The organism is Fusibacter ferrireducens (assembly GCF_015352425.1).
GTDB lineage: Bacteria > Bacillota > Clostridia > Peptostreptococcales > Acidaminobacteraceae > Fusibacter_A > Fusibacter_A ferrireducens.
Window position 1 is genome coordinate 115,343 of sequence record NZ_JADKNH010000003.1, and the last position, 230,686, is coordinate 346,028.

Genomic DNA, 230,686 nt, shown 5'->3' on the forward strand with positions numbered 1-230,686 from the left:
AGGTAGATGCCGTAAAGACGGATTTGCCTGAAGCTGCTCTTGCGCCTACGATTGATACAGAATTAACCAACAGTTTTGGACATGTTATAGGGATCAGTTCATCAGATTACACCTATCAAGATTTAAAACGGGTTGCTAAAAATCTGGAACAGAAAATTAAGGTCTTAGATGGTGTTGCCGAAGTTAAAATCGTTGGAGAAATCAGTCCTTCGGTGGAAATTCAAGTAGATATGGCTAAACTCAGACAATATCACATTGCGCCAAATATGATTTTAGGAGCAATTCAATCTAGAAACGTCAATATCCCAGGCGGTAATTTAAATCTGGAAAAGAGCAAAATTCCAGTTCAGATTACAGGAGAATACAAGAACATTGAATCGCTACGAAATACAATTGTTGGGGTATCAAGTGATACAGGTATTCCCATAAGTATTGGTGACCTCTCTACTGTCACTCAAACAGAGAAAGAAGCAGATAGCTATGCACTTGTGGGACAAGACAAGGCCATTATTGTGGGGGTGCGCTACAGCAATGGTCAAAACGTGCTGGAAGCTGCAAAAAAAGTGGATGAAACCATCAAGACATTTGAGAAAAATGCGTTATATAAAAATATGAAATTGACGATTCTAAATAATCAACCAGCTTATGTCAGTGAGGCCATTAATTTATTTGTGGACAACTTATTATCTGCGGTTGTCTTGGTGATTATAGTAGTCTGGCTTTTTATGGGCATGAGAAGTGCGATAATCGTGTCAGTGCCAATTGTGATTGTAACAGCCGTTGTCTTGATCTATATGAAAATGACGGGGATTCCGCTTCATCAAATTTCCATAGCGGCTTTGATCATATCTTTGAGTTTACTGGTGGCAAATGGGATTGTGGCAAATGATAATATGTACCTCTATCTTCAACAGGGCAAAGAGCGTAGTGAGGCTATGACAAAAGGCGTTAGAGATGTGAGTATTCCCATATTGACATCAACCCTGACGACAATTGCTTCCTTTTTACCACTTGCCATGATGCAGGGAAGTGCTGGTAAGTTTGCCAGTGCATTGCCTATATTGGTTTCAGTGGCACTTATTGCTTCCTATTTGACCGCTTTGACACTTGTACCCGCGCTGGGCGATAAAATCCTTGAAGTAAAATCAAGAAATGGCGGCTTACTCGCGCGTCTAGTTCACGTTTTAAAAATAGATAGGTTAGGGCACAAACTCATGAAGCTCTATGATGCCATGTTAGCAAAAGCACTGGCTAGACCCAAAACGACGATTATTATATTTTTGATTCTTTTGGGTATGAGCATGACACTGGTGCCATCACTAGGCATACAAGTATTCCCTCCGATTCAAAGAGATCAGTATGTGATGAGTGTACGATTGCCAAGTGGCGTTAACCTCAATTACACCAGAGATGTCTCTCAAAGGATCAGCCAACTGATTGAATCCGATCCAAGTACAGAAAGCGTAGCCGCACAGGTCGGCGAAGGTTTTATTCAGTATTATGATACCTTCGATGCAGCAAGACAGGGCACAAACGTGGCTGAATTTATAATCAACGGGGAGCGAGCTCATGCAGAGGATATGGCGCAGAATGTCAGAAAGGCATTCCCAGAGCTTACAGTTACCTTAAAATTTCTAGAACTCAACATGCCGCAAGATCAACCGGTTCAAGTCAGGATAAGTGGTTCGGATATCAAAGAACTTAAAGAAATTGCTGAATCTGTTGAAGCGCTCGTCAAACCTCTAAATGGTGTATTGCGGACAGAAGTAAATTACGGACATGATTCTTATAAATTAAAAGTCAATGTGGATGAAACAAAGGCCAATCTATCTGGTATTTCCAACTATGATGTGGCATCCACTGTTCGAATGGCAGTAAACGGTCTTGAAATTACAAAACTCAAACAAGCCGATGTGGATCAAGATCCGATTCCTGTGAATATTCGCATTGGAAAAGAAGCTCTAAAATCGGTTTCAGATTTGGATCAAATATTTTTAACCTCGCAAGTAACGGGTGAAAATGTCCCCCTAGGACAAATCGCTAAAATCACAACAGAAGCCAGCTTCAATCAGATCGTAAGGCGAAACGAGATTAGGACCATTACAGTGGGGCTCTACCTTAAGTCTGGTGCTAGCTCTGATGCTGTCCTTTTCGATACTCAAAATGCACTTAAGCAGTATAAGTTGCCTCCTAATTATCAAATAAGCTATGGTGGCGACAATGAGTTTGCAGATGAAACATTTGGTTCAATGGTATTGCCTGCTATAATGGCAGTTGGACTCATCTACCTCGTAATTGCACTTCAATTTGGCAGCTTGCTTGAACCCCTGATCATCATGGGAACCATTCCACTTTCTTTCATCGGCATATTTAGCGGCTTGAAAATCATGAATTATCCTATTGGATTTATGGCGATGTTAGGTGCAATCAGTTTAATGGGGGTCGTGGTTAACAATGGCATTGTGCTGTTGGATTATATTAAGCTGTTGCAGAAAAATGGTTTTGCGCTTGATGATGCCGTTAAAAATGGTGCAAAGACAAGACTTCGTCCGATTATGATCGGCATGGTAACCACTGTAATTTCTCTATTGCCACTGATGCTTTCTGGAGGACCGCTATGGCAGCCTCTTGCAGCAGCTTTAAATTTTGGCATGATTGTTTCAACGGTTTTAACGCTTATTGTAATTCCATGTAGCTATGTATGGATTGAGAAAATGCGTGAAAAATACAAAGTTTAGAGCGATTTTGGTTGGCATTACTGAATTTGAGCACAGAGGAGATGAGCTTGGTCTAAAAATTCAAAACGATGGCATTACTTATTGTGGTTAGTGATTTTATGCCCTAAATTCAAAATTCGTCTGAATCAGACGAGTCTAATCTGAAACAGATGAAAAAATTATTTGACACTGTGATAAAATTAACAAGCAAGAAATAACGTTAAGAATCACAGAAAAATAAGGGGCGTGAAATGATGAAGACAAATTTAAAAAAAATGTTAAGTATTTTACTTTGCTTAACTATGGTTTTAAGTGTATCTGCTTGCCAAAAAAGTGAAACGGCATCCAAGTATAAAGCAGGTACTTATACGGCAACTGCTAATGGGAAAAATGGTCCTATCGAAGTTGAAGTCGTTTTTACTGCAGATAAAATTGAGTCTGTAAAGGTAAATGGAGAAAATGAAACAGAGGGGATTTCTGAAGGGGCATTAGAGATTATCCCAGAAAAAATTGTATCAGGGCAGACGTTAGCTGTTGATGCTGTCAGTGGTGCATCACTTTCAAGCGAGGCGATTTTAAAAGCAGTTGAAGACTGTGTTGTACAAGCTGGTGGTGATGTTGAAGCATTAAAGGTAAAAACTGAGGTGGCTGCGGCTGTACCAACCGAAGAAGTGAATTACGATATCGTTGTGGTTGGCGCTGGAGCTGCGGGAACTGCGGCAGCACTTGCAGCAAGTGAATACTCTCAAAGTGTATTGCTTCTTGAAAAAACAGCTAAACCTATGGGGGCTGGTACACTTGCAGGTGGTCTTTTTGCAGCTGAAAGTGATCTTCAAAAGGCGGCTGGTAAAACGGTGAGCAAGGAATGGCTTTATGATGAATATGTAACCTCATCTTCAGGCTATATGAATTCATTATTGGTCAGAAAGATTATAGACGAATCCAGTGAAACCGTCAATTGGTTAATTCAAAACGGTTGTAAGCTTAACTTAGTGGATGCGGGTTCAGGTGCAAGTTATGAGCATATCGGCATGCCGGCAACTTTGCATGGCTATGCAGAAGGAGGCGCTGTGGCGGTCTCGAAACTTGTGGAGTCATTTAAAGGCAATGGTGGAACCGTTATGTTTTCAACGCCAGCAACAGATTTGATTAAAGATGCTGATGGCAAAATCATTGGCGTTATGGCTAAAAAGGAAGATGGCACTGAGTTGAAAATCAATGCTAAGGCAGTTGTTCTTGCCACAGGTGGATTTGGCGGTAACGAAGAAATGCTCAGAAAATATTTGGGTGCCAATTTCTCTTTCGGTGAAGTTTCATCAAACCTTGGTGATGGCATAAAAATGGCTTGGGATGCAGGTGCAGACGAATTAGGCATTGGGACCACGCAGTACTTTTGGCAGACTTTTTCTCCAGAGGTATTTGGATCTTTGATAAGCACGTTAGGCGATGATTGGTTTTCTTTAACCGCGTTTTCGTTCTATCCTCATCTCAGAGTAAATAATTTTGGCCAACGTTTCTCTGATGAGACAACAGTTTCAGATTTTGCAATTCATGGTGCTCAAATTCACATGCAACCGCAACAAACGGAATTCCTTATTTTAGATTCCAGCGTATTGAATCAAATTGCAACCAAGGGATATGTATCCGTTGAAGATCACTACGGTATTTGGAAAGATAATAGACAATTTTATATGGAATTCAACGAGCCCAATGATACGGACACGCTTATAGAGAAAGAAAAAACGCCAACCGATTATGTCCCTTTACTGGATGCGGCAGTTGGATCTGGTGCTGTATACAAAGGCGATACTCTTGAAGAACTGGCAAAAAATATGAATGTTGATTATGAAACTTTTAGCAATTCAGTGGCTCAATACAATCATGCAATTGAATCTGGAAAAGATGAGTTGTTCTTCTCAGATGTGACACGCTTAGTACCTGTTGTCAGTGGGCCGTACTATGCGGTTAAATACTCGGCACGTAATCTGACGACCTTAGGTGGTGTTAAAATCAATGAAAAGATTCAAGCAGTAGATGAAAACTTTATGCCGATTCAAGGGTTATATGTGGCTGGAGCTGATGCAGGCGGGATGTATGGTTTATCCTATGTAGACTTCGAAGGTGGCACGCTTGGATTTGCCTATACCTCAGGTAGATTGGCAGGGATCAACGCAGCTGAATTTGTAAATGGTAAATAGATAAGAAAAAATAGAGGAAATTGAAATAGATAGAACCTCCTTTGACTAGCTTCAGTCGGGAGGTTTTATTTTATAGTTTATGAAAATTGTTTTGAGGCATCGCGAGATGGCTTCAGTGGTGTTTATTTATGAGATTGAAAATGCTATAATAATTGTATTTTATGAGTGATTACTGTATAAGATGTTCATAAATAAAGTATGGGGGCGAAGTATGATTAACTTATTGGGCTTAATTGAAATGTTTAATACGTACAGTACGAATAATGTCTATCATGAAGTGGCAACATGTCTGCTAAAGCATTACCGTCACCTAGATAAGATGACTGCAAATGAAATAGCAGATTTATGCAATGTATCACCATCAACTTTGGCGAGATTCTTTAAAAAAATGGATTACCCACAAACCGTTTCAAAGTTGCCAGAGCTTGTGAGTCAAACTAAATTGACTTACAGATTTGAGAGCAAATATGCTTCAAATGCAGATCGAGATCAATATGACAGTTCGATAGCACATTATTTTGCCAAACTACATGAGAGTTTAGAGGTACTTGCTTCAAGTATTGTTGAAAAAGAACTGGATCAGTTTATAAAGGACCTATTAAAGTGTAAGAAAATTGTTTTTATTGGTTGTCCCATGCCTCAAGAAGTATGGCGCTTTCAAGTGGATTTGACGCTATATGGCATAGAAAGCAGTGCTTTTTTAGATCCCAATAATCATTATGAGGCACTTTCTAAATTAGAGGAAGGGACCATTGTCTTTTACTTTCACTACTGTAAATCGGCAGTTGTTCAGTATCGAAACGCCTTGTTGTCCTGTAAGGAGAAAATTTTTCGATTAGCAATTGTGTCTAATGGCGAGCATTTGCCGTTGGACTGTGATTATGGGTTTACCTTTAAGGGAACAGAAACCGAACAAGACTTCATCATGATGAATATTCTAATGAATGTTATTGGGGTTCGGTTTAAGGAGTTTGTAGAATAGAAAATTTAAAGTCTTGAATACAAAATTTTAAGTTGGGAGCAAAAATATTGAATTTAGAGTAAGAATCGACTTTCAAAAGTTAGGTTTAAAAAATAACTTTTAAGAGTCGATTCATAACGCATTCAATATTTTTTTTGTTTACTTGGCTAAAAAGTCATCTATAATTTGACTGAAAAGCGCTTGTTCTTCGAGCATCGGAAGATGTCCAGAGTGCTTCATTTCAATAAAAGTGGCATTTGGAATGAGATCGGCACTTAGTTTGCCTTCATCTGGTGGATTAAGTCCGTCGTATTTACCGCTTATGACAAGTGTTTCAGCAGAGATTTTGTGGAGTTCAGCGCGATAATCAAAATGTTCTAAGGCCTTATTTGCTGCAATGGTTTCTTCTGGCGTCAAAGAACTGTTGAGCACATCTGGATGCTCTAAAAAAATGCGCATATTATGTACAATATACTTGAGTAGAAACCTCTGCTGTTCCTGTTCACTTAATATTTTTAAGGCCTCAGCATGTTCCGTCATGAGACGTTGAGTTGAAGAAGTAAGTCCGTTGGTCTTGGTAACACCAAGAATCAGTTTTTTTATTCTGTAGGGCTGTGCTATGGCTACGCCTTGTGCAATATAACTCCCCATTGAAACACCATAAAGATTTGCAGTTTTTAATTTAAAGATATCCATAAGAGAGATAATATCTTGAACATGATCTTCCAAAGTATATTCTTTTGGCTTATCGGATTGACCATGACCTCTACAATCCAATGCAATCGTTTTGTATTTTTTCGACAGTCTTAGAAAATCAGTGTCCCATTTTGAAATATCGCTACCAAGGCCGTGTATAAGAATCAGTGGCTCGCCGTCCCCTTTAACTTCTACATTGAGGTGGATACCGTTTACTTTCATCATTGACATAGCATACACTCCTTTTTTATGGGCTAAAATCACCGCATAATTTATGTTGTCTTAATATTATCTTAATAGAAGTATTATATTAAACGTATGCAGAGCTGTCAAATGAGTCTTATTGATAGTCTTATTGAAAACGTTGCTAAAAAATGCACAAAACGCCACTTTACAAGGAGAATAGCATCCAGTAGAAGTGACGTTTTAAGCGTAATTTTTCGATTGAAATCGTATTCAATTATCATTAGAGTATAGATTTAGTCGCTATTCAATGATCTTGTGCTCATAAGCATTATCAATTGCAGACTGCAAGAATTCATTCCCGATACCAGGTAAATCTGGTACCGTAAAATAGCCATTTTCAGGTTGCAAATTGTATTTTGTCAAGTTTTTACAAGTATCCATGCGATTTGCAACATGGTGTTCGTGAATTGTAAAGTTTGGAATGGCAGCTTCTAGGTGTAATGCAACATGAGTTGCAAGTGGACTACCTGCCACATGAATTTGTACAGCAACGTCATAAATATAGGCGAGGTCACATATTTTTTTCACTTCAGTGATGCCACCACAATTGCCAATATCCGGTTGAGCCAATTGAATCAGATTTTTTTCAAAGAAAGGTGCATACTGCCAGCGTGAGAAAATGCGTTCGCCATTGGCAAGTGGGATTGAAATGTTTTTAGCAATATACTCTGATGTTTTAACTGAAGGCGTATTGGGTTCTTCAAAAGCCCAAATATTATATTTTTCAGCAAGTTTCCCGAGTTGTACCGCACTCAAGGCATCGGGGTAGGAGTGATTTTCCATAATAATGTCCACGTCAGGGCCAACGGCCTCTCTTACAGCCTTAATGCGTGATTCTACCATATTTAGTTTTTTAGGTGAAAGTAAACCCGTTTGATCAAGGGAATTTAAACTTTTACCGGCTTCATCTCGATCAAAAAAATCGATCTTAATGGCATCATAGCCTTCCGCAATGGCAAGACGTGCATTGTTTGCATAATCTTCAAGAGAAGTTGCCCAGACTTGTGGTTCATCTAGTTTTCCCCAGCCAAATTGCAATTGACTGGCATAGCAACGTAAGCTTTCTCTCATTTTGCCACCGAGTAGAGTATAACAAGGGACTCCAAAATATTTTCCCTTAATATCCCAAAGTGCAACATCAATTGCAGCAATGCCCGAGAAGACAACTGGACCGCCATTTTGCCCCCAAAATGTACTCTTGTACATCTTTTCCCAAATCACTTCGTTCTCAAGCGGATTCATGCCAATGATGACCTTAGCAAGATCGCACACCATGCCATAGGCCGCACTACCACCAGTGCCATAAGCCATGCCTGCTTCACCATCACCAAAGATGCCTGCATCAGTATAGACCCGGCATCCTATTGGGCTATTCATTTTATTGTTGGCCGTATTCAGGTGGAAAACTTCTACTTTTGTAATTTTCATTTTGAATCATCCTTTCATGTCTATTACGATTTGAACGCTCAGTTTTGAAGACTTATTACTCTAAATTAATTCCAACATGCCTTCTGTATCCACATGTGTTTTCTGTGCATTATGTCTGCCAATGGCATAAATGAAGCAAATTAATAATGCTACAATATTGAAGATCGCCAGTGGTAGGGTCAAAGATTTAATAGAGTTCCAGCCAATAATGCCTTGAACGATAAACGCTGCTATGATAATTGCGTAGTAGACACCATCGCTTGTGTGCATAGTCGCTTTTGCCCATTTTTCTGGCATTTTTCTTGGGACTTGCCACAACGAATAGAATAACAAGAAGTTATAAACAGAAGTAATCAACATCATATTGCTGACAATTTTGATTACCGAAAAATTTAAAAGGACTGGCACTAAACCCACGATCAATTGTATCGTCAGTATGATATAAGCACCACCGCGGCTGTTTGTTGAAGCCAGCTTTTCTGGGAACCATCCGTCTTGTGAGGCCTTTGAAAAAGGACCTACCATTGCGGCGTAACTTGAATTCATTGTTGTCAGTAATGCCATAATAGGACCGCCAAACATAAATGCATAAAAGAGCGCATTTGGCAAAACTGTTTTTGCGGCAAGTGTTAAAGGCTGTCCTGCAACAGCTTCTAAAGGCAACACTGCAGAATCAATAAGCGCCGCTCCAGTATAGACAACCATCAAGACTGGGATAACAGCTAACATTGAAAGTGGCAAATTTTTAGTGGCATTTTTAGTTTGTCCACCATAGTTAACATTGTACTTATACCCTTGACAAGAGTAGACCAGAAGCATAACAGCTGCCCAAAATCCCTTACTGCCATTCGGGAAGAAGACAGGACTTTTAAAACTAAAAGATTGAGAAAAATCTGCTTTTGTGGCGCCAACAATAATGAACATGAGCAAAGCGGCGATTAGGATTGCACTCATTATTTTTTGAACTTTGGCCATATTTGCCAGCCCCATCAAATTGATCGCATAAAATAGAAACAAGAAGACTATGCCAATGACTTTACCGTTAATCAGTGGGAACATAGATGTCAAATACAGACCTAAAGCAGTTGCAAACAGAGATAGACCCAATGTTTGCAGAGAGAACCCCACGATGTACATACCGCCAATTTTTTGGCCTCCAAGCATGGTGATAATAGAATAATCACCGCCGGAATACTTCGTTACAGATGAAAAGATAATAATAGGTAAATTTGTAACAGCACCTATGACAACTGCAATAAGGTAAGCCAACCATGCGGAATGTCCAGTCAAGCCTATGGCAGGTCCCACCAATGTGATAACCCCAGCTCCAATTACCTGTCCAACACCAAGTGCCCATAATTCAGTGAACCCCAAAACACCGTCATCATTTAATGTAGCCTCTTTTTTCATAATTACCCCTCCTAAATCATTATTGAAAATTGAATTTACATGGACCAAAATATATCATCGCCACTGATAGTGACTTTAGGTCCATTGAGTACAAAATCGGATAATTCATTGCCAAGACCAGGACGATCAGGTACTTTAAATCGGCCATTAACAGGTTGATAATCATACTTACACAGTTTTTTGTTGAAATCGCATAGATTGACAATATGATGTTCATGAATGATAAAGTTTGGTATGACACATTCAATTTGAAGCGCTGCTGCAGTACTGAGCGGACTACCGCAAGCATGAATTTGAACAGCTACATCATAGGTATACGCCATGTCGGCAATCTTTTTAACCTCTGTGATACCGCCGCAAGTGCCCAAGTCGGGTTGTATCACCTGAAGAGAAGCATTTTCAAAATATTTAGCGTATTGCCATCTGGTATAAATGCGTTCACCACTGGCAATAGGGAAATTCAATCGTTCAGATATATATTTAGCGGTCGTCGGGTCAGGCGTATTGGGTTCTTCAAAATAGAAAATATTATATTTTTCGACGAGACGACCAAATTGAACCGCGGATTGAGCATCTAAAAAAGAATGATTTTCAATTATAAGATCGACTTTTGGCCCAATGGCTTCACGAACAGCGGCAACTCTGGCCACAATTTTATCAAGTGTATCTGGCGTGAGTAAAGTTGTGCGTTCAATATCAGTGTAAGCGCCTTCTTCAACCGTTTCTTTAAACGTGAAGAAATCTATTTTTATACAATCATAGCCTTCTGAGACCGCTTTTTTGGAATGACGAATGTAATCCTCCAAGGTGCGTGCCTGTTCCATAGAGGGTTGCCATCCAAATTGAAGCTGACTGGCATAAGTTCTCAAGTGATCTTGCCTTTTGCCGCCTAAGAGTTTATAGACGGGCACATTAAAGAACTTACCGCGAATATCCCACAGTGCCAAATCTATAGCACTCATGCCAGCAGTAAAGACACAACCACCATTTTGTCCCCAAAAAGTTTGTTTGTACAGTTTATTCCAAATGACTTCATTGTCAAGAGGGTCCATGCCTATGATGAGTTTAGCAAGATCTTGCACCATGCCATAGGCACCTGTAGAGCCAATACCGTACGCCATGGCAGCTTCACCATCTCCATAGATGCCTTCATCCGTATAGATTCTGCAAAGGATAGGCTTCCAAACGGGATTTTCTGGGTCGTTTACTTGAAAAATATCTACTTTTGTAATGATCATGAATTTATCCTCCATTTAAAATATTTGTTCACTTGTTCGCTAAGTGAATCATACATCAAATGCATCTTCGAGTCAATAAAAATTAAAAATTGATTTTTTTTGATAAATATGTAAAAATGGATGGAGTAAAAGAGAAAATAAAAGATAACGAAGGTGTTAGCAAAATGAAAAATATGAAAAGTAAAAAAATTACGCACATTTCTGCTGTGGATCAAGTTTGTGCCCATTTAAAAGAGGGTATTTTGTCAGGCGAATGGGCAACTGGTACGAAATTACCTTCTGAAAGTGATTTATCAGCTCAATATGGTGTAAATAGATTAACCGTACGTATGGCATTGCAGACACTGAGTACACTTGGTGTTGTTGAAACACGTGCTGGAGATGGCACATATGTAAAAGATTTTTCTATCGAGCATATGTTTCACAACGTATCGGATTTTTACTATGAGCGGAAGTCCGTTGAAGAAATATATGCGCTTCGCGAGTTGATAGAAGTCGAATGTTGTCGATTGGCGATTATAAATGCCACAAAAGAGGATAAAATTGAACTAAAATTGCGTTTAGATCTGTATTTAGAAGCCAAGGAGGTCTATCGCGAGCATGCTACAGAAGAGACTTTAAATAAGCTTGTGGATGAGGATTTATTCTTTCACTATCAAATTGCTCTAATGAGTCATAACTCTGTATATGCGGATGTATTTGCATTTACTAGAAACTTTATTCGACAATACCTTTCAGAAATTATATTAAAGAAAAACGATCTTTGGCTTCAAAAGAAATATGATGAGGAGCCAGATGGTCATGTGGAAATTTACAATTCAATCTGCGAGAAAGATTTTGAGAAATGTAAGGATTTTTACTATAAGACCCTTTCAATAGAGATGTTTTAGCGCAAAAGAAGATTAAAATGGCACATCACAAGAGTGATGTGTTTTTTTATGTCATATTTTAGGCAGTATTTATACAATATATATCCAGATATTCGGTGATAGACAAGACGTAAGTTTTCAAGCCATCTTCTGAAAAAGTATCGCATGAGATAATATATCTCTTGTTAAAATATTGATATAATTTGACAATATAGAATTAAAAAACTGGAAGGGAGGTGACCGGATGAAAAAAGAGATGGAAGACCAGAGTGTTTTGATTTTTATATCTATGCTCATATCCATTTCATTTTTACTAACGGGTTGCTTTAGTCAAACGGATATGGTTAAAGCAAGAGCATCTTTTGCAGAAAAAGCATCGGGCAATATTAAAATAGGTGTTGTTTGGCCTATCTCAGAATTAAAATCGGATACAGGATTTGTAAATGGTGCTCAGATGGCCATAGAAGAGATCAATTCAAACAATGGTGTCCAAGGCAGACTTTTGGAGGCGAAAGTGATGGATGAAAAACGCTCTTTCCGAGAAGGCATACTCTCGGCACAAGAGATTGCTTCACAAAAGGATGTTGCAGCGGTTATAGGGTACTGGGAACCCTATATCTCCATTCCAGCGGCTAAAATTTATGACGATTCAGGACTTCTCTTTTTATCACCTGCAGTATCCAGTGATGAATTGACCAAGCAAGGATATGACTTTGTATTTCGAAATACGCTCAGTGATTATGAGATGGGCAGTCAAATGGCAGAATACATTGCAAAGCAAGGACTGAGCCGAGCAGTTATTTTTTATGAAGATGATGATTATGGAAAAGCTGTGGCAAAAGCTTTTGAAAGTAAATTTATCGAATCCGGCGCAAGCATTGTGGATCGTGTAACCGATTTTAGCAATGAACTCGAGTTTGAAAAGGCATATGAGAAGTGGATTGCCCTGGACTATGATGCTGTGTTCATAGTGGATTCCATGCCGCACGCAGGTGTGTTCTTAACCAGACTGAGAAAAGTTGATGAAGAAGTGCCTATATTCGCAGCTGATGGGTTGGATTTGGAGGATTTGCCAACGATGCTGGGCAAAGTCGGGGAAGGCTTGTACGTTGCAACCACATATAACAATCAGGATGAAAGTGAAATCTCAAAATCTTTTAGGGAAACGTATGAATCCAAATTCGGGATTAAAGCGGATACATGGGCAGTACAGGGTTATGATTCCATAAAGCTGATCGCCTATACGATCGATCAAGCACAAGGGACTGATCCGTTCAAATTGGCTTCTACACTTCATAATACAAATAATTGGAATGGTGTCATAGGCACAATCAGTTTTGATGATGCAGGTAATATGACTGGGAAAGATATTTTGATGAAAGTCATTAAAGATGGCCGATATCAGTTTATTGGACATAAATAGAGGAGGATGCAAATGTCTAATCAAATTTTCAGAAAAGTAGCATTGGACAGACTGTCGTCTCCAGAAGAGCTCGATCAGCTTATTACGGTTACTAATCCTAGAGGATGGCTCGCATTGATTGGTATAGGCTGTATTCTCATTACGATATTGATTTGGGGCATTTTAGGCAATGTTTCCACGCAAGTGGAAGGGGCAGGGTTACTGACCACAAGTGGAGGTGTTGTCAGTGTGACACATCCTGTTTCAGGTCAAGTTACAGATGTGAGTGTTGTTTCAGGCGATTATGTAAAACAGGGCGATGTTATTGCTAGAATTGAACAAAGCGACCTCGTGGATGTGGTCAATCAGTACAGAGATGAAATTAAATTGATCGAGACCTTTGATGTCAATACTTTTTTTGAGGACAAGACATCGCTTTCTGCAAATTTGAAAGCTTTTTATGACTTGGCAAGAGAGATCAAGCAAGTCAGTGCATCTCTAAATGTTGAAGAAGCCACGCAAGCAGACAATCAAACCACTAATCTTTATGAACTGGAACAGACAAAAATTAAGCTCAAGCAAGCACAAATTGGCATTGATCAAGTCAATCTCAATCTCAAGCAGTACACAGCAGATCGTGATGAGGCTCAAAAGGCAGTCGAACGCGCAGAGGTCCTGTATAACTCTGGTGCTCTAAGTGAGAAAGATTTAGAGTCTGCCCAGTTGGCGTTTCAAAATGCCCAGCTGCAAATGGATGCCTCGGCTCTGGCATTGAGAACTGCGCAGAGTAAAGCGGCATCTATTGAAAATGATCTTGCAATGATCACACCCCCTAAAAAAATAGAATCTGCGCAGATGGCAGAAGCCACACTCAGATTAGATCAACTTAAGGCACAACTGGAAGAACTGAGATACACAAAGCTCAATGAAATGAATTTGGCACTGGATAAAGCTGTAAAAGCACTTAAGGAGAGTACTGAAGTTGTCTCCATGAGCTATGGTCAAGTGTTAGAAGTCTATGTCAAAAGGGGTGATGTCATTCAGGCAGGCACATCACTTATAAATGTTGCAAGAGACGATAGAGAAGCCAACACATTGGAAGCAGTGCTCTTTGTAAAACCAGAAGTGGGTAAAAAAATTCATCAGGGCATGACCGTTCACATCTCTCCAACAATTGCAAATGTTGAGGATTACGGTTTCATGATCGGTGAGGTGGCTTCCGTATCGGAATATCCAGTTTCCACACAATATCTGATACAATCCTTTGGAAATGAACAACTTGTCCAGACGCTTACAGGCGGATTATCGCCAATTGAGGTACATGTAAATTTGATTCAAGATGCTTCAACTTTCAGCGGCTATAAATGGTCCACTCAAAAGGGGCCAAATATGAAAATAGACAGCGGCAATATATGCAGTGGAACGATTATCGTAGACAATAGAAGACCTATTGAAATGGTGATTCCCTTTGTGAAAAAGAAGTTGAGTATAAACTAGGAACAAGGACGAGAGGAGGGCGTACATTTGATAAAAGAACTTAAGCCGGCGAATACACCGACGATACTCCAAATGGAAGCTGTAGAATGTGGCGCGGCTTCTCTGGCGATGATTCTAGCCTACCACGGTAAGTATGTTCCCCTTGAAAAATTAAGACTTGAATGTGGCATTTCAAGAGATGGTAGCAAGGCGGTCAATCTTTTGAAGGCAGCTCGAAAACATGGACTTGAGTGCAAAGGATATCGCAAAGAACCTCAATTTTTAAAAGAGATGCCCTTACCTATGATTATTCACTGGAATTTTAATCACTTTATTGTCTTGGAGGGTTTCTATAAAAATAAAGTCTACTTAAACGATCCAGCTAGTGGCAAAAGAGTCATCACTGAAGAAGAATTTGATCAGGCTTTTACAGGTATTGCACTGACCTTTGAAAAGACAGATGCATTTGAAGAAGGTGGCGAAAAACCAGATACGTTTAAGGCTTTGATTCGAAGAGTAGAAGGTTCTGAAGTTGCATTGGCCTATGTTGTGCTTGTGGGACTAGCACTTGTGATTCCCGGTTTGATCATTCCTGCTTTTTCCAAAATATTCATCGATGAAATCTTACTTGCAGGTAGATCAGATTGGATTCAGGTTTTATTGATGGCCATGGGAATAACAGTTTTGATTCAAAGTTTTCTAATCTGGTTGCAAGAGTATTATCTCTTGAGACTGGAAACTAAAATCGCTTTAACTTCATCGAGTAAGTTCTTATGGCATGTACTCAGACTGCCTATGGAATTTTTTTCACAGAGATATGTGGGGGATATCAGTTCGAGAATGACCAGTAATGACAATGTTGCGAGAATATTGTCTGGAGAATTTACGAAAGCGGTGCTCAATGTTTTTTTTATCATATTCTACTTTTTATTGATGCTGCGCTATGATGTCTTTTTAACAATGATTGGCGTTCTTGCAGCGGCATTGAATATGCTCTATTTAAAAATGGTGGCAAAAAAACGTGAAGCACAAAACAGCAAATTACTTAAGGATTCTGGCCAGATGATTGGCACCGCCATGTCAGGCCTACAGACCATAGAAACCCTTAAGGCAACAGGGTCGGAATCAGACTTTTTTGCAAAATGGTCTGGTTATCAGACAAAGGCCATCAATGCTCAACAAGAAATAGGTGTGTCTGGACAATACTTGTTGTCATTACCCGCGTTAATGACGGGCATAACCACAGTGTTGGTCCTCATGATCGGTGGCATTAGAATCATCGATGGCGCCATGACGGTGGGGACTTTAATTGCCTTTCAAAGCTTGATGGGAGGATTTTTAAACCCAGTGACCGCTCTTGTGAATTTGGGGTCAGATATTCAAACGATGGCAGGGGATATGAGCCGCTTAGACGATGTCATGAAATATCCTGAGGATAAAATTCTTGAGACAGAGCAAATTGAAATAGAGGATGCAGACCATTGGCAAGAACGACTAGAGGGCATTGTAGAAGTGAAAGATTTGACTTTTGGTTACAGCTTACTCGAACCGCCTCTTATTGAGAACTTTAATATGCGCCTCAATGCCGGTGAAAGGGTTGCACTTGTTGGGGGATCAGGTAGTGGTAAATCCACACTTGCCAAATTGATTTCTGGCACTTGGCAGCCTTGGTCAGGAGAAATTTATTTTGATGACAAGTTGAGAACGACGATTCCAAGGATTATCACCACCAATTCTCTGTCCGCAGTAGATCAGGACATCTGCATGTTCAGCGGTACAGTGAGAGATAACATAACGCTATGGGACGATTCAATATCAGAAATGGATGTCATCAGAGCTGCAAAAGATGCATGTATACACGACGATATCATTTCAAGGCCAGGGGGGTACGACAGTCTCGTTCAGGAAGCAGGGGTTAACTTTAGCGGCGGACAAAGGCAACGCATAGAGATCGCTCGAGCACTTGCAAAAAATCCTGCTATCATCATCATGGACGAGGCCACAAGTGCGCTAGACCCAAACACTGAAAAAATAGTCAGTGAGAATATACGCCGAAGAGGCTGTACTTGTATCATCGTGGCACATCGCTTGAGCACCATAAGAGATTGTGAAGAAATCATTGTACTGGACAATGGCAAAATACTTGAACGTGGCAATCACGAACAATTGAGAGATGCTGGAGGCCTTTATGCCAATTTGATAAAGGCAGGTTAACTGAAAGGAGGCTAAGGGATGACTGTGAATCAATTAAAGAAACGACAAGAGAGACAACAAAATTATATGGACAAAGCACTGCTTGAACTCGCGTCAGTTTCTGGAAATAAATCAAAGCATGAAAATCTACGATCCGAAGATCCTTTAGTTGCAGCTTGCCTGCTGGTTGCTCAAAAAATGAAGATTCACTTAATCGTGCCTAAAAAAGAGAAACTTTTAAACTCAAAAGATCCGCTCTTGGAGATCGTCAGAGCTTCTCAAATAAGACACCGACAAGTTGCATTAAAAGGAGAATGGTGGCGAACTGACAGTGGACCTTTACTGGCATTTTCAGAAGCGAATAACAGGCCCCTTGCACTTATTCCCATTGCTCCTGACAAGTATGAAATCCATGACGTTTCCAATGGTCAGTGCATCCCTTTGACTCATGAGGAAGCATTCAATATTAAGGGCATGGCGTATACCTTTTACAGACCTTTTCCCTCTAAGGCGTTAAAGCCAAAAGATCTCCTCATTTTCAGTGGTGAAAGCGTATCCAAAAGAGATGTTTTTATGGTGGTTTTAATGGGCCTTTTGGGTGGACTTATTGGCATGATCAATCCAATTGCAACTGGGATTATGATGGATAGAGTGATTCCACAAGCAGATCGGTATCAGCTCTTTCAAATTGGGGCGTTGTTATTGTCCTTTGCCGTGGGAAAAGTCCTGTTTGATTTGACGAGGTCATTTGCCATGATGCGCATTGAAACCCGAATGGACAGCGGAACACAGGCGGCAATTTGGGATCGATTAATAAGTCTTCCAGCGCCCTTTTTTAAGGATTATTCCTCTGGTGAGTTGGCAATGCGCGCTATGAGCATCAATCAAATTAGAAAGACTTTGTCAGCGACAACTTTAAATACGATTATTTCAGGCATATTTTCTATATTCAATGGTTTTTTGATGTTCAGATATAGTTCTAAATTGGCATGGACTGGTCTGGGATTAATTGTGATTGCCATTGCTTTTACGATAGGTCTTGGCTTTTTTCAAATACGCTATGAAAGACAATGGGTTGAAGTGACCAATAAAATCTCCGGACTCGTGCTTCAGATCATTGGTGGTGTGAGTAAATTTAGAGTTTCAGGTTCAGAAACAAGAGCTTTTTATAAATGGGCAACTGCCTTTGCAGAACAGCGCAAAATTGCTTTTAAAAAAGAGACGCTTCAAAATTTTTCAACCACATTCAATACGGTATTTCCAGTGATCACGTCTATGGTACTCTTTTCAATAATTGGTGCAAATTCAGCACTTCAAACGATGTCCATTGGCAGTTATATCGCCTTTTATTCTGCATTTTCGATTTTTTTGAGTGCCATGCTTCAATTTACAGATATCTTTTTAACTCTGAACACCATCAAACCGATTTTTGAAAGTGCAAGACCTATTTTGGAGACTTTACCAGAATATGATGAGGACAAGGCAGATTGCGGTGAACTGGATGGTTCCATTGAAATCGGTCAAGTGTTTTTTAAGTACATTGACGATGGGCCTTTAATTCTCAACGATATTTCTTTAAAGGTAAAACCGGGAGAATACATCGCTCTAGTTGGCCCATCAGGCTGTGGTAAATCAACACTTTTGCGTATTTTATTGGGATTCGAAAAGCCAAAGACCGGTAAGGTTTATTACAGTGGACAAGATCTTGACAGCATAGATATCAGGGGCATGAGAAAACAACTTGGCGTGGTGCTTCAAAATGGCCAATTGATGTCAGGTGATATTTATACCAACATCGTAGGGTCAAATGCGAACCTCACCATGCAAGATGCTGAAGCAGCCGCTAAAATGTCAGGTTTATACGAAGATATTCAGAAGATGCCAATGGGCCTTCATACTGTTGTATCTGAAGGTGGCGGGACTTTATCGGGTGGACAAAAGCAACGGCTGATGATTGCTAGAGCGATTGTCAATAAGCCCAAAATTCTCTATTTTGATGAGGCAACAAGCGCACTCGACAATCGAACTCAGAAAATTGTCAGTGAGAGTCTAGACAAACTCAATGCAACAAGGATTGTCATAGCGCACCGACTCAGCACGGTTATGAATTGTGATCGCATTATCGTACTGGATAAAGGCAAGATTGTGGAAGAAGGTAATTATGAGGAACTCATGCGTTTAGGGGGCAAATTTGCAGAGCTTGCAAAGCGTCAACTGGCATAGATTTGAAAGGGGGGATTGACGGTAATAGCTTGTTACAATTAAGGCGTTTATAAAAATACGATGTTACTAAACACAACCCAATTTATTTAAAAAAAAGGAGAAAAAAATGGAAGCGATTAAAAAATTCAACGAGGCAGTTTTAGGCAACCCAGAAATGTTAGAGGAAATTAAAGCGCTGGGCAATGATGTGGAAAAAATTGTGGCATATGCAAATGCCAAGGGCTATAAATTCACAGTGGCGGATCTAGAGAAGCAAAATGAGGGAAATTCAGAACTTTCTGAAGAACAGTTAGATGAAGTTGTAGGTGGCCTATCCTGTGTTATTACAGGTGTTGTGGCAGCCGCATTTGTGCTTTAAGCCAAGACTCTAAGTTGATATGGAATTAAGTTGTGAAATAATCGGTCACGAGAAAGGACTGAGTAAAAATGGATGAAATTAAACGATTTAATAAAGACGCCATTGAAGATAAGACATTACTCGAAGCCATTAAGGCCATAGGAAATGATGTGGAAAAAATAGTGGCATTTGCGAATGCCAAAGGCTATAAATTTACCCTTGAAGACCTCAATAGTCAAAAGGATAAGAGCGGCGAGTTATCTGAAGAAGAATTAGGTGATGTTGCTGGTGGCCTTGTGTGTGTTGCAAGTGGAAAAGGCGACTTTGACCATGTGGTCGGTGGCATAGCGGATGCACTATTTGTATTGTAGTCTTTACTTAAAGTAAATTCTTAAAGGAGGAGCAAATATGTCTTATGGTGAAATAGAACGCTTTAATCAAGCAATGCGAGAGGATTCGGAGATGCTTGATGAATTTAAGGCGCTTGGCACAGAGGTAGGTTCGATTATAGAATTTGCAAATCATAAGGGTTTTAATTTTACATTAAAAGATGTTCAAGAGGCCCAAGCAGCCAGCGGCGAACTCAGCGAGGATGATTTGGAAAATGTAGCGGGTGGTATTGTGGGTATTGCAATAGCTCAAGGTGTTACAGTGGCTGGTGTGGTATTTTTAATCGGTTAGAGAGCTCATGGCAAGATGTAAAAGTGGAAATGGAGATGAATCAAGATGAACGCTTTTGTGACTCAGGTTTAGTGACCTGAGTCTTGTCATCAAGACCTTTAAAGGTATATGGAGACTTGAATTTAGAAGACTTGAACAAAATGGATTTGAACATAGAGGAGAGAATAGGGGTTATGGATAAACTGTATTTTTGCGGAGAGTTTAGTGATGAAGTGAGTCAAGAGGAAAAAAGATTGTTACCTCATATCAAACGTTTTTTTGAGTGTGTTGTGGGGGATACGGATTTCTATGAAAGGGTGAAGGCGAGTCCACATGCATGTACACCACTTTTGGAATCCAAAGGGATAATAGGCGTTGATCCCATACAGATGCTTGCACTTGTGCCTGAATTTCCACTGATGCGAGAGATTACAATAGCAGAAATACAGGATAAACCTCAGGCTCTTCTATGGAAACGCTGGCGTCAGGCAACTCATGATTATCGTGAAGTTTGGCGCAAGAAAACTGAAGAAACGCCTCATCAAAAATTTAATGCATGGCATAAACGTCAGGTCAATAGATGTTCCAGTCAAATGGGCAGTGCCACCAGTGCCGGGATTGTTCATGCAACGATTGCGTTTGAACTCAGTAAAGGGTGCTCAATGCAGTGTCCGTTTTGCGGCCTTGCCTCTGAAGCACTTGAAAAAGTATTTTTATATACCGATGAAAATGCAAGATTATGGCAATCTGTGTTGGAGGTGGTATCTGATCAACTTGGCACTACTGCTGGAACAGGCGTATGTTACTGGGGAACAGAGCCTACAGACAATCCGGACTATTTCAAATTTATGTCTGACTTTGGCCAAAAGACAGGTATATATCCACAAACGACAACTGCTGCAGCAACGCGCAATTTGAACTGGACAAATGAGCTCTTAACCTTTCGACGCGAGCATCCAACGGCTGCTGATCGATTCTCCATTCTCTCAAAGGCAGAACTAGATAGAGTCCATGCGCTCTTTTCAGCAGAAGATTTATCGATGACAGAACTTATATTGCAATATTCAGAGTCGAGAAAACCCTTTTTGGCACCTTCTGGTCGAAATAGAAGCAGAGCAGAGTCTACAGCTGAAGTGGTTAAAGATCATACGATTGCCTGTGTCACAGGCTATTTGGTCAATATGTCTGATAAAACCATCAAACTTGTGAGTCCATGTCCGCCTTCAGATGAGTATCCACTTGGTTACTATACCTTTGCTGAAGGTGAATTCTCGAACGCAGTTGAATTGAACGATTTTATGGAGAGCACAATGGAACAGTTGATGAGGCTTCAAGTCAAATCAGACGAGTTGTTGCGTTTCCGTCAAGATTTAAACTTTACGGCATTACATGATGGTTTTCACCTTCAAACGCCTTATCGGTCTCATAAGATGGTGGGCGCACCGCATTTGGTTAAGCTGGGACAATTGATTTTTGAAGGCAATTCGACCGCATCAGAAGTGATTGACCGATTGATGATAGAAAATTTAGATGTATTAGCCATCATATCATCTATTCAAAAACTCTACGATCAAGGGCTTTTGGAAGATCCTACTTTAAAAAGATCCACTTTGAAATCAGAGGTGATTGGCAATTGAATTACACGGTTGAAAATCCCATCTTCTTAGATTCTGCAGAGGTATGTCTCGTGTGCATGCCTTATTGTAATCCGCAAATCCCCTCATTGGCTTTAGGACTCTTACAATCCACTTTGGTTGAAGGCGGGATCAAGGCTAAAAGCATTTATGCGAATCTTCTTTTCAGCGAGCAGATTGGACTGGATTTGTATGATCAGAGTCATCATGCGGACCCTCGGGTATTAATTGCAGAATGGTCTTTTGCATCTATTGCTTTTCCAAACTTTAAACCTGACGAGGAGCAGTTTATCCATAAAATACATGCACTGATTGGAAAAACTGAACAAATGAGCATGGTTGAACTCAAACTGAAGCTCAATCATGTACGCTGTGAAGCGGAAAAGTTTACAGTTAAATTGGCGGAACAAATTCTAAGAATGTCTCCTAAAATCGTTGGGTGTTCTTCAAGTCTATCGCAGAGAGTGCCTTCGCTGGCACTGCTTAGAAAAATACATGAACTGAATCCGGAAACAATCACTTTAATGGGCGGTGCAGATTGTGAAGCCATCATGGGGATTGCCACCCATGAACACTTTCATTGGGTAGATTACGTGATCTCGGGAGAGGGTGAAGATTTAATGGTGCAGTTGACGCGTCAGATCTTTAAGCATGGCAGGGAAGTATCCGTTGCGGATTTGCCTATAGGGGTAATTGGCCCCTTGCATCGACAATATGGCTATTCAGAGATTAAAAGTGAAAAAGACTTTAGAGCCTTGGCAAGTTCTTTTCATAATCAGATAGAACCCACTTATGAAGATTATTTTAAGATATTCGAAGCTTTGCCAGAAGTGAGTAGAAGAATAAGGCCAACTTTGCCCATACAATCCTCTAGAGGGTGTTGGTATGGCAAATGTAAATTCTGTGGCTTAAACATACCTAAAATAGCCTATCGCATACGTCCAGCCGAGAAAATATTGTCTGAGTTAGATCATTTAAGCAGTCGTTACGGCGTAAATCACTTTGAATTTTTAGACAATGTCTTGGATATGAAATACTTTGAAGATCTTATTCCAGAACTTATAAAACGTGGTGCTCCTTATAGAATGTTTTGTGAAATTAGAACGAGTATGTCTAAGCAGCACTTTAAGATGTTGAGAGAAGCAGGTTTTATTATGTGCCAGCCAGGGATAGAGAGCCTTCATAGTGAAGCTTTGAAAATGATGCAAAAGGGCGTCACAGCTTGGCAAAACATTCAAACGCTTAAATGGAGCTGTCAATATGGTATTCGAAGCTATTGGAGCATCTTATATGACTATCCTGGAGATCGTGATGAATGGTATAGGGAAATGGCAGAGCTAGTGCCAGCGCTTACACATTTATATCCGCCAGCGGGTATGGGTTATGTCCAATATCAGCGCAACAGTCATTACTTTGATCACAGTGATCAGTATGTACTTAAATTAAAACCGTCTAAGGTGAATACTTATATTTATCCATTGACATCGGATGAACAAACGGCACTTGCCAATACTTTTGAAGATGATTTTTACACTTTAAAGAGAGAAGATCCTAGAATGAGAAAGTTGTTTCCAAGAACAGGGCTTGAGCAGTTGGGTTTTGCAGTTTGGAAGTGGCTAGAGGCAGCTCGAAGCGAACAGCCGCCAACACTGACAATGGAAGTACACTCTGAAAAATTGATAATAAGAGATACACGTCCAGTAGCTGTAAAAAATATATTTCAGCTTGAAGGTATTTTTAAAGTAATTTATATGGCTTGTGAGAATGCTTCTAAAGCAAGTGAAATTCGAAAACTGTGCTTAGAGCATGGCGCATGTGATGATGAGATTGATGTTGCATTTCGGTTTCTCTTAGAACATAAGTTGATCATAAGCATTGATAAGAGATTGTTGTCACTGGCGATTGAAATTCCCAGTGTGCCTTATAGCCCTAAAGATCAAGATCCAATGGGATGGATCATAAAGCAGGATAAAAAAACCGGCGTTAGGGATTAGACCTCCCAAATTTGAGATTATAAGATATTGAGATGCAATTTTGAGGATAAAAAGGATTCTAAACTAACTAATTCCAAATAGAGTGTTAAAGAAAAAAAATCACGCCTAAAGAGAACAAATTCAATAGGCATGATTTTTTTTGGAGCTGATGATGGGATTTGAACCCACGATCTGCGCATTACGAGTGCGCTGCTCTACCCCTGAGCCACATCAGCACAATATTATTTCTAATATAACTTTACGACTTTAATGATATGTTTGTCAACCCCTATATTTTATAAGGTAAATAAATGTATATTTTGTTACCAAAAAGGGTAATATAAAATTGAAGATATTTATTTTTTTGATGGGACCTGTTAAAAAAATAACATATTGTCATTTGTTATGCGAAGGGATCGTAAGGAGGGAAATATGCGAACTAAAAAGAGTATTGCTAAGGAAATCGCACGATATGTGAGTGTATTTGCAGTTTCAATTTGTATCCTCGTCGGGGGGATATCCATCTATATAAGTCGCAGTTCAATGATTGAAGAAACTGAATCCATGCTCGAGCAAGAGACCGTTTTAGGGGCACAGAAGATTGCAACGATTTTAGAAGATCGCTTACTCATATTACAGGAAGTAGCGAATAGAGCTCGAACTAGGACGATGGCGTTTGACATTCAAAGAGAATCACTCCGCGTAGATGTGGAAAGATTAGGCTATTTAGATATGGCAATTGTCACGCCAGATGGGAGTGCGCGTTACATAGTTGATGAGAATGAAGTTGATTTATCAGATCGCGAGTATGTAAAAAGGGCATTAAATGGTGAAGCCAATGTTTCAGATGTACTGATCAGTAAAGTCACCAATTCTCCAGTACTCATGTATGCAGTGCCTATTACAGAGGACGATAAAATTGTAGGGGCTTTAATCGCAGAAAAGGATGGTTATGTGCTGTCTGAAATTATAGGCGAAATGGGATATGGCGAATCTGGTTATGCTTATATTATAACCGATGAAGGTGTCACAATAGCCCACCCTGATAGAGAGAAGGTCTTGACACAGTTTTCGCCGATTGAAGCCGCTAAAAATGATGATCAGTTTGTCTCCATTGCGACTCTTTTTACGGAAATGATCGCAAACAAAAAAGGTGTAAGCCAGTATAATTTTCAGGGTCAAAAATTATATAATGCCTATATCAACATCGAGGGGACACATTGGATTTTAGCAAGTACTGCATTGCGATCCGAAGTGCTCTCAGGGGTCAATCACCTTATTTGGGTGCTGGCAATAGTCATTGTAGTGATCCTTTTAATTGCTGTTATAATCTCTACAATTCTCGGTAAAGCAATTGCAAAACCCGTTTTAATGCTTATCCAAATTGTTGAAAAACAGTCAAATCTTGATTTTAGCTTGATTGACCAAGAGGTCATTCAAAAAATTCAAAAGCGAGAAGATGAAATCGCAAGTATGGCTTTATCTTTGCAAACCATGTCTCAAAACGTAAGAGCCTTGATTGTAGATGTTTTGGATACATCAGAACAAGTTTCTGCAACTTCTGAAGAACTCAATGCAACTTCAGAACAGACGGCAATTGCTTCTCAAGAAGTGGCGCAAACGGTAACAGAAATTGCAAAAGGAGCCACAGATCAAGCTGAGAATACTCTGGATGCTTCCAATGCTTTGAATCATCTTAGCGATGAAATTGAAAGCAACCTTTTGAGAAGTCACGAACTTTCTGTGGCTTTTGATAAAATCAATAAACTTGTTGAAGGTGGTATTAAGACGATAGAGGCACTCAATCGTAAAACGAGTGAAAATGGTGATGCTGCCCAAGTCGTCTATCAAAGTATTCTAAATACTAATGAGAGTACAAATAAAATCGGTGAAGCCAGCAATTTGATTTTAAACATATCCAATCAAACCAACTTGCTTGCATTAAATGCTTCAATTGAAGCGGCAAGAGCAGGAGAACAAGGAAAAGGCTTTGCGGTTGTGGCTGACGAAATAAGAAAACTAGCAGAACAATCCAGAAGTACTACTGAGATCATCAATGCAATTGTAAATGATTTAGTAGAAAACGCACAAACTGCAGTGGATAAAATGAAAGAAGCGAGTGATATTGTAAAAGAACAGGAACAAAGAGTTGGTCTGACGGCTGAAACATTTGATTCAATAGCTGTTGCAGTTGAAAAATCTGAAAAGATGATTCAAGAAATTGACAGTTCCAGTGAAGAGATGAAAAGGAGTAAAGAGTCCGTTGTGGGGAATATTGACATGCTTTCAGCGCTTGCACAGCAAAATGCAGCCTCTACAGAGGAAGCTGCTGCTTCTATTGAAGAGCAATCCGCTGCTGCTCAGGAAATTGCCAGCGCCAGTGAAGAATTGGCCAATATGGCACAATCCCTTCAAGTGATGATTGATAAGTTTAGTGTGTGATTTTTTTATAAAAAGTATTGACTTGGAGTTCACTCTAAGTGATATGGTTATTACGATGGTTTATAAACATATTGTTTTAGAGATGGAGATGAGCAAATGACACAGAAAAAATTAGGCTTTGGATTTATGAGACTCCCTGTTTTAGACAAGGATGACCCAACTCTTATAGACTATGAACAGTTAAATCAAATGGTAGATACTTATCTAGAGAGAGGGTTTAATTATTTTGATACAGCTTATATGTATCATAATCACACAAGTGAAGTGGTGTTGAGAGAATCATTGGTTAAAAGGCATCCGAGGGCATCCTATGAAATTGCAACGAAGCTGCCAACGATGTTCCTTAAAGAAGTCGATGATATGGAACGCATATTCAATGAACAACTTGAGAAGACTGGTGTAACCTATTTTGACTATTATTTATTACACAATTTAGGCGTTTCAAATTATGAAGTTGCCGAGCGACTAGGTGCATTTGATTTTATTCGCCAAAAGAAAAAGACAGGTCAAGTGAAACAGATTGGTTTTTCTTTTCACGATACAGCAGATCTCTTGGATGAAATACTTACGAAACACAGTGACGTTGACTTTGTACAGCTCCAAATCAATTATTTGGATTGGCACAATGAGGGGATTCAATCTGCTAAATGCTATGAAGTGGCTATGAAGCACCAAAAAAAGGTCATTGTTATGGAACCGATTAAAGGCGGGATGCTTGCCACTGTTCCTGAAAAAGCAGAGGCACTGTTCAAAAAACATCATCCAGAGATGTCTGTGGCTTCGTGGGCAATTCGATTTGCAGCAAGTCAAGAGCAGGTGATGATGGTTTTAAGTGGGATGTCTACAATGGATCAATTATTGGACAATACGCAATACATGGAGGAAATGCAACCCCTTGTGTCAGAAGAATACGAGATTATAGATCAAGCAGTTAAAATTATAAATGAGGCCATTTCAATTCCGTGCACATCTTGTCAATATTGCGTGGCAGATTGTCCACAAAATATCATGATTCCCAACTATTTTGCACTTTATAATGATAAGACTCAATTTAAGACAGAGGGGATTTCGATTCAAGATGTCTACTATAAAAATCTTATAAACCAATACGGCAAAGCTTCAGATTGTATAAAATGCGGCCTATGTGAAAAAAGCTGTCCACAGCATATAGAGATCATCAAGTGGCTTAACCGAGTAGCAGATAATTTTGAAGCGAAAAAAGCATAAAAAGTGTATAATATATTATGGAGCGCATAAGATCACATTAGGAGGAAATGAATATGACCATTTCAGAAGTGAGTAAAATGCTTGATTTGAGTCAAGATACCATAAGATATTATGAACGTATTGGCCTTATCCCCAGCATCATGAGAAAATCTTCAGGCGTGCGTGATTTTTCTGAGGATGACTGTAAAAACATCAATTTCATAAAATGTATGAGAAATGCAGGGATGCCCATTGAGGTTTTAATAGAATACGTTTCATTGGTGGCACAAGGTGAAAGCACGGAAGTGGCAAGACAGGAGTTGATCATAGAACAACGTAAAATATTAATGGATAAAGTTGAAGAGATGAAACAAACCATTGAAAGATTAGACTATAAAATAGAATTTTACGGTAATCGTGCGCTCAATAAAAAAGAATCGTAATGAGTCATTAAATTTTCTAAAAGAATACTCTGCTCATGACGTGATTTATACTGTTTTTCTATGCGAGTGCTTTTGTTAAGAAATCGACTGATTATTATGGAATGACTATGGGTATCACTTTTACTGCGTGAACGACAATTTATAATATCATTTATAGATGAGAAAAGGAGATCAAGATGAATAGATTTGTATACGATATACCAACTAAAGTTTATTTTGGAGAAAATCATCTGAAAAAATTAGGCTCTGAAGTCAGTCAATACGGCAAGAAAGTCCTTTTGACTTATGGTGGAGGTTCTATAAAGAAAAGTGGGCTCTATGATAAAGTGATTGCTGAACTCGAAAAAGCAGGCCTTGAAATCTTTGAATTGGCTGGGATTGATCCCAATCCTAGAGTAACGTCGGTGACTGAAGGGGCAGAGATATGTAAGCGTGAAGGCATTGATGTATTGCTTGCTGTTGGAGGTGGCTCCGTTATCGACTGTACTAAGTTCATAGGCGCAGCAGCTTTCTATGATGGGGATGCTTGGGATATTTCCATTGGCAAGGCGCCTGTTGAAAAATGCTTGCCGATTATATCGGTGTTGACATTATCGGCAACAGGTTCTGAAATGGATGCAATGGGCGTGATCAGTAATCTAGAGACAAAAGAAAAAGTGGGGATGGGATCACCTTTGATGCAACCGAAAGTATCCTTTCTAGATCCCACGACGACGTATACAGTCAGCAAGTTTCAAACGGCTTGCGGTGCGGCAGATATGTTGAATCATATTATGGAAATTTACTTTAATCGGGAAAATGATCTCTTTATGTTGGATCGTGTGATGGAAGGGCTTATGAAAACCATCATTCAATACGGACCAATTGCAATGGCTGAGCCTAATAATTATGAAGCGCGTGCCAATTTGATGTGGACGTCGTCATGGGCGATTAATGGATTTTTGAAAGGCAGTAAACGTCAAGCTTGGACTTGTCATCCGATAGAGCATGAACTCTCAGCATATTATGATATCACTCATGGCCTTGGACTGGCTATTATTGCACCTAGATGGTTGACCTATACTCTAGATGAAGATAATGTATCCAAGTTCTATGATTTTGGTGTCAATGTATTCGACATTGATAAAAGCTTAGAGCCAATGGTAGTGGCAAAACAGAGTATTGAAAAGCTAGAAGACTTCTTGTTTAACACTTTGGAACTTCAAAGCACGTTGACTGAAATCGGAATTGATGAAACACATTTTGAAATTATGGCTAAAAAAGCTTGTCAAGATGGTGTGTTAGAAGGCTTTAAACCGTTAAGAGCGGAAGATATCGTAAATATATTTAAGATGTGTTTGTAAGGGGTTTCATTTATTTTGAGCTGTAGAAGGAACTTTCTCTTCGTACTAAAAGTGTATGAAGGGAAAGTTTTTTTGATGCCCAAAAAAGTGTTTAATGGATACAATCAGAGACCTGACAATGCTATCGCGTAACGATAAAGATCCTAAACTGGACAGATATTTGCCTAAAGAACCTATTTTTTAGGTTGGAAATTGTTGAGTGGCAGGCGAGATTCAAATTTGGTATAATAGGGTAAAATGGATGAGTGGTAGCTGTGTACATTGTTTGACCAGAAAGGAATGCTTATGAATGTAGAAAAGTTAAAGACACTTGAGAATTATTTTTTTATGGCTTATCCGATGGGTTTTGATTCACCTGAAATGATGGCAATCGCAAAAAAGCATAAAGTGGAAAAAATGAGAGAATTTGTGAATACGCATTTTGAAGTTGAATGTTTTGAAGACGTGGATCTTGTATTTGAAAATTATATCAAGTTGATCTCGCAGTCTTCACTGGTTTCTATTTTCGAGAAGGCGAAGTTTAAGGACTTGGCAAAGACCTTTACACAGGAAGAAAAAGCAAAGTTTATCGGAGGTGTTTATGACTTCCTCTATGGGGATCAAGAGGCTGGGTTCACAGCTCAAATTGAAGTTTTGACACGTTATAAAACGGCGAAATGGCCAATTCTAACCGTGCTTGGCGTTTACATGAAACCAAACTTTGAGGTCCTCGTCAAACCCACAACGGTAAAGGGCATCTTGGCATATTTTGAAGAGGATTTAAAATATGTATCCAAACCCACCTTTGCGTTTTACAATCAGTATAGAACATTGATCAATGATATAAAAAAACACACTAACGAGGCTTTACAGGTTGATAATGCAGCTTTTTGTGGTTTTCTAATGATGAGTCTTGATCAATAGAAAAGAAGCTATCATAAAATAATATATAATAGAATCCTATTATCAAGAGAAATGATTGTAAGAGGAAGGGATTATAAGACGGTCGGTCATCAATAATAGAGCGATCATAAAAACAGTTGTAAAAGAGACGTCTTGGCGTCTCTTTCTTTGGATACAAATGAATATAGGCAGATTTAATTTTCTAAGTGAATTCAATCATCTAGTTGAATTCAACTTTCTGGGAAGATTTATTTTTCGATCTTTAGCTTTGTCGAATGCGATTTAAAGTGGTGGTTAAATACAAAAGGATTGCAATGCATAAAACAACGAAAAAGGGAAAGGCAATCATTTGAGTTTGTCGGATAACTACTCCTAAAAGTGGTGGCAGTAATGCAACACCGATGTAAGCAGATGCCATTTGAAATCCGATTATGGATTGGGATAAATGCTTACCAAAACGTCTTGGCGTTTCATGAATCATTGAAGGAAAAATTGGGGCAAATCCCAAACCGATTAGTGCAAAAGAAAGCATAACTGTAAAATTGTTAAAGTTTAACAGTAGTAAAATGGAACCGAATAAGGCCATGCATATACCCGATAAAATAAGTTGCTTATTATTGAGCTTAAAGGAAATGAAACCTGATAAGATACGTCCCAATGTAATGCCACCATAGTAAAGTGCCACCCAGTTAGCAGCAACTTCGAAAGTTATGCCTCTCACTTGAACCAAATAACTGCTACCCCAAAGGCCCATAGCATATTCTGCTGCACAGTAAAATATGAAAACGAGTAGAGCATATGGGACACCACGGACTCTTATAATCTTAAAACCTGTAACTTGAGGGCGCATATCTTCTTCATCGGAAATGTCGTTTTCAGTGGCCTGTGCATTTATAGAAGCTTGCCTTTTCCAAAGCGGCAGACTTAAAAATATAACTGTGGTCAAAGAGAGTTGAATCATGGCGATCGTTGTATATCCACTTCTCCAAGAATGTGTACGCAATAGAATATTGGACATAATAATGGGACCAGCAGTGGCACCTATACCCCAAAATGAGTGAAGCCAATTCATATGATGCGCTTTAAAATGAAGAGAGACATAGTGATTGAGTGCCGTATCCACAGAACCAGCACCGAATCCAAGCGGTAAGGCCAGTACGATTAACCAGAGATACGAAGGCGCATAGGCATAACCCAACAGGGCAATACCCGTTAAAAGGCCACTAAAAAATGTGATGCGTCCTTCACCAAAGTGTCGAATAAGCTTGCCACTTAGAAGACTACTGGAAATTGTGCCAAAGGTAGCGACTATGGATATAATGCCCACTGCATCTAAGTTTAGTGCCCAATCCGCTCTGATTAGAGGCCATGAGACGCCAAGCAATGCATCTGGAAGCCCTAAGCTGATAAAGGCTAAATAGATTACGATAAGTAATATAAAGGTAATCATGAGGGGGTCCTTTCATATGAGCTGTCAAATGAGCTGTCAAAATGATTTTATTTATAGAGTTTACTAATTGTTAACGTATAAATCACAGGTCTTACGATTCATGATAAAGAACCTATGGTATAATATAAATATTATTTTTCGGAGGTTTATAGATGAAAAAAGTAACGGTATATACGACTAGATTTTGTCCTTACTGCATTAAAGCACTCAGATTGCTGGATTCTAAAAAAGTCGATTATCTGAATATTAATGTGAACAAGGAACCTACTCAATTTGAAGCAGTCAAAAAGCAAACCGGATGGAGAACAGTGCCCCAGATATTTATAGATGAACAGTTTATTGGTGGTTGCGATGACATGTATCAATTGGATGCTGAGGGCAAGCTTGACGACTTGCTCGGATTGTAGTGATGACTATGAAAATATGGCATTTATTTCATAGTGGCGTACTTGTTGAAACAGAGTCCGTGCAGCTTTTTTTTGACGTGATTACAGATATAGATACGCTCATTCATCCACAAAAGAAACTCTACTTTTTTGTCTCTCATGGGCATTCTGATCACTTTTCCATGAAAATATTGAAATCTTTTAAGGATAAAGCCCAGTTTATATTGTCTGATGAAGCTGTTATCAGAGAGGCTTTTATTGATTGTGATCAAACATTATTTGTAAAACCCAATGAAGTACATGAAACACTTCCCTTTAAAATTTCAACTTATGATTCCACGGATTTAGGCGTTTCCTTTCTGATCGAATTGGATCAAAAGACACTGTTTCATTCAGGTGATCTCAACTGGTGGCATTGGGAAAATGCGACGCAAGAGGTTCAAGCAGATGAAGCAAGGCAATTTAAAGAAATCGTGGACAGTATTCAAGTGGATCATATTGATATCGCATTCATCCCAGTTGATCCCAGATTGAAGGATGCATATAATCTATCGGCAGCTTATTTTTTAAGCGAAAAGCATTTGAATTATTTAATCCCCATTCATTTTAATGAGGATTATGAGATTACAGAGCGGTTATATTCGGATTTGAAAAATGACCGCATCATTCAAGTCAAGGCTAAGCATACGATGGTGTTGACCTTAGAGTAGACCAATATGTATTGCGAATTCTCTTGAGGATTCTTGTGATGCAAAAAATACTAAAGACCAAATAGAGCTTATCAAATAGAACTTATAACAACATGATTAAACTGCATTTGGTCTTATTATATTAGAATGCATTAATGATTGCAATCATGGTGATCACATGAAATTTGACTATCTGTGAGTTTGCCAACAATGTAGTCAGATACAACTTGATCCACGTCACCAGAGCATCCTCTTAAAACGCTTATATTTTGACCAGAGAGCACATTGACGGCACCTTGTCCCATATTGCCAGCAAGCATGAGTTCTACACCTAGATCTCTCAATGTAAAGGCAATATTGGATTTGCAACCACAACCTTGGGGTGCTTCTAATACTTCTTTAGAGACGACTTCTTTGTTTGGACCAAGTTCTACGATTGTATAATATTCACAATGGCCGAAATGACTATCAATCATACCATTCCTTGTTGGTAAAGCAATTTTCATAGTGAATCCTCCTTTGAATTTGGGTATATATTTATCATATTGATTATACCGCGTTTATAGCATATGTCAATAATTTCAATGTAAAATTATGATTATTAATTGAGTTTGTTGAATTGATTTGACAACAAGTGTTATAATGATAAGGAAAAAAAGGTATTGAAATCTGGAGGCATTTATGACATCAAGAGAAAAATTTAATGATAAATTTTATATAATGAATTGTGACATGCCATCAGATCTTTTTACTGTAAAAGGTATTAAGAAAGAGTACAGAGCATTGGCAAAAATTTGGCATCCTGACGTTTCAGAAGTCAAGGAAGCACTTTTTATAATGAGCAAGATTAATGCGCTCTATCAAGAAGGCCAGACTTTAATTGATCAAAATAAGTTCTATGAAAAAGAGCGTATTATAAACAGAGGCAAAAAGACAACAGATTCGTATAAAGCGCCTGAGAAATCAAGTGAGACTGTAAACTATAAAGATTTTACTGAAAACATAAGAAGAAGTAAACGTAAGAAAAGCATTGAACTCAAAAGTGTTGACGGTAAATGTGTGCGCTTTAGATATCTAAAGAGAGTATTGATTGATTTAGGGTATATGTACGTCTCAGAAACATATGTGCTCTTGGAGATTACAAAGCTGAAACGAAAAATATTTATGGATTCACTTGAACTCATAAAGAATAAGGGCGAGGGCTATTTTAAAATTGAGGTACCTGAGGTCGTGGACACTTTCGACACAACAAGTCATGGTTATATTGTTTTAAAGAAGGCAAAGGGCATTGAGCCAGTTGTCATTCTGGAAACCGTTTTGGGATACTTAAAACCGCTTGGCAATCGCAAAATATGTGAAGGCATATTCTATGATTTGACCGCATTAAAATACATGGGTTTGACGTCGACGGGTATCGATAAGGATTTGTGGTTCATCAATGTGGACACTGGTAAACTGCACAATTATGGTCTTTTCTTTTATTTACACGAATTCAGTTCCAAATTGAACAGGGCGCCTAAAGATGTATCTGATGTTTTAAGTCATCTCAAACCACGTGATAATGAGTCACTTGTAATTGACCTCGTAAAAAATGCCATTGTGACTCTAAACAACAAAAGTGGTCTTAAAGTAGATGATTTTCACAAATGGATTACAAATCTTAAGAGCGATTCGCTTGAGATGTCTCTTGCAGAGAGTCAGGTGTTTAATCGTGCCATTGAATCGGTCACGACACATGGCTTTAATTTAGAGTCTTACTATCAGTCCATATCGTACAGTTAAAGTCTTTGAATACACCTGAATTTAGCTCTAGTTATATTCGGTGTCGGTCCTCTAATAAGTATAATTTCGTCTAATGAAGCGCACTTAAGAATCCTGTGAAAATCTTTGGTGTGCTTTTTTATATTTTTTTTATTTTGGAACGTCTTTTGAAACAACGTTGGGCATGGCATACATCAATTATGTTATAATAGTGATGCTATATTTATAGAGCGATCAAATATATATATGAAAGATTGAGGCATTAAAATGAAGCAAAAGAAGAGTTGCCTAAAATGTCCTGTATGCGACAGTGAACTCTATCCAGTAGAAGCGATGAAATTATATAAATGCCATCACAATCATTGCTTTGATATGGCCAAAGAAGACTATGTCAACCTGCTATTGAGTCATGAAAAAAAGAGCAAGAACCCCGGAGACTCTCAGGAAATGGTGACGTCGCGACAATCCTTTTTGTCAAAGGGCTTTTATGAACCCATATCAGATGAAATCAATGCAACTGTGAAAGCTTATTTTGAACGTGTAAATAAGTGTCCTGAAACCTTTTTGGACTTAGGCTGTGGTGAAGGTTACTATTTAAAAAGACTCATAGAGAGCTTAGATTATGCTGAAACAAAGTATTATGGACTCGATATTTCAAAGAGTGCAGTCAAATTGGCGAGTAGGCACCACAAGGCAGCGCAATGGCTTGTTGCAAATAGTTTTTTTACACCCTTTATGACGCAATCTCTATCAGGCATATTATCGGTATTTAGCCCAATTGACATGGGTGAATGCAAGAGAATGCTCGATAAAGAGGGGGTGCTCATCAGAGTCTTCCCTGAAACCAATCATTTGATGCAGTTAAAAGAAGTGATCTATCCTGAGATAAAAGTAAAAGAATATGAACAATACCTAAATGATTTAGAAGGTCTTGAGATTATAAGTGTGAAAAATGTCGCTTATGATATTACTCTTAAAAATGAAGACTTAGTCCAGTTGCTATTAATGACACCACATTTTTGGCGTGTAAAAGAAGAAAATAAAGAGGCCTTGCTGAAAATGGACACCATATTGGTTACCGTCAGTGTGAGTGTAGGTGTTTACCAACAACCAAGAAGGCATTTTTTTTGAAACATAAAAAAGAAGATTGATCTCGCTTATGGATTATGTTAAAATATAAATACCCCCTACGGGAGGGGTATTTATAGGAGGTTTTATGAACAATATAATCATTTTTGCAGTTGCCATAGCGGCCTACTTTGTATTTAAAAAAATAACAGAGCCCAAAGTAGATAAAATTAATGGTGAGACACTCAATCAAATGCTAAAGGACAAAACCACTAAGAGGCAGTTTATAGACGTCCGAACTCAAAGTGAATTTAAAGCAGATAATATTAAGGGTTTTAGAAATATACCGCTCCAATCATTAGCAAGTAGGGCAAAAGAACTGGATAAGGAAAAACCAGTTGTTCTCATGTGTGCATCTGGGCATAGAAGTATGCAAGCTGCCAGAATTTTAAAGCGCCTAGGGGTAGAAACAATTGTAAATCTGTCCGGTGGTCTTTCAGCATATAGAAGATAAGGGCAGTGAACGCGACGTTTACTATTGAGCTGGAGAAGCAAAGTCAGTCGTGCAAACCTTGTCGTGCTCTCATCTAAACCTTTAGAACAAGTTGGACAGTTTTGACACTTACTTGGATGAAAACAAATCATAAAAAAAAGATCCCATTCAATCGATTATGAAATCATTTGAATGGGATTTCTTTTAGTAAAATAGATGAATCACTTTATACGAACATATCGGTTGGTATGAACATACTGTTTCAGACGAACACGCTATTTTATGAGATTAAGCGACTTCAACTGTTTCTGAAACAACTCTCACAAGGTTACAAGATAGATCTGAAATTCGTTCCAAATTGTTGACAATTTCAAGGTAATAAACGCCATTTTCAGTACTACATTCATTATTGTTAAGGCGTGTAAAGTGGTCGTGACGCGCTTCGCGTTCTAACGTATCAAGTTCTTTTTCAAGTGCCATCACTTGATTGATCATGGCTTGATCCGGTTTATCGAGCACTTTTAATGCGAGCTCATAAGTCATTTTTGTCTTATTGTACATAATCAATAGAGCGCTTTTAGATTTTTCAGTAAAAACAATATTTTTTTCATTAACGGAGAGGATCAACTCTGCAATATTATCTGCATGATCTCCAATGCGTTCAATATCATTGATATTGTTAAATAGACCATCAATATAACGTCTATCCGTATCCAAAATATCTCTATTGGACAATTTTACGAGGAATTCAGTGATGACGGTTTCCAGCGTATTGATATTTTTTTCAAGCTCAAATGTTTTCTTGACTTTATCGATTTGTCCCTCAAAGAAGCCATCCATTGCAAAGGATAGGCTGTCTTTTGCTAGGTTGCCCATGTTTATGGCTTCGTTAATGGCACTTTTTATAGCAATCGTTGGCGTTTCTAAAATACGATCGTCAATGAAACGTGTGATTTTTTCATCTGCATGATCTTCAGCTTTATCAGGAACAAGCCACATGGCTACTTTTACAAGGAAGAAAGCAAATGGAAATTGAATGACAACGTTTGCTAAGTTAAACACAGTATGTGCATTTGCAATTTGTCTGCCAACATCTGAAGGGTCCCACATTGTAACCAGTTTGGCAATTGGACCTGAAAGTACAATGACGAATAAGAGCGTTCCAACAGCATTGAAAGCCAAGTGAATGATAGCTGCTCTTCTGGCATTTTTACTTGCACCAATACTGGAGAGTAGAGCGGTGGTACATGTGCCAATATTATCTCCATATAGAATTGGAAGTGCAGCAGCAAGTGGTAAAACACCTTGAGAAGCAAGTGCAATGAGCATCCCAATGGAAGCACTTGAACTTTGAACAATAAAAGTCAGTGCAAAACCGACTAAAACGCCTAGAAGAGGATGATGACTCAACGAGAGAATCATCGTGTTGAAGGATTCTAATTCTCTTAAGGGTTTGAGGGCATCTTTTAAGAACTCCATACCTAAAAATAATATGCCAAGGCCTATCAAAATTTCAGCCAGTGTTTTTCGGCTATCTTTTTTTGTCGTCATCCAGATGACCATACCAACACCTATGGAAATTGGTGCGATATCTTCAATGGACATGGAGACAATTTGTCCTGTGATTGTGGTCCCGATGTTGGCGCCCATAATAACACCAACTGCTTGTGTTAAATTCATAATGCCAGCGTTTACAAACCCAACAACCATAACGGTCGTTGCACTTGAACTCTGAATAATGCCTGTGACGAGCATACCAACGAAGACACCCATAAAACGGTTTGTTGTCAATATTTCAATAATTCTTTCAAGTTTCTTGCCTGCAGCTTTTTGAAGACCTGCTCCCATCATCTGCATGCCGTAAAGAAATAGGCCTAATCCACCTATTGCGCCAATAGCGATCGACATTGCCCAATGCCTCCTTATGAAAATCTCAATTTTAAATACCTACATCTTAATTATCTACATAATGTGATAAAAATAATTACCTATCTATTCTAACAGAGACAGCATGCAGTTGAGTTAATTCTAAGTTAAGTGTATGTTAAAACCAAGTAAAATATGTGAACAAAATGTTAACGCTCGCTTTTGTATTTAGAGTAATACAAAAATCTGTCCATAACAGAGTTCAAGCTAAAAGAAATTTAGTCCCTTTTGATTAGTCCCTTTTGATAAGTTGAAATGCACCATAAATGCCAGCATCATCACCAAGTTTACTGATTTCAAAACGCACAGAATCCAATAGACTTGGCATTGCATGTCTTTCAGCTTCCTTTAACACAAGCGGCATCATTTCTTTTCCCAGGGATTCCATGATGCCACCACCAAGAATAAAGAGATCTGGATGGAACATGTTGACTAAGCTTCCAATGGCAATGCCCAAGTATTTTGAAGCATACTGAATCACTTCAACCGCTAAAGTATCATTGGCTTCATAGGCTTTTTGAAGAGTAGAGCTTTTAATGACAGCGCCATCTTTTTCATGAAAATCCTTAAGAACAGAAAGACGTCCTTTAGAAAGTTGTGTTTCAACATATCTTTGCATGGCCGTTTTAGAAGCATATGCTTCTAGACAACCCTGTGCACCACAGCCGCAAAAGGCACCATCAGCATTGACAACGATATGTCCAAATTCTGCAGCGGCACCTTGCCCAACGTATAATTCACCGTCAATAATAATGGCACCACCAATGCCAGTGCCAACAAATAATCCCAAGACGTTTTTGTTGGCAGGATCAGAAATGAATTTATACTCTCCAAACATAGCCACATTGACATCGTTGCCAACGGAGACAGGAACCTGATATCTTTTTTCAATTAAAGATTTTAATTCAAAATCCTTAAAGGGGATATTCGGAGAGAATTTTACAATTCCATCTGTTGTGACGATCCCTGGAACACCTATGCCAATACCTAAAAGCGTTGAAGTTTCATCTTTAGGGATGGTCTCATAAAGGGCATCAATAACCTTGAAGACTTGTTCCATGACAATCTCAACACCCTCCTGTGCTTTCGTTTTCTTTTTGCTCTGTGCTATGGATTTATTATCTTCACCATAAAGAGCCCCTAAAATTTTAGTACCACCAATATCTAATCCAATCCATTTATTCATAAGCTACCTCCATATGAAATAATTATACCATTTATATAGATAAGTCAATCATGATTGCATTTAAAAAAGTATCCTTGCATCATCAGAAGAGGCGATTGGTAAAACGTATCAAAAAAATTCTATTCATTTAAGGATACAATTACTGAAAGAGACTAGAACAAGTCGATAAAGATTTGTTCTAGTCTCTTTTATGCTTTGTGGCTATCTTTTTAATTTTTAAAACTGTGAATAGGGGCGGGAATTCTACCGCCTCTTGCGATAAAGGCTTCACTGGAGAACGGACTGACCTTCATAATAGGACCGGTGCCCAATAAGCCACCAAATTCAGCTTCTTCTCCAAGGGATTTTCCAATGACGGGAATAATTCTGACGCCAGTGGTTTTATTGTTAATCACGCCGATAGCAGCTTCATCGGCAATGATGGCAGAAATCGTACTGGCAGGTGTATCCCCCGGAATAGCGATCATATCCAGACCGACGGAGCAGACACAAGTCATAGCCTCTAATTTATCAATGGTCAAAGCCCCCATTTTAACAGCGGCAATCATACCTTCATCTTCACTGACTGGAACGAAAGCACCACTTAATCCACCTACGTGTGATGAGGCCATAACGCCGCCTTTTTTCACAGCATCGTTAAGCATGGCAAGGGCTGCAGTAGTGCCGTGACAACCACAAGCTTCAAGACCTATTTCTTCGAGAATTCTGGCAACACTGTCACCAACCGCAGGCGTTGGGGCAAGCGATAAATCGATGATGCCAAAAGGGACGCCAAGTTTTTCAGAAGCTTCATTGGCAACGAGCTGTCCGACACGCGTGATTTTAAAAGCTGTTTTTTTGATGGTTTCAGCCACCACATCAAAGGGTTGGCCCTTTACTTGTTCAAGAGCAACCTTTACCACACCGGGACCACTGATGCCAACATGTATGACACATTCTGCCTCAGTGACACCGTGAAAGGCACCTGCCATGAAAGGGTTGTCGTTGACAGCATTTGCAAATACTACGAGTTTAGCGCAACCAATACTCTCCTGATCTTTAGTCAGTGCCGCAGTCTCTTTGATAATGCGGCCAAGATCTCTGACGGCATTCATATTAATGCCAGCTTTAGTGGACCCCACATTAATTGAACTACAAACGCGATCTGTAACAGCAAGTGCTTTAGGGATGGATTCGATCAAAATTTGATCACCTTTTGTGTAGCCTTTTTGAACTAGGGCGGAAAAACCACCTATGAAGTTGACACCAACAGCTTTAGCTGCAGCATCAAGCGTTTGAGCAAAAGCCACATAATTCTTATCATCACAAGCTTGTGCCACAATTGAAATCGGCGTTACAGAGATGCGTTTATTGATGATGGGAATGCCGTATTTTTCCTCTATTTCTTCACCTACTTTTACAAGATCTTTTGCAAGTGTGGTGATCTTTTTATAAATCTTTTGACGGGCAATTTCGCCGTTTGTATCACAGCAATCCAAGAGAGAGATTCCCATGGTGATGGTTCTTATATCCAGTTTATCTCTTTCGATCATATGGATCGTTTCTAATATATTGTTAAAATTGTTCATGTTTCCTCCTATAGTTTACAAGGTATGCATAGCTGAAAAAATAGCGTCATGTTGTACCTTAATTCTCAAATTCATAGCATTTGCAGGAACAGATAACTCTGCTTTTAAACCCGCTAAATCTGTTGTTAACTCACTCAAATCGACGAACATAACCATAGTGAAACAACCCCTGACGATGGTTTGATTAATGTCTAGAATATTGACGCCATTATTTGAGAGTACAGTTGCCACTTCTTTAATTATGCCTTTTTTATCCATACCCATTACTGAAACATAAGCATTCATTTTTTTTCCTCCTAATATCCTTGATAATTATAACTTTCACATAACTTTTACGTATAAAAAAGAGACTAATAAAAAATTAGCCTCTGGAGAATTTGAGCACATTACTAAGCCATCCTTCAATACAAAAATAAATATTGTATATAAGATGATCAAATCATCTGCCTCTGTCCCTTGTACCTGAGAGTTTCACTGTAAACAGCTTTCCCCTTCGGTGCTCATAAAGAGTCTCTCCAGAGGTTCGTCCAATAACGGTTTTAAAAATAAGAGTACTTATTATTAATTCCACGATTTTCATCCGAGCCTATTAAATTAAGATGAATGATAACATAATTATTGAAGGCTTGTCAAGGGGACAACTGAAAATTTAGACGCAACTGAGAATATATGCACAATGATAAACATATAAATATAGATAGATAAAAGAGGACTGCTATTTCAGCTAAAGGATAAAAATTAAAAGAATGATCATTCTTTTATTATTGACGATAAGTGAATGCTCATTTATTATATATCTATGAGAGTAAAAGATGAGAAAAAATATGAATCTATTTTGAACGCTTCAATGGAACATTTTATGTCGGATGGATTTGCAAATGCATCTATTGCTAAAATTGCAAAAACAGCTGGCGTATCCCCGGCAACTATATACATTCACTTTGAGAATAAGGAGGATTTGATAAGTAAACTTTACCTTAAGATAAGGAAAGAAATGAGTGAATATGTACTTGTTGATGTAGATTTAGAGGGTTGTATTGAAGCCGCTTACAAAAAAATATGGCAAAATTATTATCACTATTGCTTAACCTATCATAGAGAATTTGATTACATCATGCAGTTTACAAATTCTCCTTTTTCAAAGGATTATCACGCGGATTATGGCATGTGTTATTTTTCAAAAATATACGAACTCTTTGATAAAGGTAAAAAAGGCAAAGTCATTAAAGATATTTCAGATGAAATTTTATTTGCATTTACATTTTATCCAGCTTCCCAACTTGCCAAAAGAAACATTTGCTGTGGCAGTAAATTATGCGATTATGGTGTCAATAAAGCCTGTGATGTCGCGTGGGATGCCGTTAAAATGGAGCAAGTTAAAATCTGTTATAACCAAAAATAAAAAAGGAATTTACAAGGACATCGATTATGAAATCAAGCAAGACAATTTTAATGGATTATTTTAAATCCGGTGAGAAAGCAAGTAAAAAAATAGGTGTTGAGTTTGAGCACTTCCTTGTTTCAAAGGCAGATCTCAGAAGCTATGAATACTTTGAAAAAAACGGACAAAAGCAATTGATGCACAACCTCATTTCGTTGGGATGGCAGGTGGCATATGCCGAAGGTGATGATGTCTTCAATGCCGTTAAAGCAGGCAATATGGTGTCTTTTGAGCCTGGGGGACAAGTGGAAATCAGTATAAAGCCATTTGAACATATTGCAGATATAGAGGCTGAATATTTAAGTGTTAAAAAGGAAATTGAGGGCATTTTATCTGACGACCAAAGCTTGATTTCACTTGGCTATCATCCTAAAACAAAGATTGAAACCTTACCCTTACTTCCTAAAAAAAGATATGAATTTATGTATGATGAACTGCATAGACGCGGCAAGCTTGCAAGAAATATGATGAAGGGAACTGCCTCAACACAAGTGTCGATTGATTATGAAAACGAAAAGGATTTCATAAAAAAATACCGTGTGGCCAATTTTTTAGCGCCTTTCATTGCACGCTTATTTGATGCATCTCCTATATTTGAGGGTGAAATTTATACGAGTAAAAACTTGAGAGTAAAGATTTGGGATCACACAGATGTCGATAGATGTAAAATGCCAAAAGGCACTATGGAGGGTCAATTTGACTATGAAGCCTATTGCAATTATATTCTCAATTCTGAACCAATCCTGATGATTGACGACAAGGATTCATATAGAACGGATCATCGAACTGTGGCTGATTTAGATCAGGAGCATAGATTGAGCAAGGAACAGTTGATTCATGCAACGACAATGGTGTTCCCAGATATAAGAGTAAAGCATTTTTTGGAAATCAGAGTGGCAGATGCGTTGCCGTGGCCTCATAGCCTCGCTGTGCCAGCTCTGATAAAGGGCATTTTTTACAATGAGGAAAACTTGAATAAATATTTTAAGTGGAGTCTAAATTTGGATGACAATGTCATTTCAAAATGGAATGATCATGTGAAGAAAAGTTATGCATTTGAATTGGAGTGTTTACATTTACCGCAGACTTGCAATGCTTTTATTGAAGGCTTGATCGATGATGCGGCAAAGGGATTGTCATCTGATGAAAAATCGATTTTGCTTCGTTTCAAAGCTTTGATTCAAAACCATGAATCGTATTCGGAGTACCTTAAAACAATCTATTTAAAAGATCAAACATTATTTAAAGAAGTCATTATATCAGGAGGAGAGCATGTTCAATTTTAATGAAGAGCTTGTTGCTCTTGCAAATGCGCACAGAGCACAGGTAGACGAGGACTATAAAAAAACATATGAAGCTGTTGGCAATTCAGATGCGGTTTACAAAGGGAAACAATTGCCTTATTTATATTTTCCAGCAGTGTATTCAGAAGAGGATGTCCTCAATTTTGAGAAGTTGACAAAGAGGATATTTGAAATCGTCAACAAATCGATAGACATTTATTTTAATCATCCAGAAGTGAGAAGCGTTTGGGGTTTTGACTCACGTTTAGAAGAACTCATCCTCTTACCACATCGGTTTAATGCCAAAGTCCCTATGGGTAGATTTGACTTTTTCTATTATGAAGATGGCAGTTACAAGTTTTGTGAGCTCAATACGGATGGCACCTCAGCCATGAATGAAGAGACGCCGCTGACAGATATTTTGACCAATACTTTTGTGTTAAATAAGTTCAAAGAAAATCATCAGATTAAGAGATATGAACTCTATCAATCGTGGGTAGATGAAGTTAAAAGCATTTATGAAGAATATGTTCAAAATGGCGGCACGCGTACTGAGATACCCCATTTGATTATTATGGATTATATGTCTAAAGGATCTCCGCATGAATTTGAAGCCTTTAAAAAATATTTCAATGCCAACGGCTTTAAGTGTCAAATTGTCAGTCCTGATGAACTCACTGAGGCAGATGGCGTACTCTACTATAATGGGGAAAAGATAGACATCATTTACAGAAGACTTGTAACGAGAGACTTAATGGAGCATTATGATGATTTAGAACCTCTAATTAATGGGATTAAAGCGAATAAAACCTGTATCATAGGTTCAATTAAGTCCCAAGTTGTTCATACAAAAAAATATTTTGAAGCACTTCATCATCCCTTGGTGAGAAAATATTTTACAGAAGAAGAACTCGAATACATTGACGCGCATATTCCCTATACCAGTTCGCTCAGTGGAACGGATTCTTTTGAAAAATATGTTGAAAATAAGGACATGTATATTGTCAAACCAATTGATTACTACGCTTCAAAAGGTGTTTATGCAGGGAAGGAATTCGATCGAGAAGCATGGATTGCGTTGCTGGAAAAAGCAGCAGATGAAGGTTGTATTATTCAAGAATTTTGTCCTAAGTCCATTAATAAAAATCTAGATTTTTCTGGTGAAGGCACTTTTAAAGTGGCAGAATATAATAATATCACAGGTGTCTTTGTTTATAATGAAAAGATGAAGGGCATTTTTACACGTGCAGGGTTTAATGCGGTGATATCTGATCTGAATGATGGTTTTTCATTGTCATCAATTGTGGCCAGTCCTTTATAAATAGAATATTTTGACGAGCACATGACAAATGGATTTGAATAGAGCATTTAAAGCACTTTAAATACAAATAGAAAGCAGAATTCTCAAACCAAAAAAGGACTTTCAAAAGAAAAATTTAATTTTCTATATGAGAAAGTCCTTTTTTTATGTTCATAAAAAAGTTATAGTACAAAGAGACCCATTAAGCAGTTATAACACAAAGAGTTTTATTGCGCCACTTGCTTTAAATCAATCACACTTGGTCTGAATCAATCATAAATAAGTTTTTGAATGGTTAAGTTATGAGTTTCAAGGAGATCAATATAGCCGTCAGGGGCATTGTTGAGTTTACCGTTTTTAAAAGTTCTAACGATAGGTCGCAGTGGGTGTGAAGCATGATTTTTGAGGATCACTGCTTTTAAACCGTTGGACAATAGTACATATGAACCCGCTGGATATAAAATAATACATCTGCAAAACGTGCTTGCAAGATCAAAATCGAAGAGTGTCCCTGCTGAACCCATAATATACTCAACAACTTCGTGATGAGGATGTGCCAGTCGATGTTTGCGATCGGATGTCATGGCATCGTAGACGTCTGCAAGCATGACGATTTTAGTGTGTGGATGAATTTCAGAACCCACTAAGCCATTTGGATAACCAGATCCGTTTAAGCGTTCATGATGCTGTAACACGATTGATTTGATGTGTGCATTGAAACTCGTATTGTTGCTGAGTATATCATAACTGTATTTAGGATGTTTTTTAATTTCGGCCCATTGACTCTCAGACAACGGCTCGGAATGTTCATATACTTCTTGAGGAATATTCTTATAGCCAATATTGATAAGTATGGAAGCAATCGCAATATTCCTCATATCCTTTGTATTGAGGCCGATTTTTGCGCCAAGCATAATAGCCAATACTGCTGTGTTGATTGCGTGTTCATAAAGGTAATAGCTTTCCGATTTAATATCCATAATGGAGATGGTCAAATCTTGAGAATTTAGAATTTCGTCTATGAGACTGCTGGATACTTGGTCCAATGTATCAATTAACGCTTGACCTGAATCGCCAAAGACGAGTTGCTGTTTCTGCTTGGAAAGACTTGAAAAAAATTCGTCGACACATGTTTTAACGTCGAAAACAGCTTTCTTTCTAATGGCTGGATCGATAATATCTTTAATTTCCTCTTCCAGGATCTCTTCCTCATCAGGATTTTTGACATAAAGTGATTTGAATCCTAAAGCTTTTATGCGTTCAATGCTTTTAGAATTCACAATGGCATTTTTACGTAATAAAATCTGATTGGAAATATTCACAATGTTTTCTGCTAACACTTCATTTTCTTTTAAATATTCAATGGGTTTAAACCGCATAAGTTGTTTTCTCCTTTAAAAATGCATAAATTAGTGCACTTAAGTTAGAGTACATAGATTAAAGCTCATAAATGTTTTTGTAATATAATTATAATTCAAGAGACAATCGCCGTCAAATAATCAGAAGACAACCGGTATCTTATTAAGACTTATCGGCATAATAATTTTTTAAATGAGTCCAATAATCATAATAAATGATTTTTTGATCATAATCCTGCCACAATTGAGTTGTAAAATTAAAGTATAGAATAACGAAAGAGGAGGTTATCGTATGATGTTTTTATTTACAATTGGGATTATAGCGATAGTTTATTATTTTTATCAGCATCATGAGGTACAGAGCGTTCATCGTGTTCATAATCAATCAGAGGATACACCAGAAGTCATCTTGAGCAAGAGATATGTCATGGGTGAAATTGATTCTGAGACTTACGAAAATATGAAAAATGTCATGAAACGTTAAAGTGATGAATTCTTTGCGCAAGTGATTAGCAAGTGATTAGCAAGTCATTAGCAAGTGATTAAAATGTAGAAGACAATAATTATTGAAAATAAGGAGGCAGTAAAAATGATGTTTAATAGAGGTTTTATAGGCCATTCAGGATGTTTTGGTTTTGGGTATTTTGGCATGTGGCAATGGCTTATTGTCATTGGTGTGATTCTTGTCATTGCGTACTTCATTTCAAAAGGCAAAGGACATCGCAAAAGTGATGCAGCCATTATGATTCTAAAGGAAAAGTTTGCTAAGGGTGAAATTACCGAAGAAGAATACACGCGTAGAAAGGAACTTTTGGAAAGAAAATAGTGTATGCCGTATGTTAGTGAAGGCGTTTATGGCAAGTGTGAAGGTCTGAGGGTTAATGGTTATTCAAAGGGTATGATGGGTATCAACTCAGATGACCAAGAGTGTATGCCCTAATTGAAAACAGAAGCTATTGAAAGGTATAGATTAAGCATAAAGGGGAAAGCAGGATGTATTCAATTTTAGTTGTTGAAGACCATAGAGAAATTAGCAATATCGTTTTGAAATATCTTGAAAATGAAGGTTATCAGGGGACACTTGCTGAAAATGGAATAGAAGCTCTAGAATACTTTAATGGCAATACCTTTCACCTTGTGCTCTTGGATATTATGATGCCGGGAGTAGATGGGTTTCAAGTGCTCTCGGAGATCAGAAAAATTTCAGATATTCCTGTTATTATGCTCACTGCCAAACAAGAAGAGGTGGATAAATTGAGAGGATTTGATCAAGGGGCGGATGACTATGTCATAAAGCCCTTTAGTCCTAGAGAGCTCATGAGACGCATTAAGGCGCTTCTCAAAAGGACGTATCCCTCTCATGACGCACAGATCTTGTCTTATGGAAATTTGGAATTGGATTTAAAAAGTATGAAACTCTTTAAAGATCAACATGAAATTATGGTGACAACAGCTGAATTTCTACTGATCAAGACATTTATAATACATCAAGAACAAGTGCTTTCGAGAGAACAAATAATGGCGTTGGCCTTCGGTGAAGCATATGATGGCTATGATCGTAATATCGATAGCTATGTTAAAAGATTGCGTCAAAAAATTGAGGATGACCCAAAAGAGCCTATGTTCATTCATACGAAATACGGCATTGGCTATGTCTTTGGAGGCAAAAAATGATGACGATTCGAAAACTTTGGCTGATTTCATTGATTGGCATTGCAATTTCGTCTATTCTGATCTATGGGATTATTATGACTTCACTTACAAATCAATATTTTAAAGCCTACATGACAGAGAGTTATACAAACCATGTGGAACAGGTTTTAAACTATACAAAGCGAGCGATGAGTGAATCCTCAATTTCTTATCGACAAATGGCGATTGAGCTTGAAACACACATCATAGATCCAATAACACACATCAAATTATACGACAAAGACGGCACTGTATTGGTGGATGTCAACAATAACGAAACTTCAAATTTCATGATGATGAATGGCAAAAGCATGAGAGAAATGATGAAAAATGCTTCAGTGAAATATTCGTCGGAAGTGGATCAGTATGAAATTAGAATAGATGGTGAATTGAAAGCCGTCTTAAATGTCACGCGCCAAAGTTCTGCCGAGAATGGATTTGTCGCACGCCTATTTAAGGCGAATTTAATTCGGAATAGTTTTTTAGCCATTGGCATATCCGTTTTTTTATCGATCATAATAGGCATTTTTATCAGTAAGCATATGGCTAAAAATTTAATAGAAACAGCAGATCTTGCGCAAAGCTTGCTGATGGATGAAAATCTCGAATTTCATAAATCCAATATTAGAGAAGTCAATATTATTCGAGAGAGTCTTGAAAAGTTAAGTACTCGGCTCAAGTTGAAGCAAAAGAGTAGAAAGAAGCTTGTAGATCAATTGGTTCATCAGACTAGAACACCAATGACTGTTTTAAGGACGCATTTAGAGGGCATTGAAGATGAAATCATCAAACTAGATCGTTCAGAGCATGCATTGCTTCAACTCCAAATTGAAGATGTTGCTAAAATTATAGAGAATATGAGCAACGTTATTGACGTTGAAACAATGACATTGCAAACATCCGTTGAAAGCATTGAACTGAGTGCTTTTTTTAGGCAGATGATTGCGGGCTTAAAAGCGCAATTTGACCGCAAGGGGATTGAACTTCAGCTTTTAACGCATGAAAAGCAGACAATAAAATCTGACCGACATCTATTGAGTCAAATGATGTACAATCTTTTGACCAATGCCTACAAGTACACTTCAACTGAAGGAAGCGTCAGTTTGTCCTACGAGACCTTTCAAGATCAATTGATGATTCATATAAAGGATAGTGGGATCGGTATTCCAGCAGAAGAACAAGAACAGATTTTTAATGCCTATTATAGAGGGTCAAATCATGTACAAATATCAGGAGATGGGTTGGGCTTGTATTTGGTTAAAGAAAATTTGAAACTTCTAAATGGCGCAATACAAGTGGTTTCTGAATCTCACGAAGGGTCTGAATTCATTGTGAAGTTACCAATGGTTTTGGAAGAGGTGGATTGAATTGAATCGATTGAAGCGTGCAATTAAAAAACTATTGGATAAGATTGCAGAACAAAATAAAGCTGTGTTTGGAAATCAGCGTTTGGATTGCTGTGATATGAACAAACCGTCGGCTAGAAAACAAAAATAATTAACCAGAAGAATCTTGAGTACTTGACAGGATTCTTTTTTTTATATAAATTATAGTTAGTATTCTAACTATTTAAAAGGAGTTCATATGGCAAAACTACATCTCATGTCCAAATTGGGGATCATTTATCTGAATTGGTCCAGAAAACTTCAAAAGGATCTCGTCCCCTTTAAAATAACGCTTAAGCAGCAGTTTGTCTTAAGGCAATTGATGAAAAAAGAATATCTTTTGCCATCTCAGATTGCAGACATGCTCTATTGTGATCGCCCAACGGCAAGTGTTATTATCAAGAATATGGAAAAGAACAAGTGGATTGTTAAAGAGAAGGACCCAGAGAATGGCAAGCAGTACTTTGTTAAAATCACGGAAATTGGCAGAGAAAAGTTTAATGCACTTGGAGGCGCTTCTGGACCAGAAGCTATGGTTAGACATGATCCCTTGAAATGCCTTGATGAATCTGAAAGAGAAGTGTTAGATGCCCTATTGACGAAGGTCATGCTCAACTTATAAGTTTTTTTAAAAGGATATAGTTAGAATTCAAATTATATATGGAGGCTTATGATGTGGTACAAATGGAAAAATATCAAAGTTAATTATGAAATTGTCGGAGAAGGTAAACCCATTTTAATGATTCATGGTTACACGCCAGACCATAGATTGATGATGGGGTGTATGGAACCTATTTTCGATGCCATGAGCAATTATAAGAGAGTTTATATTGATTTGCCCGGCATGGGACGAACAGAGGGCAGTGACCAAATTAAGAACTCCGATGATATGCTTGAGGTCGTAAGATCATTTGTGAATGAAATCATTGGCAGTGAATCTTTTTTAGTTGCAGGTGAATCCTATGGTGGGTACCTAACACGCGGTCTAATCCACGAGATGCCAGATCAAATTGAAGGTGCTCTTTTTATCTGTGCTATGATTAAGCCACATGATAGAGTAGTTCCTCACAGAGAAATCATCTTAAAAAATCCAGAGCTATTGGCGCGATTATCAGATCAAAAAAGAGAAATGTACGAATCCATCGCTGTGGTTCAAGATGAGCGAACATGGGAGCATTTTAAAACCTATGTCATGCCTGGACTTTTGAAGGCAGATGAGGTTTTTTTGGAGCGTTTGAGGGCTGATGGCTATGGGTTTACCTTTGATGACGCATTGGCCTCTGATGTATTTGAAAAGCCAGTCCTCTTTTTAAATGGAAAGCAAGATACAAGTGTGGGTTATAAAGATGCTTGGGGCATTCTAGATTTATATCCAAGAGGCACATATGTGGCTTTGGATAGAGCAGGGCATAGTCTAGAGGCAGAACAGTCTGTTTTATTTAATGCACTTGTGAAAGAGTGGCTTTTTAGATGTGAAGAAGCAAACGATGAGAGAACTTCCTCATAATAAATAATTATATTTTTGATTTTAGGGTAAAACTTAAGTGGATCAACCCAAAGTAAATTCTAATTATTGGAGGTAGTGATGGATAAGGCAAAGAGTGCAATCGTCTATTATTCTTGGACTGGAAACACTAAAATTGTGGCAGAAGTTTTTGGACAGCTGCTAGATGTTCCAATTGAACCAATTGTTGAAAAAAAAATGAGAGCAAGTGGCAATATACCCTTGGCAGCATTGAGTGCACTGTTGGGTTTCAAAAGTAGAATAGAACCTCTGACAATTGATCTCAATGCAATGACAACACTTTTTGTTGCAGGTCAAGTTTGGGCAGGACATTCAACGCCTGCAATCAATAGCTTTATTCATCAAACCGACTTTAAGGATAAAAAAGTTTGGCTTATTCTCACAGGTGCGGATGAAAACAGACCAGAAAAAGTAATCCATAAGTTGCAAAGTAAAATAATAGATAGGGGCGGAGAAGTCCTAGGCATATATACTTTAAAAACAAGAGCGCTAATTGGCAATAAGGATATTGTCACTCATGAAGAAGTGAGAGCGTCCATCGAAGATTGGCTAAAACAGAATAATCTATTATAAAACAAACCTCTGTCCTCAAATACTAACCCCATTTGAGGACTATTTTAAACAACAAGATTTGAGCCGAAAGCTGAGCTGAGGAATGTTCAACCTCAAACAGCGTCAGCGAAAGTCGCTTTGGGGCATTGAGCAGTGCCCCAAATGTTGTTATATGCAACAAGATTTGAGCCGAAAGCTGTGCTGAGGAATGTTCAACCTCAAACAGCGTCAGCGAAAATCGCTTTGGGGCACAATAAAATTGCATTGACACATAGAATATAGATGGTATATATTATTAACATGATATTTGCGCACATGCGCAAATATGCAATTTATAATATTTAAATGCTTAATAACATACATAGCATATAGATATCATGGAAGCGCATATACTCAAGAAAACTGGAGGCGAACACATAAAATGGAAACAATAATAGGCTATTACCCCATTTTGGATATGGTCTTGGCATTTAGAGAACTCTATAGTCAAGACCGTTTTAAACCTTTTAATCAACCTCTGGAAACTTTGGAATCAAAGTTAAGTGCAGATCAATTGGCTTTTGTGATGCAATATGGAGATCAATCACGTGGTTGGCTTCATTTTATTGAGAAGATCATCATGGATATCAAGCTTGGGCTGACAAATCATGAATCATGGTGGCTGAACCTCTTGTCACATCCTGAAGCGTATGAACTTTCAGCTGTGGAGGCTGAGATGCTTTTTGACATATGGCAGAATAAGGCCTCAACGATTATTACGAACTATCAGGGACAAATCATGTGGGAAACCATAAGAATAAGCGAGGCCCTAAAGCATTCTGATCCATTTTTATTTCTTACAAGTTGTACAGATCGTTTTTTTTATAAAGATGACGAAACGATTCATTTTAACATAAAGCCTGATTTGGAAATGAAAATACAGAATTTTGAAACCATCGTTTTACTGCCCTCTGTGTTTGGATGTAGACAGATTACCTTTTGGTATCACAATTCTGATTTTGTATTTTATTATGCACTTACCAAGCCGTCGCGGAATTTAGTGGAACCAAGCGATATGCTACTGCTCACAACTCAGGCTTTTAACGATAAAACGCGACTAAAACTCTTGAGGCTCTTAAATCAAAAATCCTATAGTGTCAATGAAATGGCAACAATTTTGGATGTGAATGCGAGTACAATTTCAAGACATATGAAGCTCTTCAAGGATGCTGGATTTGTAGAAATTCAAAATAAAGATAAGAATGAAGTGTTTTACACTTTAAACCAAAAGGCAATAGAATTGGGATATGCTGTGCTTTTAAAATATATTCAAGGGGAACAATAATAAACTGTGAGGTATTCGTAGGATGAAAAAAAAGGATAGAGATAAAAGAATAGATAGAAATATAGAAGAGATATCTTTAAACGCCTTTCCTGCGGCGTTTGTTGACCTATATGATGGCTGGGTGATTAGGAGAACACCAAATTATCCCAGCAGACGCATTAATTCTGTCAATGTATTGACGACGTCAAGTGGTGAGGGGATTCATCATAAAATAGATTATTGTGAGGCCTTTTTTAAGGAGCGTTATTCTGAAATTGCCTTTAAGATGACCAATAGAGAGACGCATAACGCTATGGATATCCTGTTGGCATCAAGAGGTTATTTAAAAGTGACACCGACAAATGTGATGATCCTAAATCTGGATACAGATTTTGAGCCAAACCTAAATTTTCAAAGTAAGGACATTGATATGGGGACGCTTACTATGAGCATTGAAGAGACTTTGGAACCGAAATGGTTAGAGGATTATATAGCATTTAAGTGTTTATCTGAAAAAGAGTGCAATGCCTTGCAAGCATGTCTTGGAAAAATATCAAATCCAGTCCTTTATTTGAGTGTTCGAGATCGTGATAAGTGGATTGGAGCGGGTCAAGCAGTGGTTGAAGCGGGTTATGTGGGACTATTTGATATAGCGGTTCATGAGCAATATCGTTGTAAGGGCATTGGTAAAGCAATCATGAGAACACTCCTTGAAAAGGCAAAAGAAATGGGAGCTGAGATTGCCTATCTTCAAGTTGTTGCGGACAATGAAGCTGCAAAGAGGCTCTATGGAAATTTAGGGTTTCAAGAGCTTTATCAATATTGGTACCGCGTTAAGTCATTTTAAAATTTTTTGTTGCTTTTCTCAATTAAGTCATGTTGAAATGATAGTTCTAGGAGGGGTTTTGTGTTAATATAGTCTTTGTGAGGAGGTGCACTATGATTAAAATAAAAAATTGGGTGAGTCCAAAGACCATAGAAGAAGCTTATCAGATTGCAAATGAGAAAATCAATAATCGCATTTTGGGTGGTGGTGCTTTTTTAAGATTGGCACACGATTTAACCATAGATACAGCAGTGGATTTATCTCTTTTGGAACTGGATGAAATCTGTGAAACAGAGCAACATTTTGAAATTGGGGCCATGACGACGCTGAGACAACTGGAAACCAATAAATCATTAAATGATGCTTTTGAAAATATATTTAGGAAGTCATTAGAAAATATTGTGGGCGTGCAGCTTCGCAATATTGCGACAATTGGCGGTACAGTATTTGCTAAGTACGGCTTTTCAGATCTGATCACGGCTTTGATGGTGCTCGAAACATCACTTGTATTTTATAAAAAAGGTGAAATAGCGTTAAGTGAATACCTTAAAACGCCTCGTGCACATAAACGTGATGCCAAGGATATTTTAATTAAAATTAAGATTATGAAACAGCCTATAAAATGCAGTTTTCAAATGCTTAGAAATTCGAGCAGTGACTTTGCCATCATCAATGCGGCAGTGAGCAAAGTGGATGGGCGATATAAGATTGTGGTAGGTGCAAGACCAGGTGTGTCTAATTTTGCACTGGAAGCAATGTCAATTATAAATGATAAAAAAGAGGTCAATCCTGAAAATATAGAAGGGCAAGAGCTCATATTATCTGCTGTTTCCGATAACCTCATCTTTGGAACCAATCGTTTCGGCAGTCAATCCTATAGACAAGCCATGAGTAAAGTGCTTGTTAAGCGTGCCATTAGGGAGGTAAACCATGAAGATTAAAGTGACATTAAATCGTGAGATAAAGTCAATTGAAATAAACCCTGATGATTATTTGTCAGAAGTGTTGCGGGATAATGGGTGCAAAAGTGTAAAACGTGGTTGTGACAAGAGCACTTGTGGCGCTTGTACAGTTTTAGTGGACGACAAGCCTGTTTTATCGTGCACTTATTTGGCTGCAAGAGCTGAAGGCAAATCCATCACAACACTTGAAGGGGAACAAGAAGAGGCGATGAAATTAGGGCAATTGATCGTTGCGGAAGGTGGCGATCAATGCGGTTATTGTACGCCTTCACTTGCGCTTACAGCAATAGCCATGAAGCGAGAACTCGTAAATCCCACAGAAGAAGAGATCATTCACTATATTACAGGTAATCTATGCAGATGTAGTGGTTATGTGGCACAGCTTAAGGGGATTAAGAAATACATGGGGGTGGAATAATGAAAATTGTCAATTCTGCTGCACCGAAAAAAGACGGTATGAAGCTTGCAACAGGCGCACCTGTTTATACCAATGATTTGGCACCTAAAGAATCCTTGATTATTAAATTGCTGAGAAGCGAGCATCACTTTGCGAGAATTAAGCACATAGACACCTCGAAAGCAGAAAAAGTACCTGGTGTGGCTTGTGTGCTTACTTATAAAGATGTACCCAATAAAAGGTTCACAAGGGCAGGCCAAACTTATCCTGAACCATCGCCACAGGACTGGAAAATGCTCGACGAAATTGTTCGGTATAAAGGGGATGAAGTTGCAATTGTTGCAGCTACAACAGAGGCAATTGCCATTAAGGCAATGAAGTTGATCAAGGTAGAATATGAAGTGCTAGAACCTGTGTTAGACTATAAAACTGCCACAGAACATGTCAGCATCGTTCATCCTGAAACAGATGCTTTTACGCACTTTGAATTCGGGTTTAAGCCAGAAAAGAACATAGCATCCTCTTATTTTGTAGAAGTGGGCGACTATGAGAAGGGCTTTGAGGAAAGTGACGTCATTTTGACGAGAAATTATGAAACTCAAGCCACACATCCAGCCATGATGGAACCTGTAACGACCTATACTTATTTAGATCATACAGGTAGACTTGTGGTGGTATCATCGACTCAAATTCCCTTCCACGTGAGGCGCATGATTGCAAATGCAATGGATTTACCCATGAGTCAAGTGCGTGTGATCAAACCAAGAATTGGTGGTGGATTTGGCTGTAAACAATCATCTGCATCTGAATTCTTTCCAGCACTTGTGACGCTTAAGACAGGTAAACCCGCTAAAATCTTTTACACGAGAAAAGAAATTTTTCTGGGGACCACAAGAAGGCATCCCTTTTACTTTGAAGTTAAAATTGGCGCCACTAAGGACGGTATCGTAAAAGCATTTGATGTTAAAGCCACTTCTGACACTGGGGCATATGGCGAACATGCTGGCACAGTAATGAGTGCCTGTGCTGAAAAGATCATGGCATACTACAAGACGGAAGGCTACAGATTTGATGGCAAAGCGGTTTATACCAATCATGTTTCTTCAGGAGCGTATAGGGGCTACGGCAAGACACAGGGTGGGTTTGCCATTGAATCCATCATGAATGAATTGGCACATGAACTGAACATGGATCCCACTGAATTAAGAGAAAAGAACATTATTCATCTAGGAGATCACTTACGACTTGGGACGAGTCATGTGTATGATGAAGATGTCACAAGACAAGACACCTGTGAACTCGAATATTGCCTCAAAAGAGGTCGAGAAATGATCGATTGGTATAATAAATATCCTTCGGTCAAAGTGAGTGATACAAAAGTGAGAGGCGTCGGTATGGCACTTGCCATTCAAGGTTCTGGCGTACTCAATATAGATTCTGGAAGTGCTACTATAAAATTGAATAGCGATGGTTTTTTCACACTTTTGATCAGCGCAACGGACATGGGCACAGGATGTGATACGATTTTATCTCAAATGGCTGCCGAGAGTTTGCAAGTACCACTGGATCGAATTAATGTGTACTCAGCAGATACAGATGTAACACCATATGACGATGGCTCTTACGCTTCAAGTTCAACTTATGTAACCGGCACTGCAGTGCGTAAAGCTTCTGATAAAATGATTGAGACGCTAAAAAGTGAAGTGGCGGCAATTTTATCTGTGCCATGTGATCAAGTGACTTACAGTAACGGTGTGTTCCGTACTGAAGAAAGCACATTGACACTTGAAGCACTGGGTGGGAAGCTCAATCGTAAGCAGATAACCGTCACAGATAGCCACGTGTGCGATAAGGAAGCACCGCCTTATAAGGCAGGATTTGTGGAAGTTGAAATCGATTTGGAGACCGGTCAAATTCATGTGGTGGATTTCGTCGGTGTCATCGACTGCGGGACACCTATCAATACAAATCTCGCAACTGTTCAAGCTCAAGGTGGGATGCTCCAAGGCATAGGCATGGCACTCTATGAGGAATCTGAACGTGCGACAAATGGTGATGAGAAAAATGCCAGCTTTTTAACTTATAAGTTGCCTTCGAGAAAAGACGCATTGATCACTCGTGTTGAGTTTGCACCAAGTTATGAACCCACAGGTCCATATGGCGCAAAATCCATAGGGGAGATTGTCATCAACACAGCCTCACCGGCCATTATGGATGCTATTTTCAATGCAACGGGCATACGTGTCAGAAAATTACCTATAACACCATCTAAATTCTATGAACTTTTGGAGCAAAATAGAGCCTAAAAGATGTGAGCGCATAAGCTATAGTTAGGATATAGTTATGTACAAATAATTTTAGGTCATAAAATTAAAAAGTAAATTAATTAGAATTAAAGGCGTAGGGTTGACATCTATTAGAACAAGTTGTATCCTTGATTAAAACTATTGAAATTAAGCCATTGTATGTCCATAGAATACGTATGCACATACACGTTAGACCAACGATATCAGTCAAGCAACAATTGCTTAATATAAACACTCTTGTCATTAAAAGACAAGAGTGTTTTAAAATAAAAGACTGAAGGCACAATAATCAATACAAGGAGGCATGCATGTCATTTGAATTAGTTAATAAGGTTCTCTCCCCGGCTGAAATAAAAAGTTTACTGCCCGTTCCAAATCACTTGCTAAAAGTTAAAGCGCAACGTGATGTGGAGATAAAGTCGATTTTCACAGGTGAAGACAACCGCTTTATCTTGATTATTGGCCCTTGTTCGGCACATGATCAAGACGCTGTTATGAGCTATGTTACAAAACTTGCTGAAATTCAAGAGAAGGTCAAAGATAAAATTTTGATCATTCCAAGAGTGTATACCAATAAGCCGAGAACCACTGGTGAAGGCTATAAGGGCATGATGCATCAGCCCGATCCAAATGAAACCCCCAATGTAACTGCAGGGATTAAAGCCATACGTAACATGCAACTTAAGGTGTTAGAAAATACACATTTGTCCTCAGCAGATGAAATGCTTTACCCTAATAATTTAGGATATGTTGAAGATCTTTTGGGCTATATCGCCATTGGTGCTAGATCTGTGGAGAACCAACAGCATAGATTGACGGTAAGCGGTGTTGATGGTGCAGTGGGACTGAAAAATCCAACGAGTGGTGACATTGGTGTCATGCTAAATTCAATAAAGGCTGCTCAGCTTGCACACGAATTCATTCACGAAGGTAATGAAGTGAAAACATCGGGCAACCCTCTGGCACACGCTATACTCAGAGGGGCAGTCAATCAATATGGCAGAAATATCCCAAATTATCACTATGAAGATTTAAGATATGTCTCCAAAAAGTATGAAGAGCGCAACTTGGCGAATCAAGCTATTATTGTGGATTGCAGTCATGCAAATTCCATGAAACAATACAAAGAACAACCTAGAATTGCACATGAAGTCCTCAGAAATATGAGATACTCCGAAAATATTGGCAAAATCATAAAGGGACTTATGATTGAAAGCTATCTAGTGGAAGGCTCACAACCCGTTACCGGCACAACATTTGGTCAATCCATAACGGATGGTTGTTTGGGATGGGATCAATCAGAGCGATTAATCCTTGATATTGCCGATCAACTCTAAAATGAACGCGCTGTTGTCTACAGGCGCTGTCGTCTATAAAATCATTGTCCGCCAAAACCTTGTTTTGCCTGACCCGTCCTCGTCTAACCGCTTAGAGCAGGTTAAACATTCCTGCCTCTAAGCTGGACGAAAACTAATGATATTAATAAAAAAACAGATGAAGTTCATAAGATACTCATCTGTTTTTTTGTGCGTTAATCAGGCCTTTTTTTTGACATAAGTCGATCTGGTAGTGTTTCAAATCCATATTGCGCATAGAGGCCGTGGGCATCAGCAGTGGCCAGAATACCTCGAATACCCGAAATTGTCTTGTGATTGGTGATTGTGGAAACTAATTTTTTACCGAGCCCTTGGCCTCTGTGTTCTGCATCGATAATAACATCACATAACCAGTAAATCGTTGAATAATCAGTCACGACCCGGCCAAAGCCCACAAGTTCATCCTCTAAAAATACGCCGAAATTGAGAGAGTGTGCCATTGCAGATTCAATGAGTTCTAATGGTCTATCTTTAGCCCAATAGGATTGCTCTAAGAGCTTCTTAACAGAAGCGCTGTTTGTCTTGCCTTTTATGATTTGGATTGCATAAGTTGAATTCATATGTTGTACCTCCTTAAAATTCTTATATAATGACTATAGAGGTATTTAAAGAACGACACAATAGTATTAAAATGGTTCTGTACTAAGACAGAAAGGAACAACAGATGATTCAAGATAAAAATACTCAGGTCTATCATGACATTATAAAGTTAATTCAGGAGAATCAGTATAAATTGAATCAAAAATTGCCGAGTTGTAGAGTTTTGGCAAAATCACTGGGTGTCAATAAACTCACTGTACAAAAGGCTTATAAAAAACTGGAACAAAATCATATGGTCTATGCAGTTGAAAGAGGCGGATATTACCTCACTAGGACATTTGAAGTTGAATCTAATACTGTAGTGTATACGGATTTCACACGTGTAATTCCAGAAAATAACATGGTGCCATATACTCTTTTCTTGAGTGCTATGGAAAGTGCAATGGTTCAATATAAAAACACACTCTTGCATCTGGGCGATATACAGGGATTGACATCACTCAGAGATTTACTTGCCAAGCTATATGAGGAAGACGGTATTTATGTAAAAAAAGAGCAGATTATGATTACAAATGGTATACAGCAGGGGATATACTTGATTTTTCAATTGCTATTTGGAGATCGGCAAAAGACGTTGCTCATGGAAAATCCTACTTATAGCCTTGCGCTAGAACTTGCCGTTTCTATGGGGATTACTGTTGAAACGATTGAAAGGAAAGTTGATGGATACGATCTTAAAAAGCTAGAGACTTTATTTAAGAGAGAGGATATAACAGCTTTTTACCTGATTGCAAGGCATCATAACCCAACCGGGTATAGTTTAGACGAACCGATAAAAAGAGAAATCGTTACACTTGCCAATGCGTACAATGTGACTTTAATAGAAGATGACTATTTGGCAGAATTGGCCCCTAAAAAGCGGCAGATGCCCCTAATTTATTATAATTTAGGTGAGCAACACTTTTACTTGAGAGGGTTTTCGAAGACATTTATTCCTGGAATTAGAATAGGCGCTATGATTTTTCCAAAAATCTATAGTGATACGCTCAAACATTTAAAGCACATTAATGATCTAGGGACGTCCAAGACCAATCAAGCGGCTCTTGAGGTCTTTATTAAATCGGGTATGTATGAAAAACATATTCAAAAGATTCGTAAACACTATACGCAAAAAATGGCTAAGGCCAAAGCTATCTTTAAAGAGGATAAAAATATTAACGAGACTAAAGGTGTGCAATGGCATGTTCCAGAAGGTGGTATTTTTATTTGGGGAGAGTTTGAGGAGACCGTTCAAGTGGATGCCATTATCGAACAGTTGAGAGCAGAGGGCATTCTTTTAAAAGAAGGCTCTTCCTTTGGCAGTCAAAAAAAATGTATCAGAATCAGCCTGATTAGCGTTCCGATACATGATGTTGAAAAATTGAAGCGTGTTAGAGTATTATTTGAAGCCTAATCCTCCAGAAAGAGAAGCCTATCCGTTGGAAATTCTACGAAGATCATTTCTTTTATCTGTGCTCTTTTTTCGTGCGGTACATCCAGTTGAACGTGATAATCTTCTGGGCCGCTAGGGGGACGATTGAACTTAACGTAAAGCGTTGACTGTGTGGGCATTTTTACGATGTCGGAGATCCAACCTTGAATTTGATTGGATGCTCTAGAGGCTGTGGATGCATCCACGCATTTTAGATGATGATTGCGAATACCCAGAGTAGAGCATTTAGTGGAAGCTGCTGGCGCTTGTAGGCACATGGGAAGCTCAATGCCCCAATCTTTGCAAATTATTTTCTGGGATGCGGCGATGTCAAACTTAGAAAAGTTTTTACACCCTGTTATTTTAGCGGATTCAAGTGTAAGGGGATTGGTGAATAAAGTAGTTTTATGACTGATGCTGTCAATTTGTCCCTGTTTAATCACTGCAATATCATCACAGAGATAATAAGCCTCATCCATTTGATGAGTCACATAGAGTGTTTTAACCTTAAAAAGACTGAGATACTGTGCCATTTCTTTGATCATTTCTTTTCTAAGGTGTTCATCTAGTGCAGAAAAGGGCTCGTCTAATAAAAGCATATCAGGATTGGTGGCAAGTGCACGCGCCAATGCCACACGTTGTTGCTGTCCGCCTGAAATTTGAGAGGGATATTTATGTTCAAGACCATTGAGGTGAAGTTTTGAAATTAGAGTGATGAGGTTTGTTTCTTGATCGTCACGTTTACGATGTAGGCCAAATGCGATATTTTCTCTAACCGTCAAGTGCGGGAAGAGCGCATAATTTTGAAAGACATATCCAGTTTTCCGATCTCTAGGTTTTAGATTGATGTGAGCGTGACTGCTAAAGAATGTCCTTTTATTGATTTCGATGCAACCTGAATCGGGTTTAACGAGCCCGGCAATACATTTGAGCAACATGCTTTTACCTGAACCAGAAGCGCCGAGTATGCCAAGAATGGATGCTTCGGTATGAAGTGACAAATCGAGGTGAAATCCCTGTAGTTTTTTTTGAATATCGATTTGAATACTCAAAGGCTTACCTCCTAGACCCCAGTTTTTTAGTAAATTGATATTGGTTCCAATAATTCATAGAGACAAGTGTCACAAGTGAAATGGAGAAGATGATCATAACCCATACGAATGCCAATTTCATGTTGCCGCTTTGAGTTGCAAAGTAAATGGCAATGGGAATTGTTTGCGTTTTACCTGGAATACTGCCTGCAACCATCAGTGTGGCACCAAACTCACCAAGTGATCTAGAAAAAGATAACGCAGTTGCAGCGGCTATACCGGGCCAAGCTAAGGGTAAGGAAACCTTGGCAAAAACAGTCCATTCGGAAACGCCCAATGTGCGGGCGGCGTCGGCAATGTTGGGATCAAGCTGTTCAAAAGCGGAAAGAGAAGTTTTATACATCAGAGGCAATGAAACTACCACAGATGCAATCACTGCCGCATACCATGAAAAGATGATTTTGACATCGAATAGAGCTAGAAAATTGCCGATGGGGCCGTTTTTCCCAATGAGGAGTAAGATGATAAATCCCGCTACTGTAGGTGGCAAAACGAGAGGCAACGTGATAATACCATCGATGAGCGCCTTGAATTTGCCCTTATATTGCCACATGCACCATGACAACAAAAGCCCAATGACAAAAGTAATGGCTGTTGAAACACATGTGACTTTTAAAGAAATTAATGCTGGGGTAAAATCAAATGACATTCTGATGCCTCCGTACGCGTTATAGTCGAACCATTTTGGTTTATTGTGCAGATAAAAAACCGTATTTTAAGAAAACGTTCATGGTGTCTTGTTCGCTTAAAAAGTTTAAAAACTCAGTTGCTTCTGCTATATGTTTAGTTTCCTTTATAACCACTGCTGGGTATATAATGGTCTTATGAGAATCTGCAGGGGCATTGGATAAGATCTTTACACTTTTAGAATTGGCTGCATCTGTTGAGTAGACAATACCTAAATCCGCATTATCTGTTTCAACCCAAGTCAGCACTTCTTTGACATCTTTTGCGAAAACTGCATGTGTATAAACGGCGTCTTTAATGCCGAGCGTTGTCAAAATTTCTTCCGCATATTGACCAGCAGGCACGCTTTCTGGTTGTCCAATACCAATTTTATCATAATCAGCAGTATCTAGAGCATCAAATTCAAGTGCATTTAGTGGTGAATTTAAGTGGGTCACAAGGACGATTTCATTTTTTAAGAGATTGACAAGCGAATCATCGATAATTAAAGATTTTTCTTTTAAGAGGTTTGTGTATTTTGGAGATGCAGATAAAAAGACATCCACATCCGCACCCTGTTCAATCTGTTGTTCCAAACTGCCTGAACTCGCAAAATTCAATAAAAGTGTATTCCCAAGGAATTTTGTTTCATAGAGCGTTTTTATTTCTGATAAAGCTTCTGTCATACTTGCTGCAGCGGAAATCGTAAGGGTAACTTCTTGTGATGTAACCGTTGCTTCCTCTGATGTGCCACTTGCTTTGTCAGCGCTGATCTGATTTGAAGCAGGTTCTTTGGAATCGCTATTTTCAGTGTTGGGTTTAGATTGACAACTGGTGAGTATAAATAGAGTAACTAACATAAATGTCATAAAAAAGTAAAACGATATCCTTGAAAAAGGTGTCTTTGTCTTTCTCATAAATGCCTCCTGAGGATTAATGGTTGTAGATCCATAGTTAGATAAAAATTACCAATTGTTCTGTATTGTTATTTATTGTTCATTATGAAATGATATCATTGTCTTTCATTATAAAGTTTTATATAATGAAAAGCAATATAAAGCTTTTTCAACGCAAAAACATTTATATCGGAGGAAAACATGAATTCAGATATCTTATACACACCAGAAGAAATTGCAAGCATTCTTAAACTCAAAAAGAATACAATTTATGAAATTATTAAGCGTGGCGAACTTGAAGCACATCGGATCGGTAAAAGTCTTCGAATATCACAATCGCAATTTGATTATTATCTGCTTAAAGTCAAGGGGTCGGAAAATATATATACTGGTGAGGTTATCGTTGAAGATCAGGAAACCAATGTTCTAGTGGATCAAGTCAAAATTCATGTGATCACAGCACATGAGGGTACGGTTAAGATCGCCATAAAACCTGAGGACGTCATTTTGAGCACGGGGACATTTAAGTGTAGTGCACGCAATCAATTAAAAGGAGAAGTCCTTGAAGTTATAGAAGGGGATTTAAGTGTCAAGGTCATTTTGGATATTGGCATTCAGCTGGTGGCAGAAATCACAAAAACATCTCTGAAAGCGCTTGAAATCAAGAAGGGATCTACTCTTTTTGCAGTTTTTAAATCCGTTGCAGTGAAAGTTTATAAGTAAGCGCAAGATTTTAATCTAAAGGGCTCGATGGATAGGGCATGCCACATATAAATAAAAGCATGCTAAATATAAAAAAGGACGATATCATAATAAGAGATGTTCCTTAAATTGAATTTATAAAAGATGTCTATGTTAGAATGACTTTTTTTGTGGTATATATAGTTCAACAACGATAAAGGAGGCGCATGATGAAGTTAAAAAAAGATGCGTATGAAAAAGAGCTTGCAAGACTTCAAGTGGAACTTGTCAAATTACAGGAGTGGATTGTTCATGAGGGCTTGAAGGTTGTCGTCATTTTTGAAGGGAGAGATGCGGCTGGCAAGGGCGGTGCTATAAAGCGCATTACGGAGTGTTTAAATCCTAGGACTTGTAGAGTGGTTGCTCTCCCTAAACCAACTGAAAAAGAAAGCACACAATGGTATTTTCAGCGCTATGTTGCACACCTGCCAAGTGCTGGTGAAATGGTTCTCTTCGACAGAAGCTGGTATAATAGAGCTGGAGTAGAACGCGTTATGGGATTCTGTTCAGATGATCAATACTGGGAATTTTTAAAGTCTGTGCCTGAATTTGAAAACCAATTGATTCGATCTGGGATCATCATCATCAAATATTGGTTTTCTGTGAGCGATGATGAGCAAGAAGCGAGATTCCAAGCGCGGATAAATGATCCAACTAAACAATGGAAACTAAGTGATATGGATTTAGAGGCACGCTCCAAATGGGTTGAGTATTCAAAGGCAAAAGACGTCATGTTCCAATATACGGATACGGAATCTTCACCTTGGTATGTTATTGATTCAGATATTAAAAGAAATGCACGTATTAATTGCATCTCACATTTGTTGTCGCATATACCTTATGAAGAAGTGGCGCATAAGAAACTGGAATTGCCAGAACGACAGGAAAATACAGGTTACATGAGACCTCCAATTGATTCTCAAACTTATGTGCCCGATGTAGCAAGTGAAATTGCAAAATCCATGAAGGAAAAAGAGGCAAAGAAAGATGGCAAGAAAGACGGCAAGAAAGATGAGGTGCAAGGGGAGAATGCTAAAATTCAAAGTGAGACCTCTAAAAGAAAAAGACCAACAAAGAAAGATCGAAAACGCAAAAAAAGGTAGTTCTTATTTCCAAAGTTGACTTTTCAAGGTATAATGTTAGGAAGTCAAAAAAAGGAACAGGGACATGAAAGAAACCGAAAAAAAATGTTATTATTTAGGTCAACTCTATCCTATTCATATACGTATTGAGGATGACATATCAAGTAAAAAAATAGAATTCGATGGTGAAAGATTTATACTGGAGATCGCAATGCCTCAAGATGATGCCATTGAACAGTTGCTTAAACAATTTTACACGAGATCTCTTACAAAACTACTCAATAAGAGATTGAAGTTTTATCAGTCGCTAATGAAAGTAAAATATAAAGGTTTTTCGATTGAAACCCATCCTCAAAGGTGGGGGAGTTGTAATAATGCAAAGCACCTCACGTTTCATTGGCAGCTGGCGATGTTTCAACCTGAGGTCATCGATTATGTCATTGTGCATGAACTCTGTCACACAGTTCATCTAAATCATGATCGCTCCTTTTGGCGATTGGTCGGCAAGTATTGTCCAAACTATAAACAGATTATGCCGATACTTGGCACTGAAAAAACGCGGACATAAACGCCCTCAATAATCCACAGAAACTTAATAATCAACTGCAAATGATTCAGAATGTCTATTGATAATAAACGATCCATGGAAAATAGGTATACGATAATGTATGCCTTTTTTTCCGTTATAAGTATCTTTCAATGACCAAAACAAAATATCTACTGTGTATCTATTCGATGTACTAAAATGATATGAGCAGTTATTTAGTTATATGCAGTATATGCAGTATCGAGAAATGTGTGATTTGAGGTCAAAATGCGTGAATTGAGAGAAAAGTGTAATTGGGTACGTAGGTAAGCTCTGATGGCAAAATGTTTGATTAAATGCATTCAGGGGTAAATAGTGAAGAACAATTCCGTTTTGTGGAGCGTTTAAGTGGAACATTAAAAAAGTAGCCATTTATAAGTTTAAAAGAGCATGAACATAAAGTCCTAATAACAAGAAAACTGTAATTGGAACACTTTCAGAAAATTCAATTAAAATGTATTTTTGTAAATTCTTAGAATAGATCTTTAAAAAAACCTAGCAAAACCGTAGGAATTGTGGTATAATTATTTGAGTGTTATATATTTAACACAAATAGAAAACAAGAAAGATAAAGGGGTAATTAAAATGAAAAAGTATATTGGATTAGTAGTTGTATTAACACTATTGGTATCAATGTTTGCTGGTTGTGCGAAAAAAGAGGAAACGCCAACTGCACCTGCTGAAACAACACCAGAGAGCACTGAACCTGCTGCAGCTGAACCAACAGATGCTGTAACAACAGCATCAATTGTAACAGAAGGACCAGCACTTGTTAATGCATTAAGTGCAAACGGTGCGTGGATTGCGGCAACTTTAAACGATATCACTTTAACTGAAGATCTTGTGGTTGAAGGCGAATTTACAAACAAAGATAAAATTGCTAGAAAATTAGCGCCATATACTCAAGACGCAGATCACAACATCACAGCTTCTTTTACAATCACTGCACCTAAAATGATCGTAAAAAGTGAAAACTTCAAGTTCCAAGGTGGTATATTTGTTGGTGATATCTATGTAGAAGCGAATGGATTCCAAGTTTCTATGGCAACTGTAAAAGGCAATATCTACTATGCTTCTCAAGAGTACATGGACTCGGCTGTGATCACAGAAGACAGTGTTGTTGAAGGGAAACAAGAAGTTGCAGAAGCGACAGATGCTGTAACAACTGCATCAATCGTAACAGACGGACCAGCACTTGTAAATGCATTAAGCGCAAATGGTACTTGGATTGCAGCAACATTAAATGACATCACTTTAACTGAAGATTTAGTAGTTTTCGGCGAATTCACGAACAAAGAAAAAATTGCTAGAAAATTAGCGCCTTATACTCAAGATGCCGATCATAATATCACAGCTTCTTTTACAATCACTGCGCCTAAAATGACTGTACAAAGCGAAAACTTTAAGTTCCAAGGTGGCACATTTGTTGGTGATATTTATGTACAAGCTAATGGATTCCAAGTTTCTAAAGCAACAGTAGAAGGAAACATCTACTATGAGCTTAAAGAATATATGGATTCAGCAATCATTACAGATGATTCAACTGTAACTGGGACTATGGAAGTTAAATAATTAAAATTAAAAACTGAATATAGAAGTAGGTTGAAATATGGACACCTAGGGGTGTCCATATTTTTTGTAAAAAATTAAGTACAAATGGAAGATGTTGACAACGAGACTTTTGTCCTATAATATATTACATATAATTATTATATTTATTCCAATATTGTTAGGAGATCAAAAGTTAAAAGTAGAGCATGCCTCAACCCGATGGTGTCATTTAACTGAAGCATAGGATTAGGATATAGAACAAGATAGAGACAACTCACGCGAAAATGACTTTAGATGTACTGACCATACATACGTTATACGAAAACTTATTTGGATTATAGGACACATTATATTATATGAGTTCATCGGGCTATGTAGACTTATATTATAAAGTCTACATAGCCCGATGAGCTCTGTTTTTCGTTGGCATTTTGGAATAAGTGTAATGTTATAAGACACTATTTGAAAGGAACTTAAAGCCAATGGAAACTCAACAAGAACCTGTTTTAAAGACCCTAAAAAGCCTCATTGTAGTGGCTGGACTTAACAATATCTATATGGACTATGATCAAATCGTACATCAATTTGCCCTTGAAGGTGAATTGTCAGATCAAACGCTGTTGCGCATTTCTAAACAATATGGCTTAAAAGCCAAATTTCACAACTATAACAAGTCTCATATCGAAAAAATTCCCCTGCCTGCACTCATACAGTTTAACGATGGCACTTATGTGGTTTTAGCTCAATTCAGAGATGACAAGGTCTTATATTTAGATCCAGATCATCCGATGCCTAAAGTTATGTTAAAAGAGCAATTCCTTTCGGAAATAACGGGCAAAGCCCTTCTCGTGGCAGATCGTAAATTTTTAAATAGAGATGTGGTCTTTGGACTTAAATGGTTTATTCCCACCATTATCAAATTCAAAAAATCTTTCGCTGAAGTGCTCATAGGTGCTTTTACCCTTCAACTGCTTGGACTGGGTGCACCATTAGTGACTCAGGTAATCATCGATAAAGTATTGATGCATAAGAGCTTCTCCACACTGAACGTGTTGATGATTGGACTCTTGCTCATCGCCTTTTTTGAAATGGTGCTGGGAATCGCCAAGAATTACGTGTTCACGCATTCCACCAATAGGATTGACGTCATTTTAAGTGCGCGGTTATTCAATCATCTCTTTAGATTGCCCCTCAAATACTTTGAAAGTAGACGGGTTGGGGATACCATCGCACGCGTTAGAGAAGTGGAAAACATCAGGCGGTTTCTCACAGGGGCTCCCCTGTCCAGTGTACTGGATGTGATGTTTATCGCCGTATACCTCTTTGTGATGTGGCTATACAGTGCCACGCTGACGAAGATCGTCTTACTGACATTACCCCTATTCATATTATTATCCATCATTGTAACGCCCATGTTTAAAGCAAGGCTTGAAGACAAGTTTACATATGGGGCTGAGTCTCAGTCCTTTTTAGTGGAAGCTGTTTCAGGGGTTCAAACGATTAAATCATTTGCCCTTGAACCTCTATCTCAAAAAAGATGGGAAGATAAAATCTCCCAATTCACCACAGCTTCTTTTAAAACGGCAATCCTAGCGGGAAACGCAGGGGCGATCGGACAGTTTATTCAAAGAGGCATGGATTTAGCCATCCTCTGGACAGGTGCACATCTGGTGATGAGTAATACCATCAGTATCGGTCAATTAATTGCATTTAGAATGCTTTCAGGCAGGGTCAGCGGCCCAATCCTACGCATCGTACAGATGTGGCAGGACTTTCAGCAGACCAGCGTTTCAATAGAACGCCTAGGCGATATCTTTAACACGAAACCAGAACCCAGTACAGATGGGCAGAAAGTCAAATTACCAGCGATTATCGGTGATATCAGCTTTCAAAATGTGACTTTTAGATATCGAATTGATGGACAAGAAATTATAAGAGATCTATCCGTGAACATAAAAGCGGGCACCACAGTGGGCATTGTCGGCAGAAGTGGGTCGGGTAAGAGCACACTTTCAAAGCTTGTACAAAGACTGTACTTGCCCGAGAAAGGTAAAATTCTCATCGATGGCGTGGATATTTCCATGGCAGATCCCTCATGGCTGAGACGACAAATCGGCGTGGTTTTGCAAGAAAATTTCTTGTTCTCAGGAACGGTTAAAGACAATATCTGCATACATCATCCCACGGCATCTATGGAATCTATCATGGAAGTGGCTCAGGTGGCAGGTGCGCACGAGTTTATACTTGAACTTCAAGAGGGCTATGATACACAAGTGGGCGAAAAAGGTACGGCACTCTCTGGTGGTCAACGTCAGCGCATCGCCATTGCCAGAGCACTTTTAACAAATCCGAGGATACTGATTTTCGATGAGGCGACTTCTGCACTAGATTATGAATCCGAGCGCATTATTCAAAAGAATCTTTCTAAGATCTGTCAAGGTCGGACGGTGCTCATCATAGCACATAGGCTTTCGACGATTCAAGGTGCGGATGGCATCATGGTGGTAGAGAAAGGTAAAATCGTGGAGATGGGTACGCATCAGAATCTATTAACTCGAAAAGGGCTATACCATTATCTCTTTAATCAACAATCAAACGATGAAAGGAGGGGGTAATCCATGAAAAAGAGAGAAGATCAACTCCAAAAGGCATTTTTGCCCTCAGCACTTGAAATTATAGAAACGCCACCGTCACCCATAGGTTGGATGACCATATGGATTATCTTTTTAATCATCATAATCGGGATCATCTGGTCGATTCTTGGGCAAGTGGATGAAGTGGCCATCGCCACAGGCAGGGTGATCCCAGATGGCAAAGTAAAGGTCATCCAAACACCAGAAAGTGGCGTGATCATCAGTATGCCTGTGGAGGACGGAGAGCAAGTAGAGAAGGGACAGGTTTTAGTAGCACTGGACAATACCATGTCCAACATAGATGAAAGAATCTCCTTACAAGAATATGAGAATTTAAAACTTGAGAAAATGATCCTTGAAAAGGAACTAGAGGGTGTAATGCCAAATCAGATTCCTATAGAGGCGACTTTATCGAATCAGGACAGCACATTCATCAACCACTTTGTTGAGTTTAGAATGCAATCACTCAGTAGCCTAGAGAGTCGAATTCAAATTTTAAAAATGCAGCAAGCCTCAGCGGAAAGTGATTACAATGTTTCGATTTCCAATTACAACATAACAGAAAAGAAAATCGTCATCTTGGAGAGGGAAGTTAAGGATTTAAAAGCACTTTTTGAAACAGGCGGGACCTCTTCTTACGATTATCAAGCCAAAGTGGACGAACTGGATATGACCAAGCAACAACTTCAAAGCTTGATTCATACCACAGAGAGTACTCTTGATAAAATCAAGCAAAGTGAAGCCAGCATCTACAACGAAGAAAAGGCATATAGAGAATCACTCCTCAACTTGATTGTTCAAAAGGAGAAAGAGATTTTTGAAGCAGAGGGTGTGATGAATAAAGCCAAAAATATAGAGGAAATGCATACCATCGTTTCACCAGTGAGCGGACAAATCAATGGCTTGGGTTCAAATACCATCGGCAGTGTAATCACGGCATCTAATCCGATAATGACCATAGTGCCAAGTGACACCCCACTCATCATAGAGGGCAATGTTGCCAATGTGGATATTGGATTTATCGAAGTGGGGCAGAAGGTAGACATCAAAGTGGATACCTTTCCCTTTCAAAGGTATGGCGTCATAGAAGGCGAAATCATCTTCATCAGTCCAGATGCTTTCCAAGACGAAAACATCGGCTACTATTATAAGATCAAAGTGAAACCGTATAAAGAGTTCATGGCTATCAATGGCAAAGAAATGCACTTAAGTTCAGGGATGACCACGAAGATAGAAGTCAAGACAGGGAAACGTCGCATCATAGAGTTCTTCCTGCCAGCGGCAGATTATATTAAGGAGAGTTTTGAACTGAGGTAGGGTGGAAAACTATAAAAAAACATAGGAGGTATCCATGACGAAAGAAAGATGGCAAAAGATATTTAAAACCATAATAAGAAGCGTAACCGTAGTAGTGGTCATCATCATATGCTTAAAAGTATCACAACCCTCACCTGCATCACAATCCAAAAGTCCTACGTACAAAACAGGTGAAGGCTTCGGTGTTAGCGGGATGGTGGACCATGCGAATGAAGTGGCTAATGCTCAGGTAGAGGCGTCCGTAGCTAAATATTCAGAAGATATTAATTGGGAATATGGTGACCCAAGTCTTTATTATGAGGACTTTAGCGACATCGAAAAAGAACTTGATGAAAAATCAAATGAAATGACTGAAGCCTTTTTTAAACCCAAAGTAGATTTCCCTTTCTACTTTAAAACAAAGAATCAATATTATTTACCAGTGCTCAAGGAAATCAGAGATGGCAAGCTCAGTGTGGAGGAGGCACTGGATGACCCCGCTAGGACGATTCGTGTACTTTCTTCTGATATATACTATTGGGTGACTGATCCGAATAAACAATATTTTTTAAATAGTGATATTACTATGGCATATATTAAAGAACAGAAAGCATTAGGAATTGAGCGATATTTTCATAGATTTTTTTCTGTAATAGATGAAAGTATTGATTATGAACAGATTAATAAAAGCAAAAATGAAGAAGAGCCAATCCAATATCTAATAGATGATAATGCTAGGATAGTTATGGGAGTTGCATCTGATTTTGCATGGAGTTCTCTTAAAATGTACGATGATAATGGACTGGGGGCGTATTTAAAAGGGCAATACAATCAAGACTTTAAACCGGCATTGTTTGAATATGGTTTTGAGGAAAGTCTGGGACAATATTATTATCCAGTATCAGATCCAAGCCTACAGTTTGCTGCAACAGACTATGGCGATTTATATCTTACAGTTTTAGCACAACGTGCCATGTATGAAGAGATTGATAAAATCATAGAAGAAGAAGGCTATGGTGGGCAGATTGCACATGTATCTATACCTAGGACGATAGGTTTAACCTTTATACAAGTTGAAAAAGGTTATGATATGAGTCAAAAATACGATAATCGAACGATTATCAATGAGGTATATGACGGGGGCTATGACACGAATTTGCTCCTCCTATTAGAAGAAGGTGAAGAAGTAGACTATGCGAAACTTCAACAGATCAGTGCGAGAATACAAGATTTATTTTATACCACTATCTTTGACAATCAAGAAATCTGGCAAAGATCAGACCTTTTTATTTACTTTTACACATTACCAAAGGTCGAACACAAGATCGTCATTGATCTATTTGACAGAGATATGATCACAGAGACTTTTTTCAGAGACAAAACGAAGAGTATTGGAGATATTTATGTCAATATGTACATCACAAGAGTAGAGACAGAAGGATTTCATTATTTAGACGTGAGAGCAAAGAAGAGTGATTTTTTGCAAAGAGTATTAGGATCTGGTCAAGAAATACGGAGATTCACAATTGATGAGTTTGAAAAAAACTGCACGAGCGATACAATTTTCGCTAATTAATAGATAGAAAACAAAAAAAGATAAATAAAATGGAGGGAAACAATGAATTATACAAGTAAAACCGTTGGCTTAGAAGAGTTAAAAGAATTAGAAGGAGCTTTATACGTTATAGATCAACTATTAAGAAAAAAGATGGAATTAGATCCAACAGATCCTAAAAACTACACCTATAAAAGCATAGGTGTAAATGTCTTTGACAATAATTATGTCAGAGAAGATTTGAGAGATGAGCTTCAAAAATTGGACTTATAAGTTAGGATCTTAAAAATACAGAAAGCACATACATATGAATACTCAAATCAGTATAATGATCAAAACATATATTAAATGAGTATGAAATATAAAAAAAATAGGAGGTATCCATGACAGATGAACAAAAGCAAAATATTTTTAAAATCCTACGAATAAGCATTATGGTAATAGCTGTAATTATCATGTGCTCAAGAGTATGGCAATTCGTGCAAGTTTCAAAGTCCCAAAACGCTTTGTATACAACAGGTGAAGGTTTCGGTGTCAGCGGATTGGTGGACCATGCGGAAGACGTGGCTGATGCTCAGGTAGATGAATCTATAGTGAAATTTGCAAAGGATATTAACTGGGAATATGGCGATCCAAGTCTCTATTACGAAGATTTTAGCGATATCGAAAAGGCTCTTGATGAAAAATCAAATAGAATGACAGAAGCTTATTTTAAACCCAAAGTAGATTTCCCTTTTTATCTTAAAACGGAAAATCAATACTATTTACCAGTGCTTAAAGAAATCAGAGATGGCAAACTCAGTGTGGAGGAGGCACTGGATGATCCTTCAAGGACGATTCGAATACCTTCATTTGATATGTATTACTGGATGACAAGTCCAGATGAAGAGAGTTTTGTTTATAGTGACATTGCGTCTGAATATTATACCATTCAAGAAGAATCAGGAATTAGAGGTTACATTTATAGGTTTTATGGTGTCATTGATGAAAATATTAACTTTAAGGAAATAGAAGAGAGTCAAAATGCTGAAAGTCCTATTCAATATCTTATTGATAGCAACGCAAAATTATTTACAAGTGTAATGTCGGATAAGATGAGTGGTTATATTCGCTATTATGATGATAATGGGTTGGGCAATTTTTTAAAGAATAAGTACAATCAAGAATTTAAACCGGCCTTATTTGAATACAGCTTTAATGAAGGCCGAGCAAAATATTATTATCCAGTATCAGATCCCAGTCTAAAATTCGCCGCAACAGATTATGGTGATCTATATCTTGCGGTTTTGGCGCAACGTGCCATGTATGAAGAAATTGATAAAATCATAGAAGAAGAAGGATATGGTGGACAAATTGCGCATATGTCCATACCAAATAAAGATAATTTAGAAATGGGTGATGAAAAGAAGCACTATGATATGAGCCGAAAATATGATAATCGCAAAATAGTCAATGAGGTATATGATGGTTGTTATGACACAAGTTTGCTACTTTTATTAGAGGAGGATGAAGAAATAGATTATGCTAAACTTCAAAAGATAAGTGCAAGAATACAAGATTTGTTTTATACCAATGTTGCAAAAGATGAAGAAAATTGGCAACGGTCAGACCTTTTTATTTACTTTTATACATTGCCAAAGATTGAACAGAAGATTGTCGTCGATTTATTTGAGAGAGATAGGATTACAGAGACCTTTTTTAGAGGAATGACAGAGAGCATTGCGGATATTTATGTCAATATGTACATTGTAAGAGTAGAAACAGAAGGTTTTCATTATTTGGATGTGAGAGCGAAGAAGACAGAATTTTTTTTAAATCCCCTTGGAGATTTTGAAACTCTAATGTCTTTATCTAAAAGAGAGTTTGAAGATAGAGTTAAAACAACACGATTGATCTATTAAAGAGAGACGAATTAGAAAAAAATAGGAGGATGAATAAGATGGTAGTTACGAGCGAAAAAATAACTTTAGGAAATCTTGAAGGAGAATTAGAAAGATTAAATTCAATTCTGAAAAAAGAATTAGAATTGAATGCATCTAATCCCAAACTATACACCTACAAAAGCATAGGCGTAAAGGTCTATGACGTTAAATACATCAGAGAAGATTTGAGAGCGAAAATTCAAGATAGTGGACGCACATTAGAAGCGGAATTCAGTTATCTATCTAATTTATATGAAACAAAATGTAAATTATTAAATATCTCAGATTGGATACGCCCTGATAGTACAACTATGAATGCTGATGTAAGGTATTTGAGGGTGGATAAAATGATGGATGCAATTCATTTGGTAAAAATAGACATTTCGAAGACGGAAAATCAAAAGTCGACAATAATCAAAGAAATTATTCAAGTACAGACGCATACAACTTGGCTGAATATGAATGATGCAGTACTCAAAATTAATTCACTATATGATGACGTTTACTCCAAACTTATTGAAGCAGAAGCTAAATTTGAAGCTACATCGGGTAAACTTGTCGGAATTTATAAAAACAATGGAGAAACTGTAGAAGTTGATACTAAAAAAGTAATAGATGAAATAACAGGTGAGATATCTTACGTAAAGAAAGAAACACCACTGCATATCATAGATTTTGCATACATTCCAGATGCTCAGTTGGATACATCGCATGAAACCATAAGCATTCTTCAAGACATGATTATAAGTGGTAGTATTACAGGATACCTATCCAGATTAAGAAAAATTAATCTAAACACAATTAACAGTGACTTAAAAACTGTGCTGAGTAAGAGTATTAAAAAAACTGCTAGCTTATTAAGTCTACTTGATGATAATTTAGTTGGTGCTGAAGTGTATTTAGCTTCTAATGTAACATCCCATTTTACGGATAGTGATCGCAAACTGCTTAATGATAATATAGAAACTTTATCTGGTGCCATTAATTTAAACGGTATTTCAAAAGAAGATGGGATGCAAATTAAAGTACTTCAAAATATTATGAGTTTTCTATCTATCTTTGCTCCTGCGACGATACCAATTGCCATGGCAAGTTCAGGTCTTATCGGGCTTATTGGGTTAGGGTTGAAAACACAACAGTCTAAAGAACTTGGTATTGCTGAATTAGACCGATTTAAAGGCTTTGATTTAAATATATTACCAAATCTTCCAACTGAGATTGATGCGACTTTAGATTATGGCTTTGATAACATTGTGGCAGATGGCACTGAAAAGAATACAGTTCATGGTAACGGAAGAAGAAATGAAATCACCGTAGTTGGTGGAAATGACAACGAACTCTACGGTGAAGGTGGAGACGATATACTCATAGGCAGTGACTTGAAAAAGAAATATGCAACGGTCATTTCCAATGGAAAAGACAAGATTGTGGGTGGCTTGGGAAATGATACTATAATTGGTGGTTCGGGTGACGATCATTTAATCGGAGGGAAAGGTCGTGATAAATATATTTTCAAGGGATCACATGGTGATGATGTCATTGAAGAACAATTTGAGTTCAATATGGGGATGCCTAATGGCGTAGAGGGTGAAATTGTTGTAGATGAACTCAACAGTATGAAGCGCGTGAAAGATGACTTAATACTTTATACAAATGCGGATTCAAGTATCACTATAAAAGATTATTTCTTAGATGGGACTAAAGGATTCCTAACTGAATTTCAATCTGATATCTTGTTAGATGGCGAATCATTGGCGGACCGCGTTGAAGATGATAATATTGCGACAGAAATCTATGGTACATATAAATCAGAAACTATTGATTCTAAAACAGATAATAAATTATTTTTACCTATAACACCCCATGCCATCTATACATTGAGGGGTTTAGGGGGTAATGATCACCTAAATGGGGCTATATGTGAGGACATATTAATTGGTGGTGAAGGTGATGACACTTTAGAGGGCAAAGAAGGAAACGATACTTATATTTATGAAAGAGGCGATGGAAACGATACAATAAAAGAATTTGAGGATTTTCCGGACAGTGGTGTAAAAGGTGTAAAATATAAAAATTTGGGAGAAGATACCCTGTCCATAAATGTATCAATCCAAGATCTAATTATAGACAAAGAGGGTGAAGACCTGATTTTTAGATTTAAGAATAGTACAAGCGATTCTATAAGGGTTTTAAAATACTATGCAGATGACAATAAAGCATATTTTGATGATGTTAAAAAGCCTATAGAAAAGCTTAAAATTGGAAGGAAGACATATGATATAAGTAAGGACCTTTCAGCTGTTCAAGAACTGACTGGAATAGAAAAAGACTATTGTATTGTCAATTTGGATGGGACTAAAACGCCATTAGATTATCCGAGCGTTTACATTAAGCTTGATGGGGACGTTTTAGATTTTAAATATACGCCATATAACAAGAATGGGCATACGATGGTATCTGTAAAAGAATTTGCTGATAAAGTTTGTCCGGGGACTGTTGTTCAATGGGATGACAAAGAAAAGAGAGCCATAATTGTCTATAAAGGCAGTATTAGTTGGATTGATTATGATGATAATATAATTGATCCAGAGGGAGAAGATGCATCAGTTAAAGGAATAAAGGAAAAAATGGACGTAGCACCTGATATGGTTCAAGAAGTAGGGACAGAGGATCATAAACTCATGGCACATGTGGGGGTGTTAAGTAAGATTTTCAATTTAAACGTAAGTTGGGATGGCGAAAATAATACTGCTGTGTTGAAAAAGCGTGATTCGGATGATGGACATTATCAACAGGGTGATAATGATGATGATACCTTGTACGCTGGAAATGAAGGCTCTTATATACTTGGTGGCAATGGAAACGATCTTATCCATGGTGGAAAAGGACGGGATACCCTAGTTGGAGGACAGGGAAATGACGTAATATATGGATATGAGGGTGATGATTATTTAGACGGCGATGAAAATTACGGCGTTGAAGAGGGCGGTAATGATATTCTCCATGGTGGAGACGGCAATGATTTGTTACAGGGAGACAATGGTGATGATATTCTTTATGGGGATAATGGGGAAGACACTTTATATGGTTGTACTGGCAACGATACTTTATTCGGTGGTGCTGGCAATGATCATTTGTTTGGAGATCACTCTTCTGATGATTTTGGCAATGATACTTTATATGGTGGTGAAGGTGATGATCAGATATTTGGATACTCTGGTATTGATATTATGTATGGCGGTGTAGGTAATGATTCTATATGGGGTGGTGATGGAAATGACATTTTACATGGAAATGTTGGAAAAGACACCTTATATGGAGATGCTGGAGATGATATTATTTATGGAGATGAAGGCGATGACTGGATTTGTGGTGATGGCGGTAATGATGAGTTGTATGGTGGTTTCGGAGATGATGAATTACATGGTAGCTATGATGATAACATATTATATGGTGGAGAGGGCAACGATAGGTTTTATAGTGGATATGGGAATGATATCTTAATGGGTGGCAATGGTAAAGATGATATTAACAATAGTGGTAATGATGAATATTGTTTTTACAAAAATTATGGTGTTGATATCATTTATGATTCTAATTTGGACACTGATAATAAAGATGTAATAATATTGGGAGATATGAACACTGAAGATGTGCAATTGAAACGCAATATGTCAAACTTAGAGGTTCTTATAAAGGGAACTGAAGACAAAATAATCGTAGATAGACATTTTGTGACAGAGGAGATTACTATAGGGAACGAAATTCAGCATATCAATCATAGAATTGAAGAAATTCATTTTAAGGTATATGATGATGATGGTTTGCATGAAACCATATGGAATGCAGCTGATATAGAGGAAGCACTTAAACATATCAAGGGTACAGATTCAGATGAAACCCTTGATGGTTATGATGGAGATGAAGAAATAAAAGGTTATGGAGGAAATGATATACTCAATGGAAATGCAGGTAATGATTTGTTATCTGGTGGGAAAGGCAATGACATGTTAAATGGTGGAACGGGTAATGATGTGTATGAGTTTGAGATAAATGATGGTTACGATACGATTTATGAAGATGATTCATTACTTGAAAATAGAGATGACATCAAAATTATAGATGACTCCAATAATATTTCTTTTAAAAGAGAAGGGAGTGACTTAACCATAAAATATGGTTCTGATGATCTAATTAGAGTAAGTGCTTGGTTTAATGGCGCATCACATCAAATTGAAAGAATTTTTGATTCGAATTCAAATGTGCTTTTAAATACGCAAATCAATCAACTGATAGAGGAAATGTCCGGATTCCCAATGGGCGGATATGTTTCTTGGGAGAATTTCAATGAATCTGATAGTAACAATCATGAGAATAATTTTTTCCCAACAATAGCGTCAGCGTATAACTAAAACCCAAAAAGCATCACAACGGCCCAATCATAAGCCATTGTGATGCTTTAAAATTTCTCTAAAAAAACAATCTACCACGTACTATTGATGTTTCAAATCCTTATCATTAAAAACCTCGCAAGATTTCAAAATAGCCGTTTTTAGATTACTCTCAACCGTTTCGGCAGCGGATGCTAAAGCAGAATCTCCAAGTAAGCCTATCAGTGAAGTCGGTCTAGGCATCCCCACATAAACATCTCCATGATTTTCGTAGACGATGATCTTACAAGGTAAGAAGAACCCCGCTTCATGGTTGACGTTTAAAACATCCCGTGCTTGTTTTGGATTGCATACTTCGAGAATGGTGTACTGCCTATCATAATCCATTCCCTTCTCAATGAGTTTGCCTTTTAAGTCAAATGTCCATAAGACACCGAATTCATGTTCTTTTAAACTCTCCACAAGATCCTCAATGGTATCTTCAAAAGACTTATGCGATTTCATTTTATAATTGACATTCATAAGAGCCTCCTATAAATAACCGTACATTAAATGCGTCATTTAGGAGTATACCCATATTAGAAAAAAATGAACATCAATTGATGATGAAAGCATCATAATATAGAAAATATATATCAGCCAAAATACCACATATTTTTCGAATAAGAAGCTATTTACGTTGAAAACTAAAACGATTGATTTTCATTTGGATAAAGGCTTCGACAGCTTCCATCCGCTTAGCGTCTTTCTCCGTGAGGATTGTGTAAGCCACCCCCATATTGCCTGCTCTGCCTGTTCTGCCGATTCGATGTACATAGTTTTCGGCATCATCTGGCAGGTTGTAATTGAATACATGTGAGACACCGTCCACATCTAGTCCGCGTGCGGCAACATCTGTCGCCACAAGATATTGAATCTCATCATTGCGGAAAGCGGTCATAACCACTTCTCTTTTAGCCTGTGTTAAATCCCCATGAAGCGGCTCAATGCTATAGCCTTTTTCTTTAAGGGCTTCATATAGGGCGTGTGTACCACGGCGACTTCTACAGAAAATGATCGCCTTTTGAGGATAGGTTTGCTTGAGTAAAGCCACGAAGTCATCCAGCTTGCGTCTCCCTGAAGTTTCTAAAATGAATTGTTCAATGGCATCCAGTGTAACCTTGGCTTTAGGTGCCACCACAGTTTTGGGTGACTTCAAATAATCCTTTGAGAACTGATCTACTGTGTCGCCAATCGTTGCTGAGAAGCAAAGTGTCTGATGTATATCGGGGACATAGGAAAAGATTTCAGCTAAATCTTTTTTAAACCCAATGTGAAAGAGTTGATCGGCTTCGTCCACAATAACTGTTTTTAATTTTGAAAAATCAATGCTGCCACGCCTCAAATGATCTTGGACTCTCCCAGGTGTACCAATGACAAGTTGAATTCTGCCTTGAAGTTTATGAATTTGTGCAAGGACATCTTGCCCGCCATAAGCGGCAAGTGCACTCACTGGTATGATTTCTGAAAGTTGATCGGCCACACTGCGGATTTGAATGGCGAGCTCGCGTGTGGGGGCGACAACCAAAGCCTGTATATGATCATCTTCCAAATTGATTTGTTGAAAAATAGGAATCAGGAAGGCTAATGTTTTTCCAGTTCCCGTTTGAGCTTCGGCAATAAGATCATGTCCTTTTAGAATTAAGGGGATGCTCAATACTTGTATAGGTGTGGGATCAATGATATTTTGAGTCGATAGGGCGTAGACCAGATCGCCTTTGACACCGAGTTTATAAAATGACACTTTGGACCTCTTTCTTTAAATAGCATTAGTCTCTGAATATAACATTGTTTTAACAAAGTCACAATTGTGGAGACATCAGATTATTATATCAGATAATACAAGTAATGGCACAATAAAATTAATAAAATATCGAAATAGTTTGACAAGACAGGCTTAACATGATATCATTAATCGTTGCTTAAATTAGTAGTAAAGAATTTAACTGGGTATTTTATTGTATAGTATGATCCTAATTAAAGTTATTTGTTGCAAAGATTTAAGGAAAATAAAAATTAGGAGGTACGCGTTATGATGAACGGTACAGTAAAATGGTTTAACTCAGATAAAGGTTTTGGTTTTATTACAGGAGAAGATGGTAGAGATGTGTTCGCACATTACTCTCAAATCAATGCAGAAGGTTTTAGAACATTAGAAGAAGGACAAGCGGTAACTTTTGAAGTTGCTCAAGGTCCTAAAGGTCCTCAAGCTGAGAACATTATGATCGCAAGATAATTATAATGGAGCCCTGTGTGAATGCACAGGGCTTTTTTAATGCAATGCAACATGAAGAACTCGCTTTTAAAAGGCGATTTCTTCATGTGAAATAAAGTATAAAAAAGAGTGTAAAAAAAGAGACCCACAGGGTCTCTTTAAAATTTATGATAATCGTTATAGTAATATAGAACATCTGACGATGTTATTTGATGATTCATTTATGATGATTTATTTTTGATGTTCATGAAATGATTGAGATATAGTCACTTTAAGTCTCTCTTCAATAGCTTTGAGCATCTCTTCATCTCTAGGCGTTACAAAAGTAATCGCTATGCCATCTTCTCCCATTCTCCCTGTTCGACCAATGCGATGTACGTATATTTCGACACTTTCAGGCATGTCATAATTATAGATATGCGTGATGCCGGTGACATCAATTCCCCTTGATGCAACATCGGTTGTGATGAGGTATTGAAACTTGGCATCTTTGAATTGACGCATGATGCGCTGTCTTTTGTTTTGAGAAATATCGCTGTGCAATTTTTCGCAGGTGTACTTTAAGCGCTTCATTTCAGTTTCGAGTTTATCTGCTCTGATTTTTGTCCGGCAGAAGATAATGCCGAGAAATGGATTGGTTTCATCCAATGTCTTTAATAGTGCTTCCATTTTCCAACGATCTGAAACCATAATTACACGTTGCTCTATAACGTCTAAAGGTTTAGAGTCAGAGTGCGCACTTAGAATTAGGGGGTTTTCCATATATTTATAGGCTAGCTTTTTGACTTTAGCATCTATTGTGGCGGAAAAGCAAAGAACTTGCGCTTTAAACTTACCCAAATATACGATTTTATCGATGTCATTTCTAAAGCCCATGACAAGCATCTGATCAGCTTCATCTAAGACAAAGGTTTTCACTTTGGAAAGATCAATGGTTTTACGATCTAAGTGATCTATTAAACGTCCAGGGGTTGCAATGATCATATGGACGCTGTGATTTAATTTTTTTAACTGACTTTGAAGATCTTGTCCACCATATATGGACAGCACGTTGATGCTGAGATCACCGGTGATTTTTTTAGCTTCTTCGGTGATTTGAATGGCGAGCTCCCGCGTTGGGACGAGAACAAGTGCTTGAACAGTTGATGAAAGCGCATCTATGTTTTGCAGAATGGGCAATAAAAATGCAAGCGTCTTTCCAGAACCGGTTTGCGCTTCTGCAATGACATTGCGCTGATTTAGAACCTCTGGAATGGCAATGTTCTGTATAGCTGTAGGTATGGTGATGCCTATTTTTTTAAGTTTGTCAGACCATAAGGGGTCCAAACCAAGCGTTTCAAAATTGTTCATAGTGACCTCAGTTTCCATATTTGTTTTTTAACTTGATAAGCATATCATATATGAAGACTTAGTCAAGGGCAATTTGACTAATATCCAATTATTTGGTAAAGTATAAGTACGTGTGAAGTAGAATATGTGAGTATATAGACTTGTAAGTAACCATATGTCTTTGCAATAAGGTAGATGATTATGAGCCGTCTTAAAAGATAGAAAACATACTTGAAAAACTAGTCTAGAACTGGGGTCTGCACAGGTTCGAAAGGAAATGTGCTATGCTATGAAAATGGCGTAAAGTGAGTCAATTGGCGAAACTTAGGCACTCTAACTCTATTGAAGGGTTAGAGTGCTTTTTTTTATAAAGTGAGGTTGATTTATCATTGTTTGAAGAATGTCAGCTTTAAACAATGATCTATAAATTCAGTTTTAAGATTTTAATTCATCTTGAAACGCATATGATAAAAGAGGAGAAGGAGAACATTTATGAAAAAGAGTGGTAAAACACCGTTGTTGAGAGCAAGACAAGTGGAAAAAGTATTAAATGTAGGCGAGATATACATTAAGTTGGAAGGCGCTAATCCAACGGGACACAAATATGATCGAGTAGGTGAAATAGTCATTAAAGATGCTGTTGCAAGAGGTTACGACAGCGTTCTGGTGAATGGTTCCGTTAACTATATCAAATCTTTGATATATTTTGCCGAGTTGAGTGATGTGAAAGTATTCATACCGCAATTTAAAAATGAAATGTGGAAAGTCAAACGATTTAAATCCGAAATGCTTTTAGACTTAAAGACTCATATGAGAAAAGACCAAATTGCAATTTTAAAAGAGATTGCACTTGAATCTCATTATTATCTCAGTGTTGAGGGGAGATTGAGAACGCAATTGAGTAAGACTGCACTTGAAGAGATTTCAGAGGAAATTGTAAATCGGTTGGATCATAATGTCACAACAATATATACTCAGCTTAACTATGGGTATACCTTTACGAGTATCTATAGCGTTCTGTTAAAACATTGGATTGACGGAAAGCTTGAACAAATTCCAAATATTGTTTGTGGGACGCCTAAGATTGGAGAGTCTTATAGTGAAGCGGAAGCCAATTCAAAGGAGCCTTCAAAATGGGAACCTGTGGATGAAAAATTACTTTCGGATTTAAAAAAATCTGTTTGGGAGACAAGCGGCAGGCTTATTTCTGTGGAAACAGAAGAACTCAATGAAAGTGTGAAATTTTTAAGAAAAATGGAACATCTAAAGGTCACTGCAAATGAAGCCTATGCTTTTGCGGCTTTTTACAAACAAGTTAAATCGGGTGAAATTGAAAAGGGACGACATGTCATTATCCTCAATGAGGGCAGAAGTGATATCAAAATTGAAAATATCCATGATTTTGAAGAAGTATCTAAAAAAGAGCTCGTTGAATACACGCGCCAATGGTTAGCACAGTACTCAGATTCCTCTTTGGAAACGGAAGATGCAATTCAAAATGCCAGCGAGAGAGGATTTATACTATTGGCCTCAAGGAATGGAGAGTATGAGGGTATTTGTGTTGTGGTCAATCTGGGCTTTAAGGATTTCATCCCAACATATCATTTGGCTTACATTGGGACTGAGAAGGGCAGTAAAGGAAGAGGTGTCGGAACGGAGCTGATCCAAAGAGCACTGGACTTAACTAATGAAACACTGTCATTACATGTAGATTTAGACAATAAAGGGGCCAAAAAACTATATGAGAAATTAGGATTTAAACATAAATATAACCGCATGATCTTTCAAAAACAGTAATATTTTATTCTATGGTGTTTTACTATAGCATCTTATGTTATGATTTTAATTTGAATTTCAGTGATGTATAAATTGGGATCGCTTGAAATGAAGTGGTCGATGAGAACGCGTTCCAGTGCATAATGATCGAGTTTTAAGTGATGGTGGTTGGCAAATTGCATGAGTTTTTTATAGTTTTGAGGGGCATCAAAGTGATCACCTTTAAAGTAGAGCGTGAGCCACAGGCCTTCAGGTAATTCGGAAATCAAACTGGAATTGCTGTCATGGCCTTCTGAAAGATCAAGATATAATCCTGTGAATTCAGTGGGATGTCTTCGGTCTAATGTCGAAAGATCTACAAAAAAGCCAATATCTCCGATAAAAAGACTTGGGGGCATGGCATCATCTTTCTCAAATTTGAGCATGGCAATTTCCCAATCCAGTGGTTCTCGGATGTCTTCGTTGAGCCTTAGGATAGGGCGCCTTGAGAGTGGCTTGATCGTGATTTTATCGATGTCTTCCAGTTGATGTATATAGGCTAGAGATTGCATTCTTTTCTCTAGTCTTTTTTCTAGAAACTCAAGGTGTTTCATTTTTATTCTTGTTTGGTCAAGTTGATTGGCAAGAATATTGAGATAGTTCTCCAGTGATCGGTTTTCCAGATGTGCCTTTATTTCTTGAATGGAAATATCCAAATGTCTTAAGTAACTGATCAAGCGGAGTTCTTCTATTTTTTCTATGGTGTAATAGCGATAGCCATTTTCAAGTTGTCCCGAGGGCTTAAAGAGACCAATTTGATCATAATATCGAATGTTTCGTGTTGAGATGCCAACGATTTCAGAAAGTTCTTTGACAGATAATTGTAATTTCATAAAGGCCTCCATATATTTTTCTTTATTGTAACACAACTGACTTGACTTTACACCTACTGTAAGGTTTATGATAATGCTAATACAGAAGGAGGCGAATGATGAAATATACTGTTAATCCGTGGATTTTTGAATGTAATCCAGATATTATCTTTGGCATTGTAATTGGCAAGGGATTAAAAAATTCAGAGACGAGTGAATCAGATACCTTAGAACTAGAGGCAGCTGAGCGCCTCCTTAGAGAACGCGTTTCGATAGATGAGATCAAAACACATCCAGATTTTTTAGTGTATCGCAACGCACTTACAAATGTGGGGATTAATCCGAACAAGTTTATGAACTCTGTAGAGGCTATGGGCAAAAGGGTCATTAAAGGAGATCAATTGCCACGAATTAATGCACTTGTTGACCTTTGTAATACATTGTCATTAAAAAATATGATCTCATTAGGAGGCCATGATCTTGCTGACATAGATGCCGATCTCATGGTCCGAAAATCCGTGGTCGGTGATGAATTTCTTCCCTTTGGGAAAGAAGCGTTTGAACAAGTGCCGCCAGATGAAGTCGTCTTTACAAGTGGTAACAAGATTCAAACCAGACAATGGCTTTGGAGACAGAGTGAACTGGGCAAGATGACACTGGATACAAAGGATGTCTTCTTCCAGATGGTAGGATTTAAGGGGGAACATCTTCATAAACTCCAGGAGACTGTCAATGCACTGGAAACATTGATTGAAACTAGATTTGAAGGCACTTATGAAACCTTCTTTGTGGATGCAGAACACAATGCAATTGAATTTAAATACTGAATATTAGGACGACAAGTAAAAATAAAGCGTCTCTTTAAAATGCGACATTGAAGTGCACACCATGGGTTAGACCTAAAATCTAGCGTACTTGGGGCACTAGATATGTGCTATTTTAAAGGGGCGCTTTTCTCATGGTATAGGAAGAGAATCTAAATTCAAGGTGGCTAAACTTAAATTATAGCGTTATAATAATACGTGTTGTTTAAGATAAGGAGACCTAAGATGAAAATGAAGCAGTCTGACAGAGTACAATTTTTAAAAGCAGTAGGGATAACGATATTGTTAAGTGAAATGTATTTTTATCCGTTTAATGGCTATTTTAGATTTTCTGCCGGCATTATTGCACTTAATTTAATCTATCTGCTCTACAACAAATTTTCATGTGTCAAACTCTCAATGGTATCTGGTGGAGCAATTATCGTATTGAGACTTTTATGGGAGATTGGAGCTGTGGGAAGTACCATTCAAGTTGCTTTTTTAAGCCATGTGCCTTCACTTATTTTCTATATGGTCTTTGGCTTGCTGCATGAACTGAGAAAGCTAAATCTCGATCAGACTAAACTTTTGATGCAACTGTTTCTATTTGCCTGTATAGATGGCATTGCCAATATTGCTGAGGCGGCAATTAGAGGAGATCTTTCATATCGCGTGATACAGTTGATATTTTTAATCAGTGGCATCAGAATATTAATTGCCTCTGGGATCTATTTAGCCGTTAAGGCCAATGAACTCTACATAAGAAATTCAGAACATCAGAAGCGTTATGCACAGCTCAATGTTCTCGTTTCTAATATTCAGACGGAACTGTTTTATCTCAATAAATCTCAAAAGGACATTGAAGATGTTATGAGCAAGAGTTATGATTTATATCATTCACTTGCGGATCAAGTGGAGTATTCAGAAAAAGCACTGGAAATTTCGAGAAGTGTCCATGAGATTAAAAAGGACTATTCAAGGGTTTTGGCGGGTTTCAACAACTTTATTATGGATTTCGAAAAAGAAGATTCCATGAAGCTCAAAGATGCCTTTAGGATTATAAAGGCAAATACTGAAAAGCTGATCCTTGAACTTAAAAAAGAGCAATGGATCGATTTAGCGCTTTCCAATCAAGATGATTTTAGCTTGAAAAATTATTATGCGCTCTTTACCATGCTCAACAATCTGGTAATAAACAGTATTGAAGCGGCCACTGCACCTGTGCGTGTGAGCGTCGAAGAATATAGCGATCCTGAGTTTATCTATTTTAGCGTAAAGGACAATGGGATCGGCATAGAATCAGATTTGATGTCCTATCTTTTTAAACCTGGATTTACGACAAAATTTGATTTGAATACAGGAAAGGCCTCTACAGGTATGGGACTGTCTCATGTGAAGAGCACTGTGGAGAGTTTGTCAGGAGAGCTTGAATTTAGCTCTATACCTCATAAATGTACCTTGTTTACAATTAAAATTCCTAAAAATCAGCTGATAAGGAGTTCTAAAGATGAAGACAATAATGATCATTGATGATGATACCACCATTATAAAAATGCTTTCCATGATTATTGAAAGCAACCAACTTGGGAAAGTATCGGCAACACTTGAAAGTGGCGAATACGCTGTGGATGAAGTGCTGTTTTATAAACCGGATATTTTGTTGATAGATCTTTTATTACCTGTAAAAGATGGCATTAAAATTATACAGGATTTAAAAGCAAAACAGTATTCAGGCAAATTTATTATGATTTCTCAGGTGGAAGATGAGCAAATGATATCCAAAGCGTATAAGGAGGGAACGCTTTTTTATATTTCTAAACCCATTAATGCAAATGAGGTGGTTAGTCTTATAAGAGAAGTGTCTAGAGTTATTGATTTGGAAAGATCTGTGGCGATTATACATGGGGCACTGATGCCTCTTGTGAAAGAGAGTACTGAGGAGAGAAAAATAGATGTCTATTCTAGGATGGATCAAATATTGGTTGAACTTGGGATCTCTTCAGAGTCTGGCGCTGAGGATTTGAAAGCGGTTCTAATGGATATTATGAAACAAAAGAGTTTAAGTCCTGAAGGTTTCTATCAGCTTCAGCAGAGTTATGAAAATATTGCCAAAGGTCAAAATGCAAGAACTGTGGAACAACGCATCAGAAGAGTGATCAATAAGGCTTTTATGCACATTGTGGAAATGGGTTATGATGATCTTTATCATCCGATATTTCAAGAGTATGCAAGTCTTTTGTTCGATCTCAAACAAGTCAGGATGGAAATTCGAAGGATTGATGATCGCGATAAGCCCAAAGGCAAAGTGAACATTAAGAGATTTATCGAAGGTGTTCTTGCGGTTATGAATAAAATTCAATAGAGAGTTGAAGTGCAAAACAGACTATTGACACTCTATTCTGATAAATTATCACAGCAATAGTACTTAAAATTTGTTACCTTTTGTTACAACTTGTAGCATGCCCGTAAAATATAAAAAGAATGTGTAAGCATTCAAAATAATTTTATGGGGGAATAAGAATGATTTTAAAATTAACAATGATACAAATGGCGGCTTTGTCTGTAGTTGTTTTGTTTTTAGGACAATTTCTCAAGAAAAAATTTCATATTTTAGAGAAATACTGTATTCCATCACCTGTAGTTGGAGGCATTGTTTTTGCATTATTGACATTGGGGTTAAAAATAGCAGGGATACTTGAATTCGAAATGGATACAACTTTGCAGAGCTTTTTTATGATTACTTTTTTTACAACGGTTGGGTTTACCGCTTCTTTAAAAATGCTTAAGACAGGCGGGAAAGATGTTTTTCTATTCTTAATATTGGCAATTATATTAGTTGTATTTCAAGATATTATCGGGGTTGGACTCGCAAAATTATTCAATTTAAATCCGTTGATCGGGCTTTCGACTGGATCTGTTCCCATGACAGGTGGACATGGCACTTCAGGTTCTTTTGCACCAAAGTTTGAAGAACTCGGCGCAATTGGTGCTACCACAGTTGCAATGGCATCTGCCACATTTGGTTTAATTGCAGGCAGTACAATTGGTGGTCCGGTAGCAAATGGGTTGATCAACCGCTATGAATTGCATCGCGAACATTCCAATAGCAATGAAGGTAGTGATGTTTCAGCAGTTGAAACACCTGTCGTTTCTTCAGCAACCTTCTTATCGGCAGCTTCAGTAATATTAGTGGCAATGGGGATTGGGACGATCTTGTCGATGCTATTAGAGCGTACAGGCATGACTTTTCCGCCATATATCGGTGCAATGTTTGCGGCTGCTATTATTAGGAATATAGTAGATGCAAGCGGCAAAGCATCATTGAAAGCATTTGAAATAGATATTATTGGCAATGTTTCTTTGTCACTTTTTTTAGCCATGGCACTCATGGGACTGAAGTTATGGCAATTGGCTGATTTGGCATTGCCTCTAGTGGTTATGTTGCTGGCCCAGGTTGTCTTTATGGCATTCTTTGCTTATTTTATCACTTTCAATATCATGGGTAGAAACTATGATGCAGCGGTTTTGGCGGCAGGACATTGTGGATTTGGAATGGGTGCAACGCCGAATGCAATTGCCAACATGGAAGTGGTTTCTGCAAAATATGGGTTTAGCTATAAAGCCTTTTTTATTTTGCCTTTAGTCGGCAGTTTGTTCATTGATTTTGTGAATGCAGGTGTGATTACTTTTTTCGTAAATCTTTTTTAGTAGTAAAAGAATTTAATTATAATATATCGTTTAAATTTATAGAGCGTTTGCATAAATAGTTGAAAAATTATTTATTGCAGACGCTTTTTATGTTGGTATTTAGAAAATTTTAAGAATCAATTTAACTCGGATTTACATATAGACTTTATGCTAGGGCTAAATGGATAAGCTTTTAAAAGCGCATCGGGCATTAAAAAAAATATGGAGGCAATTATGAAATCTAAAATGAAATGGATCATTACAATGATCTTGGTTGCAATCTCAATTGTAGCGTATGTCGTATTTGGCAATGGTGCAAGTCAAGAATCAAGTGCGAATATAACGTCAACAACACTTAACGAATTTACTATTATTGAAATGCCATTGACCGAAACGTATACCACTACGGGTACTATAACCCCACAAGAAGATGATATTTTGGCTGCACCATTTGATTCAAGAATTGATAAAAAATATGTTGAACTTGGTCAAAAAGTTAAAAAAGGAGATGTGCTTTATGAATTAGATGCAACTGATGTTCAAGATCAAATTAGATCTATGGAATACGATATCGCAGTACTTAATAGCAGCATTAACAGCAGTTCTATTGTGGGCAGTATAGCAAAAGAGAATGCAGTTATTGAGGCTGAAAAAACGCTTAATACAACAAAAAGTGATTGGGATGACGCCAAACAGATATTTGATGCAGGAGCATTATCGCAATTGGAGTTAGACAACTATGAAACCGCATATAACAATGCTAATAATCGATATTTAGAAGCTAAAAAAACATTAGATGCTTATTATGCAGAAAACGATATTACACTTTCAAAACGTAAATTAGAATTATTAGAACTCTCACTACAAGATTTAAAAGATGAACTTGAGGATACTAAGATATTAGCACCATTTGATGGTGTTGTAACTTCTGTTTATAAAAATGAAGGGGATGCAGTTGTTGAGAAGGATCAAATATGCAGGATAACTAATATGTTGCTTTTGGATGTAAAAGCGAGTATCAGTGAATATGATCTTCAGAAGTTTACGATAGGAATGCCTGCAACCGTATCAACACTTTCTGATAGAACAAAGACCTATACAGCGTCTGTATCTGCACTGGGTTATTTAGGTGAAATTTCTGGCTCTGAAGTAACACTTCCCCTTACTTTAACACTTGATAAAGCTAATGATGTTCAAATGCTTTTGCCTAACTTTACAGTTACTATTGAAATTTTAACAGATTCTTCAGAAAATGCTCTTGTAGTTCCTTTTGAGGCAGTTTCTAAAAATAAAAAGGGTGAAAGTATTGTCATGAAAAAATCTGGAGATAAAAATGTCCCTGTAGTTGTAGAAAGTGGCATTACAAATGAACTCTATATGGAAGTACTTTCTGATGAACTCAGCGCTGGTGATACAATCGTCTACAGCACAGCAGTTGAAAATACTGCAAATAATTCAAGGAGTATAATCCCAATGGGAGGCGGCGTACCACCAAGTGGTAAGGGAAGACCAGCAGGCTCTAATAACTAGGAGGTGGCTTAATGGCTATTATTGAAATGAAATCTTTGACTAAAGTATATGGGCAGAAATCACTCTCTGTAAAAGCGATTGATGATATTGATTTTATCGTAGAAGAAAATGAGTATCTAGCAATAACAGGTCCATCAGGTTCTGGAAAGTCTTCACTCATGAACATCATTGGCTGTCTTGATCGTGCTACATCAGGAACGTACAAATTAGATGATATATCCATAGAATCTTATAAATCAGAAGGACTGGCTGAAATTAGGAATCGTAAAATTGGATTTGTTTTTCAATCTTTTAATCTGATTCCAAGAATGTCTGCACTCCATAACGTAGAATTACCGTTAATCTATGCAAATGTTTCTTCAGAAGAGCGCAGAAGGCGCAGTGAGGAGGCACTTAAAATTGTGGGACTCACGGATAGAATGATGCATAAGCCCAATGAACTTTCTGGAGGACAAAAGCAGAGAGTAGCCATCGCAAGGGCTCTTGTTATGAATCCAGCTGTTATATTGGTGGATGAACCAACAGGTAATTTGGACTCACACTCAACAGAAGAGATTTTAGTTTTGTTTAGAGATCTTCATAGACAAGGAAAAACGATTATTATAGTGACCCATGAAAGTGAAGTCGCACATCAAACGGATCGTAATATTGTTATTCGAGATGGTAAGATCGTCGAAGATCGGAAAATATTTAGAGTGGAGGCGGCGGTATGAATTTGATTGAATCCTTTAAAATCGCCATTGCATCTATTATGAGCAATAAGTTTCGATCATTCTTAACTATGCTGGGATTGATTATTGGCATATCCTCTGTGGTTACTATTGTAGCAATAGGTAATGGTTCGCAGAATTCAATAAAATCTACATTAGATAATTTGGGTACCAATGTGATTACTTTACAAGCAAGTCGAGGTGTGAGCTTGTCTTCAACTGAAAAATTGAATATTTCAGATGTAGAATCGCTTAAAATTAAATTTGGAGGAGAAATCTTAGATGTTGTACCACAAATTAGTATGAGTGCTACGATTATGGAAGATGTTGACGATACAAGTTTGACTTTAACGTCATCTGGAGATCAACTTTCCAGTGTGGAATCTGTGAATATGCTTTATGGGCGAGAATTCACTTTAGAAGATTTAGAGAAAATGAAAAATAATATTATTGTTGATAATGAACTGGCAGAGGAAATCTATGGAAGTTTAGATGAGGCGTTAGGACAACAACTCTTTTTAAATTCCCAATACAGTTATAAAATTGTAGGTATTTACGAAAAAAAGGATTCCAACTCAGGTTTTAGTACGGCAAAAGGTTATGTCCCATACACTACACTTCAAAAGAATTATAATGCAGGGGTTACTTTTAATAGTATCAAAATTGCTTTAGAAAGTGATGTAGATCCCTCAGCCTTTGGAGATAAGGCCATAAGCTACATCGGAGCCAAAAAAGGGAATGCCGAGGATCATAAGTACACAACTTACAGCTTAGAAGAACAAATAGAAATGATTTCATCTGTAATGGGCTCTCTAACGCTTTTGATCAGTTCAATTGCCGCTATTTCGCTCGTTGTTGGCGGTATTGGTGTCATGAATATTATGCTGGTATCTGTGACAGAGCGGACAAGGGAAATTGGCATTAGAAAAGCACTGGGTGCAAAATACCATAGCATTCTCATGCAATTTCTCATCGAGTCTGTTGTGGTTTCGGGTTTAGGTGGTATAATAGGGACTATATTAGGCGGCTTTTTATCCAAAACGGCCAGTCGTCTGATGACACTGGAAACATCAATAGATGTCAATACGGTTATATTGGCGACTGTATTTTCTGCAACCATTGGGATTGTATTTGGGGTTTATCCAGCCAGTAAAGCGGCTAAGCTAGATCCAATTGAAGCCTTGAGATATGAATAATATATTGGATTAAAGCCTTGAAATATGAAGATTATATTAGAATGACGCTCTGAGATATGAACCATTTATTGGATGGATATATCAACTTGAAAGGAACAGATATGAAATCACATTCACTTCGAAGAAAGGCAATTGTAACATTTTTGGTGAGCAGTATCGTATTTATTGTGCTGATTACACTGGCTTCAAGAATTTATATTGACTATGTCACGTCAACTTTTATTGAAAATAGAGAGTTTTCTAATGATTTTATCAGTGGTGAATTTTCAAAGATCATCCGCTTCTATGTTGAAAAGGACCCAGACAAGCTTGTGAGTTCAGACATCTTAACTTTGTATTCAAGCCTTGAAGATAAAATGAAAATGACCATTGTCTACAACGATGATGTCATTTATGGGAGAAGTTTTTATATTGAATACCTTGAAAACGAAGTGCAAATGAAAGATCGGGTAGAAATCTTTACCACCGAAATAGAGGGGAAAAACATGATTCTGATTCAACAGAGGCCAGTACTCGGTGACGATGGCGAGGATGATCGAAAGGGCATACCGATACCTTTTAGAAGAGTAGATCAATTTGCAACGTTTTCCTTCGTAGGTTATTTAATTGTGCTCATTGTGATTTTTATGTTTTTCATCAATCGTATTCTAAAGCCACTTGAAGATGTAAAGCTTGCCGCTCACGAAATCAAGAAAGGGAATTTGGATTTTAAGATTGAATATACAAAGAAGGATGAAATCGGGGATGTCTTTGATGCCATAGAGGAAATGAGAAATGAGCTCAAAGAAGCATCTGATCTCAGGATGCAATATGAAAAGAATAGAAATGAACTGTTATCCAACATTACACATGACTTGAAAACGCCAATCACATCCATTAAAGGCTATGTGGAAGGTATCATAGATGGTGTGGCAGACACGCCAGAGAAAATTCAAAAATATGCGAAAACGATATACAAGCATTCTGTAGATATGGATGCACTTATAAATGATCTCTTTTTGATGTCGAAACTGGATGTAGATCAAATGGTCTTTAATTTTGAAAGATTTGATCTATCTGAGTTTTTAACGGATTGCTATGAGGATTTCTATTTTGATTTATCCTCTCATGATATAAAAATCCAATATGACCATGTAGCTAATGAGCCAATGATAATTGAAGGAGACCGTCAGACTTTAAAACGCGCTGTGATCAACTTGATTCAAAATAGCATTCACCATCTAGACAAGGAGAACAAGTGGATTCATTTGACTTTATCCTCTGAAGATGGCAATGCGATCATTAAAATTAGAGACAATGGCAAGGGCATTCCTGAATCCGAGATCAAAGCAATTTTTAAGCGATTTTATAGAATTGATGATTCAAGAAGTTCTGGATATGGCGGCAGTGGCATTGGCCTATCTATTGTTGAGAAAATAATCGAGAAGCACCGAGGCAATGTAATTGCAAAGAGTGAATTTGGTGAATGGACTGAAATGATAATCACCATTCCAATTGTAGAATAGGAGCTGTATATGAAACATATTTTAATAATCGAAGATGAACTCGATATTGCGGAACTTGAGAGAGATTATCTGGAGATCAATGGTTTTACAGTTGATATTATACCCAATGGTACTTTAGGTCTAAAAATGGCCACACAGAATCATTATGATCTCATTATCTTGGATATTATGTTGCCTGAGATAGATGGTTATAAAATTTGTAAGACGTTGAGGCCCGTGTTGGATATTCCTATTATCGTCGTATCCGCTAAAAAGGATGAAATCGATAAAATTAGAGGCTTGGGCATTGGTGCAGATGATTATATTACAAAGCCTTTTTCACCGCAAGAGCTTGTAGCTAGGATCAAATCGCATCTATCGAGATATGAACGGCTAAAGTCGAATAATATGACACATCAAAAGGAAATTCATTACAATACCCTTAGGATTGAACCCGAAACAAGACGTGTTTTTTTAAAGGATGAAGAAGTCACAATGACCACTAAAGAATTTGATTTGCTCTTGTTTCTAGCCTCTAATCCGGAGATTGTATTCAATAAAGATTATCTTTTTGAAAAAATATGGGGTATGGAATGTGTGGGCGATGTGGCAACGGTTACGGTGCATATCAGAAAGATTAGAGAAAAAATAGAAAAAGATCCTTCTGATCCTCAATATATAGAGACTTTATGGGGAGCAGGTTATCGATTCAGAAAAAATGCACTTTGACAAGGTTTTAAGAAATACGGTATTCTAAATTGTCACAAAACAGAAAAGTTTAAAAAAGCTTTAAAAAAGTTTTTAATAGAGGCAAGTATTTGAACAATAAGGTTCAAATTATAGTAAAATAAAAAATGAACAGCTTATTTAATAGGATTATAAGGGGAGATTACAATGAAAATAGCAGTAATAGATGGACAAGGTGGCGGTATAGGAAAAGCGCTTGTTGAAGCCATCAAGGCAGCGTATTCCAATAATGTATTGAATGCTGATGAGCTTGAAATATTTGCATTGGGCACTAATGCCCTTGCCACTTCACTGATGCTTAGAGCTGGGGCCCATCATGGCGCCACTGGAGAAAATGCAATCGTTGTCAACGCACCAAAAATGGATATTATTATGGGACCTATTGGCATTATAAGCGCCAATGCTCTACTTGGCGAACTCACACCTAAAATGGCAGAAGCCATTTCATCTTCAGAAGCTTGTAAAATACTAATTCCAATTCACAAATGTAATATAACGGTGGCAGGTGTAATTTCCAAACCACTGGCGGGCTATATAGAAGACGCCATCGAAGGCATCAATAAGGTTTGTTAGGGTGTGATAAAAAAATAAAATGAGCCGTATAAGATTGAAAAAGTAAAGAAATATTGACAGGTTTATTAAATAGAAATAAATCTGTCAATATTTCTTTACTTTTTGGCGTGCAAAATAAATGATAAATAGGAAATCGTATACTTTTGTCTACAATAGAGGCTAAGAAAAGCTGTATTTTGTCGTTCGCTGATGTTCATTTCAATTTTTAAGGCGCTTTTTTTTATTTTTAAGACCCTTATTTTAATTTTAAGGCAATTTAGTTTATTCTATTTGTCCGTTTTCTCTGGCACTAAAATTGCTTGATATTTAATGTAAAAAACAATAATTGAGGTGTCATTATGTCGCAAATTAAGGAAATACTATGTCACAAATATTAGAGCATTTGATTCACTCTGCACCATATTTGAGCCAATTGAGCTTGAAAGAAATCGCAATAGCGGTTACAGATCGACATAAATATTTAAAATATGTGCCAGGAAAACAGCTGGATCACAAGGTTTCTAAGGGAGATCTGATAAAGCATGGCTCATTGGTGGATTTGGCAATGAAAAAACGTGAAAAACAGTATGCACTCGTTGATGAATTGCTGTTTGGTATTCCCTATGTGGGTGTGGCAATCCCTATAGTTGATGATGAGACAAATGAGGTGATTGGCAGTCTGTTTTTAGGTGAAAGCACAGAGAAACAAGAAATGTTGAAATCGATGGCAAAAGAGCTTTCAGATAACATCTTTGAAGTCAATGCTTTTACTCATGAAATACATTTGAAATCCAATCGATTTTCAGGCCTTTCAGAACAACTGTTGAAAATTGTAGATCTATTTAATATTAAGATCTCTGAAATTAATAAAATAACCCAAGTGATCCACAACATTTCAAAACAAAGCAATATGTTGGGTATCAATGCCGCTATAGAATCCGCCAGGTTTGGTGAGAAGGGGAAAGGATTTGCTGTGGTTGCAGAAGAAATAAGCAACTTGTCAAAGCGAAGTTATGAGTCCATTGCTGGCATCAATGAAATCACTCAAGATATAAAAAGAGATAGCGAAATCATACACGCAGAGGCCAATACGGTTAATGAAATCGCTCACGATATCTCTAAGATTCTCAATGAGCTGTCAAGTGCAGTTGAGGGCATCTATGGCATGGTGGAAGAGTTGACAAGTTTATCTGAACAGCTCTAGTGCCTTAAAACACTCTCAAAATGACAAACGATTTGATTAAGGGCATTTTAAAACGGCATTATTCTAAATCATTGATGGAGTGCTTTAGACTGTACATTCGATTGTCTAGATCAGAAATGAGGTCGGCACATTCTTTGAGTTGCCTTTGGATGCTTTTAGGTGCTTTTTCACGATATTTATAGTAAATTTTATGTTCTATACTTGCCCAAAAATCCATTGCAATGGTTCTAATTTGTATTTCAACTCGGGTAGGGACAATGCCGCTACTCAGGAAAACAGGATACTCAATATGCAAATGCAAGCTTTTGTAACCATTTGATTTTGGATTTTTAATATAGTCCTTTATTTCTACAATTTTAAAGTCATGTTGTTTGGAGAGCAATTCAACGACACTGTAAATGTCCGCTGTAAAGGTACAAATAATACGTATACCCGCTATGTCGAAAATGTTATTTTTTGCATTTTCGACTGTGGGCTCCAGATTAAGTCTTTCAAGTTTCTCAGTAATACTGTTGAATTTTTTAACGCGGTATCGGATGTGTTCAATGGGATTGTAATCGTGTATATTTCGAAATTCTTCGTCTAAGATAGAAAGTCGTGTTCTGATTTCATCTACGGCAAACTTATGCACTAAAAGCAGATCTCGCCAGGGTTTCATTTCTTCTGTCAGTAGAGCTTCATACATTATCAATACTCCTTATGTTTTGATTTAAGTACATTATACCCTTATTTCATCACTTTGTCACATCGAAGCAAGGCAGATTATCTATCTAATTAGGGTATTTTTTTGAATTATTATGTACGTTTATAAGTGATTGATGCATCACAACCTGTTCTCGGGTATTATGGAAAATAAAAAGACATCTTTATAGGGGGACAGATTGGGATGAAGTATTTTATTGACGGATTACTGCTGGGCTTTGCCTATGTGGCACCAATAGGTGTGCAAAATATATTTGTGATCAATTCTGCTATTAGTGATAAGCGTATGAGGTCGTTTTTGACGGCTTTGATTGTTATATTTTTTGATATCACTTTGGCACTGGCATGCTTTTGGGGCGTTGGCAGCTTGTTTGAAAATGCATATATATTGAAAATGGTTGTGTATCTCGTTGGAGGAATTGCCGTCGTCAAAATAGGTCATGGATTATTGAATTCAGAGATCAAGGCCCCTACAGAAAGCGCAGAGACTTTACCCATTTCAAAAGTGATCGTATCCGCTTGTCTAGTGACTTGGTTTAATCCTCAAGCCCTGATTGATGGATCGCTCTTATTGGGAGCGTATAGAGCTTCGTTGGCGCCTAATTTTGCACTATTATTTATTGTAGGTGTTTGTATTGCTTCGATGACTTGGTTTGTGAGTCTATCCAGTATTATTGCCACTTTTAAGTATCAAATGAGCGTAAAGATCTTAACGATCATCAATAGAGTTTGTGGTATCGTGATTGTATTTTACGGGTTGAGATTGATTTATATTTTTTTAGAAAATGCATTTTAAAAGTCGAATGAATAAAAAAAAAACTGTATTCAGTGAAAATTGCGGCAATTACAAATGAGAATTAAGTCGATTGTAAATGAAAGATGAGATGGATACAAATGAAAATGAAACGATTGTGATTTATGCTTTAGATCATTTTAAAAACAAAATGATTTAAGGCATTTTTTATATATATTTTGAAAAACAATATGAGCTTTGGTGTGGATTTGAATAGAATGATATAAATTGCGTAAAAGATATATATTTTTAATGACGAATCGCTTGATTATTGGTGCTATAATATTAATAGGGTGAGCATAAAAAAATATAAAAAAGTAAGCGAGGTATTTTAGATGACGCAATTTGATCGTAATTTTCTATGGGGATCAGCATCAGCGGCTTATCAAATCGAAGGTGCTGTTGCTGCCGACGGAAAAGGAGAGTCTGTATGGGATGTATGGGCACACCTTGAAGGTAAAACACATGAGGGCACTAATGGCGATATTGCAACGGACCATTATAATCGATATGAAGAAGATGTGGCTTTGATGAAGAAAGCTGGACTAAAGGCATACCGATTTTCAATATCGTGGACAAGAATTCTGCCCAATGGGACAGGTATAGTTAACTCTGAAGGGATAAATTTTTATAATCGCCTGATCAACTTACTTATCGAAAACGATATACAGCCACTTGTGACTTTGTATCACTGGGATTTGCCTCAAACTTTGCAAACAAAGTATTTGGGATGGGAATCCGAACAAATCGTCCATGACTTTACGGCGTATGCCAAAATTTGTTTTAAAGCCTTTGGTGATCGGGTTAAATACTGGATTGTTATGAACGAACCCAACATTTTCACACATCTAGGTTATATCATGGGGGTTCATCCACCGGGAAAACATGATGAAGCCTTATTTTTAAAGACTTATCATCATACGGCATTGGCGCATGCGCATACAGTGCTGGCTTATAAGGAAATGGGACTTGAAGGCCAAATTGGGTCGAGCATAGCCTTTACACCTGCCTATTCAAGCACATCCAGTGAAGCGGATCAAGGGGCATTGAAAAGCTATTATGACATAGGACCTTGGTGGTATCTTGACAGCTATTATAAGGGCAGTTATCCAGAGTCAGCAATCGAATATTATACATCTCAAAACATAGAGATGCCTTTTAAAAAAGCTGATTTCGAGATTATGAAAGCGGCGGCAGAAGTAGTAGACTTCATTGGTATCAATTATTATCAAACCGCTATGGTTGCCTATAATCCAATAGATGGTGTTGGCATTTCAAGCTTCAACACCACGGGTAAAAAAGGCACCCAAAAGGAATCCGGCATACCGGGTCTATATAAAACCGTTAAAAATCCCAACATTGAATACACAGACTGGGATTGGGCCATTGATCCAGATGGATTGAGATATGGTTTGGTGGAACTAAAGGCAAGATATGACTTACCAATACTGATCAGTGAAAATGGACTGGGTGCATTTGATACAGTGAGTTCAGATGGAGCAATTAATGATGACTACCGCATAGACTTTTTAAGAGCGCATATTGAAGCCTGTGGCAATGCCATAAATGAAGGGGTTGACTTACTGGGCTATATGACTTGGTCATTTACGGATTTATTGAGTTGGCTTAATGGTTTTAAAAAACGTTATGGATTTGTATATGTAGACTTTGAAAGCACGGATTTAAAAAGGATACCCAAAAAATCTTTTTACTGGTATCGTGAAGTGATAAAAACAAATGGGGAGGCACTTTAAATGAAGTATCTTGCAATAGATATAGGAGGGACTAATATTAAATATGGTCTTGTTTCGAGTGCTGGAGAGATTACCTTTAAAAATAAAGAGAAGACGGATAAAACCAGTCTTGAAAACTTAGTGATGCAATTATCGGATATTATAGAGAATTTTAAAGCGAGATCCATAGCATTTAAGGGGATTGCCCTATCGGTGCCAGCACCTGTAAACGCGGTAACTGGTGAAATTTTAGGCAGAGGCAGTATGCCCTTTTTATTGAATGAGAGTTTAAATCAAATTTTAGGGAAAACTTATAATCTCAAAATTACAAGCGAAAACGACGGCAATTGCGCGGCTTTGGCAGAAGTTTGGCTGGGTGCGGCAAAGTCCTGTAAAGATATCGCTCTTGTGGTGTGTGGCACAGGCATTGGTGGTGCAATTATTAAAGATCGCAAGATTCACAGAGGTAAGCATCTTTATGCTGGTGAATTTGGCTATTCGATTTTAGACTCTCGAGATAGAAAAAATCTAAAAACTTGGTCGCATATTGCGTCAACTAAAGCCATGATTGATCAGTATTGTGAGCTAAAAGGCGTAAAGGGCGTTTCAGGAGAAGCGGTTTTTGAGAGTGCAGAGCTTGGAGATGAGATCGCTCAAAAAGTAATTGATGACTTTTTCTTTTTTAACGCATTGGGACTTCATAATATTCAGTTTAACTATGATCCTGAAATGATTCTTTTAGGTGGGGCCATAAGTAGTAGAGCGGATTTTTTAGAAAAACTGGAGGCACATTTGGATATCATTTATCGTTCATTTGATTATGGTGGTGTGCGCCCTGTAATCGCTCAATGTGAATTTTCAAACGATTCAAATCTCTTGGGAGCAGTTTATCATCATATAAATAGTGCTTTCTAGGATAGGAGCAGTACATGAAAGAAGCTCTTTTTTACAAAAAACTAGACCCAAACAGGGTATCCTGTTTAGTTTGTCCTCATTTATGTATTATTCCAGAAAATGAAACGGGAAAATGTCAGGTTCGAAAGAATATAGGTGGAATTTTATACAGCTTAAACTATGGACAAGTGTCTGCACTTGCAGTGGACCCCATAGAGAAAAAGCCGTTACATTTTTGGAGGCCGGAGAGCCAGATTTTATCCGTTGGCTCCTATGGCTGTAATATGTCGTGTCAATTTTGTCAAAATTTTAGTATTTCTCAATACAAGCCCACATTGTCAGAGATGACGCCGAAGGATATTGTTCAAAAGGCAAAAGAGCTCTCTTTAGAAGCAATTGCCTACACTTACAACGAACCCACGGTATTCTATGAGATGGTCCTTGAAACGGCTATGTTGGCAAAACAAGATGGTATTGCAAATGTGCTTGTGACCAATGGCTTCATCAATCCTGAACCACTTGCACAATTAATGCCCTACATAGATGCAGCCAATGTGGATGTAAAGACTTATGATCATTTACTTTATGGTTCTGTTTGTGAGGGCAATTTAGATGCAGTTTTAAGTACAATCCAGCAACTTGTCGTTCACAATATTCACGTGGAAGTAACCTGTCTACTGGTGCCTGGATTATTCGAAGATTTAGGGCGTATAGAAATTTTCTTTAAGGATTTAAGGCAACTTGCAGGTGATGTACCACTTCATTTAAGTCGGTATTATCCTAGATATTTATACAAAGCACCTGCCACGGACCTGGCGAAGATGCGTGAAATTCAGTATGTGGCTCAAAAGTTTTTTTCATATGCTCAGTTGGGCAATGTTTATTGATAGAGTGTCAATACAGGGATTTAAATATTCTAATTAGAAACGATACAGTTTGGACTACCAAAGCTGTATCGTTTTTTGTACGAAAAGGGCAACCATTGTGACGGAAAACCAACAGATAGACCCAAGTAAGATGGGTTTAAAACCATTTTTTAAGAGTTTGACCAATGCAGTGTTTAAACCTATTGCGGACATGGCGATAACAATCATAAATTTGCCTAAAGTAATCATTCCAATGACAATATCTTGAGGCAAGTGAAGCGTGGTGCTTAGAATGGTTGTTGCTAGAAATCCAAGAATAAACCATGGAAAAATTTTTGAGATGCTTAAATTTTGATCTTTGCGCTTTCTAGATTGCAAGTAGGACAAAACCAGAGAGATTGGAATAATCATCAAGGTTCTAGTGAGTTTGACTACTGTTGCCGTGGCAAGGGCAGTGTTGTTACCTTTAAAAGTACTCCAAGCAGTTGAAGCGGCAACCACAGAAGAGGTATCATTAATGGCGGTGCCTGCGAAGATGCCAAAACCGTAATCACTCATATTTAAAAATTGTCCTAAAGCTGGAAATAGAAAAACGGCGACGATGTTAAAGAGGAATATCGTAGAAATAGCATGTGCAATCTCTTCATCATTTGCATTCAATATAGGGGCTGTGGCAGCAATGGCAGATCCACCGCAGATTGAGGTGCCTACGCCAATTAAAGTCGTCATTACAGGATCGGTTTTTAGGATTTTCCCCATGATGTAGGTGACTATAAATGCAGTGGATAAAGTAAAGACCATAATGGAGAGAGATTGCTTGCCCACCTCAAAAACTGTGAAGAGGTTCATTTGAAAACCAAGGAGTATAATCGCATATTGCAGTATTTTTTTTGAGCTGTAGGTCATACCCGCTTTGAAAAGGCCGAGATGGGGCAAAATGATGGGTCTAATGATCATGCCAATAAGAATTGCAAATACTGGCGCGCCCACAAGCGGGACCTCTTTGCCGAGTGGCCAAGCAATTGAAGCCAGAGCGATGGTCAGTAAAAGACCGGGTAAATTCTGTTTTAATTTCTGTTTAAATGTTTGCATTGATGTTACCTCCAATACCTATAGTTTCACATATTTCTTTATATATGTAAAATACTATTATATAATGATATAGATAACTAAATACTTATGTATAATTGAAAGAGGTACAGAATGACCTTTAGACATTTGAAAATTATGACCATAGTAGCGGATTTAGGGAGCATGACAGAAGCTGCAAAAAAATTATATATTTCACAACCTTCTGTAAGTCAAGCAATAAGAGAAATTGAAACGCATTACAACATCAAGTTGTTTGAGCGATTCTCAAAAAAACTTTATATTACAGATAGCGGCAAGCAATACCTCAATTATGCAAGGCATATCACGCAGCTCTTTGAAGAAATGGAACGATCCCTAACGCATGAAAATACTCTAAAGATTGGGGCAAGCTTAACGGTTGGAGAGGCCATTATGCCAGAGCTCATTTCCAGGTTCAAGCATGTCATGCCAGAGCTTAAATCTCATGTGGTGATCAAGAATACTTCCGAGCTTGAAAGTCTTCTCTTAAACAATCAAATTGATATGGCATTAGTAGAGGGCAATATGTATGATCCACATATCAAAATGGAATCTGTGTGCGAAGATGAGCTTTTGATGGTCTGTGGGAAAAGCCATCCTTTGTATGAACGACAAATCCATACAGCTGAAGCTTTGCAAACCTTTTCATTTATCGTCAGAGAGCAGGGGAGTGGCACTAGGGAATTACTTGAGCGCACATTCTTAGAGCGTGGACTCAAATTAAATATAGCTTGGGAATGCAATGGATTTGAAAGCATCAAAAAGGCAGTTGCTGAAGGGCATGGGGTTGCGGCAATCTCTAAAAGATTGGTGGAAGACGAGTTGAAGTCAGGAATTCTCAAGGTCATAGGTAAAGACTTAATCCAATTTAAACGTACATTTAACATGGCCTATCACAAGAATAAATTTATCACGCCAGCACTTCTAAACATGATGACACTTATTAAAAAGTGGGTTTAAATTATGGTATAATAGAGCATAATTTATGTGTGAAGCAGGGAGGCACTACATGAAATTTAAAGCTTACTCAGTAGCTAATGAAATCAATTTGAATAAAATTGCATTGGATTGTGGCATTCCTAAAAAATATACTTGGGAAGAGCCCTTGATATTGACGCCTATTATTTTAGATACCATCTTTAGCGGCCTAGATATGAGGGATAAGAGAGTTTTTATCTTTTCCTTTGGAACTTTTGTGACGATTGACTTTACTTTAGATGAGGATAACAGACTTTTACAATATTTAAAAGGGTTTGAAAGAGAGATTGATCTTAAGAAGTGGACGCGTTATTCGGATGAGTATGAACTCAAGGTTGATTTAGGTCTTGATGAAGAAAACCCTTTTAGTTTTACAGATGAAGAACTTGTTGTGGCAAGGTTTGAGGAGGCTTATCAAGAAATTGTAGCCACTGTAATTGCCAAATCAGTGGCACTTGAACGCGTTGAAGAAAACATGAAAAATATTTTGGATCGGATTGAGAGCATGGTGGAACGCCTTGAAAAAGGGCGGTTTAGATTGAGTGATCGCAAGCTGGCCAAGACAATTGCTCAGGTGTTGCGCCATGAGTATAGTACAATTGCCTATATCATGATCTTAGATCGCCCAGATCTCACTTGGGAAAGTAATTTGTACAGCGATTTATATGACCAGATGGCTGAGTTCTTTGAGCTCTCTGACCGCTATGAAATCATGAAAACAAAAACAGATATTCTCAATAATATCATTGATGGATTTGCGACAATTTCTCATTCCATGCGAGGAACCTTTATAGAATGGGTGATTGTTATATTGATTGTGGCAGAAGTGGTCTTAATGCTTTTGGAGTTTATCCAATAGAGGAGGACGTCTATGCAAACGATTCGCTTTTACAGTTTCAAGGTGAGGGAAACTTTTGATCTGGATAAAATCGCTGATTACTTTAAAAAGACGCGCTCTTTGAAGTGGAGTGATTATATTGTACTGGATAATCATTTGTTAGAATCGACATTAAAGAGAACGGTTAAGGGACATGAGGTCATTCTCTATCAGTTTGGAGTCGTTACTTTCATCAATTTTTATGAAGATGAGATGCGTAATTTTTTATCTTTGATTGATCAGATAGAAGCTATTGATTATACTGGATTTGCTAAAAACTATGAACACTTTGAACTTGAAGTGGGGGCATTTGGAGAGACGTTATATGAAGATCTTCAGACGATTCCGCACAAGCAAATCACAGAGATGATTGCTGAAACTACAGCCAAGTCCGTGGGCCTTGCCCATATAGAGATGGCATTACAGCAATTGATGGATCAAGTGGAACCCTTGCTGATTCAGATGAGTCACGGGCGCGTTAAAGTAGATCGTCGCACGAAAAGGGTGCTTGGTGAAATGATTTCTTTTAAATATAAATTGGCACAATCGGTTGGACTCTTTGATAAACCTTCCACTTCCATTGCCTTAAAGGAATGGCATGAGTACATTCTAGAATATTTTGAGCTGAATGACCGTTATATTATTTTAGAGGGCAAGGTAGATGATCTCAAAAAGATGCTGTTTCAATATTATAAATTTAATCATGCCATAAAAGATAGAAGACTTTTTATATTCGAAATCGTGTTGTTGACTTTTTTCCCGATCAGCTCACTTGCAAGATCGGGTGCATTGGCACGCTTTATCGAATGGATTGTACATTTCTTTTGAACATGCGACATATTTTAAACACAAAAGCACCCAGGGGTTGGGTGCTTTTGTGCGTGTGTTAGGATAGTGTATAGTGTCCTTATTCCAAGGAGATGTTGATATTTTCAAATACGCTGAGGGCATCAGCAGTGCGGTTTTCAAAGGCCATTTTAGAGTAGGCATCCAGTGCTTTGAGATCTTTTGGTCCATGATGCATTGTAACAGGCCCTTTGATACAACCGCCTTTACAAGCCATGCCTTCTATGAAATCTGCTTCAAGTTTATTGAATTTAAGCAGTTTTAAAGCTTTGTCACAGGCTTCAATACCATCACAAGCAAGAGAGACAATACCCTCGACGCCTTGTTCAGCCATATAATTTGAAATAGAGAGTGTGACGCCGCCACTTGCCGCAAACTTTCTGCCATAATATGAGGCGTTGTTAAGTGGTGTGGATTCAAGAGATTCTAATTGAATGTCCTTGGCATCCATAAGTGCCGCAAGTTCTTCAAATGTGAGTACATAATCGGTGTCGCTGGTCTTTTGTTTTTCTTTTTTCTTAGAGATGCACGGTCCTATGAAAACCACAACTGCCTCTGGATCGATTGCCTTTATAAGTCGCGCAGTAGCTGTCATTGGAGATACAGTCGATGAAATATGTGTTTGAAGTTCTGGGAACTTTTTTTTAATGTATTCAACGAAACTGGGGCAGCAGGAGCTGGTAAGTACTTTATCGTGATATTTCATTTTAATCAGTTCATCTGCTTCGTGCTTGGTTACTAAGTCGGCACCGAGCGCAACTTCAACCACATCTCTGAAACCCAGCTTTTTTATGCCTGTGATCACTTGCCCTAAATCCACAAAATCGAATTGTGTGGCAAAGGCAGGGGCAACCATAGCATAAAGGTGTTTACTGCCAGAATTTATAGTATCGATGACGGGAATGATTTCAGATTTATCTTGAATGGCGCCAAATGGACATTGGTAGACACATGCACCACAGCTGATACACAGATCATAATCAATAACCGCTTTTTTGCGATGATCAATTTTTATGGCGTTTGTGGGACAGTCTCTACGACAAGGTCTCATGACATCGGCAATGGCGTTGTAAGGACAGCTTTCTTTGCATTTACCACATTCGATACATTTGTTATAATCAATAATTGCCTTGTTGTTCTGTATCTTTATAGCGTCTACCGGGCAACTGTTGAGGCAACGGTGTGCAATGCAACCACGGCATGCCTCGGTAATGGCGTAGCGGTTCACAGGACACTGATCACAGGCAGATTCTAATACTTCAATAATGCCGGGCATATGCGGGTTGCCGCCAATTGCCATTTGGACGCGATCACTGGTGATGGCGCGTTCATGAAATATACAACATCTGTATTGCTCTTCAGGTCCTGGATTGACTTTAAAGGGAATTGTGCTTATCTGAGTTTCTAAATCACCTTTAAATGCTAAACGCGCCACTTCAATAAGGACATTGCTTTTAATTTTTTGAACATGGTTTTCATATTTTCTCATGGGATCACCTTTATTATTTTCTTGAGCCACGGGGTGTATCTTGATCAATCTGTATATTCTAATGTGACCAATTTCCCCATGACGGATAATTCGTTTACGATATCTTTAACAATATTATTTTTTATACTCAATTCCTTTGGAAAGTCAGGATTTTGATGTGCAGGATTTATGGCACGTCCCACCCAAAAATGAATATGTGTGGACTCTTCCAGCAAAAGCTTTAATAGCCTGCTGACACCATCTTCTTTTGTAAAGATGGGTTCATCGGCATTGAGATTGATTTGTTTGAGTTTGCCAAGTACCATTTTAAGTGTGAGCACACCTTCCGTTACAAGATCAATCCCCTTTATTCTAGCGGTGGGAGGTACTAAAGGATCTATATACTCAATTTCAGTTACGATTTCTCGGTCCAGTTCTCTAGAGACGATATTGGCAGCAGTGCCACCACAAACGATTTTCTTGCCGAATTGCGACATGAATTGAGAAACGACTTCTGAGTCCTTTGCTTTTAATTCAGGGGGACCTGTGAGGATTTGAAGCCATTGAGGATTTCTAACTTTTATAGTGACAGCTGTGGTGTCGTCACCGGGTTTGTCATCATAGAGTTTTTTACATGTTTCAATAAGGCGTCTGTTGAGTTTTTCTGCTGAGGGTGTTGATTGAAGCTCTAGGAATTCAGCCACATGTCGCCATTCCCAACCGTGATTTAAAAGGCGTCCTACACCAGCGTGAATAACACCATCAGAACAAAGCGTAATCTCATCGTTGACTTCAAGCTTGAATTCACTGACCCATACATATTTATCAGCAGATAAAATTTCGATCTTGTCAATTTCCAAAATCTTATGATTTCTAAGGATGAACACAGGCGGATTATCGAATTCAATGATCCTTGCGTTGAGTTGATGATCAATTTCTAAAATGGTAAAAGTGGAATAGCCAATTTTACGAACGTTACAGATGGGAAGCGTGTGTGTTATGGTGTCAATTGTGTCTTTTATGTCTGCACCCTGTTCAAGCATGGTAATCATGATTTTACTGGTTAGGGTGGCGAGGATATTTGCTTTGACACCACTGCCGAGACCGTCTGCCAATACCACGATCATTCTATCCTTTGATTTAATGATTTCGACCTTATCGCCGCAAAGTTCCTCACCGTACTTATTAAGCGAGTGGTGTGCAACTTCTATATAATAGTCAGAAAGCATTCTAATCACCGCCTTCTGTCAATACGAGTTTCTTGAGTTTGTTGAGGCCAATTTTCGTTTCTGCAGTGGTTTCGCCCAGTAAACTGGCGATTTCTTGTGCAACCCTCATCTGTTTTTCTATGACTTGTTGGCAGGTGATGAGCGTTTCCTCTTTAACCCTTTCAAGTTCGTCCTTATTGTTCTCAGCTTCAGTGATATCCGTGAAGATGCCCACATAAATTTTACCATTTTGAATCTTGACCACATTGGAGTAGAAAGTGCGATCAACGGATGGAAGATATATTTTTTTACTCATCCGGTGGTGATTGGAGTCAGCGATCTCTTCAAAGATCGTATCATCTACAAGCGCTGCAATTGGCCAATAAGTGAGCTTAATTTTCGTTGCATTGAACAACTGATTAAAAGAAGGATTAACCTCTTGGATTCTGCGCTCAGAATCTAAGATACAGATGGCATTTGGGCTGTTGTCAAAGATAATAGCTTGGAGGCTTTCTGCCTTTTTGCGGAGCGTGTCTAAGCACATATCAATGTCAGAGAAGCCCTTAGTAATGGCCACAGCTTTTTCATAACAGGAGCTGTATCCGCAAGCGCCACAATTGAGCTGATCTTTCAAGGTATACTTACCCATTTTAAGGAGCACTTCAGAGACCTGATGGTCATTTATGGCAATTTTATTCACCAATTTTGGCACAAATGTCTGATACAGTTCTGAGCTGGTAAGACGATCATCCACATAAGGGATATCTGTCGGCAAAAAAGGTGTTTTTTCAACGTAATTTGTCAAAAGGCTTATTCTCTTATAGAGAGAGGGGGCATCTGATGGGACGTCTGGTCCGTTGATGCAGCTGCCAGAACAGATGTTGAGTTCGGCACAGTATCCCTTTATTTCGCCATTTTCCACAGCATTTAAAAAGCTTTTACAGTCCTCGATACCATCCACGTGAATGTATTTATACTTTGGGTTTATCCGAGTTTGGAGATCGCGTTTCCATAAACTGCCCCCCATAGGGTAAGCTCTGCCACGACGACTTACAGGTGTATCAAAAGCAGTTTCTTTTAAATCGGATAAGACAATGCCAGCTTCTGAAAACCACCTCTCCAATTCTTTAAAAGTAATAACCGCATCAATCGCATTGGGATGATCCACTGCTTCAGCTTTTTTAGCAAGACATGGACCGATGAAAACGGTCATATGATCTTCGCCATAACGAGATTTGAGATCAAGACCATGTGCAGTCATGGGAGATACCACGGGTAAGACACTCTTTAGTGTCTTTTCATAGTAGTGTTCAACCAAATAATTACTAGAGGGGCAACAGCTGGTTATGATGTTATCCGTATGACCTGCACTGATGAATTTTTCGTACTCAAGGGAGACGATTTCTGCGCCTCTTGCAGTCTCTTCCACGATTTCAAATCCAAGCTGTTTTAAGGCAGTTGCCATTTGTTCTGGAGATTTCATAGTGAAAACACCAGCAAACGAAGGCGCAAGAGAAACGAGCACTTTCTTGCCTTTTTTTATGGCGTGTTGCACCTTTTCGAGATCGAGCTGAATCGTCAAAGCGTCTTGTGTGCAATGCATTTGACAGAGACCGCATTTGATACATAAGTCATCGATAATGTGTCGGCCTCTAGTTGTAAAAGAGATGGCTTTTGTAGGACATATCCGCAGACACTTAAAACATTCATCACAAAGTTCAGGGTCAAATTTGATGAATTCCAATTAGATCACCTTCTTTTTCAACATTGCCATAAAAGGTTCAACTGCATCTGGCGTCATAGAGATCACTTCATCAGAATCAATCTGAACAGAGACGGCTTCTGAACACTTACCAAGACAAAATGAAGATTTTAAAATAATGGTCTCTTCAAGTTGATGTTTCGTGATATACGCCTGAAATTTTTTGATGACATCATAAGAGCCTTTTAGATGACATGCACTGCCGATACACACTTTTATTTCCATGGGATTCTCCTTTTCTTTGAATTTAGAAAGTTATGATAATTTATAGTTTTGATAATTTATTATAGTAGAACATCAATTTACCTAGTGGTGGAACGTCAACTTATCTAAAAAGTCTTCAACACTGGATTTCAACTTTATAGAACAGATCAGCCAGATACACTGAGAGTGATCTCCAAATAAATTATGGCATATAGGGCTAAAGTAAAATTGTTTTTTTTAGAAATAGATACACCTGCTATAATAATAAATGGGCATAAGCACTTAAACAGCTTTTAACGATTTGAATATAGGCTCTAAATCAAAATAAATTTTGATAGGATTATCATAATCATTTAGATAAGGAGAATGCTTTATTGCTGAATAAGAATATGCTATTTAATCGATTTTAGCAGGTGTACTTTCTATGCTTCATAAAGCTCAGTTTACCAACTTGGTAAACAAATCAATTTGAGCGCGTTTTTATGTCCATACTCAGGTGAAAATGCGCTGCTGATTTATGCGTTAATAATATCACAAAGGGTGTGGTGTATCAATCTGAAATCATATAAAAAATTAATATATAATTGTATTAAATAGAAGTAATTATTAACTGGATGTAATATTTATCTCGAGAAATGCTTCGAGTGGGAAGTAAAAGAAAAATAGCAATGTAAAAGTTACGGAAAAGACATAAATATTACGAAAAAGAAATGAATTGATTTCTAAAGATGAGAAAATTTTTTATAATTATGAGGAAATGATTGACAAAAAAATAACTAAATGAAAAATTTAACGTCAACTTTACATAGATTGAAGTAATTATGGATTGTAATAGTTATATTATGGTAAAATATACCTTTTTATTGATAAGTTTTTATGGTATAATTGTAGTGTGAGTTAAGTAGTGCTAATTATTTAACACATAAATTAATATTGAAGGGGGTAAAAATGACCTGGAAGGATTCTTTGAAGAACAACGTCAACAATGTTGAAAAACTCAAAGCATTCATTCGAATTTCACCTGAGGAGGAAAGGGATTATGAAAAAATTACAAAACATTTTCCCATATCATCGACAACTTATTATTTAAATCTGATTGATCCAGAGGATCCCAGTGATCCAATAAGGAAAATGGCAATACCATCTATAGGTGAATTTGATATGGATGGAGATTTCGATACGAGTGGTGAATCTCAAAATACGAAGATGCAAGGTTTACAACACAAATACACGACCACTGCACTGCTTTTATCCACTAATAAATGTGCGATGTACTGCAGACACTGTTTTAGAAAGAGACTCGTTGGCACAAACACGAGTGAAACGCTTGACTTCATCAAGGAAGCTGTGGCGTATATCAGGGATCATAAAGAAATTAATAATGTCTTAATCACTGGGGGCGATTCCTTTTTACTCGAAAATGAAATGATTGAGGCCTATCTGCAAGAGCTGATAACGATTGATCATCTCGATTTTATTCGATTTGGAACACGTACGCCAGTGGTATTTCCAGAACGTATCTATTCTGATCAAAATTTATTGGGCCTCCTAAGTAAATATTCAAAACTTAAACGTATTTACGTAGTCACCCAGTTTAATCATCCAAACGAATTGACTGATGAAGCCGTTCGATCTGTCCAAAGTCTGCTAGATCACAACATCATTGTGAATAATCAGACGGTTCTTTTAAAAGGTGTCAATGACAACTCAGAGACACTTGCAACTCTTATTAATAGACTTGTGAAAAATGGTATTTCACCTTACTACATTTTCCAATGTAGACCCGTAAAAGGTGTGAAAAATCAATTTCAAGTTCCTCTTGACGAAGCATATGACATCGTGGAAAATGCAAAAAAATTAATGCATGGTCACAGCAAAAGAATCAAATTCTGCATGAGCCATGAAACAGGAAAAATAGAAATTGTTGGTAAGTTTAACAATGAAATGTTATTCAAATATCATCAATCTAAATATGAAGAAAATTATGGTAGAATATTTTCAGTTAAGCTAGACGCCAATCAAGCGTGGCTAAAACCAGAAAATGTTGTCAATAATTAATTGACTAAAGGTGTTGTATTTTTGTTATGAGTTCTTTTATTAGTATTCTTAAAAAGACTCAGATGATTTACAACACCTTTTTTAATGCTTTACTGGATCAGAGGATATTATAAATGAGCAGTGGTGTGCCAAACGATTGGACTTTGGCAATGGGAGTATACATAAAAAGTTTACAATTGGATTTGCCTATCAGAGATTGAATTTTGGAAGAAGAATCGCTATAATTAAATTAGCACTCGACGATATAGAGTGCTGATAAAATGATTGATGGCAATTAGGAGGTGTAAGATGAATTTAGAAAAAATGACGCAAAAGACATCTGAGGCTATTGATTTAGGTCATAAAATGGCAATAAAACTCAATCATTCAAAGGTAGATGGTGAGCATCTCCACTATGGACTCTTAAAAGTAGAGAACAGCCTTATACTGAAAATTCTGACCTACTTAAATATAAATACGGATGCCTATACCCATGAAATTGAAGCTTATTTAGAATCTCAACCATCTGTTTATGGTGATGATGTTCAAGTTTCAGGAACACGTAGGTTAAATCAACTTTTGATCCAAGCAGAAGAAGAGGCAAAACATTTTAATGATGACTATATAAGTGTGGAGCATGTTTATATTGCACTTTTAAAGGAAAAAAGCACTTTTTCTTCAAAACTCATGACACGATATGGCATTACGCTATCTCTTTTCCTTGAAGCATTGCAGACGATCCGAAGTGACCAAAGAATTACTTCGGATAATCCTGAGGCAACCTATGAGGCTCTAAAGCAATATGCGCAGGATTTAGTGGCTCTTGCTAAAACCGGTAAATTAGATCCTGTGATTGGGCGAGATGCAGAGATAAGGCGTGTTATCAGAATTCTATCTAGGAGAACTAAAAATAATCCTGTTCTCATTGGAGAACCTGGAGTCGGTAAAACTGCCATAGTGGAAGGATTGGCACAGCGTATTTTAAGCGGTGATGTGCCTGAAAGCTTAAAAAATAAAAAAGTATTTGCATTGGACATGGGGGCTTTAATTGCTGGTGCCAAGTTTAGAGGTGAGTTTGAAGAACGGTTAAAAGCAGTTCTCAATGAAGTGGAAAAATCACAAGGTGAGATATTACTTTTTATAGACGAGCTTCATAATATAGTGGGAGCAGGTAAGACCGAAGGCGCAATGGATGCTGGTAATCTGCTAAAACCTTTGCTGGCACGTGGACAACTGCACTGTATAGGTGCAACCACTCTTAACGAATATCGTAAGTATATTGAAAAGGATGCAGCACTTGAACGTCGTTTTCAAACGGTTATGGTGGATCAGCCGACGGTGGAAGATACCATATCTATTTTGAGAGGTTTGAAAGATCGATTTGAAATCCATCATGGCGTCAGAATTACAGACTCTGCACTGGTGGCTTGTGCGGTGCTTTCAAGTCGCTATATTACAGAGCGGTTTTTACCGGATAAGGCCATCGATTTAATGGATGAGGCAGCTGCCATGATTAGAACAGAGATTGACAGCATGCCAAGTGATTTGGATGAGATTTATAGAAGACAATTGCAGCTTGAAATTGAACGACAGGCATTGATAAAGGAAACGGATAAAAGTGCTAAGGAACGGCTTAAACAGCTAGAACGTGAAATTTTGAGCATCAAAGAAAAATCACAGGATATGAAAGCTCAGTGGGAAGTTGAAAAGCAAATTCTCACAAAAGAGAAAAACTTTAAAGCAGAAATAGAACAAACAAAACGAGAAATTGACGAAGCAGAGCGTGCTTATGATCTTGAAAAACTGGCAAGCTTGAAGTATGGAAAACTACCAGAGCTTGAAAAACAGTTGGAAGAAGCTCAAAATAAATCAGAAACACATGAAATGACATTGCTCAAAGAAGAAGTAACTGAAGTAGAAATTGCTGAAATCATCTCCAAGTGGACGGGTATTCCACTCAGTAAACTCAACGAAACTGAAAAAGAGAAGCTTTTAAATTTAGAAGCGCATCTTCATAAACGCGTGGTTGGACAAGAAGAAGCGGTTAATGCAGTTGCAGAATCGATTATAAGAGCCAGAGCTGGACTCAAAGATCCAGAAAAACCAATTGGTTCATTTATATTTTTAGGACCGACAGGCGTTGGAAAGACAGAACTTGCAAAGACGCTTGCAGAATCCCTCTTCGACGATGAACACAATCTCGTTCGAATTGACATGAGTGAATATATGGAAAAACACTCTGTTTCACGTTTGGTTGGCGCGCCTCCGGGATACGTGGGTTATGATGAAGGTGGTCAGCTCACCGAAGCAGTGAGACGTAAACCGTACTCGGTTTTACTCTTTGATGAGATAGAGAAAGCGCATCCCGATGTTTTTAATATCTTGCTTCAATTATTAGATGAAGGGAGATTGACAGATAATCAGGGCAAAACCGTCAGCTTTAAAAACACGATTATTATTATGACTTCTAATATTGGCAGTGAGCTCCTGCTTGAAAAGATTAAACAAGGACAATTGGATGATGCCACTAGAAATGAAGTCCATCAAATGCTCTTTAGGTATTTTAAACCTGAATTTATCAATCGAATGGATGAAATCGTATTATTCACACCGCTCAGCAAAGGTCAAATTAGAAAGATCATAGACTTGACTTTACTCCAACTGCAATTTCTTTTAAGAGAACGCCACATTGAGCTCTCTCTTACAGATGCGGCTAAGGATTATATCATTGACAGGGCCTATGTGCCAGAGTTTGGTGCAAGACCATTAAAGCGTTATTTACAAAAACATTTGGAAACTCAAATTGGTCGCAAACTATTGGCTGGTGAAGTTTCAGATTATAGCAATATTTTAATTGATGTAAACGCTGAATTAGATCAATTGATTTTTAAGGTTTAAAATGAGGCGTTAAACGCATCTTAAAGCATGTAAGGCGTTCGTAGCATGGGCACTTACATGTTTTTTGTCTATTGAAATTTGATGTGGACAAAGTAAATCAAATTAGATAACATAAGATTGCAGAGATAAAAACACGATCCGGTAGGTAGTCCGGATGCAGCGATGCTGTCAGTAACCTGCCCTCCTGGGGTTGTCCCTTCTCAAAAATGCACAAAAAAACAGGAGGCCTTATGAATCAATTAACCGTTTTTTATGAAAACTCTTTTTGGGTTGGTGTTTTTGAAGAGAAAAGGGATGGGGAAATTAGTGTTTGCAAAGTGACCTTTGGCGCAGAACCCAAAGGAGAAGAACTTTTAAACTTTGTAGATCGGTACTATTTTAAACTAAAGTTCAGTGACTTTTATGCGGAGGATGAAGCCTGTATTCAGAGCGTAACTAAGCGCATTAATCCGAAACGATTACAGCGTTTGGTTTCAAAAGAGATGAATCAGGTCGGTATTTCAACCAAATCTCAAGAGGCTATAAGAGCAGAAAGAGAGTCGCAAAAGAAAGTAAGATTATCTCAATCCAAAGCGTTTAGAGAACAGCAATTAAAATTGAAATTTGCAAAAAAACAAAAACAAAAAAAAGAGAAAAAGAAAGGTCATTAACGAGTTGACAATATCACTAATTAGTGATATATTGTACTCATGAAGAAGATAAATACTTACGGTGAAGAAAATGATACCAATTTAAAATTGGTTATTGCATTATCGAGGACGCAGTTATCGCTCAACAGAGAGCTTCAAACCTTTCTGACGAGATATAAGTTGACTGTAGCGCAGTTTGGTGTTCTCGAAGCCCTGTACCATAAAGGGGACATGAAGATTTGCGAATTGATTGACAAAACGCTTTCCACCAGTGGGAACATGACAGTGGTGATCAAGAATCTTGAAAAGGAAGGTCTTGTGACGAGACAATCTAATCCAGAGGATCGACGTGCTTTCTTGATTCACTTGACGGCAAAGGGAGAAACTCTGATCCAGGAAGTCTTTAATTTGCATCTTAAGGAATTAAACCGTTTCTTTAAATTAGTGACCGAAGAGGAGAAGCATCAGCTTCACCTGCTTTTAAAAAAGGTAAATGGACTTGAGACTTAAGCTAAAATTTGTTTTAAGGTCAAATTCCTTTTTTTTAAACATATATCACTAATTAGTGATATTCAACTTGTATAAACAACAAGATTTGAGTCAAAAGTTGTGATGAGGGGTGTTTAACCTCAAACAGCGTCAGCGCAAAGTGTTTTGAGCTGCAGAGGAGACTTAAATGTTGTTGAATCGCCTAATTATCAAAATATCGAATCGTTAAATCAGTAAACTATTAAACTATTATAAAGCCAAGAGTGCTTTTAAAGTGAACAAGGAGGAAACATTATGTTATTAAGAGATGCCTTTACAGAAAGAAGATCCGTGAATTTTTTCAATCCAGAAAAAGAAGTGACAGACCAAACTTTAAAAGAGATTGTAGAGCTTGCCGGCCTTGCACCATCAGCTTTTAACTTACAACCATGGAGAGTTATTGCCGTTAGATCGGAAGCCCAAAAGGAATTGCTATCCGAAAATGCAAATAAGCAACCGAAGATTAAAGAAGCACCTGTGACATTGATTGTTGTGGGTGATCGTGAAGGCTATCGTCCAGAGAATTCTGTTTGGGCAGAGTTGAAAGCAATGATTGGCGATGAACAAGCACAAGGGGCTATAGATGCAGCTGGATTTTTATATGGCAGTTCAGAAGAACGTAAGATAAAATTTGCAGAGAGCAATGCAGGCCTTTATGCAATGTCCATTATGTTAGCCGCTAAAGATCTTGGCGTGGACAGTCATGCAATGAGTGGCGTGGATTTTGAAGGCATTAAAAAGGCATTTAATTTAAATGCAAGTGAAGAAGTGGTTATGCTCATTGGGTTGGGACATTACGATGAGACAAAAGCGCTTTATCCAAGAAGAACAAGAAGATCACTTGAAGAAGTCCTTGAAATTGTATAGATGGATGTCTTAATAAGTGAATTCTAGTATTCTAAAAAAGCAGTTGAACGAAAACTTCAACTGCTTTTTACTCTTTAAACCAATCTTTAAGATAGCTCTGACAATCATGCAGTTTAAACTCTGAAATTCGATATTCCTGAACGCCTGCTTTTACCAGTGGATCATCATTACAAAATTTGTCGATATCTTTACATTTCACAACAATAATGCCACCACCTGTTCCAACCTTGGGGCCAGATACGAGAATTGAGCCATCATTAAATCCATTTTTCAAATATTCAAGATGCTCATTAATCGCTTTTTGCAACACAGTTTCATCCGTGATTTTTGTTGAAAATGTGCCTTCCAATACATAATATCTCATTATTTTTCTCCTTTCTAACGCCTGCATATCATTATATAATCTGGTTTTTTATTATTTTAATAACATGTTCGCACAAAATAATTTTGCAATCTATAAATGGTCGGATTAATGATCGCCAGTATGAACGGGAATCCATATAAGACTTACTAATAGTCTCGCAGTGGCTCCTGACATCACGGTGACCAATGATAGTGACAAGATGGTAATTTTAAGTTTTCTCATATGATGTGCCTTTCGTTACATTGAGTGCGTTAGCAGACATTACAGTGAGTTTTTGAATTATGTCATCTTTTTCTTCTTCATTCATGCCTTCTAAAATAACATCCGTCCAGTCTTTAAGGGCACTGAGAATGATGGGTTGCATTTCAATACCTTTTATAGTTAATTTGACGTTATTGGCTCTTTTGTCACTCTTACTTTTTTCCCTGATAATATAGCCTTTATTTTCAAGGCTTTTCATAGCTCTTGTTGTAAGAGCGCCATCGATAATAAGAATATCAGATAGGTGTTTTTGATTATTACCGCTATTGTCTGGAGAAAGATTAGCTAAAGAAATATACTCTGAGTAGTTTAAACCATATGGATTTAGTTTAGCGTTAAGGTAAATTTGTGCTTGCCTATGAATAATAGAAATCAATTTACCGACACTTTCTGTTTTTTGATTTTCCATGCACACCTCCTGTTTAGTTGACTTGTCAAGTAAATTATACAGCAAGATACTTGACATGTCAAGTATCTTGCGATTTAACACAACAAGAAGTATCATATACTATTTTACTTTGTTTTTAGAGGCATAATTTGAGTCATAAAAATAACGTTAAAGTACTCACTTTTTATCCGTAAAAAAAAGAGAAATCGTGTCGATTAGAGTATCAATTTCATCTTCAGTGATGGTCATTGGCGGGAAAAAGCGAATTATTGCGTGCATGGCGAAACATCCAACAAAGATGTTGTGCTCAAGTAACTTTCGTTGAAGTGCAATAGCGGTTTCGGGCTTATCGCATACGAGGCCGAGCATTAAGCCCTTACCTCTGAGTTCAATGAATGAATCGTATTGATCGATCAGTTGAGTTAAGCGATTTATGAAATAATGACTGATCTCTTTGCTTTTTGCAATCCAGTCATTTTGAATGATAAAGTCGATGACTGAGCGAGCAACTTCGGCACCAAGTGGATCGTTCTGATGAGATTGAGCATATTTGAAGTTCAATAAGTCAGGAGCACTGTAAATGCGTTGATCCATGAGAATTGCACTGATTGGGAAGCCATTGCCTAGCCCTTTTCCAAGCGCTATCAAATGAGGTTTAAGGTCATAGTGATTAAAGGCAAACCATTCAGAAGTCCTGCCGATGCCGCTGGTGATTTCGTTGCAGACAAGCAATCCATTGTACTCTGTAATCTTTTGATAGATATACTGGATGAGCTTTCGTGCAGGAAATATTATTTTGTGCTCTTGTGTGCCAAGTTCTAAAATAAAAATAAAGGGTTCATGAAGTTCTTTTAGAACATTGGGGACATGAGCACAATGTTCGCAGTGCCATGATTCATGCCCATCACAGTTGGGATCGCATTTTAGAAAGGGCACTTGGATGTGCTCAGATGTATTAGAGATCATTGTGGGATAAGCACCTAGATATGAATGCTCAAGAGAAACGCATTTTGCTTTTTTGAGTAGGGTCTTTGCAATTGTAATGGCGCAGAGAACCGCCTCGCTACCAGAACTTAAAAATAGGGCGGCGCCATTATCGAAATTTGAAATGGCAAGGAGTTGATCAGAGAGATTTTCTGTAGCATTGTTTTTAAAATAAGTATGGTGATGTATGATTTTTTGAGATTGACTTGCGTAAACTTTGGCAATGGATTCCGGATTATGCCCGATATTCGCACACCATATACCGGATTCAAAATCTAAATAGGTCCTATTTTTGTCATCTGTAAAGGTATTGCCCTTTGCCGAAATTAAATGGATATCCAAAATGGGATGGGGATAAAATACTGCCATGGGAGCCTCCTTCAAATTTTTATTTGATCTAAGGCCATATTAAAATAAAAATCAATATGGTACAATATAATAAAAATCAAATTGTACTAGTTCAGTTTGGCTTGATTTAGTAGATTTAGGAGGTCGTTTTGTTAAAGTACGAAGAGATTATTGATAAGTTATTAAGTGATCCAATCTATGTAGACGGAGATCGATTGCCACCCATTAGAGCGCTTGCAGAACAAATGAATTGTAGCAGAGGCACTGTTATAAGAGCTTATGAGATTCTTGAAGAGAGGCACTTGGCATACACGATACCACAGAGTGGCACTTATTTAATGAAACGTCAGATGACAGGGGCAAAATCACAAAATCGGATTGACTTTGTTTCAGCGGGTTTGGAGTCAAGGCTTAGACCACATAAGCACTTTGAGCATTGCATGATACAAGCGCTTCAGAGCGAGCACTATGACTATGCACCGCCAGAAGGTCTTGAGTCTTTGAGAAAATGCTTAGTCTCCCATTTTGAAAAAAGATATCTTTATACAAGTGTTGATCGCATTCTTGTGACAACAGGTGCTCAGCAGGCACTTTATTTAGTGTTGCAGCTGATTCTTGAAAGCAAACAGGGGCTGATGATTGAACAACCCACTTATGGTGATTTTCAGAGAATTATTGAAAAGACGAATGTAAGTGTTTATACGTTCAATCGGGAAGGTAATAGTATAGATTTTAATGCATTAGAAATAACACTCAAGCAAAATAAGATAGGATGGTTATACACGGTTTCCAATTTTCAAAATCCTCTAGGTACAAGCTTATCCAGTAAAGCGAAAAAGAAATTATTGGAATTGGCAAATCAATATAATTTTTATGTGATTGAGGACGACTATTTAGGAGATCTCAATTTAGATTTGAAAGTGGAAACACTTCATTACCTAGATATTGAAAATCGAGTGTTTTATGTGACGAGTTTTTCTAAGACATTTTTGCCCGGGATACGCATTGGTACATTAATTGCACCAGAGACATATGTTGAAATGCTTAAATTTTATAAGAAGTCGATAGACCTAAACACGTGTACACTTTCTCAAATGGGCCTTCAGAAGTATTTTGATGCCGAAATATACGATAAACACATTCGGAAGGTCAAAAGGGCAATTCGAGGAAAGATGAAATTCTTAAGACGATATCAGAAACTTTTTATAGAAAAGGGCATTGAGTGTGAAATACCAGATGCAGGGATATTTGCATGGTTGGTGTTTCCAGAAAATATTGATGTGCTCAGACTGGTGAAAATTTTAAAGGCGGAGCGTATTGATGTGATCCATGGCAATTTCTTTTATTGGCACCAAAGGCGTGAAAGTCATGCCATACGGATTTCCATTGCGAATGTGAATGAGGCATCAATGACACAAGGGATTGAGCGCATTATAGAAGTTATAGAGCATATAAAATAGAGCTGAAGCAGTGCAGGAAATGGCCCCAATAGGTGATAGAAATTAGGTGTATCTTATTGGGGGCACTACAGCGCGCTCAACTCTTTTCAATATATCCAGAGTTTTACTTAGATATAATATGTGATCAAAGGTTAAAATGTGGTATCTTTATTTTTTAAATAAAGGGTTTCAAACTCACTTGATGGCAGTGGCTTATCATAGTAGTAACCTTGCAAAATATCACATTTTTTAGACCGGAGATAGTCTAATTGCCTTTGTGTTTCCACGCCCTCTGCAACGACTTCTAAATTGAGTTGATGGGAAAGCTTGATAATGGCATCTAATATCTTAGTGCGTCTTGGATCAACCATGATGCTGGAAACAAAAGCTTTGTCAATTTTTAAGACGTTGATATCAAGTGTTCCCAGATAGTTTAGAGAAGAATATTCCATTCCAAAATCGTCAAGGCTCAGTTTAATGCCGCGATCCGATAATTTTTTTAGGCTATTGATCGTGCGTTCAAGGGAATAGATGAACACATTTTCCGTGATTTCAAACTCAACAGAACGAATATCGATTTGACTTTCAGAAATTAAGTTAAAAGCAATGTCAATAAAGTTTTCCGAGAGCAGTTGAATGGGAGATATATTAATGGATATCGTAAGAGGAAAATGATATTGCGTATGCCAATAGTGCATTTGAGAACAAGCCTCTGATATAACCCAATTGCCGATCTCATGAATGATACCCATATCTTCAGCAAGTGGAATAAAAACATTTGGAGGTATAAGCTTGCCGTTTGGATGCTGCCATCTGATCAAGGCTTCTGCACCTCTGACTGTGCCGTCGGCTGAGAAAACTTGTGGCTGATAGTAAAGTCTTAATTCATCGTTTAGAACAGCCTTCTTGAGGTCATTTTCTAAATTAATACGACTTGTAAATTCATCTAAAATTTTAAAACTGAAAAGTGTGAGTTGGTTTTTACCATGAGATTTAGAGTAGTTATTGGCCATATCCACAGCTTTGATGAGTTCTTCTCTAGTGCTCGCATGATCAGGATAGATCGCAAACCCTGCACTTAATGTGAATTCAATTTTGAGATCATTTATTTGCAAGGTATTTTGAATTTTTTCTAGAAAGAGTTTAATTTCTTGCCAGAGGTGGTCTCTTGTGCTTCTCTGGAGATATATGAGGAACTCATCACCAGTGTACCGCGAAAGCAAATCATCAGGTTGTAATTGCTTTTTGAGTTCAATGGACAATTGTTTGATAAAAGAATCGCCAAAAGCATGTCCAAGTGTGTCGTTTATATTCTTAAAGTTGTCAATGTCAATATAGAGTAGTCCAAAGAAAGGCACTTTCTTCTTGCTGATGGTTTCATCGATAAAGTTGTTGACGTGTACTCGGTTGGGTAGACCAGTCAATGAATCGTAATAAGCGAGTTGACTAATATTGTGATCTCTTTTCTTGATGATATCAATCATATGATTAAACCCAAGTATGAGATTTTGGAGTTCTTTATAACCGTTATAGATAATAGGGGATGCAAAATCACCATCAATGATTTCTAGGAATCGTTCATTTAATTGCACAACAGGCATTATGATTTGTTTTGAACTCAAAATCGCAAGGAATATCACCAAAATGAATATGCCCAAGAAAATCAAAATGAACAGCAAACCAATATCTCGAAAAAGATCTTTTTGAAAATCATCAGATTGAATTGCAAGTACTATCCAGTTTGTGTCTTGGATGAGATCAATAGTGATGTAAGTTTGTTGGCCTTGATAAAGTGTTTCTAAAAATGTGGTGTTCTTATTTAAATTTGTCTTAAATTCCTCGAACATGGGGTTATAGGAACGCTGTGAAACAAGCGCTTTGTCATTGTCAGTGATGTAGACGCCCTTATCATCTAATATTGTGATGCCAATGGAAGGGTCATTTATGAGCTCGTTTATTTCTCTTATATTTGAAAGGTTTAAATAGCCAATGATAAATTTGCCGTCGCTGAGTTTTTGTATATGTGAGATTGTGGAATTATGTGTGTAAACGGAGTTAAAGGTTGAGGACCAGCTCTTCGTTTCTGTTTCGATGGCATTGCTGAAATAAGGATTATTTTTTAGGTTAATGCCAATATAGGATTCATTGTAAGGTGCAATGTATTGCACTGTTAAATTCTCATCCAACACCTCTATGGCTTCAAAATAATTTTGTTTTGTAAGCAACTCACTTAAGATTTTATTTGTATTTTGATCATTTTTAATTTCGTCATCCGTGAGCATATACCCAACAAGTCTCAGATAGTCAGAGGCTTTTGTGAAATAGGTGTGCGTTTGACTGATGACAAAATTAGAAAGTGTGGTGTTGCTCTTCTGAATATCTTTAACCATGTAATTAACGATAATGCCATTCAAAAAAATGCTCACAACCATTATAGGCAAAATGGAAATTAGAAGGAAATATACAATTAGAGATTGTTTAAGGGAATAACGTATGCGCATAAAAACCACCTTATTGATTATTTAAGATCCATTGTTTTGCCGTCTTTTGCATAAATAATGGACATTTCTCGGATAGCATCTCCAGTATCTGTTATTTCATAAGGAATATTAATACCCTCAAAAAACTGCGTGGTTTTAATATAAGTTTTTATTTTATCCGGGTTGGTAGAATGAGTCATCTTTATAGCTTCAATTAACAATCGAGCAGCATCATAAGTATAAATTGCACCAAAATTCGCTTCTATTTTGTACTTTTGGCTGTAAGCTTCTTTAAATTTTAAAAACTCAGGTGACGTTGAATTTGGGTCTATGGCATATACGCCATAGACATTTGCCATGTTTTCGCCGTAACCTGAAATGATTTCCGGCGCCATGCCCCACATTGAAGAATACACAGGTAGATCTCCTAGCTCTTTATCAATCTGATTTGAAATTAGAATGAGGTCCGATACACTTGTGATGACAATGAAATCGTCAGGATTGAAAGTGGATATGCTATCAACAATGGTTGGAATCTCTAAACTGTCGTTCAATGGATACAATTGAAATTTAAATTGACTGTTTTTATTAAGTTCTTCAATAGCGCCTTTAAAGACAGCACTGGAATAAATCAAATTAGAATAGTCGTATATAATGGCAATTTTGCCTGACTCCTTTTGAGAATAAATATAATTTACAATGGCGACACCCTGAGCAGAAGCTGAAGGGGCAAGTGCAATAAAATTATCATCTACACCTCTGTAATCATTAGAACTTATAAGTGGAGAGATAAAAAGGGCATCCTGTTCATTGATGTAGGGGATGGATAGTACACCAGACGATGATGTGACTTGCCCGACAATGAGGTTGATGTTCTCTTCAATGAGTTGTTTAAACAACGATAATGCAATTTCAGGGTTTCCTTGATCATCAAGAACGATTATTTCGATGGGACGTCCATTGATGCCACCAGCAGAATTCACTTCATCAATATAGAGTTCAAGCGCATTTCGGCATGAGAAACCAAGGTCTGCAGAAGGTCCGGAAAGTGCAGATACAAATCCAATTTGCAGAGGCTTCCCCTTGATCTTATTATATTGATATTGAATGAGAACGAAGAGTGCTACAGCTATTAGGATAATGATTATTTTTTTATTTTTCATAGTGGTCCCCCTTATGTATACTTCTAATAGACTCAAAATCACAAGTCCCTTTAAATAGATACCCAATAGCGGTCTTGTTAAAGAAAAAAAGATTAAAAATAGAAAAAAAGAAAAAAGACTTGATTTCAGGAAAGCGGTTTCCTATAATAGAGAAAAGGACTAACTCTAAGGGGTTTCTCAAAAATGTATTTTGCTGAGGACTGATTTAATCAGTCCTTCATTTTTAAGGTCATACATTCTCATTTAACGTCATATATTCTCAGTACCAAAATACAGTACAAAAAGATTTAATTGATAGCAGAGGAAGGAGTGCCCAAGTGAAAATCACCATAAACGAAATTGCAAAAAAAGCGGGTGTTTCTAAAGCAACGGTGTCTAGAGTTCTCAACAATTCCAAACCCGTTAATGAGTCGCTTCGAAAACGTGTTCTACAAGTAATAGAAGAAACCAATTTTAGGCCAAATGCCTTAGCGAGGGGGTTGTCCCTCCAAAAGACGCGTGTGATTGGGGTAATTATCCCAGATCTTTCGAATCCAGTTTTTTCACGTATTATTGCAGGCATTGAATCCTACACAAGAGCACATGACTATTCTTTGATGATTACGGCGACAGATTATGATATAAGCACAGAGATAAAACATATCAATCTATTTCGAGATAAAGGTGTTGAAGGTTTGATCTTATTAACAGATGATGTCAATCAAAAATTATCTGAAGTACTTGGGGATTTTAGCAAACCTATTATAATGATTGGGTCAGATTGCGATTTAGAAAAAATACCTGTCATCAAAATTGATAACATGAAAGCGGCTTATGAGGCAACACAATACTTAATCAACCTAAACCATAAAAGAATTGCAATGATAAGGGGACCATTAACAGATCGGTTTTCAGGTAACTTGAGATTTGAAGGCTATAAAAAAGCTTTGGTTGAAAGTGGTATTTACGATGAAAACCTAGTTAAAGAAGGTAAATATTCATTTGAACATGGCTATCAAACAATGACTCATTTACTTGCAGGTTCCAAAATTCCGACTGCTATATTTTGTGCAAATGATGTCATGGCAGTGGGGGCATTGAAATGTGCACTTGACAATGATCTTAATGTTCCTGAGGAACTTTCAATAATGGGATTTGATGATATTGAAATCGCAAAAATTTACACGCCTTCTTTGAGCAGCGTACATCAACCCTTTGAAGCCAAAGGAGAACGTGCAATAGCAAAACTAATTCACATGATTGAATCAGAAGCAGATGAAACAATTTCAGAGTGTGCATTTGAAGATGAAGTATTAGAACACAGACTGATCATAAGACAGAGCACAAAGAGAATAAAATCATAAATTTTAAAATGTACATGTATATGTGTTAAAAGCACCTTAAACATATGGTAAGAGAGAAAACATCTTTTCTATTAAAAGCATAGAAAGATGTTTTTTTGTTTACAAAAACTTAATTGATAACAATTCTCATTTGCGAATAAATCAAAATTACTCGGGTATATACGGAGTAGAAATAGAATAGAAAGGTCTAGTTAATATGGAAAAAATACTTGTGGTTCTATCCAGAGTGCATGATCCTTATGTCAATCATGCTATTGAAGAGCTTTTATTAACTGAATATGGCGCATATGCTAGGATACTGTTCTTATGGATTAATTCACCGGCAGTGGTTTTTGGCAGAAATCAAAATCCTTGGAAGGAGATTCACGTTCAGAGAGCTCAAACGGAGGGTGTGCCTCTCGTTCGACGTTTGTCAGGAGGTGGTGCAGTGTTTCATGATCTCGGCAATCTGAATTATAGTTTTTTAGAATCTCAATCGCACTATAATGAAGCTTTACACTATGATATCATCTGTAACTCAGTTCTTGAATTTGGCATCGAGTTGACTAAAAACAATCGCAAGGATTTACTTTTAGAAGGGTTGAAAGTATCTGGAAACGCTTTTTATCTCAAGGGCAACCGACGACTTCATCATGGCACACTTCTCGTAAACACGGATAAAGCAACTCTGTGGCAACTGTTAAAAAAGAGTGATGAAAAGATAGAATCCAAGGGTATAAGGTCAGTGACCAGTGAGGTGACGACGTTAAAGGCTTCAAATGCTCTGATTCGGATAGATCATGTCCTAAATGCCATTGTCAGTACTTTTTATCAGGTGCATCATTATAACGTGGAAACTTTGACCATAGATGCAATTCAAGATGAGTTTCAATTTCAATATGAGACCATTGTGAAGCGATTAAAATCATGGGAATGGACCTTTGGTGAAACCCCTTCATTCATATACCATTACGATGAAATCAATTACTTGAAAGTGAGAAACGGGATTATAGAAGCGGTTACTGGAGATAAACTGGAAAGATTAATCCAATTAGAAAAGACAATAAAATTCAATGATCAATTTAAGGAGGTTTAAGTATGTTTTTAGAAAATGCGAATCCATTGGTGGATGAAATGATTCAAATTTTAAATCCAGAGGGAGAGGTCGTCAAACCGGAATGGATGCCAGAATTATCAAAAGAAATGCTTTTAAAGATGTATAAGACCATGCGGCTGAGCCGAATTATCGATGAGAAAACACTTCAGTATCAAAGACAAGGTCGAATGTTGACTTATGCTCCTAATCTAGGTCAGGAAGCAGCACAAGTGGGTTCGGCTGCAGCGATTCGTCAAAGTGATTGGGTAGCCCCTTCTTTTAGAGAACTTGGTGTATGGCTTTATAAAGGTGCACCACTTTATAATGTTTTCTTATATTGGTTCGGAAATGAACTGGGCATGAAGATGCCTGAAGAGGTGAGGATATTACCTGTGTCTATACCGATTGCATCTCAAATGCAACATGCGGCGGGCCTTGCTTATGCAACTAAATTAAAAGGTGAAGACGATGTGACAATCGCTTATGTTGGCGATGGCGGCACTTCACAAGGAGATTTTCACGAGGCACTGAATTTTGCATCTGTGAAAAATACGCCTAATGTTTTTGTCATTCAGAACAATCAGTTTGCCATATCCACAAGGAGAGCAATTCAATCCAAAGCAAAAACAATGGCTCAGAAGGCAATAGGATACGGTATCCCGGGCATTCAAGTGGATGGCAATGATATATTTGCCATGTACGCAGTTACAAAAGAAGCTGTGGAACGTGCGAGAAATGGAGAGGGTCCGACTCTAATAGAAGCGTATACTTATCGTCTGGGCGCACATACCACATCTGATGATCCTACGGTTTATAGGGATGAATCTGAAGTAGAAGAATGGCGTAAAAAAGACCCAATAGATCGACTTAGAATTTACCTGTTCAATCAAGGTTTTTGGAGCGAAGCTGAAGAGGAAGCTTTCGTAAATGAACAATCTGAATTTGTTAAACAGACTTTTGAAGCCGTCGAACAATCTGGATTGACACCTCTTGAAGATGTTTTTGACTATGTCTATGCTGAAAAAACACCTATTTTAGAGACGCAATATCAGGAGCGTAAAGCGTTTTATGCAAAGGAGGGTAAATAATATGTTAGTACTTAATTTAATAGAAGCGATTACTGATGCACTGGATGTTGCAATGGGGATGGATAAAAATGTTGTTGTGTATGGAGAAGATGTGGGTTTTGAAGGCGGTGTATTCAGAGCGACGAAAGGACTTCAGGCCAAATACGGTGAAGAGAGATGCTTTGACAGTATTCTTGCAGAATCGTCTATCATTGGAGCGGGGATTGGAATGGCAATCAATGGCCTGAAGCCAGTGGTTGAAATGCAATTTTCTGGTTTTATGTTTCCGGGTTTCAATCAAATTGTAACGCATGCAGCGCGGATGAGAAATCGGTCAAGAGGTTTGTACACAGTCCCTATGGTTATAAGAATGCCATATGGTGGCGGTGTGAGGGCGCTTGAACATCACTCGGAGTCTTTAGAAGTGCTCTTTGCACATACCCCTGGCTTAAAAGTCGTGATCCCTTCAACACCATATGATGCAAAGGGGCTATTGCTTTCAGCCATTATGGACCCAGATCCTGTGATTTTTTTAGAACCCAAGCGGATTTATAGAGCGTTTAAACAAGAAGTGCCAGAAGAATTCTACACCATTCCAATTGGCAAGGCGAAAGTGCTTAAGGAGGGCAAAGACCTCACAGTAGTTGCTTGGGGTGCTATGATCAAAGAGACACAAAAGGCTATAGAGACACTCGAAAAAGAAGGTCACAGTATCGAATTAATTGATCTGAGAACAATTTCGCCTATCGATAAGGAAACATTGATTAAGTCTGTTCAAAAAACAGGTCGTTTTGCGGTTGTTCACGAAGCGGCTAAAACATATGGGCCGGGTGCAGAACTCATTACGATTATAAATGAAGGTGCATTTTTATATCTAGAGGCACCTCCAACGAGAATCACCAGTGTAGATACCGTTATTCCACTTCCAAAAGGAGAGCATCATTATGTTCCAAACATAGAGTTGATCACAAGTGAACTTAGACAAGTTATTGAATATTAGGAGGTGATATAATGTTTCATGTGAAATTTGCAGATATAGGAGAAGGCATACACGAAGGTGTTCTTCTTAAAATATTAGTACAGGAAAATCAAAAGGTTAAAGAAGGCGAAGATTTATTTACACTGGAAACCGATAAAGTGAATGCAGAAATTCCCTCTCCTACTGAGGGTACGGTGAAATCCATACGATTTAAAGTAGGGGATAAAGTAAATGTAGGTGATGTAATTATCATCATAGATGATGGTAAAGAGGGCGTTCGCAGTAATATGGAAGGTGGCGAGTTCATTCAGGAAGAATCAGAAGCATCACCAGAAGCACCACCAGAGGCACCACCAAAAGCACCACCAGAAATGAAGCCTGTTGTAGAAGCCGGCGGTGCCAGTGTTGTGGGACAAATTGAGGTGTCATCAGACTTGATTGCTTCAAGTGGTGAAGGGCGCATGCAAGAAGTGACTCAAAATCAAAGCGCAAAAAAAATTTTGGCAACGCCTGTGGCACGGAAAATGGCAAAAGATTTAGGTGTGGACATACAAACTGTAATTGGCACTGGCCCTCAAGGTCGTGTGATGAAAGCGGATATAAAGGCTGCTGCAGACCATTTAGAAACAAGTGCAGCGAACAATTTGAAAACGAGTATACCTGATCATGTATCAACCCACACGATTCAAACGCCATCAGCACCAATACAGGTTGATGAAGATAGAGTACAACGTGTACCGATGACCATGCTCAGAAAGACCATTGCACAAAATATGACGCTTTCCAAATATACAATTCCACATACTTTGGTAATGGATGAAGCAGATGTATCGGATCTTGTGACCTTTAAATCAGAAACAAAAGCTTTAGCTTTAACTCAAGAAATTAAACTCACCTATTTGGCATTTTTTATTAAAGCGGTGGTTTTGGGACTTAAAAAATATCCTTATCTCAATGCCTCTTTGGATTCAGAAAGAGATGAAATCCTGTTGAGAAAAGATTTTAATATAGGTATTGCAGTAGATACGCCTGATGGTCTCCTGGTGCCCGTCATTAAGAATGCAGATCATATGAGTCTGTTTGAAATAGCCAAAAAAATAGAAGAACTGACTCAAAAGGCAAGAGAAAAGACCATTGCGCTAGGTGATTTATCGGGTGGCACTTTTACAATTACCAATTATGGCGCTGTGGGTGCCAGCTTTGGAGCACCAATTATCAAATATCCAGAGGCAGGTATATTAGGTGTTGGCGCTATTGTGAAAAAACCAGTTGTAGTGGAAGATGAGATCGTCGTTCGTTCCATTTTACCATTATCGCTGTCGTTTGATCATCGCATTATTGATGGCGCAAACGCAGGTCGATTTTTAGCGTATGTAAAAGAATTGCTATCCAATCCCAAATTGCTCATTCTTTTATAAAGATAGAGAAACATTGGAGGTAGATATATGAAAAACTTTGATATTGTCGTACTTGGTGGTGGTCCCGGTGGATATGTTGCAGCTATTAAAGCCTCCCAACTCGGTGCTAAAGTTGCTGTAATTGAAATGGATCAGTTGGGAGGTGTTTGTTTAAACATCGGATGTATCCCCACGAAGACGCTGCTGAGAACTGCAAAACTTTATCAAGATTTATTGAACTCGAAAGCCTTTGGCATAGATATTCCCGGAATGGAGCATGTTGAAATCAACTGGGAAAATCTCATGAATCGAAAGAAAACTGTCGTTAAAAAAGTGGTGGGTGGCGTACAGCAGCTCATGAAATACAATAACATAGAAGTGATCAATGGATTTGGGACCTTGTTAGATCCACATACGGTTGAAGTTAATGGTGAAAGGATTGTTACAAAAAATCTGATATTGGCAACGGGTTCGTCTGTGAAATTACCAAAGATCGAAGGCATCGAAGAAGGGTATAAACAGGGGACGGTTATCGACAGCACAGGGGCTATTGAGCTTAAAGCGCATCCCAAGAGTATGACCATATTAGGTGGGGGTGTCATTGCAGTTGAATTCGCCACTTTGTTTAATAGCCTAGGGACGAAAGTGACTATGCTTCAGAGATCAGATGTGATCTTGAAAAATTTAGATGAAGATGTCAGAAATACAATACAGAGACATTTGATAAATGAAGGCGTTGAAATAATAACGAATACAACCCTGAAATCCATTTCTGGACAGACGACATATTACGAGTCAGAAGGCGCGTTAAAATCCGTTAAAAGTGATTTCATTTTGGCCAGTCTAGGACGGGTGCCCAATCTCAAAGGCATCGAAAACTTGAATTTGAAAGTGGGTCGGAAGGGTGTTGAAGTCGATTCGCATATGGAAACCAACGTCAAAGGCGTTTACGCCGTTGGAGACATGGTAGGTAAAATGATGTTGGCACATGTGGCATCGGCAGAGGGCATTGTAGCCGCAGAAGCCATTATGGGCACAAAGACTAAAATTGATTACAACAAAGTGCCAGCCTGTATTTACAGTTTTCCAGAAGTCGGCGTAATCGGCTATTCTGAGGAAGATGCTAAAAAGGCAGGTTTTGATGTGGGGACAAGTGTATTTCCACTGAGTGCCAATGGCAAGGCCATGGCAGAAGGGGAGACTACTGGCTTTGTCAAGATCGTACATGATAAAAAATATGGCGAGGTATTGGGGGTTCACATTGTGGCATCACATGCCACAGATATGATTGCCGAAGCTGCAGTATCTTTAGAGCTTGAAGGCACGATTTATGATTTGGCTAAAACCATTCATCCTCACCCAACTTTGTCGGAAATCGTCATGGAAGCGGCTCATGGTGCGGTGGATAAACCTATTCATATTGTCAAGATGTAGTTAATTTAGGGTTGAAATCCAACGTATTGAAAAAAATCAAGAGCATGCAGAGTGTATGTAAATTTATAGGAGTAAATTGCAGAATTTGCGTTGACATGGTTTGAGATTACAGATAGGATCTCATAATAAATTTCGACGCAAATTTTGTTGTTTATGGTTATTGTAGTGAAATCATGCCAAAAAACATACCGGACAGCATGGGCACTAACCATATGAACCAAACTATTAGACTGAATTTGTGAAATGTTTTCAGTCTTTTTTCATCTTTTTTGAAGATGACAAATGTAGCCCATACTGCATGGCATAGCATAAGCACAATTGCAAGCATTCCAGTGACGCCGTGAAAGTTAAACTGGAAAACGCTGCCTGCAATTTCACCCATAGCATGGGTTCCAATGGTATCGCAGAGCAAACCCAGCCAAAAGATCACAACATGCCAAGGTTTTAAAACGCTTTGGAGCTTTTCTGCCCAGACGCCAACCGTATAAAAAAGAAGGGCTGAAGTGATAAATGTAATTGCTAAAGCAAGCATAATAACCTCCTTTAATGAACGGTGTTCATTAAAAGTGAATTTTTATCCGCCAAAATTCTATTTTGACGGACTTATTAAAACAACAAGATTTGAGCCAAAAGCTGCGCTGAGGGATGTTCAACTTCAAACAGTATCAGCGAAAATTGATTTGAGGCATCGAGAGATGTTCAAATGTTGTTAAGAACTTACGCTGTAATAAACTCAATGTATATAATGAATTATACATGATGAACGGTATACGTTGAACGATACCTTATAGCCAACTAAGTATGGTAAATCAAGCACCATTAAATATGCTCTCCGTTGTAATTGGCCAAAATTTGATCATCAGAATTTAAAAGTGTTTCTAATAGCGTTAGGCCTTCAATGATTTTTTGAACATCAGGGGCATCTTTGGATGCAAGTAATAATTGTAAGTAACGCGAGAGATTTTGATCCATGTTTTGATGCGCATCACAGAAATGCTCGGTGAGAGAAACAAATACTTTGCGCTTGTCAATATCACTTCGAACGCGTTTCACCAAATCTTGTTTCTCAAGTCTATCAATGATGCCAGACACAGCGGCAGGGCTGATTTTCATTTCCGTGCTGATATCCGTAATTTTTAGAGCGCCATATCTTTCAAGCAGTGTAACCACAGTGAGCTGTGGCACTGTGAGCTCGTATTCTGAGTAGAAGCTTTTAAGGCCCTTCTCAAGAAGGTTTTGAATTTCCTTGAGTTTTTCCATTATGAGTAAACTTTCAGACACATCTATACCTTTCATCACAAGTTTCCAATTTGAAACAAAGAGAAATCACTTGCATTTTGTCAAGCTTATAAAGACTTAACACATTAAGCAAAATATAAACCAAAACATAAATTTTGTCAATGTATTTGCCTACAAAACATTTGATTATTGTAAACATTTGATATAATAAGTTGAGGTACGAATTTGTTATAAATGACATCATAAAAGAGGTGAGCACATGAATCGATTGGCAGAAAAAATTAAAAATGCAAGAATAGCTGCAAATTTGACAGAAAAGGAATTGGCGCAAAAAAGTGGTGTTTCAATCAGCTATTTATTGCAGGTTGAATCTGGAAAAAAAGTAATCAGTGAAAAAATTGCAGATCAAATTTTATCCTCTTTAGGAGAAAAAATTGAGTTTATTGACCCAAAATTGGAAGCTCAAGAAAAAGCTTCGGAAAAACCAATGGAAAATAAAAAAGTTGCGAGCAAGCAGCAAGAACAAAGTAAAAGCAAGGATCATGTTGTTCCAACGGGTCAATGGCAGGATGCACTCTCTGGAATCGTCAAAAGAATCCCTATATATGACCTTGTTAGATGGGAGAATGTAGGCTACAAAGAACATCCTGTTATCGACAATAAAGTGGAAGGCTATAATGGTGATAAGCTGTTATATGTCAAAGTGACTAATAATCAAGTCAGTGGCTTGAGAATTAAAATGAATGATCTGGTGTTTGTTTTGGAGTCTCATGAAATTGGGAAAAATGGCATTTATCTATTAGAATATCAAAATAAGCGCATCATAAGACAAGTGATGAAAGTCAATAATCGTGAATTATCTCTGATTCAGGGTGGCGCTACTGAAGCGGAAATTGTAGAGCAAAAAAAAGTGAAAGTTATCGGTAAATGTTTGAGAGTTTCTTTTGATCTTTAAGTGTATTTTAATAAATAAAGCGTATAATAGGAGTGTGTTATGAATTATCAAGAACTTGTTAAAAATGCAAAAGAAGTGATTGGACCACATTGTAAAGTATGCCCAGAGTGTAACGGGATTGCTTGTAAAGGGAAAATCCCAGGTCCTGGTGGAAAGGGCACGGGTCTTGGGTTTATTCGCAATTACGGTGATCTAAAGAAAATAAGTTTGAATATGGATACAATTCACAACAGTATTGCAACTTCCACAAAGCAGGTTTTGTTCGATGTTGAGTTTGATTTACCTGTTTTTGCAGGACCAATTGGTGCAGTACAGATGCATTACAGCGATCTATATGACGACATGACGTTTTCTGAGGCACTGCTCAAAGGTTGTAAAACGGCTGGCAGTATTGCTTTCACTGGAGATGGTGTGAAAGATGAGGTATACCGTGGCACTGTTGAGGCCATCAAAACATTACAAGGTCACGGCATTCCAACGATTAAACCTTGGAGAGAAGGCGAAGTTATAGAAAAAATAAGAATGGCTGAGCAGGCAAATGCCGTTGCTGTGGCAATGGATATAGATGCAGCTGGCCTATCTATTTTAGCGGCTCAGGGGAAACCTGTTTCACCCATGAATGTGGATACACTTAAAAATATTGTTTCCAGCACGAGATTGCCTTTTGTGATTAAGGGCGTAATGACAGTGGCAGGTGCGAGAAAAGCTGTAGACGCTGGGGCCTATGCAATTATAGTATCCAATCACGGCGGACGTGTTCTTGATGAAACCCCTTCATCCATAGCCGTATTAGATGACATTGTTGAAGCGGTTAAAGGTCAAATTAAAATCATAATTGATGGTGGATTTAGGTCCGGCATTGATGTTTTTAAAGCATTGGCCATTGGAGCGGATGCGGTGATCATAGCCAGACCATTTGTAACAGCCGTCTATGGCGGTGGTGAAGAGGGTGTTGCACTCTATGTGAATAAAATTAAGGAAGAACTTGCAAATGCAATGATTATGACTGGGTGTGAATCCTTAAAGGACATTACGAAATCTAAAATTAGATGTACTTTATAAGAGGAGGAACATATGAAAAAAATCAATGGATTGACATTAATCACAATTTCCATCATTTTAAGCTTGGGATTGATAGTGTCATCCTATATGGCAGTTGAAGGGGTCAAGAGTATAAAAAGTGCCCCAAAATCTTTAACTGTAACGGGTTCGGCTAAGCGTGAAATAAAATCGGATGTCATCGTTTGGCAGGGTTCTTTTAGCGTAGATGCGCCAGATATGACTTCTGGGTATGTGGCTCTAAAGGAAAATGCTGAAACGGTCAAAAAATATTTTAGCGAAAAAGGCATTAAGCCAGAGGAAATTACATTTTCTTCTGTGGATACGTATACGCGGAATCGTATTTTGGACAATGGTGTCTATACCAATATTGTAGAGAGTTATAATTTATCGCAAACGGTTAAAATTAATTCGACGCGTGTGCTTGAAGTAGCTGAAATTGGTAGAAATTCAACGGAACTGATAGAGCAAGGCATTAACTTCACTTCAAACAATCCACAGTATTTTTATTCTAAATTGGCGGATTTAAAAATTGAGATGATTGGACTTGCAACAGAAGATTCAAAAGCTAGAGCTGAGGCGATGGTGGCTGTAACGGGCAATCAAATCGGCATGCTTCAATCCGCAAGAGTTGGCGTATTTCAGATTACATCACTTTATTCCAATGAAATCGATGATTATGGGATCAATGACACTTCTACTTATGAAAAGGAGATTACAGCGGTTGTCACCTGTGATTTTGAAGTGAAGTAAAATAGCATCGGATGTTTAAAAGATACAATTCAACCATCACGTTGGGTTGTATCTTTTTAATAGAAAAAAAGTTGTTGGATAGAAGAAAGTTAATGGATAGAAGAAAGTTAATGGATAGAAGAAAGTTAATGGATAGAAGAAAGTTAATGGATAGAAGAAAGTTAATGGATAGAAGAAAGTTAATGGATAGAAGAAAGTTAATGGATAGATAAAATTTAATTTATCCGTATGAGGTGTTGTCAGCAAATAATACATTGAGAGTGTGGTATAATGCGCAGAAGTAAAATTGGATTTATGATTGTGCTGATCCTATGGTTGCAAGTCTCTATAGGTTATTCGGAACAAGAGGTTAATGTCGAAGAGGCTGAAAGTAAATTAGAGGGTATTTCCAGCGATGAAAAAATCGTTTTAGAACAGCTTTTTTTGTTGTCGCAAGAAATTGACAATCTGTCTACTAGAGCAGAAAGATTGAGCGAAGACATACAGCAAATTATGGCGGACATTAAAGTCATTGATGAGACGATTGAGAAACATGACTTGGCGTATCAAGAGATGTTGAAAAAACTGAGTAAAACGCTTAGAGATTATCAAAAGCGAGGTGCAAATAGTTATTTTGAGCTTATTTTCAGTTCCGATAGTGTGAAGTCTTTTATTCAAAAACTCAATATATTAAGAGACTACACCAACAGCAATAAGACACTTTTGGATTCATTAGAAGAACGCAAAGAGCAACTGGATTTGGCAAGACAAAAAAAAACGCAAGATATGCAGACGCTTGAGCTCAATAAGTCCAATTTAAAAATTGCAATTCAAAATAAAAGAGATACCAAAGCGATTCTTGAGGCAACACTTGAGGCATTAAAGACAGAGCGGGCTCAGTATGAGACCTATTTAACAGAAGTACAAGACACTTGGAACACTTTAAAACCTCTGTTTCGAAAGACCGTGGACGCGTTTTCTAAGTTGGTGGTGTCTGAGCGATTGCCTTATGATGCCATTGACTTAGAGTTTTCACTTAAAGGTGTCAGAGGCAGGCTCAGTGAATCTGTTTTCAACGACATATTGGCGGATCAGACGGAATTGCCTAAACTTATATTTGAATTTCACACGGATTTAATGAGCGTCAGTATTCCTGAAAAAAAAATAACCCTTTCAGGGTCTTTTGAAATCATAGAGGGTCATATTTTAAAATTTATCGTTACTGAGGGGTCTTTTTATGGGTTGCCCCTAGAACCAGATTCAATTGACGAACTTTTTAGTGAGGGCTATATGTCTATTGATCTCTCATATTTACTTGAAGGGTATAAGATCAGCACTGTAACACTTAAAGAAAAAACTTTAGAACTTTATGTGAAATCTGGATTATTTTAAGGGAGGCATATGAGTCAGCCAGTCATTCAAGCAAAAAATATTACATTAAAATATCCCAATGGCAATATTGCGCTCAAAGATATCAATTTTGAGTGTTATAAAGGGGAGATCGTTTTCATAGTGGGGCCAAGCGGTTCTGGAAAGACGAGTCTTCTAAAACTTTTGATGGGCATAGAACACCCTTCACAGGGCGAACTGTTCATTTTGGGCGAACGCGTACAATCGGCTAATATTCGAAAAATCAGACAATCTATGGGGCCGGTTTTTCAAGAGTTTAGATTATTAGAGGGTCGGACGACTTTGGAAAATGTGATGATGAGCATGCGATTTTTAGATTATAGCGTAAAAGAAATGCGCGAGCAATCTGAAAAAGCGCTGATCCGAGTGGGGCTAGCGCATAAAATCAATTCAGATGTGGATCACTTGTCATGGGGCGAATCACAAAGGGTAGCGATTGCCAGAGCAGTTGCTAGAAATCCGAAACTTATCATTGCGGACGAGCCAACAGGTAATTTGGATCATGCAAATGCGGTTAATATTTTGGAACTTTTAACCTCGTTTAAAGATGAGGAGACTACGGTGTTGATCACCACGCACGCGACACATCTTATTGAGACTAGAGAGCGTCATCATCTCATCACCATGAATCAAGGTCAATTATTGTGGGAGAAAAGATATTATGAGTAAACAGATTGAACTATGTCGCTATTTCGTCAGAGAGGCCATCACTATTTTTAAAACCAATAAGGTTTCCAATTTGCTTTCCATATTGAGTCTCGCTTTGATTTTTTTTATTTTTTCAGTATTGGCATCTGGTCGGGAAGTGGGCAAAAATTTTGCAAGTGCGCTTTCTGAGCAAGCAGAGGTCAGTGTTTATTATGATGATGCCCTATCCAGTGAAGCGCTCTTACAATTGATGGATGAGATCAAAGGTATAGAAGGGGTAAAATCCGTTCAGAGTATTTCTGAAGAAGAAGCTTATGAGCGGATGAAAACGGTGTTGGGAGAGGATTCAACCGCCTTAAATTACTTAGAGATGAATCCTTTTTTAGCATTTTTGGAAATAGAGATAGATTTGGGACAAGTTGAACGCATCATAGAAAGTATAAGTACTCTTGAAAATGTAGATACAGTGAGAGATAATATAGATATTCTTACAGGCGTAAGACGATTTATTCAGATCATCACTTTTGCCTTTGCGTTTGTAAGCATTGCCATGGGCATTTCCACCGTGGTGCTCACCAGTCATATTATTCGCCAAGGCATTTACAATAATAGAGAGCAGATTACAACCATGACTTTACTTGGAGCACCTGCTTCGTTCATGATCATTCCCTATTTGATAGAAGGGTTATGGATCACGTTGTCAAGTGGTTTGATTGCAATGATTGCCAATATGGGGGGCATCCAGTTTTTATACTCAAGGATGGATTCACCCTTGCCATTTGTGCCCATGCCTAAAATGAGCCAGCTCATAGGTGCATCCAACGGATTGCTGATTGCGGTGGCTTTATGTCTCGGCATTGCAGGCAGTTTGTTTGGGTGGTATTCAGTTAAAGATAGATAGGAGTGTACAGATGTTAAAGGATTTGATCGAACAAGGATTTGGTAATTCAGAAGGTTATAATTGTGCTGAAAAAATATTATATGGTGCAAATGAAGTGTATGGTTTGGGGCTGCCACATCAGGTTTTAAAGATCGCTTCAGGTTTTGGCGGTGGCATGATGACTGAAAATGCATGTGGTGCTGTTACAGCCTCTGTTATGGTGATTGGACTTAAAGTTACAGAAACGGTGGCTCATGAATCAGAAGCGTTGAAACCCGTTGTTCAAGCCTTTATAGCAGGATATGAAAAAGAAATGAAGAGCATTATATGTGCACCACTTAAGGTTAATTATAGAACAGAAGAAGAGGGTTGTGTGCATGTTATTGTCAAAGCAGCTGAAGTTTTAGATCGCACGATGCAGACTTATAAACTACTTTAATTTAAAGTGAGGAGATGTCATATGGATGTATATCTTGAAGATCGCATTAAAATAGGCATTAGTGCCTGTATGTATGGTTGTAAATTTCGATACAATGCCAAAGGCTGGCATCAGTTAGAAGCCATTGGAAGAGATGCTTCTAGTTTTATTTGGTTTCCCGTATGCCCAGAAGTAAATGCTGGATTTGGCGTGCCCAGAGAGGCAATTAAAATAACCGGAGAGAGTGGAAGTGCTGTTTGGAAGAACGCTGGAAAGGTCATGTCAGGGTCAGGAAAGAATCTGACCAGTGCTTTAATGAAGAGCTCAGAAGCCTGCTTGAACCAGCTTCTTCAAGCAGAAGTGGCTGTTTTTATCTATATGGAAGGCAGTCCTTCGTGTGGTGTTTATAGAACGACGCTAAAGAACAAAAGACTCGGAAAGCCCCCAGGCGTATTTGGACATTTATTGCTTGAAAACGGTTTTTTCTTGATCCCTGCTAATGACTTAACCAGTCCGGTTAAGTGGTGGGATTGGAGAAGACGAATGCTCGCTTTTTTATGGCTAAAAAAACAACCGCTTCACACTATGGCAGATCTTTATGGCATCTGGCATGTGCTTAAATTTTTATGCCAAGAGATCGATGAAAAATGGGCAAGGGCACTTGGGAAAAAATTTGCTGATATGGCACATCCTAAGGCAGAGGATCTTGAAGCCATTAGAGTGGATATACTCAATGTGCTCAGAAAACCTTCAAGTCCTCAAAAGATTAAGAATAGACTTTGGAAGCACTATTCACATTATAGAAAACTCACAGGAAAGACAATAGAGGGGATTAAGAGACCAACAGAGCTCAGGAACATGACTGAACTCGCAGAGGAACTTTTAAAAATGGAACTTGGTGCAATGTCAGTAGACTATTTATTTGGTGCATCTCCAATAATCAATAGAAAGAAAAAAGCAAAAGAATAGAATGAAAATGCATTTCAAAGTGCATTCAGGAGAAAATGATGAATAATGAGCAAATAGCAGAAAAGAACATAGCAGAGAGAAAGCCAAAAGAAAGTACAAAACGCAGATGGGTTATTTTAATTACTATTTTATTATCTACACTCTATATTTTTGTGGGGAATAAAATAGCGGTACAAGGTATGACACTCTTTGATGGTAAAAATTATACAGCGGTTCAAAAGGCAAAGATTGTTGAAATCGTGGACCATATTAAGGAAGAACATCCGCTAAGCGAAACAGAAACATTGGTAGTTGAAGAAATTATTTTTAACGCAGAGGCCATTAGCGGGGAAAAGAAAGGTGAGATTTTAAAAGGAGAGCAAAATTTGAACACCTATGCGGTGGCTCAATTAAAGCCAGTCAAAGTGGGAGATAAGGTTTTGCTTTATAATATTCCAAATGAAGATTATGGCACGGAATGGACTCTTGGCGAATACGTCAGAACAGATGCGTTACTTTTATTAGGTGCCATTTTTATGATTTTATTGATTTTGTTTGGAAGACAACAAGGGTTTCAAACGATTATATCACTGATTTATACAGGTCTTGCTATATTTGTCGTTTTTATTCCTGCAATTCTATCGGGCAAAAATATATACTACTGGTCTATTTTAACCTGTGTATTCATTATACTAATGACTTTTTTAGTGGTTAGCGGACTTAACAAGAAAAGCTTAGCTGCTGGAATTGGTTGTTTTGGAGGCGTTCTTGTCTCAGGCGGACTCACGATAATCATGGATCGCATTTTAAAGCTTACAGGGATGGTGGATGAAGATTCAGTATTCTTGCTTTTGCTCAATAAAGAACATCCAATCGATTTAAAGGCGATTGTATTTGCCGCGATTATTATTGGTGCGCTTGGGGCGGTTATGGATGTTGCCATGTCGATTGCTTCTTCACTGTATGAGGTTAAAACGCAATCAAAAAATGTGACCTTTAAAATGCTTATAGCGTCAGGGATCACTATTGGCAGAGATATTATGGGAACCATGGCAAATACTCTTGTCTTAGCTTATATTGGGGGGTCACTTGGGGTAGTACTCCTGCTCATCTCTTACAATACCTCCTTATTGGATGTGCTCAATAGAGAGCTTGTGGTGGTGGAAATTTTACAAGCTTTGGTGGGCAGTATTGGTATACTATTTACAATACCATTAACTGCAATTGCATCTGGATTTTTCTTTAAACATGTGGACTAATTGCGCATGTGGCATCAAGGCAATAAGATAATGGACCTGTAAAGAGAATGACTATGGATTGTAAAGCAATTGTAATGGAAAATACCCATATAAAGTGTTACAATCTAGTTGCATAAAATACAAAGGTATAGGAGTGGCAGTCATGAAAGGCGTTGCACATAATATACCGGTTGCTGCAAGCGGCGTTTGCTTCGAATAAAGACAATAGGTTAATATTCGGTGAGCTTTAGGCGGAGCTAACTTCTCAGTAGCCGGAATCAAGAGAAAATATTATATTGGATCATGTATTTCTGTATGGCGTTAATTTACAGAATGTTTTTGCTGTATCCATAATGTTTGACCATGATTCTGTTTTAATGGTTGTATTTTAGTGCAAATTTAAAGGCTTTATAGATACACGTCACAGGCGTGTAGAATAAGGCGTTATAATATTTGTAAACGCAAGAGCTCTATTCATTTTGAATAGAGCTCTTTTAAATAGCAAAATGGGTTTTGAGGTGTTGAAAAACAACTTTAAGGTTGTTATTAAGGTTGCTATTAAGGTTGTTATATACAACAACCTTTGAGCCTAAAGATTTTTTCCAAGGCTTTAATCGGGAAAAACAGCAGCGTAAATGTTCACAGACTATTAACCTCCTAAAGTGATAATTTAAATGGATGGAGGATTAAAATGGGATTATTAACATTGCAAAACATTAGTAAAGAATATCAAAATAAGGTTGTATTAGAGGGTGCTTCTCTGATGGTTGAGAAAGGTGAATGTGTTTCGCTTGTGGGACCAAATGGTTCTGGAAAGTCAACGTTACTCAAAATAGCCATGGGTCTTGAAATGCCAGATTCAGGTCAGCATTACTTTTCAAGTGGCATTAAAGTAGGCTACTTGTCACAAAATGTCGATGAGCAGGAAACAGGTAAAAATGCCTTGCATCACGAAGCACTCTTTCAGCTGGAAAATCAGCTGAATGCGATCTTTAAGAAGCTAGAAAACGATGAAATCAGTCAAGATCAAAAGGCGTATGAAGCTTGCATGCGCCGCTATGAAAAACTCTATGAAAAATTCGAGGCAATGGATGGCTATAATATTCAAAGTAAAATTAAAAGGATACTGTTGGGATTAGGACTGAGAGAAGGTGCGCTTGAACTCCCTGTGGAGCGGCTTAGTGGAGGCGAAAAAATGCGGGTTGCACTTGCTCGGATTCTATTGGACGAACCGGACTTACTCATTTTAGACGAACCGACAAATCATCTTGATATTAAAGCCATAGAGTGGCTTGAAGAATATATTAAAAGGTTTTCAGGAGGCGTTTTAATCGTGTCTCATGATCGCTACTTTTTAGATCGTGTGACAACGCGGATTGCAGAGCTCAGTCATGGCCATTTGAGTATAAAAAAGTGTAACTATACAAGCTATATTGAGCAAAAAACAAAAATATCGGGCTTTTATTTAAAGGAAAACTCTAATTTAAAAAAACAGATCAGAGACGGAGAAGAGAAGGTTCAAAAACTCAGAAAATATAAAAAGATAAAACAATCTAAAAGCACAGAGAAGGCAGTTGAAAAACTCAAGATAAAATCACAAAAATTGATGATGGAAATGAAAAAGAGCGAAAATTTAATGCAAAAATCAAAACCCAAATTGAGCTTTAAGCCTGCAACTCATATGAGCAAAGACATCGTATTGGTGGAACATCTCACAAAACGTTTTTCGGATTATACAGTTCTTAAAGAGATTTCTTTTGAAATACACGGTGGTGAGCGCATCGGTCTGATTGGACCAAATGGCTGTGGCAAAACAACACTTCTCAATGTGATATTGGGAAAAGATATCGATTTTACTGGCCATGTCAATTTTGGAAAGTGGGTTGATTATGCTTATTTGGGACAAGAGATTACTTTTGAAGATGAAAACAGAAGTGTTTTGGAAACTTTTGAAGTAGAATTTCCAAAGTTAGAACGCAAAGAGATTAAAAAGCATTTGGCGCTCTTTAACTTTTATGGGGATGAGGTGGATAAGAGAATAGAGGTGCTCAGTGGTGGTGAAAAGACCAGAGTTGCACTTGCCAGGATTATGCTCAATCAACCGCACTGCTTGATTTTAGATGAGCCCACCAATCACTTGGATCTTGAATCTAGAGAAGCCATTGAAAATGCGATTTTAAGTTTCAGGGGCACTGTTATTGCCGTTTCTCATGATCGCTTTTATCTCAATCAATGTGTTACACGCATACTTGAACTCAGGGATGGCAAGATATTGAGCTTTGACGGCAATTACGATCAGTATTGTCGTGCCAATGTTGTAGAACAGAATTCAAACGCGACGAAATCAATAGAAGAACGCGTGAAAAGTGATGGTTTTAAAGCAAATAAATTTCAGGAAATACAACATTCCAAGAGATCAGAACAACATGAAAATGAGCAAAGAGAAAATGAGCAGATTGAAGAGGCAATATTGGCTTTAGAAGCTCAAATTGCAAATTTAGATCAGACTGAAACAGATGCGAATGATCTGGAGTTCTATCAAAAATATGGTGATTTGGTGGCGGATTTGGAGGTGTTGTATCAACGCTATTATGAACAAAACGCGTGAAAATGATAAGCGAAATTAACAAAAAAGAATGAAGTCCTATAAATTCAAGTTCATTTTGTGATACAATTTATAGGACGATATTTACAAGGAGGCACTATGGCAAGACCAAAGCGATTCAGACGCGTTTCACAGTTTCCAAAAGAAAGCTATTTTGTACCCTATGGCATTCCAAAATGCAAACTAGATGAAGTCAATCTCACGGTTGAAGAGCTTGAAGCCATGCGCCTGAAAGATGTTGAAGCACTCTCACAAGAAGAGTGTGCAGAACAGATGGGTGTATCGAGACAAACGTTTCAGCTGATTATTGAATCCGGGCGCACTAAACTAACAGGTGCCCTGTTAGAGGGCAAAGCGATTTCCATAAAAGGAGGGCACTATACCACAGAACAATGCCAATTCATATGTGAAGATTGTGGCCAGCGGTATGAAATTGATTTTAAACAAGATCATCAAATTTGTCCAAAGTGTGGTTCAAAACATGTTCACTGCCAAAAGAAGGCTCAATTTTGCAAAAAATGGTGTCATATGGATCTGTAGCGACAAAGGATAGCGATTAATTAGGAAAAACTTAATATTTTATAAGGCCTATTTTAGAGAGTCTCCTGTATTCTAGTAATAAGAATAAGACAGGAGGCTTTTTTATGAAAGATTTACCAGAGCTCAAAATGCCCAAGAATGTGCTGGGCAAGATTGCATCCGCATTCATTGATCGCTATAAGATTGTTTTTTTGATCATATTTGCAATCCTTTTGCTGGGCTATAATGCTTATACTAGCTTGCCAAAGGAAACTGTGCCAGATGTTTCTACGAATATGCTCTATATTTTAAAAACTTATCCAGGGGCATCCGCAGATGATGTGAATACATTGATTTCCGATCCTATTGAAAAAAAGGTAAAAAGCTTGGACGGCGTCAAAAAAACCACTGCAACAGTAAACAGTGGTTACGCGCAGATCATATTGGAATACGATGAAAAAACCAATATGGACGATGCAGAACAAACCATAAGAAATGAGTTGGCTAAAATCAAATTCCCGGATGGGGCTTCATCAGAGGCAACTGTTGGTGTGCTCAAAACGGGAGATATACCTATCTTCTCAATTACGATGACAGGTAACTATGATTTAACGGACCTTAAAAAATATGGTGAACAGATTAAAACAGAAATAGAAAATATTCCCGGTATTAAAGAAGTTGAATTATCCGGCGGTTATGACAGAGAAATAAAAGTCATTCTGGATCAAGTAAGACTTCTTGAATACGGTTTAACCTACCAAAATATCATCTCGGCACTTCAAAGTTCTAACATGAATATGCCGGCAGGTGAAAAAAATATTGACAATACAACTGTTAATATTCGTGTGGATGAGCGTTATACCAACATAGAAGATATTCAAAATTTAGTGATTAAAGCTTCACCTTCCAGCGCTGTTTTCCTGAAAGATGTTGCAATTGTTGAAGATACTCACAAAATACCGGATAACTATTCCAGAGTATTTGTGAATCATGAAAATGCTGAAAAAGTGTCCACGCCTGCAATTTATTTAACCGTTTATCGTGAAGATGGAAACGACATTGTTGGGCCAGCAAGTGAGATTCGAGCAATCATAGAGAATAAAGCGGAACATGCTATTCCTGAATCGGTGGATTTTATTGTGACCAGTGATATGAGTGAAGATGTGGTTAAAGATTTGAGCACAGTAATTAACAATGCCTTAGGTGGTTTAATCTGTGTAATTATTGTGCTTTACATTTTTATTGGACTCAATGAAGCCTTGATTGTAGCCACTGTGATTCCCATTTCTCTATTCATAAGTTTTGTGATTATGACTTTTACTGGTGTTACTTTCAATACGCTTTCCCTTGCAGGTTTTATCATTGCATTAGGGCTGCTCGTAGATAATGCAATTGTTGTCATGGAAAATATAGATCGACTTAGAGATGAGGGCATCGATCGAATAACCGCCTCTAAATTTGGGTCAAATCAGGTTGCGCCAGCTGTACTAGCTGCGACCTTGACAACACTAGGGGCATTTGTGCCTGTGGCAATGACACCAGGAATCTTAGGACAGTTTATTTCAAACATTCCCAAAACGATTATCTATATCATTGCGGCTTCTTTCTTTGTCTCCATAGTGATCACACCGACGCTTTCATCTAAATTTTTGACGCCATATAAAAAGAAAAACAGTCATCATCATTTTTCAGATAAAGTGAGAAATATCACAGCAGGTGTGGTGATCTTTTTATTGTCTTTAGTTGCATTTTCAAATCAATGGGAAATTACAGGTGCTAGCGTTCTCTTGGCTTTTGCCTTTACGCTGGTGTATGCACTGAAAATATTGGCTGCCAAGAGACTTGAAAAAAGTGGACAATCCGGGAGTCTTGAGAATTACAGACAATTCATCTTTGATGTACTGATTTCAAGAGGGCGAAAATTTATCATTCTTTTAATAGCACTTGTGCTGTTCGTCGGTTCCGTCATGACAATACCTATAGGCATATTAAAAGTTGAATTATTCCCTTATGAAGAACCTAATTCAATTAGAATTAATGTGGATGCGCCTATTGGAACACCGCTTGATGATACGGATGACATTGTAAGACAAGTGGAAGCAAATCTTTATGATATCGTGGATCTTGAATCATTCACGTCTCGGGTAGGTTCGGATGGTTCTAATAAAGCGCAAATTGTTGTAGAATTGCGCGATAAAGAAGAGCGTATTTTAAGTGGCTCAGAGATTGAAAATCAGATTAGAAGCCGAATTACTACTATTCCTGGAGCTGAATTTCAACTCAATCAACAAAGTGCAATGTCTGGCATGTCAAGTGCTAACGTGAGCTTAAGCCTAAAAGGCGATAATTTAGAAGAAATCAGTCAAGTGGCAGAACAATATTTGGAAAGACTATCTCAGCTTGAAGGTGTTGTGGAACCGAGAATTTCCACAGATGGTGGTAAGAAAGAAATCGTCATTAACATTGATGGCAATAGAGCTTCTTACTATGGCTTGACAGTTGCTCAAATCTCATCTGAACTCAGAAAATATATTTCTGGATCAACAGTGGGTACTTATGTAGAAAAATCTGAGGAATATGACATCTCTGTTTATTATTCTGAAGATGAAATCAAGAGTGTTAAAGATTTTGATAAAATTTTCTTTGTGAACAACAAAGGACAGAAAATATATTTCAACGATGTCGCTTCACTTAAACTGCAGACGGGTATTGGCAATATTCGCAAGGAAGATGGCAAGGTAATTGTCTCTATTTCAGGCAAACTAAAACCAGGATATAATATACGAGAAGTCAGCATGGCGTATTCTGAGGCTGTAAAAGATGTCAATTTGCCTCCAAGTATTAGCCAAACAGTAAGTGGCGGCATGAGTGAATTGAATGAACAAATTGGCAATATGGGTCGAAATTTCGGCATTGCACTGTTGGTGGTTTACATCATCTTAGTGTTGCAATTCAATTCATTCATTCAACCTATGATAATATTGTTGTCTATTCCCTTTGCGTTAATTGGCGTGTTACTAGGCCTTATTATCACACAGAACAGTCTTGGTTTTTATGCAATGTTTGGCATTGTAGCTTTGGTTGGGATAGCCGTCAATGATGCGATTGTGCTGATTGATTTTATAAATTATCTCAGAAGTACTGGTGTGGATCTTCGAAGAGCTGTGGCAGATGCTGTAAAAACGAGAGTTCAACCCGTGTTGGCCACTTCGTTAACCACAATAGGCGGCGTCTTGCCATTGGCACTTTACAATTCTACTTTCAGTCAATTGGGCTTTGCGCTGATATTTGGTCTTTTTGCATCAACTTTTTTAACACTGCTTATAATTCCAATAATTTACTATAGTATAGAAAAGAGAACCCTTAAATGGTGGAGAGGTGGAGAAAATGAAGATAAATAAAAAATGGATTATAATTGGCGTGGCTATTATTGCAATAATAGCCGTCATAGTGATGGTAAACCCGAAACCGGGGAAAAAGTCAGAACAATTTCCAATTGAAATGGGGTTAAAAGAGCAGACTGCAACTACCGTAAGCTCAGAAAAGGTGGTTAGTGGAGATATTGATGAAACGGTTTTCACAATTGGTTCAGTGAATCCTGTTGAAACCTTCAATGTCATGGTGAAAACACCAGGGGACGTCAAAGCAACCTATTTTGAAATTGGAGATCATGTCAATAAAGATGATGTCTTATTTGAAATCAATCAAGATGCCTTTGATGTTTCAAAAAATCAAACTCTAACACAACAGAAAAATGCGCTTGATCAGTCAAAAGATAGTTTAAAGCAAGCTGAAGACGCTTATAATGATCAGAAGAAATTGTTTGAATCGGGTGCGATTGCGCAGTCTGCTTTGGACAATACAAAATCAGCACTTGAAAACGCGCAGAGAGCTTATGAAAATACAAAGGCAGCCTATAATAGCACTTTGACAAGTCTTAACGAACAACTCGACAATTATATTCAAAGAAGCCCTACGGATGGCATTGTCGTTGGCAAAAATATTTCTAAAGATATTTACGCAACATCACAGAATGGATATACCATTATTCCCGAAAGTCAGTTCATCGTAAATGCTTCAGTGACCTCAAAATATGTGAAGAGTGTTAAGAAGGGCCAAAAAGCTTCTATTTATGTCAATACGCTTGATAAAACGTATGACGGTGAAGTTATTTCGGTTTCTGAGGTAGGACAGCAGGGGACTTATCCGATTGAACTCAGCATTCAGGGTGATGATGATTTAATGTCTGGACTGTATAGCGAAGTTAAAATAACCACGCATCGACTTGAACAAGTCCCTGTGATCTCAAAAAAAGCGCTTCTTTTAGAGGGTAGCGATCATTATGTGTTTCGCATCAAAGCGGATAACACCGTGGAAAAAATATTAGTCACAACTGGCGCAGAAAGTGATGAGAAAGTTGAAATTCTTCAAAATTTGAGCCTAGGCGATTCAATTGTTGTATTGGGTAAAGAATATCTTTCAGAAAATGACAAAATCGTGATAAAATAAAAGCAATGGGGATGGTGTAAACCATCCCCTATGTTCACATGGAGGCAAAAATGTTTTTTTCTAAAAAGAGATATGCCTATAGATTCAGGAACAGGGCGCTCTTAATATGGTTTGTAATGACTTTATTGCCGATAGTCGTTCTGATTATATATGTTGCAATCATTTCTGGTCCGGAGGTGTTCAATTTAATAACGGATCCTCAATCGGTCAACGAACGCGTGTGGCAGCTTCAAAAATGGAATCCAGATGAGTTTGCCTTTCGATACATTAACAGTGTCATATTAGAAGATCCAGATCGTTTATTTATTGAGTCCACTTACAAGCCCATTATTGGCGACAGTGCCATTAAGCCGGGAGATGCCATTATTCTAGTGCGAAAAGATGATGATGTTAAAGCCATCAATAACTTTAAGAATAAAGAAGGCCAAAAAATTGTGGAGGGATTTAATAAAGTAACTGGTCCCATTTTACCTGAATTTGGCGGCTATTATATCACTAAAAATGAAGAACTTTTTAATGAAACAGGCTACATAGTCGCAAGACAATTCGATTTCTACTTTGACGATGGTGGTAAAGGCAGTGTCTTTTTTCTGGCAAAAGTAATCAATATTCCCAGCCAAATCGGCAAATTTGTGGTCAATTATTTTATTGCGCTCTTTGTCATTTTGATTATATTGATGATCGGTTTTTTTCTATACACAGCAGATAAACTCACCAAGAACTTTAACAAAGTGGTGACTATTATCGATGAAGTCAGTAAGGAGAATTTTGAAAATCGGCTGGATATAATGGCTGAACCGCTTGTTCACATCACCGATCCACTAAATGCAATGATAGAAAAGCTTGCCGAGGCTAAGGCGTATAGGGCGTCAATAGAAAGTGATCGCAGTGCATTCATATCCAATTTTACACATGATATCAAGACGCCATTGACGTCCATAAGAGTTCAGATAGAAGCTTTAAATGATGGTGTTGTGAAAGAACCAAACCAAATCGTTCATTACTATGGCAACATTCAAAAGAAATTACTTGAAATTGATAAAATGATGAATGAGCTTCAACTCTTTAATGAACTTGAAACGGATGCCATGAGTTTTGAATTTGAGACTGTGGATTTGAAATTTTTCTTTAAAGATGTCATAGAAGAACTACAATTCGATCCGCTGTACAAGACGACTCACTTTGACTATATTGTAAATGCGCAAGAACCGCTCTTTGCTCTAATTGATCCTTCAAAGTTCAAACGTGTCACGACTAATATTTTGACGAACTCAACTAAATATGCCAAACAAGAACATCTGGTTTTTAAAATTGCTTTAAAGACAACAGGTCATTTTATTGAAATTGAAATGGTGGATAATGGTATTGGTATCCCGGATGCTGAACTTGAAAATGTGTTTATACAATATTATCGTATTGATCCAGCTCGGAATCAACAAGTTGCTGGTTCTGGACTTGGATTGGCCATATGTCGATCGATAATTAGCAGACACAATGGCTATATCAGAGCATTCAAGGGCGAACAGGGGGGATTTGGTATACGCATCTTCATACCTAAGTTAGGAGGTACAGATGAAGAATATTTTATTAATTGAAGATGATATTGAAATAGGGGAAGTGGAAAAGGCCTATCTTGAAATTTCAGGTTTTCGAGTCGTCGTTGAAAAAAACGGATTAAAGGGCAAAGAAGCTGCATTAAAAGAACCTTTTGACATGGTTGTTTTGGATATAATGCTACCGGGTTTGGATGGTTTTAAAATCGCTGAAGCGATCAGAAGTTATAAGGATATTCCCATTATGATTGTTTCAGCTAAAAATACGGAAGTGGATAAACTCAAAGGGCTGAGTCTTGGAATAGATGATTATTTGACGAAGCCGTTTAGTCCTCATGAGTTGGTTGCAAGGGTAAAAGCTCACTTGAAAAGATATGAAATGTTGAAAAACGGCACTAATGGAGTGGCTCATAAAAGATTTGAACTCCGCGGCATTCTCATTGATTTTGAAACGCGTCAAGTGTTTGTAAATGGAGAACTTGTGGAACTTACAGTCAAGGAATATGATCTCCTCGTCTTGTTGGCTTCCGTGCCCAATAAAGTTTTTTCGAAAGATGAGATCTTTGCAAAAGTGTGGGGATATGAAGTGGAGATAGATACTTCAACGCTCACAGTGCACGTGAGAAAATTGAGAGAAAAAATTGAATTTGATCCCAGCAATCCTGAATATATCCAAACGGTTTGGGGTGTGGGCTATAAACTAAAAAAATAGATTACTTTAAGGAGGCACTAAAAAATGCATACAACATTTAGAAATGCGTTAGGTGAAAAGTTAACCACAGGAGATGCCGTCGTTCTCTTTGCGGGAAAGGCGCCTAAGAGTACAGCTGACGCAAATTATACCTTTTTACCCAACAAGAATTTTTTCTATCTTACTGGGATCACATGTGAAAATTTCATCATACTCATGCATAAAACGGAAAGGGCCTTTGAATCTCATCTGTTCATTGAAAAACCAGATTATGACATAGAAAAGTGGATCGGAAGAAAGATGACCAAAGAAACGGCCACTTCAATTTCGGGTGTTGAATCCGTTAAATACTTGGACGAGTTTCATGACGTATTGAATCGATTGATCTATAATAATCAAATTCAAAAGATCTATCTTGATCTTGAAAAACTGTCATGGGATGAATCGGATAGTGTGGCACATGATTTCTCAATGGCACTTCAAAAGAGGTATCCTTTTATCCGACTTAAAACGATACATCCGATCTTAAGTGAAATGCGTATGATTAAAACACCAGAAGAAATTGCGCATATTAGAGAAGCGATCCAAATGACAGACCAAGGTCTTAGAAGTATTCTTAAAATGCTCAAGCCAGATGTGATGGAGTATCAGATTGAGGCGACTTTTGCACATGCTATTCGCATGGCAGGCGCAGATGGCAATTCCTTTCCAACTATTGCGGCTTCAGGTGGGGATGCTGTTATCCTTCATTATGTAGAAAATAATAAGGCTGCAAAAGCAGGCGATATGGTGTTACTTGACTTAGGGGCGCAGTATAAGCAATATGCGGCAGATATTTCAAGAACATATCCGGTTTCTGGTCGCTTTAGCGAGAGACAGAAGACGATTTACAACATTGTGCTCAAAGCGCAAGCAGCAACCATTGAAGCCATGAAACCTGGTGTGAAATTTGAGACACTCAATGAGGTATGCAAGTCAACGCTTATATCAGAACTCAAAGCAATTGGATTAATCCAAAAGGATGAAGAGCTTACTCGATACTATTATCACGGTGTCAGCCACTATCTCGGTTTAGACGTACATGATTTAGGTCGTCGGGACGTGATATTGCAACCTGGAATGGTCTTGACTGTAGAACCGGGACTCTACATTGCAGAGGAAAATATAGGTATCCGAATCGAAGATGATATCCTCATTACCGAAGCAGGCAATGAGAATCTTTCTGTAATGATTCCAAAAACCATAGATGAAATTGAAAAATTAATGATATAATGAGTGTATGATTCTAAGAGTGTGTCATGCACTCTCTTTTTTAAGGAGTATTTTTTATGGTTACAAGTTTAGGCATAGTCACCCTGTTCGGGTTACTGTTTAACGCTTTATTTACGAAGATGAAATTACCAGGATTACTGGGCATGTTATTATTAGGTGTTCTATTAGGGCCATATTGCTTTAATATATTAGATGATAATTTACTTTTGGTTTCTGCAGATTTTAGAAAAATTGCTCTGATTGTGATTTTATTAAGAGCGGGATTAGGTATTAGCAAAGAAGAACTCAATCAAGTTGGAAAGACGGCACTTAAAATGAGCTTCATCCCAGGTGTGATTGAAGGTTTTACGGTTATGATGATGTCGCATTTACTCTTGGGGTTCTCATGGATTCAAGGGGGGATACTGGGTTTTATAATTGCCGCTGTATCTCCGGCTGTGGTTGTACCACAAATGATTGCTTTTCAAGAGAGAAGAGTGGGGACACAAAAGGCCATCCCCACTTTAATATTGGCAAGTGCTTCCATTGATGATGTGGTTGCCATCACCATTTTTTCAGCATTTCTAGGACTGTATAGTGGGCAACACGTCAACGTGGGCATTGAGCTTTTTTCAATTCCACTTTCCATAGTTCTAGGCATACTATCAGGTATCCTATTGGGTTTGATCTTGGTTAAAATATTTGAGAGGTATCACATTAGAGACACAAAAAAAGTGCTGTTAATTCTGGGAGTTGCTATTTTGTTGACCGCTTTTGAGACTGCACTTAAGAGTAAAATTGAAATAGCAGGCTTACTAGGGGTCATGACGATTGGGTTTATTCTGCTTGAAAAGAGACCTGTTGTGGCAAAACGATTAGCAGTTAAATTCGGTAAGGTATGGATATTTGCAGAGATTTTATTGTTTGTCTTAGTGGGTGCACAAGTTGATGTTTCGGTTGCGGCTCATGCGGGATTAAATGGACTCATTATAATTGCAATTGGACTTGTCGGTAGAAGTATTGGTGTTTTCATTTCGACGCTGAATACAGAGTTGTCCTTCGAGGAACGTCTATTCTGTGTGATTGCTTATACGCCGAAGGCAACTGTACAGGCGGCAATTGGAGGCATTCCATTGATGTTAGGAGTGGTATCTGGGGATGTCATGCTGGCAATTGCAGTTTTATCTATTGTGGTTACTGCACCTTTGGGCGCAATGCTCATCAATTGGGGCGCAAAGAAATGGCTTACGGTTGAATCTTAGAGGCATAGAGGTTGACAAGAAATAGAGGTTGATTATGAAGCAAATTGAAGATGCGAATGTACTTAAGCAGATGATAGATGTACATGATATTGTTTTTATATTGTTTAGTGACATGGGCTGTAATGTCTGTCTTTCTATCTATCCAGATATTGAAGCCCTTGAAAAAAAATATTCTAAAGTTGCATTTATGAGTGCAGATCCTTCAATAGATCAAAGCATGGTGGGGGCGTTTTTAGTACTTGTTTATCCGACGATTTTGGTATACGTAGATGGCAAGGAAACCTATCGATTTGAAAGACTTTTTTCCCTGGAGGATATTGATTATAAGCTCTCAAGACTTGAATCACTTTATTATGATTAAAGAAAATATGCCCTAAAAAGACGATGACTAAAAAGAGGTGTCATATGGAATTGAAAAAATTGGATTACGATCAACTGGCCATTGTAAGGCCCTATTTTGAGGTTTTTAATTCAGAAGTATCGGATATCAACTTAACTAATTTGATGATGTGGCGTGATAAATACCAGTTTTATTTTATTGAAATAGAGTCTTTTTTGTTCATTGTAAATATCAAAGGGGCACATCGCTATTTTTCTCAACCAATAGGGGCGTACACAGACCCAAAAGCAGTCTATAAAGCAGTTTGTGTTCTAAAAGAACTCTGTGAAAATGAACAGAAGCCCTTAGTCATAAAAAAGGCCAATGAGGCATTTGTGACCTTATTAAATTCATATGATATGACCTTTGAACTCAAATCATCCATAGATGAGCAGGATTATATTTATGACTTTGAAGCATTGAAGCAATTGAGTGGTAAAAAGTATCATAAGAAAAAGAATCATATCAATAAATTTATCAGAACGTATGAGGATTGGCGATTTAAGTGGTATGAAGCATCTGACTTGGATAGCGTCGATGAATTGCTTCAAGTCTGGTTAGAGGTTAAAAAAGGCAACGATATGGACCCAAATTTGCGGTTTGAATACAATGGCATTATGGATGTTCTTAAGCATAGGCATTATTTTGATCTGAAAATCGGGCTGATTTATGTGGAGGGAAATATTGCCGGCTTCATCATAGGGGAAGTGGTCAATACATCTTGTTTACTCGTTCATATTGAAAAGGCAGATATCTCGTATGAGGGTATTTTTTCTATGTTGGGTTATACCTTATACAATGAGCTGGATCACCTGACATTTATCAATCGTGAACAGGATTTGGGGATTGAAGGTCTTCGTAAATCTAAACTATCGTATCATCCTGTAAAATTTATTCAAAAATTTGAACTTTGGTTTTGAGAAAGCAAGCATATATTGGATTAAAATGACTTCAGTGCCTTCATTTTTTAATTTATAAAAATAGAGTTTGATGTTTTCACACATTTTTATAGGGTAAAAATGTTATTATATCAGAATTTTTTTTATGAAAGCGAGTGATGAAGAAATGGATAAGAAAATTTTAATAGTGGATGATGAAGCACAAATATGTGCGGCATTAAAGAGGGAAATTGATTGGTTAAAGTTGCCTATCGAAGTCATGACAACGATTAATCCAATGTATGCAATGGATCTCATAGAGCAAAACGATTTTTCGATGATCGTATGTGATCAACGCATGCCGTCGATCTCCGGCATAGAAATTATTCAATTCTGCAAGAAGAGAAAGCCCTATATTATAAGAGTGCTTATGTCAGCACATGACGACATGGATTTGCTGATACATAATTTCAATCAACAGAACATTGATTATTTTATTTCCAAACCTTGGTTTAGAAAAGATGTACACCAAATAATCGATCGAATGTTGAATAGTAAATTGTAATTATGTATAGGTGTAATTGGATTCAAGAGGGGTTTTTGCTGTGAATAGTGTAAAGAAAAATATGGATAATCAAAAACATGTATGGGGGCTTTTGTGCATAGGCGCTCTGGTACTCATTCTAATCGGTGTCTTTTTTTTTCATTCTAAATCTCAGCAGGAGCTCTACAAAATAAAAGATATAGAACAACTTCATATGGCAAAGGGGGTTCGCTATGATGAATACACCTTTGAATACAAGCAGATTAGAGAAGCTTTTGAATTGTTCTTTTTCAAAGGCTTATTGCCTGTTACAAATCTTCAGGAATTGGATCTGCCGGACACTGCTTCCGGAGATGATATACTGTCAGAATCACTTGGATTAATGATGCTTATAGCAATTAAGGAACAAGATAAAGAACAATTGGACGCCTTGATTTCTGTCCTGGAAAAGAGGTTTATAAAAGAAAATGGTCTCTTAAAGTGGCGTGTACAATCTGAACCGGAGAATCTTGAGATCGTCAATGCTTCAATTGACGATTTTAGGGTTGTCAAGGCGCTCTATGAAGCTTCAGAACTGTGGCATGACCCCACCTATAAAAAAAAGGCAATAGCCATTGGGGAATCACTCTATCAGTATTGTTTGAGAGATAACCGATTGACTTCTTATGATATGCCAGATTCACCTTTGGCATTGATGACATACTATGATTTTAAAGCAATGCTCTATTTGGTTGAAGCGGATAAAAAGTGGGAAAGTGTCTTATTAGAAGGGCTTAATGAAGTGTATCGGCACAAGGTTACGGATAGACCTTTTTATGAAAAATATAATGGAACGGAGGCCTATAGAAGTATTGAAAATTTAATGATTCTACAACATCTATATGAAATTGGCTTAAAGGATGATGCAGCACTTGTGTTTATTGAACAAGAGATTGTAGACAAGGGCTATTATGCAGCGTATTCTCAAAATGGCGAGGTGTTAGATGATATTGAATCGCCAGCAATATATGGCATTATAGCACAAGTTGCAAAGCTGGCTGAAAACGAATCTCTATATCGCAGGGCTTGTGAAAAGATCATTCACTTAGCATGTGAAAGAGAGAGTGTCTATGCGTGGGCATTTGTAGACGAAGAGACGCATATTGGTTATTCATTTGATCATTTGATGGCTTTATTGGGTTTATAAATACACTTGCCAGAAAGGAGGGAAATCTATGAAATCACACTTAAAAAAAATAATATACTCGATATTAATTTTAGTTATATTGCTCTTTACTTTGTTTTTTATTACATTACTCATGCAGAAAAATTTCTTCTTTTATGATTATGCCCTCTATGGCGCTTTGTTAGTCGTTTTAGCATTGACGTTATCTTTGGGGCTTATTCCTGGATTGTTAATATGCGCCATTGTGATCTTTGGATATGGCTCGGTTGTCTTCTTTCAAATGATCACAGGTACAAGCCAAATATGGACTTTAAACTATCTCTGGTTCATCGCATATCCCTTGACCACTTTTTTTGCCGGGCAGCTTTCAGAAAATGTTAGAATGGCCAATGAACAATGTACTAAATGTGATAAAATGACCGACCGAATTGTAACCATTGACGAAATCACTGGTTTTGGAAATGGCAGAGAGTTTTTGAGAGATTTAGATGGTGAGATGGCAAGGGCAAAAAGACACAAGATACCATTGACCATTGGCGTTTTGGAAATTCAATATTTTGAAGAATTAATTACCATTTATGGCAGAGATAATACGAAGAAAATTTACAAGGTTATTGCAGAAGCGTTAAATAGGGCAACGCGTGTGGAAGATTTGAGATTTCGAATTGACGAAGATATGTTAGGCCTCATCTTACCGCATACAACAATTGAAAATGCTCAAGTGGTTAAAATGAGGCTCAAAGAAAATTTGTCTAAACTTGAGATTGAGGATGAATCTTCTCTAGGGCGTTATAACATAGAGTTGAAGGTGGGCTTATTAGCCTACAGAGATGATATTTTAAATCCGATGGAATTTAAAGCTTTGGCGGTTAAGGAATTAGAGTATGATGTCTAAATGTTTTAGATTAAGTATAGGGGTTTTGATCATAGGATTCATGCTTGGCATTCTAATGTCCCTGAGTTACGCTGAGGGCAAACTCGAAAAAAAAGTGCTCATACTTTATGAAGAAAGGTATTTTTATGGTGATACTCGGGATACCGTTACCGCTATGGAGAATTTGTTGGGGCATTATCAAACGCAAGTTGTGGAACACAAAATTTCCGATTTAAAGAGTTACAATTTTGAAGCGTATGACTTTGTGTTTATCCTTGCACTCGATCAAGAAATTGAAAGCCCTAGATTTTATGAAGCCCTAGCTCAATATGAGGGTGAACTCATATGGCTTGGGAAAAGTGTAGAGCCGTTGATCAAACTCAAGAAATATCCTCTTATGTACGAAGGCGAAGTCTATGATCTGCTGTCTATACGTTATAGCAAGGCATTGACTGGAGATGAAAAGACTTTTAGCATAGGGACGAAAAGGGCTTTTTATAAGGTTCGAAGTATGAGTCCAGAAAACAGAGTTTACGCTTGGCTTTCAGATGGGACAGATGAATTTCCCTTCATTGTGCATACGGGAAATTTATATTATATCTCTAGGGTGGATATCAATGAGCCTTTATTTTATATTTTTTCAGACTTTTTAAATCAACTTTTCTATGAAAAACACTATCAGGAAAATCATTTTTTGATCAGCATTGAAGATGTTCATGTGTTTAGTGATTATGAGCAGTTAAAAGCGTTGACAGATGTTTTATATAAGAACAAAGTGCCGTTTACAATTGGTTTGATACCTTTTGTACAACAAGAAGGTGTAGATTATATTACGGATTTTACGGAGGTAAGTGCATTTATAGACGTTTTAAACTACATGCAAGGACATGGTGGCAGCATTGTTTTGCACACCTATGTCCATGAAATGAAAGATGATACTCTGACCATTAGCAAGCTGGAAGCTCGCGACATCAAACAATATTTTGACAGAGCGATTTCGGAATGTCTTCAAAATGGCCTTGTGCCTATTGGCTATGAAGCACCTCATGCTTTTTTGTCAAAAGAGGAGTATGATGCTTTAAAATCCATTTTTACCACGGCCTTTGGTCAAATAGCCATCACCGAGAACAATTATATCATTTATCCTTATGAACTCTATGATACAGTAAATTTCAATAAATTGTATCCTTTAAATTTGGGCTATATTGATCCCAGCGATAAAGACGCTTTTAAAATTATAGATGAGCGCCTAAAGCGGATAGAGCTCGTCAATGGTTTCTTTGCAGGTATTTATTATCACAGCTCAGTGGAAACTTTCTATCTAGAAAGTTTGATCGCTCGCCTTAAGTCCGAGGGTATTATGTCCTATGATCCGCTGCAAGATCAGCATGCGATTACTTCAAGAGATTTTGAGGTCAATATTGATAACGGCAGAATTGATATCAATTCGTATATAGAAACAGTGCCAAAATCGCCGTTATCTCTTTTTATAGATAGACTGGCCCTTGTATTTTCATATGTACTTTTTGCAATTTTCATTGCATTCGTGGTGATTCTCACAAGGTCTATTCGAAAACAACGGCGCAATTTGTTTAAATAGTCCAGTAGTTGAAGGTCAGGAGTAGACAATGAAATGGATTGACACCATCTTTTTATTTTCAATGATTTCAATTTGGATATTGCTCATCACCAATATTATATTGCTCATATTTGGTTACCGTTTTTCAACAGACATGATTAAACGCAAAAAAGAGATTATAACAGAGTTAGAACGTTATCCAATGATTTCCATTATGATACCGGCACACAATGAGGCTGTTGTGATAGAGAGAACGCTTAGGGCCTTGGTATCACTTAATTATCCTAAAGATCGATATGAGATTATTGTGATTAATGACAATTCTAAAGATCAGACAGGTGCTATTATTGAATCCATGATTGAAACTTATCCAAAGGCGTTGATCAAACACGTCGAAGTCATTGGGGATAGGGGCGGCAAGGGAAAGTCCAATGCGCTTAATCTGGGGTTTGAACACGCTGTAGGAGAGTTCTTGGTCATATATGATGCGGACAACACCCCAAATGCAATGGCACTCAGATATCTTGTCTATGAAATCTTGTCTAATGAAAAATACGGCGCTGTGATTGGTAAATTCAGGACGCGCAATAAGAAAAAAAATATATTGACTCAGTTTATAAACATTGAGACGCTTTCTTTTCAATGGATGGCTCAGGCTGGGCGTTGGAAATTGTTCGGTCTGTGCACAATTCCTGGGACGAATTTCATCGTAAGGCGAAGTATTATTGAGAGGATTGGAGGCTGGGATACATCGGCGGTTGCAGAAGACACAGAGATTAGTTTTCGCATATATGATATGGGTTATAAAATTGCTTTCATGCCACTTGCTGAGACCTTTGAACAAGAGCCGGAGACATTGAGTGTATGGATGAAACAGAGAAGTCGATGGGTTAATGGCAATATCTATGTACTCGTGAAAAATCTGGGTTCAATTCATAAAATTAAAAACCCGAGTATTTTCTTTGATCTGTTCTACTATTTCAGTGTGTACTTTTTATTTTTAACTTCCATAATTCTTTCGGATATTGTCTTTTTACTGGGCATATTTACAGATGTACAAATACAGATTACAGGTAATTATATTATCATATGGATTTTAAGCTATTTGATTTTTTTACTTCAAATAACTATTACGCTATCGGTGGAGAAAGGTGAGGCACATAAGAAAAATATTTTTTTGGTGAGCATTATGTACTTCACTTATTGTCAGTTATGGCTTGTGGTGAGTATAGTTGGCATGTATCAATTTTTAAAGAATACTATTTTGAGGCAAAAGACAAAATGGTACAAGACAGAACGTTTTTAAGGGAGGCATTGAGTGAATCCAACAAGACTAATTAGAAGGATAAAAACAATAGGTGTAATTTTACTGGTAAGTCTGTTACTATCAAATCAGATTCTTGTATTTGCTCAGGAGAGCGATAAATATGCGATTCAAATGGGTCGTTTTAATGAACGAATAAATGCAGAGCGACTGCTAGAGAAACTGACAAAAGCCGGACATGAATCCGTAATCGTCAAAACAGGTAACTATGTGGTCTATTATGGCATTTATGATGATTACAGTACGGCATATAAGGCTCTGCCCACAGCAAGAAAGTATATAAAAGATGCTTACATTGTCAAAATTAAAAACGCAGAAGCCTCTGCCTCATCGATATCATCTGATGTGCCAGTGTCCACAACAAAAGCAGTTGATCCAACACGCACAAATGACGATGCGATGACTTTAAAGGACGAAACTCAGACTGCCAACGACGAAGTGACTACTTCAAGCGATAAAGCGATAAATGCCAACGACGAAGCGGTGACCTCGAACGATGAAGCTGTGGTCTCGAACGATGATGCGACCAATGAAATGGCTTTTAATCAACTTGTTGGGAATGATCTGCTCTTACAGGGCGTATATGGTCAAGGTTCAATATTTTTTACTGTAAATGAATATTGGCAAGTTAAAGATGTCGCCTATTTTGATCTCTACTTTCAGCATTCTTATACGGGTGTCAATCATGGGTCCTCAATAACTGTAGAATTAAATGGTTCTCCGATTGAAAGTTTTTTTGTGGATCAACTTGATGGCGGTGAACATTTTCGAAGAATTAAATTGCCTAAAACTGCAATTAATCAAGGGTTCAATGAAATAAGGATAAAATCATATCATAGAATTACAGACTTAATCTGTGAAGATGATGCCAATCCAGCGAATTGGATTACTATTTTTGGGAAGTCGTATCTACACCTTGAATATGATGATCAACAGACCAAACTGGATTTAAGTACCTACCCATTTCCATACTTGAAATCCTATGTAGATCAACCGGTTCAATATGATTTTCTTGTGGAGGCACAGCCTTCTTTAGATGTCATTCAAACGATTATGACCATTGCATCGGATGCAGGAAAACGCGTAAAGTTTAAAAATATTCATTTTAATATAACGGTATTGGAGGACATGAAGCCTGATGCGAACTATATTTATGTGGGGACTTCAATGCCATCAAAATTAAAACCGTATTTTAATCAAGTTTCGGATGAAAAAAAATACATTGCACAGAGTTCATATAATAAACCCTATTCTATACTGGCCATTATTTCAGATGATCCAAAACAGCTTCCCAATATTGCGCGTGGATTGGCGAATGACATTTGGAAGAGTCAACTTTCGGATAATTTTGTGACCTTTGATGCTCAAGATTTGACTTATGAAGTGGCGCCTGATGAAAAAAATATTTTTGAGTTTTCTGAGTTAGGCTATGGGAGTCTTACTTTAGAAGGTGCTAAGTCCTCTTCTGCCCAATATTTTGTAGATATACCCGACAATTGGACTTTGGAGAAGGAAGCTAGTCTTGTGTTGAAATTGCGATATTCAAAAGTAATTGACTATCAAAATTCTTCAGTTTCTGTAGTGATCAACAATATTCCTGTTGGAAGTGAAATTTTACATGAAGAAGGCGCCGATAGCGATGTTATCACTTTTAATATTCCCGATGACTTAAAAGAGTCCAAGGCTTTCGCTATAAGTGTCAATCTCTATCTGGATGGTGATTTTGATTGTAGAGACGGAAGCATCAATACGAACTATTGGGCATATATATCCAATGAGAGTACACTTTATTTACCGCATGTGCCAAAGATAAAATATAATCTCAGTCATTATCCAGCACCTTTTGTAAGTGATTTTCATATGGATGATGCCAATTTTGTTTTAGATGCCAACTACACAAATGCAGATATAGAAATGCTCATGGATGTGGTAGGTTATCTCTCACACGAAATTTCAAGAGTTTCTGAGTTCACATTGACGCTGGATCAAGGGATTCCTGAAAAAAATAATATCTTCATCACAAGTTTGACCAGTAACCTCTTTAAAAGCATCAATGAGAAACTCAATGTATCCTATGATTTTGAGACGAAACAATTTGAGAGTAAAAATAACAGGCGCTTGTTGGACCCTTTTAATAAAAATTTATCCACGGCCCAATTGATTTCAAATCAGGGTTCTCCTTTTATGGATTTGATGATCGCTTATCAAGGCGAACGAGCATATAAATGGATTTCGCCGTATTTAACGGATCTGGAATTCGTTGGGAAACTAGATGGCAACACGATCTTTGTTGACCAAAATGGTTATTACCAGATTTTCGATACAACGCAGAAATCAACTTCTAGTAAACTGACTTTAATCGATCAAAATCCGACCACACAGATTAAGCGTGTTTCCTATGAAAACTCCAGAAATTTTTTAATTTTCTTAGGGGTAATGCTTCTGGTAATAATCGTTATAATTGTTGTGATCGCAACTCGATTTAAAAAAAGCATTAGGTAGGTGATTTATGAAACGTACATTAATTGTTTTTTTGTTTACAATTGTAGCTTGCTTAGGGATTCAAGTACCAAGTTGGGCTTCTGTTTTCACCCCGCCGTCATATGAATATGATTTTAAAGAGGACTTTAATTCAGACAGAGCGCTAGATGCCTATGATGTGATCAGTCCGGATCAGACTATTTATATTACCGATGAAGGGACCTTAAGGTTTGATGATTATCGATATCATCAATGGTTTTCTTTTGATAAGGCCCTTTTAGGGGATACAGAATCTTATGGTGTTGAGTTCAGAGTCAATATAAAGCAGATGGGTAATGGCGGTGATGCCACAAGACCTATCATAATGATTTCTCCAAGAAGTAGAGATGATGATTTTAAAAATCAGTATGCGATCACTTATCATTTAGAAAACTTGGAAATGGGAAAAATTATAGCGAATCTATACTACTGTAAGTGGTCGATTGTCAATACAAATGCACCTTCAGGCATGGAACCTCTTGTGGAGGGCTACTATCTTTTGGAAGAGGGCGTTGATTATACAGGGCGGTTTTCCATTGAAGATTTACCAGATAAAACTGTTAAAATAGAGTTCTTTATCGATGGACCAACATCACCTTTAAAAGCGTATGAGCCCTTGTTGTCTTATGTGGATGATACGCCAAATCGCATAATACAAGGTGTAAAGGGACCGAGCTTTGGCAGTGTGGGCTTTGATGACGATTTATGGGGTGAAAATCCCATCGTGGAATACGATGATATTAAGATTTACAATATTGAAAAATTTAAATTGAGAACAGAAGCGCTAAAATCCTATGCCCATACTTTTATTTTTGAATCAGAGCTCGGAGAGCGATATGATCAAGTGAGACATATGATCAATCAAAGATATCTGTTGACGACGTTGGAAGGACATCTCAATCTGGATGAAAAAGCAAAAGTAAGTGACTTGCTCTTCTCTTTAAAGGCATTGGATATGGGAAATTATGAAGGCGTTTATGCACAGTATAAAACCTATGAATCAGCCTTTTTAACCAAAGAGATTGCAAGTGAAATGCTCTATATTTATCATAATAGACCTGAGGTCAAAGAGGCTTATAAACAAATTCCGCAAGATATTAAAGTGTATTCTGACGCCATGCATTATGCTTATCAAAATGGTTACCTCAGTATCAATAGGAATCGCAATTTTATACCCAATATGATTCTGAGAAGAAGCGACTATATCGATTTGATTTCAAAACTTTCTAATCCCAGCCTGAGGATTCCAAATGGTGAAGTGGCGACCCCTGATATTATTGGCAATAATGCTGTTCTTCAAAGGGATCGAGAGATTGAGTTATGGGGCACAGGCATGTCCGGTGACTTGATAACCGTTCAGTTAAAAGAAAACGAGACAGAATTTGAAAGCACAGCGGAAAAGATTGTCAGTGATGGCAAGTGGAAAATAACACTGCCTAAAAAAAGTGCAGGAGGACCGTATACTTTAACCATAAAAGATAGTGGTAAAGAAATTGTTTACAAGGAGATCTACATTGGGGAAGTCTTTATTATTGCCGGTCAATCCAATGCAGAAATGCGTTTAAATGAAACTCAAAATTGGAATACTCAGTTTGTCGAACAATTAGAGGCGCAAGACAATATACGCTTTTTTTATAATAAGCATCTTATTGCAGTAAATCCACTGGAAAACGCAGGGGGCAAGTGGTATTATCCAGATCAATGGGGATTAGAAGTCTCTCCAGCAATAGGCACTTATTTTGCAAATGAACTGGTTAAGTTAAACGAAGAACTCAAAACTGTCAAAATTGGCATTATAAGATTGACTTATGGTGGTGCAAGTATAGAAAATTTTATACCTCCTGAAGGGGTTCCAAAATCATTTGTTCAAAGACCTGACGCACCGATCATGTCGGGATTTTGGAATGGTTTTATGGCTTATGTTGCCCCATATAAGATCAAGGGTCTCATATATTATCAAGGGGAAAACAGCACCCAATTGAAATACTCGTATGAGCCGCTTTTGAGAAACTACATTAATGGCGTTCGCATGGCGTTTCAAGACAGTGAGCTCCCCATTCTTCTGGTACAGATATCAGGATATGGTGATAATTACTATGAAACGGACAGTGATACTTGGCCGATTATAAGGGCTATTCAAATGCGTACGGCAAAGACCCTTAAAAACATAGGCCTTATAACGTCGATTGATCTCTCTGCTGAAGATCCATATGAAATCCATCCAAAGCACAAATGGCCACTGGGGAAACGCTTGGCCCAATTAGCCATGCAGGAGATTTATAATACGAATGAATTGTTGAGTCCAGAAGCCATCCTCATCCGTTTATTAGATCATGTTTATACGATTGAATTTAAAAATGTAGGTGACGGTCTTGTCAAAGTTCACGACTCGGAACATGCATTTGAAATTTTGAATGAATCCAACCATTGGGTTGGTGCGACATTTAAAGTGATGCCAGATGGAAAAACCATTGAAGTTTGGAATGATAACGTATTAAATCCCTTGGGGGTCCGCTATGATTGGAGGAATTATCCAGACTCCGTCATATTTAATTCGAGTGATTTGCCACTTTTGCCATTTAATTCAGTTATCAGTTTAAAATATGTGAATTTAGATGCACTTGAAACCAATACTTTCAAACTGAAAATAAGCAATCATATGCTCGAAACCTTTGATGCAATTGAGAATGTCACCAGAGGCGGGATTTTTAGGTCTATTGAAAGAATAGATGCCAATCTAGTCTATCAACCCTTTTATATCTATGGGCAATCCACCGGTGATCTTATAAAAAGTTATAAGTATAAAGGCCGAATTAATTCAGAATCTGGAACGACTTCAACCCTTATTAAAATCAGTGGTCACAATTTAAAAGTAGGGGATTGGGTGCGCAATAACTCAAAAGCATGGTCAACACGCAAGGTGATTGAAGTTATCGATGCGAACACCATTAGAGTGGATGCGGTTGAAAATCAAAGCGCAGGCGACGAAATTGAGATCTATAAGTATTTTAAAACCTATACAGCAGAATAATAGCATAAGGTGATCCAACTTCAGACACTTGATTTTTCAAATGATAAATGGCTGTATGCAAATTTAGAGAAAGCTCAAATAATAATTTTTTTAAATTGTTATTTGGGCTTTTTTATGATTAAAAATTTGTGACATAGTGGTGTGTTGCAAAATGGATTACATATCACTTATTGTCATTTCGTTTCGTGATATTTTTGTTTAAATATCACGCTTATGGGTATTAGGTTAAAAAGGAGATGGAATGCTATGGATTCTTTAGGAGAACAAATTAAAAAATTGAGAAAAGAATACAAGCTAAGCCAAAAGACATTAGCTGAAAATATTGGAATTGCACAGTCAGCAGTTGCTAACTATGAAAGTGGCTATAGAGTGCCCAATCATGAAATTTTGATTAAGCTTGCAGATTATTTTGATGTGTCTGTGGATGCACTTCTATGCAGGGTTCATGAAAAAAAAGATTGGATTGAGATTTCAGATATCTTTCTCAAAAGTGTGATGAAATACGATTATCCAGCAGCATATGCACTCCTTGAGCACATGCTTGATAATGACATCTCACCTAAAGAAATTTATTTAAAAGTAATTCGATATGCGCTTGCGAAAATTGGTTGGCTCTGGGAAACGGGAATGATGACATCGGCAGATGAGCACTTTATAACACGTCAGATAGAAAGGATTATGGATGATGTCTATCGCAAAGTGATGCAATCCATGCCTATAAAAACAAAGTGTATCAAAGTCGTGGGTATGGCAGCGCCCCATGAAGCTCATACAATACCCATAAAAATGGTCATGCAGTTATTGAGTTTTGAAGGCATAGAGACTTTTTTTATCGGCACGTCTGTGCCAGTTAAAGCGCTATCTGAATTTGTCGTAAAAAATCAAATTGATTATGTGATATTATCCATAACCATGCAGACGTTTTGGGATGAATTAAGAAGGTATATGGACGCAGTTCAAGAGGATGCTGTCTTATCACAAAAGCCATTTGTAATTGGGGGAAGAGCAGCACAAAAAAATATGATTTTAAGCCAGAATATGGCTGTTGAGATCGTTTTAAAATATGAGGAAACTTTGGAGGTGATTAAATGAATTTGAATAAAGACTTGAGAGAGAGCAAAATGAAGATCAATGTCATTGGTAAATTATCCAGTGTTTTCATAAATCAATTTCAATTGTCAATGCTTCTGATGATTATGATCATCAGTATCGGTGTCGTGGGACTGATTTCATTACCTAAAGAATCACTGCCGGAGATTGTTTTTCCTGCCATTACCATACAGACAGTTTATCCAGGTGCAAGTCCTGAAGATGTTGAACGCCTTGTGACAGAAAAGATCGAAAAAAAAGTTAAAGATTTTGAGGATATAGATACGATTGAGTCGGATTCCACTTTTGGTTTTTCTGTGATCACGGTCTCTTTTAAGGAAAGTGTCAATATTGAAAATAAAAAAATAGAAGTGGATAATGCACTGAGGGAAATTGAGTTCTCGGAAGGTGTTTTAACACCTAAAAGTGTCATCTTTAAAACCTCTGAGATCCCGCTTATGAACATCAGTGTCAACGGCGACTATGATGTGGAAACGCTGACTCAAATAGCTGAGAACCTTAAAAATGAACTTGAGAGCATTAAAGGTGTAGACAGTATAGACCTCTTTGGCACCACGGTAAAGGAGGTTCATATCATTACAGATGAAAACAAGATGTTGACTTACAATATAACACTATCTGACATTAAAAATGCCATTAAATCATCTAATATCAGTTTGCCAGTGGGGGACTCTGAACTCAATGGGGTCAGATATACGCTCAGAGTAGATGAGTCTTTTAAGGCACTGGATGAAATTAAAGATGTCGTCGTTGTGGGTCGATCCGGTCAGCAAATCTTTATTAAGGACTTGGCAAAGGTCTCTTTTGGTGTTGCTCCAGTGAGCGTTATCAATAAAACCTTCATAAGAGATCAAATGACGCGCTCCCAAAATTCTATTTTTATGAAAGTCAATCGCAAAGTCAATAGTGACGTTCTGGGAACAAGTGAGGCTATAGAAAACAAGATACAAGATTTAAAGGGAATTTCATATCCTGAAGATGCTGTCATCTATATTTCAGATAATATGGCAAGGCGCGTAGGGGATGATTTAGCCAATATTCAATCCAGTGCTTTGTCAGGTCTAATTGTCGTTATTATTGTGCTGTTTTTATTTATAGGGATTAGAGAATCTTTAATTGTATCGATTACCATTCCATTAAGCTTGCTGGGCACTTTGGGTCTTTTGAATTTATTTGGCATTACATTCAACACTTTTGCAATCTTGGGCCTAATCGTTGCACTGGGGCTTCTTGTGGACAACTCCATCATTGTCATGGAAAATATAGATCGTATTAAGAAGTTGGGATTTAATCGCAAGGAAGCCGCTTTCTTAGGGACCAATCAAGTGGGATTCCCGATTGTATCGGCTACGCTGACGACTTTGGCAGCCTTTTTCCCATTGGTTATACTACCGGGGATATTAGGGGCCTTTGTATCGACGATTCCACTTACGATTATGATCACCTTGACAGTTTCTTTATTTGTTTCACTGGTGATCACGCCTAGTATTGCTTCTAGATTGTTAAAAAATCAAAAACACCATAGCATAGGTAAGATTAAATGGCTGAAAAACAGTGCTGCGATCCTTTTGGTTGCAGGGCTCAGTTATTATGCTTTCAGTGTTGCAGGCAATAGACTTTTAGCACTTGTCATGATGGCTGTTTTTACAGGATTTATGGCGCTCAAAATAATTACAATTGGTGATGAAGGCTTTGAAGATACAAGGGTGACGAGATTTTATGGCACAATTGTCGCATGGATTGTTTATAAAAAACGACGCAGTTTTCTAGTTCTATTTGTAGGGGGGTTACTACTTGTTATGAGCGTGTCGGCATTTGGAACAGGACTTTTAAAAGTTTCCTTTTTCCCAAAAAATGAACCCGATACATTGGAAATTTTAGTGGATACACCAGGGGGAACGACGCTTTCTCAAAATGAGCAAATCGCTTCTGAAATAGAAGAGATGCTATTAGAGCATGAGGCTGTAAAATCGTATAATGTGACTGTTGGTGGGAATGAAATTGATTTTGTTAAATTCAGTGTGGCAATAGACAATAGCTTGCGCAGTGGTTATGAGATTTTAGAGGGATTGCAAGAACAAACTGCAAAAGTAAGTGGCGCAGAGATTTCAATTAACGGCATTGCAGCAGGCCCGCCTGTTGGCAAGCCAATCGTTCTCAAAGTAGAGGGTGAAAATCTTGAAGACACTTATAAATTTTCCAATGAGGTGAGCGATTACCTGAGAAATCTAGAGGGGGTTTACAATATAGATGCTTCGGTGACTGTAGGCGTACCTCAAATCAAAATAGGCATCAATAAACTCAAGGCGACACAGCTGGGGACAAATGTAAGCACTGTTGCACTACAACTCAGAGGTGAGCTAGGTGGTGTCGAAGCGACAACCATGCGGATTAACGAGGATGAAGTGGATGTGATCATTAAAAGGGATTCAAATGAAATCGATGATTTAGGCACGCTTAAGAGTCTCTTTATAGCCACTCAAAATGGGATGATGGTACCACTTCGCAGTATAAGTGATATCCAGATTGAAGAGGGCATATCTAATATTTCAAGGGAAGATGGCAAACGCGTCATCACGGTGAGTGCAGATTTGAAAACAGGTTATAATAGCAGTGATATTACCAATACAATCAAAAGACACTTTGATGAGAGCAAATTGCCTAAAGGCATCCGTATTATATATTCAGGTGATTCAGAAGGGATTCAGGAAAACTTCGGATATCTTTTCCAAAGCATGATCTTAGCTGTATTCTTAGTTTTCATCATTCTGACGGTGCAATTTCAGTCAATTATTCAACCTTTCGTTATACTGTCTACGATTCCAATGTCGATCATTGGCGTTATCTGGGGGCTAATCCTCACAGGGAATGATTTTGGATTCTATGCTTTTATGGGATTGGTAGCATTGGTTGGAATCGCGGTAAATGATGCCATTGTGCTCATAGATTACATGAACTACTTACGCAAGGAGGGCGCAACGCTTAAAGAGGCCATTAAAGAAGCTGGACTCACACGCTTTAATCCAGTGCTTGCCACAACGTTGACAACCATTAGTGGAGTTTTACCGCTGGCCTTTAAAGAAGCCTATTATGCGCAGTTCAGTTTTGCACTTATCTTTGGTCTGATGATGACGACACTGATGACTTTGATTTTTATACCGACAATATATCATTTGATAGAATCCTTTAGAGACAGGAAGGGGGTTGAGACCTATGAAAAGTAAATACGCAAGAGTAATGATGTTCATATTACTGGTTTTTGGGTTAGCTGGATGCCAGAGCAAAGCAGATGAGGTTGTGAAAGATGTGACGCCGCCTCTTACTGTGGTGGAAACAGCCCCTATTATCAGAGATAAGGTGCAAGCTTTTTACACCAGTTTTGGAGAGATCAGTCCACAAAATCAAGTGGATCTGTTTTTAAATGGTACTGGTGAGATCGAATCGATTTTAGTAAAAGCAGGTGATGCTGTTTCGGTGGATACACCACTTATTAAGCTCAGTACAGATCAAGTAAAAACCACGTATAGTGCACAGGAAAGTCAGCTCAGAACAGTTCGGGATAACTTTAAAATACAATTGGATGCCGTCCGAGATAACTATCAAAAACAATCAGAACTTTTAAAAAATGGATTTGTGACACAAGCCAGTGTGGACGCGTTAGAGACACAACTCAGTACATTGGAAAAACAATATGAAGATGCACGCAATAACTATAATAATCAAGTACAGAATCTAAAAAAAGCTGTGAACGATCGTTTGCTTTCGAGTACCATTGATGGGGAAATAGCAGGCATTTACGTGAAAAAGGGCCAAAAAATTTCTAATCAAAAAGCCATTACCATTGTCAACAGAGATGTGCTTTCAGTGAAGACAATGGTCACCAGCTCGACTCTGCAAGAACTTGCGATTGGAACACCAGTCCTCATTACGCTTACCAATGATCAAAAGGATGTGCTTGAAGGTGAAGTGGTCAATATGGAACTTCTTCCAGATCCAATTAACAAGCTTTATCCTGTGGAGATTAGACTTGAAGATAGAAAAGATTCAATCTTCATTGGAGATTATGTGGAGGTCAAATTTATTACGGATGAATACGATGCCAATCTCGTCCCAAATACAGCGATTGTTTATGAGGGAACAAATACTTTTATATTTTTATTAGAGGGAGAGAGGGCAGTCAAAGTTCCGGTTGATCTGGGGCTGACAAAGGATGAATTCGTTGAAATTAGAAGTGATCAGCAACTTCTCGATCAACAGATTATCGTGAGAGGACAGAGCTATATTAAAGATGGCGAGGTGGTATCCCTTAAAAATTAATTTTGTGAAATATATTGACAAGTGCGTCAGGACATATTATAATCACTAGCAAATGAGTAAACTAAAGACGAGGACGAGAAGAGTAATTCAAAATGGTAGTTGAAGCGAGCTGATGACGGTGTAAGATCAGTACGGATTTTTGAATGAAGAACATCTCTGAGTTTCTAACCGAAATAGCAGTAGGATTAGACGTATCTGGCACGTTACAGTCAGTAGATATCGACTTTAAGTCCGTATCGATGAGCAGGATCTTTTTAGATCAATCTGGGTGGTACCGCGGAAGTAGCTTTCGTCCCTTTTATAGGGATGAAGGCTTTTTTTACGTTGTTTTACAGTAAAATCTGGTTAGAGCTTAGTTGTAAATTCTGAATGCAACCGCTTCAGATTATGGACGGCTATGAACGGGAGTGACGTAAGTGTAAACGTGGAATCAGATCTGGGCTGATTTTCGATACAGCATAGGCAAAGGAGGCAGTGTATGAAAAAATTTGAAAGAACGCATTATTGCGGTAGGTTAAGGGAATCCAATATTGATGAAGCTGTGGCACTCTCAGGATGGGTTCAGAGAAGAAGAGATCTGGGAGGTGTCATATTCTTAGATTTAAGAGATAAGACTGGTATTGCTCAGGTCATATTGGATCAAAAGGATTTACCAGAGGAGATGTTTAGTCATGCTGAAGGCATCAGAAGTGAATATGTGATTCAAGTGAAGGGGTTGGTTGAAAAGCGGTCAGAAGATACGATCAATCCACTGATACCAACAGGTAAAATCGATGTTAGAGCAAATGAATTGACGATCCTTTCCAAAGCGCATACACCACCTTTTATGATTGAGGAAAACTCAAACGTAAGGGAAGAATTGAGACTTAAATATAGATTTTTAGACCTTAGAAGACCAGATATACTCAGAAACTTAAAACTGAGACAACAAGTGACCAATACGGCTCGGGCCTATCTCGAAAGCCATGAGTTTCTGGAAGTTGAAACCCCAATTTTAAGTAAGAGCACCCCAGAGGGGGCACGTGATTTTTTAGTGCCGAGCCGAGTTAAAAAAGGCACATTCTATGGGTTGCCTCAGTCGCCACAAATTTACAAGCAATTATTAATGGTTGGTGGGATAGACTGTTATTTCCAAGTGGCAAAATGTTTTAGAGATGAAGATTTAAGAGCGGATCGACAACCTGAGTTCACTCAGATTGATATGGAACTTTCCTTTGTGGACGAAGAGGATATCATAGAACTTCTGGAAGGACTCTTTGCAGATTTGTTCCAAAAGGTCAAAGGCATCACACTTAAAACGCCATTTAATCGCATAACTTATGCAGAATCCATGTCCCTCTATGGTGTGGATAAACCGGATTTGAGATTTGGCTTTCCCATGATTGATCTGACAGAGATTTGTAAAACTTGTGAGTTTGAAGTGTTTAGATCGGTGGTAAACCGTGGTGGTATCGTTAAAGCGCTCAATATCAAGGGCGGGGCTTCATTTACAAGAACTCAGATTGAAGCATTGACTCATCATGCCATGTCGTTAGGCGGTAAAGGGATGGCGTGGATTGCAATTGAACCAGATGGCAGTTTAAAATCAGTCATCACGAAATTCTTCAAGGCAGCTGATATTGATGCAATTTTAGAAAAAACGGAAGCAAAACCGGGTGATTTACTCATCTTTTCAGCAGATAAAAAGGATTTGGCGCTCAGTGTCCTCGGCAGTTTGAGATTAATGGTTGGAGACATGATGGGCCTTAGGGATGACAAAGATTATGCTTTTGTGGTGGTGACAGATTTTCCACTACTGGAATGGTCAGAGGAAGAAAAACGTTATGTGGCCATGCATCATCCTTTTACAATGCCAAAAGATGAAGATTTAGAATTATTTGAAACGGCACCAGAGAAAGTTCGCGCTAAGGCTTATGATATTGTTCTCAATGGCGTGGAACTTGGCAGTGGCAGTATTAGGATTCACGATAGCAGTATTCAGTCGAGAATGTTTAAATTGCTTGGTTTCTCTGAAGAGGAAGCAAAAGAGCGATTTGGCTTTTTACTCAGTGCTTTTGAATACGGCGTACCGCCACATGGTGGCTTTGCATTTGGACTTGATCGCTTGATTATGCTTATGGTGGGTGCTGAAAGTATCAGAGATGTCATTGCATTTCCTAAGATGAAGGATGCTTCTTGTGCCATGACGCAATCGCCGTCAGAAGTGAAAAGAGAACAATTAGATGAACTTTCTATCTACCTTGAAGGGACGCATGCGCCTAAACATGAAGCCCCACAGATGACGCATGAAGTCATAGAACATGTGGCGAAACTCTCACGGATTGAACTGGATGAAGCGGAAAAAGAGATGCTTACAAGTGATTTAATGAAGATCATTGCCTTTGCAGATCAACTCAGTGAAGTGGATACTTCCAGTGTTCACATGAAAGAGAGTCTCTCAAATGCAGAAAATGTCTTTAGAGTAGATCAGGTCATCGCTTTTGACGATCAAGAAGGGCTTCTCAAAAACGCCGCACAGGTGACAGAAAACTGTATTTTTGTCCCTAAAACAGTAGAATAGGAGGAAACACATGAGCACTTTAACTAAACTCACATTGACAGAAGCGAGTGTGCTTCTAAACGAAAGAAAGATCAGCAGTGAAGAACTCACAAACGCTTATATAGATAAAATTAAAGCCAATGATTCATCGATTAATGCTTACTTGCATTATGCTTTTGAAACCGCAAATGAAACGGCTAAAGCCGTGGATCAATTGAGGGCAAGTGGTGAGCGCTTAGGAGCCTTGGCCGGTATTCCAATGGGTATCAAGGATAACATGTCTACACTGGATATGCCAACGACTTGTGGGAGCAAGATGCTCGAGAATTATCATGCGCCATTTGATGCCACAGTGGTTAAACAGTTGAGAGCGTCAAAGGCTGTTATCTTAGGAAAACTCAACATGGATGAGTTCGCAATGGGTTCCACCACTGAGCATTCCTATTTTAAAAAGACAAAAAATCCAGTTAAATTGGATAGAGTTCCTGGAGGCAGTAGTGGGGGATCTGCTGCAGCAGTTGCCAGTGATGAAGCGCTATACACATTGGGATCGGATACTGGTGGTTCCATCAGACAGCCGGCGAGTTTTTGCGGTGTCGTGGGCATGAAGCCGACGTATGGCAGTATTTCTAGATATGGCTTAATCGCTTTTGCATCCTCACTAGATCAAATTGGTCCCTTCACAAAGTCTGTTGAAGACATGGCGCTGGTTTTACCATCTTTGATGAAAAAAGATCCTATGGATTCCACCTCTTTAGAGTCGCCAGAGTTTTCGTTGGATCAAATTAGAAAAAGAGATATTAAGGGCATAAGAGTGGCATTGCCTGTTGATTTCATGGAAGAAGGCATTGATGAAGAAGTGAAGGCGGCAATTTTAAAATCTGCCAAGACTTTAGAAAGCATGGGTGCAATTGTGGAGACGGTTTCTTTAAAGTCTTTAAAGCATGCGTTGCCTGCATACTACATTATTTCCTCTGCGGAGGCTTCCTCAAACTTAGCGCGATTTGATGGGATTAAATACGGCTATAGGCATCCTGATTTTGACTCCCTTGAGACTTTATACTCGCGTTCAAGACGATATGGTTTTGGAGATGAAGTCAAACGTAGAATTCTCCTTGGCACTTATGCATTGAGTTCTGGCTATTACGATGCTTACTATAAAAAAGCGCTCAAAGTAAAGACGTTGATTATGAATGAATTTGAAATGCTCTTTCAACATTATGATGTGGTCCTTGCGCCAGTGGCGCCAACTACGGCATATGGGTTTGACGATTGCTCAGAAGACGCCCTTAAAATGTACCTGGGTGATATTTATACCGTACCTGTTAACATCGCAGGATTGCCTGCAATTTCAATCAACTGTGGTTTCGATTGTGACGGCATGCCCATTGGCATGCAGCTTATTGGAAAGCATTTTGATGAAGGCATGCTTTTAAGAGTGGGCCACGCCTACGAACTAGAAGCTCAAGAGAGGGGGCAATTGTATGTTAAATAAATATGAGGTAGTCATTGGACTTGAAGTCCATGTTGAGTTGAAGACAAAGAGTAAAATATTTTGTGGTTGCTCCACCGTTTTCGGTGCAAAACCGAACACACAGTGCTGTCCAATTTGTATGGGATTTCCGGGGACATTACCGGTGCTCAATGAAACCGTCGTTGATTATGCCATAAAAGCTGGCCTTGCAACGCATTGTGACATCACGAGAATTGGCAAACAGGATCGTAAGAATTACTTCTATCCAGATTTGCCAAAGGCATATCAAATCTCACAATACGACTTGCCTCTTTGTAAAGAGGGCTTTGTGGATATCAGCATTCAAGGAAAAGACAAACGCATTGGAATTACTAGAATTCATATAGAAGAAGATGCAGGTAAACTCATGCATGATCTCAATGAAGGGACTATGATTGACTATAACAGATGCGGTGTGCCGCTTGTGGAAATCGTATCTGAACCTGATATGAGAAGTGCTGATGAAGCTATTGCCTATCTAAAAAAATTGAGATCCATCTTACTCTATACTGAGATTTCAGATTGTAAGCTCAATGAAGGTTCTTTTAGATGTGATGTGAATTTATCTGTACGCAAAAAGGGTGAACCTGAATTTGGAACGCGAACAGAGATGAAAAACCTCAACTCTTTTGCCTTTATTAAAAATGCCATTGAGCATGAGACGAAGAGACAAATAAAGGCAGTTGAATCAGGTGAACTCATTGTTCAAGAGACCAGAAGATGGGATGCCATCAAAGGAGAATCTTATTCCATGAGAACCAAAGAAGATGCGCATGATTACAGGTATTTCCCTGATCCAGATCTTGCCACCATTGTGATCAGCGAGGATAAACTCAATCAAATTCAATCAGAACTTCCAATATTGCCAGATGAGCGTAAAAAAACTTATATAGAAAAGTATGCGCTAGCAGCGGATGCAGCGGAGCAGTTAACGGCTCAGAAACAACTATCAGATTATTTTGAAATGGGTGTGGCGCATGTAAAAACGCCTTCTATTCTTGCAAATCTCATGATGACGGATATTTTTAAGAGCAGTTGTGGCGATGAAGATGAGATGAACTTCAAAATTTCACCAGAATCACTTGCTGAAATCGTAGGGGGTATAGAAGAGGGGACTCTTAATCCTGCGTTAGCTAAGAAAGCGATGGGGTATTTAATGGAGGAAGAAGGCTCTGTTGAGATGATTCTTAAAAAGTATGATCTTGAGGTGCTTAAAGACATTGAGAGATTGACCAAAGAAGGTGAGGCTATTTTAGAAGAGCATCCAAGAATTGTAAAGGATTTCTTGGGTGGCAAGGCTAAAGCCATGGGTGCCTTTATGGGACAAATGATGAAAAGAACACAGGGCAAAGCCGATCCAGAGCAAACTGAAAAGGTGTTTAAAGACATCGTTGATAAATTGAGATAGCGGATTTTTAACGATTCTAGTAATGGACTGGAAATTAACGGAATGGCGATAATGCCTACTACGAAAGCAGGATTTTTTAATAGCGATACATGCTCATTAGAAAACCCTGCTTTGTTTTATAATTTTATGATTTACAATGCAATATTGTGGTTGTGTGCAATGGCGTTGACTGCTGAAAAGATAAAAGTTGCTGCGAGATTTGCCGTAATATTGTCATGATCAAAACGTGGCGAAACTTCAGCAATGTCAAAGGCAATGACTTTTTTGCTTTTAAAAATATACTTAAAAAATTTCAACAATCGTTCAGGATGCAAGCCCAAGGGTTGACTCGCACTCACTCCAGGCGCAAAGGCTGAAGAAAACACATCCGTACAAATGGTCACATAAAGATGTTTTTTTGATTCGATAAATTGATCTAATCGATCAAATGCGCTTGCTAAGTCACCTTCACCGATATCCTTGGCCATTAAATATTGAATCCCCAGTTTATCCGCAGTTTTAAAGAGATCCACTGTGTTGCCTCTTTTTTGAATACCTATGCAAAAGTAGTTAAAAGGTGTATGATTGAGCACACAGAGGTCTGAAATCTGTCTGAACATTGTACCAGAAGAACCTTGCATTTCATAAGGTCTGATATCAAAATGAGCGTCAAAGTTTATGATACCAAGAGCATTTTGAGCATCAAAATGATTGAGAAGTGCGATGCCTTTATAGGTCCCAAGAGCAACTTCGTGTCCACCGCCTAAGATAAGTGGAAAAAGCCCAAGGGACATGATTTGAGAAATGGCTAAGGCTAAATCGTTTTGAGCAGTTTCAAGATCACCTTCTATACAGTGTACATCTCCTGCATCGAACAATTTGAGTGTAGGTGCAAAACTACAGGGCATATTGCAGAGTTCTTTGCGGACACTATTGGGGCCCTTTGCGGCACCTGTTCTGCCAAGATTTCTTCGAACGCCTTCATCGCTACAAAAACCAATAAAGGCAATCCCAACTTCAAATGCGTTACATGGTTCTAAAGTATTATTTAAATCAAGTGATTGAATCCATTGATGCCATCTAAAAGCATCATAATTTTCTGTATGATCAATTCGACCAGTCCATTTGGACATATCCGGTTTTGTATAATTTTTCATGAGAGCTCCTTGTATAATATCAAGACAATTATTTTGTGGCAAAGCTAATTCTAACAGGTTTGCATCTTTTATGCGTCTATTATGCTCTGGGGCATAATACTTATTTGGAGATACATATATTTAACTTGGAAAATCGTGTTTCTAAATATAAAATAAGGGTATTAGCATAAATGTTATGATGTGTAAAGAGAGGAGGTCATATGAACCGTATGAGTATTCGGCATCAAATTTTAGTACTGCTTATTTTAATGAGTTTTTTAAGTATTGCTATAATTGGCGGTGCAAGTTTATACACGGGGATTAATGCACTTAAATTCGAAACGATAGATAAAACAAGATATGTGCTTGACTCTATGAAAAGCGATTTTGAGAAAAATATTGCTGAAGCAGATAATGTTATGAGTGCATTGGAAACTTTAACTTTGGAATACTTAGATCCGAATGAAATTAAAAATCTGGATTACTTAGAAACCTTTTTGGACTCAGTTGCACCAGAGGTGGAAAGAGAAGCTCAAAATCATATGCAAAGTCATACGGCGTATATTTATATTAATCCCAATCTGACTCATGAGGCGTTCGACGTCTATTACGCGGATCAGGATGGGAATGGTCGTGTTGAAAGACAGACGAATATTCCAATTGAATATTTTAACTGTGATCCTTCAGAAGATAAATCAAAATCATGGTGGTTTGGCCCTGTAGAAACGCACAAACCCTATTGGACGGCGCCTTATGAATGGACTTTTGATAATGGCAATAGCAATGAATTTGTATCTTGCTCCATGCCGATATACGTAGATGATGAACTCTTTGCAGTCATAGGAACAGATATGAATTATGATGTTATTCAAAACAGTTTAACTCTATATAACGCTAGAGCGCTGGGCACTTCTCTGATGTTGGCAAATGATAAGACGCCACTGGCTGAAACAACACCTGGGAATGATTGGTATCTAGATAAAAAGGCTATTGATGAGGCCCTTTTAAACGGTTATACAGAGATGAAAACGCAATCTGGGAAAAAATTGATCTTTTTAAAGGCATTGTCTAATGGTTGGTTAATTGGCATTGAGATAGAATCCTATAAAATCTATCAAAATCTATTAAGCTACAGCATTTTTATTTTAAGTGTGATGCTCTTAGCACAAGTTATTTTTGCGTTGTTAGCCATTAAATTAAGTGATTATATTACAGATCCTATATTGGCCATAATGGCATCCATTAAGGCGTCAAAAGGTCGCATGTATGCACTTGAACTAAGTCAAGGGATCACAAATAGAGGTGATGAAATTGGCGCTTTGGCAAGAACCATTGAAAAAATGTCTTTTGAGATTCAAATGCATATTGAAACAGTTAAAAACCAATCTGAAAAGATTGCTGACGAGGTCTCCATGCGCAAAGATGCAGAAAGTCAACTCTTTTTAATACTTAGAATTTTAGAACAGTCAGATAATGGCGTATTTGTTTTGGATGGCGCCTATAAAATCATCTATGCGAATAAGACTTTTACAGAAATTACAGGATATGAAGTCCAAAGAGGCTTAAGTACTCTTGGGTCGTGTGGCATCAATTTGACAAAAAGTCAAATCGATCAAATTAATCTTGAGAATTCCTTCCAAGACGAAATTGAACAGCTCAAAATAAATGGTGAAGTCTATCCAATGCAGATTTATATGACACGTATTATTGAAAACGAAGTTTATTATCTGGGATTGTTCAAAGATCTTACAGATGTCAAACTCAGCGATCAAAGACTAAATTATTTAAAATACTACGATGCGTTGACAAAACTGCCTAACAAAGTGCTCTTTATGGATTTATCAGAAAAAATGATTCAAGAGAACAGTGCTTTAAGTTATGAATATGCTGTCATTAATATTGACAATTTTAGGCTTTTAAATGGCGTTCTGGGAAGTCAAAATTGTGATCAGATCATTGTTGAAATTTCTAATCGGCTTCATCAAATGGATTTGAAAAGTGGTATCTTAGCAAGAACCGAAGGGGATGAATTCTCAATATTTTACTTGCGAGATCAAGATGAACCTAAGGAGATGCCTCTAAAGGCATTAAAGCAGAAACTGTGTCAACCATACGATATAAATGAAGAGGAAATATATATTACGGTGAGTATAGGTGCCAGCACTTATCTTGGATGTGGTACTGAAATGTGGATGCTTGTGAAAAATGCCAATATTGCTCTTAACCAAGTGAAGGCAAATGGTAAGAATCAAATTATGTATTATGAAAATATTATTAATGAAATTACAAATGAAAATTATATACTTTTAAAAGAACTTAGATATGCTTTAGAGCGCAATGAAATGACTTTAAATTATCAACCGCAAGTGGACAGCAGGACATCAGAAATTATTGGTATGGAAGCTTTGCTAAGATGGCATCACAATGGCGAGCAAATTCCACCAGATCGCTTCATTCCACTTGCGGAAGAGTCAAGACTCATTATTCCAATAGGTGAGTTTGTCATTGACGAAGCCCTATGCTTTTTACGTGAACTCCAAAGTAAAGATATTATGGTCCCAGTTGCAATTAATATTTCCGTAGAGCAACTCAAATTTGAACTGATCTATAAACAAATTAAGCGCAGTATAGAGAGGTATGCCATTGATCCCAAATATATAGAACTTGAAGTGACGGAGAGCGTCATCATAACTGGACGCGAAGAGGCAATAGCCGTTATTGATAAACTTATAGAATTAGGTGTTCGGGTATCCATTGATGATTTCGGCATGGGTTATTCATCGCTGAGTTATCTAAAGCGCTTTAAGTTCCATCGGATTAAACTTGATCGGCTCTTCATAAAGGATTTTCCTGAAAAAGACAATGGGCATATTGCTTCTTTAATCATACAGTTGGCCAACAGTTTAGAAGTTGAAATTGTGGCGGAAGGCATTGAAAAAGAGGTACAGAAGGAATTTTTGTTGACTCGTGGTTGCAATTTTATACAGGGCTATTACTACTCCAAACCGTTATCCAAAGAAAGCTGTTTGGAATATATTAAGAAGAGTTTAAAAATAATTGAGTGAATCCTGTTTATATTAAATGATATGATGGAATAAATAAAGTAATGTATTAGTTTAATAGGAGGCCCGATATGAAATTTGAAATCATGGATAAAATATCCCATATTGAAGATTCAATCGTCTTATTTATGGATGAGACGTTGGCATTTTCTTCAGATATTCCTGAAAGTTTGAGCTTGGAGTTGTCGCATTATGTAAGTCGGTTAAAGTCTAAAAAGACCTATAAAGGCAAAATAGGTGAAATCCACTACGGCACGATTAAAGTGGCGCAGGATTATCTAGATGTTGCAATTTTAGGACTCGGTAATTATGACACTTTTTCAGTGATTAAACTGCAAAATAGTCTGGCTGAGGTCTTTAGAAATCTCAAGGCCAAGAATACGCAAAGTATTTTTGTCATAGGAGAACAGTTGACACATTACATGGACTCCAAAAGAAAGAGGAGTATCTTATTGTCTGAAGTACTTGTGATGGCAGATTATGAATTTTCGGAATATAAAAGTAATTTTGAACCCCAAGCAGTGGAAAATATTTTTCTCTTGGGTGATTTTGATAAAAACTTTGTGGACGAGGGCATCGTTTTGGGAGAGTCCAATAAGATTGCACGACACTTGGTTAATTTACCAGCAAATAAGCTCACACCGATCTATCTGGCTGAACTCGTGAAATCTTATGGAAATATAAACGGTTTTGAAGTCACTGTTGATCATAAAAGTGAGATTGAAGCCCTTGAAATGAGTGCTTTTTTGGAAGTGGCTAAGGGATCGTCGCAACCGCCTGTTTTAATCACAATGAGGTATACAGGTCATCCAGAATCAGATCATAGACTTGGTTTTGTCGGTAAGGGACTGACTTATGATTCTGGTGGTTTGTCCATAAAGTCCACTTCTGGCATGGTGACAATGAAGTCTGATATGGGCGGCGCAGCAGCGGTAATTGGCGCTATGATTGCGATATCTAAATTGAAATTAAAAGTGAATGTCACAGCAGTTGTTGCTGCTTGTGAGAACATGATTTCCGGTGCCAGCTACAAACCAGGCGATATTATTTCATCTATGGCTAAGAAAAGTATCTTTATAGGCAATACGGATGCTGAAGGTCGATTGACTTTAATCGATGCAGTACACTACATCATTGAGAAAGAAGCTGTCTCTGCCGTCATAGATGTTGCCACGCTCACAGGTGCGGCAATTCATTGTCTGGGGCATGATGCCACCTGTGCGGTTTCAAATAATGATGATTATTATGAAGTGGTGCAAAAGAGTTTTGCCAAGTCCAATGAGCATGTTTGGAGATTGCCGATATTGGATGAGTACAAAGAACTTTTAAAACATCACGAAGCGGATTTAACCAACACGGCAGGGTCTCCTGGTACGATAACGGCAGGGTTATTTATTGGTGAATTTGTTCATGATAAACCTTGGGTACATCTTGATATTGCCGGGACAGCTTTTAAAGATAAACAAGCTGGCATTTTCACAAAAGGCGGTACAGGTGTTGCCACAAGGCCACTATACTATGTTGCAAAAAAATTTGCAGCGAAATAAGAAAGGAGAATGAGATGATCGGAAAAGATATTGAGATTTTCAAACAAGCGATTATAAATGAAGTAGAGGGTTATGAATTTTATAAAATGGCTGCTTACAGCGCCGAAAATGATATTTCTAAGAAAACCTTTTTAGATCTTGCAAATGAAGAGTTAAAACACATTGATTGGCTAAAGGATGCACTTAAGAAATTGAGTACAGACCCACAGGACCAAACAACACTGGCATTACTTGAAAACCCGCCTTCGCCGGATATTTTCAAATGGGATAATGTCAGAATAAAACAAGCGAGTATGGCGGTGTCTGTTTTTGGAATCGGCATTGAGATGGAAAGAGCTTCTGTTAAATTTTATGAAGATGCAATGAATAACACTTCATTTGATACGGCTAAAAAAATATTTGAAGTTCTGGCAAAATGGGAAAAAGTTCATTTGGAACAATTTTCTGCAGAGTATGATCGTCTCATTAAAGATTGGTGGAGCGATCAAGGTTTTGAACCTTTTTAAATGAATAGTGAATTGATATGCAAAAAAACTGTCTTGGAGATGCCATTTCTCCAAAACAGTTTTTTTTTAAGATTTGAGCCGAAAGCTGTGATGAGGAATGTTCATCCTCAAAAAGCATCAGCGAAAATCGCAAAAGCATTTGTGAAAATGGGTCTGAAATGTAAATTGATGATTTAAATGCTATTTTATGCAATAAAGATATTATTTATTTGTAGAAATGTCATATATACATTAAAATAGTATTATAAGCAAAGAGAATTTTGGAGGTATAGTGGATAAAATTTATGAGACCTCTTTAAGTGATCCGTGTAAAGCATGGTTAAAGTCAAAGGGATGTGCCGTATCGGCGGAAGTTAAGAGTGTTGATTTATTAGGAATATATACCCGTGAAGAGGAAGAGATTTCAATTGCAATTGAGCTCAAAGTCAAGTTGAACCTTGAACTTATTTTGCAAGCGGTTGAGAGACAAAAAATCGTGGATTATGTCTATATTGCAGTGCCCCACGAATACAAAGTTTTGGAAAGCCCACGGTTTAAAAAAATAAAATTGCTATTGAGGCGACTAAACGTAGGTCTGTTAACGGTTAATTTTAGATCAATTGCGCCTTATGTCACGGAGATTATAGAAGCAAAGCCATATGATTTCGAGAAGAGCAGAAGGTTAGCAGATAAAAAAAAACAGGCGCTTTTAAAAGAGTTTCATTCGAGAATAACGGACTCAAATGATGGCGGCGCCACGAAACGTAAATTGATGACAGCTTATAGAGAGCAATCTCTTTTAATTGCACATTACTTATCACAAGAGCAAGCGCCCATGACGATAAAAGCTTTAAAGGCTGTGGGTGCGCCTGCAAAAGCAGGTGTAATTTTGAGGAATAACCATTATGAATGGTTTGAGCGCGTTTCGACGGGGTGTTATCGATTGACTGAATCTGGCACTGAAGCAGTTGAGACCTATGAAGATATCATACTTAAAATTGTTGGCTTTTCGGAGGACTTATGAATATTGCATCGAAGAAGAATGATAACTGGATGCAAGAATTTAATATTATTCAGATTCAAAAAATAATTGTGATTGCCACAGTGGATGCGATTATATCTGGGTTTAGCATGAATATTTTGCCAACGGCATATACTATAAATTTAGCGGTGGCAATTTTACCCATTTATTATTATTTTGATAGACGTTTAAATCCAGTGTTGACGGCAACATTTATTGCAAGTATAGGCTTGCTTTTTAGAACCTTTACAGGTTATTATTATTATGGCTCATTTGAAGCTGCATTTTGGGCAGATTTTAATTTTCTTTTTTTTGATATGACGTATGGTGTTATTTTTTACCTAATTTTCTATAGAGATGCGCGAAAGACCCTTTTCACGTTGTACTTGGCTGCAATGGCAAGTGACTTTCTTGGTAATGCATCTGAATTTATTTCTAGATATGGGATCATGATGTATACCTCTAATAATGTCATGGCAACACTTTTTTTGGTGGCGGCAATTAGAGGCGTCATTGCAGTAACGCTGTGTGTCTCTATCAATTATTACAATTCATTTTTGAGAAAGGAAGAACATGATGAAAGATATAGGATGCTTTTAAATATTATTTCGGACTTAAAGGGTGAAATCTATTTCTTGCACAGTAATACTGAGCATGTGGAATCTGTTATGGATGAGGCGTTTAGTTTGTACCGAGAGTATGATAAACTAGATGAGGCCAATCGAAAAAATAAGGCATTAAATATCGCAAAAGATGTTCACGAGATTAAGAAAAATTATTTTAGAGTCATTGAAGGTATCGATGAGATTATTTTAAAGGAAAAGCCTAATGATAAATTGTCTTTGAAGGATTTAGCAAAAATTTTGCATTTATCCTTGACGAGACAACTCGAAATGAGTCATGTGCCCATTGTTTTAACTTTTCATGTTCAAAGTGAAGCTTTGATTAAAGAGCACAATTTGTTGATGTCTGTTTTGAGAAACTTAATAAATAATAGCGTTGAAGCCATAGAAAATGGTGGCAAGGTTGAAGTTTTTCACAATGAAAATGAAATGAGGCATGAATTTGTTATAACTGATGATGGTAAGGGCATGTCGCTTGAAATGCAAAACTATATCTTTAATCCAGGTTATTCGACCAAATATGATGATGAGACGGGTAACTCCAATAGAGGTATTGGCTTATCTCTGGTCAAAGATATTGTAGAAAATGTCTTTAATGGCAACATTGAAGTAGAATCAAAAGTGGGAGTTGGCACGCGTTTTAGTGTTACCATTCCTAAAGAATCTATTGAGTAGGGAGGTATTATGAAAATCTATATTGTGGATGATGATATCAGTGTCATTAAAATGTTAGAAGAAATCATTTTAGATGAGGTGCTTGGTGAACTCATTGGTTCGAGTTTAAGCAGTAAAAAAGCACTTGAAGAAATCCCCATTCTTAAACCCGATATTATTCTGTTGGATTTGTTGATGCCTGAAGTGGATGGCACGACACTGGTAGAAATTTTAAAAGAGCAAGAATGCCAATCTAAATTTATAATGATCTCTCAGGTGTCTTCAAAGAAGATCATTGGAGAGGCCTATGAGCGTGGTATTACTTTTTATATCAGCAAACCAGTCAATAAAAGAGAAGTTGCCACAGTGATTAGAAATGTAACAGATAACATTATGATTGAGCAGAATTTAGATAAGATAAAAAAAGTGTTAAATTTTGATAGTCACAATCAGCCTACAGTTTCACCAAGTAGTGTCACTGGACAACAGGATAGCCTTGAGAAGAAAATTAAAGTTATTTTTAGTCGCCTCGGTATTTTAGGGGAATCTGGATGTGACGAGATGATTAAACTCTGTAAATATATTAAGGAAGGCAAGATCAGTCTAACTTCTAATAAGCTCAAGGATATCAGCAATGAAATATCAGATAATCCAAAGGCCATGGAACAGCGAATTAGAAGGGCCATTAATAGAGGCTTGAGTAATATCGCAAGCCTTGGTATTGAAGATTACTTGAATGAAGTTTTTGTAAAATATTCCAATACTCTATTTGATTTTGAACAAGTTAGACTTGAAATGGAGTATTTACGCGGTAAAAAAGCCTATGGTGGTAAAATAAATATAAAAAAATTCATAGATAACTTAATTCTATTAGTGGACGAAATGTGAGTATTAGCAATGCTTTCATATAGATTGTCCTATAATGATGTGCAATGATATTTCCGAAAAGTCAGAAAATTCAAAAAGACTTCAAATCTTTTTGAATTTTTTTTATTTATTTTGAACAGGTTACGTATAATGAACGTATCTTTTAAAAGGGGGGATTTGCGCATGCAAACGAAAAAAGTATCACCATGGATAGCACTTATTCCAGTAATTTTTTTACTTGTAACGTTATCTTACACGATTCTTATACTTGAAGGATCGCCACACATTCCTTTGATGACGTCTGCAATTTTTGCTTCTTTGGTAGCCATGTTTATGTTGGGTGCAGAATGGAGTGAAATCGAAGAAGGGATTGTGGAAACAATCAAAATGTCTATGGGGGCTATTCTTATTCTGATGATTATTGGTATGGTTATCGGCACATGGATTTTGTCAGGTGTTGTACCTACGATGATCTATTATGGTCTTAAAATCTTGTCTCCAAAGATTTTTTTACTTGCAACGCTTTTAATGTGCTCCATTGTTTCTCTATCGACGGGGTCGTCATGGACGACTGCTGGAACCGTCGGTGTGGCATTGATGGGGGTTGGAATGGGTCTTGGCATTCCTTCGCCAATGATTGGTGGGGCTATTATCTCAGGTGCATACTTTGGTGATAAAATGTCTCCACTCTCTGATACAACTAATCTTGCACCGGCAATGGCAGGCGCGAAGTTATTTGATCATATTAAGCACATGCTCTTCACCACAGGGCCATCTTATATTATCGCAGGCATTGTATTTCTTGTTTTGGGTTTTCAATTTGGTAATAATGCAATGGATTTGACGATTATAGATGAAATGAATCAAGGCCTATCTCAAGGTTTTAATCTCAATCCACTGTTATTATTAATTCCACTAATCGTAATTGGTATTGTTGTCATGAAGGTTCCTGCAATTCCAGGTCTCTTTGGCGGCGCAATTATTGGTGGTTTTGCAGCTATGATCTTCCAAGGCTCCACAATAGGAGATGTCGTAAATGCACTTCATAGTGGCTATGTCTCTACTACAGGGGTTGCGTCTGTGGATGAGTTATTAACACGAGGCGGTCTCAATAGCATGATGGGTACAGTGGCATTAATACTCTGTGCTATGGCATTTGGTGGCGTTATGGAAAAAACGGGCATGCTCGAAGCGCTTGCAAATGTCGTTTTACACTTTGCAAGAAGCACTGGACAATTGGTTGTTGCTGTTATTGGATCTGCAGTGTTCATGAACTTAGTTGCAGGAGATCAATATTTGGCAATTGTCATTCCAGGTAGAATGTACAAAGAAGCATTTGAACGCAAAGGATTAGCACCTAAAAATTTATCTCGAGCGCTTGAAGATTCTGGTACTTTAACGTCATCGTTAATTCCGTGGAATACTTGTGGCGCCTTTATGATTGCCACACTTGGACTTGCGCCTTGGACTTATATTCCATTCTGTATTCTAAATCTTGTCAATCCATTGGTTTCAATTTTCTATGGCTTCACAGGGATTACTATGGAAAAATTAGATGAAAATGCTGAGGTTCAAACAGAAATTGCGTAAATAATTTTTGAAATGGAAGCCCCGGATCATATGATTTGGGGCTTTTATGCGCGTGCATAGCCTAAGACAAGAGTGTACCAAATCATGATGTGAGATTAGGATACATAATTGTAACCAAAAATGTTATTATAACCATAGAATAAAGCATAAAAGAGGTATCGATGAAATCCATTAATCAAGAAATCATAAGTGTACTAGAGTCTATTCCGCTTTTTAGAGGTATTGATCGTCAAGACATTGTCAATATGCTTGGCTGTTTAAATCCAAGAATGAGTTCATATCAAAAAAACCAGCCCATTGCCTCTATAGGAGATCCTTTTTTGGGTCTTGGGATTATTTTAGAAGGTGAAGTGATTGTTGCCAAGGAGAATATCGCTGGCAATAGGATGATTATAACTGTACTTAAAAAAGGTGATATGTTTGGTGAGATGATGAGCTTTTCAATGCATACGACATGGATTGCAGCAGTCACGGCTCAAACACAATCCCAAATTATATTTATCTCACCTGAAAAAGTGATTAGTCAATGCGAAAAGATGTGCTCTGGACATAAAAAATTAATAGAAAATATACTTGCAATTATGGCTAAAAAAGCACTGCTTTTAAATCGAAAAGTTGAGTATTTGACGATAAAGACTCTTAGAGGCAAACTTTGTGCCTATCTTCTGGAAACACAAAAGAGAACACAGGATGTTTTCTTTGAACTGCCAATGAATAGAGATGAAATGGCGGATTTTTTTAATGTGGCAAGGCCCTCAATTTCTCGCGAATTGAGTAAAATGCGAGAAGATGGGTGGATTGATTTTCACAAGTCCACTTTTAAAATTTTAAATGTGGATCAATTAAAAAACTATATAGAATAATTTTTTTAGAAAAAAGTATTGACATTTTATTGGATTAAGTTAAAATGATACGTAACAATATAACCTAAAACATTGATTAAGAGTAGTAGTTGTGATAGCACCTTTTAGAGAGTCAGCGATTGGTGAAAGCTGATAGGGAAAATAGCAATGAATGGACTTATGAGTGCAATCTGAAATTGAGTAGGTACGCCGGGTGCTCCCGTTATAGAGTACAGAAGTTGATGGACTTCGAAGAATCATGAGATTGGCATATATCTCACACCTTTTTGCAGGTGTGAGATTTTTTTTACTTAAAGGTGGCATAGCGAGAAACCTCGTCCTTTTAACATAGGATGGGGTTCTTTTTTTTCAATAAAATGCAATATGTGAATGTTTGTATGTTTTAAAGTGAATATTTGAACAGTGGTATAGGATTGATGACTCTGAAGTGTTCAGAGCATTTAAGACAAAATAAGATTGTAGAAGGGAAGGGGAAAAATATGTTCGATAAAGTAACGCGTAGAGAATCTTTAAACTATGAAGAATCCATTCTGCTTGCAGATGATGTGCTGAATAAGCGCATGGCAGATGACAAGATTGAGACGGTTTTAATAGAGCTCAATCAAAAAGGAGAGACTTATCATGAAATCGCTGGTTTTGCCACTGCAATGAAACAAAATGCGAAATCATTTGAAACGGCTGGGCTCAATATCATGGATACTTGTGGGACAGGTGGCGATGGCCTCGAGACATTTAATATCAGCACAGCAGTGGCTTTCGTACTTGCTGCAGCAGGGATTCGCGTTGCAAAGCACGGGAACAGATCTGTTTCTTCGAAGTGTGGCAGTGCAGATATTCTAGAAGCCATGGGCATTGATTTGCAATTGAGCACACGAGAAAATGAAAATCTATTTAGGGAAGAGGGCTTTTGTTTCTTATTTGCACAATCCTATCATAGGAAAATGAAAACAATTATGCCAATCCGGAAAAAGATTGGCAAGCCAAGTATCTTTAATATCATAGGGCCTTTGTCTAATCCTGCGCGTGTGACGCATCAAATGATTGGCGTTTACACACCTGAATTATTGCAACCCGTTTATGAAGCGATGAAAATGATTGGGCTTAAATCAGGTGCAGTGGTACATGGATACGGTGGCATGGATGAGCTATCCCTAGAAGGTGAAAATGAGATCTTATATTTCCGAGAGGGCAAAGAAGAGCATCTTGTGATTGATCCAGTGCATTATGGATTTGAGAGAATAGAGAACAAGCAACTGAAAGGGGGGACTAAAGAAGTTAATTTAAAAATAATGCGAGAGCTTTTATTAGGGGAAGAATCGCCCTATAAAGAAGCCGTGATACTAAATGCCGGATTTTGCATTTATCTCAACGAGTATGCAGATTGTATAGAAGAAGGCATAAAAATAGCGCGTACACTTATTGACGAAGGACACGTTAGAACAAAGGTGAATTCAATTTTGAAGACACAAGCTTATTTAAAAGCCAATACCATTCTAGATGAAATATTTGAGTATAAGAAACAAGTGCACAACTCTGAAGTCATAACACCGCTTTCAGAGCAGCAGGCCCAAAGTGATTCTACAAAAAAGAGAGCAAAACTGAGTACGTTGCTCAAAGCCTCTAGAGCACTCTATCTTAAAGAACAGCATCATTGTTCTTACCCTATTATCGGGGAAATCAAGAGGGGTTCGCCTTCAAAGGGCAAATTCACAGAGGCGCTTGATATTGAAGCTGTAATACAGCATTATGAAACTTTAAATGTAGTGGGCGTTTCTGTTTTAGTAGATCAAAAATATTTCTATGCACATGAAAATGATGTAGATGTCGTGAGTCAATTAACTGAAAAACCTATTTTATACAAAGAGTTTATCGTTTCTGAGGCGCAGATTCAAATGGCCAAATACAAAGGGGCTTCAACGATTCTTTTAATTGCCAGAATGTTGTCTGCAGAAGTCCTTCAAAATTTGACCGACACGGCACATGAGTTAGGTCTCGAAGTGCTTATGGAAATTCATCAGGCAGATGAGTTCGAAAAAGTGCAGGGGATTGATTTTGATATACTGGGCATTAACAATCGCGATTTGCAAACTTTTAAAACAGATATTAATGTGTCGGTGAATTTATATGCTGCGCTTTCACTGGAATCCTATGACAAACCGATTATCAGCGAAAGTGGGATTACCAGTCTTGAAGAGATGGATTATTTAATCAAAATAGGCTTTCACGGTGTCCTCATGGGTGAAAATTTGATTAAAAGTATTGCGCCAACTGGGATTAAAATTTGTGGAATCAAAAATGTTGAAGATGCAAGACTTGTTGCCGAAAGCGGTGCGGATTATATTGGGCTTGTGTTGGCAGAGAGTAAGCGTAAAGTTACGCTGGCACAAGCGGGTGAAATTATAAGTGCAATAAAAGAGCAAGACATTAAAAGTGTTGCTGTGTTTAAGGATCAAAGTGTGGCGGAAATTAACAGCGTCATAGAGGCAGTTCCCTTTGATATGATACAGATTCATGGGACATTTGATGATTATGAAGCACTGATGAGGCCTGTTGAAATTATAAAAGCTTTCAGCCACGAGGAAGTTCTAGAAATAATTGCTGAACATAAAGACCTTAAAGGTCATCCAATGGTGAATTACTATCTCATAGATGCAACGGTTCCAGGATCAGGTAAAACATTTGATTGGACACTTTTAGAGCAAATGAATTCGAATAAGCCGCTTATTATTGCTGGTGGGTTGACCTCTGAAAACGTAGGGACATTAATCCATGCATATCACCCTTTTGCTGTGGATGTCAGCTCGGGGGTTGAACAAGAGGGCGAGAAAAACAAAGATAAGATCTATCAATTTATAAATAAATGTCATTCAGCAGATGAATGTAAACGCATAAAGGGAGGCGTAAGCTATGAAGTACGGTGAATATGGCGGTCAGTATATTTCGGAAATTTTAATGGAAGCTGTGATTGAACTCGAAGAGACTTTCACAAAACTTAAAGAGGATCGCACGTTTATAGAGTCTTTTCAATACTATATGAAGCAATATGTAGGCAGGGAAAATCCGCTTTACTATGCTGAAAATTTCAGTAAAAAGTGTGGGGGTGCAAAAGTTTATTTAAAGAGAGAAGATTTAAATCATACAGGTGCCCATAAAATTAACAATGCCATAGGACAAGCATTAATTGCCAAGCACATGGGGAAAGAAAAGGTAATTGCTGAGACCGGTGCAGGCCAGCACGGTGTGGCAACTGCCACGGCATCGGCATTATTGGGGCTTAAATGCAAGGTCTTTATGGGTGAAGAGGACATGAGACGCCAAAAATTAAATGTGTTCAAAATGGAGTTGCTTGGCACAGAAGTGGTGCCGGTGACATCAGGGAGTCGTGTTTTAAAAGACGCGACAAATGAAGCGTTGAAGTATTGGGCAGCGAATATTGAAGATACGCATTATATCATTGGCTCTGCAATTGGACCGGCACCATATCCTAAAATTGTAAAGTACTTTCAAAGAATTATAGGCAGGGAAACGATGGCTCAACACTTTGAGCAGGAAGGTAAAAATCCAACTGCAATCATTGCCTGTGTAGGCGGTGGTAGTAATGCGATCGGCATGTTTGAACCCTTTATAGATTTAAAAGAGGTAAAGCTCTTTGGGATTGAAGCCTCGGGTAAAGGCATTGATTCTGGGGAACATGCGTGTTCAATCAACGGTGGCAGAATTGGGATATTACATGGCACAAAGACTTATTTGCTACAAGATGAGGATGGGCAAATAGAAGAAGCGTACTCGATTTCAGCAGGTTTAGACTATCCTGGCATAGGGCCTGAACACAGTCATCTAAACGATATTGGTCGCGTCAAATATTATCCAATAAGTGACAGAGAAGCTTTAGAAGCATTTGACATACTGTGTAAATGCGAGGGCATTATACCTGCACTTGAAAGTGCACATGCAGTTGCATATGCTTTAAAACTGGCACCTCAAATGAGTCCAGAAGAGACGATTGTCGTCAATCTATCTGGCAGGGGCGATAAAGATGTCGAAACGATAAAGGAGTATTATGATGAAAACAATTAATACCGTATTTGAGAATAATAAAAAAGCGCTTATATCCTATGTCATGGTAGGTGATGGTGGCTTTGAAGCAAGTCTGGATTACGCTCGATTTCTGATTGACAGCGGCATTGATCTATTAGAACTTGGCATGCCTTTTTCAGACCCAGCAGCTGATGGGGAGACCATTTTAAATGCAGGACTAAGGGCGCTGAAAGCCAAGACGACTTTTAAGGATGTCATCCGTTTTGCTGAAACAATCCATGCTGAGACGGATATGCCAATGGTGGTTATGACTTATCTCAATCCTATTTATCAATTTGGCTTCGAAAAAGCCTGTGAATTGCTCTCTAAGGCAGGCGTGCAGGGTGTTATTATTCCCGATCTACCACATGAAGAATCAGCTGAATTTAAAAGGATTGCAGATCGATATGAAATGAATATCATCCCTTTAATTGCACTTACAACAAGTGAAAATCGTGTTAAAGAAATTGTCAAAGAGAGCAAGGGATTTATATACCTAGTTGCCGTTAAAGGGATCACTGGTACGCAAAGACCAGATTTAAAAGAAGTGACCTTTATGACCGATAAGATAAAAAAATATACTCAAACACCTGTAGTTGCAGGTTTTGGAATTAGAAGCAGAGAGGATATCAATGATTTTAATCAGGTGGTAGATGGGGTTGTCATTGCGAGTCGATTTATTGATTTGAGAGAATCCGGAAGGTTGGCAGAAATTAAAAACATTATCAATATCTAATGACTATGTGCAAAGACAGAGATTGTGGCTGTTGAGTAACATTGAACCCAAGGGGCTGTTGTAAAGCAGCCTTAAATTAAAATGACTAGAACAAGATCCATCGGGATTTTATTCTAGTCATTTTTTTATCAAAATAAATAGACTTTTTTGAGGGGCCATCTCGAAAATGAGTTGTTAGAATAAGAGAAAACTGCTACGATTATCATAAAAGCAAGATGATTATGATAAACTGCTACGATTGCTGTAAAACCGTTAAGAGGAGAAAATGTATAAAGTGCTTTATGTCCTATAAACAGGAAGTATATTCTGTATTGTAGGAATGCTTAAGGCCATTGAACTTAAAAAACACGCATTTGCAGGATTGTAACTTTAGAGAAAATGGCATTAAAATTGCTTCAATAATCAGTAGGGTTTATTTTAGGAGGCGAAAATGCATACAAATAGTACATATGATGTTAAAGGGACTAGAGCTGAGATTAATCTCAGTTTTTTAAAGAAAAATTTTGATGAGATCAGAAAAAATATAAGATCGAATGTGTTAATAGCAGGTGTCGTTAAAGCAAATGCGTATGGACATGATCTGCACACGATGTCTGATGAGCTGATTGCACTGGGTTGCGATTATCTCATGGTTGCCAATTTGAGAGAAGCACTTAGCATTAGAGCACATATTGAAAAATCAGGCGTAAAGGCATCGGTGCCAATAATGGTAATGGGCGTCACTACACAAGATGATTTTAAACGTGCTGTAAAGGCTGACATTACGCTTACGATTTTTACGTTAGAAGATGCAAATTTACTCAATGATGCGGCATTAAGTTTAAAAAAGACAGCAAAGGTCCATGTTAAATTGGACACTGGGTTCAATCGGCTAGGTTATAAAGATCATCACCTGGCCGTTGAGGACATTCAGAAAATGATACAAATGCAGGCGATTATGGTGGAGGGGTTATTTACGCATTTAGCCCTTAAAGATCGTGATTCTGATGCGATTCAGTTTAATCGGTTTGATCATGTCATTCATGCATTAGAGGCTAAGGGCATAAAAATACCTATAAAGCACGCTTGTGATAGTATAGGGACAATTGCATATCCTGAAAGACAATACGACCTCGTGAGGATGGGGGCGCTTTTATATGGCTATTGCAGTAGACCGACACCTTTTGAACTCATACCGATAATGACTCTCAAAACCAACATATCGGCAATCAAATGGATAGAAGCAGGAGAAGGCGTGAGTTATGACTATACTTATATGGTCAATGAAAGGCGTCTCATTGCAACATTGCCTGTGGGATATGCTGACGGTGTTCCAAGAGCACTTTCAAATCAAGGTTATGTTATTATAAATGGCATGAGAGCACCGATTGTAGGCCTAATGTGTATGGATCAGTGCATGGTGGATATCACTGCTATCCCCAATTGCAAAATTGGCAGTGAGGTGATCTTGTTTGGCAGCGCATTATTGCCTTTAGGTGTTTTGGCATCACTGGCTAAAACGAATCGCAATGAGATACTCAGCAGAATTTCAATGCGCGTACCAAGAGTTTATTATAGAGATCAGGAGATCTGTAAAATTGTCGATTATCTACTATGATTCTCTATCGTAAGAGAACACTTATTATGCAGGAGGACAATATGTATTTAGAAAATCCGTCATTTTTAAAAATTAAAGATTTAGAACCTTGGCTTATAGAAACAAGGCGCAAAATTCATATAAATCCTGAACTCAGCGAACGAGAACAGGAGACACAGGCGTTTATTGAAGCATTGCTAGATGAAATGGGTATTGCGCATAAAAGATATGCGGATACAGGCGTGGTGGCTGTTTTAGAGGGAGGCGTGCAATCTGAAAATATGCGCGTAGTTGGCATTAGAGCAGATATAGACGCATTGCCGATAAATGAGCGCATCCTGTCGCCATATCGTTCTGAAAAACCAGGTGTTATGCATGCTTGTGGGCATGATGCACACACGACAATACTCCTAGGAACACTTAAGTACTTAAAAGAACATCAAGACAGCTGGTCGGGTACAGTTAAGGGATTTTTCCAGCCTGCTGAGGAAACCATCGGTGGTGCCCAGAGAATGGTTGCTGAAGGCTGTATGGATAGTCCGAAAGTAGATTTCGTTTTAGGATTACATGTGATGCCCTATCTAGAGGTAGGTCAGATTGAAACAAGGGAAGGCAAACTCAATGCGGCCTCCGATGGATTGAAAATTGTGGTTAAGGGTAAATCAGCACATGGTGCGTATCCCGAGAAAGGTGTCGATGCCATCAATATATCTGCTCAGATTCAGATTGCAATTGCAAATCTCATGAGCCGCCAGATATCACCATTGGATCAAGCCGTGGTCTCAATTAATCAAATTAGAGGCGGTGTGAAAGACAACATCATATGTGATGAGGTGATCATGTCAGGGATGATGAGAACTTCAGATGAAACGCTCAGGGGTGCTTTAAAGGACAAAATCACACGAGTAGCAGAGGGCATAGCACATTCAAATGATGGTGAAGTGGCGGTGTCTTTTAGTGAAGGATACCCTGCACTGGTAAATGATGTGGCGGTTGCAAGGCAAATTAAGAAGATCGCAAGTCAATGTTTAGGGGAAGAAAATGTGTTTGAGAAAGAGGCACCTTCACTGGGCGTAGAAGACTTTTCCTTTTTTTTAGATCGTGCACCGGGTGCTTTCTATCACTTAGGCTGTGGCAATAAAGAGAAAAATATAACCTCTTCATTGCATACAGACACGTTCGATATAGATGAGTCTTGCTTGGCAGTGGGTGTGTTCTTGCAATGCGAGATGAGTCTTTCAATACTTAAAAAGGAGGCGTAAGATGAAACTATATGTAAGTTCTGACATGGAAGGTATTGCAGGTGTAGTCAGTTGGGACGAGGTCAATAAAGGTCAAAGTGAATACGTGTGGGCATGTGAGCAAATGACTCGAGAAGTGCAGGTGGTTTGCGAAACGGCTATGGCACTAGGCAGTGAAAAGATATTGCTGAAAGATGCGCATGATACAGGGCGCAATATTGATATTTCAGAGTTGCCAAAGGGTGTTTTAATAAATAGGTCGTGGTCTAGAGACCTTCTCGTTATGATGTCAGGTGTGGATGAAGGCTATGATGCAGTAATATTCACTGGATATCATGCAGGTGCTTATTCTGATGGCAATCCATTGGCGCATACGATTAACGCTACAAGTATGAAGTGGATTAAGATGAATGGCGTTCTTGTAAGTGAGTTTATGATGAATGCTTATACAGCTGCTTATTATAAGGTTCCTGTGATTGTAATTACAGGAGATCAAGCAATTTGCCAAGAGGCGAAACGGTTAATTCCAGAAATTACGACTATTGCCGTTAAAAGCTGTAAAGGTGGGGCGTGTACCACAATGACTGGCAATCACGCTTTAGCTGCAATTGAAGAGGGGACTAAAATTGCCCTTAAAAAATTTAAGGCGTCACCAAGTGCCTGTATGCTTTCTATACCAGAAAAAATGACTTTTGAAATCAACTTCACAAATGCCGCGCTAGCTTACAGAGCTTCTCAATATAAAGAGGTGGAACTTGTTGATGCCTGTACGATCAGATATTCAACGACAGATTATTATGAGTTTCTTAGAATGTTTTTCTTTGCATGTTGAAGTTGTATGAACATTGTGCTATAGTGTTTTTGGAGGCGTTGTATGTTCTTATATGAAAACAGAAATCAATTGGATAGATTAGAACATTATATTGCGAATATTTCAGCATATTCTGCATATCTTGTAGGGGAAGTCTGTCCAAAATTGAGGTTTTTATGTGAGTAAGACATCGCGATGTTAGTCTTTTAACCCGTGTATTTACTTGCACGGGTTTTTTTGTGCCAATTTATAGGCATTCATAAAACCTCTTATAAAATGAGGAGTATAAAATGATTAAAATAGGATTTAGTGAAATAGAAAAATATTATGGTGCAAACAAAGTTTTGGATCAATTGACATTTGATGTACATGAATCAGAAGTTGTTGGTATACTTGGTGCAAATGGCGCAGGTAAAACGACTCTTTTTAAATTATTGCTTGGAAGTGAAAAATGGGAATCCGGTCAAATTTTTATTTCAAAACAAGCTAAAATAGGCTTGCTTGAACAGATTCCGAAAGTGAACCCAGAAATATCAGTCCGAATGTACTTGCAATCTGCTTTTAATGAACTCATCGATATTCAAAGAGAAATGAAATTTCTTGAACAACGCTTAATGACTGAGCAAGATGAAACACTCATTCAGAAGTATGGAAAGCTTCAGACGGCATTTGAACTTGGCAATGGATATGAGGTTGAAGATAAAATAGATCAGATCTGTAAAACCCTTAGTATTTCAAATGAGATGCAAGCACAATTCTACATGAAGTTAAGTGGTGGTGAAAAAACGCGTGTCAATCTGGCAAAAATATTACTTCAGGACGTCAATGTGTTGCTGTTGGACGAACCTACCAATCATCTGGATCTTGACACCATAGAGTGGTTAGAGTCCTTTCTGATGACTTTTAAAGGAATTGTGCTGATCATCTCTCATGACCGCTATTTTCTCGATCAAACTGTGACGAGAATCGTCGAGATCAAAGCGGGCAAAGCTGAATTGTACGGCGGCGGATATACTTTTTACGCTTCAGAGAAAGAATTGAGATATGAGCAACAGTTAAATCATTTTGAGCAAAATCAAAAAAAATTAAAACAGCTGGAAGCAGCTGCTAAGAGATTGCATTTGTGGGCGACGCAGGCGGATAATCCCAAATTGCATAAACAGGCGTTCGCCATAGAAAAGCGTATTGAACGAATGCCCAAAATTGAAAAGCCGCTTAAGGAGAGTGCCATTAAGAATCAATTTACGGCGTCGTCGCTACGCAGTAAAGAGATGTTAACATTAGAAGGCGTTTGTAAGTCTTTTGGAAATCAAAAGATATTGGATGGATTAACAGCTAAAGTATTTTATAAAGATCAAATTGCTATTCTTGGAGACAATGGCTCTGGTAAATCGACCCTTCTTAAGTTGATCATGGATCAGTTGAATTTAGATTCAGGTGTTGCTGAGTTTGCTCCGAGTGTCAATGCGGCCTATTTGCCTCAGGAAATTCATTTTGACAATCCCAATATGACGGTATTGGAATTCATTATGGATGCGCTTTCTTTGACTGAAGGGCAGGGAAGAGCTGTTTTGGCCAGTTATAAATTTCAACAAGAAATGGTTTTTAAGAAGATCGGGACCTTATCAGGCGGTGAGAAAACAAGATTAAAACTCTGTGAAATGATGCAACTTAAGGTCAATTTTTTGTTGCTAGATGAACCTACCAATCACTTGGATTTAAAGTCTAGAGAATGGATTGAAGATTCTATTGAAGAATACACTGGAACACTTGTATTCGTGTCTCATGACAGACATTTCATCAATAAATTTGCCAAGAAGATTTGGTGGTTAAAAGATCGAAAAATAACATTCGTCGATGGGGACTATGAAAAATATAGAGCGGAAAAGCAAATGCTCCAGTTAGCGGATGAAGCCATTGGAAGTGGGGGTAAAGAGGCCCTTTCAATAGTAGAAGAAAAGAGAGCATCCCATTTTTTACAGGATACCAATAGCACCAAAAAGAAAAATACTTTTATGATAGAAAAATTGGAAAGGGAAATGCAGGATATTGAAAATCAAATTGAAACGATAGAGGAGACTATAAAATCACGATTTGATGATTATCAAAGCATTCAAGCCTTGATGGCACGCAAAACAGAGCTAGAAGAAAAATATGTGGCTGTTTTTCAAAAATGGGAAAATTATATTTCTTAAACTTAAGTGGATTGCATTTATTCGATAATTTAGAATATAGTGGGTATAAGAACAATGTCAGTATTTGGCATTGTTTTTTTTATCAAACAACAAGATTTGAGCCAAAAGCTGTGAAGAGGTATGTTCACCCTCAAACAGCGTCAGCGAAAATCGTTTTGAGACATCGAGCGATGGGTCAAATGTTGTTATATCGTTATCGTGTATTATGTAAAGGTGATCAAAATGAAAAAAATTTTCTTTAGGATGATAGTCATATTATTGCTTTTTGCTATTTTAGGTGTATCGCTTAATTTGTGGGGATTATCTACGTTTGTATCTGAAATTGAAGAGATCGTCTATAAACGAGATATGGCGTATATTGACCAAGTCTTCAATAGATTGGATATCATACTCACACTTGTCAGTGGCGAAATTCAGAAAAGTAATGTCATAGAAAGTGAGATTAACGAAAATTTCACAAAATATAAGTTAGAGGTCATTCAATCAGAAATAGATGCAGAAGGACTCTATTTATTTGGCAAAAATTTTAATCGAATTGAATCTACGGTGGATTTAAGTGTTGAAACGCCGTTTTTAGATATGGTCAAAAAAAATCGCGATCATTTCTCAAAGTCATCCAATGTCAATAATTTTGGCTATTATTTAAATCCTACAGATCATAAAATTAAAATCGTTTCACAGCAGTATTTTGAGTCATCAGAGGTATATATTCTTGAAGTACATGATTTGATTCAGACGTTACTTATTCATTATCCTGTGGCAGTTTATGAGTCGCTTTATCCATATCTCTTAAATGTAAGCAGTGAGTATATCGATCATGACACACAATTTACAGTGGATTTTATCGGACCGGATGAATTGATTAGGGCAAAAGATAAGATAGATCTCTCTAAATTAAAAGAGGGACATCTCATTAAGATAAAGGCTTCAGAATATATTTATGTATATCAATTGGTATCTTTAAATCAAAATAAGTGGTTGGCACGCCCCTTATTGCTCAAAACAATTCTTTATGAACGTTCTGGGCTTTCCAATCCATTAAAGCAGATGTTTAGATATGTAATCTATATAATTTTGGTATCCATATTTTCAGCGAGTTTAATCTACTATAAGTTTATCTACAAGGGATTAATTCGAAAAATTGCCATTTTAAATAAGCAAATTGAAAAAAGCGAATCCGATCAAAGCGACTTTTTTATTGATCAAACAGGCATTTCTGAAGTAGACGCCATTATAGCTGCATACAAAAAACTTAAAGTACACCTAAATGAGAGGGAACAATTTATAGCAGAGATGGCATACTTTGATACGATTACAGGGGCTGGCAACATTTATTTACTTGAAAGGGATCTGGATCTATTATTAGGTGCATCCGATAAAAATGAATATATCAGTTTAGTATTCATCTATTTAAAAAATGATAGAGAAATTGTAGAGCAGTTAACCAATGAAAATATACAAATGTTTTTAAGTACTTTTATGACACAAATAAGGACTGCATTTGGTTCTGATGCGGTCTACAGGACGGCTGATTATACCTTTGCAGCTTTATCGAATTTGAATTCAGAATATGGGATTATTGAGCAGGTTCAAAAACTTCAAGAATATATGAACGCTCGATTTCCAAACATTGATATCGAGCTCAGTATTATTATTGCCCGATATCCTGAACATGGTGAGAGTGGTGCAGAACTGATCAGTAATATTGAAATTGCCAGTCATAGCAATTTAGACAAAACCATCATTTTTTATTCTCAAAAATTGAAAGAGGTTTACCAAAAACAATTGCAACTGGAAAATGATTTGAAGAGAGCACTTAAAAATAATGAAATATATGTGGTCTATCAACCTGTGGTCAATCCGTTTACCTTTAGGATAGAAGGTGTTGAAGCACTGGTTAGATGGAAAAATAAAATGGGGCAGCTTATTTCACCTGAAATTTTTATACCAGTTGCAGAGAAACTTGGCATTATTGAAGATATTGATAAAATGGTCTTTGAAAAGAGTTGTCGAATGCTCTTATTGTGGGAAGAAATTTTTGAATCAGATTTTTTTGTATCCATTAATACTTCTCCGATTTGGTTTACAGCGCCTAATTTCATCAAATTTGTACATGATACCATTAGATCATTGGATGTTAATCCTTCAAAAATTTGCCTTGAGATTATTGAAACCTGTCTAATTGAAGATATTGATCAGGCGAATGGCATTATTTTAGATGCCAAAAATCTAGGTGTAAAGATTGCTTTAGATGACTTTGGAAAAGGTTATTCTTCACTGAATTATTTGAGAAATTTAAAGATAGACAAGCTAAAGATTGATAAAGACTTTTTACTCGAGATGGATTTTGAAAACAAGGAGTACAATTTGATGGATTCAATAGTAGATATGGCGCACCATATGAACTTTCAAGTCGTCGTAGAGGGGGTAGAAGAAATCCCTCAACTTGAATATCTAAAGACATTAAATGTCGAATTGATTCAGGGGTATCTGTTCAGCAAACCATTGGATAAAAAAGAAATTACGCAATTACTACTTGAGGGCGGTATTTGTAATCCACAAAATGAATCACAACAGGAAAGAGCTGGTCAAATAGACAAAAATATGTTACAATAGTATAACATTTAGGGGGATGAGTATTGATGACGACGTATAGTTCTATTGTGGCGATGTGTAATAGAATAAATGATGAGGCGGAAAACGGAGATCAAATCACTCATAGGGTCAAACTCAATTCTTTAAAGAGCCTTCTAAAAACACTGGATCAGATTTCAGATGATGCTTTAAAAGCGAGAACTTTGGCAAATTATGCCAGAGAATTGTTGTTTGTCGGAGAAGTTGCTTCAGCCCATGATGCTGCGCTAAAAGCTTTAGATCTTGCTCGAAATTTGGAAGATAAGGATTTAAACCTTAAAGCTATAAATACTCTGGGTAATGTTCATAATCAGGCTGGTAGATTTGCGTTAGCTCTTGATTACTATCATCAGGGTCTGCGACTTACTGAATACAAGGATCAAAAGGTCAATTACAAAAGCACTTTAATCAATAATATCGCTACCGTGTACAATTCAATGGGCATGAAAGAAAAAGCGATTAATTATTATTATGAAGCGTTTGAACTTGCAAGAAAAGAATTTAACATTAAGTCGCAGTACTTAGTTGCGTACAATATAGTAGATCTTCATCTAGAACAAAAGCAGTTGAATGAGGTCCCAACGTATTTAAACAAGATGGCAGTTTGCCTTAAATCTGTAAAATATCTTGAAGGCTTATATTTTATTGTTTTAAGTAAATATCTTAGCATTCAAGAGCAGTATAAAGATGCTGAAACAGAACTCAAAAAAGCAGAATTGTTGTTTGAAGCGGAGGAAGATCTGATTGGATTAAACGCTGTCATCTTTGAACGCGTTAAACAGCTTTATAGGACTGGAAGAGTAGAAGACGCTTTTGTGCTCTGTCAAAAAGTCGTCGAGAATTCTGAAAAGATAGATGATCATGAGATTTTAAGAAATGCACTCAAAATGTGCTGTTATTTGACTGAAAAACTTGAGTTAGTTGATATTGGATTCGAAAATTATCGTAAACTTATAAATTATGATGAGAAATTGATGCAGAATCTTTATGAGGCAAGCATCTTTCAGCTAACAGAAAAAACAGAAATTGAGTTAAATGAAAAAATAAAAGAGAACAATGAAAAACTCTTTGAAAACATGAGGTTCATACATGAGGTGTCAAAAGACATCTCAAAAGAACAAGATTATGATACTCTAATAGAGCTTATTATACAAAAACTTAAAAGTTTCGTGGCATGTGATGCCATCGTTATTGGATTATATGATAAGGAAAAGGCATTGATTACAAGGCGTACAATGTATCATGATGGAGAAATATCATCAACTTATGATATTAGTGTTTCCAATAAAAGCAGTCTTGCGGCGTGGACCATAAGAAATGAAAAAGAAGTCTATACTGGACGGAATACTCAACTCAAGTTATATGATTTTGAGTCCTTAAATGTGAATTTTTTAGAGATCACAGTGCCCTATGAGACGGTTTTTTATGTCCCCCTTGTAAATGACAACGAAGTAATTGGCGTTTTTTCTCTTCAAAAATATGAACCCAATGGGTTCGATTATTACGAACTTGAGATGATAAGGGTTTTTTCCTCTTATATTTCTATTGCAATAACAAATGCTCTTAAAAGTGAACAGATGAAAATTTTGAATAGAACACTTGAACATATTTCTAGAAGAGATGGACTAAGCGGATTACTCAATAGGAACGCACTAAATGAAGATGTAAAAAAAATATTGAACACCGTTAGGGCAGATGATTTAGAAATTGCAACAATTTTATGTGATATTGATTTTTTTAAAGAATATAATGATCAATACGGTCATTTGGAAGGTGATCACGCTATCAAATCGATTTCAGATGTGATTTTTAAAGAGGCATCGGTATTTACGCCATATGTCTATAGATTTGGAGGCGATGAGTTTCTTGTGATTATACCAAACGCAGACTATGAAAAGGTAAAAACCCTTGCAAATAAAATGCTAGTTGGGGTCAATGAGCTCAACATTCTTCACAAGGATGTCGGTGTTAATAAAAGAGTTTCAATTAGTATTGGTGTGGCCATTTTCGAACACTATGATGTGGATACAAGTGAGGATTTACTGCTTAAAAATGCAGATATTGCCTTGTATGGTTCAAAACGAGTGGGTAGAAATCAAGTACAAATCATCAAGTTTTAAATTGTGAATAAAAAACTTGACAGTTTTAAAAATGATTGATAAGATATTAACAAACATATTCAAAATTTATGAGTATTTAATTGAACTTGTGAATTTTGTCTAATAATTTTTACCGACCTAACAGAGCAGAGATTCTAATCTGAAAGGAAGTAATCAATCATGATTTATTTCATCTTTTTCACAAACACCGTTTGATTGGAAGAGTATGAAACCTTTCTGTTGTGATATGACCTTCTCTTTGAGAAGGTTTTTTTAGTAAAACAATAAAATTTGAGCCAAAAGATTTTCTCCGAGGCATCAATCGGGAAAATTGTCAGTGAAAATTGGTTTGAGGCATCGAGAGATGGTTCGAATGTTGTTAGAAATCACTAGTTTTCGTCCAGCCTAGAGGCAGGAATGTACAGCCTGCTCTGGGCGGTTAGACGAGAACGAGTCCGGAAAAACAAAACATGGTTTTGGCGGACAGTGATTCATACAATAAAATTTGAGCCAAAAGATTTTCTCCGAGGCATCAATCGGGAAAATCATTTTAAGGCATATTGGCATTAATTTGAGTAGGCTTAGTTCGTTATCGGGAGGTAGAAATGATTAAAAAAGTAGCTGTAATCAGCGCAATATTAGAAGATGCACAGGGCGTTCAAAGTAGATTTAATGAAATTGTATCCGAGTTTAAAGACATTGTCAGAGGTCGAACGGGCATCCCTTTCGATCAATATGGCATATCGGTCATTACGATTATAGTGATCGGTGAAATGGATGAGATCAATGGGCTCACAGGAAAACTTGGGAATCTTAAAAATGTTTCAGTTAAAACGTCTATTTCGAAAAAGTCTGTTGATGCATAATTTACATTGAAAATGGAGGCAAAATTATGAAATACAACGACCATAATTACACTGAAGCTAATTTCATCAACCACGAGTTGATCGGTCAAATTTTAGAAAATGCAAAAAATGTATCCAATGAAGAAATTCAAGAAGTTATCCGAAAAGCCGCAGATAAAAAGGGCTTGACCTATGAAGAAATTGCGATTTTATTACAAGCTGAATCCGAGGCACATGTGTCTCAGATCTACAAAATTGCTGAGAAGATCAAAAGTGAAATTTATGGAAATCGAGTTGTTATTTTTGCACCTCTATATGTAAGTGATTATTGTGTTAACAACTGTAAATATTGTGGTTATAAACGTGAAAATAAGTTTGCCCGAAGAAAACTTTCTGAGGAAGAAATCAGAGCAGAGGTTAGAATCCTTGAAAAGATGGGACATAAGCGCATTGCTTTAGAGGCGGGGGAAGATCCAGTCAATTGCAATATAGACTATATATTGGATGCAATGAAAACGATCTATAGCGAAGCAAGCGAAAAGAGCAATATCAGACGGATCAATGTGAATATTGCATCGACAACAGTTGAAAATTATAAAAAGTTGAAAGCGGCAGATATTGGCACCTATATACTGTTCCAAGAGACCTATCATAAACCCACTTATGAAGATATGCATCCAAAGTGTATCAAAGGTGATTACGAGTATCATCTAACTGCATTTGACCGTTCTATGCAAGGCGGTGTGGACGATGTGGGTGCAGGGGTATTATTTGGGCTTGCAGATTATAAATTTGAAGTATTGGCTCTTATGATGCATAACAAGCACCTTGAAGACAATTATGGCGTTGGATTCCATACGATCTCTGTGCCACGCATCAAAAAAGCTGAGGGCATGGAAATGACTGAATTCAATTCATTGATAGATGATGCGACTTTTAAAAAGATTGTTGCAATACTACGAATAGCAGTGCCCTTTACAGGCTTGATATTGTCCACAAGAGAGACTGAAGAAATCAGAAATGAATTGCTTCATCATGGCATATCCCAATTGAGTGCAGGTTCATGTACTGGTGTTGGCGGCTACAAGGAAGAAGAAGAAGGCAACCATGACATAAAACAGTTTGCAATTTCAGATGAACGATCGCCAATTGAGGTATTAAAGGGATTGATTAGAGATGGTTTTATTCCTAGTTATTGTACATCATGCTATAGAATGGGGCGTACTGGGGATCGATTTATGAAACTTGCAAAATCAGGAGAGATTCAACATGTGTGTCAACCTAATGCTCTAATGACATTAAAAGAGTATGTCCTTGATTTTGGGGACGCTGAATTAAGGGAAATGGCAGATCATTTTATTGCACAAGAAATTGAAAAAATCAAAAAGCCTGAGACCAAACAAGTGGTGATACAGGGCCTAAGAGATTTATCTGAGGGCAAAAGAGATATATTTTTATAGATGAGTGAGGATAGACATGAATAAAACACCTAATGCAAATCGATTTCACATTGGCATTTATGGCAACAGGAACGCAGGCAAATCATCCCTTTTTAATGCGATTATAGGTCAAGATATTGCAGTTGTATCTGAAGTGGAAGGCACAACAACGGATCCTGTTTTTAAGGCAATGGAACTTATCCCATTTGGACCGGTGGTCTTCATAGATACTGCTGGACTTGACGATGAAGGTTTGCTCGGTAATTTAAGGGTAGAAAAGACCAAAAAAATGCTGAGTCGGACAGATTATGCCATCTATCTGGTGGATGGCACTGCGCCTGATGTTCAGGAATACAGGGACATGACAGATACTTTTAAAAAATACAGAATACCGTTTATGTGCGTTGTCAATAAATCGGATTTAATGGATGAGGTTCAGCGGCAAGTGATTCGTTCGAATTTTGGAGAGGTTACATTTGTATCCACTAAAGTGTTGTCGGACATTCATGACCTCAATCAAAAATTGATGGGTCAATTGAAAATACTTGAAGAAGAACCTGTCATAGTAGGCGATCTCTTGCCTTATGGCAGTACGGTTGTAATGGTCGTTCCAATTGATTCTGAAGCGCCAAAGGGCAGAATTATTTTGCCGCAGGTTCAACTGATTCGAGATTGTCTAGATCATGGGATAAAGAGCTTTGTAGTCAGAGATACAGAACTTGAAGAGGCTTTAAAAGAACTTCCTAAAGTAGATTTGGTTGTGACAGATTCACAGGCTTTTGCTGAAGTGAGTAAAATAGTGCCTAAACACATTAAGTTGACGAGCTTCTCAATCCTTTTTGCGCGTCAAAAGGGCGACATAAAGCGTTTGATTGAAGGCGTAAACGCTTTTAAGGCATTAAGGGCAAATGCTAAAATTTTAATTTCTGAGAGCTGTACACACAATTATTCTCATGAAGACATAGGACGTGTTAAAATTCCTAAGTTGATTCGAAATAAAATATCAAACCAAGTGGATATTAGTTTTGCCATGGGTCAAGATTTTCCAGAAAATCCAAATGAATTTGATATGATTATTCACTGTGGCGCGTGTATGATGAATCGAAAGAGCATGCAAACAAGAATTGATTTGTGTGAAACTCAAAACGTGTATATTACGAATTATGGGCTGGCACTGGCTTATTTCAGTGGCATATTGGAGCGAAGCATTGAAATTTTAAATTTAGAGATATAGATAGCGTATAATCGTAAAGGATTATCATAAAGTAAAGTATAATCAGAAGATAAAAGGCATATTCCAGAAGTTGAAAGACTTTTGGGAAGTGCCTTTTATTTTTATGTAAAGATTATGTAAGAACCATGCTTTTTACATCAAATTAAAGTGATATTAACATAATTGAATTAGACTGATCCCAAGAGAGTAAACTTCATTTATAAAGTCAGAAAGGAGAACAAAATGTACAAAATTGAGCTCGTAGGTATTGATAAAGCGTACGAGAAAGATCTACAAGTCATAGACAATCTCAATTTAAAAATTGAAGAAGGCAGTTTTACAATTTTAGTTGGACCGTCAGGATGTGGTAAATCAACAACCCTTCGAATGATTGCTGGCTTAGAGCAAGAATCAGACGGTGAAATATTCATAAGTGGCAAGTCGATGCACAATATTGAGCCAGGTGATCGAGATATTGCAATGGTTTTCCAAAATTATGCACTTTATCCTACGATGACTGTAAGGGACAACATAGAATTTGGTCTTAAAAACAACAAGATCCCCAAAGTAGAGCGAAACCAGAGAATTCAAGAAATATGTGATATCTTAGGCATTTCAGAGTATCTTGCGCGTAAGCCACAGTCCTTATCTGGAGGGCAAAGACAAAGAGTTGCATTGGCAAGGGCAATGGTGAAAAAGCCTTCCGTCTTTTTAATGGATGAACCTTTATCCAATCTGGATGCTAAACTTAGAAACCAAATTAGGACTGAACTGATTGAGCTGCATCGAAAACTAAAGACGACTTTTGTCTATGTAACTCATGATCAAGTGGAAGCGCTTTCCATGGGCACACACATTGTATTGCTCAATAAGGGGAAGATTATGCAACAAGGTCCTCCACTTGAAATCTATAACGATCCTCAGAATATTTTTACAGCACAATTTATTGGCAGTCCTCCAATGAACATTCTTCATGCCAAAGATTTCTCCTATTTAGATGGCTTTGATGAGCGGGTAGAGTATGTTGGCTTTAGACCAGAACATGGTCAAATTAGCAAGATTCGGTCGGTAAATCCTTCTCAAGAAGGACTTGAGCTAGCAGGTCAAATAAATACTTATGAAATATTGGGGTCAGAAATTCTCTATAAGATTGAAACAAAATATGGTTCGATCAATTTAAAGACATTCGATATGAGAGAAGTCTATGAAGGTCGAGTGAGTATTCTTATTTCAAACGATAAACTTTGCTATTTTGATCGTGATGAAAATAGAATTTATGAAAAGGCGGTACCACGTGATCAAAAAATATGCAGTTAGTAATCATTCTCAAGTTGGGGCGCATTTTGATGATAAAGCGTCCATAAGTTTTAATATGGACCTTCTCAAACATATTGGGAAAGTGGTCTTTCCATATGGACTGATAGCACCTTCCATGATGATCTTTTTGATTTTTATGATCTATCCAATACTGTATATGATCTATCTGAGTTTTCAAAAATGGAATATGCTTAGCGATAAAGTATTTATCGGTGTTCAAAATTATGACAAGTTATTTGTGGATCCGGACTTCTATCAAGTGATGATCACCACCGTAAAATTTATGGTTGGAACTGTGAGTGTGTCTGTTGTTCTCGCTTTATTGCTTGCATTATACTTAAATCAAAATACAGCGATAAATCGTTTTTTGCAGGGCGTCATTTTTGCGCCTTATATCGTATCACTTGTTTCAATTGCCTTTATCTTCATGTGGATGATGGACAGTGACTTAGGCCTACTCAACTATATTTTAAATCTTTTGCATTTGCCCACAGTGAGATGGCTAGAAGATCCTAAAGTTGCCATCTACGCACTTGTACTTGTTAATATCTGGAAAGGCGTGGGCTATTATACCATTATTTTTATTTCGGCCTTTCAAAGTATACCGCCTTACTTATATGAAGCGGCTAAATTGGATAAATCCAATAGGTATAGAACTTTTTTTAAGATTACATTGCCCATGATTTCACCAACATTATTCTTCATTACTTTAACTGGTATTATAGGTGGTTTAAAAGTATTTGAAACTATAAATATCATGACAATGGGGTCGAACAATACCAATACACTTGTATATAGTCTATATCAATATGGATTTTCATTTCATAAAATTGGATATGCTTCTGCAATTGGCGTCGTCTTGATGGTTATTATTGGCACGGTCACCTTCTTTTATTTCAATACGCTGAGCAAGCGCGTCCATTATAGATAGGGGGTTATATGATATTTTCAAATCCAATAAAAATGATCCTAAAATGGTTTATAAATCTTATTATTTTTGTGATCTTTTTTATTCCATTTTATTGGATGCTTTTAACAAGCGTTAAATCACTTGGCGAAACGTTGCAATTTCCACCCACTTTTTTCGTTTGGAATCCTCATTTTGAAAATTTTAAGAATGCATTTGAAGCGATTCCCTTTCTACAATTTACTTTTAACAGCATCGTGGTTGCCTTTGGTACAATGATTTTTCAGTTTATAACAATAGTGCCTGCTGCTTATGCTTACGCGCGTTATGATTTTAAGCTTAAGAATCTTTTTTTCGGACTTACACTTTCCACAATGATGATTCCATCACAATTGATCTTTTTGCCCATATTTTTACTCTTTAGCAAATGGGGCATGATCAATACTTACTGGGCACTTATTTTACCTTTTGCTTCAAGTGCATTTGGCATTTTTATGTTGAGACAGACTTTTAAGCAAGTTCCAGAAGAGTTGATAGAGGCAGCCAGATTGGATAAAAGCAGCGAACTTAAAATTATATTTAAAATTATGCTTCCAATTGCAAAACCCACTGTATTCACCTTGGGCTTGCTGACTTTTATTGAAACATGGAATAATTATTTTTGGCCTCTGGTAATGACGACGAATGATACGGTCCGCACCTTGCCTTTGGGTATCGCCTCTCTGAGAATGGTAGAAAGCGGTATCAATTATCATCTGGTTATGGCAGGCAATGTCATCTTGATTTTGCCAATACTCTTTGCCTATTTTTTTGCTCAGCGCCATATTATCGATGCCTTTACTTATATGGGGGAAAAATAGTATTTAGAATCAGAAAGTTCGCATTGGATTAAAGCAATAACAATTAATAATAATGACAAAAACGAATCATTAAGGGAAACCAAACATTGAAAAGGAGAAGATTATGAACTCAAAAGTAAAAAGATCCATGAAGGCATTGCTCATTGTGGCAATTTTAGCCTTGAGTATTACGGGATGTGCAAATGCAAGCAGTTTAACGGCAAATGCAAATTCAAGCGAGCCAGCAAAAGCAAGTGGAACGCCGACAGAAATCACATTTTGGTATGCATGGACAGACAAAATTCAACAGAACAACATTGATCTTACAGAAGAATTTAACAACACGGTTGGGAAGGAAAAGGATATTCATGTAACTGCAGAATATCAAGGGACTTATGACGATGTACATCAAAAGCTTCAAGCGGCTTACATTGCTGGAAATGCACCAAATGTTGAAGTTATGGAAATCGCATCTATGAAAACTTTTGCGATGAATGATGTCATCTTGCCATTGGATTCATATGTGAAGCAGTCTAATGTGGATTTAAAGGATTTTCAAGAGGGACTCATGAAAAATTCTTACTATAATGATGCCTGCTATGGTTTGCCTTATCTCAGAAGTACACCGATTTTGTACATGAATACAACTCTATTAGAGGCAGCTGGGCTCGATCCAAAAGGGCCGTCCACATGGGCAGAACTTGCAGAGTATGTGAATACAGTTCATGAGAAAACAGGCAAATATGGTATTTCAGTAAACAGTTATATTTGGACCTTTGAAGCATTTATGTTGGAGCACGGTTCTAGTGTCTTGGATGCATCTGAGACCAGTACAAATATGAATTCAAATGAGGCTAAAGAGATCATTCAATTCTTTAAAGAACTTGGCGATAAAAAAAGTGCTCACTTAATCTCATCAGGTGAGAGTGATAAAGTGAAAACAGATATTATGAATCAGGATACGGCACTTTGGTTTAGTTCAACAGGTGATTTAACCAATGTGCTCCAAATTGCAAAAGACAATGGCTTTAAAGTTCAAACCGCATTTATTCCAAAGGCAAAATCTTATGGCGTTCCTACAGGAGGCTGTAACCTAGTGATTACAAATAGCGGGACGGATGCTGAAAAACAAGCTGCATGGGAGTTTGTCAATTGGATGACTTCTAAAGAGCAGACCATTAAAGCAAGTCAAAATACAGGTTACTTACCTTCACGTGTGAGTGCAAAGGATTCAGATGCTATGAATGCGCTCTATAAAGAGATTCCTCAATATAAAGTGGCCCTTGACCAACTGAGCTACAGTACGGGTCGTCCTATGAATCCAGGGTATGCAGAAGCGAGCAAGGATATTGTAGATGCACTGGATGCAATTTGGATTAATAATGCGGACGTGGATTCAACATTAGGTGCGCTGGAAAAATCGATCAATACAATATTGAACGAATAAATATCGTTGAGAGAAGTTAGACAAGAATTGAGGGACATAGCATGAGACATAAATTGATTGTAATTTCTTTAGATGCTCTACAGACAACAGATTTGGATTATTTAAAGCAAAAAGATAATTTTTCAAAAATTCTCTCAGAGGGTGCATTGGTTAAGAACGTTAGAGAAATTTATCCGACGCTCACATATCCAATACACACCTCAATCATAACGGGCATGCATCCCAACCGTCATGGTATTCCACATAATCAATTGCCTACAATAGAACCAGAAAATCCAGATTGGAGCATTATGGGTTCTGATTGGTACTGGTACAGCGATTACGTGAAAGTGCCCTCTTTAATGGATTTTGCAAATGAAGAGGGGCTAACCACGGCGAGTGTTATGTGGCCAGTTATGGCAGGCAAGAAACCCACTCATAATTTAGCTGAAATTTGGCCCAATAGGCATGAACCCGTAGTAGAAACTTTTAAGCGTGCGTGCACAGAGTCCGTTATGGATCTGTATTATGAACAATATATTGAATCCATCGATTGGTCTAATAAAAAAGAGATTGATATGGATGGTTATTCTGTTCCCATTGCAGCGGATATGATTCGACGTTTTGATCCAGATCTGATGTTGATTCATTCCGTCTGTTTAGACCATGAAAGACATGTCAGCGGCGTTGAAGGTGAAAGAATTCATCGATGTCTCGATCGTGTTGATGAGATCGTTGGTCATTTAATGGATGCATCTAAAGCGACTGGAAGTTTTGAGAAGACGAACTTTATATTATTGGGAGATCACGGTCAACTGGCCGTCAGAAATCATTTTGCTCTAAACGTTATTTTTGTAGAGATGGGTTTGATAAGGTTAGATGAAAATGGAAAAGTTATAGATTATGATGCATACAGTTTTTCAGGTGGGTTCTCAACACATATCATGTTAAAGAACCCGGAAGATGAAGTACTAAAAGAAAGCGTATATAGGGCGCTTTTAGCAATCGAACGCAAATATGATGCATATATAAGCCGAATTTTCAATAAAGAAGAAGTTAATTCTGAAGAGGGACTTTCAGGAGAGTTTACTTTTGTCATTGAAGGTGCAGAGGGTGTTATGTTTAATAATGAGTTGAGAGGCGAGATTATTAAAGCAATTGTACCCACAAAATCAGAAGGGTACAAAGGCATGCATGGTCATCATCCTTCGAAAGGGCATAAGCCGCCTTTTATTGCATTTGGTCCAGATGTGCTTTCAGGTGTTGTCATTGAAACGGGAGATTTGTTGGATATTTGTCCAACCTTATCTCAACTGATGGGTTTTTCCATGACTGGATTAAGTGGCAAGGCATTTCCAATTATTAAGTCCTAGGCATAGTTTTTTAGACAGGATTTAAATATACAGTGGGAAGATCTTATTGAAGTGAATCACTTAGCATTTTATGATAATCTGGGTAATACCTGAGCAGATTATAGAGTGCTGAGTGATTTTTTAATTTCACATTAAATTGTTGAATCGTTGAAATCTATGTTTAGATTTCCAGTGAGTGGTTAAAAATAAGATAGTAGAATATGTTTGAAAAAGTGGGTGATAACATGGATCATATTGATCGTTTAGATTTGATAAAAATATTAGAGGTTGCCGGCGAAGGCATTCTCATTGCAGATGACTTGAAATCCGTTACATTTGTAAATCATAAAGCCTGCGAAATATTGGAGCGGGATAAAAAAGAGATAATAGGTGAACCTATAGATCAAGTCTTTAAAATTATCAACCGAATAAATCATAAACCTGTTTTTCTACCTTTAACCAAATTTACCAAAGAACATCAATCTATTGGCTTGCAAAAGAATACCTTATTAAAGCTGGAAGAGGATTCCTATAAGTACATATCTGCAAGTATTTCGGCTTCATATGATGAGGCGAGCACAATTACAGGATACGCTATTATTTTTAGGGATATAGATCGCATTTTTAAAGCTGAAGAAAAACTGTTGAAGTTCTCAAGTCTAGTGGAACAGAGCAATAACTCCATGATTATAACGGATATCAATTGGGCGATTGAATACTGTAACCCTTATTTTTTGAACAAGTATTTTGAGAAGGAAGACATCCTTACGGGTAAAAATGCATTGGATTTACTGATTTCTAGAAGAGAGTCCGATTTTGAAGAAATGGTTAATTTTTATATAGATTACCGATCAAAGTGGAATACAGAGATTATGTTGAAGAACAGTGCAGGCGAAATTTTTTGGGAAAGTTTGCAAATGCAGGCGGTTAGGGATGAGCAGGGCAATACGACGAATTATGTTATTATGCTCAGCGACATCACCACAAAAAAGGAAACGGAGAAGCATTTAGAGTATGAGAAAGCCAAGTTGGAAGCTATCTTTGAAAATACAACTGTGGGGCTTGCAATTGTCGATGATAAATTCAAGATTATTAAATTAAACCAAGAGATTGTTAAAATATTTGATTTGCCGTTAAAGGAGCTCATTAACAAAAACTTTGTGCCATTTTTTTTATGTACATACAATATGGATTCCGATAATCCAGTGTGCTTAAATTGCGAAGATTGTCTTATAGAGAGAACTCTCAGAAGGGTTTTAGAAAAAAAAATGATCGTAAGAGGCATGGAACTCATATACAAGAGTCCAAATAAAATGAGGAACGAGAATCGTTGCTTGAGATTGAATGCCTCTCCAGCAATTGTGGATAATAATTTGCATATTATTATTGCATTACAGGATATTACAGACTATAAAAAAATGTCAAAAGATTTGGTGGAGAGTGAACGCAATTTGCGACTATTGACAGATAGTATGCTAGACACCATTATACAGATAGACGTCAATAACCAGATCACTTACGTTTCGCCCTCGGTTAAATTATTGACGGGATATGATATTGATGAGGTGCTCCATCAAGACTTTAGGCAGTTTGTTTACGATGAAGATCTTCAGAGTGAAACCGCCGAAAATGGCATCAACTTAGATTTTGTCAACAGAGCGAAAATAGAATTTAGATTAAAAACAAAAGATGGCAAGTTAAAATGGCTCCAAACGGTGGGCAATGTGATCAATTTCAACGATCAAATTGCATATGTGTTCGTTTTAAGGGATTCCACAGAGCAAGTTAAATATCGAGAAGAGCTTAAAACTTCCAAACTCCTTGCTGATGAAGCCAATAGAGCCAAGAGCATGTTCTTAGCAAATATGAGTCACGAAATTAGGACGCCAATGAATGGTATAATTGGTATGACGGAATTGACGTTGATGAGTACTCTGGATAAACAGCAGAGGAGCAATTTAGAAATGGTAAAAGAAAGTGCCATTTCACTACTTAAAATCATCAATGGCGTCCTTGACTTTTCTAAAATTGAAGCAGGAAAATTGGTGGTTGAAGAGCGTATATTTAATCTGAAAAAATTTGTACAACAACTTGTTCAACCTCTTAAAATTCAAGCAATTGAAAAAAATCTTGAGTTCATATTGGAAATAAGTTATGACATCCCCGAATATGTCATTGGCGATGAACATAAATTGGGGCAGATTTTAAATAATCTAATCTACAATGCCATCAAATTTACTGAAAGTGGATTTGTAAAGCTTAAAGTTTTTTATGTGGAGAAGAGTGAACAATTAATTGAGGTCAGCTTTGAGATCATTGATAGTGGCATCGGTATTTCCAAAGAAAATCAAGGGAAAATATTTGAGAGCTTCAATCAAGCTGATTCAAGTGCAACGCGGAAATATGGCGGGACAGGATTGGGGCTTACGATTTCTAAGAGTATGGCAGATCTCATGAAGGGCAAGTTGTCAGTTGCTTCAAAAATAAACGAAGGTTCAGTTTTTAGATTGGTACTGCCTTACATGTTGACAGAAGAAGTTGTAAAAGATTCTCAAAAGAAAGAACTAGTGGTTCCAGCTGTCAATAAAAAACTCAAAATTCTTGTGGGAGAGGATGACAGGATCAATCAAATCGTGATTGAAAAGTTGTTAAATCTTCAAGGTCACCGTGTTGAAATGGCAGAAGATGGTGTTGAATGCGTAAAAAAATATGAAAGCAATACCTATGATTTAGTCATTATGGATATTCAGATGCCCAATATGAACGGCATTGATGCCACTAAAAAAATTAGAGAGCTACAAAGTCTTCAAAAAAAATCAATCCCTATTATTGCTTTGACTGCATATGCTTTAAAAGAAGATCGGCAAAAAATGATTCAAGAGGGATTTGATGATTATCTTGCTAAACCCATTGATATAAAGCTATTCTATGAAATAATTATGAAGCATGGTAAACTAGATGTAGAATCTGAGACATCGGCACATGATATTCTTGATAGAATAAAAAGCACTGAAGACAGCAGTGCAGAAATTGAACTCATCCAATTAAAGAAAATGCTCAATGAAGTTATTTATAGTATTAATAAAGGGGAACTGATAGATGCGGAAACTCAACTTGCGTCGCTTAAAAAAACAGTGAGTCACAATAAAGTATTAAAAAGATTGATGTTAAAAATGGAGTTGGCCTTGAGGCGAGAAGAAATTGAAGCTTTTGAAAAATACTATCTAAAATTATTAGAAGAGATGGAAGGGTGAACATTATGAGAATTTTGATTGCAGAAGATGATTATGTAAGTCGTACTTTTTTGTATAAGTTTTTATCTAATTATGGCGAATGCGATGTCACTGTGGATGGGATAGAAGCGTTAGAAGTCTTTATCATGTCGCTTGATGAAGGTCAACATTATGACTTGATTTGCCTGGATATTATGATGCCCGAGGTTGATGGTGTCAATGTTTTAAAGACCATAAGAGTACTTGAAGATGAGCGGAAAATTCCTGCGGATAAAAAAAGTAAGGTTATTATGACCACGGCGCTTAATGCAACTGAAAAGGTAAAGAATGCATTTGAAATAGGTGCTGAAGGGTATGCTGTAAAGCCAATTGATATTGACAAATTTGTGGAAGTACTGAGAAAACTTGAACTCATTGAACAATAAAAGGAGCAAGATTGAAAAAAGCATATTATACGTTAAACGATTATTTTAAGGACAAGTTTCATACCAAAATAGTAAAGTTATCTTTGGATGGTGGATTCACGTGTCCTAATAGAGATGGTACATTGGATACGAGAGGATGTCTGTTTTGTTCGGAATTGGGTTCTGGAGAATTTGCTGGAGATACTGAAAATGTTTTCAAAAGGACGCATTCTTCTATAGAGGCTCAGATTTCTGCTCAAAAGACGCTTCTTAAGTCTAAATGGGAAGCTCCAAAATACATGAGTTATTTTCAAAATTATTCGAACACTTATAAGCCAGTTGACGAATTGAAATGGCTTTATGAGACAGCGACCAGAGATGAATCCATTTTAGGACTTGCAGTGGCAACAAGGCCTGATTGTATATCGGATGAAGTGATCGACCTCTTCGAAAGCTATAATGAGAAAGGCATTTTTTGGGTAGAACTTGGACTTCAAAGCATACATGAAAAAACTGTAGAGTGTATTCGAAGACATTATAGCATGGCACTTTTTGAGTCTGTTTATCAAAAGCTCCTTGAGAAGCATATTGATGTTGTCCTTCACATTATTTTAGGTTTACCCGGTGAGGATAGGGCTCAAATGCTTGATACGGTTGCCTATGTTTCTGCATTAAAACCATTTGGTGTCAAATTTCATATGTTAAATGTTTTAAAGGGGAGTGATCTAGAAACGCTTTACCGTGAAACAGGGTTTCATGTATTGACTCAAGAAGAGTATGTGGAGCTGGTCTGTGATGCTCTTGAAATACTGGACTCAGAAATCGTGGTGCACAGAGTTACTGGGGATGGACCTAAAGAACTTTTGATCGCGCCGCAGTGGATCAAAAATAAGAGAGCTGTGCTCAATGATATAGATAAAGTACTTAGATGCCGGGGAACCTATCAAGGCATTTATAGTAGCAATAAGGGATGAATCCTAAAATAGAAGGTGAGCAAAAAAGAGATGTGCTGATTTTCAATGAGCACATCTCTTTTTTAGCGTTATATTTTCAACACGATATTCATAACATTATATCTTTAACTGTACATTTTCAAATAGAAAAATTAATAGACCTTATTACTGGTAAATATAGGGACTGTGATAAACAGATAAAGAAGTACAAAGATGAGTACAACGGTTAAGGTTAGGGTCACAAGTAACAATCTGTTAAAATGGTCCTTTTTGGTTTTAATTTTAGTGGCATTGAGAATAAGCCCGTACATAGCAATGAATAAATTGAGAATACTAGAGAAAAGAGATAATAGGTAGTAGGCTGAATTCCAAGCTTGTGCTCTAAAATAATCAAAAAATCGGTCTAATCCGTATACGGGTTTTGGTTGAGCGTAGAGCAAAAAGACAATGGACAAAAAGAGCACAAATAATGAGATGAGCGAAAAAAGTTGAATGCGTCGCGTGACGGCATCTTCAACTGGAACATCGTCATATTGAGAATTAAAATATTGATCCATTAAGGCTCTTTGGTCTGAGTCGCTGCCTTCAGTATAAATAATTTCGGCTTGCTTAGCGTAGAGGTATTGAATCAAATACTTGTTCTGTGAGGAGGTCATTTCTAAAAATTGGATCCGTTGCATATAGCGACGTATCTCGGTTTGCGGCATGCAGTCCACCACACGACATTTTATAGTGAAAATCTTTTTGGCATAGAGTTCAGGATCAATCTCATGTTGTTCTTTGGTATTGGCATTAAACTGGATCTCAAACATGTCACCCTTAGACATTTGCATCGTTGTGAGGCCGCGCATACCCGTTGAACTGATATCTTTCGTCACGATTTGCTGGGTTTTATCCTTATAAGTGAAAGTATACGTGTTAAAGATATTAACTCTAAAAGCTTGTCGTCTTTGGACTTTTTGTGGTGATCCAGTTGATCTGAGTGTTAAAGTATATAGATTTCCCTTATGCTCCCTTGAAACAATACTACATTTGATATCAAAGGCCTCTCTTTTTTGATCATTCTGTGTTGTAAATGTGACGGTTATTATTTCATTTTCACGGAAACTGTATAAACGACCGTGATGCATGGGTGCAACGATCTTAAAAAAGCCATTTTCATAACCTGTTTCAATGACTGTTTTTAGCCTTAACAAAGCAGGTTTGTGGTCTTCGTCTTCTATAGTGACAGCAACTTCAATAGAACGAGATGGCAGTAAAAAATTTTTTAATTCCATATTGGCCTCCTCTTTTTTTCATTATATCACAGTCGGTGAGTGTATCAAAAGTCAAAAGTTGAGTAGGCTTGCAGCTCGATATGTTGCTCACGAAAGGTGCACATACGACAAAAACTAGAAGGATTATATAAAGCGGCTCATAGTACGTCAACTTTGGCAGAGCTGGGAGGTAAATTGAGAAAAAATGTTTGAAATACGATACAATTGGGTAACATAATAATAAGAAAACCATATGGTTTTTAATAGATTGGGACTCGGGACGTAATAGTAGATAGTGATCTATAGGCAGTAACAAAGTGTAACAAAAGCAACAAAATTAAGTATCTCTTTTTTAACTCTAATACTAATCAGTTAGGAGGAATGCTTATATTTAACGGACAGAACTTAAAAATTGAATATTGCAAAATCGAACGTGCCGAAACCAGTTAATGAGCTTTCACAGATAGATGTGAGAGCTCATTTTATGCGAGATGGTCTAAAGTGTTGCTGTGAGCCAGTCAATTGCTGGCTTAAAATTTTGTTAGAATTCGATGTCGTTGATCATATCAATAAAATTTTTTGTCATCCGAGCAGTTAGTCCCCAGATGATGTAGTGATCATAATAATAGAAAACAATGGGATATACTGTATTTCTAAAATTATAATCCTTGCCATTGGGAATATTGGAAAAAGGGAAGTCAGCAGGCAATTCCATTTTAGTTTTGACATGGTATATTTTAGGTGGCAACGTTCTCAATACCGATAGTGGTACTGTGAAGATTGAATCCACTTCAGATTTGGAGAATTGAATGGACTCAAAGGACCGTGAAATTTTGCCTATATAGCAGTGAATAATCATATCAAAACTTGTGAGAATCGAATCGAGTCGCCCAATAAGGGTGACTTCACTATCCTCTAAATTCAGTTCTTCACAGGTTTCTCTAAGAGCAGTTTCGCATGATTTTTCAAGAGACTCAATTTTACCACCGGGAAAACAAATTTCTCCAGGCTGACTATTAAGGTGAAGTGCACGTCTTTCATACAGAATATGAATTTCTCCATTGCGTTCAATTAAGGGAATGAGTATAGAGGCAGTACGGTTGACACCAGATGTATTGGGCGTCGTATTTTCAAGCTTTGAGATAATGTCTAGATATTGTTTCATAAAATTAGGAACCTCACTAAAGTTTCATATTTAGAATTGTCATCATATTGTAATGTAAAATATAAATCAATCATTTATAATAGAATTCGTGGTGAATAATATTTCGTAATACGGAATATTATTTGAAATTAGTGATTTGAGATGCTATGAGCTCTTTTAAATCATGTTTAATTTCTTTCTCTACTATACCACATTTTCGAAAGGGGTTGAAAGTATGATTCGCAATTTTGTTAAGTATTATAAACCGCATAGGTTCCTCTTCACAATGGATTTGGTCATAGCATTTTTTATGACAATAGTCGATCTTGTTTTTCCAATGTTTTCAAGAGCGGTTGTCAACGATTTTATACCGAATAGAGATATGAAAAGCATTATTATCTTCTCTAGTATCGTGATCTTTTTATATATATTGAAAATTGGAGGAGATTATTTTGTAGGTTACTACGGTCATATTGTGGGTTCTAGAATTGAATTTGATATGAGGCGTGATCTCTTTAAGCACCTTCAAACACTAGAGTTTGCCTTTTTTGACAATAACAAAACGGGGCAACTCATGAATAGGCTCACTGGGGATTTAAATGAAGTGACTGAACTGGCACACCATGGACCTGAAGATTTATTTATTTCTTTAGTTATGCTCGTGGGAAGTTTTGCGATTTTGGTTCAAATCCATTTTGGTCTTACAATGATTGTTTTTTCTTTTGTGCTTATGACAGTTCTGTTCTCAATTCGAATGCGAAAATCTATGATGAAGACGTTTAGAAGCGTAAGACAAAAAACAGCGGACATCAATGCTCAATTGGAAAGTAGTCTTTCAGGAATAAGACTTTCCAAATCTTTTGCCAATGAAGCTTTTGAAATTGAGAAATTTCATAAGACCAATTATGCACATTTAAATTCAAGACAGGATGCTTTTAAGGCCATTGGAGCTTATACTGCTGGGAATCAATTCTTTTTAAATATGATGAGTTTGTCTTCGATGGTTGTAGGTGGCATATTTGTATTTAACGGATTGATCAACTATGGGGACTTGGTGGCATTTTTGCTCTATATCGCCTTTTTTACGAAACCCATAAGAGCGTTGATTCAATTGACGCAGCAATTTCAATCTGGGATGGCAGGATTTGAACGGTTTACTGAGATTATGAGTATATCACCAGAAATAATGGATATGGAGGATGCTCAGCCGCTTGAGCATGTAAAGGGAAAAATAAATTTAGAAGATGTGAGTTTTAAATATGAGGACAATAGTGACTATGTTATAAGTCATTTCAATTTGGAGATTGAGGTTGGAAAGACAATTGCGTTAGTGGGACCATCTGGCGTAGGTAAAACGACTATTTCTATGCTCATACCACGTTTTTACGATGTGACAGAAGGCCGTATTTTAATCGATGATCATGATATCAGATCGGTTACGTTGAAATCTTTGAGAGAGAACATAGGTGTTGTTCAACAAGATGTGTTTATGTTTTATGGGACCATTAAGGACAATATTTCGTATGGTAGGCCAGATGCAACTTTTGAAGAGATTACTGAAGCGGCAATTCAAGCTAATATTCATGAGTTTATTATGAGCTTAGATGAAGATTATGACACAATGGTTGGTGAAAGAGGCGTCAAGCTTTCTGGGGGCCAAAAACAAAGGATTGCCATAGCGCGTGTATTTCTAAAAAACCCACCAATTTTGGTCTTAGATGAAGCGACATCAGCACTTGACAATGAAAATGAGCTTGCTATACAAAAATCTATTGAAATTCTGGCGAAAGGGAGAACTACTATTATCATAGCGCACCGATTATCCACCATTAAAAATGCGGATGAAATATTGGTAATGGCAGAAACAGGTATTGCAGAAAGGGGTAGTCACGATGACCTCATACAGATGGATGGATTGTATGCAAGACTCTATAAAGCTCAATTTAAAGGTTATATGCCAGATGAGATTTCAAATACTTTTACAAATGCAAAATAAGTTGATAAAATAATTTTAGGCAGATAGAATAAGGAGTGAAAATATGATTTATATAGCCATTATACTGGCCAAAATTGTAGAGGTTTCCATGCAAACGGTTAGAATTGTTTTAATAACCAAAGGAGAACGTACGATTGGTGCAATTATTGGATTTTTTGAGGTTTCGCTTTGGTTAGTACTCGTCAGCACAGTACTTACTAATATCATGGAGAATCCATTAAAAATTGTGGCATATGCATTTGGATTTGCTGTGGGGAACTATGTTGGGAGCATTGTTGAAGAGAAAATTGGCATTGGCTCTGCGGAAATTCAGGCAATTGTAAAAGCTGAACATGGTTTAATACTGGCAACGGCCTTGCGTGATCAAGGATTTGCAGTGACGGTGATGCAGGGCGAGGGGAAAAATCATGCTCGCAATATACTGCTTTTATATGTGCCACGTAAAAAAGTGAGGAAATGTGTGGACTTGATTAAGGCGACTCAAGAAAACTCTGTGATCACAGTGTCAGATAAAAAACCGATTTATGGTGGATTCGGGATGATTAGAAAATAGAATAGCCACACTGGGAGCAATAGAGGCGCATTGTTTAATCTGGAAGGTTCAGTGCACTCATGGATATTCCAATGTGATAGAAACCATATGTAATTTAGGAAAATACAATGTGGTTTTTCATAAGTGAGTTGTAAAAAAAAGCTATTGCAAATCTATGGAAATAGATTGCAATAGCTTTTTTAGTTTAATTCTGAGCTCAAATCAATTGTTTTTAAAAAACTTGAGATATTCATTATCGCTGTTGAGATAAATCACTGAATTTTCATCAATGGTTTTTTCATAAGAGATCAGCGTTCTCCAATACTCATAAAATGATGGATCTTTACTAAAGCCTTGTGCATAAACTTCCAGAGCAGTTGCATCAGCTTCGCCGCGAATTTTTTCAGCTTCTTCTATGGCAGAAGCTTTGATTTCAGCAACTTTACGATCTGTATCAGCCACAGTGTTTTGATAGAGTTCTAAACCTTCTGATCTGATTTGCTGTGCAATTGCCTCACGTTCAGCAATCATCTTTTTGTAAGTGGACTCAATGTTAGAAGCTGGTAAAATCGTCCTGTAGACATCCATATCTTTAATCACAATACCTTGGTTTGCCAATTTTTCGTTGAGGTCTTCCACGGCAACGGCGAGAACACTGTTCAAAGATTCTTTGTCTGTTAGAAATTCTAGGCTTGTAAGGCTGTTAACTTTTTCGATAACAACAGCATAAGCCACTTCATCAATTTTTGTATTAGCACCGTTCACGGTACCAAGAGCAGATCTAAAAAGACCCGGATGGGTAATTTCCCATTGCGCATACATATTGATTTGATATTTAATTTTATCTTTTGTGTTAATTTGTGCAGAATTAGAAATGTAGGTTAATAACTTACTGGTATCTTTTTCCACAGTTGTGATGAAAGGCACTTTAAAATGAAGTCCTTTTTGATGCACTATTTTAACGTTTTTAAATCGTGAATCCAGATCATTTTGAAGTTGAGCATCTGTGTTGCCAGCATCTACGACAATTGTCTTAATATCTCCAAATTCTCTTACAGTTGCGAGTTCATTTTCTCTAACAATGTAGAAACAATTTGAGAGCAAGATCAGGGCAAGGATAAAAACAATTATAAAACCTACAAAACGCATATTCTTTTTGATTTGCTTTTTCATATCTTGACTGTTTTGTTGAAATTTTTGTTCGAATTTTTTGCGATCGTTATTCATGGATTCTTGCTTTGGTTCGCCTTGATGGATATCCATATTAGTTGCCTCCTTTCGTTTCAAGAGGTAAGAATTTTAGAACATTGTCATTATTGAGATCCACAATGTATTTTTCTTTAACATTGCTCAAGATTTTTTCCATGGTTTCAATATAAAGGCGTTTTTTAGTGATTTCTTGAGAAACTCTATATTTCTCATAGACTTGACTAAAGTTTTCTACATCACCTTTGGCTTGTGCTACTTTCTCAGCTTTGTAAGCTTCTGCTTCTTGAATGAGTTGGTATGCATCTGCTCTTGCCTTAGGTAATTTTTCATTTGAATACTTTTCAGCTTGACTCTTATTTGAATCTTTTTCATTGCTTGCTATATTCACATCGTCATAAGCAGGCTGAACATCTTCAGGCAATAAAACATCTGTGAGTTTCACAGCTGAAATAGAGATGCCTAAACCGTAGTTGTTAAGTTTACGTGTCATATCAGGTAAAATTTCACTTGAGATGCTGTCCTTGCTGATTAAGGCATTGTCGAGATCTTGATTTTGTACATTACGTCTTAACGCACTTTCAAATGCCAAACGAATGGTACCTTCTTGATCGTCTACATTGTAATAGTAAGCAGCAGGATCTGTAATTCGGTATTGAATAATTGCCCCAATATTAACTAAATAGGATCCTTTTGTGAGCACGATGGCTTCACTTTCAACATCTTGGTAAGTTGCGGGTGCAGAAGTCGTAGGACCACTCACTGGCAAGTAACCATACTGTAAACTGATTACTTCATTCGTGTTGTAAGTGTGAATCGTATCAATAAATGGAATTTTAAAATGTAATCCGGCCTCTGATTCAACCTTTGCGAGTTTACCTAACCGTTCAACAACTGCTTCCTCAGCATTGTCTAGTAAATAATAGCTATTAAGTAAAGTTAACACAACGATTAATAGAATTGGGATTAAAAAGATGAATTTTGTTGATTTCATGTTTTCCCTCCTTCATAATGGCTTACTGAATATTCAAACTGTTCACTTAGAACTATAAAATCTGCGTAAAAGTTGAATTAATAATGCCTTTACAATAATGATACCCTGTGTGTTGGTAAAATACAACTTAACTTTTCATTAAAAGCGCTGGGGTGTTCGTATATAGGGTATTAAAAAAGTATTATCAATTTATTAAAAGGACATCATAAAATTGATAATTGAACGTTTGTGGGGTACAATCTATATCATGGGGGAATACAATGCGAATTACTAGAGAACGACTATTATACTATGCGGAACAATTGAGCATACGCTATAAAAATCATCATATTACAGCATTTTGTGCTCAGATGGCCTATTTTTTTGTACTTTCAATATTTCCTTTGATCATATTCATCTTTACGATTATTTCAAAGTTAAATATTAATTATAGTGAGGCCATATATGTATTGCAACAGTTTTTGCCGACGAACATCAGTGTGATGATCACAGATTTTATAGAAGAGTCCATAAAAATGGAGGGCAATGCACTTTTGTCTATTTCGGGTCTTATGACGCTCTATTCGGCTTCAAGGGCTGTCAATGCTTTACAAAGAGCACTTAACTCCTCACTTGAAATTGTCGAAGCGCACAGTTTTTTGATTACTAAAATTTATGGAATGTTTTATACTCTAATGTTTACAATTCTCATTGTTTTATCCTTAGTGATTCCAACCATAAGCAAGAGATTAATTCTTTTTATCGGTCATATTTTTAACTTTAACGTGGACTTAGGTCTTTTGGGTTCAATTGGAATTTTTAGAAATTTGTTGCTTTTGGGGATTTACATCCTTGTATTTGGATCTATTTATATGTTCCTGCCAAGTCAGAAAATGAGCTTTAAAGAGACTTATAAAGGGGCGATATTTGCAATTGCAGGCACCATATTGGCAAACTTGGTCTTTTCAAAAGTGGTGACGAAATTAACGGATTATTCGATTCTCTATGGATCACTATCTGCAGTTATTGCATTTATGGTTTGGCTATATATTTGGGGCATCATTATTATTATGGGAGCAGAAATCAATGCTATTTTAAAAGAAAATGCATAAATAGGGGGGCTGAATTATGGAATCGATACTCGTTGCTAAAAACTTAAGTAAAACGTATCAGATGGGTGAAGTGACTGTAAGTGCACTAAGAGATGTGAATTTTGAAATTTATGATGGCGAGTTTGTTGTTGTTTTGGGCCCCAGCGGCAGTGGTAAAAGTACAATGCTCAATATGATTGGTGGCATGGACCAAGCATCGGAAGGTGAAATATACTTCAGGGGAAAAGCACTTCATAATGCAACAGATAAAACGCTGACGCAGTTTAGGCGAAATGCCATTGGTTTTGTATTTCAATTTTATAATCTTATACCTAATTTAACGGCGTATGAAAATGTAAAACTTTCTGTGGAGCTTAGTAAAGATCCTCTGGATATTGAAATGGTATTAAATGAAGTTGAGTTGTTGGATCGATCCGATCACTTTCCCTCACAATTATCTGGTGGACAGCAACAACGCGTTGCCATTGCTCGAGCAATCGCCAAAAATCCAGATATCCTCTTGTGTGATGAACCCACAGGAGCACTTGATTTCTCAACAGGGTTGTCTGTTCTGAACCTTCTGAAAAAATTTAATAAAACCTATAAAAAAACAGTTGTGATTATTACGCACAATGCTGGAATTGGCAAAATTGGTGATCGTGTATTTTATATCAAAGATGGTCAAATAGAAAAAGTTGTCGTTAATGATAAGCCACTTGCACCTGAGGAGGTGACTTGGTAATGCTCATACGCAAGATGATAAGAGATATGCTCGAAAACAAGCTTGCCTATGTTGCCTGTATTGTTGTTATGGCTATGGGACTCATGACATATTCTTCTATGTCCATCGTCATGGAAAATTTGCTCAATGCCAAGGACAGTTTTTATAGCCAGTATCGCATGGCAGATGCATTTGCTCAAGTCCAGTCCTATCCTCAAAATCAGCTGGGTGAGTTTGAGAAGATACCGGGTATTTTAAAGGCAGATGGTGTCATAAAGCAAGACTTTAGAGTACAAATGCCTGATACAATTCAAAATGTATATTTGCGTGTTAATGCTTACGATATTCATGAATCAGATCGATTAAATGATGTTTACCTAACAGAAGGCTATGATTTGACAGAAGATGGGTTTCTCATATGGCTTGGACAAAAATTTTATGAAGCCAATGCACTCAAAATCAACGATAAATTGGATTTGATCATCAATGGAAAACTCTACACTTTCACTGTGGCAGGTGCTGTTCAAAGCCCTGAATATGTCTATGCAACTCGAAATCAGGCAGACTTCTATCCAGACCCTAAGACTTTTGATATTGCGTATATTTCTGAGGATCTCATAGAGAAGTTGCTCTCAAAAACTGGACAGGTGAATTATCTGAGTTTTGATCTTGAAGAGGGCGTAGCTTATGATGATGTAAAACCTATTCTTGAATCTAAACTTAAGAGTCATGGTTTGATCAATTTGGTGGAACTCAAAAATCAAACGAGCAATTTTATGCTTTCAAGTGAATTAGATCAATTGGTTAATTCTGCTCAGAGCATGCCTATTCTCTTTCTGAGCATTTCAAGTTTTATATTGTACATTATGCTCAAAAGACTTACAGAAATGCAGAGGGGGCAAATTGGCATCCTCAAGGCTATGGGTTACAACAACTTTCAAATTATGCTGCATTACTTGGGCTATGCTACCACAATAGGTATTTTAGGAGGTATCGTAGGTGGCATACTAGGGACTCAGCTCTCAATATCCTTCACGGAAATGTATAAGACTTTTTTTACTTTTCCCACTTTAAAAAATGAATACACTTATAAATATTTTGCATATGGTATACTGATATCGCTCTTTTTTAGCACTTTTGCCGGGATACAAGGTTCCAAAAAAGTATTGAAGCTGACCCCCTCTATAGCAATGAGTCCAGAATCTCCAAAAGGGGTGAAGCGCAGTCGAATTGAGCACATTAAGATGATATGGGAAAGTTTGACCATGCAGGGACGAATGGCCGTTAGAAATATTAGTAGAAGCAAGGGGCGAAGTGCTTTTACGGTATTGGGACTCATCTTTGCCTTTAGTATACTGGTGGTGGCGTGGTCATACAATGATCTTGTGGATACCATGATGTTTGATCAGTTCAATGAGGTGCAATTGTATGAGATGAAAGTCAGCTTTCTAAACGTACAACCAGCTGATGAAGTCATTAATCAGCTTTATAATATCGATGGGGTTGAATACGCGGAACCCTTGATAGAATTACCTATACAGATTAAAAATGGTCCATACGAAAAAACGACTGTGATCATTGGTCTTTCAGAAGATACGCAACTTTATAAAGTTTTGGATAAAGATAAAAATGAAGTTGACCTCAGTGAAGAAGGGCTCTATTTGTCGGAGAACTTGGCTTCTCAACTGCATGTTGGGATAGGCACTATTTTGAGAATTGAAAGCCCCATATCTGATGACTATATATTGATGGAACTTGTGGGAATAATTCCGCAGTATATTGGGTCTAATGGTTATGCAAACATTTCTTATTTGGAAGAGAAAACGGGCCTTGATAATCTTGCAACAACGGCATACCTTAACATTGATGAGTCTAAACAGGATGCGATTAGAAAAGAACTTGATCAATCACCTTACGTCGGCGTGGTTGAAATTCAAGCACAAACTTTGAAGAAGTTCACTGATTTGCTAGACAGTTATGGGTTTACAAATTATATAATGGCAATAATTTCTATAATTGTTGGTTTTGCAATTGTTTATAATTCCAGTGTCATTTCACTCTCTGAAAGGCAGAGAGAACTTGCCTCTTTGAGGGTACTCGGTATGAGTGTTAATGAAGTGCTGCAAATTGTATCTTTTGAGCAATGGTTACTGGGATTTGTATCGGTACTTATAGGGATTCCTGTTTCCTATGGGATGATGCAAGCCATGGCTGCATCATATCAGACAGATGTCTATTCTTTTCCAGCAATTATAGGCGATAATGCTTTTATCCTTTCAGTGTTTGGGACGGCACTCTTTATATTTTTATCACAGGTAAACGTAAAAAGAAAAATTAAAAAATTGGATATTGTGGAAGTTTTAAAAGAAAGAGAATAATAGTTGGTTAAAGAACCTTGTGCGAATTTTTTCGATAAAAATCTTTATTGGATTGTAGACAAGGACGAGCAAAACCATTAAAGGGGAGGCAATCATGAAGAAGTCGATTAGAAATATTATTATTGGGGCGATTGTTATTGTAAGCATTTCAAGCATGATTTATTCGAAACTTAAACCGCTTGAAGTGGATGGCTTTAGAGTTGAAGCAAGAGACTTATATGATTATGTTGAGGAAAATGGAAAAGTTATCTCTGAGAATGAAGTCGTAATTACGCCTAAAATTACGGCGCAAGTCATCGAAAGGGTTAAGCGGAATGGCGATAGTGTTCAAAAGGGTGATTTGATTTTAAAGTTGGATTCTGAAAGTATTTTAAAACAAATGGAGACCATAAAGGCTCAAATGACTGCTTATGATGAAGAGAAAAACAGTTCCCTTTCAGTGCTTAAAAATCAGATTGCGAGTCAATCGATTCAAGTCAATGAATCCAAATCTAAAAGAGATTTTGCAAAGAATCTCTATGATCAAATGACAGTACTCTATGAGGACGGTTCTTTAAGCGAAAATGAGTGGAAGACAAGCAAGCAAACTTATGAAACGGCAGAATCGACCTATAGACAAATGCAGAGCAGTTTAAACAGTTTGAATGCTCAATACAAAAATACGACAAATGCCAGTGGGACTTTAGAAGCTTTGAAATCACAGTATGCTACATTGGAGTTACAGTTAAATGATTGCAATGTTGTTGCTGGTGCTGATGGACTATTGACTGAATTTGATGTAAAAAAGGGCGAAATGGTGTCACAACAGATGCCTGTTGGCAAGATTATTGATCCATCAAGTTATAGTGTAGAAACTTATGTTTTGACGGATGACATCTCTAATCTGAATGTAGATGATGAAGTTGTTCTCATTCTCAAAGAGAATGGCATTGAAAATGAATTTAAGGGACAAATAGAGTTCATTGCCAAATCTGCTGAAGAAAAAATTTCATCTCTTGGGTTGATTGAGCAAAGAATCAAGGTTTTAATTCAATCGGAAGCACTCTCAGAGGAGGTAAAAGCAGGCTATGAAGTCAAAGTGAAATTCATCTCCGAATATAAAAAAGCCGCATTAGCAGTTCCTAAAACTTCTATTTTCAAAATTGAAGGTGATTCTTATGTCTATGCAGTGAGAGCTGGGCGGGCGACTCAACTTAAAATTGAAACGGGCATTGATACCGATTCAGAGTTTGCCGTGGAGTCTGGCATTGATCCAGGAGAAATTATCATTAAAAACTATAAATTAGATGGC

At 37.6% G+C, this 230,686-nt stretch carries 187 protein-coding genes, 1 tRNA gene, 1 riboswitch and 2 other annotated features (2 of these 191 cut by a window edge); of the genes, 150 read left to right on the plus strand and 38 right to left on the minus strand.

The annotated features are described in order from the left end of the window. From ISU02_RS05640 to ISU02_RS05650, 3 genes are all read left to right on the plus strand, one after another. Window positions 1-2,738 carry the 3' portion of an efflux RND transporter permease subunit gene (locus tag ISU02_RS05640; protein WP_194700829.1) on the plus strand. 331 nt of this gene lie to the left of the window's left edge, so only the last 2,738 of its 3,069 coding nucleotides appear in the window; the start codon falls outside the window, past its left edge; it ends in the stop codon at window positions 2,736-2,738. 230 nt (window positions 2,739-2,968) lie between these two features. After that, window positions 2,969-4,915: an FAD-dependent oxidoreductase gene (locus tag ISU02_RS05645; protein WP_194700830.1), complete on the plus strand. Its 1,947-nt coding sequence runs from the start codon at window positions 2,969-2,971 to the stop codon at window positions 4,913-4,915. Window positions 4,916-5,126: 211 nt separating this feature from the next. Beyond that, complete coding sequence (locus tag ISU02_RS05650; RefSeq protein ID WP_194700831.1) at window positions 5,127-5,897, plus strand: MurR/RpiR family transcriptional regulator; 771 nt, start codon at window positions 5,127-5,129, stop codon at window positions 5,895-5,897. A 138-nt stretch (window positions 5,898-6,035) separates the two neighbouring features. Here ISU02_RS05650 and ISU02_RS05655 read toward each other — a convergent pair whose 3' ends face one another. From ISU02_RS05655 to ISU02_RS05670, 4 genes are all read right to left on the minus strand, one after another. Continuing rightward, window positions 6,036-6,803 (minus strand): alpha/beta fold hydrolase, encoded by a 768-nt coding sequence (locus tag ISU02_RS05655; protein WP_194700832.1) that lies wholly within the window; start codon window positions 6,801-6,803, stop codon window positions 6,036-6,038. Window positions 6,804-7,058: 255 nt separating this feature from the next. Continuing rightward, a complete protein-coding gene (locus tag ISU02_RS05660) occupies window positions 7,059-8,246 on the minus strand; it encodes a mandelate racemase/muconate lactonizing enzyme family protein (protein WP_194700833.1) in 1,188 nt (395 codons plus the stop codon). Window positions 8,247-8,306: 60 nt separating this feature from the next. Further along, the gene (locus ISU02_RS05665; RefSeq protein WP_194700834.1) at window positions 8,307-9,656 is read right to left on the minus strand and encodes an APC family permease; all 1,350 of its coding nucleotides are present in this window, start codon (window positions 9,654-9,656) and stop codon (window positions 8,307-8,309) included. A 35-nt stretch (window positions 9,657-9,691) separates the two neighbouring features. After that, the gene (locus tag ISU02_RS05670) at window positions 9,692-10,894 is read right to left on the minus strand and encodes a mandelate racemase/muconate lactonizing enzyme family protein (protein WP_194700835.1); all 1,203 of its coding nucleotides are present in this window, start codon (window positions 10,892-10,894) and stop codon (window positions 9,692-9,694) included. A 164-nt stretch (window positions 10,895-11,058) separates the two neighbouring features. On the opposite strand from ISU02_RS05670, the gene ISU02_RS05675 reads away from it, so the two are divergent. The 10 genes from ISU02_RS05675 to ISU02_RS05720 all read left to right on the plus strand — a co-directional run bounded on the left by ISU02_RS05675 (window position 11,059) and on the right by ISU02_RS05720 (window position 23,682). Next, the gene (locus ISU02_RS05675; protein WP_194700836.1) at window positions 11,059-11,784 is read left to right on the plus strand and encodes a FadR/GntR family transcriptional regulator; all 726 of its coding nucleotides are present in this window, start codon (window positions 11,059-11,061) and stop codon (window positions 11,782-11,784) included. 223 nt (window positions 11,785-12,007) lie between these two features. Further along, window positions 12,008-13,186: an ABC transporter substrate-binding protein gene (locus ISU02_RS05680; RefSeq protein ID WP_194700837.1), complete on the plus strand. Its 1,179-nt coding sequence runs from the start codon at window positions 12,008-12,010 to the stop codon at window positions 13,184-13,186. A 12-nt stretch (window positions 13,187-13,198) separates the two neighbouring features. Continuing rightward, on the plus strand, window positions 13,199-14,662 hold the full coding sequence (locus tag ISU02_RS05685; protein WP_194700838.1) for an NHLP bacteriocin system secretion protein: 1,464 nt from the start codon (window positions 13,199-13,201) through the stop codon (window positions 14,660-14,662). Between the two features lie 30 nt (window positions 14,663-14,692). Next, entirely contained in the window at window positions 14,693-16,855 is a 2,163-nt protein-coding gene (locus ISU02_RS05690; RefSeq protein WP_407646419.1) for an NHLP family bacteriocin export ABC transporter peptidase/permease/ATPase subunit, read from the plus strand. A gap of 18 nt (window positions 16,856-16,873) precedes the next feature. Continuing rightward, on the plus strand, window positions 16,874-19,057 hold the full coding sequence (locus tag ISU02_RS05695; RefSeq protein WP_194700840.1) for an NHLP bacteriocin export ABC transporter permease/ATPase subunit: 2,184 nt from the start codon (window positions 16,874-16,876) through the stop codon (window positions 19,055-19,057). A gap of 106 nt (window positions 19,058-19,163) precedes the next feature. Then, window positions 19,164-19,415 (plus strand): Nif11-like leader peptide family RiPP precursor, encoded by a 252-nt coding sequence (locus ISU02_RS05700; protein WP_194700841.1) that lies wholly within the window; start codon window positions 19,164-19,166, stop codon window positions 19,413-19,415. Window positions 19,416-19,483: 68 nt separating this feature from the next. Next, a complete protein-coding gene (locus tag ISU02_RS05705) occupies window positions 19,484-19,765 on the plus strand; it encodes a Nif11-like leader peptide family RiPP precursor (RefSeq protein ID WP_194700842.1) in 282 nt (93 codons plus the stop codon). Between the two features lie 37 nt (window positions 19,766-19,802). Then, window positions 19,803-20,075, plus strand: coding sequence for a Nif11-like leader peptide family RiPP precursor (locus ISU02_RS05710; protein WP_194700843.1), 273 nt, complete (start codon window positions 19,803-19,805; stop codon window positions 20,073-20,075). A gap of 173 nt (window positions 20,076-20,248) precedes the next feature. Continuing rightward, window positions 20,249-21,691, plus strand: a complete 1,443-nt coding sequence (locus tag ISU02_RS05715; protein WP_194700844.1) for a radical SAM family RiPP maturation amino acid epimerase — start codon at window positions 20,249-20,251, stop codon at window positions 21,689-21,691. After that, the gene (locus ISU02_RS05720; RefSeq protein WP_194700845.1) at window positions 21,688-23,682 is read left to right on the plus strand and encodes a RiPP maturation radical SAM C-methyltransferase; all 1,995 of its coding nucleotides are present in this window, start codon (window positions 21,688-21,690) and stop codon (window positions 23,680-23,682) included. The genes ISU02_RS05715 and ISU02_RS05720 overlap by 4 nt, the downstream gene beginning before the upstream one ends. A 140-nt stretch (window positions 23,683-23,822) precedes the next feature. On the opposite strand, the gene ISU02_RS05725 is transcribed toward ISU02_RS05720, so the two are convergent. Then, window positions 23,823-23,897: transfer RNA gene (locus tag ISU02_RS05725), tRNA-Thr, on the minus strand. Window positions 23,898-24,093: 196 nt separating this feature from the next. Here ISU02_RS05725 and ISU02_RS05730 point away from each other — a divergent pair. From ISU02_RS05730 to ISU02_RS05750, 5 genes are all read left to right on the plus strand, one after another. Next, the gene (locus tag ISU02_RS05730) at window positions 24,094-26,103 is read left to right on the plus strand and encodes a methyl-accepting chemotaxis protein (protein ID WP_194700846.1); all 2,010 of its coding nucleotides are present in this window, start codon (window positions 24,094-24,096) and stop codon (window positions 26,101-26,103) included. Between the two features lie 96 nt (window positions 26,104-26,199). Further along, window positions 26,200-27,330: an aldo/keto reductase gene (locus ISU02_RS05735; RefSeq protein ID WP_194700847.1), complete on the plus strand. Its 1,131-nt coding sequence runs from the start codon at window positions 26,200-26,202 to the stop codon at window positions 27,328-27,330. A gap of 53 nt (window positions 27,331-27,383) precedes the next feature. After that, complete coding sequence (locus tag ISU02_RS05740) at window positions 27,384-27,752, plus strand: MerR family transcriptional regulator (protein ID WP_194700848.1); 369 nt, start codon at window positions 27,384-27,386, stop codon at window positions 27,750-27,752. A gap of 176 nt (window positions 27,753-27,928) precedes the next feature. Beyond that, window positions 27,929-29,095 (plus strand): iron-containing alcohol dehydrogenase, encoded by a 1,167-nt coding sequence (locus tag ISU02_RS05745; RefSeq protein WP_194700849.1) that lies wholly within the window; start codon window positions 27,929-27,931, stop codon window positions 29,093-29,095. A 285-nt stretch (window positions 29,096-29,380) separates the two neighbouring features. Then, the gene (locus tag ISU02_RS05750) at window positions 29,381-29,998 is read left to right on the plus strand and encodes a hypothetical protein (protein ID WP_194700850.1); all 618 of its coding nucleotides are present in this window, start codon (window positions 29,381-29,383) and stop codon (window positions 29,996-29,998) included. Window positions 29,999-30,239: 241 nt separating this feature from the next. On the opposite strand, the gene ISU02_RS05755 is transcribed toward ISU02_RS05750, so the two are convergent. Beyond that, on the minus strand, window positions 30,240-31,427 hold the full coding sequence (locus ISU02_RS05755) for an MFS transporter (protein ID WP_194700851.1): 1,188 nt from the start codon (window positions 31,425-31,427) through the stop codon (window positions 30,240-30,242). 152 nt (window positions 31,428-31,579) lie between these two features. Here ISU02_RS05755 and grxC point away from each other — a divergent pair, with 152 nt between their 5' ends. Together grxC and ISU02_RS05765 are read left to right on the plus strand one after the other, a co-directional pair. Next, window positions 31,580-31,834 (plus strand): glutaredoxin 3, encoded by a 255-nt coding sequence (grxC, locus tag ISU02_RS05760; RefSeq protein ID WP_194700852.1) that lies wholly within the window; start codon window positions 31,580-31,582, stop codon window positions 31,832-31,834. A gap of 2 nt (window positions 31,835-31,836) precedes the next feature. Then, entirely contained in the window at window positions 31,837-32,523 is a 687-nt protein-coding gene (locus ISU02_RS05765) for an MBL fold metallo-hydrolase (protein ID WP_194700853.1), read from the plus strand. Between the two features lie 131 nt (window positions 32,524-32,654). Here ISU02_RS05765 and ISU02_RS05770 read toward each other — a convergent pair whose 3' ends face one another. Continuing rightward, entirely contained in the window at window positions 32,655-33,008 is a 354-nt protein-coding gene (locus ISU02_RS05770; RefSeq protein ID WP_194700854.1) for a NifB/NifX family molybdenum-iron cluster-binding protein, read from the minus strand. 175 nt (window positions 33,009-33,183) lie between these two features. Between ISU02_RS05770 and ISU02_RS05775 the strand changes: the two genes are divergently transcribed. The 3 genes from ISU02_RS05775 (at window position 33,184) to ISU02_RS05785 (ending at window position 35,845) form a co-directional block, all read left to right on the plus strand. Further along, complete coding sequence (locus ISU02_RS05775) at window positions 33,184-34,284, plus strand: J domain-containing protein (RefSeq protein ID WP_194700855.1); 1,101 nt, start codon at window positions 33,184-33,186, stop codon at window positions 34,282-34,284. A 246-nt stretch (window positions 34,285-34,530) separates the two neighbouring features. Continuing rightward, window positions 34,531-35,394: a putative RNA methyltransferase gene (locus tag ISU02_RS05780; RefSeq protein ID WP_194700856.1), complete on the plus strand. Its 864-nt coding sequence runs from the start codon at window positions 34,531-34,533 to the stop codon at window positions 35,392-35,394. Window positions 35,395-35,479: 85 nt separating this feature from the next. Continuing rightward, on the plus strand, window positions 35,480-35,845 hold the full coding sequence (locus tag ISU02_RS05785; protein ID WP_194700857.1) for a rhodanese-like domain-containing protein: 366 nt from the start codon (window positions 35,480-35,482) through the stop codon (window positions 35,843-35,845). Window positions 35,846-36,112: 267 nt separating this feature from the next. Here the strand turns inward: ISU02_RS05785 and ISU02_RS05790 are convergent, their stop codons facing one another. The 4 genes from ISU02_RS05790 to ISU02_RS05805 all read right to left on the minus strand — a co-directional run bounded on the left by ISU02_RS05790 (window position 36,113) and on the right by ISU02_RS05805 (window position 40,789). Next, complete coding sequence (locus ISU02_RS05790; protein ID WP_194700858.1) at window positions 36,113-37,732, minus strand: Na/Pi cotransporter family protein; 1,620 nt, start codon at window positions 37,730-37,732, stop codon at window positions 36,113-36,115. 250 nt (window positions 37,733-37,982) lie between these two features. Further along, window positions 37,983-38,936 carry an ROK family protein gene (locus tag ISU02_RS05795; protein WP_194700859.1) on the minus strand — a complete coding sequence of 318 codons (954 nt, stop codon included), beginning with the start codon at window positions 38,934-38,936 and terminating at the stop codon, window positions 37,983-37,985. Between the two features lie 209 nt (window positions 38,937-39,145). Beyond that, window positions 39,146-40,504, minus strand: coding sequence for a PFL family protein (locus tag ISU02_RS05800; RefSeq protein WP_194700860.1), 1,359 nt, complete (start codon window positions 40,502-40,504; stop codon window positions 39,146-39,148). Between the two features lie 15 nt (window positions 40,505-40,519). Next, window positions 40,520-40,789 carry an ACT domain-containing protein gene (locus ISU02_RS05805; RefSeq protein WP_194700861.1) on the minus strand — a complete coding sequence of 90 codons (270 nt, stop codon included), beginning with the start codon at window positions 40,787-40,789 and terminating at the stop codon, window positions 40,520-40,522. A gap of 154 nt (window positions 40,790-40,943) precedes the next feature. Further along, a riboswitch (glycine riboswitch) is annotated at window positions 40,944-41,033 on the minus strand. Between the two features lie 249 nt (window positions 41,034-41,282). Here ISU02_RS05805 and ISU02_RS05810 point away from each other — a divergent pair. The 3 genes from ISU02_RS05810 to ISU02_RS05820 are packed head-to-tail and all read left to right on the plus strand — an operon-like array spanning window position 41,283 to window position 44,549. Continuing rightward, the gene (locus ISU02_RS05810; RefSeq protein ID WP_207736202.1) at window positions 41,283-41,906 is read left to right on the plus strand and encodes a TetR/AcrR family transcriptional regulator; all 624 of its coding nucleotides are present in this window, start codon (window positions 41,283-41,285) and stop codon (window positions 41,904-41,906) included. A gap of 26 nt (window positions 41,907-41,932) precedes the next feature. Next, complete coding sequence (locus tag ISU02_RS05815; protein WP_194700863.1) at window positions 41,933-43,231, plus strand: glutamate-cysteine ligase family protein; 1,299 nt, start codon at window positions 41,933-41,935, stop codon at window positions 43,229-43,231. Continuing rightward, window positions 43,218-44,549, plus strand: a complete 1,332-nt coding sequence (locus tag ISU02_RS05820; RefSeq protein ID WP_194700864.1) for a hypothetical protein — start codon at window positions 43,218-43,220, stop codon at window positions 44,547-44,549. The genes ISU02_RS05815 and ISU02_RS05820 overlap by 14 nt, the downstream gene beginning before the upstream one ends. A gap of 248 nt (window positions 44,550-44,797) precedes the next feature. On the opposite strand, the gene ISU02_RS05825 is transcribed toward ISU02_RS05820, so the two are convergent. Next, a complete protein-coding gene (locus ISU02_RS05825) occupies window positions 44,798-45,907 on the minus strand; it encodes an HD-GYP domain-containing protein (protein ID WP_194700865.1) in 1,110 nt (369 codons plus the stop codon). Window positions 45,908-46,178: 271 nt separating this feature from the next. Here ISU02_RS05825 and ISU02_RS05830 point away from each other — a divergent pair, with 271 nt between their 5' ends. The 14 genes from ISU02_RS05830 (at window position 46,179) to ISU02_RS05895 (ending at window position 58,171) form a co-directional block, all read left to right on the plus strand. Then, window positions 46,179-46,370, plus strand: a complete 192-nt coding sequence (locus ISU02_RS05830) for an SHOCT domain-containing protein (RefSeq protein WP_194700866.1) — start codon at window positions 46,179-46,181, stop codon at window positions 46,368-46,370. Between the two features lie 105 nt (window positions 46,371-46,475). Further along, on the plus strand, window positions 46,476-46,712 hold the full coding sequence (locus tag ISU02_RS05835) for an SHOCT domain-containing protein (protein ID WP_194700867.1): 237 nt from the start codon (window positions 46,476-46,478) through the stop codon (window positions 46,710-46,712). Window positions 46,713-46,879: 167 nt separating this feature from the next. Next, complete coding sequence (locus tag ISU02_RS05840) at window positions 46,880-47,560, plus strand: response regulator transcription factor (RefSeq protein ID WP_194700868.1); 681 nt, start codon at window positions 46,880-46,882, stop codon at window positions 47,558-47,560. Further along, window positions 47,557-48,945 carry a sensor histidine kinase gene (locus tag ISU02_RS05845; protein ID WP_194700869.1) on the plus strand — a complete coding sequence of 463 codons (1,389 nt, stop codon included), beginning with the start codon at window positions 47,557-47,559 and terminating at the stop codon, window positions 48,943-48,945. Before ISU02_RS05840 ends, ISU02_RS05845 begins: the two co-directional genes overlap by 4 nt. A gap of 1 nt (window position 48,946) precedes the next feature. Further along, window positions 48,947-49,075, plus strand: a complete 129-nt coding sequence (locus ISU02_RS24095; RefSeq protein WP_267459414.1) for an LDCC motif putative metal-binding protein — start codon at window positions 48,947-48,949, stop codon at window positions 49,073-49,075. 87 nt (window positions 49,076-49,162) lie between these two features. Continuing rightward, the gene (locus tag ISU02_RS05850; RefSeq protein ID WP_194700870.1) at window positions 49,163-49,585 is read left to right on the plus strand and encodes a MarR family winged helix-turn-helix transcriptional regulator; all 423 of its coding nucleotides are present in this window, start codon (window positions 49,163-49,165) and stop codon (window positions 49,583-49,585) included. Between the two features lie 51 nt (window positions 49,586-49,636). Beyond that, entirely contained in the window at window positions 49,637-50,470 is an 834-nt protein-coding gene (locus ISU02_RS05855; RefSeq protein ID WP_194700871.1) for an alpha/beta fold hydrolase, read from the plus strand. A gap of 78 nt (window positions 50,471-50,548) precedes the next feature. After that, window positions 50,549-51,061, plus strand: a complete 513-nt coding sequence (locus ISU02_RS05860) for a flavodoxin family protein (protein ID WP_194700872.1) — start codon at window positions 50,549-50,551, stop codon at window positions 51,059-51,061. A 400-nt stretch (window positions 51,062-51,461) separates the two neighbouring features. Then, a complete protein-coding gene (locus ISU02_RS05870; protein WP_194700874.1) occupies window positions 51,462-52,364 on the plus strand; it encodes a helix-turn-helix domain-containing protein in 903 nt (300 codons plus the stop codon). A 22-nt stretch (window positions 52,365-52,386) separates the two neighbouring features. After that, the gene (locus ISU02_RS05875; RefSeq protein ID WP_194700875.1) at window positions 52,387-53,190 is read left to right on the plus strand and encodes a GNAT family N-acetyltransferase; all 804 of its coding nucleotides are present in this window, start codon (window positions 52,387-52,389) and stop codon (window positions 53,188-53,190) included. A gap of 92 nt (window positions 53,191-53,282) precedes the next feature. Continuing rightward, a complete protein-coding gene (locus tag ISU02_RS05880; RefSeq protein ID WP_194700876.1) occupies window positions 53,283-54,110 on the plus strand; it encodes an FAD binding domain-containing protein in 828 nt (275 codons plus the stop codon). Then, window positions 54,100-54,549, plus strand: coding sequence for a (2Fe-2S)-binding protein (locus ISU02_RS05885; protein WP_194700877.1), 450 nt, complete (start codon window positions 54,100-54,102; stop codon window positions 54,547-54,549). The genes ISU02_RS05880 and ISU02_RS05885 overlap by 11 nt, the downstream gene beginning before the upstream one ends. Continuing rightward, the gene (locus ISU02_RS05890) at window positions 54,549-56,834 is read left to right on the plus strand and encodes a xanthine dehydrogenase family protein molybdopterin-binding subunit (protein ID WP_194700878.1); all 2,286 of its coding nucleotides are present in this window, start codon (window positions 54,549-54,551) and stop codon (window positions 56,832-56,834) included. The genes ISU02_RS05885 and ISU02_RS05890 overlap by 1 nt, the downstream gene beginning before the upstream one ends. A gap of 308 nt (window positions 56,835-57,142) precedes the next feature. Continuing rightward, window positions 57,143-58,171, plus strand: a complete 1,029-nt coding sequence (locus tag ISU02_RS05895) for a 3-deoxy-7-phosphoheptulonate synthase (protein ID WP_194700879.1) — start codon at window positions 57,143-57,145, stop codon at window positions 58,169-58,171. A 194-nt stretch (window positions 58,172-58,365) separates the two neighbouring features. Here the strand turns inward: ISU02_RS05895 and ISU02_RS05900 are convergent, their stop codons facing one another. Continuing rightward, complete coding sequence (locus ISU02_RS05900) at window positions 58,366-58,770, minus strand: GNAT family N-acetyltransferase (RefSeq protein ID WP_194700880.1); 405 nt, start codon at window positions 58,768-58,770, stop codon at window positions 58,366-58,368. A 104-nt stretch (window positions 58,771-58,874) separates the two neighbouring features. Here ISU02_RS05900 and ISU02_RS05905 point away from each other — a divergent pair, with 104 nt between their 5' ends. After that, window positions 58,875-60,203 (plus strand): aminotransferase-like domain-containing protein, encoded by a 1,329-nt coding sequence (locus ISU02_RS05905; RefSeq protein WP_194700881.1) that lies wholly within the window; start codon window positions 58,875-58,877, stop codon window positions 60,201-60,203. Here the strand turns inward: ISU02_RS05905 and ISU02_RS05910 are convergent. The 3 genes from ISU02_RS05910 to modA are packed head-to-tail and all read right to left on the minus strand — an operon-like array spanning window position 60,200 to window position 62,895. Then, a complete protein-coding gene (locus tag ISU02_RS05910; protein ID WP_194700882.1) occupies window positions 60,200-61,273 on the minus strand; it encodes a sulfate/molybdate ABC transporter ATP-binding protein in 1,074 nt (357 codons plus the stop codon). The two genes, ISU02_RS05905 and ISU02_RS05910, sit on opposite strands and share 4 nt — an antisense overlap. Before the next feature lie 4 nt (window positions 61,274-61,277). Beyond that, a complete protein-coding gene (modB, locus tag ISU02_RS05915; protein WP_194700883.1) occupies window positions 61,278-61,961 on the minus strand; it encodes a molybdate ABC transporter permease subunit in 684 nt (227 codons plus the stop codon). A 40-nt stretch (window positions 61,962-62,001) separates the two neighbouring features. Further along, the gene (gene modA / locus ISU02_RS05920; RefSeq protein WP_194700884.1) at window positions 62,002-62,895 is read right to left on the minus strand and encodes a molybdate ABC transporter substrate-binding protein; all 894 of its coding nucleotides are present in this window, start codon (window positions 62,893-62,895) and stop codon (window positions 62,002-62,004) included. Between the two features lie 180 nt (window positions 62,896-63,075). Between modA and ISU02_RS05925 the strand changes: the two genes are divergently transcribed. From ISU02_RS05925 to ISU02_RS05970, 10 genes are all read left to right on the plus strand, one after another. Then, on the plus strand, window positions 63,076-63,597 hold the full coding sequence (locus ISU02_RS05925; protein ID WP_194700885.1) for a helix-turn-helix domain-containing protein: 522 nt from the start codon (window positions 63,076-63,078) through the stop codon (window positions 63,595-63,597). A gap of 188 nt (window positions 63,598-63,785) precedes the next feature. Further along, complete coding sequence (gene ppk2 / locus ISU02_RS05930; protein ID WP_207736203.1) at window positions 63,786-64,718, plus strand: polyphosphate kinase 2; 933 nt, start codon at window positions 63,786-63,788, stop codon at window positions 64,716-64,718. Between the two features lie 64 nt (window positions 64,719-64,782). After that, the gene (locus ISU02_RS05935) at window positions 64,783-65,265 is read left to right on the plus strand and encodes a M48 family metallopeptidase (RefSeq protein WP_194700887.1); all 483 of its coding nucleotides are present in this window, start codon (window positions 64,783-64,785) and stop codon (window positions 65,263-65,265) included. 603 nt (window positions 65,266-65,868) lie between these two features. Next, window positions 65,869-66,855, plus strand: coding sequence for a hypothetical protein (locus tag ISU02_RS05940; protein ID WP_194700888.1), 987 nt, complete (start codon window positions 65,869-65,871; stop codon window positions 66,853-66,855). A gap of 461 nt (window positions 66,856-67,316) precedes the next feature. Continuing rightward, window positions 67,317-69,449, plus strand: a complete 2,133-nt coding sequence (locus ISU02_RS05945) for a type I secretion system permease/ATPase (RefSeq protein ID WP_194700889.1) — start codon at window positions 67,317-67,319, stop codon at window positions 69,447-69,449. 3 nt (window positions 69,450-69,452) lie between these two features. Then, window positions 69,453-70,784, plus strand: coding sequence for an HlyD family type I secretion periplasmic adaptor subunit (locus ISU02_RS05950; protein ID WP_194700890.1), 1,332 nt, complete (start codon window positions 69,453-69,455; stop codon window positions 70,782-70,784). Between the two features lie 34 nt (window positions 70,785-70,818). Continuing rightward, window positions 70,819-72,339 (plus strand): hypothetical protein, encoded by a 1,521-nt coding sequence (locus tag ISU02_RS05955; RefSeq protein ID WP_194700891.1) that lies wholly within the window; start codon window positions 70,819-70,821, stop codon window positions 72,337-72,339. A 42-nt stretch (window positions 72,340-72,381) separates the two neighbouring features. Further along, window positions 72,382-72,591, plus strand: coding sequence for a hypothetical protein (locus ISU02_RS05960; protein ID WP_194700892.1), 210 nt, complete (start codon window positions 72,382-72,384; stop codon window positions 72,589-72,591). Between the two features lie 110 nt (window positions 72,592-72,701). Then, window positions 72,702-74,219, plus strand: coding sequence for a hypothetical protein (locus ISU02_RS05965; RefSeq protein WP_194700893.1), 1,518 nt, complete (start codon window positions 72,702-72,704; stop codon window positions 74,217-74,219). A 38-nt stretch (window positions 74,220-74,257) separates the two neighbouring features. Beyond that, entirely contained in the window at window positions 74,258-78,652 is a 4,395-nt protein-coding gene (locus ISU02_RS05970) for a stalk domain-containing protein (protein ID WP_194700894.1), read from the plus strand. An 81-nt stretch (window positions 78,653-78,733) separates the two neighbouring features. Here ISU02_RS05970 and ISU02_RS05975 read toward each other — a convergent pair whose 3' ends face one another. Next, the gene (locus ISU02_RS05975; protein WP_194700895.1) at window positions 78,734-79,153 is read right to left on the minus strand and encodes a DUF302 domain-containing protein; all 420 of its coding nucleotides are present in this window, start codon (window positions 79,151-79,153) and stop codon (window positions 78,734-78,736) included. A 148-nt stretch (window positions 79,154-79,301) separates the two neighbouring features. Then, complete coding sequence (locus tag ISU02_RS05980; RefSeq protein ID WP_194700896.1) at window positions 79,302-80,414, minus strand: DEAD/DEAH box helicase; 1,113 nt, start codon at window positions 80,412-80,414, stop codon at window positions 79,302-79,304. Window positions 80,415-80,705: 291 nt separating this feature from the next. Here ISU02_RS05980 and ISU02_RS05985 point away from each other — a divergent pair, with 291 nt between their 5' ends. Further along, a complete protein-coding gene (locus tag ISU02_RS05985) occupies window positions 80,706-80,906 on the plus strand; it encodes a cold-shock protein (RefSeq protein WP_323985020.1) in 201 nt (66 codons plus the stop codon). 210 nt (window positions 80,907-81,116) lie between these two features. On the opposite strand, the gene ISU02_RS05990 is transcribed toward ISU02_RS05985, so the two are convergent. Further along, on the minus strand, window positions 81,117-82,235 hold the full coding sequence (locus ISU02_RS05990) for a DEAD/DEAH box helicase (protein ID WP_228727737.1): 1,119 nt from the start codon (window positions 82,233-82,235) through the stop codon (window positions 81,117-81,119). A gap of 471 nt (window positions 82,236-82,706) precedes the next feature. Between ISU02_RS05990 and ISU02_RS05995 the strand changes: the two genes are divergently transcribed. Further along, on the plus strand, window positions 82,707-84,011 hold the full coding sequence (locus ISU02_RS05995; protein ID WP_194700899.1) for a pyridoxal-phosphate dependent enzyme: 1,305 nt from the start codon (window positions 82,707-82,709) through the stop codon (window positions 84,009-84,011). Between the two features lie 32 nt (window positions 84,012-84,043). Here ISU02_RS05995 and ISU02_RS06000 read toward each other — a convergent pair whose 3' ends face one another. Beyond that, window positions 84,044-84,862: a MerR family transcriptional regulator gene (locus tag ISU02_RS06000; protein ID WP_194700900.1), complete on the minus strand. Its 819-nt coding sequence runs from the start codon at window positions 84,860-84,862 to the stop codon at window positions 84,044-84,046. A gap of 98 nt (window positions 84,863-84,960) precedes the next feature. Here ISU02_RS06000 and ISU02_RS06005 point away from each other — a divergent pair, with 98 nt between their 5' ends. The 11 genes from ISU02_RS06005 to ISU02_RS06055 all read left to right on the plus strand — a co-directional run bounded on the left by ISU02_RS06005 (window position 84,961) and on the right by ISU02_RS06055 (window position 96,754). After that, entirely contained in the window at window positions 84,961-85,668 is a 708-nt protein-coding gene (locus ISU02_RS06005; protein WP_194700901.1) for a B3/B4 domain-containing protein, read from the plus strand. A gap of 222 nt (window positions 85,669-85,890) precedes the next feature. Then, window positions 85,891-87,174: a sensor histidine kinase gene (locus tag ISU02_RS06010; protein WP_194700902.1), complete on the plus strand. Its 1,284-nt coding sequence runs from the start codon at window positions 85,891-85,893 to the stop codon at window positions 87,172-87,174. Further along, window positions 87,152-88,006 carry a DNA-binding domain-containing protein gene (locus ISU02_RS06015; protein ID WP_194700903.1) on the plus strand — a complete coding sequence of 285 codons (855 nt, stop codon included), beginning with the start codon at window positions 87,152-87,154 and terminating at the stop codon, window positions 88,004-88,006. The genes ISU02_RS06010 and ISU02_RS06015 overlap by 23 nt, the downstream gene beginning before the upstream one ends. Window positions 88,007-88,164: 158 nt before the next feature. Further along, window positions 88,165-89,352 carry a sodium/glutamate symporter gene (gene gltS / locus ISU02_RS06020; RefSeq protein WP_194700904.1) on the plus strand — a complete coding sequence of 396 codons (1,188 nt, stop codon included), beginning with the start codon at window positions 88,165-88,167 and terminating at the stop codon, window positions 89,350-89,352. Between the two features lie 213 nt (window positions 89,353-89,565). Further along, window positions 89,566-90,861, plus strand: a complete 1,296-nt coding sequence (locus ISU02_RS06025) for an efflux RND transporter periplasmic adaptor subunit (RefSeq protein WP_194700905.1) — start codon at window positions 89,566-89,568, stop codon at window positions 90,859-90,861. An 11-nt stretch (window positions 90,862-90,872) separates the two neighbouring features. Beyond that, window positions 90,873-91,574: an ABC transporter ATP-binding protein gene (locus tag ISU02_RS06030; RefSeq protein WP_323985015.1), complete on the plus strand. Its 702-nt coding sequence runs from the start codon at window positions 90,873-90,875 to the stop codon at window positions 91,572-91,574. Further along, the gene (locus tag ISU02_RS06035) at window positions 91,571-92,767 is read left to right on the plus strand and encodes an ABC transporter permease (RefSeq protein WP_194700906.1); all 1,197 of its coding nucleotides are present in this window, start codon (window positions 91,571-91,573) and stop codon (window positions 92,765-92,767) included. Before ISU02_RS06030 ends, ISU02_RS06035 begins: the two co-directional genes overlap by 4 nt. A gap of 56 nt (window positions 92,768-92,823) precedes the next feature. After that, the gene (locus tag ISU02_RS06040) at window positions 92,824-94,272 is read left to right on the plus strand and encodes a sensor histidine kinase (RefSeq protein WP_194700907.1); all 1,449 of its coding nucleotides are present in this window, start codon (window positions 92,824-92,826) and stop codon (window positions 94,270-94,272) included. A gap of 9 nt (window positions 94,273-94,281) precedes the next feature. Continuing rightward, window positions 94,282-94,980: a response regulator transcription factor gene (locus ISU02_RS06045; RefSeq protein ID WP_194700908.1), complete on the plus strand. Its 699-nt coding sequence runs from the start codon at window positions 94,282-94,284 to the stop codon at window positions 94,978-94,980. A 165-nt stretch (window positions 94,981-95,145) separates the two neighbouring features. Next, entirely contained in the window at window positions 95,146-95,571 is a 426-nt protein-coding gene (locus tag ISU02_RS06050) for a DUF3842 family protein (RefSeq protein WP_194700909.1), read from the plus strand. 361 nt (window positions 95,572-95,932) lie between these two features. After that, window positions 95,933-96,754: a methyl-accepting chemotaxis protein gene (locus tag ISU02_RS06055; protein ID WP_194700910.1), complete on the plus strand. Its 822-nt coding sequence runs from the start codon at window positions 95,933-95,935 to the stop codon at window positions 96,752-96,754. Between the two features lie 58 nt (window positions 96,755-96,812). On the opposite strand, the gene ISU02_RS06060 is transcribed toward ISU02_RS06055, so the two are convergent. Then, the gene (locus ISU02_RS06060; RefSeq protein WP_194700911.1) at window positions 96,813-97,439 is read right to left on the minus strand and encodes a GTP pyrophosphokinase; all 627 of its coding nucleotides are present in this window, start codon (window positions 97,437-97,439) and stop codon (window positions 96,813-96,815) included. A gap of 201 nt (window positions 97,440-97,640) precedes the next feature. Between ISU02_RS06060 and ISU02_RS06065 the strand changes: the two genes are divergently transcribed. From ISU02_RS06065 to amrS, 4 genes are all read left to right on the plus strand, one after another. Continuing rightward, the gene (locus ISU02_RS06065; RefSeq protein ID WP_194700912.1) at window positions 97,641-98,252 is read left to right on the plus strand and encodes a LysE/ArgO family amino acid transporter; all 612 of its coding nucleotides are present in this window, start codon (window positions 97,641-97,643) and stop codon (window positions 98,250-98,252) included. A 332-nt stretch (window positions 98,253-98,584) separates the two neighbouring features. Then, window positions 98,585-100,003: a glycoside hydrolase family 1 protein gene (locus ISU02_RS06070; protein WP_194700913.1), complete on the plus strand. Its 1,419-nt coding sequence runs from the start codon at window positions 98,585-98,587 to the stop codon at window positions 100,001-100,003. After that, window positions 100,004-100,897: an ROK family protein gene (locus ISU02_RS06075; protein ID WP_194700914.1), complete on the plus strand. Its 894-nt coding sequence runs from the start codon at window positions 100,004-100,006 to the stop codon at window positions 100,895-100,897. It begins immediately after the preceding gene. Between the two features lie 14 nt (window positions 100,898-100,911). Continuing rightward, window positions 100,912-101,763, plus strand: coding sequence for an AmmeMemoRadiSam system radical SAM enzyme (gene amrS / locus ISU02_RS06080; RefSeq protein WP_194700915.1), 852 nt, complete (start codon window positions 100,912-100,914; stop codon window positions 101,761-101,763). A 54-nt stretch (window positions 101,764-101,817) separates the two neighbouring features. Here the strand turns inward: amrS and ISU02_RS06085 are convergent, their stop codons facing one another. Beyond that, window positions 101,818-102,834, minus strand: coding sequence for a YeiH family protein (locus tag ISU02_RS06085; protein ID WP_194700916.1), 1,017 nt, complete (start codon window positions 102,832-102,834; stop codon window positions 101,818-101,820). Window positions 102,835-102,945: 111 nt separating this feature from the next. On the opposite strand from ISU02_RS06085, the gene ISU02_RS06090 reads away from it, so the two are divergent. The 3 genes from ISU02_RS06090 to ISU02_RS06100 are packed head-to-tail and all read left to right on the plus strand — an operon-like array spanning window position 102,946 to window position 105,535. Then, the gene (locus ISU02_RS06090) at window positions 102,946-103,812 is read left to right on the plus strand and encodes a LysR family transcriptional regulator (protein WP_194700917.1); all 867 of its coding nucleotides are present in this window, start codon (window positions 102,946-102,948) and stop codon (window positions 103,810-103,812) included. A gap of 49 nt (window positions 103,813-103,861) precedes the next feature. Further along, the gene (locus ISU02_RS06095) at window positions 103,862-104,689 is read left to right on the plus strand and encodes an RMD1 family protein (protein WP_194700918.1); all 828 of its coding nucleotides are present in this window, start codon (window positions 103,862-103,864) and stop codon (window positions 104,687-104,689) included. A gap of 12 nt (window positions 104,690-104,701) precedes the next feature. After that, a complete protein-coding gene (locus tag ISU02_RS06100; protein ID WP_194700919.1) occupies window positions 104,702-105,535 on the plus strand; it encodes an RMD1 family protein in 834 nt (277 codons plus the stop codon). A 79-nt stretch (window positions 105,536-105,614) separates the two neighbouring features. On the opposite strand, the gene ISU02_RS06105 is transcribed toward ISU02_RS06100, so the two are convergent. The 4 genes from ISU02_RS06105 to ISU02_RS06120 are packed head-to-tail and all read right to left on the minus strand — an operon-like array spanning window position 105,615 to window position 110,216. Beyond that, entirely contained in the window at window positions 105,615-107,042 is a 1,428-nt protein-coding gene (locus ISU02_RS06105; protein WP_194700920.1) for a 4Fe-4S dicluster domain-containing protein, read from the minus strand. Window positions 107,043-107,086: 44 nt separating this feature from the next. Beyond that, window positions 107,087-108,250 (minus strand): PP2C family protein-serine/threonine phosphatase, encoded by a 1,164-nt coding sequence (locus tag ISU02_RS06110; RefSeq protein WP_194700921.1) that lies wholly within the window; start codon window positions 108,248-108,250, stop codon window positions 107,087-107,089. Window position 108,251: 1 nt separating this feature from the next. Continuing rightward, window positions 108,252-109,973 (minus strand): [Fe-Fe] hydrogenase large subunit C-terminal domain-containing protein, encoded by a 1,722-nt coding sequence (locus tag ISU02_RS06115; protein ID WP_194700922.1) that lies wholly within the window; start codon window positions 109,971-109,973, stop codon window positions 108,252-108,254. After that, a complete protein-coding gene (locus ISU02_RS06120) occupies window positions 109,974-110,216 on the minus strand; it encodes a (2Fe-2S) ferredoxin domain-containing protein (protein ID WP_194700923.1) in 243 nt (80 codons plus the stop codon). It lies immediately after the preceding gene. Window positions 110,217-111,143: 927 nt separating this feature from the next. Here ISU02_RS06120 and ISU02_RS06125 point away from each other — a divergent pair. From ISU02_RS06125 to ISU02_RS06145, 5 genes are all read left to right on the plus strand, one after another. After that, on the plus strand, window positions 111,144-112,253 hold the full coding sequence (locus ISU02_RS06125) for a KamA family radical SAM protein (protein ID WP_194700924.1): 1,110 nt from the start codon (window positions 111,144-111,146) through the stop codon (window positions 112,251-112,253). A 288-nt stretch (window positions 112,254-112,541) separates the two neighbouring features. Then, the gene (gene clpB / locus ISU02_RS06130; RefSeq protein ID WP_194700925.1) at window positions 112,542-115,130 is read left to right on the plus strand and encodes an ATP-dependent chaperone ClpB; all 2,589 of its coding nucleotides are present in this window, start codon (window positions 112,542-112,544) and stop codon (window positions 115,128-115,130) included. Window positions 115,131-115,360: 230 nt separating this feature from the next. Then, window positions 115,361-115,780 carry a YjdF family protein gene (locus ISU02_RS06135; protein WP_194700926.1) on the plus strand — a complete coding sequence of 140 codons (420 nt, stop codon included), beginning with the start codon at window positions 115,361-115,363 and terminating at the stop codon, window positions 115,778-115,780. Window positions 115,781-115,819: 39 nt separating this feature from the next. After that, window positions 115,820-116,269, plus strand: a complete 450-nt coding sequence (locus tag ISU02_RS06140) for a MarR family winged helix-turn-helix transcriptional regulator (RefSeq protein WP_194700927.1) — start codon at window positions 115,820-115,822, stop codon at window positions 116,267-116,269. A gap of 273 nt (window positions 116,270-116,542) precedes the next feature. Next, window positions 116,543-117,154, plus strand: a complete 612-nt coding sequence (locus ISU02_RS06145; protein ID WP_194700928.1) for a nitroreductase family protein — start codon at window positions 116,543-116,545, stop codon at window positions 117,152-117,154. Window positions 117,155-117,221: 67 nt separating this feature from the next. Here ISU02_RS06145 and ISU02_RS06150 read toward each other — a convergent pair whose 3' ends face one another. The 3 genes from ISU02_RS06150 to ISU02_RS06160 all read right to left on the minus strand — a co-directional run bounded on the left by ISU02_RS06150 (window position 117,222) and on the right by ISU02_RS06160 (window position 119,520). Continuing rightward, entirely contained in the window at window positions 117,222-117,518 is a 297-nt protein-coding gene (locus tag ISU02_RS06150; RefSeq protein WP_194700929.1) for a YciI family protein, read from the minus strand. Window positions 117,519-117,726: 208 nt separating this feature from the next. Beyond that, complete coding sequence (locus ISU02_RS06155) at window positions 117,727-118,188, minus strand: MarR family winged helix-turn-helix transcriptional regulator (RefSeq protein WP_194700930.1); 462 nt, start codon at window positions 118,186-118,188, stop codon at window positions 117,727-117,729. A gap of 156 nt (window positions 118,189-118,344) precedes the next feature. Beyond that, entirely contained in the window at window positions 118,345-119,520 is a 1,176-nt protein-coding gene (locus tag ISU02_RS06160) for an aminotransferase class III-fold pyridoxal phosphate-dependent enzyme (RefSeq protein ID WP_194700931.1), read from the minus strand. A gap of 128 nt (window positions 119,521-119,648) precedes the next feature. Between ISU02_RS06160 and ISU02_RS06165 the strand changes: the two genes are divergently transcribed. Then, window positions 119,649-120,959 carry an aminotransferase-like domain-containing protein gene (locus ISU02_RS06165; RefSeq protein ID WP_194700932.1) on the plus strand — a complete coding sequence of 437 codons (1,311 nt, stop codon included), beginning with the start codon at window positions 119,649-119,651 and terminating at the stop codon, window positions 120,957-120,959. A gap of 131 nt (window positions 120,960-121,090) precedes the next feature. Here ISU02_RS06165 and ISU02_RS06170 read toward each other — a convergent pair whose 3' ends face one another. Together ISU02_RS06170 and ISU02_RS06175 are read right to left on the minus strand one after the other, a co-directional pair. Beyond that, entirely contained in the window at window positions 121,091-123,439 is a 2,349-nt protein-coding gene (locus ISU02_RS06170; protein ID WP_194700933.1) for a bifunctional diguanylate cyclase/phosphodiesterase, read from the minus strand. 17 nt (window positions 123,440-123,456) lie between these two features. Further along, window positions 123,457-124,581: an ABC transporter substrate-binding protein gene (locus tag ISU02_RS06175; RefSeq protein ID WP_194700934.1), complete on the minus strand. Its 1,125-nt coding sequence runs from the start codon at window positions 124,579-124,581 to the stop codon at window positions 123,457-123,459. 317 nt (window positions 124,582-124,898) lie between these two features. Between ISU02_RS06175 and ISU02_RS06180 the strand changes: the two genes are divergently transcribed. The 6 genes from ISU02_RS06180 to lpdA all read left to right on the plus strand — a co-directional run bounded on the left by ISU02_RS06180 (window position 124,899) and on the right by lpdA (window position 131,876). Next, window positions 124,899-125,924: a LacI family DNA-binding transcriptional regulator gene (locus ISU02_RS06180; protein ID WP_194700935.1), complete on the plus strand. Its 1,026-nt coding sequence runs from the start codon at window positions 124,899-124,901 to the stop codon at window positions 125,922-125,924. Window positions 125,925-126,120: 196 nt separating this feature from the next. Further along, a complete protein-coding gene (locus ISU02_RS06185) occupies window positions 126,121-126,999 on the plus strand; it encodes a lipoate--protein ligase family protein (protein ID WP_194700936.1) in 879 nt (292 codons plus the stop codon). Between the two features lie 2 nt (window positions 127,000-127,001). Further along, the gene (gene pdhA, locus ISU02_RS06190; RefSeq protein ID WP_194700937.1) at window positions 127,002-128,087 is read left to right on the plus strand and encodes a pyruvate dehydrogenase (acetyl-transferring) E1 component subunit alpha; all 1,086 of its coding nucleotides are present in this window, start codon (window positions 127,002-127,004) and stop codon (window positions 128,085-128,087) included. A 1-nt stretch (window position 128,088) separates the two neighbouring features. Further along, window positions 128,089-129,066 (plus strand): alpha-ketoacid dehydrogenase subunit beta, encoded by a 978-nt coding sequence (locus ISU02_RS06195; RefSeq protein ID WP_194700938.1) that lies wholly within the window; start codon window positions 128,089-128,091, stop codon window positions 129,064-129,066. A gap of 11 nt (window positions 129,067-129,077) precedes the next feature. Further along, window positions 129,078-130,463 (plus strand): dihydrolipoamide acetyltransferase family protein, encoded by a 1,386-nt coding sequence (locus ISU02_RS06200; RefSeq protein WP_194700939.1) that lies wholly within the window; start codon window positions 129,078-129,080, stop codon window positions 130,461-130,463. 27 nt (window positions 130,464-130,490) lie between these two features. Continuing rightward, window positions 130,491-131,876: a dihydrolipoyl dehydrogenase gene (gene lpdA / locus ISU02_RS06205; protein ID WP_194700940.1), complete on the plus strand. Its 1,386-nt coding sequence runs from the start codon at window positions 130,491-130,493 to the stop codon at window positions 131,874-131,876. Between the two features lie 157 nt (window positions 131,877-132,033). On the opposite strand, the gene ISU02_RS06210 is transcribed toward lpdA, so the two are convergent. Beyond that, complete coding sequence (locus ISU02_RS06210; RefSeq protein WP_194700941.1) at window positions 132,034-132,408, minus strand: HsmA family protein; 375 nt, start codon at window positions 132,406-132,408, stop codon at window positions 132,034-132,036. A gap of 287 nt (window positions 132,409-132,695) precedes the next feature. Then, window positions 132,696-133,172, minus strand: a complete 477-nt coding sequence (locus ISU02_RS06215) for a MarR family winged helix-turn-helix transcriptional regulator (RefSeq protein ID WP_207736205.1) — start codon at window positions 133,170-133,172, stop codon at window positions 132,696-132,698. Window positions 133,173-133,374: 202 nt separating this feature from the next. Between ISU02_RS06215 and ISU02_RS06220 the strand changes: the two genes are divergently transcribed. The 32 genes from ISU02_RS06220 to gatB all read left to right on the plus strand — a co-directional run bounded on the left by ISU02_RS06220 (window position 133,375) and on the right by gatB (window position 176,974). Next, on the plus strand, window positions 133,375-134,070 hold the full coding sequence (locus tag ISU02_RS06220) for a helix-turn-helix domain-containing protein (protein ID WP_194700943.1): 696 nt from the start codon (window positions 133,375-133,377) through the stop codon (window positions 134,068-134,070). Window positions 134,071-134,109: 39 nt separating this feature from the next. Beyond that, window positions 134,110-135,132 carry an alpha-hydroxy-acid oxidizing protein gene (locus tag ISU02_RS06225; protein WP_194700944.1) on the plus strand — a complete coding sequence of 341 codons (1,023 nt, stop codon included), beginning with the start codon at window positions 134,110-134,112 and terminating at the stop codon, window positions 135,130-135,132. A gap of 12 nt (window positions 135,133-135,144) precedes the next feature. Further along, on the plus strand, window positions 135,145-135,882 hold the full coding sequence (locus tag ISU02_RS06230) for an SIMPL domain-containing protein (RefSeq protein WP_194700945.1): 738 nt from the start codon (window positions 135,145-135,147) through the stop codon (window positions 135,880-135,882). A 270-nt stretch (window positions 135,883-136,152) separates the two neighbouring features. Then, on the plus strand, window positions 136,153-137,253 hold the full coding sequence (locus ISU02_RS06235) for a coiled-coil domain-containing protein (protein WP_194700946.1): 1,101 nt from the start codon (window positions 136,153-136,155) through the stop codon (window positions 137,251-137,253). 9 nt (window positions 137,254-137,262) lie between these two features. Beyond that, window positions 137,263-137,940, plus strand: a complete 678-nt coding sequence (locus ISU02_RS06240) for a cell division ATP-binding protein FtsE (protein ID WP_194700947.1) — start codon at window positions 137,263-137,265, stop codon at window positions 137,938-137,940. Next, window positions 137,933-138,820: a cell division protein FtsX gene (locus tag ISU02_RS06245; RefSeq protein WP_194700948.1), complete on the plus strand. Its 888-nt coding sequence runs from the start codon at window positions 137,933-137,935 to the stop codon at window positions 138,818-138,820. Before ISU02_RS06240 ends, ISU02_RS06245 begins: the two co-directional genes overlap by 8 nt. A 10-nt stretch (window positions 138,821-138,830) precedes the next feature. Continuing rightward, the gene (locus ISU02_RS06250) at window positions 138,831-139,238 is read left to right on the plus strand and encodes a C-GCAxxG-C-C family protein (protein WP_194700949.1); all 408 of its coding nucleotides are present in this window, start codon (window positions 138,831-138,833) and stop codon (window positions 139,236-139,238) included. Between the two features lie 21 nt (window positions 139,239-139,259). Next, the gene (locus ISU02_RS06255) at window positions 139,260-140,186 is read left to right on the plus strand and encodes a 2-thiouracil desulfurase family protein (RefSeq protein WP_194700950.1); all 927 of its coding nucleotides are present in this window, start codon (window positions 139,260-139,262) and stop codon (window positions 140,184-140,186) included. A 38-nt stretch (window positions 140,187-140,224) separates the two neighbouring features. Beyond that, a complete protein-coding gene (locus ISU02_RS06260) occupies window positions 140,225-141,424 on the plus strand; it encodes a YibE/F family protein (RefSeq protein ID WP_194700951.1) in 1,200 nt (399 codons plus the stop codon). 670 nt (window positions 141,425-142,094) lie between these two features. Continuing rightward, window positions 142,095-144,011, plus strand: coding sequence for a ribosomal protection-like ABC-F family protein (gene abc-f / locus ISU02_RS06265; RefSeq protein WP_194700952.1), 1,917 nt, complete (start codon window positions 142,095-142,097; stop codon window positions 144,009-144,011). A 96-nt stretch (window positions 144,012-144,107) separates the two neighbouring features. Next, window positions 144,108-144,548, plus strand: coding sequence for a DUF134 domain-containing protein (locus ISU02_RS06270; protein ID WP_194700953.1), 441 nt, complete (start codon window positions 144,108-144,110; stop codon window positions 144,546-144,548). A gap of 104 nt (window positions 144,549-144,652) precedes the next feature. Next, window positions 144,653-147,928, plus strand: coding sequence for an efflux RND transporter permease subunit (locus ISU02_RS06275; RefSeq protein WP_194700954.1), 3,276 nt, complete (start codon window positions 144,653-144,655; stop codon window positions 147,926-147,928). Beyond that, a complete protein-coding gene (locus ISU02_RS06280) occupies window positions 147,915-149,036 on the plus strand; it encodes an efflux RND transporter periplasmic adaptor subunit (RefSeq protein WP_194700955.1) in 1,122 nt (373 codons plus the stop codon). Before ISU02_RS06275 ends, ISU02_RS06280 begins: the two co-directional genes overlap by 14 nt. A 50-nt stretch (window positions 149,037-149,086) precedes the next feature. After that, window positions 149,087-150,631 carry a sensor histidine kinase gene (locus ISU02_RS06285; RefSeq protein ID WP_194700956.1) on the plus strand — a complete coding sequence of 515 codons (1,545 nt, stop codon included), beginning with the start codon at window positions 149,087-149,089 and terminating at the stop codon, window positions 150,629-150,631. Continuing rightward, window positions 150,609-151,301: a response regulator transcription factor gene (locus tag ISU02_RS06290; protein WP_194700957.1), complete on the plus strand. Its 693-nt coding sequence runs from the start codon at window positions 150,609-150,611 to the stop codon at window positions 151,299-151,301. The genes ISU02_RS06285 and ISU02_RS06290 overlap by 23 nt, the downstream gene beginning before the upstream one ends. Before the next feature lie 24 nt (window positions 151,302-151,325). Beyond that, window positions 151,326-152,552 (plus strand): aminopeptidase P N-terminal domain-containing protein, encoded by a 1,227-nt coding sequence (locus ISU02_RS06295; protein WP_194700958.1) that lies wholly within the window; start codon window positions 151,326-151,328, stop codon window positions 152,550-152,552. Window positions 152,553-152,608: 56 nt separating this feature from the next. After that, window positions 152,609-153,793 (plus strand): cation:proton antiporter domain-containing protein, encoded by a 1,185-nt coding sequence (locus ISU02_RS06300; RefSeq protein ID WP_194700959.1) that lies wholly within the window; start codon window positions 152,609-152,611, stop codon window positions 153,791-153,793. Window positions 153,794-153,827: 34 nt separating this feature from the next. After that, the gene (locus ISU02_RS06305; RefSeq protein WP_194700960.1) at window positions 153,828-154,154 is read left to right on the plus strand and encodes a thioredoxin family protein; all 327 of its coding nucleotides are present in this window, start codon (window positions 153,828-153,830) and stop codon (window positions 154,152-154,154) included. Between the two features lie 44 nt (window positions 154,155-154,198). Further along, window positions 154,199-155,092, plus strand: coding sequence for a DUF2156 domain-containing protein (locus ISU02_RS06310; RefSeq protein ID WP_194700961.1), 894 nt, complete (start codon window positions 154,199-154,201; stop codon window positions 155,090-155,092). A gap of 124 nt (window positions 155,093-155,216) precedes the next feature. Beyond that, window positions 155,217-155,615: a response regulator gene (locus ISU02_RS06315; protein WP_207736206.1), complete on the plus strand. Its 399-nt coding sequence runs from the start codon at window positions 155,217-155,219 to the stop codon at window positions 155,613-155,615. 40 nt (window positions 155,616-155,655) lie between these two features. After that, a complete protein-coding gene (locus ISU02_RS06320; protein ID WP_194700963.1) occupies window positions 155,656-156,780 on the plus strand; it encodes a glycosyl hydrolase family 8 in 1,125 nt (374 codons plus the stop codon). A gap of 28 nt (window positions 156,781-156,808) precedes the next feature. Beyond that, a complete protein-coding gene (locus ISU02_RS06325; protein WP_194700964.1) occupies window positions 156,809-157,654 on the plus strand; it encodes a diguanylate cyclase domain-containing protein in 846 nt (281 codons plus the stop codon). Further along, a complete protein-coding gene (locus tag ISU02_RS06330; protein ID WP_194700965.1) occupies window positions 157,644-159,233 on the plus strand; it encodes a DUF2334 domain-containing protein in 1,590 nt (529 codons plus the stop codon). The genes ISU02_RS06325 and ISU02_RS06330 overlap by 11 nt, the downstream gene beginning before the upstream one ends. Window positions 159,234-159,261: 28 nt before the next feature. Then, window positions 159,262-160,518 carry a glycosyltransferase family 2 protein gene (locus tag ISU02_RS06335; protein ID WP_194700966.1) on the plus strand — a complete coding sequence of 419 codons (1,257 nt, stop codon included), beginning with the start codon at window positions 159,262-159,264 and terminating at the stop codon, window positions 160,516-160,518. 12 nt (window positions 160,519-160,530) lie between these two features. Continuing rightward, on the plus strand, window positions 160,531-163,038 hold the full coding sequence (locus ISU02_RS06340; RefSeq protein ID WP_194700967.1) for a cellulose biosynthesis cyclic di-GMP-binding regulatory protein BcsB: 2,508 nt from the start codon (window positions 160,531-160,533) through the stop codon (window positions 163,036-163,038). A gap of 7 nt (window positions 163,039-163,045) precedes the next feature. After that, window positions 163,046-166,087 (plus strand): sialate O-acetylesterase, encoded by a 3,042-nt coding sequence (locus ISU02_RS06345; protein ID WP_194700968.1) that lies wholly within the window; start codon window positions 163,046-163,048, stop codon window positions 166,085-166,087. A 246-nt stretch (window positions 166,088-166,333) separates the two neighbouring features. Next, a complete protein-coding gene (locus ISU02_RS06350; RefSeq protein ID WP_194700969.1) occupies window positions 166,334-167,179 on the plus strand; it encodes a helix-turn-helix domain-containing protein in 846 nt (281 codons plus the stop codon). Continuing rightward, window positions 167,176-170,421, plus strand: coding sequence for an efflux RND transporter permease subunit (locus ISU02_RS06355; protein ID WP_194700970.1), 3,246 nt, complete (start codon window positions 167,176-167,178; stop codon window positions 170,419-170,421). The genes ISU02_RS06350 and ISU02_RS06355 overlap by 4 nt, the downstream gene beginning before the upstream one ends. Beyond that, entirely contained in the window at window positions 170,411-171,514 is a 1,104-nt protein-coding gene (locus tag ISU02_RS06360) for an efflux RND transporter periplasmic adaptor subunit (protein ID WP_194700971.1), read from the plus strand. Before ISU02_RS06355 ends, ISU02_RS06360 begins: the two co-directional genes overlap by 11 nt. 61 nt (window positions 171,515-171,575) lie before the next feature. Further along, window positions 171,576-171,814, plus strand: a binding site (T-box leader). Window positions 171,815-171,992: 178 nt separating this feature from the next. Further along, window positions 171,993-174,074 carry an aspartate--tRNA ligase gene (gene aspS, locus ISU02_RS06365; protein ID WP_194700972.1) on the plus strand — a complete coding sequence of 694 codons (2,082 nt, stop codon included), beginning with the start codon at window positions 171,993-171,995 and terminating at the stop codon, window positions 174,072-174,074. A 10-nt stretch (window positions 174,075-174,084) separates the two neighbouring features. Next, window positions 174,085-175,548: an Asp-tRNA(Asn)/Glu-tRNA(Gln) amidotransferase subunit GatA gene (gene gatA / locus ISU02_RS06370; RefSeq protein WP_194700973.1), complete on the plus strand. Its 1,464-nt coding sequence runs from the start codon at window positions 174,085-174,087 to the stop codon at window positions 175,546-175,548. Next, complete coding sequence (gene gatB / locus ISU02_RS06375; RefSeq protein WP_194700974.1) at window positions 175,538-176,974, plus strand: Asp-tRNA(Asn)/Glu-tRNA(Gln) amidotransferase subunit GatB; 1,437 nt, start codon at window positions 175,538-175,540, stop codon at window positions 176,972-176,974. Before gatA ends, gatB begins: the two co-directional genes overlap by 11 nt. Before the next feature lie 131 nt (window positions 176,975-177,105). On the opposite strand, the gene hutG is transcribed toward gatB, so the two are convergent. Next, a complete protein-coding gene (hutG, locus tag ISU02_RS06380) occupies window positions 177,106-178,110 on the minus strand; it encodes a formimidoylglutamase (RefSeq protein WP_194700975.1) in 1,005 nt (334 codons plus the stop codon). A 200-nt stretch (window positions 178,111-178,310) separates the two neighbouring features. Between hutG and ISU02_RS06385 the strand changes: the two genes are divergently transcribed. The 29 genes from ISU02_RS06385 to ISU02_RS06520 all read left to right on the plus strand — a co-directional run bounded on the left by ISU02_RS06385 (window position 178,311) and on the right by ISU02_RS06520 (window position 218,119). Next, on the plus strand, window positions 178,311-181,154 hold the full coding sequence (locus ISU02_RS06385) for an EAL domain-containing protein (protein WP_194700976.1): 2,844 nt from the start codon (window positions 178,311-178,313) through the stop codon (window positions 181,152-181,154). A 68-nt stretch (window positions 181,155-181,222) separates the two neighbouring features. After that, the gene (locus ISU02_RS06390; protein WP_194700977.1) at window positions 181,223-182,698 is read left to right on the plus strand and encodes a leucyl aminopeptidase; all 1,476 of its coding nucleotides are present in this window, start codon (window positions 181,223-181,225) and stop codon (window positions 182,696-182,698) included. A gap of 14 nt (window positions 182,699-182,712) precedes the next feature. Then, window positions 182,713-183,204, plus strand: coding sequence for a ferritin family protein (locus ISU02_RS06395; protein ID WP_194700978.1), 492 nt, complete (start codon window positions 182,713-182,715; stop codon window positions 183,202-183,204). Window positions 183,205-183,475: 271 nt separating this feature from the next. Further along, window positions 183,476-184,207 carry a DUF2161 family putative PD-(D/E)XK-type phosphodiesterase gene (locus ISU02_RS24270; RefSeq protein WP_194700979.1) on the plus strand — a complete coding sequence of 244 codons (732 nt, stop codon included), beginning with the start codon at window positions 183,476-183,478 and terminating at the stop codon, window positions 184,205-184,207. Beyond that, on the plus strand, window positions 184,204-185,502 hold the full coding sequence (locus ISU02_RS06405) for a sensor histidine kinase (protein WP_194700980.1): 1,299 nt from the start codon (window positions 184,204-184,206) through the stop codon (window positions 185,500-185,502). Before ISU02_RS24270 ends, ISU02_RS06405 begins: the two co-directional genes overlap by 4 nt. 9 nt (window positions 185,503-185,511) lie before the next feature. Further along, on the plus strand, window positions 185,512-186,369 hold the full coding sequence (locus ISU02_RS06410) for a response regulator (protein WP_207736207.1): 858 nt from the start codon (window positions 185,512-185,514) through the stop codon (window positions 186,367-186,369). A gap of 162 nt (window positions 186,370-186,531) precedes the next feature. Continuing rightward, window positions 186,532-187,938, plus strand: a complete 1,407-nt coding sequence (nhaC, locus tag ISU02_RS06415) for a Na+/H+ antiporter NhaC (RefSeq protein ID WP_194700981.1) — start codon at window positions 186,532-186,534, stop codon at window positions 187,936-187,938. Window positions 187,939-188,099: 161 nt separating this feature from the next. Then, window positions 188,100-188,801, plus strand: a complete 702-nt coding sequence (locus tag ISU02_RS06420) for a Crp/Fnr family transcriptional regulator (RefSeq protein ID WP_194700982.1) — start codon at window positions 188,100-188,102, stop codon at window positions 188,799-188,801. A 63-nt stretch (window positions 188,802-188,864) separates the two neighbouring features. Then, window positions 188,865-189,126, plus strand: a binding site (T-box leader). Between the two features lie 154 nt (window positions 189,127-189,280). Continuing rightward, window positions 189,281-191,722, plus strand: coding sequence for an anthranilate phosphoribosyltransferase (gene trpD, locus ISU02_RS06425; RefSeq protein ID WP_194700983.1), 2,442 nt, complete (start codon window positions 189,281-189,283; stop codon window positions 191,720-191,722). Further along, window positions 191,709-192,878 carry a tryptophan synthase subunit beta gene (gene trpB, locus ISU02_RS06430; protein ID WP_194700984.1) on the plus strand — a complete coding sequence of 390 codons (1,170 nt, stop codon included), beginning with the start codon at window positions 191,709-191,711 and terminating at the stop codon, window positions 192,876-192,878. The genes trpD and trpB overlap by 14 nt, the downstream gene beginning before the upstream one ends. Beyond that, window positions 192,865-193,614 carry a tryptophan synthase subunit alpha gene (gene trpA / locus ISU02_RS06435; RefSeq protein WP_194700985.1) on the plus strand — a complete coding sequence of 250 codons (750 nt, stop codon included), beginning with the start codon at window positions 192,865-192,867 and terminating at the stop codon, window positions 193,612-193,614. Before trpB ends, trpA begins: the two co-directional genes overlap by 14 nt. 430 nt (window positions 193,615-194,044) lie before the next feature. Then, window positions 194,045-195,211 (plus strand): alanine racemase, encoded by a 1,167-nt coding sequence (gene alr / locus ISU02_RS06440; protein WP_194700986.1) that lies wholly within the window; start codon window positions 194,045-194,047, stop codon window positions 195,209-195,211. A gap of 41 nt (window positions 195,212-195,252) precedes the next feature. Then, a complete protein-coding gene (locus ISU02_RS06445; protein ID WP_194700987.1) occupies window positions 195,253-196,452 on the plus strand; it encodes a M20 metallopeptidase family protein in 1,200 nt (399 codons plus the stop codon). A gap of 1 nt (window position 196,453) precedes the next feature. Next, a complete protein-coding gene (locus ISU02_RS06450) occupies window positions 196,454-197,263 on the plus strand; it encodes a M55 family metallopeptidase (RefSeq protein ID WP_194700988.1) in 810 nt (269 codons plus the stop codon). A 42-nt stretch (window positions 197,264-197,305) separates the two neighbouring features. Beyond that, window positions 197,306-197,428 carry a hypothetical protein gene (locus tag ISU02_RS24100; RefSeq protein ID WP_267459415.1) on the plus strand — a complete coding sequence of 41 codons (123 nt, stop codon included), beginning with the start codon at window positions 197,306-197,308 and terminating at the stop codon, window positions 197,426-197,428. Between the two features lie 104 nt (window positions 197,429-197,532). Next, window positions 197,533-199,437: a ribosomal protection-like ABC-F family protein gene (gene abc-f, locus ISU02_RS06455; RefSeq protein ID WP_194700989.1), complete on the plus strand. Its 1,905-nt coding sequence runs from the start codon at window positions 197,533-197,535 to the stop codon at window positions 199,435-199,437. 222 nt (window positions 199,438-199,659) lie between these two features. After that, window positions 199,660-202,053, plus strand: a complete 2,394-nt coding sequence (locus ISU02_RS06460; RefSeq protein WP_194700990.1) for a bifunctional diguanylate cyclase/phosphodiesterase — start codon at window positions 199,660-199,662, stop codon at window positions 202,051-202,053. Between the two features lie 26 nt (window positions 202,054-202,079). Next, window positions 202,080-204,191 carry a sensor domain-containing diguanylate cyclase gene (locus ISU02_RS06465; RefSeq protein WP_194700991.1) on the plus strand — a complete coding sequence of 704 codons (2,112 nt, stop codon included), beginning with the start codon at window positions 202,080-202,082 and terminating at the stop codon, window positions 204,189-204,191. A 587-nt stretch (window positions 204,192-204,778) separates the two neighbouring features. Beyond that, window positions 204,779-205,036, plus strand: coding sequence for a TM1266 family iron-only hydrogenase system putative regulator (locus ISU02_RS06470; protein WP_194701095.1), 258 nt, complete (start codon window positions 204,779-204,781; stop codon window positions 205,034-205,036). 26 nt (window positions 205,037-205,062) lie between these two features. Next, window positions 205,063-206,475, plus strand: a complete 1,413-nt coding sequence (hydG, locus tag ISU02_RS06475; RefSeq protein WP_194700992.1) for a [FeFe] hydrogenase H-cluster radical SAM maturase HydG — start codon at window positions 205,063-205,065, stop codon at window positions 206,473-206,475. Between the two features lie 16 nt (window positions 206,476-206,491). Next, window positions 206,492-207,688: a [FeFe] hydrogenase H-cluster maturation GTPase HydF gene (gene hydF / locus ISU02_RS06480; RefSeq protein ID WP_194700993.1), complete on the plus strand. Its 1,197-nt coding sequence runs from the start codon at window positions 206,492-206,494 to the stop codon at window positions 207,686-207,688. Between the two features lie 222 nt (window positions 207,689-207,910). After that, window positions 207,911-208,984, plus strand: coding sequence for an ABC transporter ATP-binding protein (locus ISU02_RS06485; protein WP_194700994.1), 1,074 nt, complete (start codon window positions 207,911-207,913; stop codon window positions 208,982-208,984). Then, window positions 208,962-209,915, plus strand: coding sequence for a carbohydrate ABC transporter permease (locus tag ISU02_RS06490; protein ID WP_323985016.1), 954 nt, complete (start codon window positions 208,962-208,964; stop codon window positions 209,913-209,915). The genes ISU02_RS06485 and ISU02_RS06490 overlap by 23 nt, the downstream gene beginning before the upstream one ends. A gap of 8 nt (window positions 209,916-209,923) precedes the next feature. After that, window positions 209,924-210,751 (plus strand): carbohydrate ABC transporter permease, encoded by an 828-nt coding sequence (locus ISU02_RS06495; RefSeq protein WP_194700995.1) that lies wholly within the window; start codon window positions 209,924-209,926, stop codon window positions 210,749-210,751. Between the two features lie 103 nt (window positions 210,752-210,854). Further along, window positions 210,855-212,177 (plus strand): ABC transporter substrate-binding protein, encoded by a 1,323-nt coding sequence (locus tag ISU02_RS06500; protein ID WP_194700996.1) that lies wholly within the window; start codon window positions 210,855-210,857, stop codon window positions 212,175-212,177. Between the two features lie 41 nt (window positions 212,178-212,218). Then, a complete protein-coding gene (locus ISU02_RS06505; RefSeq protein ID WP_194700997.1) occupies window positions 212,219-213,529 on the plus strand; it encodes an alkaline phosphatase family protein in 1,311 nt (436 codons plus the stop codon). Window positions 213,530-213,729: 200 nt separating this feature from the next. Continuing rightward, on the plus strand, window positions 213,730-216,762 hold the full coding sequence (locus ISU02_RS06510) for a PAS domain S-box protein (RefSeq protein WP_194700998.1): 3,033 nt from the start codon (window positions 213,730-213,732) through the stop codon (window positions 216,760-216,762). 5 nt (window positions 216,763-216,767) lie between these two features. Further along, window positions 216,768-217,166, plus strand: coding sequence for a response regulator (locus ISU02_RS06515; protein ID WP_194700999.1), 399 nt, complete (start codon window positions 216,768-216,770; stop codon window positions 217,164-217,166). An 11-nt stretch (window positions 217,167-217,177) separates the two neighbouring features. Next, window positions 217,178-218,119: a TIGR01212 family radical SAM protein gene (locus ISU02_RS06520; RefSeq protein WP_194701000.1), complete on the plus strand. Its 942-nt coding sequence runs from the start codon at window positions 217,178-217,180 to the stop codon at window positions 218,117-218,119. A 131-nt stretch (window positions 218,120-218,250) separates the two neighbouring features. Here the strand turns inward: ISU02_RS06520 and ISU02_RS06525 are convergent, their stop codons facing one another. Together ISU02_RS06525 and ISU02_RS06530 are read right to left on the minus strand one after the other, a co-directional pair. Continuing rightward, the gene (locus tag ISU02_RS06525; RefSeq protein ID WP_194701001.1) at window positions 218,251-219,375 is read right to left on the minus strand and encodes a flagellar brake protein; all 1,125 of its coding nucleotides are present in this window, start codon (window positions 219,373-219,375) and stop codon (window positions 218,251-218,253) included. Between the two features lie 520 nt (window positions 219,376-219,895). Then, entirely contained in the window at window positions 219,896-220,519 is a 624-nt protein-coding gene (locus ISU02_RS06530; RefSeq protein ID WP_194701002.1) for an NUDIX hydrolase, read from the minus strand. A 214-nt stretch (window positions 220,520-220,733) separates the two neighbouring features. On the opposite strand from ISU02_RS06530, the gene ISU02_RS06535 reads away from it, so the two are divergent. Together ISU02_RS06535 and ISU02_RS06540 are read left to right on the plus strand one after the other, a co-directional pair. Then, window positions 220,734-222,494 (plus strand): ABC transporter ATP-binding protein, encoded by a 1,761-nt coding sequence (locus ISU02_RS06535; RefSeq protein WP_194701003.1) that lies wholly within the window; start codon window positions 220,734-220,736, stop codon window positions 222,492-222,494. Window positions 222,495-222,537: 43 nt separating this feature from the next. After that, window positions 222,538-223,047 carry a DUF2179 domain-containing protein gene (locus ISU02_RS06540; protein WP_194701004.1) on the plus strand — a complete coding sequence of 170 codons (510 nt, stop codon included), beginning with the start codon at window positions 222,538-222,540 and terminating at the stop codon, window positions 223,045-223,047. A 201-nt stretch (window positions 223,048-223,248) separates the two neighbouring features. Here ISU02_RS06540 and hflC read toward each other — a convergent pair whose 3' ends face one another. After that, on the minus strand, window positions 223,249-224,289 hold the full coding sequence (gene hflC / locus ISU02_RS06545; protein ID WP_194701005.1) for a protease modulator HflC: 1,041 nt from the start codon (window positions 224,287-224,289) through the stop codon (window positions 223,249-223,251). Between the two features lies 1 nt (window position 224,290). Further along, a complete protein-coding gene (gene hflK / locus ISU02_RS06550; RefSeq protein WP_194701006.1) occupies window positions 224,291-225,226 on the minus strand; it encodes an FtsH protease activity modulator HflK in 936 nt (311 codons plus the stop codon). A gap of 260 nt (window positions 225,227-225,486) precedes the next feature. On the opposite strand from hflK, the gene ISU02_RS06555 reads away from it, so the two are divergent. The 4 genes from ISU02_RS06555 to ISU02_RS06570 form a co-directional block, all read left to right on the plus strand. Beyond that, complete coding sequence (locus ISU02_RS06555) at window positions 225,487-226,317, plus strand: YihY/virulence factor BrkB family protein (RefSeq protein WP_194701007.1); 831 nt, start codon at window positions 225,487-225,489, stop codon at window positions 226,315-226,317. A gap of 16 nt (window positions 226,318-226,333) precedes the next feature. Continuing rightward, window positions 226,334-227,038 carry an ABC transporter ATP-binding protein gene (locus tag ISU02_RS06560; RefSeq protein WP_194701008.1) on the plus strand — a complete coding sequence of 235 codons (705 nt, stop codon included), beginning with the start codon at window positions 226,334-226,336 and terminating at the stop codon, window positions 227,036-227,038. Beyond that, entirely contained in the window at window positions 227,038-229,395 is a 2,358-nt protein-coding gene (locus ISU02_RS06565; protein WP_194701009.1) for an ABC transporter permease, read from the plus strand. Before ISU02_RS06560 ends, ISU02_RS06565 begins: the two co-directional genes overlap by 1 nt. A 94-nt stretch (window positions 229,396-229,489) precedes the next feature. Next, window positions 229,490-230,686, plus strand: the 5' portion of a protein-coding gene (locus ISU02_RS06570; RefSeq protein WP_194701010.1) for an efflux RND transporter periplasmic adaptor subunit. 48 nt of this gene lie beyond the right edge of the window; the window shows 1,197 of its 1,245 coding nt (coding positions 1-1,197); the start codon lies at window positions 229,490-229,492; its stop codon lies beyond the right edge, outside the window.

Bases quoted from the DNA above. Each gene is read 5' to 3' on its own strand.
- ISU02_RS06185 (WP_194700936.1), top strand. From the start codon at position 126,121: ATGGAAAAAATACTTGTGGTTCTATCCAGAGTGCATGATCCTTATGTC.
- ISU02_RS06460 (WP_194700990.1), top strand. From the start codon at position 199,660: ATGAAAAAAATTTTCTTTAGGATGATAGTCATATTATTGCTTTTTGCT.
- ISU02_RS06295 (WP_194700958.1), top strand. From the start codon at position 151,326: ATGCATACAACATTTAGAAATGCGTTAGGTGAAAAGTTAACCACAGGA.
- ISU02_RS06110 (WP_194700921.1), bottom strand. From the start codon at position 108,250: ATGCTTTCTGACTATTATATAGAAGTTGCACACCACTCGCTTAATAAG.
- ISU02_RS06065 (WP_194700912.1), top strand. From the start codon at position 97,641: ATGAAGTATTTTATTGACGGATTACTGCTGGGCTTTGCCTATGTGGCA.
- ISU02_RS05945 (WP_194700889.1), top strand. From the start codon at position 67,317: ATGGAAACTCAACAAGAACCTGTTTTAAAGACCCTAAAAAGCCTCATT.
- ISU02_RS05785 (WP_194700857.1), top strand. From the start codon at position 35,480: ATGAACAATATAATCATTTTTGCAGTTGCCATAGCGGCCTACTTTGTA.
- ISU02_RS05880 (WP_194700876.1), top strand. From the start codon at position 53,283: ATGATTAAAATAAAAAATTGGGTGAGTCCAAAGACCATAGAAGAAGCT.
- ISU02_RS06160 (WP_194700931.1), bottom strand. From the start codon at position 119,520: ATGGCAGTATTTTATCCCCATCCCATTTTGGATATCCATTTAATTTCG.
- ISU02_RS06555 (WP_194701007.1), top strand. From the start codon at position 225,487: ATGCGAATTACTAGAGAACGACTATTATACTATGCGGAACAATTGAGC.
- ISU02_RS06330 (WP_194700965.1), top strand. From the start codon at position 157,644: ATGATGTCTAAATGTTTTAGATTAAGTATAGGGGTTTTGATCATAGGA.
- ISU02_RS06195 (WP_194700938.1), top strand. From the start codon at position 128,089: ATGTTAGTACTTAATTTAATAGAAGCGATTACTGATGCACTGGATGTT.
- ISU02_RS06255 (WP_194700950.1), top strand. From the start codon at position 139,260: ATGGATGTATATCTTGAAGATCGCATTAAAATAGGCATTAGTGCCTGT.
- ISU02_RS06150 (WP_194700929.1), bottom strand. From the start codon at position 117,518: ATGAGATATTATGTATTGGAAGGCACATTTTCAACAAAAATCACGGAT.
- ISU02_RS06420 (WP_194700982.1), top strand. From the start codon at position 188,100: ATGAAATCCATTAATCAAGAAATCATAAGTGTACTAGAGTCTATTCCG.
- ISU02_RS06450 (WP_194700988.1), top strand. From the start codon at position 196,454: ATGAAACTATATGTAAGTTCTGACATGGAAGGTATTGCAGGTGTAGTC.
- ISU02_RS06015 (WP_194700903.1), top strand. From the start codon at position 87,152: ATGAAGACAATAATGATCATTGATGATGATACCACCATTATAAAAATG.
- ISU02_RS05700 (WP_194700841.1), top strand. From the start codon at position 19,164: ATGGAAGCGATTAAAAAATTCAACGAGGCAGTTTTAGGCAACCCAGAA.
- ISU02_RS05750 (WP_194700850.1), top strand. From the start codon at position 29,381: ATGAATGTAGAAAAGTTAAAGACACTTGAGAATTATTTTTTTATGGCT.
- ISU02_RS05780 (WP_194700856.1), top strand. From the start codon at position 34,531: ATGAAGCAAAAGAAGAGTTGCCTAAAATGTCCTGTATGCGACAGTGAA.
- ISU02_RS06410 (WP_207736207.1), top strand. From the start codon at position 185,512: ATGAAAATCTATATTGTGGATGATGATATCAGTGTCATTAAAATGTTA.
- ISU02_RS06145 (WP_194700928.1), top strand. From the start codon at position 116,543: ATGTTATTAAGAGATGCCTTTACAGAAAGAAGATCCGTGAATTTTTTC.
- ISU02_RS06270 (WP_194700953.1), top strand. From the start codon at position 144,108: ATGGCAAGACCAAAGCGATTCAGACGCGTTTCACAGTTTCCAAAAGAA.
- ISU02_RS06200 (WP_194700939.1), top strand. From the start codon at position 129,078: ATGTTTCATGTGAAATTTGCAGATATAGGAGAAGGCATACACGAAGGT.
- ISU02_RS05795 (WP_194700859.1), bottom strand. From the start codon at position 38,936: ATGAATAAATGGATTGGATTAGATATTGGTGGTACTAAAATTTTAGGG.
- ISU02_RS05715 (WP_194700844.1), top strand. From the start codon at position 20,249: ATGGATAAACTGTATTTTTGCGGAGAGTTTAGTGATGAAGTGAGTCAA.
- ISU02_RS05755 (WP_194700851.1), bottom strand. From the start codon at position 31,427: ATGATTACCTTTATATTACTTATCGTAATCTATTTAGCCTTTATCAGC.
- modB (WP_194700883.1), bottom strand. From the start codon at position 61,961: ATGTCATTTGATTTTACCCCAGCATTAATTTCTTTAAAAGTCACATGT.
- ISU02_RS05995 (WP_194700899.1), top strand. From the start codon at position 82,707: ATGAAAAAGAGTGGTAAAACACCGTTGTTGAGAGCAAGACAAGTGGAA.
- ISU02_RS06360 (WP_194700971.1), top strand. From the start codon at position 170,411: ATGAAAAGTAAATACGCAAGAGTAATGATGTTCATATTACTGGTTTTT.
- ISU02_RS06530 (WP_194701002.1), bottom strand. From the start codon at position 220,519: ATGAAACAATATCTAGACATTATCTCAAAGCTTGAAAATACGACGCCC.
- ISU02_RS06535 (WP_194701003.1), top strand. From the start codon at position 220,734: ATGATTCGCAATTTTGTTAAGTATTATAAACCGCATAGGTTCCTCTTC.
- ISU02_RS06170 (WP_194700933.1), bottom strand. From the start codon at position 123,439: ATGCGCATACGTTATTCCCTTAAACAATCTCTAATTGTATATTTCCTT.
- hflK (WP_194701006.1), bottom strand. From the start codon at position 225,226: ATGAAATCAACAAAATTCATCTTTTTAATCCCAATTCTATTAATCGTT.
- ISU02_RS05775 (WP_194700855.1), top strand. From the start codon at position 33,184: ATGACATCAAGAGAAAAATTTAATGATAAATTTTATATAATGAATTGT.
- ISU02_RS06095 (WP_194700918.1), top strand. From the start codon at position 103,862: ATGAAATTTAAAGCTTACTCAGTAGCTAATGAAATCAATTTGAATAAA.
- ISU02_RS06125 (WP_194700924.1), top strand. From the start codon at position 111,144: ATGACCTGGAAGGATTCTTTGAAGAACAACGTCAACAATGTTGAAAAA.
- ISU02_RS05705 (WP_194700842.1), top strand. From the start codon at position 19,484: ATGGATGAAATTAAACGATTTAATAAAGACGCCATTGAAGATAAGACA.
- ISU02_RS06025 (WP_194700905.1), top strand. From the start codon at position 89,566: ATGAAATCTAAAATGAAATGGATCATTACAATGATCTTGGTTGCAATC.
- ISU02_RS06565 (WP_194701009.1), top strand. From the start codon at position 227,038: ATGCTCATACGCAAGATGATAAGAGATATGCTCGAAAACAAGCTTGCC.
- hydF (WP_194700993.1), top strand. From the start codon at position 206,492: ATGAATAAAACACCTAATGCAAATCGATTTCACATTGGCATTTATGGC.
- ISU02_RS06075 (WP_194700914.1), top strand. From the start codon at position 100,004: ATGAAGTATCTTGCAATAGATATAGGAGGGACTAATATTAAATATGGT.
- trpD (WP_194700983.1), top strand. From the start codon at position 189,281: ATGTTCGATAAAGTAACGCGTAGAGAATCTTTAAACTATGAAGAATCC.
- ISU02_RS06335 (WP_194700966.1), top strand. From the start codon at position 159,262: ATGAAATGGATTGACACCATCTTTTTATTTTCAATGATTTCAATTTGG.
- clpB (WP_194700925.1), top strand. From the start codon at position 112,542: ATGAATTTAGAAAAAATGACGCAAAAGACATCTGAGGCTATTGATTTA.
- ISU02_RS05960 (WP_194700892.1), top strand. From the start codon at position 72,382: ATGAATTATACAAGTAAAACCGTTGGCTTAGAAGAGTTAAAAGAATTA.
- nhaC (WP_194700981.1), top strand. From the start codon at position 186,532: ATGCAAACGAAAAAAGTATCACCATGGATAGCACTTATTCCAGTAATT.
- ISU02_RS06305 (WP_194700960.1), top strand. From the start codon at position 153,828: ATGAAGCAAATTGAAGATGCGAATGTACTTAAGCAGATGATAGATGTA.
- ISU02_RS06505 (WP_194700997.1), top strand. From the start codon at position 212,219: ATGAGACATAAATTGATTGTAATTTCTTTAGATGCTCTACAGACAACA.
- ISU02_RS05875 (WP_194700875.1), top strand. From the start codon at position 52,387: ATGAAAAAAAAGGATAGAGATAAAAGAATAGATAGAAATATAGAAGAG.
- ISU02_RS06515 (WP_194700999.1), top strand. From the start codon at position 216,768: ATGAGAATTTTGATTGCAGAAGATGATTATGTAAGTCGTACTTTTTTG.
- ISU02_RS06290 (WP_194700957.1), top strand. From the start codon at position 150,609: ATGAAGAATATTTTATTAATTGAAGATGATATTGAAATAGGGGAAGTG.
- ISU02_RS05940 (WP_194700888.1), top strand. From the start codon at position 65,869: ATGAAAAAGTATATTGGATTAGTAGTTGTATTAACACTATTGGTATCA.
- ISU02_RS05740 (WP_194700848.1), top strand. From the start codon at position 27,384: ATGACCATTTCAGAAGTGAGTAAAATGCTTGATTTGAGTCAAGATACC.
- ISU02_RS06485 (WP_194700994.1), top strand. From the start codon at position 207,911: ATGTACAAAATTGAGCTCGTAGGTATTGATAAAGCGTACGAGAAAGAT.
- ISU02_RS06215 (WP_207736205.1), bottom strand. From the start codon at position 133,172: ATGAAAGGTATAGATGTGTCTGAAAGTTTACTCATAATGGAAAAACTC.
- ISU02_RS05790 (WP_194700858.1), bottom strand. From the start codon at position 37,732: ATGTCGATCGCTATTGGCGCAATAGGTGGATTAGGCCTATTTCTTTAC.
- ISU02_RS05905 (WP_194700881.1), top strand. From the start codon at position 58,875: ATGATTCAAGATAAAAATACTCAGGTCTATCATGACATTATAAAGTTA.
- hydG (WP_194700992.1), top strand. From the start codon at position 205,063: ATGAAATACAACGACCATAATTACACTGAAGCTAATTTCATCAACCAC.
- pdhA (WP_194700937.1), top strand. From the start codon at position 127,002: ATGTTTTTAGAAAATGCGAATCCATTGGTGGATGAAATGATTCAAATT.
- ISU02_RS06500 (WP_194700996.1), top strand. From the start codon at position 210,855: ATGAACTCAAAAGTAAAAAGATCCATGAAGGCATTGCTCATTGTGGCA.
- ISU02_RS05810 (WP_207736202.1), top strand. From the start codon at position 41,283: ATGCTCATTTATTATATATCTATGAGAGTAAAAGATGAGAAAAAATAT.
- ISU02_RS05835 (WP_194700867.1), top strand. From the start codon at position 46,476: ATGATGTTTAATAGAGGTTTTATAGGCCATTCAGGATGTTTTGGTTTT.
- ISU02_RS06035 (WP_194700906.1), top strand. From the start codon at position 91,571: ATGAATTTGATTGAATCCTTTAAAATCGCCATTGCATCTATTATGAGC.
- ISU02_RS06250 (WP_194700949.1), top strand. From the start codon at position 138,831: ATGTTAAAGGATTTGATCGAACAAGGATTTGGTAATTCAGAAGGTTAT.
- ISU02_RS06560 (WP_194701008.1), top strand. From the start codon at position 226,334: ATGGAATCGATACTCGTTGCTAAAAACTTAAGTAAAACGTATCAGATG.
- ISU02_RS06465 (WP_194700991.1), top strand. From the start codon at position 202,080: ATGACGACGTATAGTTCTATTGTGGCGATGTGTAATAGAATAAATGAT.
- ISU02_RS06070 (WP_194700913.1), top strand. From the start codon at position 98,585: ATGACGCAATTTGATCGTAATTTTCTATGGGGATCAGCATCAGCGGCT.
- ISU02_RS06030 (WP_323985015.1), top strand. From the start codon at position 90,873: ATGGCTATTATTGAAATGAAATCTTTGACTAAAGTATATGGGCAGAAA.
- abc-f (WP_194700952.1), top strand. From the start codon at position 142,095: ATGGGATTATTAACATTGCAAAACATTAGTAAAGAATATCAAAATAAG.
- hutG (WP_194700975.1), bottom strand. From the start codon at position 178,110: ATGAAAAATTATACAAAACCGGATATGTCCAAATGGACTGGTCGAATT.
- gltS (WP_194700904.1), top strand. From the start codon at position 88,165: ATGATTTTAAAATTAACAATGATACAAATGGCGGCTTTGTCTGTAGTT.
- ISU02_RS05820 (WP_194700864.1), top strand. From the start codon at position 43,218: ATGTTCAATTTTAATGAAGAGCTTGTTGCTCTTGCAAATGCGCACAGA.
- ISU02_RS06120 (WP_194700923.1), bottom strand. From the start codon at position 110,216: ATGGAAATAAAAGTGTGTATCGGCAGTGCATGTCATCTAAAAGGCTCT.
- ISU02_RS06445 (WP_194700987.1), top strand. From the start codon at position 195,253: ATGTATTTAGAAAATCCGTCATTTTTAAAAATTAAAGATTTAGAACCT.
- ISU02_RS05965 (WP_194700893.1), top strand. From the start codon at position 72,702: ATGACAGATGAACAAAAGCAAAATATTTTTAAAATCCTACGAATAAGC.
- ISU02_RS05895 (WP_194700879.1), top strand. From the start codon at position 57,143: ATGTCATTTGAATTAGTTAATAAGGTTCTCTCCCCGGCTGAAATAAAA.
- ISU02_RS06325 (WP_194700964.1), top strand. From the start codon at position 156,809: ATGAAATCACACTTAAAAAAAATAATATACTCGATATTAATTTTAGTT.
- ISU02_RS06050 (WP_194700909.1), top strand. From the start codon at position 95,146: ATGAAAATAGCAGTAATAGATGGACAAGGTGGCGGTATAGGAAAAGCG.
- ISU02_RS05675 (WP_194700836.1), top strand. From the start codon at position 11,059: ATGAAAAATATGAAAAGTAAAAAAATTACGCACATTTCTGCTGTGGAT.
- ISU02_RS06045 (WP_194700908.1), top strand. From the start codon at position 94,282: ATGAAACATATTTTAATAATCGAAGATGAACTCGATATTGCGGAACTT.
- ISU02_RS05970 (WP_194700894.1), top strand. From the start codon at position 74,258: ATGGTAGTTACGAGCGAAAAAATAACTTTAGGAAATCTTGAAGGAGAA.
- ISU02_RS05990 (WP_228727737.1), bottom strand. From the start codon at position 82,235: ATGAACAATTTTGAAACGCTTGGTTTGGACCCCTTATGGTCTGACAAA.
- ISU02_RS06540 (WP_194701004.1), top strand. From the start codon at position 222,538: ATGATTTATATAGCCATTATACTGGCCAAAATTGTAGAGGTTTCCATG.
- ISU02_RS06495 (WP_194700995.1), top strand. From the start codon at position 209,924: ATGATATTTTCAAATCCAATAAAAATGATCCTAAAATGGTTTATAAAT.
- trpB (WP_194700984.1), top strand. From the start codon at position 191,709: ATGAAGTACGGTGAATATGGCGGTCAGTATATTTCGGAAATTTTAATG.
- ISU02_RS06060 (WP_194700911.1), bottom strand. From the start codon at position 97,439: ATGTATGAAGCTCTACTGACAGAAGAAATGAAACCCTGGCGAGATCTG.
- ISU02_RS06275 (WP_194700954.1), top strand. From the start codon at position 144,653: ATGAAAGATTTACCAGAGCTCAAAATGCCCAAGAATGTGCTGGGCAAG.
- ISU02_RS06055 (WP_194700910.1), top strand. From the start codon at position 95,933: ATGTCACAAATATTAGAGCATTTGATTCACTCTGCACCATATTTGAGC.
- ISU02_RS06090 (WP_194700917.1), top strand. From the start codon at position 102,946: ATGACCTTTAGACATTTGAAAATTATGACCATAGTAGCGGATTTAGGG.
- ISU02_RS06100 (WP_194700919.1), top strand. From the start codon at position 104,702: ATGCAAACGATTCGCTTTTACAGTTTCAAGGTGAGGGAAACTTTTGAT.
- ISU02_RS05925 (WP_194700885.1), top strand. From the start codon at position 63,076: ATGAATTCAGATATCTTATACACACCAGAAGAAATTGCAAGCATTCTT.
- abc-f (WP_194700989.1), top strand. From the start codon at position 197,533: ATGATTAAAATAGGATTTAGTGAAATAGAAAAATATTATGGTGCAAAC.
- ISU02_RS05935 (WP_194700887.1), top strand. From the start codon at position 64,783: ATGAAAGAAACCGAAAAAAAATGTTATTATTTAGGTCAACTCTATCCT.
- ISU02_RS05735 (WP_194700847.1), top strand. From the start codon at position 26,200: ATGACACAGAAAAAATTAGGCTTTGGATTTATGAGACTCCCTGTTTTA.
- ISU02_RS06085 (WP_194700916.1), bottom strand. From the start codon at position 102,834: ATGCAAACATTTAAACAGAAATTAAAACAGAATTTACCCGGTCTTTTA.
- ISU02_RS06390 (WP_194700977.1), top strand. From the start codon at position 181,223: ATGAAATTTGAAATCATGGATAAAATATCCCATATTGAAGATTCAATC.
- ISU02_RS05955 (WP_194700891.1), top strand. From the start codon at position 70,819: ATGACGAAAGAAAGATGGCAAAAGATATTTAAAACCATAATAAGAAGC.
- ISU02_RS06235 (WP_194700946.1), top strand. From the start codon at position 136,153: ATGCGCAGAAGTAAAATTGGATTTATGATTGTGCTGATCCTATGGTTG.
- ISU02_RS06010 (WP_194700902.1), top strand. From the start codon at position 85,891: ATGAAAATGAAGCAGTCTGACAGAGTACAATTTTTAAAAGCAGTAGGG.
- ISU02_RS05800 (WP_194700860.1), bottom strand. From the start codon at position 40,504: ATGAACAATTTTAACAATATATTAGAAACGATCCATATGATCGAAAGA.
- ISU02_RS06000 (WP_194700900.1), bottom strand. From the start codon at position 84,862: ATGAAATTACAATTATCTGTCAAAGAACTTTCTGAAATCGTTGGCATC.
- ISU02_RS06140 (WP_194700927.1), top strand. From the start codon at position 115,820: ATGAAGAAGATAAATACTTACGGTGAAGAAAATGATACCAATTTAAAA.
- ISU02_RS05685 (WP_194700838.1), top strand. From the start codon at position 13,199: ATGTCTAATCAAATTTTCAGAAAAGTAGCATTGGACAGACTGTCGTCT.
- ISU02_RS05710 (WP_194700843.1), top strand. From the start codon at position 19,803: ATGTCTTATGGTGAAATAGAACGCTTTAATCAAGCAATGCGAGAGGAT.
- ISU02_RS05825 (WP_194700865.1), bottom strand. From the start codon at position 45,907: ATGCGGTTTAAACCCATTGAATATTTAAAAGAAAATGAAGTGTTAGCA.
- ISU02_RS06405 (WP_194700980.1), top strand. From the start codon at position 184,204: ATGAATATTGCATCGAAGAAGAATGATAACTGGATGCAAGAATTTAAT.
- ISU02_RS06525 (WP_194701001.1), bottom strand. From the start codon at position 219,375: ATGGAATTAAAAAATTTTTTACTGCCATCTCGTTCTATTGAAGTTGCT.
- ISU02_RS24100 (WP_267459415.1), top strand. From the start codon at position 197,306: ATGTTCTTATATGAAAACAGAAATCAATTGGATAGATTAGAACATTAT.
- grxC (WP_194700852.1), top strand. From the start codon at position 31,580: ATGAAAAAAGTAACGGTATATACGACTAGATTTTGTCCTTACTGCATT.
- ISU02_RS06210 (WP_194700941.1), bottom strand. From the start codon at position 132,408: ATGCTTGCTTTAGCAATTACATTTATCACTTCAGCCCTTCTTTTTTAT.
- ISU02_RS05650 (WP_194700831.1), top strand. From the start codon at position 5,127: ATGATTAACTTATTGGGCTTAATTGAAATGTTTAATACGTACAGTACG.
- ppk2 (WP_207736203.1), top strand. From the start codon at position 63,786: ATGAAGTTAAAAAAAGATGCGTATGAAAAAGAGCTTGCAAGACTTCAA.
- gatA (WP_194700973.1), top strand. From the start codon at position 174,085: ATGAGCACTTTAACTAAACTCACATTGACAGAAGCGAGTGTGCTTCTA.
- hflC (WP_194701005.1), bottom strand. From the start codon at position 224,289: ATGGATATCCATCAAGGCGAACCAAAGCAAGAATCCATGAATAACGAT.
- ISU02_RS05805 (WP_194700861.1), bottom strand. From the start codon at position 40,789: ATGAATGCTTATGTTTCAGTAATGGGTATGGATAAAAAAGGCATAATT.
- ISU02_RS05730 (WP_194700846.1), top strand. From the start codon at position 24,094: ATGCGAACTAAAAAGAGTATTGCTAAGGAAATCGCACGATATGTGAGT.
- ISU02_RS05680 (WP_194700837.1), top strand. From the start codon at position 12,008: ATGAAAAAAGAGATGGAAGACCAGAGTGTTTTGATTTTTATATCTATG.
- ISU02_RS06315 (WP_207736206.1), top strand. From the start codon at position 155,217: ATGAAAGCGAGTGATGAAGAAATGGATAAGAAAATTTTAATAGTGGAT.
- ISU02_RS05900 (WP_194700880.1), bottom strand. From the start codon at position 58,770: ATGAATTCAACTTATGCAATCCAAATCATAAAAGGCAAGACAAACAGC.
- ISU02_RS06285 (WP_194700956.1), top strand. From the start codon at position 149,087: ATGTTTTTTTCTAAAAAGAGATATGCCTATAGATTCAGGAACAGGGCG.
- ISU02_RS06155 (WP_194700930.1), bottom strand. From the start codon at position 118,188: ATGGAAAATCAAAAAACAGAAAGTGTCGGTAAATTGATTTCTATTATT.
- ISU02_RS05985 (WP_323985020.1), top strand. From the start codon at position 80,706: ATGAACGGTACAGTAAAATGGTTTAACTCAGATAAAGGTTTTGGTTTT.
- ISU02_RS05855 (WP_194700871.1), top strand. From the start codon at position 49,637: ATGTGGTACAAATGGAAAAATATCAAAGTTAATTATGAAATTGTCGGA.
- aspS (WP_194700972.1), top strand. From the start codon at position 171,993: ATGAAAAAATTTGAAAGAACGCATTATTGCGGTAGGTTAAGGGAATCC.
- alr (WP_194700986.1), top strand. From the start codon at position 194,045: ATGCATACAAATAGTACATATGATGTTAAAGGGACTAGAGCTGAGATT.
- ISU02_RS06105 (WP_194700920.1), bottom strand. From the start codon at position 107,042: ATGAGAAAATATGAAAACCATGTTCAAAAAATTAAAAGCAATGTCCTT.
- ISU02_RS06005 (WP_194700901.1), top strand. From the start codon at position 84,961: ATGAAATATACTGTTAATCCGTGGATTTTTGAATGTAATCCAGATATT.
- ISU02_RS06280 (WP_194700955.1), top strand. From the start codon at position 147,915: ATGAAGATAAATAAAAAATGGATTATAATTGGCGTGGCTATTATTGCA.
- ISU02_RS06225 (WP_194700944.1), top strand. From the start codon at position 134,110: ATGAATTATCAAGAACTTGTTAAAAATGCAAAAGAAGTGATTGGACCA.
- ISU02_RS06040 (WP_194700907.1), top strand. From the start codon at position 92,824: ATGAACCATTTATTGGATGGATATATCAACTTGAAAGGAACAGATATG.
- gatB (WP_194700974.1), top strand. From the start codon at position 175,538: ATGTTAAATAAATATGAGGTAGTCATTGGACTTGAAGTCCATGTTGAG.
- ISU02_RS05860 (WP_194700872.1), top strand. From the start codon at position 50,549: ATGGATAAGGCAAAGAGTGCAATCGTCTATTATTCTTGGACTGGAAAC.
- ISU02_RS05670 (WP_194700835.1), bottom strand. From the start codon at position 10,894: ATGATCATTACAAAAGTAGATATTTTTCAAGTAAACGACCCAGAAAAT.
- ISU02_RS05770 (WP_194700854.1), bottom strand. From the start codon at position 33,008: ATGAAAATTGCTTTACCAACAAGGAATGGTATGATTGATAGTCATTTC.
- ISU02_RS05950 (WP_194700890.1), top strand. From the start codon at position 69,453: ATGAAAAAGAGAGAAGATCAACTCCAAAAGGCATTTTTGCCCTCAGCA.
- ISU02_RS05695 (WP_194700840.1), top strand. From the start codon at position 16,874: ATGACTGTGAATCAATTAAAGAAACGACAAGAGAGACAACAAAATTAT.
- ISU02_RS06345 (WP_194700968.1), top strand. From the start codon at position 163,046: ATGAAACGTACATTAATTGTTTTTTTGTTTACAATTGTAGCTTGCTTA.
- ISU02_RS06260 (WP_194700951.1), top strand. From the start codon at position 140,225: ATGAATAATGAGCAAATAGCAGAAAAGAACATAGCAGAGAGAAAGCCA.
- trpA (WP_194700985.1), top strand. From the start codon at position 192,865: ATGAAAACAATTAATACCGTATTTGAGAATAATAAAAAAGCGCTTATA.
- ISU02_RS05655 (WP_194700832.1), bottom strand. From the start codon at position 6,803: ATGTCAATGATGAAAGTAAACGGTATCCACCTCAATGTAGAAGTTAAA.
- ISU02_RS06510 (WP_194700998.1), top strand. From the start codon at position 213,730: ATGTTTGAAAAAGTGGGTGATAACATGGATCATATTGATCGTTTAGAT.
- ISU02_RS05830 (WP_194700866.1), top strand. From the start codon at position 46,179: ATGATGTTTTTATTTACAATTGGGATTATAGCGATAGTTTATTATTTT.
- ISU02_RS06355 (WP_194700970.1), top strand. From the start codon at position 167,176: ATGAATTTGAATAAAGACTTGAGAGAGAGCAAAATGAAGATCAATGTC.
- ISU02_RS06230 (WP_194700945.1), top strand. From the start codon at position 135,145: ATGAAAAAAATCAATGGATTGACATTAATCACAATTTCCATCATTTTA.
- ISU02_RS06135 (WP_194700926.1), top strand. From the start codon at position 115,361: ATGAATCAATTAACCGTTTTTTATGAAAACTCTTTTTGGGTTGGTGTT.
- ISU02_RS06310 (WP_194700961.1), top strand. From the start codon at position 154,199: ATGGAATTGAAAAAATTGGATTACGATCAACTGGCCATTGTAAGGCCC.
- ISU02_RS05745 (WP_194700849.1), top strand. From the start codon at position 27,929: ATGAATAGATTTGTATACGATATACCAACTAAAGTTTATTTTGGAGAA.
- ISU02_RS06385 (WP_194700976.1), top strand. From the start codon at position 178,311: ATGAACCGTATGAGTATTCGGCATCAAATTTTAGTACTGCTTATTTTA.
- ISU02_RS06175 (WP_194700934.1), bottom strand. From the start codon at position 124,581: ATGAAAAATAAAAAAATAATCATTATCCTAATAGCTGTAGCACTCTTC.
- lpdA (WP_194700940.1), top strand. From the start codon at position 130,491: ATGAAAAACTTTGATATTGTCGTACTTGGTGGTGGTCCCGGTGGATAT.
- modA (WP_194700884.1), bottom strand. From the start codon at position 62,895: ATGAGAAAGACAAAGACACCTTTTTCAAGGATATCGTTTTACTTTTTT.
- ISU02_RS06220 (WP_194700943.1), top strand. From the start codon at position 133,375: ATGAATCGATTGGCAGAAAAAATTAAAAATGCAAGAATAGCTGCAAAT.
- ISU02_RS05885 (WP_194700877.1), top strand. From the start codon at position 54,100: ATGAAGATTAAAGTGACATTAAATCGTGAGATAAAGTCAATTGAAATA.
- amrS (WP_194700915.1), top strand. From the start codon at position 100,912: ATGAAAGAAGCTCTTTTTTACAAAAAACTAGACCCAAACAGGGTATCC.
- ISU02_RS05845 (WP_194700869.1), top strand. From the start codon at position 47,557: ATGATGACGATTCGAAAACTTTGGCTGATTTCATTGATTGGCATTGCA.
- ISU02_RS06240 (WP_194700947.1), top strand. From the start codon at position 137,263: ATGAGTCAGCCAGTCATTCAAGCAAAAAATATTACATTAAAATATCCC.
- ISU02_RS05975 (WP_194700895.1), bottom strand. From the start codon at position 79,153: ATGAATGTCAATTATAAAATGAAATCGCATAAGTCTTTTGAAGATACC.
- ISU02_RS06350 (WP_194700969.1), top strand. From the start codon at position 166,334: ATGGATTCTTTAGGAGAACAAATTAAAAAATTGAGAAAAGAATACAAG.
- ISU02_RS05890 (WP_194700878.1), top strand. From the start codon at position 54,549: ATGAAAATTGTCAATTCTGCTGCACCGAAAAAAGACGGTATGAAGCTT.
- ISU02_RS06395 (WP_194700978.1), top strand. From the start codon at position 182,713: ATGATCGGAAAAGATATTGAGATTTTCAAACAAGCGATTATAAATGAA.
- ISU02_RS05765 (WP_194700853.1), top strand. From the start codon at position 31,837: ATGACTATGAAAATATGGCATTTATTTCATAGTGGCGTACTTGTTGAA.
- ISU02_RS05870 (WP_194700874.1), top strand. From the start codon at position 51,462: ATGGAAACAATAATAGGCTATTACCCCATTTTGGATATGGTCTTGGCA.
- ISU02_RS05660 (WP_194700833.1), bottom strand. From the start codon at position 8,246: ATGAAAATTACAAAAGTAGAAGTTTTCCACCTGAATACGGCCAACAAT.
- ISU02_RS05665 (WP_194700834.1), bottom strand. From the start codon at position 9,656: ATGAAAAAAGAGGCTACATTAAATGATGACGGTGTTTTGGGGTTCACT.
- ISU02_RS06245 (WP_194700948.1), top strand. From the start codon at position 137,933: ATGAGTAAACAGATTGAACTATGTCGCTATTTCGTCAGAGAGGCCATC.
- ISU02_RS05840 (WP_194700868.1), top strand. From the start codon at position 46,880: ATGTATTCAATTTTAGTTGTTGAAGACCATAGAGAAATTAGCAATATC.
- ISU02_RS05815 (WP_194700863.1), top strand. From the start codon at position 41,933: ATGAAATCAAGCAAGACAATTTTAATGGATTATTTTAAATCCGGTGAG.
- ISU02_RS05850 (WP_194700870.1), top strand. From the start codon at position 49,163: ATGGCAAAACTACATCTCATGTCCAAATTGGGGATCATTTATCTGAAT.
- ISU02_RS06300 (WP_194700959.1), top strand. From the start codon at position 152,609: ATGGTTACAAGTTTAGGCATAGTCACCCTGTTCGGGTTACTGTTTAAC.
- ISU02_RS05645 (WP_194700830.1), top strand. From the start codon at position 2,969: ATGATGAAGACAAATTTAAAAAAAATGTTAAGTATTTTACTTTGCTTA.